This is a genomic window from Nocardia sp. NRRL S-836 (assembly GCF_001279525.1).
Lineage (GTDB): Bacteria > Actinomycetota > Actinomycetes > Mycobacteriales > Pseudonocardiaceae > Lentzea.
Genome location: NZ_LGDY01000069.1, coordinates 1 through 213,689, shown reverse-complemented (window position 1 = coordinate 213,689; position 213,689 = coordinate 1). Strand labels below are relative to the sequence as shown.

General features: G+C 72.0%; 181 protein-coding genes and 2 pseudogenes. 85 read left to right on the top strand and 98 right to left on the bottom strand.

The genetic code is table 11. From position 1 onward, the window contains the following. Positions 1-328 (top strand): hypothetical protein (locus ADL03_RS08795; RefSeq protein ID WP_053732858.1); only part of this gene is annotated, 328 nt, incomplete at its 5' end. Positions 329-2,388: 2,060 nt separating this feature from the next. On the opposite strand, the gene ADL03_RS08785 is transcribed toward ADL03_RS08795, so the two are convergent. Beyond that, on the bottom strand, positions 2,389-2,913 hold the full coding sequence (locus tag ADL03_RS08785) for a hypothetical protein (RefSeq protein ID WP_053732857.1): 525 nt from the start codon (positions 2,911-2,913) through the stop codon (positions 2,389-2,391). Positions 2,914-3,424: 511 nt separating this feature from the next. Here ADL03_RS08785 and ADL03_RS08780 point away from each other — a divergent pair. Next, positions 3,425-4,030: a fibronectin type III domain-containing protein gene (locus ADL03_RS08780; protein ID WP_053732856.1), complete on the top strand. Its 606-nt coding sequence runs from the start codon at positions 3,425-3,427 to the stop codon at positions 4,028-4,030. Between the two features lie 461 nt (positions 4,031-4,491). Here ADL03_RS08780 and kstR read toward each other — a convergent pair whose 3' ends face one another. Continuing rightward, positions 4,492-5,067: a cholesterol catabolism transcriptional regulator KstR gene (kstR, locus tag ADL03_RS08775; protein WP_053732855.1), complete on the bottom strand. Its 576-nt coding sequence runs from the start codon at positions 5,065-5,067 to the stop codon at positions 4,492-4,494. A gap of 160 nt (positions 5,068-5,227) precedes the next feature. Here kstR and ADL03_RS08770 point away from each other — a divergent pair, with 160 nt between their 5' ends. The 6 genes from ADL03_RS08770 to ADL03_RS08745 are packed head-to-tail and all read left to right on the top strand — an operon-like array spanning position 5,228 to position 11,634. Then, positions 5,228-7,126: an acyl-CoA dehydrogenase family protein gene (locus ADL03_RS08770; RefSeq protein ID WP_053732854.1), complete on the top strand. Its 1,899-nt coding sequence runs from the start codon at positions 5,228-5,230 to the stop codon at positions 7,124-7,126. Further along, positions 7,126-8,112 carry an acyl-CoA dehydrogenase family protein gene (locus tag ADL03_RS08765; RefSeq protein WP_053732853.1) on the top strand — a complete coding sequence of 329 codons (987 nt, stop codon included), beginning with the start codon at positions 7,126-7,128 and terminating at the stop codon, positions 8,110-8,112. Before ADL03_RS08770 ends, ADL03_RS08765 begins: the two co-directional genes overlap by 1 nt. Beyond that, positions 8,102-9,244 carry an acyl-CoA dehydrogenase family protein gene (locus ADL03_RS08760; RefSeq protein WP_053732852.1) on the top strand — a complete coding sequence of 381 codons (1,143 nt, stop codon included), beginning with the start codon at positions 8,102-8,104 and terminating at the stop codon, positions 9,242-9,244. The genes ADL03_RS08765 and ADL03_RS08760 overlap by 11 nt, the downstream gene beginning before the upstream one ends. Continuing rightward, the gene (locus ADL03_RS08755; protein WP_255353341.1) at positions 9,241-10,128 is read left to right on the top strand and encodes a bifunctional MaoC family dehydratase N-terminal/OB-fold nucleic acid binding domain-containing protein; all 888 of its coding nucleotides are present in this window, start codon (positions 9,241-9,243) and stop codon (positions 10,126-10,128) included. The genes ADL03_RS08760 and ADL03_RS08755 overlap by 4 nt, the downstream gene beginning before the upstream one ends. Continuing rightward, positions 10,115-10,498 carry a MaoC family dehydratase gene (locus ADL03_RS08750; RefSeq protein WP_053732851.1) on the top strand — a complete coding sequence of 128 codons (384 nt, stop codon included), beginning with the start codon at positions 10,115-10,117 and terminating at the stop codon, positions 10,496-10,498. Before ADL03_RS08755 ends, ADL03_RS08750 begins: the two co-directional genes overlap by 14 nt. After that, on the top strand, positions 10,495-11,634 hold the full coding sequence (locus tag ADL03_RS08745) for a lipid-transfer protein (RefSeq protein ID WP_053732850.1): 1,140 nt from the start codon (positions 10,495-10,497) through the stop codon (positions 11,632-11,634). Before ADL03_RS08750 ends, ADL03_RS08745 begins: the two co-directional genes overlap by 4 nt. Here the strand turns inward: ADL03_RS08745 and ADL03_RS08740 are convergent. Genes ADL03_RS08740 through ADL03_RS08720 form a run of 5 tightly spaced genes read right to left on the bottom strand, consistent with a single transcriptional unit; the run spans position 11,631 to position 16,379 of the window. Then, positions 11,631-12,461, bottom strand: coding sequence for a MaoC/PaaZ C-terminal domain-containing protein (locus ADL03_RS08740; RefSeq protein ID WP_053732849.1), 831 nt, complete (start codon positions 12,459-12,461; stop codon positions 11,631-11,633). The genes ADL03_RS08745 and ADL03_RS08740 overlap by 4 nt on opposite strands. Before the next feature lie 10 nt (positions 12,462-12,471). Continuing rightward, positions 12,472-13,434: a ferredoxin--NADP reductase gene (locus tag ADL03_RS08735; protein WP_053732848.1), complete on the bottom strand. Its 963-nt coding sequence runs from the start codon at positions 13,432-13,434 to the stop codon at positions 12,472-12,474. Continuing rightward, positions 13,427-13,663 carry a hypothetical protein gene (locus ADL03_RS08730; RefSeq protein ID WP_053732847.1) on the bottom strand — a complete coding sequence of 79 codons (237 nt, stop codon included), beginning with the start codon at positions 13,661-13,663 and terminating at the stop codon, positions 13,427-13,429. The genes ADL03_RS08735 and ADL03_RS08730 overlap by 8 nt, the downstream gene beginning before the upstream one ends. After that, positions 13,660-14,790 (bottom strand): Rieske 2Fe-2S domain-containing protein, encoded by a 1,131-nt coding sequence (locus ADL03_RS08725; RefSeq protein WP_053732846.1) that lies wholly within the window; start codon positions 14,788-14,790, stop codon positions 13,660-13,662. The genes ADL03_RS08730 and ADL03_RS08725 overlap by 4 nt, the downstream gene beginning before the upstream one ends. Next, positions 14,787-16,379 carry an FAD-dependent oxidoreductase gene (locus tag ADL03_RS08720; RefSeq protein WP_369808954.1) on the bottom strand — a complete coding sequence of 531 codons (1,593 nt, stop codon included), beginning with the start codon at positions 16,377-16,379 and terminating at the stop codon, positions 14,787-14,789. Before ADL03_RS08720 ends, ADL03_RS08725 begins: the two co-directional genes overlap by 4 nt. 102 nt (positions 16,380-16,481) lie before the next feature. On the opposite strand from ADL03_RS08720, the gene ADL03_RS08715 reads away from it, so the two are divergent. The 8 genes and pseudogenes from ADL03_RS08715 (at position 16,482) to hsaB (ending at position 24,043) form a co-directional block, all read left to right on the top strand. Next, a complete protein-coding gene (locus ADL03_RS08715; RefSeq protein WP_053732844.1) occupies positions 16,482-17,960 on the top strand; it encodes an FAD-binding protein in 1,479 nt (492 codons plus the stop codon). Further along, entirely contained in the window at positions 17,954-18,724 is a 771-nt protein-coding gene (locus tag ADL03_RS48270) for a 2-keto-4-pentenoate hydratase (RefSeq protein ID WP_369808953.1), read from the top strand. Before ADL03_RS08715 ends, ADL03_RS48270 begins: the two co-directional genes overlap by 7 nt. 9 nt (positions 18,725-18,733) lie before the next feature. After that, a complete protein-coding gene (locus ADL03_RS48265) occupies positions 18,734-19,621 on the top strand; it encodes an acetaldehyde dehydrogenase (acetylating) (RefSeq protein WP_053732843.1) in 888 nt (295 codons plus the stop codon). Beyond that, the gene (gene dmpG, locus ADL03_RS08700) at positions 19,578-20,597 is read left to right on the top strand and encodes a 4-hydroxy-2-oxovalerate aldolase (RefSeq protein ID WP_053732842.1); all 1,020 of its coding nucleotides are present in this window, start codon (positions 19,578-19,580) and stop codon (positions 20,595-20,597) included. The genes ADL03_RS48265 and dmpG overlap by 44 nt, the downstream gene beginning before the upstream one ends. Beyond that, positions 20,594-21,760 (top strand): 3-hydroxy-9,10-secoandrosta-1,3,5(10)-triene-9,17-dione monooxygenase oxygenase subunit, encoded by a 1,167-nt coding sequence (gene hsaA / locus ADL03_RS08695; RefSeq protein ID WP_053732841.1) that lies wholly within the window; start codon positions 20,594-20,596, stop codon positions 21,758-21,760. The genes dmpG and hsaA overlap by 4 nt, the downstream gene beginning before the upstream one ends. Positions 21,761-21,773: 13 nt before the next feature. Further along, positions 21,774-22,574 (top strand): annotated as a pseudogene (gene hsaD / locus ADL03_RS08690) (4,5:9,10-diseco-3-hydroxy-5,9,17-trioxoandrosta-1(10),2-diene-4-oate hydrolase); the annotation flags it as partial. 18 nt (positions 22,575-22,592) lie between these two features. Next, entirely contained in the window at positions 22,593-23,495 is a 903-nt protein-coding gene (hsaC, locus tag ADL03_RS08685; RefSeq protein ID WP_053732839.1) for an iron-dependent extradiol dioxygenase HsaC, read from the top strand. A 29-nt stretch (positions 23,496-23,524) separates the two neighbouring features. Next, positions 23,525-24,043, top strand: coding sequence for a 3-hydroxy-9,10-secoandrosta-1,3,5(10)-triene-9,17-dione monooxygenase reductase subunit (hsaB, locus tag ADL03_RS08680; protein ID WP_082372985.1), 519 nt, complete (start codon positions 23,525-23,527; stop codon positions 24,041-24,043). On the opposite strand, the gene ADL03_RS08675 is transcribed toward hsaB, so the two are convergent. Then, positions 24,029-24,835, bottom strand: coding sequence for a class I SAM-dependent methyltransferase (locus tag ADL03_RS08675; protein ID WP_053732837.1), 807 nt, complete (start codon positions 24,833-24,835; stop codon positions 24,029-24,031). The genes hsaB and ADL03_RS08675 overlap by 15 nt on opposite strands. Positions 24,836-24,877: 42 nt before the next feature. Between ADL03_RS08675 and ADL03_RS08670 the strand changes: the two genes are divergently transcribed. After that, positions 24,878-25,282 (top strand): helix-turn-helix domain-containing protein, encoded by a 405-nt coding sequence (locus ADL03_RS08670; RefSeq protein WP_231641662.1) that lies wholly within the window; start codon positions 24,878-24,880, stop codon positions 25,280-25,282. On the opposite strand, the gene ADL03_RS08665 is transcribed toward ADL03_RS08670, so the two are convergent. From ADL03_RS08665 to ADL03_RS08645, 5 genes are read right to left on the bottom strand one after another with little or no spacing between them, the layout of a single operon-like run. Beyond that, the gene (locus ADL03_RS08665) at positions 25,239-26,246 is read right to left on the bottom strand and encodes an acyl-CoA dehydrogenase family protein (protein WP_053732836.1); all 1,008 of its coding nucleotides are present in this window, start codon (positions 26,244-26,246) and stop codon (positions 25,239-25,241) included. The two genes, ADL03_RS08670 and ADL03_RS08665, sit on opposite strands and share 44 nt — an antisense overlap. Beyond that, positions 26,243-27,064, bottom strand: coding sequence for an acyl-CoA dehydrogenase family protein (locus ADL03_RS08660; protein WP_053732835.1), 822 nt, complete (start codon positions 27,062-27,064; stop codon positions 26,243-26,245). Before ADL03_RS08660 ends, ADL03_RS08665 begins: the two co-directional genes overlap by 4 nt. Then, a complete protein-coding gene (locus ADL03_RS08655; RefSeq protein ID WP_053732834.1) occupies positions 27,061-28,152 on the bottom strand; it encodes an acyl-CoA dehydrogenase family protein in 1,092 nt (363 codons plus the stop codon). Before ADL03_RS08655 ends, ADL03_RS08660 begins: the two co-directional genes overlap by 4 nt. Then, positions 28,152-28,937, bottom strand: coding sequence for an enoyl-CoA hydratase (locus tag ADL03_RS08650; protein WP_231641678.1), 786 nt, complete (start codon positions 28,935-28,937; stop codon positions 28,152-28,154). Before ADL03_RS08650 ends, ADL03_RS08655 begins: the two co-directional genes overlap by 1 nt. A gap of 41 nt (positions 28,938-28,978) precedes the next feature. Then, positions 28,979-30,445, bottom strand: coding sequence for a FadD3 family acyl-CoA ligase (locus ADL03_RS08645; RefSeq protein WP_053732881.1), 1,467 nt, complete (start codon positions 30,443-30,445; stop codon positions 28,979-28,981). Positions 30,446-30,505: 60 nt separating this feature from the next. On the opposite strand from ADL03_RS08645, the gene ADL03_RS08640 reads away from it, so the two are divergent. Genes ADL03_RS08640 through ADL03_RS08625 form a run of 4 tightly spaced genes read left to right on the top strand, consistent with a single transcriptional unit; the run spans position 30,506 to position 34,086 of the window. Beyond that, complete coding sequence (locus tag ADL03_RS08640; RefSeq protein WP_053732832.1) at positions 30,506-31,591, top strand: acyl-CoA dehydrogenase family protein; 1,086 nt, start codon at positions 30,506-30,508, stop codon at positions 31,589-31,591. Continuing rightward, positions 31,588-32,331 carry an SDR family oxidoreductase gene (locus ADL03_RS08635; RefSeq protein ID WP_053732831.1) on the top strand — a complete coding sequence of 248 codons (744 nt, stop codon included), beginning with the start codon at positions 31,588-31,590 and terminating at the stop codon, positions 32,329-32,331. The genes ADL03_RS08640 and ADL03_RS08635 overlap by 4 nt, the downstream gene beginning before the upstream one ends. 14 nt (positions 32,332-32,345) lie before the next feature. Then, the gene (locus ADL03_RS08630) at positions 32,346-32,939 is read left to right on the top strand and encodes a TetR/AcrR family transcriptional regulator (RefSeq protein WP_369808952.1); all 594 of its coding nucleotides are present in this window, start codon (positions 32,346-32,348) and stop codon (positions 32,937-32,939) included. Positions 32,940-32,952: 13 nt separating this feature from the next. Then, a complete protein-coding gene (locus tag ADL03_RS08625; protein ID WP_053732829.1) occupies positions 32,953-34,086 on the top strand; it encodes an acetyl-CoA C-acetyltransferase in 1,134 nt (377 codons plus the stop codon). Here ADL03_RS08625 and ADL03_RS08620 read toward each other — a convergent pair. From ADL03_RS08620 to ADL03_RS08605, 4 genes are read right to left on the bottom strand one after another with little or no spacing between them, the layout of a single operon-like run. Beyond that, positions 34,067-35,119 (bottom strand): nitronate monooxygenase family protein, encoded by a 1,053-nt coding sequence (locus ADL03_RS08620; RefSeq protein ID WP_053732828.1) that lies wholly within the window; start codon positions 35,117-35,119, stop codon positions 34,067-34,069. The genes ADL03_RS08625 and ADL03_RS08620 overlap by 20 nt on opposite strands. Continuing rightward, on the bottom strand, positions 35,116-35,826 hold the full coding sequence (locus tag ADL03_RS08615; protein WP_053732827.1) for a CoA-transferase subunit beta: 711 nt from the start codon (positions 35,824-35,826) through the stop codon (positions 35,116-35,118). The genes ADL03_RS08620 and ADL03_RS08615 overlap by 4 nt, the downstream gene beginning before the upstream one ends. Further along, on the bottom strand, positions 35,823-36,620 hold the full coding sequence (locus ADL03_RS08610; protein ID WP_053732826.1) for a CoA transferase subunit A: 798 nt from the start codon (positions 36,618-36,620) through the stop codon (positions 35,823-35,825). Before ADL03_RS08610 ends, ADL03_RS08615 begins: the two co-directional genes overlap by 4 nt. After that, positions 36,595-37,362 carry an enoyl-CoA hydratase family protein gene (locus ADL03_RS08605; RefSeq protein WP_053732880.1) on the bottom strand — a complete coding sequence of 256 codons (768 nt, stop codon included), beginning with the start codon at positions 37,360-37,362 and terminating at the stop codon, positions 36,595-36,597. Before ADL03_RS08605 ends, ADL03_RS08610 begins: the two co-directional genes overlap by 26 nt. Before the next feature lie 70 nt (positions 37,363-37,432). Between ADL03_RS08605 and ADL03_RS08600 the strand changes: the two genes are divergently transcribed. After that, entirely contained in the window at positions 37,433-38,194 is a 762-nt protein-coding gene (locus tag ADL03_RS08600; RefSeq protein WP_053732825.1) for an SDR family oxidoreductase, read from the top strand. Beyond that, the gene (locus ADL03_RS08595) at positions 38,191-39,060 is read left to right on the top strand and encodes an SDR family oxidoreductase (RefSeq protein ID WP_053732824.1); all 870 of its coding nucleotides are present in this window, start codon (positions 38,191-38,193) and stop codon (positions 39,058-39,060) included. The genes ADL03_RS08600 and ADL03_RS08595 overlap by 4 nt, the downstream gene beginning before the upstream one ends. A gap of 112 nt (positions 39,061-39,172) precedes the next feature. On the opposite strand, the gene ADL03_RS08590 is transcribed toward ADL03_RS08595, so the two are convergent. Then, positions 39,173-40,351 carry a cytochrome P450 gene (locus tag ADL03_RS08590; protein WP_053732879.1) on the bottom strand — a complete coding sequence of 393 codons (1,179 nt, stop codon included), beginning with the start codon at positions 40,349-40,351 and terminating at the stop codon, positions 39,173-39,175. Positions 40,352-40,529: 178 nt separating this feature from the next. On the opposite strand from ADL03_RS08590, the gene ADL03_RS08585 reads away from it, so the two are divergent. Genes ADL03_RS08585 through ADL03_RS08575 form a run of 3 tightly spaced genes read left to right on the top strand, consistent with a single transcriptional unit; the run spans position 40,530 to position 43,361 of the window. Continuing rightward, positions 40,530-41,657 (top strand): steroid 3-ketoacyl-CoA thiolase, encoded by a 1,128-nt coding sequence (locus ADL03_RS08585; RefSeq protein WP_053732823.1) that lies wholly within the window; start codon positions 40,530-40,532, stop codon positions 41,655-41,657. Positions 41,658-41,667: 10 nt separating this feature from the next. Next, positions 41,668-42,483: a hypothetical protein gene (locus tag ADL03_RS08580; protein ID WP_053732822.1), complete on the top strand. Its 816-nt coding sequence runs from the start codon at positions 41,668-41,670 to the stop codon at positions 42,481-42,483. Next, a complete protein-coding gene (locus ADL03_RS08575) occupies positions 42,480-43,361 on the top strand; it encodes a fructosamine kinase family protein (protein WP_157528346.1) in 882 nt (293 codons plus the stop codon). Before ADL03_RS08580 ends, ADL03_RS08575 begins: the two co-directional genes overlap by 4 nt. Here the strand turns inward: ADL03_RS08575 and ADL03_RS08570 are convergent. From ADL03_RS08570 to ADL03_RS08550, 5 genes are read right to left on the bottom strand one after another with little or no spacing between them, the layout of a single operon-like run. Then, positions 43,339-43,785 (bottom strand): nuclear transport factor 2 family protein, encoded by a 447-nt coding sequence (locus ADL03_RS08570; protein WP_053732821.1) that lies wholly within the window; start codon positions 43,783-43,785, stop codon positions 43,339-43,341. The genes ADL03_RS08575 and ADL03_RS08570 overlap by 23 nt on opposite strands. Further along, positions 43,782-44,642 (bottom strand): TIGR03619 family F420-dependent LLM class oxidoreductase, encoded by an 861-nt coding sequence (locus ADL03_RS08565; RefSeq protein WP_053732820.1) that lies wholly within the window; start codon positions 44,640-44,642, stop codon positions 43,782-43,784. The genes ADL03_RS08570 and ADL03_RS08565 overlap by 4 nt, the downstream gene beginning before the upstream one ends. Further along, complete coding sequence (locus tag ADL03_RS08560; RefSeq protein ID WP_053732819.1) at positions 44,639-45,784, bottom strand: thiolase domain-containing protein; 1,146 nt, start codon at positions 45,782-45,784, stop codon at positions 44,639-44,641. The genes ADL03_RS08565 and ADL03_RS08560 overlap by 4 nt, the downstream gene beginning before the upstream one ends. Further along, on the bottom strand, positions 45,785-46,837 hold the full coding sequence (locus tag ADL03_RS08555) for a thiolase domain-containing protein (RefSeq protein ID WP_053732818.1): 1,053 nt from the start codon (positions 46,835-46,837) through the stop codon (positions 45,785-45,787). A gap of 9 nt (positions 46,838-46,846) precedes the next feature. Beyond that, on the bottom strand, positions 46,847-47,791 hold the full coding sequence (locus ADL03_RS08550) for an OB-fold nucleic acid binding domain-containing protein (protein ID WP_053732817.1): 945 nt from the start codon (positions 47,789-47,791) through the stop codon (positions 46,847-46,849). 45 nt (positions 47,792-47,836) lie between these two features. Between ADL03_RS08550 and ADL03_RS08545 the strand changes: the two genes are divergently transcribed. Genes ADL03_RS08545 through kstD form a run of 4 tightly spaced genes read left to right on the top strand, consistent with a single transcriptional unit; the run spans position 47,837 to position 52,553 of the window. Further along, the gene (locus ADL03_RS08545) at positions 47,837-48,865 is read left to right on the top strand and encodes an LLM class F420-dependent oxidoreductase (RefSeq protein ID WP_053732816.1); all 1,029 of its coding nucleotides are present in this window, start codon (positions 47,837-47,839) and stop codon (positions 48,863-48,865) included. Positions 48,866-48,890: 25 nt separating this feature from the next. Continuing rightward, positions 48,891-50,402, top strand: a complete 1,512-nt coding sequence (locus ADL03_RS08540) for an acyl-CoA synthetase (protein WP_053732815.1) — start codon at positions 48,891-48,893, stop codon at positions 50,400-50,402. Further along, the gene (locus ADL03_RS08535) at positions 50,395-50,850 is read left to right on the top strand and encodes a pyridoxamine 5'-phosphate oxidase family protein (protein WP_231641660.1); all 456 of its coding nucleotides are present in this window, start codon (positions 50,395-50,397) and stop codon (positions 50,848-50,850) included. The genes ADL03_RS08540 and ADL03_RS08535 overlap by 8 nt, the downstream gene beginning before the upstream one ends. Continuing rightward, positions 50,847-52,553 carry a 3-oxosteroid 1-dehydrogenase gene (gene kstD, locus ADL03_RS08530; RefSeq protein WP_053732814.1) on the top strand — a complete coding sequence of 569 codons (1,707 nt, stop codon included), beginning with the start codon at positions 50,847-50,849 and terminating at the stop codon, positions 52,551-52,553. The genes ADL03_RS08535 and kstD overlap by 4 nt, the downstream gene beginning before the upstream one ends. Before the next feature lie 44 nt (positions 52,554-52,597). Here kstD and ADL03_RS08525 read toward each other — a convergent pair whose 3' ends face one another. Both ADL03_RS08525 and ADL03_RS08520 read right to left on the bottom strand, forming a co-directional pair. After that, positions 52,598-53,197, bottom strand: coding sequence for a hypothetical protein (locus tag ADL03_RS08525; RefSeq protein WP_053732813.1), 600 nt, complete (start codon positions 53,195-53,197; stop codon positions 52,598-52,600). Positions 53,198-53,339: 142 nt separating this feature from the next. After that, positions 53,340-54,128 (bottom strand): crotonase/enoyl-CoA hydratase family protein, encoded by a 789-nt coding sequence (locus tag ADL03_RS08520; RefSeq protein WP_053732876.1) that lies wholly within the window; start codon positions 54,126-54,128, stop codon positions 53,340-53,342. Positions 54,129-54,203: 75 nt separating this feature from the next. Between ADL03_RS08520 and ADL03_RS08515 the strand changes: the two genes are divergently transcribed. Both ADL03_RS08515 and ADL03_RS08510 read left to right on the top strand, forming a co-directional pair. After that, positions 54,204-55,790: an acyl-CoA synthetase gene (locus ADL03_RS08515; protein ID WP_053732812.1), complete on the top strand. Its 1,587-nt coding sequence runs from the start codon at positions 54,204-54,206 to the stop codon at positions 55,788-55,790. Further along, positions 55,771-56,862, top strand: a complete 1,092-nt coding sequence (locus ADL03_RS08510) for a nitronate monooxygenase family protein (protein WP_053732811.1) — start codon at positions 55,771-55,773, stop codon at positions 56,860-56,862. Before ADL03_RS08515 ends, ADL03_RS08510 begins: the two co-directional genes overlap by 20 nt. 9 nt (positions 56,863-56,871) lie before the next feature. Here ADL03_RS08510 and ADL03_RS08505 read toward each other — a convergent pair whose 3' ends face one another. Both ADL03_RS08505 and ADL03_RS08500 read right to left on the bottom strand, forming a co-directional pair. Beyond that, positions 56,872-57,768, bottom strand: a complete 897-nt coding sequence (locus ADL03_RS08505) for an acyl-CoA dehydrogenase family protein (protein ID WP_053732810.1) — start codon at positions 57,766-57,768, stop codon at positions 56,872-56,874. A gap of 8 nt (positions 57,769-57,776) precedes the next feature. Then, positions 57,777-58,937, bottom strand: coding sequence for an acyl-CoA dehydrogenase family protein (locus ADL03_RS08500; protein WP_053732809.1), 1,161 nt, complete (start codon positions 58,935-58,937; stop codon positions 57,777-57,779). Positions 58,938-58,982: 45 nt separating this feature from the next. Between ADL03_RS08500 and ADL03_RS08495 the strand changes: the two genes are divergently transcribed. From ADL03_RS08495 to ADL03_RS08475, 5 genes are all read left to right on the top strand, one after another. Further along, a complete protein-coding gene (locus ADL03_RS08495; protein WP_053732808.1) occupies positions 58,983-59,174 on the top strand; it encodes a ferredoxin in 192 nt (63 codons plus the stop codon). Positions 59,175-59,253: 79 nt separating this feature from the next. Then, positions 59,254-60,339, top strand: a complete 1,086-nt coding sequence (locus ADL03_RS08490; RefSeq protein ID WP_053732807.1) for a Zn-dependent alcohol dehydrogenase — start codon at positions 59,254-59,256, stop codon at positions 60,337-60,339. Positions 60,340-60,348: 9 nt separating this feature from the next. Beyond that, on the top strand, positions 60,349-61,194 hold the full coding sequence (locus ADL03_RS08485) for a 3-oxoacyl-ACP reductase (protein ID WP_053732806.1): 846 nt from the start codon (positions 60,349-60,351) through the stop codon (positions 61,192-61,194). Between the two features lie 8 nt (positions 61,195-61,202). Then, positions 61,203-62,708, top strand: a complete 1,506-nt coding sequence (locus ADL03_RS08480; protein ID WP_053732805.1) for an aldehyde dehydrogenase — start codon at positions 61,203-61,205, stop codon at positions 62,706-62,708. Next, positions 62,708-63,454 (top strand): glucose 1-dehydrogenase, encoded by a 747-nt coding sequence (locus ADL03_RS08475; protein WP_053732804.1) that lies wholly within the window; start codon positions 62,708-62,710, stop codon positions 63,452-63,454. Before ADL03_RS08480 ends, ADL03_RS08475 begins: the two co-directional genes overlap by 1 nt. 784 nt (positions 63,455-64,238) lie before the next feature. Here the strand turns inward: ADL03_RS08475 and ADL03_RS08470 are convergent. From ADL03_RS08470 to ADL03_RS08450, 5 genes are all read right to left on the bottom strand, one after another. After that, entirely contained in the window at positions 64,239-65,942 is a 1,704-nt protein-coding gene (locus ADL03_RS08470; protein ID WP_053732803.1) for a sodium:proton antiporter, read from the bottom strand. Positions 65,943-65,966: 24 nt separating this feature from the next. Continuing rightward, positions 65,967-66,407 (bottom strand): universal stress protein, encoded by a 441-nt coding sequence (locus ADL03_RS08465; protein WP_053732802.1) that lies wholly within the window; start codon positions 66,405-66,407, stop codon positions 65,967-65,969. Next, positions 66,408-67,649, bottom strand: coding sequence for an SLC13 family permease (locus ADL03_RS08460; protein WP_197288205.1), 1,242 nt, complete (start codon positions 67,647-67,649; stop codon positions 66,408-66,410). Between the two features lie 282 nt (positions 67,650-67,931). Beyond that, positions 67,932-68,849 (bottom strand): hypothetical protein, encoded by a 918-nt coding sequence (locus ADL03_RS08455; protein WP_053732801.1) that lies wholly within the window; start codon positions 68,847-68,849, stop codon positions 67,932-67,934. Positions 68,850-68,872: 23 nt separating this feature from the next. After that, positions 68,873-69,730: a LysR substrate-binding domain-containing protein gene (locus ADL03_RS08450; protein WP_053732800.1), complete on the bottom strand. Its 858-nt coding sequence runs from the start codon at positions 69,728-69,730 to the stop codon at positions 68,873-68,875. A gap of 78 nt (positions 69,731-69,808) precedes the next feature. Between ADL03_RS08450 and ADL03_RS08445 the strand changes: the two genes are divergently transcribed. The 4 genes from ADL03_RS08445 (at position 69,809) to ADL03_RS08435 (ending at position 73,275) form a co-directional block, all read left to right on the top strand. Beyond that, positions 69,809-71,035, top strand: a complete 1,227-nt coding sequence (locus ADL03_RS08445) for an aspartate aminotransferase family protein (protein WP_053732799.1) — start codon at positions 69,809-69,811, stop codon at positions 71,033-71,035. Between the two features lie 122 nt (positions 71,036-71,157). Beyond that, entirely contained in the window at positions 71,158-71,313 is a 156-nt protein-coding gene (locus ADL03_RS46785) for a hypothetical protein (protein ID WP_157528343.1), read from the top strand. 43 nt (positions 71,314-71,356) lie between these two features. Further along, positions 71,357-72,505, top strand: coding sequence for an acyl-CoA dehydrogenase family protein (locus ADL03_RS08440; RefSeq protein ID WP_053732874.1), 1,149 nt, complete (start codon positions 71,357-71,359; stop codon positions 72,503-72,505). Next, positions 72,502-73,275 carry a MaoC family dehydratase N-terminal domain-containing protein gene (locus ADL03_RS08435; RefSeq protein WP_053732798.1) on the top strand — a complete coding sequence of 258 codons (774 nt, stop codon included), beginning with the start codon at positions 72,502-72,504 and terminating at the stop codon, positions 73,273-73,275. The genes ADL03_RS08440 and ADL03_RS08435 overlap by 4 nt, the downstream gene beginning before the upstream one ends. On the opposite strand, the gene ADL03_RS08430 is transcribed toward ADL03_RS08435, so the two are convergent. From ADL03_RS08430 to ADL03_RS08420, 3 genes are read right to left on the bottom strand one after another with little or no spacing between them, the layout of a single operon-like run. Then, positions 73,262-74,764, bottom strand: a complete 1,503-nt coding sequence (locus tag ADL03_RS08430) for a tripartite tricarboxylate transporter permease (RefSeq protein ID WP_053732797.1) — start codon at positions 74,762-74,764, stop codon at positions 73,262-73,264. The two genes, ADL03_RS08435 and ADL03_RS08430, sit on opposite strands and share 14 nt — an antisense overlap. Continuing rightward, entirely contained in the window at positions 74,757-75,251 is a 495-nt protein-coding gene (locus ADL03_RS08425) for a tripartite tricarboxylate transporter TctB family protein (protein ID WP_053732796.1), read from the bottom strand. The genes ADL03_RS08430 and ADL03_RS08425 overlap by 8 nt, the downstream gene beginning before the upstream one ends. Then, on the bottom strand, positions 75,248-76,219 hold the full coding sequence (locus ADL03_RS08420) for a tripartite tricarboxylate transporter substrate binding protein (protein ID WP_053732795.1): 972 nt from the start codon (positions 76,217-76,219) through the stop codon (positions 75,248-75,250). The genes ADL03_RS08425 and ADL03_RS08420 overlap by 4 nt, the downstream gene beginning before the upstream one ends. Positions 76,220-76,361: 142 nt before the next feature. On the opposite strand from ADL03_RS08420, the gene ADL03_RS08415 reads away from it, so the two are divergent. Beyond that, positions 76,362-77,933, top strand: coding sequence for a sensor histidine kinase (locus tag ADL03_RS08415; protein ID WP_053732794.1), 1,572 nt, complete (start codon positions 76,362-76,364; stop codon positions 77,931-77,933). Further along, complete coding sequence (locus ADL03_RS08410; RefSeq protein WP_053732793.1) at positions 77,930-78,601, top strand: response regulator; 672 nt, start codon at positions 77,930-77,932, stop codon at positions 78,599-78,601. Before ADL03_RS08415 ends, ADL03_RS08410 begins: the two co-directional genes overlap by 4 nt. 98 nt (positions 78,602-78,699) lie before the next feature. Here the strand turns inward: ADL03_RS08410 and ADL03_RS08405 are convergent, their stop codons facing one another. After that, entirely contained in the window at positions 78,700-79,803 is a 1,104-nt protein-coding gene (locus ADL03_RS08405) for an RES family NAD+ phosphorylase (RefSeq protein WP_053732792.1), read from the bottom strand. Between the two features lie 3 nt (positions 79,804-79,806). Next, a complete protein-coding gene (locus tag ADL03_RS08400; protein ID WP_053732791.1) occupies positions 79,807-80,448 on the bottom strand; it encodes a hypothetical protein in 642 nt (213 codons plus the stop codon). Between the two features lie 147 nt (positions 80,449-80,595). Here ADL03_RS08400 and ADL03_RS08395 point away from each other — a divergent pair, with 147 nt between their 5' ends. The 8 genes from ADL03_RS08395 (at position 80,596) to ADL03_RS08360 (ending at position 93,910) form a co-directional block, all read left to right on the top strand. Next, the gene (locus ADL03_RS08395) at positions 80,596-81,771 is read left to right on the top strand and encodes a hypothetical protein (RefSeq protein WP_157528340.1); all 1,176 of its coding nucleotides are present in this window, start codon (positions 80,596-80,598) and stop codon (positions 81,769-81,771) included. Then, on the top strand, positions 81,761-83,644 hold the full coding sequence (locus ADL03_RS50460; RefSeq protein WP_053732789.1) for an AAA family ATPase: 1,884 nt from the start codon (positions 81,761-81,763) through the stop codon (positions 83,642-83,644). Before ADL03_RS08395 ends, ADL03_RS50460 begins: the two co-directional genes overlap by 11 nt. Continuing rightward, positions 83,638-84,282, top strand: coding sequence for a 4Fe-4S single cluster domain-containing protein (locus ADL03_RS08385; protein ID WP_053732788.1), 645 nt, complete (start codon positions 83,638-83,640; stop codon positions 84,280-84,282). Before ADL03_RS50460 ends, ADL03_RS08385 begins: the two co-directional genes overlap by 7 nt. Next, the gene (locus ADL03_RS08380; protein ID WP_053732787.1) at positions 84,270-84,767 is read left to right on the top strand and encodes an FHA domain-containing protein; all 498 of its coding nucleotides are present in this window, start codon (positions 84,270-84,272) and stop codon (positions 84,765-84,767) included. Before ADL03_RS08385 ends, ADL03_RS08380 begins: the two co-directional genes overlap by 13 nt. Continuing rightward, entirely contained in the window at positions 84,764-85,501 is a 738-nt protein-coding gene (locus ADL03_RS08375) for a PP2C family serine/threonine-protein phosphatase (protein WP_053732786.1), read from the top strand. The genes ADL03_RS08380 and ADL03_RS08375 overlap by 4 nt, the downstream gene beginning before the upstream one ends. After that, the gene (locus ADL03_RS08370; protein ID WP_082372983.1) at positions 85,494-88,154 is read left to right on the top strand and encodes a hypothetical protein; all 2,661 of its coding nucleotides are present in this window, start codon (positions 85,494-85,496) and stop codon (positions 88,152-88,154) included. The genes ADL03_RS08375 and ADL03_RS08370 overlap by 8 nt, the downstream gene beginning before the upstream one ends. Further along, positions 88,154-92,254 carry a CHAT domain-containing protein gene (locus tag ADL03_RS08365; protein WP_053732784.1) on the top strand — a complete coding sequence of 1,367 codons (4,101 nt, stop codon included), beginning with the start codon at positions 88,154-88,156 and terminating at the stop codon, positions 92,252-92,254. Before ADL03_RS08370 ends, ADL03_RS08365 begins: the two co-directional genes overlap by 1 nt. A gap of 105 nt (positions 92,255-92,359) precedes the next feature. Beyond that, positions 92,360-93,910, top strand: coding sequence for a sigma-70 family RNA polymerase sigma factor (locus tag ADL03_RS08360; RefSeq protein WP_197288200.1), 1,551 nt, complete (start codon positions 92,360-92,362; stop codon positions 93,908-93,910). Positions 93,911-93,940: 30 nt separating this feature from the next. On the opposite strand, the gene ADL03_RS08355 is transcribed toward ADL03_RS08360, so the two are convergent. From ADL03_RS08355 to ADL03_RS08325, 7 genes are read right to left on the bottom strand one after another with little or no spacing between them, the layout of a single operon-like run. Next, positions 93,941-94,144 (bottom strand): hypothetical protein, encoded by a 204-nt coding sequence (locus tag ADL03_RS08355; protein WP_053732782.1) that lies wholly within the window; start codon positions 94,142-94,144, stop codon positions 93,941-93,943. Then, positions 94,141-95,817: a tetratricopeptide repeat protein gene (locus ADL03_RS08350; RefSeq protein ID WP_053732781.1), complete on the bottom strand. Its 1,677-nt coding sequence runs from the start codon at positions 95,815-95,817 to the stop codon at positions 94,141-94,143. The genes ADL03_RS08355 and ADL03_RS08350 overlap by 4 nt, the downstream gene beginning before the upstream one ends. Further along, positions 95,784-97,121, bottom strand: a complete 1,338-nt coding sequence (locus ADL03_RS08345; RefSeq protein ID WP_053732780.1) for a lipopolysaccharide assembly protein LapB — start codon at positions 97,119-97,121, stop codon at positions 95,784-95,786. The genes ADL03_RS08350 and ADL03_RS08345 overlap by 34 nt, the downstream gene beginning before the upstream one ends. A 3-nt stretch (positions 97,122-97,124) precedes the next feature. Next, a complete protein-coding gene (locus tag ADL03_RS08340) occupies positions 97,125-98,756 on the bottom strand; it encodes an Hsp70 family protein (protein WP_053732779.1) in 1,632 nt (543 codons plus the stop codon). Continuing rightward, on the bottom strand, positions 98,756-99,205 hold the full coding sequence (locus ADL03_RS46780) for a DnaJ domain-containing protein (RefSeq protein ID WP_053732778.1): 450 nt from the start codon (positions 99,203-99,205) through the stop codon (positions 98,756-98,758). The genes ADL03_RS08340 and ADL03_RS46780 overlap by 1 nt, the downstream gene beginning before the upstream one ends. Positions 99,206-99,211: 6 nt before the next feature. Next, positions 99,212-101,509, bottom strand: coding sequence for a hypothetical protein (locus ADL03_RS46775; protein ID WP_053732777.1), 2,298 nt, complete (start codon positions 101,507-101,509; stop codon positions 99,212-99,214). Further along, complete coding sequence (locus tag ADL03_RS08325) at positions 101,506-103,986, bottom strand: TIR domain-containing protein (RefSeq protein ID WP_053732776.1); 2,481 nt, start codon at positions 103,984-103,986, stop codon at positions 101,506-101,508. The genes ADL03_RS46775 and ADL03_RS08325 overlap by 4 nt, the downstream gene beginning before the upstream one ends. A gap of 210 nt (positions 103,987-104,196) precedes the next feature. Here ADL03_RS08325 and ADL03_RS08320 point away from each other — a divergent pair, with 210 nt between their 5' ends. Beyond that, positions 104,197-105,978 carry a CocE/NonD family hydrolase gene (locus ADL03_RS08320; protein ID WP_082372980.1) on the top strand — a complete coding sequence of 594 codons (1,782 nt, stop codon included), beginning with the start codon at positions 104,197-104,199 and terminating at the stop codon, positions 105,976-105,978. A 219-nt stretch (positions 105,979-106,197) separates the two neighbouring features. Here ADL03_RS08320 and ADL03_RS08315 read toward each other — a convergent pair whose 3' ends face one another. The 11 genes from ADL03_RS08315 to ADL03_RS08265 form a co-directional block, all read right to left on the bottom strand. Further along, positions 106,198-108,927: a DUF5682 family protein gene (locus ADL03_RS08315; RefSeq protein ID WP_053732774.1), complete on the bottom strand. Its 2,730-nt coding sequence runs from the start codon at positions 108,925-108,927 to the stop codon at positions 106,198-106,200. After that, a complete protein-coding gene (locus ADL03_RS08310) occupies positions 108,924-110,045 on the bottom strand; it encodes an AAA family ATPase (RefSeq protein WP_053732773.1) in 1,122 nt (373 codons plus the stop codon). Before ADL03_RS08310 ends, ADL03_RS08315 begins: the two co-directional genes overlap by 4 nt. Positions 110,046-110,061: 16 nt before the next feature. Beyond that, positions 110,062-111,450 carry a VWA domain-containing protein gene (locus tag ADL03_RS08305; protein ID WP_053732772.1) on the bottom strand — a complete coding sequence of 463 codons (1,389 nt, stop codon included), beginning with the start codon at positions 111,448-111,450 and terminating at the stop codon, positions 110,062-110,064. Next, complete coding sequence (locus ADL03_RS08300) at positions 111,447-112,829, bottom strand: hypothetical protein (protein ID WP_082372991.1); 1,383 nt, start codon at positions 112,827-112,829, stop codon at positions 111,447-111,449. The genes ADL03_RS08305 and ADL03_RS08300 overlap by 4 nt, the downstream gene beginning before the upstream one ends. Next, the gene (locus tag ADL03_RS08295) at positions 112,829-113,320 is read right to left on the bottom strand and encodes a hypothetical protein (protein WP_053732770.1); all 492 of its coding nucleotides are present in this window, start codon (positions 113,318-113,320) and stop codon (positions 112,829-112,831) included. The genes ADL03_RS08300 and ADL03_RS08295 overlap by 1 nt, the downstream gene beginning before the upstream one ends. 154 nt (positions 113,321-113,474) lie before the next feature. Further along, positions 113,475-113,942 carry a hypothetical protein gene (locus ADL03_RS08290; protein WP_053732769.1) on the bottom strand — a complete coding sequence of 156 codons (468 nt, stop codon included), beginning with the start codon at positions 113,940-113,942 and terminating at the stop codon, positions 113,475-113,477. 90 nt (positions 113,943-114,032) lie between these two features. Beyond that, positions 114,033-114,575 (bottom strand): hypothetical protein, encoded by a 543-nt coding sequence (locus ADL03_RS08285; protein WP_197288199.1) that lies wholly within the window; start codon positions 114,573-114,575, stop codon positions 114,033-114,035. Positions 114,576-114,651: 76 nt separating this feature from the next. Then, a complete protein-coding gene (locus ADL03_RS08280) occupies positions 114,652-115,062 on the bottom strand; it encodes a hypothetical protein (RefSeq protein WP_157528337.1) in 411 nt (136 codons plus the stop codon). A 50-nt stretch (positions 115,063-115,112) separates the two neighbouring features. Further along, entirely contained in the window at positions 115,113-115,925 is an 813-nt protein-coding gene (locus tag ADL03_RS08275; RefSeq protein WP_053732767.1) for a glycoside hydrolase family 20 zincin-like fold domain-containing protein, read from the bottom strand. 48 nt (positions 115,926-115,973) lie between these two features. Further along, on the bottom strand, positions 115,974-117,680 hold the full coding sequence (locus tag ADL03_RS08270) for a HAMP domain-containing sensor histidine kinase (protein ID WP_053732766.1): 1,707 nt from the start codon (positions 117,678-117,680) through the stop codon (positions 115,974-115,976). Beyond that, entirely contained in the window at positions 117,670-118,362 is a 693-nt protein-coding gene (locus ADL03_RS08265; RefSeq protein WP_053732765.1) for a response regulator transcription factor, read from the bottom strand. Before ADL03_RS08265 ends, ADL03_RS08270 begins: the two co-directional genes overlap by 11 nt. 58 nt (positions 118,363-118,420) lie before the next feature. Here ADL03_RS08265 and ADL03_RS08260 point away from each other — a divergent pair, with 58 nt between their 5' ends. From ADL03_RS08260 to ADL03_RS08220, 9 genes are all read left to right on the top strand, one after another. Beyond that, the gene (locus tag ADL03_RS08260) at positions 118,421-119,473 is read left to right on the top strand and encodes a peptidoglycan-binding protein (protein ID WP_053732764.1); all 1,053 of its coding nucleotides are present in this window, start codon (positions 118,421-118,423) and stop codon (positions 119,471-119,473) included. Then, a complete protein-coding gene (locus ADL03_RS45160; RefSeq protein ID WP_082372979.1) occupies positions 119,470-120,507 on the top strand; it encodes an ABC transporter ATP-binding protein in 1,038 nt (345 codons plus the stop codon). Before ADL03_RS08260 ends, ADL03_RS45160 begins: the two co-directional genes overlap by 4 nt. Further along, positions 120,504-121,673 (top strand): ABC transporter permease, encoded by a 1,170-nt coding sequence (locus ADL03_RS08250; RefSeq protein WP_053732763.1) that lies wholly within the window; start codon positions 120,504-120,506, stop codon positions 121,671-121,673. Before ADL03_RS45160 ends, ADL03_RS08250 begins: the two co-directional genes overlap by 4 nt. A 15-nt stretch (positions 121,674-121,688) precedes the next feature. Then, positions 121,689-122,222, top strand: coding sequence for a hypothetical protein (locus ADL03_RS08245; protein WP_053732762.1), 534 nt, complete (start codon positions 121,689-121,691; stop codon positions 122,220-122,222). A 25-nt stretch (positions 122,223-122,247) separates the two neighbouring features. Continuing rightward, positions 122,248-122,829 (top strand): TetR/AcrR family transcriptional regulator, encoded by a 582-nt coding sequence (locus ADL03_RS08240; protein WP_053732761.1) that lies wholly within the window; start codon positions 122,248-122,250, stop codon positions 122,827-122,829. Between the two features lie 46 nt (positions 122,830-122,875). After that, positions 122,876-123,646 carry an SDR family NAD(P)-dependent oxidoreductase gene (locus ADL03_RS08235; protein ID WP_053732760.1) on the top strand — a complete coding sequence of 257 codons (771 nt, stop codon included), beginning with the start codon at positions 122,876-122,878 and terminating at the stop codon, positions 123,644-123,646. Positions 123,647-123,755: 109 nt separating this feature from the next. Continuing rightward, positions 123,756-125,183, top strand: coding sequence for a polyprenol phosphomannose-dependent alpha 1,6 mannosyltransferase MptB (gene mptB / locus ADL03_RS08230; protein ID WP_231641649.1), 1,428 nt, complete (start codon positions 123,756-123,758; stop codon positions 125,181-125,183). Next, on the top strand, positions 125,170-126,660 hold the full coding sequence (gene lnt / locus ADL03_RS08225) for an apolipoprotein N-acyltransferase (RefSeq protein WP_053732759.1): 1,491 nt from the start codon (positions 125,170-125,172) through the stop codon (positions 126,658-126,660). The genes mptB and lnt overlap by 14 nt, the downstream gene beginning before the upstream one ends. Before the next feature lie 48 nt (positions 126,661-126,708). After that, positions 126,709-127,224: a hypothetical protein gene (locus ADL03_RS08220; protein ID WP_053732758.1), complete on the top strand. Its 516-nt coding sequence runs from the start codon at positions 126,709-126,711 to the stop codon at positions 127,222-127,224. On the opposite strand, the gene ADL03_RS08215 is transcribed toward ADL03_RS08220, so the two are convergent. Continuing rightward, a complete protein-coding gene (locus ADL03_RS08215) occupies positions 127,221-127,985 on the bottom strand; it encodes an SDR family oxidoreductase (RefSeq protein WP_053732757.1) in 765 nt (254 codons plus the stop codon). The genes ADL03_RS08220 and ADL03_RS08215 overlap by 4 nt on opposite strands. A gap of 99 nt (positions 127,986-128,084) precedes the next feature. Here ADL03_RS08215 and ADL03_RS08210 point away from each other — a divergent pair, with 99 nt between their 5' ends. After that, positions 128,085-128,930 (top strand): helix-turn-helix domain-containing protein, encoded by an 846-nt coding sequence (locus tag ADL03_RS08210; protein ID WP_053732756.1) that lies wholly within the window; start codon positions 128,085-128,087, stop codon positions 128,928-128,930. Positions 128,931-128,964: 34 nt separating this feature from the next. On the opposite strand, the gene ADL03_RS08205 is transcribed toward ADL03_RS08210, so the two are convergent. Continuing rightward, a complete protein-coding gene (locus tag ADL03_RS08205) occupies positions 128,965-130,680 on the bottom strand; it encodes a S8 family serine peptidase (protein ID WP_197288198.1) in 1,716 nt (571 codons plus the stop codon). Between the two features lie 121 nt (positions 130,681-130,801). After that, positions 130,802-131,830, bottom strand: coding sequence for an esterase family protein (locus tag ADL03_RS08200; protein WP_053732754.1), 1,029 nt, complete (start codon positions 131,828-131,830; stop codon positions 130,802-130,804). A 123-nt stretch (positions 131,831-131,953) separates the two neighbouring features. On the opposite strand from ADL03_RS08200, the gene ADL03_RS08195 reads away from it, so the two are divergent. Beyond that, positions 131,954-132,640: a metallophosphoesterase gene (locus ADL03_RS08195; RefSeq protein WP_053732753.1), complete on the top strand. Its 687-nt coding sequence runs from the start codon at positions 131,954-131,956 to the stop codon at positions 132,638-132,640. Between the two features lie 40 nt (positions 132,641-132,680). Here the strand turns inward: ADL03_RS08195 and ADL03_RS08190 are convergent, their stop codons facing one another. The 12 genes from ADL03_RS08190 to ADL03_RS08135 all read right to left on the bottom strand — a co-directional run bounded on the left by ADL03_RS08190 (position 132,681) and on the right by ADL03_RS08135 (position 149,007). Continuing rightward, complete coding sequence (locus tag ADL03_RS08190; protein ID WP_053732752.1) at positions 132,681-134,282, bottom strand: CdaR family transcriptional regulator; 1,602 nt, start codon at positions 134,280-134,282, stop codon at positions 132,681-132,683. 73 nt (positions 134,283-134,355) lie between these two features. Continuing rightward, positions 134,356-135,453 (bottom strand): o-succinylbenzoate synthase, encoded by a 1,098-nt coding sequence (gene menC, locus ADL03_RS08185; RefSeq protein WP_053732751.1) that lies wholly within the window; start codon positions 135,451-135,453, stop codon positions 134,356-134,358. Continuing rightward, entirely contained in the window at positions 135,450-136,283 is an 834-nt protein-coding gene (locus tag ADL03_RS08180) for a hypothetical protein (protein WP_053732750.1), read from the bottom strand. The genes menC and ADL03_RS08180 overlap by 4 nt, the downstream gene beginning before the upstream one ends. Further along, positions 136,280-137,341 (bottom strand): M20 family metallopeptidase, encoded by a 1,062-nt coding sequence (locus tag ADL03_RS08175; protein ID WP_082372977.1) that lies wholly within the window; start codon positions 137,339-137,341, stop codon positions 136,280-136,282. Before ADL03_RS08175 ends, ADL03_RS08180 begins: the two co-directional genes overlap by 4 nt. Before the next feature lies 1 nt (position 137,342). Further along, positions 137,343-140,555 (bottom strand): serine hydrolase, encoded by a 3,213-nt coding sequence (locus ADL03_RS08170; protein WP_231641647.1) that lies wholly within the window; start codon positions 140,553-140,555, stop codon positions 137,343-137,345. 16 nt (positions 140,556-140,571) lie between these two features. Then, positions 140,572-141,597 carry a dipeptidase gene (locus tag ADL03_RS08165; protein ID WP_053732748.1) on the bottom strand — a complete coding sequence of 342 codons (1,026 nt, stop codon included), beginning with the start codon at positions 141,595-141,597 and terminating at the stop codon, positions 140,572-140,574. Continuing rightward, complete coding sequence (locus tag ADL03_RS08160; protein ID WP_053732747.1) at positions 141,594-142,349, bottom strand: ABC transporter ATP-binding protein; 756 nt, start codon at positions 142,347-142,349, stop codon at positions 141,594-141,596. Before ADL03_RS08160 ends, ADL03_RS08165 begins: the two co-directional genes overlap by 4 nt. Beyond that, positions 142,346-144,223: a dipeptide/oligopeptide/nickel ABC transporter permease/ATP-binding protein gene (locus tag ADL03_RS08155; RefSeq protein ID WP_053732746.1), complete on the bottom strand. Its 1,878-nt coding sequence runs from the start codon at positions 144,221-144,223 to the stop codon at positions 142,346-142,348. The genes ADL03_RS08160 and ADL03_RS08155 overlap by 4 nt, the downstream gene beginning before the upstream one ends. Further along, positions 144,223-145,197 carry an ABC transporter permease gene (locus ADL03_RS08150; RefSeq protein WP_053732745.1) on the bottom strand — a complete coding sequence of 325 codons (975 nt, stop codon included), beginning with the start codon at positions 145,195-145,197 and terminating at the stop codon, positions 144,223-144,225. The genes ADL03_RS08155 and ADL03_RS08150 overlap by 1 nt, the downstream gene beginning before the upstream one ends. Next, complete coding sequence (locus ADL03_RS08145) at positions 145,194-146,741, bottom strand: ABC transporter substrate-binding protein (protein WP_053732744.1); 1,548 nt, start codon at positions 146,739-146,741, stop codon at positions 145,194-145,196. The genes ADL03_RS08150 and ADL03_RS08145 overlap by 4 nt, the downstream gene beginning before the upstream one ends. Then, entirely contained in the window at positions 146,738-147,619 is an 882-nt protein-coding gene (locus ADL03_RS08140; protein ID WP_053732743.1) for a serine hydrolase, read from the bottom strand. The genes ADL03_RS08145 and ADL03_RS08140 overlap by 4 nt, the downstream gene beginning before the upstream one ends. Beyond that, positions 147,616-149,007 carry a serine hydrolase gene (locus ADL03_RS08135; RefSeq protein ID WP_053732742.1) on the bottom strand — a complete coding sequence of 464 codons (1,392 nt, stop codon included), beginning with the start codon at positions 149,005-149,007 and terminating at the stop codon, positions 147,616-147,618. The genes ADL03_RS08140 and ADL03_RS08135 overlap by 4 nt, the downstream gene beginning before the upstream one ends. A gap of 236 nt (positions 149,008-149,243) precedes the next feature. Between ADL03_RS08135 and ADL03_RS08130 the strand changes: the two genes are divergently transcribed. The 3 genes and pseudogenes from ADL03_RS08130 to ADL03_RS50730 form a co-directional block, all read left to right on the top strand. Next, on the top strand, positions 149,244-149,975 hold the full coding sequence (locus ADL03_RS08130) for an ABC transporter ATP-binding protein (protein ID WP_053732741.1): 732 nt from the start codon (positions 149,244-149,246) through the stop codon (positions 149,973-149,975). 3 nt (positions 149,976-149,978) lie between these two features. Then, positions 149,979-152,471, top strand: a complete 2,493-nt coding sequence (locus tag ADL03_RS08125; protein ID WP_082372975.1) for an FtsX-like permease family protein — start codon at positions 149,979-149,981, stop codon at positions 152,469-152,471. Between the two features lie 26 nt (positions 152,472-152,497). Further along, positions 152,498-153,532, top strand: a pseudogene (locus ADL03_RS50730) (glycosyltransferase); the annotation flags it as partial. A gap of 40 nt (positions 153,533-153,572) precedes the next feature. Here the strand turns inward: ADL03_RS50730 and ADL03_RS08115 are convergent. Genes ADL03_RS08115 through ADL03_RS08090 form a run of 6 tightly spaced genes read right to left on the bottom strand, consistent with a single transcriptional unit; the run spans position 153,573 to position 161,666 of the window. Continuing rightward, positions 153,573-154,862, bottom strand: coding sequence for a cation:proton antiporter (locus tag ADL03_RS08115; RefSeq protein ID WP_053732739.1), 1,290 nt, complete (start codon positions 154,860-154,862; stop codon positions 153,573-153,575). Further along, the gene (locus ADL03_RS08110; protein ID WP_053732738.1) at positions 154,859-156,187 is read right to left on the bottom strand and encodes a cytochrome P450; all 1,329 of its coding nucleotides are present in this window, start codon (positions 156,185-156,187) and stop codon (positions 154,859-154,861) included. Before ADL03_RS08110 ends, ADL03_RS08115 begins: the two co-directional genes overlap by 4 nt. Beyond that, positions 156,181-157,176, bottom strand: a complete 996-nt coding sequence (locus tag ADL03_RS08105) for an alpha-hydroxy acid oxidase (protein ID WP_053732737.1) — start codon at positions 157,174-157,176, stop codon at positions 156,181-156,183. The genes ADL03_RS08110 and ADL03_RS08105 overlap by 7 nt, the downstream gene beginning before the upstream one ends. Beyond that, the gene (locus tag ADL03_RS08100) at positions 157,173-158,729 is read right to left on the bottom strand and encodes an NAD(P)-binding domain-containing protein (RefSeq protein ID WP_082372988.1); all 1,557 of its coding nucleotides are present in this window, start codon (positions 158,727-158,729) and stop codon (positions 157,173-157,175) included. Before ADL03_RS08100 ends, ADL03_RS08105 begins: the two co-directional genes overlap by 4 nt. A gap of 11 nt (positions 158,730-158,740) precedes the next feature. Next, complete coding sequence (locus tag ADL03_RS08095; RefSeq protein WP_197288197.1) at positions 158,741-160,135, bottom strand: class I adenylate-forming enzyme family protein; 1,395 nt, start codon at positions 160,133-160,135, stop codon at positions 158,741-158,743. Next, on the bottom strand, positions 160,122-161,666 hold the full coding sequence (locus tag ADL03_RS08090) for an NAD(P)-binding domain-containing protein (protein WP_053732736.1): 1,545 nt from the start codon (positions 161,664-161,666) through the stop codon (positions 160,122-160,124). The genes ADL03_RS08095 and ADL03_RS08090 overlap by 14 nt, the downstream gene beginning before the upstream one ends. Positions 161,667-161,729: 63 nt before the next feature. Here ADL03_RS08090 and ADL03_RS08085 point away from each other — a divergent pair, with 63 nt between their 5' ends. Continuing rightward, on the top strand, positions 161,730-163,235 hold the full coding sequence (locus tag ADL03_RS08085; RefSeq protein ID WP_157528334.1) for an aromatic amino acid ammonia-lyase: 1,506 nt from the start codon (positions 161,730-161,732) through the stop codon (positions 163,233-163,235). A 22-nt stretch (positions 163,236-163,257) separates the two neighbouring features. On the opposite strand, the gene ADL03_RS08080 is transcribed toward ADL03_RS08085, so the two are convergent. Together ADL03_RS08080 and ADL03_RS08075 are read right to left on the bottom strand one after the other, a co-directional pair. Beyond that, positions 163,258-164,511, bottom strand: a complete 1,254-nt coding sequence (locus tag ADL03_RS08080) for a HAMP domain-containing sensor histidine kinase (protein ID WP_197288196.1) — start codon at positions 164,509-164,511, stop codon at positions 163,258-163,260. Then, positions 164,508-165,197 (bottom strand): response regulator transcription factor, encoded by a 690-nt coding sequence (locus tag ADL03_RS08075; RefSeq protein ID WP_231641645.1) that lies wholly within the window; start codon positions 165,195-165,197, stop codon positions 164,508-164,510. The genes ADL03_RS08080 and ADL03_RS08075 overlap by 4 nt, the downstream gene beginning before the upstream one ends. Positions 165,198-165,548: 351 nt before the next feature. Between ADL03_RS08075 and ADL03_RS08070 the strand changes: the two genes are divergently transcribed. Next, the gene (locus ADL03_RS08070) at positions 165,549-166,712 is read left to right on the top strand and encodes an LLM class flavin-dependent oxidoreductase (protein ID WP_053732864.1); all 1,164 of its coding nucleotides are present in this window, start codon (positions 165,549-165,551) and stop codon (positions 166,710-166,712) included. A gap of 76 nt (positions 166,713-166,788) precedes the next feature. On the opposite strand, the gene ADL03_RS08065 is transcribed toward ADL03_RS08070, so the two are convergent. Next, positions 166,789-168,036: an MFS transporter gene (locus ADL03_RS08065; RefSeq protein ID WP_063798514.1), complete on the bottom strand. Its 1,248-nt coding sequence runs from the start codon at positions 168,034-168,036 to the stop codon at positions 166,789-166,791. Positions 168,037-168,129: 93 nt separating this feature from the next. Here ADL03_RS08065 and ADL03_RS08055 point away from each other — a divergent pair, with 93 nt between their 5' ends. The 3 genes from ADL03_RS08055 to ADL03_RS08045 all read left to right on the top strand — a co-directional run bounded on the left by ADL03_RS08055 (position 168,130) and on the right by ADL03_RS08045 (position 171,163). After that, a complete protein-coding gene (locus tag ADL03_RS08055) occupies positions 168,130-168,774 on the top strand; it encodes a helix-turn-helix domain-containing protein (protein ID WP_053732733.1) in 645 nt (214 codons plus the stop codon). 109 nt (positions 168,775-168,883) lie between these two features. Beyond that, positions 168,884-170,251 (top strand): M14 family zinc carboxypeptidase, encoded by a 1,368-nt coding sequence (locus ADL03_RS08050; RefSeq protein ID WP_053732732.1) that lies wholly within the window; start codon positions 168,884-168,886, stop codon positions 170,249-170,251. Positions 170,252-170,347: 96 nt separating this feature from the next. Further along, positions 170,348-171,163, top strand: a complete 816-nt coding sequence (locus tag ADL03_RS08045) for an aminoglycoside phosphotransferase family protein (RefSeq protein WP_197288195.1) — start codon at positions 170,348-170,350, stop codon at positions 171,161-171,163. A gap of 244 nt (positions 171,164-171,407) precedes the next feature. On the opposite strand, the gene ADL03_RS49470 is transcribed toward ADL03_RS08045, so the two are convergent. Then, entirely contained in the window at positions 171,408-173,264 is a 1,857-nt protein-coding gene (locus ADL03_RS49470) for an ABC-F family ATP-binding cassette domain-containing protein (RefSeq protein WP_053732730.1), read from the bottom strand. Continuing rightward, positions 173,257-174,870, bottom strand: a complete 1,614-nt coding sequence (locus tag ADL03_RS08035; RefSeq protein WP_053732729.1) for an ABC-F family ATP-binding cassette domain-containing protein — start codon at positions 174,868-174,870, stop codon at positions 173,257-173,259. The genes ADL03_RS49470 and ADL03_RS08035 overlap by 8 nt, the downstream gene beginning before the upstream one ends. Positions 174,871-175,141: 271 nt before the next feature. On the opposite strand from ADL03_RS08035, the gene ADL03_RS08030 reads away from it, so the two are divergent. Further along, a complete protein-coding gene (locus ADL03_RS08030) occupies positions 175,142-176,611 on the top strand; it encodes an amidase (protein ID WP_053732728.1) in 1,470 nt (489 codons plus the stop codon). Continuing rightward, entirely contained in the window at positions 176,595-177,728 is a 1,134-nt protein-coding gene (locus tag ADL03_RS08025; protein WP_369808951.1) for an SGNH/GDSL hydrolase family protein, read from the top strand. The genes ADL03_RS08030 and ADL03_RS08025 overlap by 17 nt, the downstream gene beginning before the upstream one ends. On the opposite strand, the gene ADL03_RS08020 is transcribed toward ADL03_RS08025, so the two are convergent. Continuing rightward, positions 177,725-178,177 carry a DinB family protein gene (locus ADL03_RS08020; protein WP_053732727.1) on the bottom strand — a complete coding sequence of 151 codons (453 nt, stop codon included), beginning with the start codon at positions 178,175-178,177 and terminating at the stop codon, positions 177,725-177,727. The genes ADL03_RS08025 and ADL03_RS08020 overlap by 4 nt on opposite strands. A gap of 68 nt (positions 178,178-178,245) precedes the next feature. On the opposite strand from ADL03_RS08020, the gene ADL03_RS08015 reads away from it, so the two are divergent. After that, complete coding sequence (locus ADL03_RS08015; protein ID WP_053732726.1) at positions 178,246-178,818, top strand: helix-turn-helix domain-containing protein; 573 nt, start codon at positions 178,246-178,248, stop codon at positions 178,816-178,818. Here ADL03_RS08015 and ADL03_RS08010 read toward each other — a convergent pair. Beyond that, positions 178,806-179,402 carry a short chain dehydrogenase gene (locus ADL03_RS08010; protein WP_053732862.1) on the bottom strand — a complete coding sequence of 199 codons (597 nt, stop codon included), beginning with the start codon at positions 179,400-179,402 and terminating at the stop codon, positions 178,806-178,808. The genes ADL03_RS08015 and ADL03_RS08010 overlap by 13 nt on opposite strands. Positions 179,403-179,471: 69 nt before the next feature. On the opposite strand from ADL03_RS08010, the gene ADL03_RS08005 reads away from it, so the two are divergent. Next, on the top strand, positions 179,472-180,332 hold the full coding sequence (locus ADL03_RS08005; RefSeq protein WP_053732725.1) for a LysR family transcriptional regulator: 861 nt from the start codon (positions 179,472-179,474) through the stop codon (positions 180,330-180,332). Positions 180,333-180,718: 386 nt separating this feature from the next. Here the strand turns inward: ADL03_RS08005 and ADL03_RS08000 are convergent, their stop codons facing one another. After that, positions 180,719-182,377 (bottom strand): discoidin domain-containing protein, encoded by a 1,659-nt coding sequence (locus tag ADL03_RS08000; protein ID WP_053732724.1) that lies wholly within the window; start codon positions 182,375-182,377, stop codon positions 180,719-180,721. Between the two features lie 152 nt (positions 182,378-182,529). Between ADL03_RS08000 and paaK the strand changes: the two genes are divergently transcribed. Next, the gene (gene paaK / locus ADL03_RS07995; protein ID WP_053732861.1) at positions 182,530-183,828 is read left to right on the top strand and encodes a phenylacetate--CoA ligase PaaK; all 1,299 of its coding nucleotides are present in this window, start codon (positions 182,530-182,532) and stop codon (positions 183,826-183,828) included. Here paaK and ADL03_RS07990 read toward each other — a convergent pair. Continuing rightward, a complete protein-coding gene (locus tag ADL03_RS07990; protein ID WP_053732723.1) occupies positions 183,818-184,435 on the bottom strand; it encodes a TetR/AcrR family transcriptional regulator in 618 nt (205 codons plus the stop codon). The genes paaK and ADL03_RS07990 overlap by 11 nt on opposite strands. An 82-nt stretch (positions 184,436-184,517) precedes the next feature. On the opposite strand from ADL03_RS07990, the gene ADL03_RS07985 reads away from it, so the two are divergent. The 4 genes from ADL03_RS07985 (at position 184,518) to ADL03_RS07970 (ending at position 188,622) form a co-directional block, all read left to right on the top strand. Then, on the top strand, positions 184,518-185,336 hold the full coding sequence (locus tag ADL03_RS07985) for an SDR family NAD(P)-dependent oxidoreductase (RefSeq protein WP_231641643.1): 819 nt from the start codon (positions 184,518-184,520) through the stop codon (positions 185,334-185,336). Between the two features lie 286 nt (positions 185,337-185,622). Further along, on the top strand, positions 185,623-186,855 hold the full coding sequence (locus tag ADL03_RS07980) for a GAF domain-containing protein (RefSeq protein ID WP_231641634.1): 1,233 nt from the start codon (positions 185,623-185,625) through the stop codon (positions 186,853-186,855). Positions 186,856-186,995: 140 nt separating this feature from the next. Further along, positions 186,996-187,745 (top strand): bifunctional 2-polyprenyl-6-hydroxyphenol methylase/3-demethylubiquinol 3-O-methyltransferase UbiG, encoded by a 750-nt coding sequence (locus tag ADL03_RS07975; protein WP_053732722.1) that lies wholly within the window; start codon positions 186,996-186,998, stop codon positions 187,743-187,745. A 58-nt stretch (positions 187,746-187,803) separates the two neighbouring features. After that, a complete protein-coding gene (locus ADL03_RS07970) occupies positions 187,804-188,622 on the top strand; it encodes a hypothetical protein (RefSeq protein ID WP_053732721.1) in 819 nt (272 codons plus the stop codon). 76 nt (positions 188,623-188,698) lie between these two features. Here the strand turns inward: ADL03_RS07970 and rph are convergent, their stop codons facing one another. Together rph and ADL03_RS07960 are read right to left on the bottom strand one after the other, a co-directional pair. After that, positions 188,699-191,296, bottom strand: coding sequence for a rifamycin-inactivating phosphotransferase (gene rph / locus ADL03_RS07965; RefSeq protein ID WP_053732720.1), 2,598 nt, complete (start codon positions 191,294-191,296; stop codon positions 188,699-188,701). 235 nt (positions 191,297-191,531) lie between these two features. Further along, positions 191,532-193,157, bottom strand: a complete 1,626-nt coding sequence (locus ADL03_RS07960) for a cytosine permease (protein ID WP_053732719.1) — start codon at positions 193,155-193,157, stop codon at positions 191,532-191,534. A 140-nt stretch (positions 193,158-193,297) separates the two neighbouring features. On the opposite strand from ADL03_RS07960, the gene ADL03_RS07955 reads away from it, so the two are divergent. Continuing rightward, on the top strand, positions 193,298-195,349 hold the full coding sequence (locus ADL03_RS07955) for a TIR domain-containing protein (protein WP_053732718.1): 2,052 nt from the start codon (positions 193,298-193,300) through the stop codon (positions 195,347-195,349). On the opposite strand, the gene ADL03_RS07950 is transcribed toward ADL03_RS07955, so the two are convergent. The 6 genes from ADL03_RS07950 to cysD are packed head-to-tail and all read right to left on the bottom strand — an operon-like array spanning position 195,339 to position 201,515. Then, complete coding sequence (locus ADL03_RS07950; RefSeq protein WP_053732717.1) at positions 195,339-195,806, bottom strand: SRPBCC domain-containing protein; 468 nt, start codon at positions 195,804-195,806, stop codon at positions 195,339-195,341. The two genes, ADL03_RS07955 and ADL03_RS07950, sit on opposite strands and share 11 nt — an antisense overlap. After that, a complete protein-coding gene (locus ADL03_RS07945; RefSeq protein WP_231641664.1) occupies positions 195,803-196,582 on the bottom strand; it encodes an SDR family oxidoreductase in 780 nt (259 codons plus the stop codon). The genes ADL03_RS07950 and ADL03_RS07945 overlap by 4 nt, the downstream gene beginning before the upstream one ends. Beyond that, positions 196,582-197,730: a sulfotransferase gene (locus ADL03_RS07940; protein ID WP_053732715.1), complete on the bottom strand. Its 1,149-nt coding sequence runs from the start codon at positions 197,728-197,730 to the stop codon at positions 196,582-196,584. Before ADL03_RS07940 ends, ADL03_RS07945 begins: the two co-directional genes overlap by 1 nt. Continuing rightward, positions 197,727-198,785 (bottom strand): DUF1214 domain-containing protein, encoded by a 1,059-nt coding sequence (locus ADL03_RS07935; RefSeq protein ID WP_053732714.1) that lies wholly within the window; start codon positions 198,783-198,785, stop codon positions 197,727-197,729. The genes ADL03_RS07940 and ADL03_RS07935 overlap by 4 nt, the downstream gene beginning before the upstream one ends. Positions 198,786-198,840: 55 nt before the next feature. Continuing rightward, positions 198,841-200,622 (bottom strand): adenylyl-sulfate kinase, encoded by a 1,782-nt coding sequence (gene cysC / locus ADL03_RS07930; protein WP_053732713.1) that lies wholly within the window; start codon positions 200,620-200,622, stop codon positions 198,841-198,843. Then, the gene (gene cysD / locus ADL03_RS07925) at positions 200,622-201,515 is read right to left on the bottom strand and encodes a sulfate adenylyltransferase subunit CysD (RefSeq protein ID WP_255353340.1); all 894 of its coding nucleotides are present in this window, start codon (positions 201,513-201,515) and stop codon (positions 200,622-200,624) included. The genes cysC and cysD overlap by 1 nt, the downstream gene beginning before the upstream one ends. A gap of 73 nt (positions 201,516-201,588) precedes the next feature. Between cysD and ADL03_RS07920 the strand changes: the two genes are divergently transcribed. Beyond that, positions 201,589-202,206, top strand: coding sequence for a TetR/AcrR family transcriptional regulator (locus tag ADL03_RS07920; protein ID WP_053732711.1), 618 nt, complete (start codon positions 201,589-201,591; stop codon positions 202,204-202,206). A 210-nt stretch (positions 202,207-202,416) separates the two neighbouring features. Here ADL03_RS07920 and ADL03_RS07915 read toward each other — a convergent pair whose 3' ends face one another. From ADL03_RS07915 to ADL03_RS07905, 3 genes are read right to left on the bottom strand one after another with little or no spacing between them, the layout of a single operon-like run. Beyond that, the gene (locus ADL03_RS07915; RefSeq protein ID WP_053732710.1) at positions 202,417-203,733 is read right to left on the bottom strand and encodes a carboxyl transferase domain-containing protein; all 1,317 of its coding nucleotides are present in this window, start codon (positions 203,731-203,733) and stop codon (positions 202,417-202,419) included. Further along, a complete protein-coding gene (locus ADL03_RS07910) occupies positions 203,717-205,132 on the bottom strand; it encodes an acyl-CoA synthetase (protein ID WP_053732709.1) in 1,416 nt (471 codons plus the stop codon). The genes ADL03_RS07915 and ADL03_RS07910 overlap by 17 nt, the downstream gene beginning before the upstream one ends. Then, on the bottom strand, positions 205,129-206,490 hold the full coding sequence (locus ADL03_RS07905; protein WP_053732708.1) for an SLC13 family permease: 1,362 nt from the start codon (positions 206,488-206,490) through the stop codon (positions 205,129-205,131). The genes ADL03_RS07910 and ADL03_RS07905 overlap by 4 nt, the downstream gene beginning before the upstream one ends. Positions 206,491-206,613: 123 nt before the next feature. On the opposite strand from ADL03_RS07905, the gene ADL03_RS07900 reads away from it, so the two are divergent. After that, the gene (locus ADL03_RS07900) at positions 206,614-207,315 is read left to right on the top strand and encodes a FadR/GntR family transcriptional regulator (protein WP_053732707.1); all 702 of its coding nucleotides are present in this window, start codon (positions 206,614-206,616) and stop codon (positions 207,313-207,315) included. Positions 207,316-207,359: 44 nt separating this feature from the next. Here ADL03_RS07900 and ADL03_RS07895 read toward each other — a convergent pair whose 3' ends face one another. Then, a complete protein-coding gene (locus ADL03_RS07895; protein ID WP_053732706.1) occupies positions 207,360-210,398 on the bottom strand; it encodes a TIM-barrel domain-containing protein in 3,039 nt (1,012 codons plus the stop codon). A 121-nt stretch (positions 210,399-210,519) separates the two neighbouring features. Next, positions 210,520-212,205, bottom strand: a complete 1,686-nt coding sequence (locus ADL03_RS07890) for an FAD-dependent oxidoreductase (protein ID WP_082372970.1) — start codon at positions 212,203-212,205, stop codon at positions 210,520-210,522. 129 nt (positions 212,206-212,334) lie between these two features. Here ADL03_RS07890 and ADL03_RS07885 point away from each other — a divergent pair, with 129 nt between their 5' ends. Beyond that, entirely contained in the window at positions 212,335-213,300 is a 966-nt protein-coding gene (locus ADL03_RS07885) for an alpha/beta fold hydrolase (RefSeq protein WP_053732704.1), read from the top strand. A gap of 119 nt (positions 213,301-213,419) precedes the next feature. Beyond that, the coding region (locus ADL03_RS07880; RefSeq protein WP_255353339.1) for an alpha-amylase family glycosyl hydrolase at positions 213,420-213,689 on the top strand (270 nt) is incomplete at its 3' end.

The following is a 213,689-nucleotide window of genomic DNA, read 5'->3' as shown; positions in this document are numbered from 1 at the left end:
CACCGCCCACGGCCTCGACCAGTACCCCGGCACCGACACCCCCGCCTACCACAACGCCTACGCCACCGGCATGCTCGTCGAACTGACCTGGCTCACCGTTCACTTCAGCGGCCTGCTCAACGTCTGGTTCACCGTCCTGCACACCTTCGACGAAGCCAGCGCCGCCGATGACGAAATCGACTTCATCACCGTCTACAACACCACCGTCCCCGCCACCATCCGGCGCCGCAACAACGCCCTCCTCGGCGCTACGGGCTGGGGCGACCGGCCACTCAACGGAACCGGACCGAAGTCGGCGGTGTCCTCCGTCGAAGCGCTGACACCGTGACCTTGAGGGCTGTCCCACTGCCCGGTTCTGCCCCCGCTGCCCTCGGTGATGGCCGAGGACGGCCTCGACTCGCTCGACCGCTGCGTGGGCTTCCTCGGCCACAACCGGTCCGGCCTGCCCAACTCGCTGTGGGCGCGGGACACGGTCGTGGTGGAGCGGTTCGCGACCGACCTGGCCGACGACGGGCTGCTGACGGTCATGACTCGCATCTGCCGCGACAAGGAACCCGCTGTGCGCCTTCGCTCCGCCACGGCAATCCTTGGCGCCCTCAGCAGTGCCCTGGAACTGTTCCCGGCCGCACCCGACACGGCCACCGGGCAGTTCCGCCGCACCTACACCACCGCCAAGGGTTCGTGGCAGGACCATCCCCGCGTGCGCGGGAAGAACTGCAGTTGGTCCGGTGCCGGCCAGTCGTTGTCGGGACCATCCCCGCGTGCGCGGGGAGAACGCGCCGGGCACCGATAGCCGGTTGAGGAGCTGCGGGCCATCCCCGCGTGCGCGGGGAGAACACTTCTTGACCAGGCTGTTCGGGCAAGCGAGGTGCGTTTTTCACCCTCGCGCAGCCCTCGGACCAGCTTGCCGCGGCCTGACAGGATCGGCGTCCGAGGAACAGCGGGAAAACTCACCTTCGCGCGTGCGAGGAGCACTCCAGCCGCACCAGCGCCAGGTCGTTAACCGGGCGGGCCATCCCGGCGCGTGGGGGGAGCACTGGAGCTGCGGCCTAGCCGATGCAGGCGGGGACGGACCACCCCCGCGTATGCGGGGAGCACCTCGCGTTGCAACCCGGCGTTCGACGCCGCAGGACCACCCCCGCGTGTTGCGGGGAGCACAACTGGAAGTGGCCTAACCCGGCCCTCGACCAGGGATCACCCCCCGCGTGCGGGGAGCACACATCGTCCGGCTCCGATCACGTTGTCGAGGTGGGACCACCCCGCGCGTGCGGGGAGCACAACACCAACCACAGCCCCAGGGACCGCACGATGGGATCACCCCCGCGCGTGCGGGGAGCACTCGCCGGTGTTCGCGTCCACGAATTCGCCGTTGGGACCACCCCCGCGCGTGCGAGGAGCACTAGGCGGTGCGCAGCAGGCTCTGGCCGCCCCCGCGCGTGCGGGGAGCACATGAGACCAGCCGTCAAGAACCCTGACCCGTCGGGACCACCCCCGCGCGTGCGGGGAGCACCCAGTCCAAGACCTTCACGGCCAGCACCCAGGACGGACCACCCCCGCGCGTGCGGGGAGCACACTTGTTGACCAGCGCAGTTGCGAAGCCTAGTACCGATCTAGCTTCAAGTTGCTCAGTGGCACTGAGCACTGATCGTCGCCTTGCAACGCTACGTGGCCAGATCGGTGCACGAGCGGGTTCCTGTTCAGGGGCAGCTCGTCTTGCCGAGATCGCCACCAGCTCCTCAGCCTCCTTCAGTAGCGCGGCGTTGATGGGCGACGGGCAAAGAGCTCGACGAGTCCAGTTCCACCGTCCCTCGGCTTGAAGCAATGAGACGAGGATGGATCCGCATCCACCCAGAATGCTACTCAGACAAGGACAGCTTGAAGAATGACTCCACGACAGGCTACTTGTGTGAAACTACTGGTCGGTTCTGTTCTCATCCTTTGGTGCTCCTGCTGGGAGGCGAATCTACGCGGGTCCGCAGAGCAACACTATTCGGATCCAGTGTCGCCATCACTCAGCGCATCGACATGATGGAAGAAATCTTTCTATGTCCTCAACTTGCTACTTCGTACAGCGAACCGCATGTCATCAGCCAGCAGAAAGTCGAGCCGTCTGCATGTGACTCTGTTTCAGGAGGACTCCGCGTGTGTCAGGCGCGTTGCTTGTTCCCGGCCGAAGGAAGTGGGAATCGGACGGGAATGATGAGGTTAGCGGAATGTACATCCGGTGTGAATGCTGTACGAGTCGCACCCTGGGGTCCGGCCAGGGCTGCGGCACGTACCGAGATCATCATCCGACAGGAGGAAACGCCGCCGGCACTGGCCTCCGGGCAATGCCTCGACGTCCGTTGGACGGTGGCAGGATCGGCTGGGTGACGATCCCGCCACGGCTCACCACTGGTGGGCGACGTCCACGACGATGCGGTCGGTCAGGGTGAACACCCGGAACGGCAGGCGTGCGCGGACACCCAGCCCGAGGTCGGTGGTGCCCTCCCAGGACCCGGCCCAGGCCAGCTGCCGGAACGTCCGATAGCCGGTCACGTCCGCGACCTCGGCCGGGTTCGCCGGCTCGTACGTCGGGACGAAGTGCTCGTCGTAGGACGGCGAGTACGCCATGACGAACAACTTCGCCCCGCCGCGCAACGGAACCGGCTCACCGGACCCGACGTAGGTCACCTCGTCGGTGTAGCGCACCCAGTAGCCCCCGTCGGTCAGGCGGGTGTCGATCACAAGCCGGTCGAAGCACTCGTGCTGCCCGGAGCGAATGTTGGTCACGACACCTCCGGAACCGGTGAACACGGTCTTCAGTCCCGACCCCCAGTCCACCGGCGCACATGCGGCGGCACCGGCGCTCGCCGGCATCACCACCGCCGTCACCATCAGCGCTGCGGCTACCGCCAACGCGAATTTGCGCATGATGTTCCCTCTCCCCTTGGGCCTCCCCAGCCCGTTGCAGACGAGACGCTCAGTCCGGCCAAGAGGTTGTCCGGTCATCCGGAGCGTTCGAGGAAGTCACTCGCACGGTTCTACGCCGCCGTCGGAGGCTCCGTGCTCACGTTGGGGTGGGATTTCGCCATTGCGCGAACATCGCCTTCACCTTGCTGCGGCTGAATGGTCGACACGTACTGACGTTGCTGTGCGGGACACTGTCCGCGGTCGAGTGAACACGGAGAGGACGTGCAGGTGCGCAAGAGAAGGAAGCCACTCCGCATCACCGCTTTGTCGCTGTTCGCTGTCCTCGCGGTCGTCGGGGCGCTGACGGGAGCCACAACCCCGGCGTCGGCCCAGACGACCGCGGTGCGGATGGACTACACCTGTACGACCTCCTTCGGGTCGAGTGCTCAGATGACCGTGTGGGTTGTCGGCGGTCTGCCGGACGACGGCGCGGGCCCGGACACCGTCGCCAGGCACGAACCCGCCTACATCGATGTGGACCTGGACCTGCGACGCCGACAGCACAGCGACACTCGACGCGCACATCACCGGCCCGGACGGGACGCGGACCACCCAGGCCTCGTTCACCGTCGCGCCCACGTGGCTGACGAGCACCCAGGGGACCGCGGTGCGGGCCGCGGGCTCCTTCCCGGTGCAGTTCCTGACCACGCAGGGCTACTACGACCTGCACGTGGACGACCTGGCACTGACACTGCGCCCCGAGCGCGCCGACGGCACCCCGATCGGCACGGTCACCGCGTCCTGCTCGCACGACCCCGCGCAGAACGACCTGCTGGGCACCGTGTGGTCGCAGCCCGCCGTCTTCGAGCGGCCGCCGCGCCCGAGCGAGGTGCGGATGGTCTCGACGACGCCGACGTCCGTGACACTGGCCTGGGAAGCCTCTTCCTGGTGGAACCCGACGCTGGGCTACGAGGTGTACCTGGACGGAGGGAACACCGGCTTGGTCACCGAGAAGCAGGTCACGCTGACCGGGCTGACCCCCGACAGGCAGCATCGGGTGAAGGTCGTCACCAGGGACGTGCAGGGCATCCGCTCGACCATGAGCCAGGGCCTGATCTTCACCATCCCGCCGGCCTGACATCCGAGCTCGTGACGCGTGCTCGGCAGTTGCTCGACGATGCCGCTCCCAGCCAAGAGTCGCCGGATTCGAGGACGGACATCAGTAGGAGCCACGCCTGGGCAGGACGGCGCCTAGAGTCTTCAGAAGGATGACCAGGTCGAGCGACAACGATCAGCCTCGACGTATCGCAGATCAAGGGAAATCGATTCTTCCCAGGGAAGGTCACTCCGTCCGGCGTACGGGCGCCTTCCGTCTGGAGCCGCGAGTGACGTACCGATGCGTTACAGCTCGGCAGCAGCCTCCGCGATGAGCTCCAACGACTCGTGAGCTGTGACGTGTCCTGTTCAGGGTGGACAGCCGCGCGATCTGGTTCGCCGGTTCATGACTCGGTGACCGTCGGGCGGCCGAGGGGCGCCGATGTCACTCGATGGTTGGTGCGCCTGCCCCGCACCGCGTGACAGGCGCACACAACCCGGCTCTCAGGCCAGCAACAACCGCACGGTCAACTCCAGCCGGTTCGCCACGTCGGTCGCCGTGGCCCGCCGGGTCACCCACGCGACGAGGTTCGACAGCCACACGTCGCTGATCACCCGCGCGATGGCCTTCTGCTCGTCGGTCGGTTCCTCGTCGGTCATCGCGCGCGTGAACATCGTCTCCATCAGCAGCGCGACGCGGTCGATCTCGGCGCCGGCCGAGGCGTCGGCGAAGGTGAACGCGCGGGTCATCGCCTCGGTCAGGTGCGGGTTGCGCTGCAGGCCGCGGGTAATGCGGCCGAGCACGAACAGCACGCGGTCGTAGGGGGTGTCGCCGGGGACGGTGGCGCGGTCCATCTTCTCCTGCGCGCGTTCCAGTTCCATCGCGAGGCTGGAGACGAGGAGGTGGATCTTGGAGGGGAAGTACCGGTACAGGGTGCCCAGCGCGACGTCCGCCCGGTCGGCCACCGCCCGCATCTGGACGGCGTCGAACCCGCCCTTGGACGCCAGCGCGATGGTCGCGTCGACGATCCTCTTGCGCCGCTCGCGCTGGGCGGCCGAGCTGAGCTCCTCGCCCGCCATGAGTGCGTCCGCGCGCGACTTCGAAGGTGACACGGAGATGATCCTCCTGGAACGTGTTGCAGCAGCCTCCACATCCTACCCGAGCGGTTTCCCACGCATGATCTGTTGCCGGAATTAGAACACGTTCTATAAACTTCCTCATGTTACTGGAGGAGGCCGCATGCCGATCGCCACGACCGACGAGCACCACGCGCTGCGGGAGAGCGTCGGTGCGGCGCACGGGAAGTGGGCCGACCTGGTCCGCGTCGGGTTCTTCGAGGTGCTGCGCGAGGGCGGGAGCGTGGTCGACCTCGCCGTGATGCTGGAGTGCGCCGCCGAGCACCTCGTGCCGGGGCCGTTGCTGCCCACCGCGCTGGCGAGTGCCCTGTTCCCGGACTTCGACGGGGTGGCCGGCTTCGGGTTCGACACCGAGCACGTCATCGGCGCCACCGAGGCCACCCACCTGCTCGTCAATGCGGGCGGGTGGATGTTCGTCCCGGTCGAACGGACGACCGTCACCGCGAGAGAAGCCGTCGACCTGACCCGGTCGCTGGGATCCGTCACCGTCCACGAGAACGGTGAGCCGGTCGCCGACCCGACCGACCTCGCGATCACGCTCATGGCCGCCGAAGCGAGCGGCATCGCCGCGTGGTGCCTCCGGACGGCGGTCGGGCACGCGCGGCAACGGGAGCAGTTCGGCCGGGTCATCGGGTCGTTCCAGGCCGTCAAGCACCTGTGCGTCGAGATGCTGTGCCGGGCGGAGCAGGCGTCCTCCGTCGCGTGGGACGCGGCCGGTGCGGTCGGAGAACCCGCGGAACACCCGCTGGCCGCCGCCGTCGCGGCCACGGTCGCGTTCGACGCGGCGGTGCGCAACGCCAAGGACTGCATCCAGGTGCTCGGCGGCATCGGGTTCACGTGGGAGCACGACGCCCACCGCTACCTGCGCCGCGCGCTCGCGTTGCAGCAGTTGGCCGGGGGCAGGGCGAGGTGGCGCGGGCGGGTGGCGGAACTGGCGCTGGCCGGGGCACGGCGACAGCACCGGGTCGAGGTCGGCGGTGATCCGGAGGTCAGGGCGTTCGCGGTGGAGATCGCCGCGCTCGACCCGGCCGGGCAGCGGAAGCGGTTGGCGGACAGCGGATACCTCGTGCCGCACTGGCCGCGCCCGTACGGGCTGGACGCCTCGCCGGCCCGCCAGCTGGTGATCGACGACGAGTTCGCGCGGGCCGGGGTGCGCAGGCCGGACCTCGTCATCGGTGCCTGGGCCGCGCCGACGATCCTCCGCCACGGCACCGAGGAGCAGCGCGACCGGTTCGTCTGGCCGACGCTGCGCGGCGAGCTCACCTGGTGCCAGCTCTTCAGCGAACCGGAGGCCGGTTCGGACCTGGCGTCGTTGCGCACCAGGGCCGTGCGGGCGGAGGGCGGCTGGCGGCTGACCGGGCAGAAGGTGTGGACGTCGCTCGCCCACGAGGCCGACTGGGGGATCTGCCTGGCCCGCACCGACTCGTCGGTCCCGAAGCACAGGGGCATCACCTACTTCCTGGTCGACATGCGTGCGGAGGGCGTGGACGTGCGGCCGTTGCGGGAGATCACCGGGGAGGCGCGGTTCAACGAGGTCTTCCTGGACGAGGTGTTCGTGCCCGACGACTGCGTGGTCGGGGCGGTGAACGACGGCTGGCGGCTGGCGCGCACCACCCTCGCCAACGAACGCGTCGCCATGGGCCGCGGCTCGTCGCTGGGGGAGGCACTGGAACAGGTTCTGGCCGCCGGTCCCGAGCCGTCGGAACGCCTGGGCGTGCTGGTCGCGGAAGGACTCGCGGTGTCGTTGCTGGACCTGCGGGCGGGCCTGCGTCAGCTCCACGGGCAGGAACCCGGTCCGGAGTCCAGCGTCCGCAAGCTGGTCGGGGTGCGGCACCGGCAGGACGTGGCCGAGTTCGCGGTGGAGCTCGACGGCGGACTGGTGCACAGCGACCAGGTGCACGAGTTCCTGCTCACCCGGTGCCTGAGCATCGCGGGCGGCACGACGCAGGTGCTGATGAACCTCGCCGGCGAACGGATCCTCGGCCTACCCAGGGAGAGTTGATGGACTTCAGCCTCGACGACACCCAGCGGGAGATCGCGCGGCTCGCCGCCGACGTGCTGGGCCGGGAGAGCGAGACGCCGTGGAAGGCACTGGGGGAGGCCGGTCTGCTGGCGCTGGCCGTGCCGGAACGGCTGGGCGGCCACGGCCTCGGCGTGGTGGAGACCGCGCTGCTGCTCACGGAGGTCGGGCGCAGGGCGGTGGACGTGCCGGCGTTCGCGACATTGGCCCTGGGCGTGCTGCCGATCGCCCGGTTCGGCACCCCCGAGCAGCAGGACGCGCTGCTGCCGCTGGTCACCGAGCAGCACGCGGTCCTGACGGCCGCGCTGAGCGAACCCTCGAACCCCCTGCCCGCGATCCCCGCCACCAGGGCCGACCGCGACGGCACCGGCCTCACCGGCGTCAAGGTCCACGTCCCCCGTGCCGCGGAAGCACGGCGCATCCTCGTCAGCGCGGTGCTGGGCGACGAGCCGGGCACGCTGATCGTCGATCCCGCACAACCCGGTGTGTCCACAACGGACAGCACGGTCCGGTTCGACGGCGCACGAGGGGAACCACTGGCGGGAGACGTCCGCGGCTACGCACTCGCGGGCGCCTGCGCGGTCGCGGACGGGGTGCTCGCCGGTGCGCTCGACCTGACGGTGAAGCACGTCGGCACCCGCCACCAGTTCGGCAAGCCGCTGTCGTCGTTCCAGGCCGTCGCGGGCCAGGTCGCCGACGTCTACGTCGCCGCGCGCACCATGCACCTCGCCGCGCTCACCGCCTGCTGGACCTTCGACCGCCCCGATCAGGACACCGCCGACCTCGACACCGCCGCCTACTGGCTCGCGGCCGAGGTGCTCCCGGCCGTGCACACGTGCCACCACCTGCACGGCGGCCTGGGGCTCGACATCACCTACCCGATGCACAGGTACTACGGCATGGCCAAGGAGCTGACGAGGTTCGTCGGCGGAGTGGAGCACCGGTTGGGGCGGATCGATGTTCGTTGACCTCACGACCGCCCAGCGGAAGCTGCGCGACGAGCTGCGCGAGTACTTCGGCAGCGTGATGTCCGAGCGGGAACGCGAGGCGATGCTCACCGAACGGCACGGCGCCGTCTACCGCGAGCTGGTCCGCCGCCTCGGCGCCGACGGCCGGCTCGGCGTCGGCTGGCCCACCGAGTACGGCGGGCGCGGGTTCGGGCCGGTCGAGCAGCAGATCTTCGTCAACGAGGCGGCGCGCGCGGACGTGCCGCTGCCGTACGTGACGCTGCAGACGGTCGGGCCGACGTTGCAGCGCTACGGTACCCGGGAGCAGAAGGACCTCTTCCTGCCGCGGATCCTGCGCGGTGAGGTGCACTTCGCCATCGGCTACACCGAACCCGAGGCCGGCACGGACCTCGCGGCGTTGCGGACCAGGGCGGTCAGGCACGACGACCACTACGTCGTCAACGGCCAGAAGATCTTCACGACCGGCGGCCACGACGCCGACTTCGTCTGGCTCGCGGTCCGCACCGGAACGCCGGAGGACCGCCACCGCGGCATCACCATCCTGATCGCCGACACCGCCGACCCCGGCTACTCGTGGACGCCGATCATCACCTGCGACGGCGCGCACCACGTCAACGCGACCTACTACAGCGACGTCGAGGTTCCGGTCGGCATGCGCGTCGGCGAGGAGAACGAGGGCTGGCGGCTGATCACCACCCAGCTCAACCACGAGCGCGTGATGCTCGGACCGTCCGGCCGGATCGGCGCGCAGCTCGACCGCGTGCACCGGTGGGCGCGCGACCGCGACCTGCTGGACCTGCCGGACGTGCGCAGGGCGCTGGCCGAGGTGAAGGCCGTGCACCGGGTGAACGAGCTGCTCAACTGGCAGGTGGCCGCGCAGGAGGTGGAGGTCGCGGACGCCTCGGCCACCAAGGTCTTCGCCGCCGACCGCACCCAGCGCGTCGGCCGGCTGCTGGAGGAGGTCGTGAGCCGCCACGGTGACCCGGCCGAACCGGAGACCGCGGAACTGGTGCGCTGGCTGGACGTGCAGGCCAGGCGCAACCTCGTGCTCACCTTCGGCGGTGGCGTGAACGAGGTGCAGAAGGAGCTGATCGCGTCGATCGGGCTGGGACTACCGAGGGTGGTGCGGTGACCGACATCGAGGAAGAGGCCGCGAAGATCGCGGAACGGGGCGAGTGCGCGCCCCGGCTCGCCCGCGACCCGGTGAACCTGCCGATGATCCGCAACTGGCTGGAGGCTATCGGCGACCGGCACCCCGGCTACACCGAGGTCGCGCCACCGGCGATGGTGCAGGTGTGGACGATGGGTGGCCTGCACGGTCAGCGCACCCCGGACGACCCGCTCGGCGCGATGATGGGCATCCTCGACGAGGCCGGGTTCACCTCGGTCGTCGCGACCAACAGCGACCAGACCTACCACCGCTACCTGCGGGTCGGCGAGCAGCTCGCCGTCACCTCCCGGCTGGAGGACGTGACCGGCCCCAAGAAGACCGCGCTCGGCGAAGGCTGGTTCGTCACGACCAGGAGCACCTGGTACGTCGGTGACGAGGTGGTCGCCGAGATGCGCTTCCGCGTGCTGAAGTTCCGCCCGCCGGCCAAGACCGCCGCACCCGTGACAACCGAGCGCGCGCAGGCGATCCGGCCGTCGGTCAACCAGGACACCGAGTACTTCTGGGAGGGCACGAAACGGGGTGAGCTGCGCATCCAGCGGTGCGGCGGCTGCGGCCTGCTGCGGCACCCGCCCGGCCCGATGTGCCCGGAATGCGGTGCCACGAAACCGAAGTACCTGGTCTCGGACGGCCGCGGCGTGGTCTACAGCTACGTCGTGCACCACCACCCGCAGGTGCCCGGCAAGCAGACCCCGTTCGTCGTCGCGCTGGTTGAGCTGGACGAGGGCGTGCGGATGCTGGGCGAGCTCGACGGCGAACCGAGGGTCGGGCTGCCGGTCGAGGTCGTGTTCACCAGGGTCGACGACGACCTGACGATGGTGGGCTGGAGGCCTCGTGCGGACCGGTGACTCCCTGCCCGAGTGGCACGTCGAGGCCACGCCGACGTTCGTGGTCAGCACCGCGCTGGCCACCCGCGACTTCCAGGACGTGCACCACGACCGCGACCTGGCGGTCCAGCGCGGCTCGAAGGACATCTTCATCAACATCCTCACCACGACCGGCCTGGTGCAGCGCTACGTCACCGACTGGGCCGGCCGGGAGGCGCTGGTGCGGCAGATCGACATCAGGCTCGGTGCCCCCTGCTACGCCTACGACACGCTGAAGTTCTTCGGCCAGGTCATCGCGCGTGACGACCGCGACCTGCTGATCGAGGTCGTCGGCCGCACCGGCCACGGCGACCACGTCACCGGCACGGTGCGGATCGAGGTGCCCGCGTGACCGCCGCGATCGCCGGAATCGGCGCCACCGAGTTCTCCAAGGAGTCCGGCCGCAGCGAACTGCGGCTGGCCGCCGAGGCCGTGCGCGCGGCACTGGCGGACGCCGGCCTCGAACCGTCCGATGTGGACGGCCTGGTCAGCTTCACCATGGACACCAACGCCGAGATCGCCGTCGCTCGCGAGCTCGGCATCCCGGAGCTGACGTTCTTCAGCCGCGTCCACTACGGCGGCGGCGCGGCGTGCGCGACCGTCCAGCAGGCCGCGATGGCGGTCGAGACCGGCGCGGCGCGGGTCGTGGTGTGCTACCGGGCGTTCAACGAACGTTCCGGGCACCGCTTCGGCCAGGTCCAGACGGCGGCCGCGGCGAACATCGACAACAGCTGGTCCTACCCGATGGGCCTGGGCACGCCGGCCGCGATGGTCGCCATGTTCGCCCGCCGGTACATGCACGAACACGGGGCCACGAGCGAGGACTTCGGCCGGATCGCCGTGGTCGACCGCAAGCACGCGGCCACCAACCCCGCCGCGTGGTTCCACGGCCGGCCGATCACCCTCGACGACCACCAGGCGTCCCGCTGGATCGCCGAACCGCTGCGGCTGCTCGACTGCTGCCAGGAGAGCGACGGTGCGGTGGCGCTCGTGGTGACCTCCGCCGAACGGGCCCGCGACCTGCCGAACAAGCCCGCGCTGGTCAGGGCCGCCGCCCAGGGCAGCGGCCGCGACCAGTTCACGATGACGAGCTACTACCGCGACGACCTGACCGGGTTGCCGGAGATGGGTGTGGTGGCACGGCAGCTGTGGGAGCGGTCGGGCATCGGCCCGTCCGATGTGGACGTCGCGGTGCTCTACGACCACTTCACGCCGTTCGTGCTGGTGCAGCTGGAGGAGCTCGGGTTCTGCGGCAGGGGAGAGGCGAAGGACCTCGTGGCGTCCGGCGCGCTGGAACTTGATGGTGCGCTGCCGCTCAACCCGCATGGCGGCCAGCTCGGCGAGGCCTACCTGCACGGCATGAACGGCATCGCCGAGGGCGTGCGCCAGATCCGCGGCACCGCGGTGAACCAGGTCGCGGGCGTGGACCACGTCCTGGTCACCGCCGGCACCGGCGTTCCGACCAGCGGCCTGGTCCTGGGGCACTAGCCCCGGGTCAGGAGCACGGCGTCGGCGAGCACGGGACGGTCCGCGGCGGAGGTGGTCAGCAGCAGCCGCGGCCCGTCCCGCCACACCGAGGTCCGCAGCGTCTCACCGGGGAACACCACGCCCGCGAACCGCGCCCCGAACGACACCACCCGCTCCGGCCCGTCCAGCAGCGCGTCGACAACCGCCTTGCACACCACGCCGTAGGTGCACAGCCCGTGCAGGATCGGCCGGTCGAACCCGGCCAGGCGGGCGAACTCCGGATCGGCGTGCAAGGGGTTGCGGTCACCGCACAACCGGTACAGGTACGCCTGCTGCGGCAACGTCGGCGTCTCGATCACCGCGTCCGGCTCGCGCTCGGGCAGCGCCACCCGCGCCGACGGCCCGCGCGACCCGCCGAACCCGCCCTCGCCGCGGGCGAAGATGCTGGAGCGCGTGGTGTAGAGCGCGGTCCCGTCCGGGGTGACCGCCGTCGACTCCTGCACGATCACCGCCGCCTTCCCCTTGTCCCACACGTCCGTGACGCGGGTCCGCAGCACCGCCGCGCCCTCGGCCGGGATCGGCGCCTGCACGGTGATCTCCTGCGTGCCGTGCAGCACCTTGGCCAGGTCGATGTCGATGCCGGGGAACGACACGGTCGGCGGCGCGGTCTCGTGGAACCGCGGCGCGACCACGCCGAACGTCGGCAGCACCGACAACCCCTTCTCGTAGACGTACCGCAGCTCCGTGGCACCCAGGGCGAGGTGGTAGAGCAGCACGTCCGACGACGTCCAGGAGAACTCCAGCTCGGGCAGTTCCGCCCCCACCGCGACAGCCGGGTCGATCGGCATCAGACGCCCCTCACTCGTAGGTGATCTTCACCGTGTCGGTGACCGGAACCGACTGGCACGCCAGCACGATGCCGTCGGCGATGTCCTCGGGGTCGAGCACGTCGTTGTTGAGCATCTTGACCTCGCCGCCGACCAGCCGGCACGCGCACGCGCTGCACGCACCCTCCCGGCACGAGAACGGCGCGTCCAGTCCGTTGGCCAGCAACAGGTCCAGCAGCTTCGTCCTGGCCGGCCACGCGAACCGGTGCGTCTCACCATCCAGCGACACCTCGACCCGCGCGTCCGGCCGGTCGTCCGCCACCGCCACGACCTCGGCGAACGGGTCACTCGACAACGACACGAACTTCTCGACGTGCACCACCGCAACGTCGTGCAACGCCTTGCGCGCCGCCTCCATGAACGGCGCCGGGCCGCACACGAACGCCTCGTCGCACGGCCGCACGAACGCGCGCAACCCGTGCGGCAGCCCCTGCACCGACTCCAGCCAGTGCACGACCGTCAGCCGTCCGGGAAAGTCGCGGGACAACCGGTCCAGCTGCCGAGCGAAGATCACCGAGGCTTCGTCGCGGTTGGCGTAGAACAGGTGCACCGACCCGGTCCCGCCGAACAACACCGCGCGGATGATCGACATCACCGGCGTGATCCCGCTGCCCGCCGCGAACGCCAGCAACGCCGAGTCCAGCGACCGCGGCGTGAACACCCCGGCCGGCGCCAGCACGTCGAGCTCCGTCCCGGCCCGCACCTGCGAGCACATCCACACCGAGCCGTACCCGTCCGGCGTGCGCTTGACCGTGATCCGCAACGGTTCACCCGGCGCGCTGGACAGGGAGTAGCAGCGCGCCACGTCACCCGCCCGCACGGTCAGGAACTGCCCCGGCAGCGGCCGGAAGTCGGCGCCCGACAGCACGAACGACCGCGCGTCGGCGGTCTCCTCGACGACCTCCTCGACGCGCACCCGGTGCACCTCAGCCATCGGCGACCTCCACCGTCCCGTCCCGCACGGCCTTCTCGATGCCGTCCCGCAACCGCAGGCACGTCCGCACGAGTGGTGCCCGCGGCCCCAGCTCCGGGCAGACGCCGGTGTCGGCCAGCCACTGCACGCTGGTGTGCTGCGGGCTGTTCTTCTTCACCAGCACCCGGTTTCCGCAGTCGCACGTCACCGGTGCCATGCCACCGGACAGGAACTCGTCGCGCTCGTTCATGAGCTCGTCGGCTGCTTGCGGGCGAGGTTCTCGGCGACCTCCCTCTCCCACACCTCGACCGCCCGGCTCGTGTCGACCTCGAACTCGAAGCGCCGCACCATGTCGTCGGTGACGTCCTCGACGTCCACGTAGAACTGCTCGTACCAGCGCCGCAGCTGGTAGACCGGCCCGTCCTCCTCGCACAGCAGCGGGTTGTCGATCCGCGTCTTGTTCTGCCAGATCTCCACGTCCTGCAGGAAACCGGCGCCGATGCCGCGCGCGAACTTGCGGGCGATCTTGTCCGCGTGCTCGTCGGAGACGCCCGGCAGCTTCTTCACGATCGCGCCCCACTGCAGCTTGAACGAGTTCGGCGTGATCGGGTAGTGGCAGTTGATCAGCACCGTCTCGATCTCGATGCCCCGGTAGTCGTTCCACAGGTAGTCGATCATGTACGACGGCCCGTGGTACGAGGCCTCCGACCGCACCTCGACGTCACCGGTGTAGTTCGACGCCATCGCCACGTCCGGCCGCCCGCGCGTGGTGAGGTACTGCGAGGCGATGTGGCCCTCCAGCACGTTCTTGAAGTACGTCGGGAACGCGAAGTGGATGTAGAAGAAGTGCGCCATGTCGACGACGTTGTCGATGATCTCGCGGCAGTTCGCGTTGTCGATCACGACCGAGTCCCACGTCCAGTTGCTCCACTCGTCGCTGAACGCCTGCTCGATGCGCGGGATCGTGACGTGCGGCGGCGGCGGGTTGCCTTGGGGGTCGTTCCACACGAACAGCTGCTTGTTCTCCTCCAGCGTGGTCCACGAGCGGGTGCGCGCCCGCAGCGGAACCCTTTTGGCGTACGGGATCTCGACGCACCGGCCGTTGCCCGCCCAGCGCCAGTCGTGGAACGGGCAGGCGATGTTGCCGCCCTTCACCGTGCCCTGCGTCAGGTCGCCGCCCATGTGCCGGCAGTACGCGTCGAGCACGTTGAGCGTGCCGTCCTCGCCCTGGAACACCACGAGCTTCGTGCCGAACGCCTCGACCGCGTGCGGCTGCCCGTCGCGGAAGCTGTCGGCCAGGCCCAGGCAGTGCCAGCCGCGCGCGAACCGCGCGGGAGGCGCGCCGGTGTCGATGGAGCGCACGCTGTCCTGCGTCATGACGTTCCTCCGCGGTGGTGGTGGCTGGAGATGTCGAGTCCGGCCAGGTATCCGAAGGTCATCGCCGGTCCGAGGGTGGCGCCCGCGCCCGCGTAGGTGCGGCCCATCACGAACGCGCTCACGTTGCCCGCGGCGTACAGGCCGTCGATCACCGAACCGTTCTCGCGCAGCACCCGTGCCGCGCGGTCGGTGCGCAGGCCGCCCTTGGTGCCCAGGTCGCCCGGCACGATCCTGGCCGCGTGGAACGGCGGCTTGAGCAGTGGCGCGAGGCAGGGGTTCGGTCGGACGCGCGGATCGCCGTAGTAGCGGTCGTAGGCGCTGTCGCCGCGGTGGAAGTCGGGGTCCGCGCCGGCGAAGGTGTTGAACCGCGCGACCGTCTCCACCAGGCCGGGCAGGTCCGCCTTGGCGGCCAGCTCGTCGAGGGTGGGTGCGGACAGCACGACCTCGTTCCAGCGCCGGGGCAGCGGGCGGCGGGGCGGGAAACCCGCGAACGGGTAGCGGTTGCGGTAGGTCTGGTCGAAGACGAGCCAGGTCCGCTCGGTCATCGCCTTGACCACGTCGATGTAGGGCGCCGCCTCGTTCACGAACCGCCGCCCGGACCCGTCGACCAGCACGCAGCCGGGCAGCGCGCGTTCGGCGAGCAGGAAGAACGGGCCGCGCGGCAACGGGACGGTCGGGCCCCACCACGCGTCGTCCAGCAGGCCCACCGCGGCGCCCGCGCGCACACCGGCCTCGATGCCGTCACCGGTGTTCGCCCGCGCGCCGACCGTCCACTCCGCACCGACGTCCTGGTGCTGCTTGCGCAGCCGTTCGTTGTGCTCGAACCCGCCGGAGGCCAGCACGACGTCGCGCGCCCGCAGCAACTCCTCGCCGACCCGGACACCGGCGACCCTGCCGTTCTCGACGTGCAGGTCGGTGACCGCCGTGTTCAGCCTGACCTCGACGCCGGACGCCGTCAGTCCCGCGCGCAGCCCGGCCGCGAGCGCCTGGCCCATCGCGAGCCGCCGCCCCGGCCGGAACCGCTGCGCGAACAGCTTGGCCGCGGTCAGCACCCCGCGCGGGTGCCGCGCGGCGAGCGTGAGCCACCGGTAGTCGACCTGGGTGATCACGATCCCGGCCGGTGTCGGCACGTACGGCGGTTCGAGGTGCTGCAACTCGTCGCCGAGGACGTCGGCCTTCATCGGCACGGGCTCGACCGAACGCCCGTGCGGCCGCCCGCCGGGCGCCTCGGGGTAGTAGTCGGGGTAGCCGCGCACCCAGCGGAACCGCAACGGCGTGCGGGCGCACACGAACGCGAGCATCGCGGGCCCCGCGTCGAGGAACGCCTCCCGCAGCTCGGCCGGCACGTCACCGGCGATGTGCGCGAGGTAGGTGGCGGCGTCCTCCGGCGTGTCCTGAACCCCCGCCGCGGCGAGGACCGGGTTGTTCGGCACCCAGACGCCGCCGCCGGACCGGGCGGTCGAGCCGCCGAAGTGCGCCGCCTTCTCGACGACCAGGGTGCGCAGCCCGTGCTGGGCCGTGCACAGTGCGGCGGTCATGCCCGCCGCGCCGCTGCCGACGACGATCACGTCGTACATCCGCACCTCCAGGACCTCAGACTAGAACAGGTTATAGTTCTGAGGCGGTTTGGCGCTATGGTGTAGGAGTTCCAGGCGGTTCCACTCACCGAGAACGTGTTCCGGGAGGGTTGCGTGGAGGTCACCGCTGACGTGGTCGTCATCGGCTTCGGTGCCGCCGGCGCGTGCGCCGCGGTCGAGGCCGCGGCGACCGGCGCGTCCGTGGTGGTCCTGGACCGGTTCCACGGTGGTGGTGCGACGGCGTTGTCCGGCGGGGTCGTCTACGCCGGTGGCGGCACGCGGCAGCAGGTCGAGGCCGGTGTCGCCGACACGCCGGAGGCGATGCACGCCTACCTCGGGCACGAGGTCCGCGACGCGGTGTCGGACGCGACGCTGCGCCGGTTCTGCCAGGACAGCGCGAAGATGCTGGCCTGGCTGGAGGACCAGGGCGTGCCGTTCGACGCGCGCGTGTGCCCGTTCAAGACCTCGTACCCGACCGACGACTACTACCTCTACCACTCGGGCAGCGAGACCGCGTGGCCCGACCCGGTCCCGCGCGGGCACCGGACCAGGGCGAAAGGCACGTCCGGGGATGTGTTCTTCGCCCGGCTGGCCGAGGCGACCCGGCGCGCGGGCGTGCGGGTCATGACCCAGACGCGGGCCGTCGAGCTCATCACGGCCGACCGGGTGACCGGGGTGCGCTGCCGGACGCTCACCGGGGCACCGAAAGCCCTGCACCGGACGTTGTCGAGGGCGGCAGCGAAGCCGTGGCTCTACCTGCCACCGCTCGGGCGCGCGCTGCACCGGGTGGCGGCGGCCGTGGAACGCCGCTTCGGCCGCTCGCTCACCGTGCACGCCCGGCGCGGCGTGGTCATCGCGGCCGGCGGGTTCATCGCGAACCGGGAGATGGTGCGCCGGCACGCCCCGGCACACCGCGGTGGCCTCCCGCTCGGCACACCCGGCGACGACGGCAGCGGCATCCGGCTCGGCACCGCCGCCGGTGGCACGACCGACCGGCTGGACAAGATCTCGGTGTGGCGGTTCGTCACGCCGCCCAGCGCGTTGCAGCGCGGGATCCTGGTCGACCTCGACGGGGAGCCGTTCGGTGACGCGACCCGGTACGGCGCGGCCATCGGCGACGAGATCGTCCGACGCGACGGCAAGGCGTGGCTGCTCATCGACGACGACACGCTCACCGTCGCGAAGGCCCAGGTCGGCACGCAAACGGCGGCGTTCCAGCGCTTCCAGGCCCGCTACCTGCTGTCGCGAGGGCTCGTCACCGCACCGACGCTGGAGGCCGTGGCCGCGAAGGCCGGCATCAGAGCGCCCCGGGTGGAGCCGTTCGGCCGGCCGCCCTACTCGTTGATCAACATCTCCGTGCGGTTCGACTCCTTCTGGCACGGCTTCGGCTACCCGTGCCCCATGCTCACCCTCGGCGGCCTGGTGGTGGACGAGGAAACCGGTGCGGTGCAGGGGGTTCAAGGCCTGTACGCGGCGGGGCGGTCGGCGGTCGGGGTGTGCTCGGAGTCCTACGTCAGCGGACTCGCGCTCGCCGACTGCGTCTTCTCCGGCCGCCGTGCCGGCCACCACGTCGCGAAGGAGGCCCGGTGCTGACGATGGAGAAGAGAGCGGCGGCCGCACGGTTGCTGCGCACCGCCGAACGCGACCGCGTGCCGATCAGGCCGCTGGCCGAGCTGTACCCGGACATCGACGTGGTCGACGCCTACGAGATCCAGCTGCTCAACGTGCGGCACCGCAACCGCGACGTCATCGGCCACAAGGTCGGCCTGTCGTCGTTGGCGATGCAGCAGATGATGGGCGTGGACGAGCCCGACTACGGCCACCTGCTCGACGACATGCAGCTGCACGGCACCGCGGACGCCTCCGCCTACCTCTACCCGCGGGTCGAGGTGGAGATCGCGTTCCTGCTCGGCCAGGACCTGCCCGGTGAGGGCTGCACCGTCGAGGACGTGCTGGCCGCCACCGAGTTCGTGGCACCCGCGATCGAGCTGATCGACAGCCGCATCGCCGACTGGCGGATCACGCTGCCGGACACCATCGCCGACAACGCGTCCTCCGCCGCGTTCGTCCTCGGCCCGGAACGGGTGCGGCCGTCCGATGTGGACGCCCGCGCCGTCGAGGCGTCGTTGAGCCGCAACGGTGAGGTCGTCGCGACCGGGCGTGGTGACGCCGTGCTGGGTGACCCGGCGATCGCGGTCGCGTGGCTCGCGCGGAAGGTGGCCACGTTCGGGGTGCGCCTGCTGGCGGGCGACATCGTGCTGCCCGGCTCCTGCACGAGGGCGTTCGACGCACGGCCGGGGGACGAGTTCCGCGCCGAGTTCACCGGACTCGGTTCTGTCGACCTGAAGTTCGAGTGAGGTGAACGGGTGAAGGCGGCCATCGTCGGGTCCGGCAACATCGGCACCGACCTGCTCTACAAGCTCCTGCGCTCGCCGGTGCTCGACCCGCGCTGGATGGTGGGCGTCGACCCGGCCAGCGAGGGCCTGCGCCGGGCGCGCGAGGCGGGTCTGGAGACCACGGTCGACGGCGTGGACTGGTTGCTGCGCCAGGACGAGCTGCCCGACGTCGTGTTCGAGGCGACGTCGGCGGCGGTGCACGAGGCCAACGCGCCCCGGTACGCCGAGGCGGGCATCCGCGCGGTCGACCTGACACCCGCGGCGATCGGGCCGTACGTGGTGCCGCCGGTGAACCTCGGCGAGCACCTCGACGCGCCGAACGTCAACCTGATCACGTGCGGCGGGCAGGCCACGATCCCGGTGGTGCACGCCGTGTCGCGCGTCGTCCCCGTCGAGTACGCCGAGATCGTCGCCAGCGTCGCGTCGGTGTCGGCGGGACCGGGCACGCGGGCGAACATCGACGAGTTCACCCGCACGACCAGCCGCGGCATCGAGGCCATCGGGGGAGCCGGTCGCGGCAAGGCGATCATCGTGCTGAACCCGGCCGACCCGCCGATGATCATGCGCGACACCATCTTCTGCGCGATCCCCGCGGACGCCGACCCGGACCCGATCACCGACTCGATCGCCCGCATGGAAACGGACATCCGCTCCTACGTGCCCGGCTTCCGGCTGCTGCGCGAGCCGCAGTACGACCAGGGCCGGGTGGCGATCTTCGTGGAGATCGCGGGCGCCGGCGACTTCCTGCCGGAGTACGCCGGGAACCTCGACATCATGACGGCCGCCGCGACCAAGGTGGGGGAGGAGATCGCCCGTGCAGCGTCCGGTTCTGCGACTGACCGACACGTCTCTGCGTGACGGCTCGCACCACAAGCGGCACCAGTTCACCGTGGACGACGTGCGCTCGATCGTCGGCGCGCTCGACGCCGCCGGGGTGCCGGTCATCGAGGTCACCCACGGCGACGGGCTGGGCGGGTCGTCGTTCACCTACGGCTTCAGCCACACCCCGGAGCAGGAGCTGGTCAAGACCGCGGTGGCCACGGCACAGCGGGCCAGGATCGCCGTGCTGATGCTGCCCGGTGTCGGGGTGAAGGACGACATCCGCGTCTCACGGGACAACGGCGCGTCGATCGTGCGGATCGCCACGCACTGCACCGAGGCCGACATCTCCGTGCAGCACTTCGGGCTCGCCCGTGAGCTCGGGCTGGAGACCGTGGGGTTCCTGATGATGGCGCACTCGCAGCCGCCGGAGGCGCTGGCGAGGCAGGCGCGGATCATGGCCGACGCCGGGTGCCAGTGCGTGTACGTGGTGGACTCGGCCGGTGCCCTGGTGCTGGAACAGGTGTCCGACCGGGTGGCCGCGCTGGTCGCCGAGCTGGGTGACGACGCGCAGGTCGGGTTCCACGGCCACGAGAACCTCGGGCTGAGCGTCGCGAACTCCGTCGCCGCGGCACGTGCGGGCGCCGTGCAGATCGACGGCAGCGTGCGCGGTTTCGGCGCGGGGGCGGGGAACACGCCGCTGGAGGCGTTCGTCGGCGTGTGCGACAAGCTCGGCTTCTCCACCGGCGTCGACTTCTTCAAGATCGTCGACGCGGCCGAGGACGTCGTGCGGCCGGTGATGCCGCAGGAGTGCCTGCTCGACCGGATGGCGCTGATGATGGGCTACGCGGGCGTCTACTCCAGCTTCCTCAAGCACGCCTACACGCAGGCCGAGCGCTACGGCGTGTCCGGCGCCGAGCTGCTCGTGCGAGCGGGCCGGCGCAAGCTCGTCGGCGGGCAGGAGGACCAGCTGATCGACATCGCACTGGAGCTGAGCAGGGAGAGGGTCCGATGAGCGAGGAAGTCCTCGGCAAGGTGCGGGAGCTGCTGCCGGTGCTGCGCGACCGCGCGGCGGAGGCGGAGGAGCTGCGCCGGGTGCCGCCGGAGTCGGTGAAGGCGTTGCAGGAGACCGGTTTCTTCCGGATGCTGCAGCCGGTGCGCTACGGCGGGTTGGAGACGCACCCGGTCGCGTTCTACACGGCGGTGAAGCTGATCGCGAGCGCGTGCGGGTCGACCGGCTGGGTCGCGTCGGTGCTGGGCGTGCACCCGTGGCACGTGGGGCTGTTCGACGTGCGGGCGCAGGACGAGGTGTTCGGCGAGGACCAGGACACCCGGATCTCCTCCTCCTACGCGCCGGTCGGCCGGGCGACACCGGTCGAGGGCGGGTTCCGGTTCACCGGCCGGTGGAGCTTCTCCTCCGGCTGCGACCACGCGACGTGGGTGCTGCTCGGCGGGCTCGTGATGAACGACGAGGGCAAGCCGGTCGACTTCCGCACGTTCCTGCTGCCGATCGCCGACTACCGCATCGACGACGTGTGGGACACGGTCGGCCTGCGCGGCACCGGCAGCAACGACATCGTGGTCGAGGACGCGTTCGTGCCGGAGCACCGGACGTTGAGCATGGCCCACACGGCCCGGTGCGTGTGCCCCGGCCAGGAGGTCAACCCCGGGCCGTTGTTCCGGATGCCGTACGGGTCGATCCACCCGTTCGCGATCACCGCGCCGATGATCGGCATGGCGGTCGGCGCCTACGACCTGCACGTCGGGGCCACCCGTGAGCGGGTGCGCGCGGCCTACCTGGGCGAGAGGTCGGTCGACGACCCGTTCGCGCAGGTGCGGATCGCCATGGCCGCCAACGACATCGACACCGCGTGGTGGCAGCTGGAGCACGACCTGAACGAGGAGTGGGAGCACGCGGCCGCCAAGACGAAGATCCCGGTCGAGCTGCGCCTGCGGGCCCGGCGCGACCAGGTGCTCGGCAGCGCGCGGGCGCTCACCGCGATCGACCGGCTCTTCGAGAGCGCCGGTGGCAAGGCGATCAACGCGAACCTGCCGCTGCCGCGGTTCTGGCGTGACGCGCACGCTGCGCGGGTGCACGCGGCCAACGACCCGGAGCGCTCGCTGGTGATGTACGGCAAGGGCGAGCTCGGCATCCCGGTCCGCGACGGCCTGTTCTGAAGGGGGAGCCATGGTCCGGTTGAACTACCACGAGGCCGGCGCCGGTCACGCCGAGACGCTGGTGCTGCTGCACGGCGGCGGGCCGGGCGCGTCGGCGCTGAGCAACTTCGGCCGCAACATCCCGGTGTTCGCGAAGTCGTTCCGGGTGCTGGCGGTGGACCAGCCGGGGTTCGGCGAGTCCGAGAAGCCCACCGAGCACGGCCAGTACTTCACCTACGCGGCCGAGGCCCTGCGTGACCTGCTCGACTCGCTGGGAGTGGAGAAGGCGCACGTGCTGGGCAACTCGCTCGGCGGTGGCACGGCGGTGCGGTTCGCGTTGGACAACCCGAAACGCGCCGGGCGGCTGGTGCTGATGGGGCCGGGCGGGTTGTCGCTGAACGTCTTCGCGCCCGATCCGACCGAGGGCGTGCGCAAGCTCAGCGCCTTCGCACGGGAACCGTCGCGGGAGAAGATCGAGGAGTTCCTGCGGATCATGGTGTTCGACCAGTCGCTGGTCACCGACGAGCTGGTCGACGAACGGTTCGCGGCGGCGTCGCGGCCGGAGTCGCTGGCGGCCATGGTCGCGCTGGGCCGGTCGTTCTCCGGACCGGACTTCGAGCAGGGGATGCTCTGGCGGGAGGCCTACCGGCTGCGTCAGCGGGTGCTGCTGGTGTGGGGCCGGGAGGACCGGGTGAACCCGCTCGACGGCGCGCTGGTGGCGTTGAAGCTGATCCAACGCGCGCAGCTGCACGTGTTCGGCGGGTGCGGGCACTGGGCGCAGCTGGAGAAGTTCGACGAGTTCAACCGGCTCGCCGTTGATTTTCTACTCGGCTGACTTCCTCACGGAGGACTGATGGGCATCCGATCGCTGGGCTACCTGCGGATCGAGGCCACCGACATCGGCCGGTGGCGTGAGTTCGGGCTGAAGGTGCTCGGGCTGGTGGAGGGCAAGGGGTCCACCGAGGGCGCGCTGTACTTCCGGATGGACGACTTCCCGGCGCGGCTGGTGATCGTGCCCGGCGAGTCGGACCGGCTGCTCGCCTCCGGCTGGGAGGTCGCGACCGAGGCCGAGCTGGACGAGGTCGCGAAGCGGCTGGCGTCCGCCGGTGTCGCGGTCGCCGAGGCGTCGGCGGAGGTGCTGGCCGAGCGGCGGGTGACGGGGCTGATCACGTTCGCCGACCCGTCCGGCAACACCCTGGAGGTGTTCCACGGCGCGGCGCTGGAGCACCGGCGGGTGGTGTCGCCGTACGGGCACCGGTTCGTGACCGAGGAGCAGGGTCTCGGGCACGTCGTGCTGTCCACCTCGGACGACGAGGCCGCGTTGCACTTCTACCGCGACGTGCTCGGGTTCCGGCTGCGCGACTCGATGCGGCTGCCCCCGCAGTTCGTCGGGCGGCCGGCCGACGGGCCACCGGCGTGGCTGCGGTTCTTCGGCTGCAACCCGCGCCACCACAGCCTCGCGTTCCTGCCGATGCCGACCCCGTCCGGCATCGTGCACCTGATGATCGAGGTCGAGAACACCGACGACGTGGGCCTGACGCTGGACCGGGCGCTGCGGCGCAAGGTGCCCATGTCGGCGACCCTGGGCAGGCACGTCAACGACCTGATGTTGTCGTTCTACCTGAAGACGCCCGGCGGGTTCGATGTCGAGTTCGGCTGCGAGGGACGGCAGGTGTCCGATGAGGACTGGATCGCACGCGAGAGCACGGCGGTGAGCCTGTGGGGACACGACTTCAGCGTGGGGCACCAGAAGTAACCGAGAAGGGTTCAACACGGTTCCGCTCGGTGCTGGGGCACTTCTGCACCGGCGTGACCGTGGTGACCGGCATGTCCGCGGCGGGGCCGGTGGGGTTCGCCTGCCAGTCGTTCGCGGCGTTGTCACTGGACCCGCCGCTCGTGCTGTTCTGTCCACAGCGGACCTCGGGCAGCTGGGCGGCGATGTCCTCGTCCGGCGCGTTCTGCGTGAACGTGCTCGCCGAGGACCAGCGGGAGCTGTCGGCGGTGTTCGGCCGGGCAGGGGCGGACAAGTTCGCCGGCGTCTCGTGGTCCCCGTCGGGCACCGGTGCCGCGGTGCTCGACGGGGCGCTCACGTGGGTCGACTGCCGGGTCACCGCGGTGCACGAGGCCGGCGACCACTTCGTCGTGATCGGTGCCGTCGACGCGCTCGGACCGGTGCGCGAGGCACGACCGTTGCTGTTCTACCGCGGCCGGTACGCCGCGCAGGCCGACCTCGACCCGCGCGGCCGGTCCGGCGAGGTGCTGGACACCCTGCTGACCTGGCAGCGCCAGTCAGAGTGGAGCTGACGCGGTGACCAGCCAGGTCGCGGTCGGGAAGCTGACCTCGCCGCCGTGCACGAACCCGTCGAACGCGTGGCGGACCCGGCCGACGAGCCGGTCGCGCTCGTCCTCCGGCGCCTGCCGCAGGGCGCGGCTGACCGGGCCCATGTTGCTCAGGTACGGGACCAGCGCCTCCTCCGGCAGCCGGGCGGTCCGGTCGATCGGCGTGACCTCGACGTCGGCCCAGCCGTCCAGGGCCGCGCGCACGTGGTCGGGATCGGCGAACCGGAACGGCCCCGGCCCGTCCGGGTCGCGTGCGGGCAGGTCGGGGATGAGTTCGGTGGCCACACGTTCGGCGGTCTGCATGAACGGGTTCTCCTCGGGCGCGCGCCACGTGACGAAGCACAGGTCGGCGCCCGGCTCGGCGGCCCGGCGGATGTTGGTGAACGCGGCCCGCGAGTCGGCGAAGAACATCACCCCGAACCGCGAGACGACCAGGTCGAACCGCTCCTCGAAGGTGTGCGTCTGCGCGTCGGCCAGCACGAACACCGCCCTGTCGTGCTCCCGTGCCGCGGCGATCATCGACTCGGCGATGTCGACCCCGACGCACTCGGCTCCGGTCGCGGCGGCGACGGCCCTGGTGACGCCGCCGGTCCCGCAGCCGACGTCGAGCACCCTCCTGCGCGGCTTCTCCGCCGCCTTGCGCACGAGCAGCTCCTCGAACGGCCGCATGACCTGGCCCACGATGTCCTGCACCCGCGCCCAGCCCTGCCCCGACGTGTTCCACAGTGCCGCCTGCTCGGCGTTGCCCTCTGTCATGCTCCTACCGTCCTACTTCAAGTCGGCTTGAGGTCAAGTGTCGTGGACGAGAACCCCATCGGCATCCCGATCGGCGAGGTGGTGCGCCGTTCCGGCGTGCCGGCGTCGACCCTGCGCTACTACGAGGAACGCGGCCTGATCACGTCCGTGGGCCGCCGAGGCCTCGCGCGGGTGTTCGCCCCGGCCGTGCTGAGCCAGCTCGCGTTGATCGCCATCTGCCGCAACGTCGGCTTCTCGCTGGACGAGATCACCCAGATGCTCTCGCGTGACGTCGCGAACCTGGACCGTTCGATGCTCGCGGCCAAGGCCGACGAGCTCGACGCGATGGTGCGGCGGATGACGGTGATGCGCGACCAGCTGCGGCACGCCGCCGTCTGCCCGGCCCCCAGCCACCTGGAGTGCCCTACGTTCCAGCGGATGCTGCGCGAAGCCGGCTCAGACGCGTGACGTGCTGCTGCGGGCTGCCGAACAGCTGCGCGCTGCCGTGCGCCCGCTTGAAGTACAGGTGCGCGTCGTGCTCCCAGGTGATCGCGATGCCGCCGTGCAGCTGGATCATCTCGGCGGCGACCCGCTGGAACGCCTCCGAGCAGTAGACCTTCGCCACCGCCGCCGAGACCTCGTCGGTGGCGGCCTCGGACGCCGACCTGGCGGTCTCCACGAGGGCGTGCAGGTCGGCCATCCGGTGCTTGAGCGCCTGGAACGACCCGATCGGCCGGCCGAACTGCACCCGGGTCTTGGTGTGCTCGACGGTGAGTTCGAGCGCTCGTTGCGCTGCTCCGACCTGTTCCGCGCTCAACGCCGCGCACGCGATGTCGCGGACGCGCGGGTCCCACGGGCCCAGCCGGGTGGCCTGGACACCGGTGAGGCGGACCTCGGCGAGGTGGCGGGTCAGGTCCATCGTGGGGGTGTGCTCGCGGGTGACGCCGGGGTGGTGCGGGTCGACCTCGTACAGGGACCCGCCGTGGACGACGAGCAGGACCTCGGCCAGGTCGCCGTCGAGCACGTACCGGATCACGCCGTCGCCGGAGGTGTCGTGCCCGGTGTCCGGCTGGTCCCACGGCCAGGCGAGCGCGGCGACCACCCCGTCGGCGATGCGCGGCAGCAACCTCGCGCACGCCTTGCCGTTGCCCGTGGCCAGCAGCGCCTGCGCCGCCAGCGTCGACGACAGCAGCGGTGCCGGGGTGAGCGTGCGCCCGAGCTCGGCCAGCACCACGTGCGTCTCCGCGAGCCCGGCGCCGAGCCCGCCGTACTCCTGCGGGATCGCGAGCCCCGCGACCCCGACCTCCCCGCACAGCTTCGCCCACAGCGCCGGGTCGTACCCGCCCGGTTCCTCGATGGCGGCCCGCACGTCGGAGTGCTTGGCCAGCAACGCGCGCACGGAGTCCCGCAACGCGAGCTGTTCCGGTGTCACAACGCCTCCAGCACACGCGTCCGGTGGAACGAAAGGCTGCCCCACGCACCCCGCAGGGCACGGGCCCGCGTGAGGAACCGGCTCAGCGCGTACTCGGCGGTGTAGCCGATCGCGCCGTGCACCTGCAACGCCGTCCGCGCCGCCCGCCACGCCGCCTCGGCGGTCGCGACCTTGGCGGCCGACACGTCCCGCGGCTTCATGGTGACGGCGGCGCCGAACACCAGCGGCCGGGCGAGCTCCAGGCCGATGAGGACGTTCGCGAGGTGGTGCTTGACCGCCTGGAACGAGCCGATCGGCCGGCCGAACTGGGCGCGCGCCTTGGCGTGGCCGGTGGCCAGGTCGAGCATCGCGCGGCCGAGGCCGAGCAGCTGCGCCGAACACGCGAGGACGCCGAGGTCGAACGCACGGGCCGCGTCGACGCCCGTGGCGATCACCGGGCCGCGGACCAGCTCGACCAGCGTCCGCGCCGGGTCGACGGACGGCAGCGTGGCGGCGGGCCGGGCCTCGCTCAGGGTGGTTCCCTCCACGAGGTAGTAGCGGTCCGCCTCGACGGCGTGGGGCACGTGCGGTGGGAACGCCACGGACGCGGTGCCCTGACCGGCCAGGTCCGCCCCGAGCAGCACCGGCAGCACCGCGTACCGCTCCACCAGCGGCCCGCCCACCGCGTGGTGTCCCAGCTCCTCGAACAGCACCACGAGGTCGACCGGGTCCGTGACCTCCTCGACCCCGAGCACCGCCAGGTCCCGCCGTCCCTCCGCCAGGAACGAGCACAGCACCGCCCCGAGGTCGGCCTGCTCGGCCGAGAGCGCGAACCTCATCGCGGCAGCCCCAGGATCCGCTCGGCGATCACGTTGCGCTGGATCTCGTTGGTCCCCGCGTAGATCGGGCCCGCCAGCGAGAACACCCACCCGTCCCGCCAGTCCGGCGCCACCTCGCCGAGCAGGTCCAGCGCCGTCTCGTGGATCGCGACGTCCAGCTCCGACCAGAACACCTTCGTCACGCTCACCTCCGGTCCCGACGGCGGCCGCTCCAACGCGCCGAACGTGTGCAGCCGGTAGGCCTGCGCCCCGATCCACGCGTCCACCACCCGGTCCCGCACCGCCGGATCGGGTCGTGCCCGGTACAGCTCCACCAGCCGGGCCGCGGCCGCGACGAACCGGCCGGGGCTGCGCAACGTCAGCCCGCGTTCGCTGCTCGCCGTGCTCATCGCGACCCGCCACCCGTCACCGGCCTCGCCCAGCACGTCCGCGTCCGGCACGAACACGTCGTCCAGGAAGACCTCGGCGAAACCCGGCTCGCCGCCGAGCTGGCGGATCGGCCGGACCGTCACACCGGGCGCCCGCAGCGAGAACATCAGGTACGTCAGCCCGCGGTGGCGTCCCTCCGGCCCGGTGCGGAACAGGCCGAACGCCCGGTCCGCGAACGCCGCCCGTGAGCTCCACGTCTTCTGCCCGCGCAGCAGCCAGCCGCCGTCACACCGGACCGCCGTGCTGCGCAACGAGGCCAGGTCGCTGCCGGACTCGGGCTCCGACCACGCCTGCGCCCACACCTCGTCGGCCCGCGCCATCGCCGGCAGGAGGCGTTTGCGCTGCTCGTCGGTGCCGAAGGCGAACAACGTCGGCGCCAGCAGGAAGATCCCGTTCTGCGACACCCGGCCCGGCGCGCCCGCGGCGTGGTACTCCTCCTCGAACACCAGCCACTGCAGCAGCGACGCCTCGCGCCCGCCGAACTCCGCGGGCCACGACACCACAGACAGCCGTTCCGCGGCCAGCTCCCGTTCCCACTCGCGGTGCTCCTCGAACCCGGCGGCGGTGTCCATTGAGGACAGCGGCCGGACGTGCGACCGCAGCCACGACCGGACGAACGCCTGGAACTCCAGCGTCCCGTCGTCCAGCGAGAGGTCCATCAGCCGGACGCCTCCTTCATCGCCCGCGCGTCCATGCCCGCCAGCGCGTCCGCGCCGACCTCGGCGTTGTGCGCGTGGGCGAAGTGGTGCAGCCCGAACACCGAGTCCATCCCGGCCCGCAGGCCCATCAGGTCCTCCGACTGGTTCACCGCCCGCTTCGCGAGCGCCAGCCCGAACTGCGGCATCGCCGAGATCCGCCCGGCCAGCCGGAAGGTCTCCTCCTCCAGCTCCGCACGCGGTACGACCCGCGACACCATGCCCCACTCGTACGCGCGCGCGGCCGAGAACCGGTCACCGGTGAACAGCACCTCCTTCGCCGCCCGCGGTCCCAGCACCCACGGGTGCGCGAAGTACTCGACACCGGGAATCCCCATGCGCACCACCGGATCGGCGAAGAACGCGTCCTCGGCGGCCACGACCAGGTCGCACACCCACGCGAGCATCAGCCCGCCCGCGACGCACGCGCCCTGCACCATCGCGATCATGGGCTTGGGGATCTCCCGCCAGCGCCGGCACATGCCGAGGTAGACCTCCATCTCGCGGGCGTACCGCAGGTCGCCGCCGGTCCGGCCGACGTGGTCCCACCACAGCACCGCGCGCCGTTCGAACGACTGGTCCACGTCCCGGCCGGGCGAGCCGATGTCGTGGCCGGCCGAGAAGTGGTCGCCGGCACCCGCCAGCACGATCACGGACACCTCCGCGTCGTCCACCGCGCGCGAGAACGCCTCGTCCAGCGCGTAGGTCATCGCCGAGTTCTGCGCGTTGCGGTACTCGGGGCGGTTCATGGTCACGACGGCGACCGGGCCGCGCCGCTCGTACGAGACAGTCACTTGTTCTCCTCGCGCAGCAGGTTCTTCAGGACCTTGCCGCCGGCGTTGCGGGGGAGTGCCGGGTGGAACTCGACCGCGCGCGGCATCTTGTAGTTCGCGAGCACCGAACGGCAGAACTCGACCACCGACGCCTCGGTCAGCTCGGCGCCGGGGGCGAGGACCACGTGCGCGACGCCGACCTCGCCGAGTCGCGCGTCCGGTCTGCCGACGACGGCGGACTCCGCGACGCCCGGCAGCCGGGCCAGCGCCTGCTCGACCTCGGCCGGGTAGACGTTGAAGCCGCCGCAGATGTACATGTCCTTGAGCCGGTCGGTGATCGAGAGGTAGCCGCGCTCGTCGACCCGGCCCACGTCCCCGGTGTGCAGCCACCCGTCGGCGTCGACCGCCGCGGCCGTGGCCTCCGGGTCGTCCAGGTAGCCGAGCATCACGTTGGGACCGCGCAACAACACCTCGTCCTGCTCACCCAGCCGCAGCTCGAACCCGGCCACCGGCGCCCCGCACGTGGTCGCCACCGTCCGCGGCGAGTCGGACGGACGGCACATCGTCGCCACCACCGCCTCGGTCAGCCCGTACGCGGTCAGCACCGTGCCGAACAGCTCCGCCTGCATCCGTTCGACCAGTGCCACCGGCACCACCGCCGCCCCGGTCACCGCGAGCCGCAACGACGACAGGTCGAACGACGGCCGTTCGGGGTGGGCGAGCAGCGACTGGAAGATCGTCGGCGCGCCGGGCAGGACCGTAATCCGCTCGCGTTCGACCAGCCGCATGGTCTCGGCGACGTCGAACACCGGCTGCGGCACGATCGTCGCTCCGGACAGCAGACAGGCCAGGATCCCCGCCTTGTACCCGAAGGTGTGGAAGAAGGGGTTGACGACCAGGTAGCGGTCCTGCGCCGACAACGACCCGCACTCCGCCCACGCGTGCGCGACCGCGAGCGACTGCCGGTGCGCGCTCATCGCGCCCTTGCTGCGCCCGGTCGTCCCCGACGTGAACATGACGTCGCAGACCTGGTCCGGCTCGACCGGAGGCAGCTCCACGTCCGCGCCCGCCCACTCGAAAGGCAGTCGCACCACCACCTCGGGCAGCGCCGCACCTTCCAGCTCCGCCAGCCGGTCCCGCCCGAGGAACGTCCCCTCGACGACGAACGCCCGTGCACGGCTCCGCGCCAGCACTTCCAGCGTCTCGGCGGCGGTGAACCGGGTGTTGATCGGCACGAGCGCGGCACCCGCGCACAACACGCCCAGCGCCGCCACGACCCAGCGATGGCTGTTCGGCGCGCACAACGCCACCCGGTCGCCCGGCCGCACGCCCATGGACACGAGCGAGCGCGCTGCGACGTCGACCGCCGAACGAAGCCCGGCGTAGGTGAGCCGGACCTCCCCGTCCACCAACGCTTCCGCGGCGCCGTGCACCGCCGCGGCCCGGTCGAGCACCGCTGAAACCGTGTGCCTGCTTGGATCGATGGCCACCGCGTCCTCCAACGGGCCTCCAAAGCAAGTGCTTGGTAGGTTAGAGTATGGCCCATGGAGCACTTCCGGCGCGAGGTGCGGGAATGGTTGTCCGCCAACCTCGTCGGCGAGTTCGCCGCACTGCGCGGCCTGGGCGGGCCCGGCCGTGAGCACGAGGCGTTCGAGGGGCGGTTGCGGTGGGACCGGCACCTGGCGGCCCACGGGTGGACCGCGCTCAGCTGGCCCGGCGGGCGCACGATCGACGAGCAGGTCGTGTTCCACGAGGAGTACGCCCGTGCCGATGCGCCGGCGCGGGTGAACGTCGTCGGCGAGGGCCTGCTCGGCCCGACGCTGTGCGCGTTCGGCACCCCCGAGCAGCAGCGGCGGTTCCTGCCCAAGATCCGCGCGGTCGACGAGCTGTGGTGCCAGGGCTACTCCGAACCCGGCGCCGGCTCCGACCTCGCGTCGGTCAGCACCAGGGCCGAGCTCGTGAACGGCCGGTGGGTGGTCACCGGCCAGAAGATCTGGACCTCGCTCGCCCACGTGGCCGACTGGTGCTTCGTGCTCGCCAGGACCGAACCGGGTTCGCAGCGCCACCACGGCCTGTCGTACCTGCTCGTGCCGATGGACCAGCCCGGTGTCGAGGTGCGCCCGATCCGGCAGCTGACCGGCACGTCGGAGTTCAACGAGGTGTTCTTCGACGGCGCGGTGACCGCCGAGGAGAACGTCGTCGGCAGGCCGGGGGAGGGCTGGAAGATCGCGATGGCCACCCTGGGCTTCGAACGCGGTGTCGCCATGCTCGGCCACCAGGTCGCGTTCCGGCGAGAGCTCGACCAGCTGATCGCACAGGCCCCCGACGACCCGATCCTCCAAGACCGGCTCACCAGGGCGTGGCTCGACCTGCACGTCATGCGCTCGCACACGCTGCGCACGCTGGGCGCCGAACCGGGCCCGGAGGCGTCGGTGCTGAAGCTGTTCTGGTCCGGCTGGCACAAGAGACTCGGAGAACTGGCGATGGACGTCCTCGGCCCGGCCTCGATGCTGGACGGCAACCCGCACCAGGCCACGTTCCTGTTCAGCCGCGCCGAGACGATCTACGGCGGGTCCGACGAGGTGCAGCGCGAGATCATCGCCCACCGGGTGCTGGGACTGCCGCGGTGAAGGGCCACGACCTGCTCGCGGGCAAGGTCGTCGTGGTGACCGCGGCGGCCGGCACCGGCATCGGCTCGGCCACCGCGCGGCGCTGCCTCGAAGAGGGCGCGACCGTGGTGGTCAGCGACTGGCACGAGCGCCGCCTCGGGGAGACCCGCGAGGCCCTCGGCGCCCACCACGCGATCCCGTGCGACGTCACGAACGAGGACCAGGTCCAGGCGCTGGTCGGCCAGACCGTCGAGCGGTTCGGCCGGATCGACGTGATGGTCAACAACGCGGGCCTCGGCGGCGAGCGGTCGGTGCTGGACCTGACCGACGACGAGTGGTCGCGGGTGCTGGACGTGACGCTGAACGGCACGTTCCGCTGCACCAGGGCCGCACTGCGCCAGATGGTCGCCCAGCGCGGCGGTGTCGTCGTCAACAACTCCAGCGTGGTCGGCTGGCGTGCCCAGAAGGGGCAAGCCCACTACGCAGCGGCGAAGGCCGGGGTGATGGCGCTGACCCGATGTGCGGCCATGGACGTGGCAGAGCACGGCATCCGGGTGAACGCGGTCGCTCCGAGCTTGGCCGCGCACCCGTTCTTGACCAAGGTCACCAGTGAGGAGTTGCTGACCGAGCTCGCCGGAAGGGAGGCGTTCGGGCGTGCCGCCGAGCCGTGGGAGGTCGCGAATGTGATCGTGTTCCTCGCCAGCGACTACTCGACCTACCTGACGGGCGAGGTCGTCTCGGTGAGCAGTCAGCACCCGTGATGGAGGAGAGTTCGATGAGTGGCCGGAGGGCGGAGCTGCTCGCGTTGGCGGCGCGGATGTTCGCCGAACGCGGGTACGGGCAGACGACGGTGCGCGACATCGCCGACGCGGCGGGCATCCTGTCCGGCAGCCTCTACCACCACTTCGACTCGAAGGAGTCGATGGTGGACGAGATCCTGCGGTCGTTCCTGGACGAGCTGTTCACGCGCTACCGCGAGATCGTCGACGCGGGCCTCGGGCCGAAGCAGACGTTGAAAGCGCTGGTCGTGGCGTCGTTCGAGGCGATCGACACCCGGCACGCCGAGGTGGCGATCTACCAGAACGAGACGAAGCACCTGGCCGGGCTGGAGCGGTTCTCCTACGTCGAGGAGCGCAGCGTGGAGTTCCGCAAGCTGTGGACGGTGCTGCTGGAGGACGGCATCCGGGCCGGGGTGTTCCGCGCCGACCTCGACGTCGACCTCGCCTACCGGTTCATCCGCGACACGGTGTGGGTGGCCGTGCGCTGGTACCGGCCCGACGGTGAGCTGTCCGCGCAGACCGTGGCCGACCAGTACCTGGCGATCTTGCTCGACGGAATTGCAACGGGGCGCCGGAGGGCGAAGACGTAGAAGGAGGGCCCTCGTGGCCGAGGCGTACATCATCGAGGCTGTGCGGACCCCGGCGGGACGGCGCGGCGGCGTGCTGAGCCACGTGCACCCGGCCGATCTCGGCGCGCACGTGATCACCGCGCTGCTCAACCGGGTCGACGTCGACCCGACCGACGTGGACGACGTGATCTTCGGCTGCGTCGACACCGTGGGGCCGCAGTCGGGCGACATCGCGCGCACGGCGTGGCTCGCCGCCGGGTTCCCCGAGCAGGTGCCGGGGGTGACGGTCGACCGGCAGTGCGGTTCGAGCCAGCAGGCTGTGCACTTCGCGGCGCAGGCGGTGATGAGCGGGACGGCCGACTTCGTGGTCGCCGGTGGCGTGCAGAACATGTCGCAGGTGCCGATCGGGTCGGCGATGTCGGTCAGCCCGCACGCCGGCTGCGAGGGCTGGGAGCACCGCTACGGCGACGAGGAGGTCAACCAGTTCCGGTCGGCCGACCTGATCGCCGTGCGGTGGGACCTCTCGCGCCGGGAGATGGAGGAGTTCGCGCTGCGCAGCCACCTGCGGGCGTTGACGGCGATCAAGGAGGGCCGGTTCGACCGGGAGATCGCACCGGTCGACGGGGTCGTGCACGACGAGTGCCCGCGGCCGGACACCAGCGTGGAGAAGATGGCGGCGCTGCGGCCGTTGCGGCCGGACGGGCGGACCACGGCGGCGCTGTCGAGCCAGATCTCCGACGGTGCCTCGGCGGTGCTGGTGGCGTCGGAACGGGCCGTGCGCGAACGCCGGCTGACCCCGCGGGCACGGGTGCACCACCTGTCCGCCCGCGGCTCCGACCCGATCTACATGCTGACCGCGCCGATCAGGGCGACCCGCCACGCACTGGACCGTGCCGGGATGGCGATCTCGGACATCGACCTGTTCGAGGTGAACGAGGCGTTCGCGTCGGTGCCGCTGGCGTGGGCGAAGGAGCTGCGCGTCGACCTCGCGAAGGTCAACGTCAACGGGGGAGCGCTCGCGCTCGGCCACCCGATCGGCGCGACCGGCACGAAGCTGTTCACGACGTTGCTGCACGAGCTGGAACGGTCCGGCGGCCGGTTCGGGCTGCAGACGATGTGCGAGGGCGGCGGTCAGGCGAACGTGACCATCATCGAACGACTCGGCTGAGCTCCGCGATGATCCGCTCGGCGTCCGCGACGACGCCGGAGATCAGGTCCTCGCACGTCGGCAGGTCGTCGAGCAGCCCGACGACCTGACCGGACGCGAGCACGCCGGCGCCGGTCCTGCCTTCCACGAGACCGGCGCGCAGCAGCATCGGCGTGTTCGCGGCCATGACCACCTGGGCCCAGGTCTGGTCCTTGCCGTGCTTCATCGCCAGGCCTTCGCGGATCATCGCGCGCCACGAGAGCCCGGTGTGGGCGCGGAACCTCGCCGCGTTCGCGAGCGCCCGCAGGAGGCCGCCGACGCGGCCGGAGCGTTCGAGGTGCTCGACCAGGTCGGTGCGCAGGACGCGGTGCGGCAGTCCGTCGACGCGGGTCGTGACGACCGTGCCGGTCAGGTCCCGGTGCAGGTAGGCCTGTTTGACCGCGTCCGGGACCGTGCTCTCCCTCGTGAGCAGGAACCGGGTGCCCATCGCGATGCCGGCCGCGCCGTACGCGAGCGCGGCGGCCAGGCCGCGGCCGTCGAAGAAGCCACCGGCCGCGACCACCGGGACGTCGACGGCGTCCAGCACGCTGGGCAGCAGCAACGTCGTGGCGACACCACCGGTGTGCCCGCCGCCCTCCCCGCCCTGCACGATCACGGCGTGGGCACCCCACTTCGCGACCTTCTCGGCGTGCCGCGCCGCGCCGACCGACGGGATGACCACGACACCGGCGTCGGCGAGCTTGGCGATCATGTCCGGTTTCGGGGCGAGCGCGAAGGAGGCGACCCCGACCCGTTCGCGGATCAGCAGCTCTACGCGTTCTTGAGCGTCGTGCGCGTCGGCACGCAGGTTGACGCCGAACGGTTGTGCGGTGCGGGCGCGGGTTTCCTTGATGGCGGCTTCGAGTTCGTTGTACGTCATGGTGGCGGAGGCGAGGATGCCGAGCCCGCCCGCCTCGGCCGTCGCGGAGACCAGCCGCGGCCCGGCGACCCAGCCCATCCCGGTCTGCACGACCGGGTGCCGCACGCCGACCAGCTCGGTCAGCGCGGTCTTCACCGAACCTCCCTCTCCCGCTTGGCATCCGGGTCGAGCCTGGTGCGGATCAGCTCCAGTTCCCCGTCGGTCGGCAGCCGGGTCTCGGTGACGTCGTCGGCCGCGAGCGGAAACGACGTCTGCCGCCGCACCTCGTCCACGGACACGCCGGGATGCACGGAGACCAGCCGCATCGAGTGGTCCGGCGTCGCGAAGTCGAGCACGGCGAGGTTCGTGACCACCCGGTGGACGTCGTGGAACGGCCCGGCGGCGTGGTCGTAGCCGACGCCGGACACCACGTCGACCCGCTCGACGAACACCCGCGGACCGTGCCGGGGCACCCAGTAGCTGGTGCGGTGGTTGACCGTGTTGCCGGGCGCGCCGCGGAACCCCAGCAGCTGCCGGGTCGGCCGGGCGTGGTCGCCGATCGCGGAGATGTTCTGGTTGCCGAACCGGTCGACCTGGTTGGCGCCCATCACGACGTGCCTGCGGCCGTGCGCGACGACGTCGAACACCCTCCGGTACGGCAGCCAGCCCTCCACAGTGGACTCCGGCGTGAGCAGGAACGCCTCGCCGTCACTGATCAGCAGGTCGGGTTCGCCGGTGAGCCGGGCGAGGCGGGCACCCAGCGAGGGGATCAGGCCCATCGGGCTGGCGAGCGTCTCACCGGCACCGGCGAACAGGTCGGCGCAGGCCGCGACGCAGACCTCGGCACGCGTGACGTCGCTCATCCCAGGAACCTCTCGTAGAAGCCCGGCCACCGCTCCGGATCGCCCGCCGCGGTGGCGTACTCGCGTTGCAGCTGCTCATCGCGGCCGTAGTCGGGAACGCAGCTCGTGAACCCCGCGCCACCCGGTGCCTCCACGACGCCGTCGACCATCATCCGGTTGAGCAGCAACGTCTGCGGCGCCCCCTCGAACCGGTCGACCACCTGCTCGCACGACACGTAGCGCCGCTGCGCCGCCAGGCAGAACAGGTCGTCGAAGTACGGGTCCGGCCCGAGGTACTGGGCGTTGCCGTGCCGGTCCGCGCGGTTGAGGTGCACGAGCGCCACGTCGAGCTTGAGCGCGGGCATCGCCACGAGCTCCTCGCCGTCGTCGTAGGGCGACCGGACCGTGCGGATCCCGGGCGCGTACGTCAGCACGTCCGAACCGAGGCCGGCGCGGATCGGCAGGAACGGCAACCGGTGCGCCGCGGCCCTGAGCCCGGCCTGCACCATGCCCTCGTCCAGCTCCAGCACGTCGATCGCACCGGTCTCGCGGACCCGTTGGAACCACGGGTCGTAGGCGATGGTGTCGAGCGAGACGAACCCGAAGACCAGCTTCCTGATCTTCCCCGCCGCGCACAGCAGTCCCACGTCCGGACCGCCGTAGGAGACGACGGTCAAGTCCGTGACGTTGCTGCGCAGCAACGCCTTGACCAGGGCCATCGGTTTGCGCCGCGACCCCCAGCCGCCGATGCCGACGGTCATCCCGTCCTCGATCCGGCCGACGACCTCGTCAGCCGTCATTCGCTTGTCGCGCATGGTGTCCGTCCAGGAAGGCCTGCCGGGCGCGGTCGGACGCGCCGGTGAGGTTCAGCTCGAAGGTGAATCCCTGCTCGAAGCGGTAGCTCGTGTGCACCCGCTGCGGGTCGATGCCGTTGATCGCCTCCTTGGCCCTGCGGATCACCAGCGGGTCCTTCTTCGCGATCTCGTGCGCGAGCTCCCGTGCCGCGTCGTCCAGTTCCGCGTGCGGGACCACGCGGTAGACGCTCCCGTGGTGGTGCAGCTGCGCTGCGGTGACGTTCGAGGCGGTGTAGTAGAGCGCGCGCATCAGGTGCTGGGGCACCAGCCGGGCCAGGTGGGTCGCGGCGCCCAGCGCGCCCCGGTCGACCTCGGGCAGGCCGAAGTAGGCGTCGTCGGAGGCGATGACCACGTCCGCGTTGCCCACCAGTCCGACCCCGCCGCCGAGGCAGAACCCGTGCACGGCCGCGACGACCGGCACCGCGCAGTCGTACACCGCGCCGAACGCCCTGGCGCAGCCCCGGTTCGCCGCGACCAGTGCCTCGTACCCCGGCGCCCGCTGCATCTCCTTCAGGTCGACGCCCGCGCAGAACCCGCGGTTCTCCGCGCGCAGCACCACGACCCGCGCGTCCTGGTCGTCGCCCGCGCGCGTGATCGTGTCGGCCAGCTCGAACCAGCCGCGCGCGGGCAGCGCGTTGACCGGGGGGAAGTCGATGGTCACCTCGACAACGCCGTTTTCGGTGTGGCTGCTGGAGATCCCCATCGCACCGCCTTCCAAACCAAGCGATTGCTTGGTAACTTAGCAGCGCCGGAGCGACCGGGGTAGGTGTGCGGTGGAACTCGACCTCGACGGATCCGTCGTCCTGGTGACGGGCGGGGTGCGCGGTGTCGGCGCGGGCATCACCCGCGCGTTCCTGCGGGCCGGAGCGGTGGTGGTGACGTGCGCCCGGCGTCCGGCGGACGTGCCGGGGGCGTCGTTCCTGCCGTGCGACGTGCGGGATGCCGAGCAGGTCTCGTCGCTGGTCGCCACGATCGTCGCGCGCCACGGCCGGCTGGACGTGGTCGTGAACAACGCGGGCGGCGCGCCGTTCGCGTTGGCCGACCAGGCATCGCCGCGCTTCCACCGCAAGGTCGTCGAGCTGAACCTGCTGGCACCGCTGCAGGTGTCGCAGGCCGCGTTCGCCGTGATGCGCGACCAGCCGGGTGGCGGCTCGATCGTGATGGTCAGCAGCATCAGCGGCCGCCGCCCCTCACCGGGCACCGCCGCGTACGGCGCCGCCAAGGCCGGCCTGGAGAACCTGACCGCGTCACTGGCCGTCGAGTGGGCCCCCAGGGTCCGCGTCAACGCGCTGGCCGTCGGTCTCGTGCGCACCGAACAGTCCCACCTGCACTACGGCGACGAAGCCGGTGTCGAAGCCGTCGCGCGCACCGTGCCGCTGGGCCGCCTCGCGTCACCGGACGAAGTCGGCGCGTGCGCGGTGTTCCTCGCCTCGCCACTGGCTTCCTACGTCACCGGCGCGACCCTGCCCGTGCACGGCGGGGGAGAGGTGCCCGCCTTCCTGGCCGCCGCTCAGAACAACGGGGGTACGTCATGACCTTGTGCGAGGACCGGGTCGTCATCGTCACCGGAGCGGGCCGCGGCCTCGGCCGGGCCCACGCACTGGCGTTCGCCGAGGCGGGCGCACGGGTCGTGGTGAACGACCTGTCCGCGATCGTCGCAGGCGAGGTGGCCGCGCTGATCGGCCCGCGTGCCGTGGTGAACACCGACGACGTGGGCACCTGGGCCGGCGCCGCCCGGTTGATCGACACGGCGGTGGCGGCGTTCGGCGGCCTCGACGTGCTCGTCAACAACGCCGGCATCGTGCGCGACCGGATGATCGTGAACTGCGCCGAGGACGAGTGGGACGAGGTCGTCCGCGTGCACCTCAAGGGCCACTTCGCACCCCTGCACCACGCCGCCGCGTACTGGCGCGGTGTGGCCAAAGCAGGCGGCGCGGTCCAGGCACGGGTGATCAACACGTCGTCGGGTGCGGGCCTGTTCGGCAGCGTCGGGCAGGCGAACTACTCGGCGGCCAAGGCGGGCATCGCGGCGCTGACCCTGGTGGCGGCGGCGGAACTGGGCCGCTACGGCGTGACGGTGAACTCGATCGCGCCCTCGGCCCGCACCCGGATGACCGAGCACGTCTTCGACGCGATGGCCGCCCCGGAGCACGGTTTCGACGCGATGGCACCCGAGAACGTGTCACCGCTGGTCGTGTGGCTGGGCAGCGCGGGGTCCGGTGCCGTCACCGGGAAGATGTTCGAGGTCGACGGGGGCCGGATCTGCCTGGCCGACGGGTGGCAGCGCGGCCGTGAGGTCGACAAGGGGGCGCGGTGGACGCCGGACGAGCTCGGTCCGGTGGTCCACGAGCTGGTCGCCGGCCACCGGCCCGTTCCGGTGTACGGCGCCTCAGAGGGGTGAAGCCCTACCGCTCCGGCAGTCCCTGCGTGACCATGCGGTGAACGGGACGCCGGACACCTCGCACAGGAGCCAGTCCGGTGGCCCGCGAGCTCGCCGACCACCGGACAGGCCGCTAGCTGTAGTGGACCTGGAACTCCTTGATGCCGTTCAACCACCCCGACCGCAACCGGCGCGGTGCCCCGGCCTCCCGGATGTCCGGCATGTGGTCCGCGATCGCGTTGAAGATCAGGTCGATCTCCAGCCGCGCCAGGTTCGCCCCGATGCAGAAGTGCGCCCCGCTGCCGCCGAACCCGAGGTGCGGGTTGGGGTCGCGGGTGATGTCGAACCGCTGCGGCTCCTCGAACACGTCCTCGTCGAAGTTCGCGGAGGAGTAGAACAGCCCGACCCGCTGGCCCTTCTTGATCTCCACCCCGCCCAGTGACGTGTCCTGCGTCGCGGTGCGCTGGAAGGCGACCACCGGTGTGGCGTACCGGACGATCTCGTCGGCCGCGGTGGCCGGGCGTTCGGCCTTGAAGAGCTCCCACTGGTCGGGGTGGTCGAAGAACGCCTTCATGCCGTGCGTGATGGCGTTGCGGGTGGTCTCGTTGCCGGCGACGGCCAGCAGCAGCACGAAGAAGCCGAACTCCTCGGACTTGAGGCCGGCACCGTCCACATCGGCCTGGACGAGCTTGGTGACGATGTCGTCGCGCGGGCAGCCCCTGCGGTCCTCGGCCATGGTCCAGGAGTAGCCCAGCAGCTCGGTCGCGGCGGTCAGCGGGTCGTCGTCGATCTCCGGGTCGTCGTAGGAGATCATCTGGTTCGACCAGTCGAAGATCTTGCGGCGGTCCTCCTGCGGGATGCCGATGAGCTCCGCGATCGCCTGCAACGGCAGCTCGCACGCGACGTCGGTGACGAAGTTGCCGCTGCCCCTCTCCTTGGCCCCGGTCACGATCTGCTCGGCCCTCGCGCTCAGGGCCGCGCGCAGGCTGTTGATCGCCCTGGGCGTGAAGCCGCGGGAGATGATGCCGCGCTGCTTGGTGTGCACCGGCGGGTCCATGTTGAGCAGCAGCAACCGCTGCATCTCTATCCGGTCGCGCGGCAGGTCGTCGGCGAACCGGATGATCGCGGTGTTCTCCCAGCTGGAGAAGAGCTCGCTGTTGCGCGACACCTCCTTGACGTCGGCGTGCTTCGACACCACCCAGAACCCGTCGTCGGCGAAACCGCCCTGGCCGTGCGGGTGCGCGTTCCACCAGATCGGCGCGGTCCGCCTGAGCTCGGCGAACTCCTCGAACGGCAGGCGGTTCGCGTACATGTCGGGGTCGGTGAAGTCGAAGCCCTCCGGGATGCGCGGCTTGCCCACGAGCACACCTCCTAGATGAAACGCGTTCTACCCGATTCAAACACGGTTCCAGCTTGTGGTGAAGCCCCCGGCCAGCCAAGCTGTCCATCAAGAGGAACGTGTTCTAGTTCGGTGGCGAGGGGAGGCCCGCGTGGGCAGTCCGGTGATCGTGGGAGCGGTGCGCACGCCCATCGGCAAGCGCGACGGCTGGTTGTCCGGCCTGCACGCCGCCGAGCTCCTCGGTGCGGCGCAACGGGGGCTGCTCGACCGCACCGGCGTCGATCCGGCCGCTGTAGAACAGGTCATCGGTGGCACCGTCACCCAGGCGGGTGAACAGTCGAACAACATCACACGCACCGCGTGGTTGCACGCGGGGATGCCGCGGACGGCCGGGTGCACGACGATCGACTGCCAGTGCGGATCGGCCCAGCAGTCGGCACACCTCGTGGCCGGCCTGATCGCCGCGGGCGCCATCGACGTCGGCGTCGCGTGCGGGGTCGAGGCGATGAGCCGGGTGCCGTTGCGCGCCAACATCGGCGAGTCCGGCCTGCCGCGGCCCGAGTCGTGGACCATCGACCTGCCCAACCAGTTCGTCGCGGCGGAACGGGTGGCCGCGCGGCGGGGAATCGGGCGCGAGGAGGTCGACCGGTTCGGTGTCGCCTCCCAGACGAAGGCGCGCAGGGCGTGGGCGGAGGGCCGGTACGCCGCCGAGGTCGTGCCGGTGAAGGTCGGCCAGGAGCTCGTCGACACCGACCAGGGCCTGCGCGAGACGAGCCTGGAGAAGCTGGCGGCGTTGAAACCGGTGCTGCCCGACGGCGTGCACACGGCCGGTACGTCGTCGCAGATCTCCGACGGCGCGTCGGCGGTGATGGTCGTGGACGCGGCGTGGGCGCAGGCGCACGGGCTGCGGCCGCGGGCCCGGATCGTGACGCAGTGCCTGGTCGGGTCGGACCCCTACTACCACCTCGACGGGCCGGTCGACGCGACCGCGCGGCTGCTCGACCGCAGCGGCATGAAGATCGGGGACATCGACCTGTTCGAGGTCAACGAGGCGTTCGCGTCGGTCGTGCTGTCGTGGGCCGCGGTGCACCGGCCGAACCTCGACCGGGTCAACGTCAACGGCGGCGCCATCGCACTGGGCCACCCGGTCGGCAGCACCGGCGCCCGGCTCCTCACCACCGCGTTGCACGAGCTGGAGCGCAGGGACGGCACGACGGCGTTGATCACGATGTGCGCCGGCGGGGCGCTCGCCACGGGCACGATCATCGAACGGCTCTAGGTTGTAGGGCATGACCCACACCGCCCGCCGCATGCACGAGCTCCTCGAACCGATCTGCCTCGTCACCTATCTGGCGGACGAGGTCGGCGAGGAGTACGCCGCACTCGGCCACCGCAACTACTGGGGCGGCTACTTCGCCAGCCGCGCCGCACCGCTGGGACGGGTACCGGCGGAGGTCGTGCACGCGGCGTTCTACAACTTCGCCCCCGGCGAGGCCGCACGGCACATCCCGAGCGCCTGGGAGAAGATCCCGCCGGAGGAGTCCCTCGCCGCACGGGAACGGGGCAGCGTGACCGCCCTGCGCCGGCTCCTCGGCGACCTGGCCGACTCGGAGGGCGTGCCGCGGGCGGCCGACCTGACCACCAAGGCCGCCACGAGCGCCCCCACCGAGGGCCGGGTGATGTACGCCGGGCTGCGCACCCTCCCGATCCCCGCCGACCCGCTCACGCGGCTGTGGCACTCCGCGACCGTGCTGCGCGAGCACCGCGGCGACGGGCACGTCGCGGCCCTGGTCACGAACGGCATCGGCGGCACCGAGGCGCACGTCATCAGCGCGATCGCGATGGGCATCCACCCGCCGGAGTCGTTCGGCCGCATCCACCACCTGCCTGGGGAGCGGCTGGCCGCGGTCATGGCGGGCCTGCGCGAACGCGGGCTGGTCGACGCCGACGGCCGGTTCACCGACCTCGGCCGGGAGACTCAGCACCGCGTCGAAGCCCTCACCGACGACCTGGCCGCCCCTCCGTACGACGCGCTGTCCGAGGAGGAGCTCGCCGAGCTGGTCGCGCTGCTCGAACCGATCTTCGCGAAGCTGACGGCCCAGTGATCACAGCAGCCTCCCTGCTGCTCCACCGCCTGCACACAGCGGGACTGGACGACGTCACGGCGGTGGAGCCGGTCGACGGCGGGCTCGCGGCACTCGCGGGCATCGCCGTCCGGCGCGGCGGCTCCCCGCTGTTCGTCAAGTCGTTCGCCGAGGTGCCCGCGGACGACCTGTTCGCGGCCGAGGCGGAGGGGCTCCAGGTCCTGCGGGACCGGGGTGGTCTCGTCACGCCCGAGGTCGTCCTGGCGACGCGGGACGTGCTGGTGCTGTCCGTGCTGCGGCCGCGGCCGGACGACGAGGCGTTCTGGGAGCGGCTCGCCCACGCGGTCGCACGGCTGCACACCTCGACGGTGCACGACCGGTTCGGCTGGGAGCACGACAACTGGCTCGGCCGCTACCGGCAGGTGAACACGTGGACCGCCGACGGCCACGAGTTCTTCGCGCGGCACCGCCTGCTGCGCTGGCTGCCGGAACGGCGCGTCCGGGCGGCGCTCGACGAACGGGACCGGCGAGCCCTGGAACGCCTCTGCGACCGGCTGCCCGACCTCCTGCCGGCGAACCCGGCGTGCCTGACGCACGGCGACCTGTGGGCGCACAACGTCCTCGCCACCGCGGACCGCGCACCCGCGGTAATCGACCCGGCGGTCTCCTACACCTGGGCCGAGGTCGACCTGGCGCACCTGTGGTGCTCCCCGCACCCGCCGGAGGCCGAGCGGTTCTTCGCCGTGTACGCCGAGCTGACCGGCCTGGACGACGACTGGCGCGGCCGGATGCCGTTGCTCCAGCTGCGCCAAAGCCTCGCCCTCGTCGCCATGTTCGACCACGACTGGGGCGCGGCGGAGCAGGTGCGTGCCCTGCTCAGGCCGTTCCGGGCTGGGTGAACGTCGCCATCGCGCGTTCGGCCTCCCAGAACGCGCGCACCGACCGGATCAACCCGTCCTCGCCGACGCGGTAGACGAACACGCCCTCGGTGTCGACGCGCGCCCCACCCGGCAGAAAGGCCGAGATCACGCCGACGTTCGCGCACTCCGAGCCCGCCGCGAACGAGTCGTGCATCGTGAACTCGAACCGTTCCACGTTCGCGATCGCCAGGTCCCAGAACGCGGCGATGCCCTCCTTGCCGTGGTGGCCCTTGCCCTCGGCGTCGAACATCGACGGCCCCACCGGGTCCTCGACCACGGCGTCGTCGGCGAACAACGCCAGCCACTCGTCCTTCGCCTTGCGCGTCACGGCGTCCATCGACCTCCACGACGCCACTCGCGCGGGCGTCTCGGTCTTTGACGCCTTCCAGGTCACCGCGGTCATGCGAACTCCTTCAGCACCTCGTCGGCGAACCGCCGCAACCCGTCCTTCTTCGCCTCCACCGACCCGTCGAACCCGACGCCGTGGAACAGCCACGGCAGCACGATCACGTCGGTCACGCCGATCTCCTCCAGCTGCCGGTACCCGTCGAGCCCGAACCGGTCGACGCACACCGCCTGGATCTCGAAGGGCCGCTCGAACGCCCCCAGGTCCCCGAGCCGGGAGATCACTGCCTTCAGCTCGTCGAACTTGATCATCGCCGACGTCCAGCCGTCGCCGACCCGTGCCGCTCGCTTCAACGCCGCGGGGGAGTGGCCGCCGACGTAGAACGGCACCGGCGCGGTGGGTGCGGGCGACATCTGCAACCGGTCGAAGTCGAAGAAGTCGCCGTGGTACTCGACCATTCCGCCGCCCAGCACCAGCTTCAGCACGTCGATCATCTCGTCGACCCGCCTGCCGCGGTCCTTGAACGGGACGCCGCACCACTCGAACTCCTCCGGCGACCAGCCGAGCCCGACGCCGAGCCCGAAGCGGTTGCCGGTCAGGTGAGCGACCGAGCCGACCTGGCGGGCCAGCAGCAACGGGTTGCGCGAGCCCAGTTTCAGCACCTGCGTGTAGAAGCCGATCCGGGACGTCACCGCGCCCATCGCGGCGGCGGCCACGAACGGGTCGACCCACGGCGTCTCGGCGTTCCACATCCGCGAGCCGTCCGGTGTGTACGGGTAGTCCGCGGAGACCTTTTCCGAGAAGAACAACGAGTCCGGCAGCGCGATCGAGGCGTACCCGCACTCCTCGGCGCACCGGGCCAGCTCGGTCAGCTGGTCGAGCGGGCTCATGGCGATGCCGACGGTGAACTTCATGCTGGCTGCTCCGATCCGACGACCCACATGGCGAAGAACTGCGAACCACCGCCGTACGCGTGCCCGAGCGCACGCCGGGCGCCGTCGACCTGGTGGTCGCCGGCCGTGCCCATGACCTGCATCGCGGCCTCGGCGAACCGCAGCAGGCCGGACGCGCCGATCGGGTTCGACGACAGCACGCCCCCGCTCGGGTTCACCGGCAGCCGCCCGCCGATCTCGGTCTCGCCGGCCTCGGTGAGCTTCCAGCCCTGCCCGGCCTCGGTGAACCCCAGGTTCTCCAGCCACATCGGCTCGAACCAGGAGAACGGCACGTAGATCTCGGCAGCGTCCACTTCGGACAGCGGATCGGTGATCCCCGCCTGCTTCCACAACGCTCTGGCCGCGTCCTGACCTGCCCTCGGGTTGACCTGGTCGCGCCCGGCGAACGTGGTCGGCTCGGTGCGCATGGCGGTGGCGTGGATCCACGCGGCCCGCGACGACGTCGGCTCGGCGGAGATCACGACGGCGCAGGCACCGTCCGACGACGGGCACGTCTCGTCGTAGCGGATCGGGTCCCACAGCATCTGCGACGCCCGCACCGACTCGACGGTGATGTCCGGCTGCTTCAAGTGGGCGTACGGATTGAGCGCACCGTTGCGGCGGTCCTTGGCTGCGACTATCGCGCCGACGTGCTCGGGCGCACCGGAACGGCGGATGTAGGAGCGGACGTGCGGCGCGAAGTACCCGCCGGCCCCGGCGTGCACCGGCATGGTGAACGGTGTCGGCACGGACAGCGCCCACATCGCGTTCGACTCGGACTGCTTCTCGAACGCCACGGCCAGCACGCGCCGGTGCACACCGGCCTGCACCAGCGACGCGGCCACGTTCGCCGTGCTGCCGCCGACCGAGCCCGCGGTGTGCACGCGCAGCAACGGTTTGCCGACGGCGCCCAGCGCGTCGGCCAGGAACAGCTCGGGCATCATCACGCCCTCGAACAGGTCGGGCGCCTTGCCGAGCACCACGGCGTCGATGTCCGGCCAGTCCACGCCGGCGTCGGCCATCGCGCGGTCGACGGCCTCGCGGCACAGGCCGGCCATCGACACGTCGAGCCGTTTCGCGGCGTGGTGCGTCTGGCCGGTGCCGACCACAGCTGCCGGTCGCATCTAGTCCCGCCCTTCCATCACGCAGACCAGGTTCTGCTGCAACAGCGGGCCGCTGGTGGCGTGCCCGAGCACCTTGGCGGCCGTGCCGTCGTGCACCCTGCGCGCGGCCTCGCCGATGCGGGACAGCCCGGCCGCGAACATCGGGTTGCCGGCGAGCACGCCGCCGGACGGGTTGATCGTGATGTCACCGAGCCCGAGTGCCTGGCGCAGCAGCAGTTCCTGGTGGGTGAACGGTGCGTGCAGCTCGGCCATGTCGATGCCGTCCACGCCCGCCGCCTTGCCCGCGGCCACCGCCGACGGGGACGTGGTGAGGTCGCGCGTGCCGAACGACGGCGAGTCGACGCGGTGCTCGAACCCGGTGATCCACGCGGGCCGCTCGCACAGCTCCCGCGCCCGGTCGCCCGCGGCCAGCACGACCGCCGACGCGCCGTCGGTGATCGGCGCGCAGTCGTGGCGCCGCAACGGGTTCGCGACGTACGGTGCGTCCAGCAGGTCCTCGGGCGACACCGGCCCGGACAGCTGCGCCAGCGGGTTCGACATCGCCGCCGCACGGGAGCGTGCCGCCACCTCGGCCATGGCGCGTTCGCTCCACAGCCCGTTCTCGATGCCCAGCCGCGCCTGGATCCCGGCCAGGCCGAGCGAGTCCGGCCACAGCGGCGCCACCACGTACGGGTCGAGCTGCATCGCCATCACCCGCCGCAGCTGACCGGCCGACGACTTGCCGAAGCCGTAGACCAGCGCCGTGTCGACCTCACCGCACTGCAACTTCACCCACGCCTCGTACAGCGCCCACGCCGCGTCCATCTCGACGTGCGACTCGGTGATCGGCGGGAACGCGCCGATCGCGTCCACGGCGGACACGAACGAGAACGCCCGCCCCGCCAGGTAGTCCGACGAGCCCGAGCACCAGAACCCGATGTCGGACTTCGTCAGGCCGAGCCCGCCGAGCACCTCGTGGAAGATCGGCACCAGCATCTCGACACCGTTGGTGGTGCCGTCGGTCTCGCGCACGCACGGTGTCTGCGCGAAACCGACCACTGCGACGTCACGCATGCGGGCCCCTCACAGGTGCTGGGAGTAGGAGTCGAACGGCGCGTCCGGCTCACCGGAGGGCTTGAAGTGGTCGATGTTCTGCATCGTCGGGCCCCACTCGGCGCGCGGCTTCCACACCGCCTCGACCCGCATGCCCATCCGCACGTCCTCGGGCGCCACGCCCAGCAGCAGGTGCAGGAACGGGATGTCCGCGCCGTCGAGCAGCACGTACGCCGACACGTACGGCGGCGGGATCCGCTGGCCCAGGAACGGCACGTTGACCACGCAGAACGTCGTGATCGTGCCGCGGTCGGACAGCTCGACCGGGTCCATGGTGGGCACGCCGTCGGTGGGGCACGCCGGCCGTGGCGGGAAGTAGACCTTCTCGCACGCCGGGCAGCGCTGCGCGATCAGCCGACCCTCCATCAGTCCGCGCAGGAACGGGTTCTCCGTCGGTGACGCGGAGTGCGTGTAGTGCAGGTGCACCGGCGTGGTGACCATGGTGACGTCGTCGGCCTCGACCGGCTCGGCGCCCGGCTCGTCGGACAGTTCGAAGCACGCGATGTCGGTGATCGCGCCGACGCGGTCGTCACGCCAACGCACCCGCACGCGCGCGCCGGTCGACATGCGGTCGGGCGATCCGGCGTCGACGGCGTGCAGCAACGCCGTGTCCGCGCCGTCGAGCTGGATCAGCGCCCACGCGAACGGGCGGTCCAGCGGCTGGCCTTCCAACGGTTCCGGGATCCACGACCAGCCGCGCACGACCCCCGTCGAGGCCACGCCGACGAACTCGGTGAGCCGTTGCGCGGTCACCGGGTCGTACTCCAGCGGAGGCACGTGCACGCGGCCGTCCGCGCCGCGGATGCCGGTGACCTTCCTGCGGCGGAGGTCGGAGAGGAAACGGCCGAGCGTGGGTCCGGTGGAGCGCGTGTAGTCGAAGCCCACGTCCAGCGGAGCACTCAGGGGCTTAGGCACAGATCAAAGTGAAACAGGTTCTCGAAATGGTGGCAAGATGGCGGCATGAAGCTCGGTCTGCAGCTCGGCTACTGGGGCGCTGCGCCGCCCGCGAACGCCGCCGACCTCGTGGCGGCGGCGGAGGAGTGCGGGTTCGACGCGGTGTTCGCCGCGGAGGCCTGGGGCTCCGACGCGTTCACCCCGCTGGCGTGGTGGGGATCGGCCACGCGACGGGTCCGGCTCGGCACGTCGGTCGTGCAGATGTCCGCACGCACACCGGCCGCGTGCGCGATGCACGCGTTGACTTTGGACCACCTGTCCGGCGGGCGGTTCGTCCTCGGGCTGGGCGTCTCCGGGCCGCAGGTCGTCGAGGGCTGGTACGGGCAGCCGTTCGCGAAACCCCTTGCCAGGACCAGGGAATATCTCTCGATCCTGCGTCAGGTCCTGGCCCGTGATGCGCCGGTGGTCAACGACGGTCCCCACCACCCGTTGCCCTACCGGGGCCCCGGTGCGCTCGGTCTGGGCAAGCCGCTCAAGCCCATCACCCACCCGCTGCGCGCCGACCTGCCGATCTGGCTGGGCGCCGAGGGGCCGAAGAACGTCTCGCTGGCGGCGGAGATCGCCGACGGGTGGCTCGCGATCTACTACGCGCCCAGGCTCGCCGGCATGTACGACGAGTGGCTGGACGAGGGTCTCGCGAAGTCCGGCCGGAGCAGGGCGGACCTCGAGGTCGCCGCGACCTGCCAGGTGGTCGTGACCGACGACCCGGTGACCGTGCGCGGGTTCCTGAAGCCGTTCGTGGCTTTGTACATCGGCGGAATGGGCGCGCCCGGCATGAACTTCCACGCCGAGGTGTTCACCCGCATGGGATACGGCGAGGTCGTCGCGGACGTCACGAGGCTCTACCAGGCAGGGCGCAAGGACGAGGCCGCACAGGTGGTTCCGGACGAGTTGGTGCGCGAGATCAGCATTGTCGGCAGTGCCGAGGAGGTGCGCGCGGAGGTCGCCCGGTGGGAGGCGGCCGGTGTCACCCAACTGCTCGTCGGGTGCCGCGACACCGCCTCGATCAAGGCCGTCGCAGAGGCTTGTCAGTAAGTGAAACGCGTTCTATTTTGAGGGGGTGGTAGGACTCTGGAACATCGCGTCGGAGCAGCCGGACCTGACCGCGCTGGTCGATCCGGACGGTCGTCAGCTCACCTACCGGGAGCTCGCGGCCGCCGCGAATCGGTACGGCCGCGGGTTCCAGTCACTGGGCCTGGCACCGGGCGACAGCATCGTGCTGATGCTGCCCAACAGCGCCGAGCTCGTGGCGGTGTACTTCGCCGCCTACCAGACCGGCCTCTACGTCGTGATGGCGAACTGGCACCTGACCGGCGCCGAGGTGGCCTACCTCGTGCAGGACAGCGGCGCCAAGGCGTTCGTCGCGCACGAGCGGTTCGCCGCCGCCGCGGCGCAAGCCGCCGCGGACCTGCCGCCGGAGGCGAAGTTCTCCGTCGGCGAGATCGACGGCTTCCAGCCGCTCGACGTCCTCGGCGACGGCGAGGAGGGCCGGCCGGACGTCCGCACGACCGGGTCGCCGATGCTCTACACCTCCGGCACGACCGGGCGGCCCAAGGGCGTGCGCAGGCCGTTGACCGGCGCGGACCCGGACGTCGTTCCCGGCTCCGCGCAGTGGTTCTTCGGCATCTTCGGCATCCGCCCGTTCGACGGGCACGTGCACCTGTGCGGGTCGCCGCTCTACCACACGGCGGTGCTGAACTTCGTCGTGATCTCCCTCCAGCTCGGGCACACGACCGTGCTGATGGACCACTGGGACCCCGAGGAGATGCTGCGGCTGATCGAACGGCACGGGGTCACCCACAGCCACATGGTGCCGACCCAGTTCCACCGGCTGCTCGCGCTGCCGGACGAGGTGAGGACCGGGTACGACCTGTCGTCGTTGCGCGCGATGATCCACGGCGCGGCGCCGTGCCCGGTCGAGGTGAAGCGCAGGATGCTCGACTGGTGGGGGCCGGTCGTGATCGAGTACTACGCGGCGACCGAGGGCGGCGGCACGGCGATCAGCGCGCAGGAGTGGCTGCGCAAACCCGGATCGGTCGGCCTGCCGTGGCCCACCTCCGAGATCAAGATCCTCGACGAGGAGGGCAACGAGCTGCCCGCGGGCGAACGCGGCCTGGTGTACATGCGGATGGGCGACGCGACGTTCGAGTACCACGGGGACGCCGAGAAGACGCGGGCCGCGCGGGTCGGCAAGCTGTTCACGTTGCAGGACATCGGCTATCTGGACGAGGACGGCTACCTGTTCCTGTGCGACCGCAAGAACGACATGATCATCTCCGGTGGCGTGAACATCTACCCGGCGGAGATCGAGGGCGAGCTGGTGTGCCACCCCAAGGTCGCGGACGTGGCGGTGTTCGGTGTGCCGCACCCGGACTGGGGCGAGGAGATCAAGGCGGTCGTGCAGCCGGTCGACGGTGTGGAGCCCGGTCAGGAGCTCACCGACGAGCTGCTGGCGTTCGCCCGGACCCGGCTCGCGAGGTTCAAGCTGCCGCGCACGATCGAGTACCTCGCCGAGCTGCCCCGTGACCCCAACGGCAAGCTGTACAAGCGGAAGCTGAGGGACCGTGCGTGATCTGATCAAGATGACGCCCGCCGAGGTCGAGGCGTTCCTGGCCGGGCAGCGGACGCTGGTCGTGGCGACCATCGGGCGGGAGGGCCTGCCGCACCTCGCACCGATGTGGTTCGCGTGGCTGGACGGCGAGATCGTGTTCTGCACCGACCGCAGGTCGCAGAAGGTCGTGAACCTGCGGCGCGACCCGCGGTGCAGCGTGCTCGCCGAGGCGGGGGAGACCTACGACCAGCTGCGCGGCGTGCACATGGAGGGCGTCGCCGAGTTCACGCCGGACCTGGGTCGCGTGGTCGACGCGGTGGTGGCGCGGAACTTCGGCGAGGTCGGCTCGTCCGACGCCGAGCGGGACGCCCTGCGCAAGGCGATGTCCCGCCGCGTCGCCGTGATCTTCCGTCCGAGCCGGACGGCCAGCTGGGACCACCGCAAGCTGATGTCGGGAGTGACCCCATGACGTTGAACCGCCGTCAGGTGCTGGCCGGAGCCGGTCTCGCGCTGGCCTCGGGACTCGTGCGCACCGGAACCGCCGGAGCGGACCTCGGTGAGTACGACGTGGTCGTCGTCGGCTCGGGTGCGGCGGGGATGACCGCCGCGCTGACCGCCGCCAAGCGCGGGCTGAGCGTCGTGGTGGTGGAGAAGGCGCCGACGTTCGGTGGCTCCGCCGCACGCTCCGGCGCCGGCATCTGGATCCCGAACAACGAGGTGATCCTCGCCGCCGGGGTGCCGGACACCCCGGCGAAGGCCGCGCAGTACCTCTCGGCCGTCGTCGGCGACATCCCGCTGGCCCGCCAGCAGGCCTACCTGAGCGCCGGGCCGCGGATGATCTCGTTCGTGCTGCGCAACAGCCCGCTGCGCTTCCGGTACATGGACGGCTACAGCGACTACTACCCGGAGTACCCCGGCGGCATCGCACGCGGCCGGTCGATCGAGCCGGACGTGTTCGACGGCAACCAGCTCGGCGCCGAGCTCGCGAACCTGAACCCGCCCTACCTCGCCGTGCCGCCCGGCATGGTCATCTTCAGCGCCGACTACAAGTGGCTCGCACTGGCCCTGGTCAACGCCAAGGGTGCCGCGACGGCCGCGGCCGCGTTGGCGCGCGGCACGGCGGCGGCGCTGGCCGGCCAGAAGCCGTTGACGATGGGCCAGTCGCTGGCCGGTGCGCTGCGGGTGGGCCTGATGCGGGCGGGCGTGCCGGTGTGGCTGAACACGCCGCTGGAGGACCTGCACGTGGTGAACGGCGCCGTGCGCGGTGTCGTGACCTCGCGCGGCCTGGTGAGGGCACGCCGTGGCGTGATCATGGGCTCGGGCGGCTTCGAGCACAACGAAGCGATGCGCGCGCAGTACCAGCGCCAGCCGATCGGCACGCAGTGGACCGTGGGCGCAAAGGAGAACACCGGTGACGGCCACCGCGCGGGCCAGCGGCTCGGCGCGGCGTTCGACCTGATGGACGACGCCTGGTGGGGCCCCGCGATCCCGGTGCCCGGCGCGCCGTACTTCTGCCTGGCCGAACGCACCCTGCCGGGCGGCCTGATGATCAACCAGGCCGGGCAGCGGTTCGTCAACGAGGCCGCGCCCTACAGCGACGTCGTGCACGTCATGTACGACAAGAACCCGGCGGCACCGTGCATCCCGGCGTGGCTGGTGGTCGACCAGAACTACCGCAACCGGTACCTGTTCGCCGACGTCGCACCCGCGCTGCCGCTGCCGGACCCGTGGTACCAGGCCGGTGCGGTGGTGAAGAACTGGTCGCTGGACGGCCTGGCGTCGGCGATCGGCGTGCCGGGCCCGGCGTTGAAGGCCACCGTGAGCCGGTTCAACAACCAGGCGTTCACCGGCCGGGACGTGGACTTCCAGCGCGGCGACAGCGCCTACGACCACTACTACACCGACCCGGCGGTCATCCCGAACTCGTGCCTCGCGCCGCTGTGGGCGCCACCGTTCTACGCGTTCAAGATCGTGCCCGGCGACCTCGGCACCAAGGGCGGCATGGTCACCGATGCGCGCGCACGGGTGCTGCGCCCGGACGGGTCGGTGATCCCGGGGCTGTACGCGGCGGGCAACGTCAGCTCGGCCGTGATGGGCCGCAGCTACGCCGGTGCCGGGTCGACCATCGGGCCCGCCATGACGTTCGGGTACATCGCGGCGAACGACATCTAGCGGTGTGGGGCCTGGATGCCAGGCCCCACACCGGTTCGCTCAGCTCAGCCGACGGCGGCGACCAGCGCCTCCATCTGCCGGGACTGCCCGGTCGTGCCGACGAGCGCGACGACGGTCGGTCCGGCGCAGGTCGCACCCTGCCAGCCGGTGCCGGACAGGTGGGCGTTGGCGCAGGTGGTGGCCGCCGGTGCGCCGAGGCCGAGCGCCTCGATCGCGCGGCCCTGGCCGGTGGTGCCCACGACGCCGACGTTGCCGTCGGCCACGCAGACCTGGCTCAGCCAGCCCAGACCGCCGACGTGCGCCTGAGTGCAGAAGCCGCCGGTGCCCGCGGAGGACACGGCGAGCGCCTCCATCTGCCGGGACTGGCCGGTCGTGCCGACGAGCGCGCCCACACCGTCGCTCGCGCACACCCAGCCCTGCCAGCCGGTGCCCGCCAGGTGCGCGTTGAGACAGACGGTTCTCGCCGCTTGCGCGCGGAGCGGGTCAGGCAGTGCCGGGGCCTGGACGGCGGAGTTGGACTTCGACGGGCCGGGCACACCCGTCGTGGTGTTCGGACCGGTGGCCGCGGTGGCGGGCGCCGCGGTCAGGGCCAGAGCTGTCAGCGCGGTCGTGAGCAGAGCGGCGAAGCGGAACCTGCGGTGCATCGGATCTCCTTTGTCAGAAGGGACCCGATCACGTTCGCACGCGCCCCGACGGTGATCCATCCGCTCTCCGGACACACTTCGCGCGTCCGTTCGCGATCTTTCCACCTGGCCGGGAACGCGTCTCGTTTGGCGGCTAAAACCCTTAGCGCCCTTGGAATTTGGGCTTCCGCTTCTCCGCGAACGCGCGGGGACCTTCCTTGGCGTCCTCGCTGCGGAACACCTCCACGCCCAGCCGAGCGTCCACTGTGAACGCTTCGTTCTCGGGCAACCCCTCGGTCTCCCGGATGGTCCGCAGGATCGCCCTGACGGCCAGCGGACCGTTGGCGGAGATCAGCTCGGCCAGCTCCATCGCCCTGGGCAGCGCCTGCCCGTCCGGCACCACGTGACCGATCAGGCCGATCTCCTTGGCCTCCGGTGCCTTGATGTGCCGCCCGGTCAGCAGCAGGTCGGCCGCGACCGTGTACGGGATCTGGCGCGGCAGCCGCACCGCCGAACCACCCAGCGGGAACAGGCCCCACCGCGGCTCGGACACGCCGAACCGCGCGCTCTCGCCGGCCACCCGGATGTCCGTCGCCTGCAGGATCTCCGTGCCGCCCGCGATCGCCGGGCCTTCCACAGCGGCGATGAGCGGTTTCGTCAACCGACGACCCTTCAGCAGTGGTTCGATCACCGAGAAGTCATAGCCCGTGGACTCGCCGGGGTGGTTCTGGGTCATCGCCTTGAGGTCCGCACCCGCGCAGAACGCACCGCCCGCGCCGGTCAGGACGCACGCCCGGACCTCGGGATCGTCGTCCACGCGGTCCCACGCCTCGCGCATGATGGCCATCATCGGGCCGGACAACGCGTTGCGCGCCTCCGGCCGGTTCATGGTCACGACCAGAACGTGTCCGACCAGGTCCACCAGGCAGTGCGGTTCGGTCGTGGTGGTCATCTGGAGCGCCTCCTGGATCGAGTGTGACCGCACGGGGGATTGTCCAGAACAGTAACACGTTCTACTTTGCAGGACATGGCCCTCAACGTCGCAGACCTCGTTGAACACGCCGTCGACACCGTGCCCGACCGGACCGCGCTCGTGTGCGGGGACCGGCGGGTCACCTACGCCGAACTCGAGGCGCGCGCCAACAAGTTGGCGCATCACCTGGCAAAGAACGGCGTGACAGCGGGTCAGCACGTCGGCCTGTACGCGCGCAACTCCATCGAGCTGGTCGAGGCCATGCTCGCGGTGTACAAGCTGCGGGCCGTCGCGATCAACGTCAACTACCGCTACACCAAGAACGAGTTGCAGTACCTGTTCGGTGAAGCGGACCTGGTCGCCCTGGTGCACGAGCGCCGCTACTCGCCGCTGGTGGCCGAGTCCGGCGCGCCGGAGCTGCGGGTGGTGATCGACGACGAGTCCTCGGAAGATTTCACCGGCACCGGGTACGAGACCGCGCTGGCCGCCGAGTCCGGCGACCGCGACTTCGGCCCGCGCAGCGCCGACGACCTCTACATCCTCTACACCGGTGGCACCACCGGCATGCCCAAGGGCGTGATGTGGCGGCACGAGGACGTGTGGCGCACGCTGGGCGGTGGCATCGACTTCGTGACCGGCGAACGCGTCACCGACGAGTGGCAGCAGGCCAGGTCGGGCAAGGACTACGGCCTGGTCCGGCTCTGCCTGCCCCCGCTGATCCACGGCGCCGCGCAGTGGGCCGTGCTGGGCGCGTTGTTCAGCGGCAGCACCGTCGTGCTGGTGCCCAAGTTCGACCCGGCGGAGATCTGGCGGGTGATCGGCAGGGAGAAGGTCCAGGTCGCGGTGATCACCGGCGACGCGATGGGCCGGCCGCTGATCGAGGAGTTCCAGCGCGGCGAGCACGACGGCTCGTCGTTGTTCATCATCAACAGCAGTGCGGCGCTGTTCTCCTACACCGTGAAGAAGCAGTACCACGAGCTGTTGCCGCACACGACGTTGCTGGAGTCGATCGGGTCGAGCGAGACCGGGTCCACCGGCATCGGCGCGGTGCCCAAGGAGATGGTCAAGACCGACGGCACCAAGGTGAAGCTGAACGAGGACACGATCGTCGTCGACGAGGACGGCAACCGGCTCGAACCCGCGCCCGGTGTCGTCGGCAAGCTCGCCCGCGGTGGGCACATCCCGCTGGGCTACTACAAGGACCCTGACAAGACCGCGAAGATGTTCATCGAGGTCGACGGCAAGCGTTACACCGTGCCCGGTGACTTCGCGCGGTTCGAGGCCGACGGCGACATCACGTTGCTGGGCCGCGGCAACACCTGCGTGAACACCGGGGGCGAGAAGGTGTTCCCGGAAGAGGTCGAGGGCGTGCTCAAGTCGCACCCCGCCGTGTTCGACGCGCTCGTGATCGGCATTCCGGACGACCGGCTCGGCCAGCGAGTGGGCGCGCTGGTCCAGCCGCGCGACGGCGCCACCCCGACACTGTCCGAACTGGACGCTCACGTCCGCGGGACGCTGGCCGGCTACAAGGTGCCGCGCTCGCTCTGGCTGGTCGACGAGATCGGCCGCACCCCCAGCGGCAAACCCGACTACCAGTGGGCTCGACGCCACGTGGAGGAGCATGCGCACCAACCTGTGTGACACGTTCGGCATCGAGCACCCGGTCTTCGGCTTCACGCCGTCCGAGCACGTGGCCGCCGCGATCAGCCGCGCCGGTGGCCTCGGCGTGCTCGGGTGCGTGCGGTTCAACGACGCGGAGGACCTCGACCGGGCGTTGTCCTGGATGGACGAGAACACCGACGGCAAACCGTACGGCGTCGACATCGTGATGCCCGCGAAGGTGCCGACCGAGGGCACGCAGATCGACCTCGACCGGCTCATCCCGCAGGGCCACCGCGACTTCGTGGACCGCACGCTGCTGCGGCTCGGTGTGCCGCCGCTGGAGGGCGGCACGGCGAGCGAGGGTGTGCTCGGCTGGCTGCACTCCGTCGCGCGGTCGCACGTCGACGTGGCGCTGGAGCACCCGATCCGGCTCATCGCCAACGCGCTGGGCTCGCCACCGGCCGACGTGATCGAACGGGTGCACGCCGCCGGTGTGCCGGTCGCCGCCCTCGCGGGCAAGGCCTCGCACGCGCGCAGACACGTCGAGAACGGCGTCGACATCGTGGTGGCGCAGGGCTACGAGGCCGGCGGCCACACCGGCGAGGTCGCCACGATGGTGCTGGTGCCGGAGATCGTCGACGCGGTGGACGTCCCGGTGCTCGCGGCGGGCGGCATCGGGTCGGGACGGCAGGCCGCCGCGGCACTGGCGCTGGGCGCCGACGGGGTGTGGATGGGGTCGTACTGGCTCACGACCGCCGAGTACGCGCTGGGCAACGCCTCGACGCAGGAGGCGTTGCTGGCGGCCGGTTCCAGTGACACCGTGCGGACCCGGATCTACACCGGCAAGCCGGCGCGGCTGCTGAAGACGCGCTGGACCGAGGCGTGGGCGTCGGCCGACGCACCGGAGCCGTTGCCGATGCCGTTGCAGAACATCCTGGTCAGCGCGGCACACCAGCGGATCGCCCAGTCCGCCGACCCGTCGGTGGTGTCGATGCCGGTCGGGCAGGTGGTCGGGCGGATGAACGAGGTCCGGCCGGTCGCCGAGGTGATGGCGGAGCTGCTGGGCGAGTTCCACGACACGGTGAAGAGGCTGACCGAGCTGAACCGCTGACGGTGTCCGTCACAGCGCGGCGCTGAGCTTCAGGAGCTGGGCGGTCGCCCCGCCCAGCTCGAACTCGGCCCGCTTGGCCGCCGTGAAGTACCGGTGCACGTCGTGGCTCATGTCGATGCCCGTGCCGCCGTGGACGTGCACGGCCGTGTGCGCCACCCGGTGCCCGGCGTCCGCGGCCCAGAACTTCGCCGTCGCCACCTCGGCGTCGGCCGGCAGGCCCTCCGACAGCCGCCACGCCGCCTGCCACAGCGTCAACCGGATCGCCGCCACGTCGATGTACGCGTCGGCCAGCCGCTGGGCCACGGCCTGGAAAGCACCGATCGGGCGGCCGAACTGCACACGGGTCCGGGCGTACGCGGCCGTGAGCTCCAGGGCGCGTTCGGTGACGCCGAGCTGGAACGCGCACAGCCCGAGCGTGTAGCGGGTGGTGAGCCAGTCGGGCGTGACACCTTCGAGCAGCTCGCCCGACTCGAAGCGGAACGTGCCCGCGTCCGTGCCGTCGACCAGCACCTGCGGCGTGATGTCGAGGTCGGCCGCCCGGACCAGGAACACCCGGTCGTCGTCGGCCACGAGGAACGCCTCGGCGCTCGCCGCGAACGGCACCGTCGTCTTCGCGCCCGTCGAGTCCTCGGCGAGCGCCACCGACAGCACGGCACCCGGCTCGACGTGCCGTCCGGCCATCGCCAGCGCCGTCCGGGCGAGCGTGGTCGGCAGGTACGGCACGGCGGCGACGGCACGGCCGAGCTCGACCAGCACCGCGCAGTGCTCCAGCACGCCGAACTCGTCCGGGTCCTCCGGCACCACACCCGTCTTGACCAGGTCCGCCCACGGCGCGTCGGACGACTCGACGATCTTGCGCGTCAGCGCAGCCAGCTCGCGCTGGGTCTCGGTCAGCGTGAAGTCCACGTCTCCCCCTACCGAGGAACGGCGGGCAGCCCGAGGCCGGCCCGCGCGATGATGTCCCGCTGGATCTCGTTGGTGCCGCCGCCGAACGTGAGGATCAGCGCCGAGCGGTGCATGCGCTCGATCCGGCCGTGCAGCAGCGCGCCGGGTGAGCCCGCGCGCACGATCCCGTTGGCGCCCAGCACCTCCATCAGCAGCCGGTAGCCCTCGGTGGCGAACTCGGTGCCGAACACCTTGGTGGCGGAGGCTTCCGCGGGCGATGGTGCCTCGTCACCGCCGGAGGCGATCTTCCAGTTGACGAGCTTGAGGAACTCGGTCTTGGCGTGCACGCGGGCGAGGTGCAGCCGCACCCACTCCTGTTCGTCGGCACCGGTTTCACGCGCCCACTGACGAACCTCGCGCAGCGCGGTCTGCAGCGGCGCGGCCGAGCAGAGCGCGACACGTTCGTGGTTGAGCTGGTTGGTGATCAGCTTCCAGCCCCTGTGCTCCGCGCCGACCAGGTTCGTGGCGGGCACGCGCACGTCGTCGTAGAAGGTGGCGCTGGTGGTCGGCCCGGACATCGTCGGCACCGGCGTCCACGAGAAACCCTCCGACGCGGTCGGCACGATGATGATGCTCAACCCCCTGTGCCGCTCGGACTCCTGGTCGGTGCGGCAGGCCAGCCACACGTAGTCCGCGTACTGGACGAGGCTGGTCCACATCTTCTGGCCGGTGATCACGTAGTCGTCGCCGTCGCGGACCGCCCGCGTGCGCAGGCCCGCGAGGTCGGTGCCCGCCTCCGGTTCGCTGTAGCCGATCGCGAAGTGGATCTCACCGCCCGCGATCCTCGGCAGGTAGAACGCCTTCTGCTCCTCGGTGCCGTAGGTCATGATCGTCGGCCCGATGGAGTTGAGCGTCAGGAACGGCACCGGCGCGCCCGCGGCGGACGCCTCGTCCAGGAAGATCAGCTGCTCGATCATCGGGCGGTCGCGGCCGCCGTACTCGCGCGGCCAGCCGATGGTGAGCCAGCCGTCCCTGCCCATCTGGCGGACGGTCTCCTTGTACACCTCGGCGTCGCCGTAGTCGCCGCCGCCCGACAGCGCGGCCCTGCGGCCGGGCGTCATGAGCGCGGCGAAGTACGCCCGCAGTTCGTCGCGCAACCTCTCCTGTTCGGGCGTGAAACCGATGCGCATGACCGCTACTCTAGAACAAGTTCTATTTGCTGTCAGGAGGCTGCGATGAAGGTCGACGTCGACCCCTCGCTGTGTGAGGCGCACGGTGTCTGCACGACGATCCTGCCCGAGGTGTTCGACCTTGACGAGGACGAGGTTCTGCAGATCCGGCCGGGTGAGGTGACCTCGGCGGAGGAGCCGGTGGCCGAGCGCGCGGTGGCGTCGTGCCCCAAGGGCGCACTGCGGGTCTCACGCTGATGGACCTTGTCACGAACAGGAACAGATTCTAGTGTGCGACGGGTAGCTCAGCCGTGAGCTCAGCGAGGAGTGATACCCGGTGAAGGCTGCCGTGCTGAACCAGGTCGGCGACGACAAGCTCGAGCTCCGCGACGACGTGACGACGACCGCGCCGGGGCCGCAGGAAGTGCGCATCAGGATCAAGGCGTGCGGGGTGTGCCACAGCGATCTGTCCGCCATGGACGGAACGCTGCCGGCACTCGTGCCCGGAGTGGTCGGGCACGAGGGCGCCGGGGAGGTGGTCGAGATCGGCAGCGCCGTGACGTCGCTGGCGGTGGGCGACCACGTCGTGATCACGTTCGTGCCGCCGTGCGGGAAGTGCGCTCAGTGCGTGAGTGCCCAGCCGCACCTGTGCCTGGTGCACACGCTGTCCGCGTTCACCTCGCCGCGGTTCCTGGTGGGCGGCACGCCGGCGTTCGGGTACGCGGGGCTCGGCGCGTTCGCCGAGGAGATGGTCGTGCCCGCGGACGCCGCCCTGAAGATCGACGACGACGTGCCGTACGACGTCGCAGCGCTGCTGTCCTGCGGCATCCTGACCGGCGTCGGGGCGGTGCTCAACACCGCGAAGGTCGAGCCGGGTGCGAGCGTCGCGGTGATCGGCTGCGGTGGTGTCGGCGTGGCGGTGATCCAGGGCGCCCGGCTGGCGGCCGCCGCACGGATCGTCGCCGTCGACCCGGTCGTGGAGAAGCACGAGGTGGCGCAACGGTTCGGCGCGACACACGCGACGACACCGGAGGGTGTGGCCGACCTCAACAACCAGTTGAACACGGGCATGGGCTTCGACTACGTGTTCGACGTGGTCGGGTTGCCTGCGACGATCCGTTCAGCGTGGGACCTCACCCGGCGTGGCGGCCACACCGTCGTCGTCGGGGCGGGCAGGGGCGACGCGATGGTGTCGTTCAGCGCGCAGGAGTTGTTCCTGCACGACAAGACCTTGCACGGGTCGTTCTACGGGACGGCGAACTTCCGGCGGGACGTGCCGCGGATGCTGGCGCTGTGGCGGCAGGGGCGGCTCGACCTGGAGGGGATGATCAGCAGGCGGATCCGGCTCGAAGACGTCAACGAGGGCCTGCAGGCGTTGCGCGGCGGCGGATCGCTGATCCGGCAGGTCGTCCTGTTCGACTAGGAGTTCTTTGTGGACCTTGCGGGGAAGGTCGCCGTCGTCACGGGCGCCGGCGCCGGGCTGGGGCGGGCCGAAGCGCTCGAACTGGCGCGGGCCGGCGCGTCCGTCGTGCTGAACGACCTGCCGGGCGCCGCCGACGCGGTCGTGGCCGAGATCGAGGAGCTCGGCGCGAAGTGCGCGGTGGTCGAGGGTGACGTGGGGGAGCGGAGCACCGCTGACGCGCTGGTGGCGGCGGCGGTCGAGCTCGGTGGCCCGCACGTCGTCGTGAACAACGCGGGCGTGCTGCGCGACCGGATGCTCGTCACCATGTCCGACGAGGACTGGGACCTCGTGGTCCGCGTGCACCTGCGCGGGCACTTCCTGTTGTCGCGCAACGCTGTCGCGCTGTGGCGGCAGCAGTCGAAGACCTCGGGCGAACCGGTCTACGGACGGATCGTGAACACGTCGTCGGAAGCGTTCCTGCTCGGTCCGGAGGGGCAGGCGAACTACGCGGCGGCCAAGGCGGGCATCACGGCGCTGACCGTCGCGACCGCGCGTGGCACCGGCCGCTACGGCGTGCGGGCCAACGCGATCTGTCCCCGTGCGCGCACGGGGATGACGGCCCACGTCTTCGGCGACGCGCCGCCCGGAGCGGATCCGCTGGACCCCGTGCACGTCGCGAGGTTCGTGGCGTACCTGGTCTCACCGGCGGCCTCGGAGATCAACGGGCAGGTGTTCGTGGTGCACGGCGGGATGGTCGCCCTGATGGCGCCGCCGACCGTGGAACAGCGCTTCGACGCGCTGGAGGACGTCGCGGGCTACTTCGCCGCCCGTGACCCGCAGAGGACTTTCTCCTGTACCGACACGCTTGCCCTGTAGGAGGACCTGTGACGCTCACCGTGCAACCGCACCGCGAGACGCTGGGGCTGAAGGACGGGCAGCTCTTCGTGGGCGGCCGGTTCCGCGACTCCGACGAGATGTGGACGCACCACCACCCCGCGACCGGCGAGGAGGTCGGCCGGTTCGCCGTCGCCTCGCCGCGGGACGTCGACGACGCGGTCAAGGCCGCGCGCAAGGCGTTCGACGACGGCATCTGGTCGCGCGCTCGGGTGCAGGAACGCGTCCGCGTGCTGCTGCGGTACGCCAACCTGTTGCGGGAGCACGCCGACGAGCTGCGCGGGCTGCAGGCGCTCGACAACGGCGTGCCGCTGTCGTTCGGGCAGATCTACGCGACCTCGGTGGGGATCGCGGCGGACATCTTCGAGCACCACGCCGGGTGGGTCGACAAGGTCGGCGGCCAGACCCTGCCGCCATACCAGGGCGGCGACCACCTGGCGATGACGTTCCGCGAGCCGGTCGGCGTGGTCGCGGCGATCCTGCCGTGGAACGCGCCGTTCGTGCTCTTCGCGCAGAAGCTCGCGCCCGCGCTGGCCGCCGGCTGCACGGTCGTGGTGAAGCCGTCGGAGTACGCGTCGTTCTGCGTGATCCGGATGGTGCAGCTGCTGACCGAGGCCGGGCTGCCGGACGGCGTGGTCAACCTGGTCACCGGTCCCGGCGAGCCCACCGGGCAGGCGCTGATCTCGCACCCGCAGGTCGACAAGATCAGCTTCACCGGCTCGCGCACGGTCGGGCGCAAGATCGTCGAGGCGTCCGCGGGGACGATGAAGCGGGTGTCGCTGGAGCTGGGCGGCAAGAGTCCGGCGCTGGTGTTCGCCGACGCGCCGAACGTGGGTCTCGCCGCGATGACGTGCATGGGCATGGTGACCATGGGCCTGTCCGGGCAGGCGTGCGTGGCGCACACCCGTGCGCTGGTCGCGCGCGAGGTGCAGGAGGAGTTCGTCACGATGGCCACGATGCTGGCCGGCGCGGTGACGTTCGGCGACCCGTTCGACCCGGCGGTGCTGGCCAGCCCGCTGATCAACGAGCGGCAGCTCGACCGCGTGCTCGGCTACATCACCCGCGGCCAGGAGGAGGGCGCCCGGCTTGTCACCGGCGGGACGCGGCTGGAGGGCGACCTCGCGTCCGGCAACTTCGTGGCACCGACGATCTTCGCGGACGTCTCGAACGACATGGCGGTGGCGCGGGACGAGATCTTCGGGCCGGTGCTGAGCGTGGTGCCGTTCGACGACGAGGCCGAGGCGGTCCGGTTGGCCAACGACACCGAGTACGGGCTGGGCGCGGGCATCTACACCAACGACGTGAAGCGGGCGTTCCGCGTCGCGCGGTCGTTGCGCGCCGGGATGATCGGCATCAACGGGTTCCAGCTGGAGCCGCACGTGCCGTTCGGCGGGTTCAAGCAGTCCGGGCTGGGCCGGGAGGGCGGGCAGAGCGCCTACGAGGCCTACACCGAGCTGAAGACGGTGATGATGCCGCTGACCGACGAGCTGATGTGATGCGGCTGTCCGGGAAGGTCGCCCTGATCACGGGTGCGGCCCGCGGTCAGGGTGCCGCCGCGGCCCGCCGGTTCGTGGAGGAGGGCGCGGCGGTGCTGCTCACCGACGTGCTCGACGAGCCGGGCAAGGAGCTGGCCGCGTCCCTGGGCGCCACGTACTTCCACCTGGACGTGTCGTCCGAGGAGGACTGGGCGGCGGCGGTGTCCGCCGCCGGGGAGCTCGGCGAGATCTCCGTGCTGGTGAACAACGCGGGCGTGCTGCACTTCTCCCCGTTGGCGGACACCACGTTGGCCGACTACCAGCGGGTGATCTCGATCAACCAGGTGGGGACGTTCCTCGGCATGCGCGCGGTGGTCCCGTCGATGAAACGGGCCAGCGGCGGGTCGATCGTGAACGTGTCGTCGGTCGAGGGACTGGCCGGCATGCCCATGCTGACCGCCTACACGGCGTCGAAGTTCGCCATCCGCGGCATGACGAAGGTGGCGGCGCTGGAACTGGGGGAGCACGGGATCCGGGTGAACTCGGTGCACCCCGGCGCGATCGACACCGCCATGGTCAGCACGGCGCTGGGGCGGGAGATCGACGTGTCGCCGATCGGCAAGCGGCTGGCGTTGCGGCGGATCGGGCAGCCGGAGGAGGTCGCGAACGTCGTGCTGTTCCTGGCCAGTGACGAGAGCGCGTACTGCACCGGCGCCGAGTTCGCGGTGGACGGGGGAGCGACGGCGACGCACGCACTGGGCCGCTGACGGGGGGACTGGCCGGGGCACGTTGATCGGCACACCTCGCACCTCGCACCTCGCACCTCGCACCTCGCGGCGCCGGGCCTTGCTCCGGTCCGCCTTGGCCAGGCGGTCCTTGCCTCGCCCCGGCCCGCCACGCCCGGCCCGCCACGCCCGGCCCGCCACGCCCGTGCTCGCCTGGCCCTGCCGCGCCTGGCCTTGCCGCGCCTGGCTCCGGCGCGCTTGGCCCTGCCGCGCCTGGCTCCACCGCGCCTGGCTCCACCGCGCCTGGCTCCACCGCGCCTGGCTCCACCGCGCCTGGCTCTGGAGCGCTTCGGCCTGCCGTGCTTCGCACCGCCCACGCCGCCCGCCCTACACGGGCATCCCCGCCAACGACGGCCTCGACGCCCCCTCCGCACTGCGCGCGTTCGACACCAACGCGATCGGCTTCATCCGCCCTCTCGCCGCGTCTCTCCAATCCCCCCGCCCGCGCCGTCCACCCCAACCGAGCCACCCCAGCTGAGCAGCGCGGACTCCGCCTGCCCGGAATTGTCAGACCCCATCGCTACCGTGGTTCCTGCGCGGTCGGCGTGCGGGAACCCAGCACCGCAAGACGTCGGCCTCCCTGGTTCTGCGCCGGGGGACGGAAGCGGGCCTGATGCACCCGTGACCCAACCGGAGCGGCCAGGCTCAGCTGAGGGGCACAGCGAGTCCCGAAGCGCCGGCCGCGCACTGGCCGTCAGCGGATGCCCCGGCGTCAGCGGACGTTCCGGCGTCGGTGGATGCCCCGGCGTGGACGGACGCCGCGACGTCAGGCGGTGAAGCGAGCGGCTTGGCTGTCGATGAAGGTCTGCGCGCGTTCGAGGGTGTGCGAGCTGTACGTCCCTCCTGCGCGGGCATCGAGCAGGGCGTTCTGCTGGGCGTCCAGGAAGAGGCGTTGAAGTTCCCTCTGCTGGTGCAGGGGGCTGTCCGGATCGCGGTCCGCGGTCAGCATCTTGTCGAGGATCTCCGCCACGGCGAGGCCTCGCTCCCTGGCCTGCTGCAGCACAGCGGCGTCGAACGGCTTGCCGTTCTCGCGTTCGAGCGCGGTGTTGTCGAGCAGCGCCTGGGTCGCGGCCATGATCTCGGCGGCGAGCCGGGCGTACTCGCGGCGCTCGTGTTCCTCGTCGTTGCCGCGGATGCCGAGCAGCTTGATGAGCGTGGGCAGCGTGCCGCCCTGCAGGAGCAGCGTGACGATCGCGACGGTGAACGCGATCAGCACGAGCTCCGCGCGGTGGGGCACGTCGGTGGGCAGCGACTGGGCGGCGGCGAGCGTGACCACGCCGCGCATGCCGGACCAGGCGAGCACCGCGCCGCCACGCCAGCCGAGCCCTTCGCTGGCGTAGAACGTGGCGTCCGCGTGCTTGCGCCGCAACGCCCTGGTGGCGCGCTCGAAGCGCTTGCCGGGGTGGGGGCCCTGCTCGGAGATCCGGTCGAGCACCGCCTCGATCCGGCCGGTGAGCCGGTCGGCGCGGCGCTGCTGCCTGCGCAGCAACGCGATCAGCGGCACGACGAACACCACCCGCAGGACGACCAGCGCCAGGGTCGCCAGCAGGCCGAGGGTGAACGCGGCCCAGACGCTCTCACCCGACGCCCGCACGTCGCTGACGACCGCCGTGATCTCGAACCCCATGAGGAGGAAGACACCGTTCTCGAGCAACAACTGAATGGTGCGCCAGTTGGTGCGCTCGGAGATCCGGTCGTGCGCGGTGAACCGCTTCGCGCTCTGGTGACCGGTGATCAGGCCCGCCGTCACGACGGCGATCACGCCGGACGCGTGCAGCTCCTCCGCCGGGATGAAGGCGAGGAACGGCACGACGAACGAGATCGCGGTAGTGAGCACGGGCTGGCCCTGGATGCGCGAACGGGCCCAGACCGAGGCCGCGCCGATCACCGCGCCCACCACGACGCCGACGAGGACGGCCCGGCCGAAGTCGCCGAGCGCGCCCCAGAAGCTGACCGTGCCCGCGATCGCCGCGACGGCGGTGCGCAGCAGCACGAGCGCGGTCGCGTCGTTGACCAGGCCCTCACCCTCCAGGATGGTGACGAGCCGCGGCGGCAACCCCAGCCGCTTGCCGATCGACGTGGCCGCGACGGCGTCCGGCGGGCTGATCACCGCGCCGAGCGCGACGGCCGCGGGGAAGCCGACCTCGGGCAGCAGCCGCCAGATCAGCAGCCCGGTGCCGAACGCCGACCCGACGACGAGCAGCACCGACAGCGCGCCGATCGCGCGGAAGTTGCGGCGGAAGTCCATCACCGGCACGTTCACCGCGGCCGAGTAGAGGATCGGCGGCAGCACCACCGCGAGGATCCACTCCGGCTCGACGGCCACGTGCGGCGCGCCGGGCACCTGGCTGCACGCCATGCCGACGACCACCAGCAGCACCGGTGCCGCGACCCCGAGCTGGGGCGCGACGTAGGACACCGCCACGATGATCAGCACCGCCACGACGGCGAGCAACGCCACTTCCTGCATGATCGACAGTCTGGTCGCAGACGCTCAGTCCGGCCAGACGAGCAGCACCGGGCAGGGCGCGTGGTCGACCACGAACCGGCTGGCCGGACCGAGGCTCCTCGGCCCGGGACGCGCGTGGTCGCCGTCGCGCGCCACCACCAGCAGCTCGGCACCCTCCGCGGCCGTGACGACCTCGCGTTCGACCCGTCCGGTGCGTTCTCGTGTGGTGCACGGGCGCCCGAGCCGGTGCGCGGCGGCGGCCAGCAGGTCCCGGCCCGAGGTCGTGGCGAGCTGCTCCACGGCGGTGCCGGGGTCGCGTTCCCGGTGCTGCCCGCGCCCGAACAGCCCGGCGAACGCCCCGTGCGCCGCTTCCGGCACGTCGTGGCCGCTGACGTGCAGCAGGACGATCTCCGCGCTCGGGTGGTCGCGCACCGCGTCGACGCAGGCGGGCCAGGTGCCCTCGACGACCCAGACCAGGACTGCCACTCAGCCTCCGATCAGCTGCAGGGACCCCCACAGTGCCACCACGGCGGCGGCGAGGCTCGCCGGCACGGTCAGCAACCCGAGTTTCGTGAACTCGCCGAGGTCCACGTCGTGGTCGTGCTGGTGGACGATCCGCCGCCACAGCAACGTCGCCAGCGATCCCGCGTACGTCAGGTTCGGCCCGATGTTGACCCCGAGCAGCACCGCCAGCACCGCGCCCGGCCCGGTGGCCGCCACCAGCGGCAGCAGCACCAGCACAGCGGGCAGGTTGTTGATCAGGTTCGCCAGCACCGCCGCGAGCCCGGCGATCGCGAGCAGGGCGAGCAGCCCGCTGTGGTCGGGGATGACCCGCGCCAGCGCCGTGCCGAGCCCGTTGTCCACAACTGCCTTGACGATGATCCCGAGCGCCAGCACGAACGCCAGGAACGGCACGGACACCGACTTCGCGATCTTCCCGGCCGTCGTCCGCCGCCCCGCCAGCGCCCTGACCGCGAGCACCGCCGTACCCGCTGTCGCCGCCCACGCCGGGTCCACCCCGATCGCCGACGTCACCACGAACCCGGCGAGCGTGGCCACGACCGTCGCCAGCGCGAACACCGGCATCCGCGGCGCCTCCTCGTGCCGCGGCTCCGTGCTCGTGCCCAGCTCGCTCGCGAAGAACCGCCGGAACACCACGTACTCCGCGAGCACCGCCACCACCCACGGCCCCGCCATGAGCCCCGCGAACCGCGTGAACGACAACCCGCTCGCCGCGAACGCCAGCAGGTTCGTCAGGTTCGACACCGGCAGCAGCGTCGACGCGGTGTTCGACAGGTGGGTGCACGCGTACACCGGCGCCTTGGGCCGCACCCCGGCCCGTGCCGCCGTCGCGAACACCACCGGCGTCAGCAGCACCACCGTCGCGTCCAGGCTCAGCACCGCCGTGATCACCGACGCGAGCCCGAACACCCCGGCGAGCAACCGCTGCGGCCGCCCCGCCGCCCACCGCCCCAGCCACGCCCCGCAGGCCCGGAAGAGCCCCTCGTCCGCACACAGCTGCGCCAGCACCAGCACAGCGGCCAGGAACCACACGACCGGCGCCAGCCGCACCACCTCGTCCCACGCGTGCGGCACCCCGATGGCCCCGGTCAGCACCGCGACGAGCGCCGCGGGCACCGCGACCACCGCCTCCGGCCACCCCCACGGCCGCACCACCGCGCACACCAGCACCAGCACGAGCAGGACGACCGACACGCCCTCCGCCAGCCACCCGCTCACACCCGGCACTCCCGTCTCGCAGCCCGATCGCCGCAATCGAACCACGGCCGGACGGGCGAGTGCCGCACCACCAGCGGTGGCCGCGCCCACACCTCGGTCGTGAGCGCGGCGGCTTGTCCGCTATGCCGGTACTGCGGCGTCAGGCCAGGTTGTCGTTCTGCTGACGGACCACATGCGACGATGGTGAATCGTCCACTGTGGAGGAGACCGACCCGTGCCGTCTGTCCACCCAGGCCTCACGGAGCCGTCGGTCGTGACGCGCTCCGAGTCCTACCCGACCAGGCGGCGGCGCCAGTCCAGCGGGGTGACCGCGATGGCACGGCTGGGGTCGCCGTCCCACCGGACGGGGAGGCCGACCGCGGTGAGGGCGGCCACGACCTCGGCGCCGATGGCCGCGGTGGTCTCCTCGGAGCCGTCGAAGCCGCCGTAGAGCAGCGTGAGCCCGTGGCCGGCCGCGGCGGCTTCCGTGCACTGGGCGTGGAAGTAGACGAACCCGCGGGCGCCGGGCCAGGCCTCGTCGCCGATCTCGGCGTTGCCGCAGGTGCGGCAGCAGGTGAAGTTCTCGCGGGCGGCGATCTCGGCCTCCTCCAGCGCGATGAACGCGCGGGTGAGCCGTTCGGGGTCGGTCTCGCCCTGCCACGAGGCCTGCTCCGCGACCCGCTCCTGCCACAGCCGGTCGACCAGCGCCCGCGCCTGCTCGCGCGACACCGGCCGCCGGTCCGCCGTGACGAGGTACTCCTCGGCGACCTCGGCCAGCTCGCTGCGGGAGGCGTAGCCGCCGGCCAGCACCGCGCGGACGTGCCCCTCCAGGTTGGCCCGCTCGTCCTCGGCGAGGTCGAGCGGCGGCACCTCGGCCGCGGGCGCCAGGGTCAGCGGCGACCAGGGCAGGCCGCGGTTCCAGCCGGTCTCCCCGCGGGCCCAGCCGGTGAGCGTCGCGATCACGACCTCCGGCCGGTCGGCCGTCGTCTCGAAGTGCCAGTGCGGGGCGCCGTCGCGGTGCTCCAGCGCGTAGTCGCCACCGGTCTCGTGCCAGACCTGGGCGAACACGTCGGGCACGTCGGGAATCCGCTGGAGCACGAGGAACCGGTTGCCGGGGCCACCGAGCCCGTGCACCAGCGCCGCCAGCTCCCCGACCGACACGCGGACGTGCCGCTCCCCGTTCTCCGTCTGCACCGTGATCTCGAGCATGCGCAGACTGTGGCACACGCCCGTCACGTGCCGACGGAGGCCAGTGCGTCGAGCACCGCCGTGACGGGAGCACGCGAGCCCTGACGCACCGCGGCCGTGATCCGGCGGGTCACCGGCAGCTCCCGCGCCACCACGTCGTAGCGCGCGTCGACGGCCAGCGCGGGCAGCATCGCGACCGCGAGCCCGGCCTCGACGTGCCTGAGCGTCAGCATGTAGTTGCCGAACCGGGCCACGACCCGCGGCTCGAACCCCGCCTGCCGGCACAGCCGCGTGGCCAGGTTCGCCATGTACGAGCCGGGCACGTCGAACGCCCAGGCCTCGTCTTTGCACGCCGTGAGGTCCGTCGCGGGGTGGCCGGGCGGCGTCAGCAGCACCACCGGGTCCTCGCCCAGCGGCACGACGTCGATGTCCGGCGGCACCGGCAGCTCCACGAAGTCGGTGGTCGTGATGATCACGTCGACCTCGCCGGCCAGCAACGCGGGCATGCTGGCGTGCGGCTCCAGCTCGATCAGCTCGACCGCCAGGCGCGGGTGGCGCAGCTGCGCGACCGCGGGCACGGCCAGCGTGTGGATCGCGCTCTGGAACGCCCCCAGCCGCACCCGGCCGGACGGCTCGGCGTCGAACCCGCGCAGCTCGGCCTCGACGGCGTCCATGTGGTCGAGGATCGACCGGGCCCGCCGCGCCAGGATCAGGCCCGCCGACGTGAGCCGCACACGGCGGCCCGTGCGTTCCAACAGCTGTGTGCGCGTCTCTGCCTCAAGCACCGCCAGCTGCTGCGACACGCTCGACGCACTCATGTTGGCAGCCTGTGCCACCGCGCGCACGGTGCCCAACGCGTCGAGCTGGCTCAGCAGCCGCAGCCGCCACGGGTTCAGCGTCATGCTGTGCAGTATTTCCGAACAGCGGCCGTGGAATTGTGAGATGGACCTTATGCTCACCCGCTCGTAGCGTCGCAGGCCATGGAGACCTTCTGGGAGGACGTGGACCGCCACCTCGTGCGCTACGGCGGCACCTTCACGCGAGAGATCATCGACAGCGCGGCCGGCAGCTTCCTGTTCACCGAGGACGGCCGCCGGATCCTGGACTTCACGTCCGGCCAGATGAGCGCGATCCTGGGCCACTCACACCCGCGGATCGTGCAGACCGTCCAACGCCAGATCGCGAACCTCGACCACCTCTTCAGCGGCATGCTCAGCCGCCCGGTCGTCGACCTGGCCCGCCGCCTGGCCGGCACGCTGCCGGAACCGTTGCAGAAGGTGCAGCTGCTGACCACCGGCGCCGAGTCGAACGAGGCCGCCCTGCGCATGGCCAAGCTCGTCACCGGCAAGCACGAGGTCGTCGCGTTCGCCCGCTCCTGGCACGGCATGACCGCGGGCGCCGCGGCGGCCACCTACAGCGCGGGCCGCAAGGGCTACGGCCCGATCTCCGGCAACTTCGCCATCCCGGTGCCGTCCGCCGACTGGCAGGCGCAGCTCGACCTGGCGTTCGACCTGATCGACGCCCAGTCGGTGGGCTCGCTGGCCGCCTGCGTCGTCGAGCCGATCCTGAGCTCCGGCGGCATCCTCGAACCCCCGCTGGGCTACTTCGCCGCGTTGCAGGCCAAGTGCCGCGAACGCGGCATGCTGCTGATCTTCGACGAGGCGCAGACCGGCCTGTGCCGCACCGGCACCTGGTACGCGTTCGAACGCGACGGGGTGGTCCCCGACATCCTGACGCTGTCGAAGACCCTGGGCGCCGGCCTGCCGCTGGCCGCCGTGATCACCTCCGCCGAGATCGAGGAGGAGGCACACGCCCGCGACTACCTGTTCTTCACCACGCACGTGTCCGACCCGCTGGTCGCCGCGGTCGGCAACACCGTCCTCGACGTGCTGGTCGAGGAACGCCTGGACGAGCGGGCGGTGAAGCTCGGAGCCCACCTGCGCACCGGCCTGGAGGACATCGCCTCCAGGCACGACCTGGTGACCGACGTGCGCGGGCGCGGGCTGCTGGTCGGGCTGGAGATCGCCGACGAGTCGCTGAGCGCGCCGATCACGCGGAAGTGCCTGGACCTGGGCCTGCACATGAACATCGTGCAGGTGCCGGGGATGGGCGGGGTGTTCCGGATCGCGCCCGCGCTGACCGTGACCGAAGAGGAACTGGAACTGGGGCTGAGCATCCTCGACGAGGCGATCGCGGCATCCGCGTAGAAGTCCAGAAAAATGTCCGAACATGCTTTTCCGAGTATTTCCGTGGATTCGTGCGGGTAATTGCAGTGCCCGATAGGGCGTCGCGGCTAACGGAGGTGCGTGCGTTCTCGGATCAACCTGCATTGCCGAGCCTTTTCGAGCAGTGGAAGTGCACGAGCGGTGCCGTGCCGGTCGCCGACGGGAACATCGACGTGTGGCGGCAATGCCGCAAGCAGTACAACAACCCCAACGCGTCCGGCGCCCACTCGAACCTGTACAGCTGGTACTGCGTCTACTGATGCGATGAGCGGTGCGGCGCCGTGACCCCCTAGCGTGGGTGGCATGGCGCTCACCGAGGAAGAGACCGCGATCATCGCGCTGGTCCGCGAGTTCGCCGACCGCGAGGTCCGGCCGGTCGCGCGGGAGCTCGACCACACCGACACCTACCCGGAGGCGCTCATCGACCGGATGAAGGCGATGGGCGTCTTCGGGCTGGCGGTTCCCGAGCCGTGGGGACCGGTGGCGGTGTCGGCGGAGTGCTACGCCGGGGTCACCGAGGAGCTGGCCCGCGGCTGGATGTCGCTGGCCGGTGCGATGGGCGGGCACACCGTGGTGGCGAAGCTGCTGGTGGCGTTCGGGACGCGTGAGCAGCAGGACGCCTACCTGCCGCGGATGGCCACCGGGGAGCTGCGGGCGACGATGGCGCTGACCGAACCCGGTGGCGGCTCGGACCTGCAGGCCATCCGCACGACCGCACGCCGCGACGGCGACGGGTACGTCATCAACGGCGCCAAGACGTGGATCACGAACGCGCGCCGGTCCGGGCTGATCGCGTTGCTGTGCAAGACCGATCCGTCGGCCGCGCCGCCGCACAGAGGCGTGTCCGTGCTGCTGGTCGAGAAGGGGCCGGGGCTCACCGTGTCGCGTGACCTGCCCAAGCTCGGCTACAAGGGCGTGGAGAGCTGTGAGCTGAACTTCGACGACTTCCGCGCACCGGCGACCGCGGTGCTCGGTGGCGAGGAGGGGCAGGGGTTCGCGCAGATGATGCGCGGCCTGGAGATCGGGCGCATCCAGGTGGCGTGCCGGGCGCTCGGTGTCGCGCAGGCCGCGCTGGACGACTCGCTGCGGTACGCGCGGGAACGGGAGAGCTTCGGCAAACCGATCTGGCAGCACCAGTCGATCGGCAACTACCTCGCGGACATGGCGACCAAGGTCGAAGCCGCCCGCCAGCTCACCCTGCACGCGGCACGCCGGTACGACTCCGGCGAGCGCGCGGACCTGGAGGCGGGCATGGCGAAGCTGTTCGCCTCGGAGACCGCGATGGAGGTGGCGCTCAACGCCGTGCGGATCCACGGCGGGTACGGCTACTCCACGGAGTTCGACGTCGAGCGGTACTTCCGGGACGCGCCGCTGATGATCGTCGGTGAGGGCACCAACGAGATCCAGCGCACCGTCATCGCCCGCCAGCTGGTCAAGAGGGCGTCGTCGTGACCACGGAGCTGCTGCTGCCCTGGCCGGCGCGGGCGCTCGGGGCGCTGCTGGACGTGCCGGTGCCCGACCTGGCGGAGGAGGGCCTGCCGCCGCTGTGGCACTGGCTCTACCTGCTCGACCACCCGGCGCAGGCCGATCTCGGCCAGGACGGGCACCCGGTGCGCAACACCGTGCCCCTCCCGCCGCCCGGACGGCGCCGGATGTGGGCCGGCGGCCGGGTGCGGCAGTCCGGTCCGCTGCGGTGCGGCGAGACGGCGACCCGCGAGACGACCGTGCTGTCCACAGAGGACAAGCAGGGCAGGTCGGGGCCGCTGACGTTCGTCGTGGTCGGGCACCAGATCTGGCAACGCGGCGAGGTCGTCGTCGAGGAGGAGCACGACATCGTCTACCGCGAACCCGGCCCTGCCCCCGACTTCGCACAGACGGCCGAGGTGCCCGCCACCGGGGACGAGTGGGTGGTCGACGTGACGCCGACGCTGCTGTTCCGCTTCTCCGCGCTGACCTACAACGCCCACCGCATCCACTACGACCGCGACTACGCGCGCGATGTCGAGGGGTATCCCGGTCTGCTCACGCACGGCCCGTTGCAGGCGCTCGCGATGGCCGAGGCTGGACGTGCCCAAGGGCTCCAGGGCGACTTCGAGTACCGGCTCGTCGCCCCGCTGTTCGACCACCAGGGCATGGTCGTCACGCCCACGGCGGTCCGCGACCGGTACGGCCGGGTTCACGGGAGCCCTCCGGTGAACCCGCCGGTCCTCAGCCGGCGGTGACCTCGGTGGTCCCGCGGCGCCGCAGCCGCAGGACCACCGCCACCGCGAGCAGGACGGCCAGCACGCTGTAGGCCACGGCCGCGAACGGGCTCGCGACCAGCGCGGTCGGGTCGCCCTCGCTGATCTGCAGGGTCCTGCGCAGCTGTTCCTCCGCCATCGGGCCGAGGATCAGGCCCACCACCAGCGGCGCGACCGGGTAGCCGTGACGGCGCATGAAGAAGCCGATCACGCCGATCACCAGCAGCACGACGAGGTCGTCCACCACGAAGTTCACCGCGTACGTGCCCAGCGCGGCGAACAGCAGGATGCCCGCGTACAGGTAGGGACGGGGGATCTGCAGCACCTTCACCCACATCTTGACCAGCGGCAGGTTCAGCACGAGCAGCATCACGTTGCCGATGTACAGCGACGCGATCAACGCCCACACCAGCGACGAGTTGGTCGTGAACAGCAGCGGCCCCGGCTGGATGCCGTAGCTCTGGAACGCCGCCACGATCACCGCCGCCGTCGCCGTGGTCGGCAGGCCCAGCGTCAGCAACGGCACCAGCACACCCGCCGCCGCCGCGTTGTTCGCCGCTTCCGGCCCCGCCACGCCCTCGATGGCTCCGCGCCCGAACTCCTCCGGGTGCTGGGAGAGCTTCTTCTCCGCCGCGTAGGACAGGAACGTCGACACGTCCGCGCCACCCGCGGGCACGGTGCCGATCGGGAAGCCGATCGCCGTGCCACGCAGCCACGGCTTCCAGGAGCGCGTCCAGAAGTCGCGGGTGAACCACCTGCCGCCGACCGGGACGACCTCGACCGGCCCGTGCCGCAGGCGGGACGCGACGTAGATCGCCTCGCCCACCGCGAACACGCCGACCGCCACCACGACGACGTCGACGCCGTCGGCCAGCGTCGGGATGCCCAGGGTGAACCGCGACTGGCCGGACAGCGTGTCCGTGCCGATCAGGCCGATGAACAACCCGAGCGCCAGCGACGCCAGGCCGCGCACGGGGGAGGACCCGAGCAGCGCGGCGACCGTGGTGAACGCCACGACCATCAGCGCGAAGTAGTCGGCGGGCCCGAGCGTGACCGCGAGATCGGCGATCGCCGGTGCCAGCGCGGTGAGCAGCACGGTCGCGATGGTGCCCGCCACGAACGACCCGATCGCCGCCGTCGCGAGCGCCGCCGCGCCCCTGCCCGCGCGGGCCATCTTGTTGCCCTCCAGGGCGGTCACGATGGACGACGACTCACCGGGCGTGTTCAGCAGGATCGACGTCGTCGAGCCGCCGTACATGCCGCCGTAGTAGATGCCCGCGAAGATGATCAGCGCGGCGGTCGGTTCGAGCGTGTAGGTCAGCGGCAGCAGCAACGCCACTGTCATGGCCGGCCCGATGCCCGGCAGCACGCCGACCGCGGTGCCGAGCGTGACGCCGAGCAGCGCGTAGAGCAGGTAGAGGGGCTGCGCGGCGGTCGCGAAACCGTCGAGCAGCGCGGTGAGGCTAGCCATCGAGGAGTGGCACCCCCTCGAACACGCCGGCGGGCAGCGACAGGCCCAGCCCGGACGCGAACACGACCTGCACCACCAGCGCCAGCACCACGGCGACGATCAGCGCACGCCACCACACCGCGCCCAGCGCCCACGCGGCGCCGAAGAACAGCACGGTCGCGGCGACCGGCCACCCGGCGATGTCGATCAACGCCAGGTGCGCCACCAGCACGACGACCAGCTTGGCCACCGTCGCCCAGTCCGTGCGCACGCCGGTGTCGACGTCCTCGGCGTCCTCGGCCTCACCGAGCCTGCCACTCGCGGTGGCGATGATCGCCGCGATGCCGGTGACGACCAGCAGCGCTCCCACGGCGTAGGGGAAGGCACGCGGCCCGACGGAGGTGTCGGTGCCGCGCGAGGCGATCGTGGTCGCGTCGACGAGGACGAACGCCCCGATCGCCGCGACCAGACCGCCGAAGCCGTACTCCTCGGCCTTCTCCGCACTCACTTCGCGAGGCCCATCTCCTCGAGCGCGGGCTTGATCCGGCCGATCTCCTTGGTGAGGAACGTCGAGAACTCGTGGCCGGTCAGGAACGTGTCCGTCCAGCCCTTCTTCTTGAGCTCCTCCTGCCACTGCTGGCTGTTGCGCATGTCGGTCACCAGCGTGATCAGCCGCTCCTTGGCCGCGGGCGAGATCGAGCCGGGCGCCACCACACCACGCCAGTTGATCAGCTCGACGCCCTTGCCGACGCCCTTGAGGGTGGGCACGCCACCGAGCTCCGCGTGCTCCTTCGGCCCGGACGTGCCGAGCGCGCGCAGCTTGCCCGCCTTGATCTGCTCGCGGTACTCGCCGACACCGGAGATGCCCGCGTCGACCTTCTTGCCCAGCAACGCCGCCAGCGACTCGCCGCCGCCCGAGTAGGGCACGTAGTTGAGCTTGGCCGGGTCGATGTCCTTGGCCTCCAGCAGCATCGCCGCGAGGACGTGGTCGGTGCCACCGGCGGAGCCACCGGTGATGGAGACGCCTTTGCCCTTCGCGTTCACAACGTTGAGGAGGTCGTCGATCGTCTTGTGCGGCGAGTCGGCGGGCACGACGACGACCTCGTCCTCCGCGGTCAGCCGCGCGATCGGGGTGGTGTCCTCCAGGCGGGTGTCGACGTTGTTGGTCTCCACCGCGCCGACCATCACCAGGCCGGTGACCATCAGGTACTGCTCGGAGCGCTCGGTCGCGAGCTTCTTCAGCCCGACCGTGCCACCCGCGCCGCCGACATTGCTGACCTGGATCGATCTCACCAGGTTCGCGCTGTTCATGGCGCTCTGCATCGCGCGCGCGGTCTGGTCCCAGCCGCCACCGGGGTCGGCGGGCGCCATGATCTCCAGCTTCGCGAGCGCGTCACTGCCGCTCTGCGACCTCTGACCGCAGCCGGCCACCAGGAGCCCCGCTGCGGCCACCACCGCGACCCATTTCGTGCGCATTGTCGACTCACCTGTTCCCTGGGCGATGTTGGGCGGGAACGCTAAGGACGAGTGGGGCGGCACGTAAGGAAACGGTCGTAAGACTCGTATTGGTCGTTTAGTTTGTGGCGCCGACCACAGCACTTGCGTTACAACGTCAGCCATGCGCCGCCGTCGCCGCGTCTCACTGGGCGTGTCCCTGCTGGTCCTGCAGGTGGTCATCGTCCTGGTGACCACGTGCGCCGCCGGGCTGCTCGCGGCCAAGCTGCAGAGCGACCGCATCCGCGAGGCCTACAAGGACCGCATGCTGGCGGTCGCCGAGAGCGTCGCCAGGCTGCCGACGGTCGTCAGCGCGTTCGACATGCCCGACCCGGCCGCCACCATCCAGCCGCTGGCCGAGCTGATCCGCACCGCCTCCGCCGTGACCTACGTGGTGGTGACGGACCGCAACGGCGTCCGCTACGCCCACCCCGACCCGAACCGGATCGGCGAACGCGTCTCCACCGACCCGACCACCGCGTTGTCCGGCAACGTCTTCGTCGGCACCGAGACCGGAACGCTCGGCACCTCGCTGCGCGCCAAGGTCCCCATCCGCTCCGCCGACGGCCGCATCATCGGCATGGCCTCGGTCGGCGTCCTGGAGAGCCAGCTCTCCGCCGACCTCGCCGAGGACCTGCCGGAGCTCATCAGCTGGCTCGCGCTGGCCGCGCTGGTCGGCGTGCTGGGCGCCGCACTCGTGACCCAGCTGGTCCGCCGCCGCACGTTCCGCCTCGAACCTGCCGAGATCGCGCAGCTGCTGGAGACCCGCGACGCGATGCTGCACGGCATCCGCGAGGGCGTCGTCGCCGTCGACCAGCACGGCCGCCTGGTCCTGGTCAACGACGAGGCGATGCGCCTGCTCGGCCTGCACGACGACCCGACCGGTAGGCCCGCCGACGAGGTGCTCGACGCCGGCGTCCTCGACCTCGCCCGCGGCGACGACGCGACCGACCGCCTGGTGCTGGCCGGCGAACGCGTCCTCGTCGCCAACCGCATGACCGCCAAGACCGCCGGCCGCGCCGTCGGCGTCGTCCTGACGTTGCGCGACCGCACCGAGCTGCACGACGCCCTGCGCCAGCTCGACGGCCAGCGCACCGTCACCGAGGTCCTGCGCGCCCAGGCCCACGAGTTCTCCAACCACCTGCACGTCATCGGCGGCCTCGTCGAGCTCGACCGCCGCGACGACGCCGTGGCCTACATCGAACGCGTCGGCGGCGCCGGCTCCATCACCTCCGACATCGTCACCGGCGCCGGCGTGGACCCCGCACTGGCCGCACTCCTGCTCGCCAAGTCCTCCACCGCCCACGAACGCGGCGTGGCCCTGCGCCTGGACTCCGCGTCCTCGGTGGACGTCCGCGCCGGCGACGACGCCCTGACCGTCCTGGGCAACCTCCTCGACAACGCCGTCGACGCCGTGGACACCGGCGGCACCGTCCGCGTCCTGGTGCGCTCCTCCGACGCGGGCGTGCGGGTCGTGGTCGACGACGACGGTCCCGGCATCGCCGAACCGGACCGCGACCGCGTCTTCGACCTGGGCGTGAGCTCCAAGGCGGTGGCCGGCGCCCACGGCCGCGGCATCGGCCTCGCCCTGGTCTCCCGCGTCGTCACCCGCCGCAACGGCCGGGTCGACATCACGGACTCTTCGCTCGGCGGCGCGTCGTTCGACGTGTGGCTACCGGAAACGGGGAACAGATGACCGTCCGCACCCTGGTCGTCGACGACGACTTCGCCGTCGCGGCCATCCACCGCGAGTTCCTGGCCTCCCTGCCCGACTTCGAGGTGGTCGGCGAGGCCCACGGCGGCGGCGAGGCGCTGCGCGCCGTCGAGACCCTGCGCCCGGACCTGGTGCTGCTCGACATCCACCTGCCCGACATCTCGGGCCTGGAGGTGCTGGCCCGGTTGCGCGCCCGCTCCGGCCCACCGGTGGACGTGATCGCGGTGACGGCCGCTCGCGAACTGGAGACCGTCCGCCAGGCGATGTCGCGCGGCGTCGACCACTACCTCGTGAAACCCTTCACCCGCACGGCGTTCCTGGACCGCATGCAGCAGTACGCGGTGCGGCGCACCGAGGTCCTGCGCCTCGGCCGGTGGCTCGACCAGGACGAGGTCGACCAGCTGCTGCAACACCGCCCGCGCTCGGCCGGCGTCCCGAAGGGCCTGTCGGCGTTGACGCTGAAGCTCGTTATCGCGGCGCTGCGGGACTGCGAGAGCGACCTGTCGGCGCAGGAGGTCGGGGAACGGGCCGGGTTGTCGCGGGTGAGCGCGCGGCGGTACCTGGAGCACCTGGTGAGCATCGGGAAGGCCGAGGTCCAGCCGCGGTACGGGATGGCGAACCGACCGTCGCACGGCTACCGCCTGACCTGACCGTTCCGCATCATCCGGCAAAGCCGCGCCAGTGCTCACCCGTTTTCGAACGCGGCCGGCTCACATCAGGTCCGTTGAGATCAGCTCGTTCAATTTCGCTATTCGTGCAAGAGCCGGTCGACCAGCAGCTTCACATCCGGCTCGCCGAACCCCCGCGGGAGTTGCACGTATTGCGCTGAGACGAGGTGCGCCAACTCGGGCGGAAGTGTCGCGGCGTTCAGCTTGAGCCGGGCACCGAGCAGCACCGGAACCACCGGCACACCGCTCTCGTGCGCCAGGACGAGTTCTCTGCGCACCCAGTCCTGGGGATTCTCCAGGTGTGGCACGCCGTCGTCATCACATTCGTGTTCCCAGCGGCGGCCGATCACGGCGAGAACAGTCTGGCAATGGCGCACGTTGTCCTCGAGCGCGGCGGCGAAGTCGGGGGTACCGGGCCGGATCGAGCGGACGTCGCGGAAGACCGCCTTCTCGCCGAGGCGGCGGCTGAGCTCCCTGTGCAGCAGTTCCGGTGCCTCCTGGGCGTCGCCGGTGCGGTAGTTGATGAAGAACCTCGGCCAGGGGGCGGGCGGGTCGAGCCGCACCCGGTACGGGCTGAGCAGGTCTCGCAGCCACGGGAACTCGGTGTCGTCGTCGAGGACGTGCCGGACACCGGTGGGTGCGGGAACCGGGCAGCGGTCGTCGAAGAGCACGAGGGTGTCGCGCGGCATGTCGGCGATGGACTGCCAGAGGATGCCGTCCGCCCAGGGGACCTGGTCGTGCAGCCACGTCGCCCACTCCCTGGTGAAGGGGAAGTGCTCAGGCGGACCGACGACGAGCCTGCTGTCCTGGTGCACCTCGGCGAGGTCCTGGGCGGTGTACAGGCGGATGAGGTTCAGGTCCCTGGTGGTGCGCACCTCGGTGAGCACCTGGCCGATGAGCGAGGCCCGCGACAGCATCCGCTCGGCGCCGGAGGTGAGTGCGAACTCCCGCAGGAACCGCTCCGCGATGGTCGTCTCCGGCGCGGCCGACAGGCACACGGTGCGATAGCCGCAGGCAGCGGTCGCGTCGAACCGGCCGCCACCACCGAACGGGCCGGCGTGCGGCTTGTCGAACATGGCCGGGTCCTGTGCCGCGGCGTGCACCCGGTGCAGCACCGTGCCCGCGGGAACGGTCGCACGCGTCGGCGTGCCGGTGAGCGTCGCGGGAGGCGCGTGGTGGATCACGGGTCAGCCCTCCACCACTGCGGCCGCCGCGGCCACCAGCTCGTCGTCCGGCGCTCGGCCGATCAACGTGACCGGCCGCTCGCGCAGCCAGACGTTCGCGCTGAACCACCAGTCGGCGGCACCCCACGGGTCCCGGTGGGCGTGCAGGAGCAGGTTGATCCGCAGGACGACGTCGAGCGGTTCACCGGTCGCGTCGAACTGGAACGTCGGCACGGAGGCGCTGCCGTCGTCGCGGTGCAGCTTGATCACCCCGAGGACGTCCGGGTTGTGGCCCCGTTCGCGCAGGTCGGCCGCTGACTCCCAGTCGTTGGTCAGTATCCGCTCCTTGGCACCGCGCGGCCGTCCGCCGAGCCTGACGTCGTCGGAGAGCCGGACCAGTGCGAGGTCGAGATCGGCCAGTTGCGCGGTGCTCGCGTACCGGACGCCGGCGTCGGCGAACACGCGGTCGTCGTGCGGCAGCAGGTCACCGAGCAGCTTCGTCACCTCGTGCGCGGCCGCGGCCCGTTCCACCGGTGTGACCGCACCGCGCATCCTGTCGACCAGGGAATGCAATCGTGCGCGCCCGTTCTCGCCGAGCAGGTCGTTGATCCGATCCCAGTCCTCGATGAGCGCGTAGATGAGGTGCTGCACCGCCACGGCGACCACTCCGAATCCGTAGGGCGACATTCTTACCCGGAAAAGCGCCGGAGAAGTGGACAGAAACAGGTCAATTGCGGACGGCGTCACGGAAATTGTCGATAGTGCACGTATTTTTCCTGCACGGTCCGTTACGAGGGTCAGTCGAGAGGGCTCATGAGTTCATCCGTCGGGTACTACCTCTCGCCCGCAGACATCGAGGCACAACGCCGGCGGGCATTGCGTGCCGACATCGCGGGCGCGCTCGCGCGACTGGCGGAAATGCGTGCGCACGCCCGCTCGGTCGGGGTGAGGGTGCCCGCCGTCGCCGGTGAGCACCGGGCTGACCAGGTCACGGACATCGGCGAGCTGGAGGAGCTGCGGGCCCGGGTGTCCTCCGCGGTGGCCGACGCCGCCGAGGCGATCGACGCGGGGTGGTCGCGGCGGTGGCGCGCGACGATCGGCAAGGCCACCAGGGGAACGGCTGCCACCGGCAGCTCCGCCGGTGAGGAGCTGACCGCCAGGCGGGTACCGGCGGACCGTGAGACGGGGTCGTTGCACGAGGCGGTGAACGACGTCGAAACGCTGCTCGCCGGCAACGGCCACCGGTGCGACGAGGAAGGCCTCAAGGCGGCGCAGGCGGTGTACGAGGAGATGAAGACGGTCGAGTCGCTGCAACGGGCGAGGACGTACTCGCTGGAGGTCGCCGTGATCGTCCGCGAGTCGATCGAGCGGCGCAGACGTGTGGTGGCACAGGAGGAACAACGGGCCCGGTTGCGTGAGCTGCTCGCCGACGCGCTGGAGGAGGAGCAGCCGGGACTGCGCGACCTCGTGAACGCGGCGGCCGACCCGGACAGCGTCGAGGACACCGTCCACCGGGCGGTCGAACGCGCTGACCTCGCCCGGCACCGCGAGCGGGTCGCGGCCGCGGCGGCGGAGGCGCTGAGCGAGCTCGACTGCGTGGTGGGGGAGGAGTTCGAGTCGCTGCTCGTGGACCAGGCCGAGGCGGTGATCGCGTTCACCGGCGAGCAGCGGGGCTACGGCCTGCTGGTGCGCCTGCCGGCCGACGGAACCAGGTTGCTCACCGCCGTGGTCCGCGCCGAGGACCAGGCCGCGGTGGGCGAGCACGCCACCGCGGTGCAGTCGCGGTACTGCGACGAGACGTTGCCCCAGCTCGACTCGGCGCTGCGCGAGCGCGGGGTCGAGCTCGACGCCGCGCCGTTCCTGCGGCTCGAGCCGGGCAGGGCGGTACCGCCAGCGCCGGTTCCGTTGCCGCAGCGCAAGCGCAGTGCCAGGCACAGCAAGCGTCCCGGGGTGAACCGGGTGACGGAGGTGCGCCACCGTGAGCGCTGAGGAGCCGGACTGGGTCCGCGAACTGGACCTCTCCCTCGTCACCCACCCGCAGCTGCTGCTCGTGGGCAACGTCCGCGACCGCTACTTCCTCCCGGCGGGCAACGGGAGCGACGAGCCGGTGCCGTTCGACCTGCCAAAGGTGGTCGAACGTGCGTGCCGGGCCCGCGGGTTCGGGGCGCTGGCGGTGCTGGACATCGCCCGCGACCGCCTCGACGTGTGGCGGCTGAGCGAGGACGGCGTGGCGATACCCGAGGCGCTGCGGGAGTTCGTCGCCGACGACGCGTTGTCCAGGCCGGAGCGGGACGACAGCAGCGCACCCGACGATCTGATGCTGCGCAGGGCCCGCCGGGTGCTGCGGGAGATCGTCATGTCCCGCGGCGCCCCCATCGGTCTGCTGGTCCCGTTCGCGGCGCGGCTGGGCTCCCCGCGGGCGGAGGTCACCGGTGAGGGCAAGCTGCTGATGGCGACGGCGGAGGTGCTCGGCCACGAGGCCCGCCCGATGTCGGGTGCGGCGCCGGTGATGCCGTACAACACGGTGTTCTGGGTGGTGGAGAAGCAGGAGCAGCTGCCGGTCGAGTTCGCGACGTCGCCGCGCACGGTCAAGGTGATCACCGTGCCGCCCGCGTCCGCCGACCAGCGGCTGGCAGCGGCCCGGCACGCCGTACGGGTGGTCATGAGCAAACGCCCTGACGCCAGCGTCGACGCCGAGGCCTGCAAGGCTGCGGCGGCGAACCTCGCTTCCGTGACGCACGGGATGAGCAACGGCGAAGTGCTCGCGGTCGGCACCGTGGCGGTTGACCGGGCCATCCCGGTCAACCGGCTCGACGAGGCCGCCCGGCTGTACCGCGTCGGTGTGCGCGACAACCCGTGGGCGGTCGCGTCGTTGCGGAGCACGATCACGTCCGCCGGTCCCGCCTCGATCGGGGTGCTCGGGCAGGACCACGCGGTGCGCAAGGCCGTCGAGATCTTCATGCGCTCCGCCGCCGGGCTGACCGGCGCCCAGTCGTCCAGCTCGCCCAACCGCCCGCGCGGCGTGCTCTTCCTGGCCGGGCCCACGGGCGTCGGCAAGACCGAGCTGGCCAAGGGCATCGCCCGGATGATCTTCGGGCGGGACGCGGAGCCGATCCGGTTCGACATGAGCGAGTTCGCCCAGGAACACGCGCGGGAACGGCTCATCGGGGCACCGCCGGGGTACGTCGGCTACGACGCGGGCGGCGAGCTGACCAACCAGGTCAGGGCCAACCCGATGAGCGTGCTGCTGTTCGACGAGATCGACAAGGCGCACCCGCTGGTGTTCGACTTCTTCCTGCAGGTGCTGGAGGACGGCAGGCTCACCGACGGCCGCGGCTCGACCGTGTACTTCACCGAGTGCGTGCTGATCTTCACCTCGAACCTCGGCGTCGTCGACCCGGACGCTCCCGCCGGCACCGCGCCGCGACTGAGCTACCGCAGCGACGTGGCCGAGGTGCGCAAGGTGCTGCAGCAGTCGTTCGAGCACTTCTTCGACCACCGGATCGGCCGGCCGGAGCTGCGCAACCGGCTCGGAGACGCCTTCATCGCGATGGACTTCATCCAGCCCGAGGTCGTGCCCGCCCTGCTGGACAAGGCGCTGCGGTCGGTGGCGCGACGGATGGAGCTGGTGCACCAGGTCCGGCTGGAGGTCGCGCAGGCGGCGAGGAGGACGTTGTACGACCGCGCGATCGAGAACCTCGACCACGGCGGCCGTGGCGTGAACAACGCGGTGGAGTCGGCGCTGATCAACCCGCTGTCGCAGATGCTGCTGGTCGATCCGCCACGGCAGGGCGAGACGTGGCGGGTCGACCAGGTCGTGCCCGACCCGCAGGGCTGGCGGGCGGAGGTGACCCGGTGCTGAGCGGCCGTGCGCTGAGGACGAGCCGGGTGCTCTACCCGATCACCGCGCTGGGACCCGGACGGCGGCTCGGCATCTGGCTGCAGGGGTGCACGCTGGCGTGCAAGGGGTGCATGTCGCGGGACACCTGGAACCCCGGTGGCGGAACCGAGGTCGCCGTGGACGACCTGCTGCGGATGTGGCACGACGCGGTGCGTGCGGGTGCGGACGGGCTGACGATCAGCGGCGGGGAGCCGTTGCAGCAGGCGGCGGTGCTGGCCGAGTTCCTCGCCGCCGCCACCGTCGCGGACCGCGATGTCCTGCTCTACACGGGATACGAGCTGGACGAGCTCGGCGAACAGCAGTCCGGCGTGCTGGAGCGGGTCGACGCGGTGATCACCGGGCGGTACTCGGCGGGAGAGCCGACCAGGCTGATCTGGCGGGGGTCGGCCAACCAGCGGCTGATCCCGCTCACCCCGCTCGGTGAGCAGCGCTACCGGCCGTTCGTCGACGTGTCACCGCCGCGGGCACCGGTGCAGGTGCGGGTGGACGACGGCTTGCTGTGGCTGGTCGGGGTACCGCCGGCCGGCGCGCTGCCCAAGGTCGAGCGCAGCCTGCGGGAGCAGGGAATCGTCTTCGAGGAGGCCGCATGGCGACCGTGACCTACGAGTGTCCCGACGACCCGGACGGCTGTCTCCGTGCCACGTCACCGGGCTTCTGCACCAGGCATCCCGCCGCGGAGCTCGAGGCCGTGCGCGTGACGGCGTTCGCGGACGCTCCGGCCGCGGAGCCGGCGTCCGTGCCGATTGAGGCATCGGTGGCCACGGCGCAGCTGAACCTGCGCTTCCGCGACCGGGTGCTGCCGATTCCCCCGTCCGGAATGGACATCGGGCGGGAGTGCGGCCCGCTGGCCGACCTCCCGGGGATGGCGGAGCTCACGCAGGTGTCCCGGCAGCACGCCAAGGTGTACCCGTTGAACGGGCACCTCTACGTCAAGGACGCCGACTCGCTCAACCACACCTATGTGGACGGCCGGTTGGTGGAGACGCCGCGGCGGCTGCGGGCCGGGCAGGTGCTGCGGCTCGGCCTGGACGTCGAGCTGCACGTCGAGGCCGCGGAGTTCGACGAGTTCGGGTTGCCGTTGTGACGCGCGTCCACGTCGCGGCGATCACGTGCCGGGGGTTGGTCAGGGAGCACAACGAGGACAGCGTCGGCGTCTTCGGCTGGCTGGCGCCGCAGGAGATGAGCGCACCGGTCGTGCTGGCGTGCAAGAGCCCGGACTCGGCGCTGGTCGTGGTCGCCGACGGGCTCGGCGGGCACCGGGCGGGCGAGGTCGCGAGCCGGTTCGTCGTCACCCGGTTGATCGAGGCGTTGCCCGAGCTGGTCGACGGCGAGTCGATCGCCCGCGTGTTCGAGCGCGCGCACGAGGACCTGCTGAAGTCCGGGCGGGACAACGCGGACCTGACGGGGACGGCGACGACCGCGACCGCCCTGCTGGTTCGCCGCGAACGGGTCTTCCTGTGCCACGTGGGTGACAGCCGTGCCTACTACGCGGAACCCGGCCTCATCGTGCCGCTCACCGAGGACGACGTCGCCGAGGACGCGTCCGGAGCGCTGACGCAGGTGCTGGGCGGCCTGCCGGGGCACGGAGTGCGGCCCCACCTGAGGGTGGTCGAACCGGCTGAGCGGCAACGGTTCCTGCTGTGCACCGACGGCCTGCACTCCTTTGTGGACGCCGATGTGCTGAGGGAAGCCGCGGTGCTGGACACGGTGCACGAGGCCGCAGAGGGCCTGCACGCCGCGGCGATGGCCGCCGGCGCGCCCGACAACGTGTCGTTGTGCGTCGTGGACGTGTGGCGCGAGGGAGAAGACCATGACTGACCCGGTTCGGCGTCCGAGCAACCCCACCGTGCAGCAGGGCACCACCCGCAGGCCGGCACCGACCGTGCAGCAGGGTGCCGCACGGGAGTCCACGCCGACCAGGCAGCAGGGGTCGACCCCCACGGTCCAGCAGGGCACCGTTGCACCGGAGGTGGCGGACGGCGGCGGACCGGTGTTCCCCGACCAGCTGCGTGACCGGTTCGAGCCGGTGCGGGTGCTGGGCACGGGCACCGAGGGCGTCGTGTGGTGTTGCCGCAGGACGGCGGGCGGCGACGAGGTCGCCGTCAAGGTGCACTGGGCCGGGCATCCGATCGACGACGAGCTGTTGCGGCACCTGGACACCGAGAGGTTCCGCAGACACGTCCCGCGGCTGTTCGGCCACGGGACGTTCTTCGGGCCCCACGGACAGATTGGCTGGGTGGCCATGGAGCTGCTCGAGGCGACGCTCGACCAGGTGGCCGCCGGGCGTCCGATGTCCGGGCGGAGGGCCGGGGAGGTGCTGCGGGAACTGGCCACCGGGCTGCACTTCTGGCAGCAGGTGGTCGGCCGCAACCCCATCGACTTCAAGCCGGACAACCTGATGTGCCGGGTGAACGGCGAGTTCGTCGTCGCGGACTTCGGCGGTGTCACCGGGCTCACCGCGAGCAAGCAGATCGGCGGCACGATCATGGCCGCCGTCGCGTACACGCCGCCCGAGCAGCACTGGGAGGAGAAGGGCTGGCCGTGGCCGTGGTGGAGCCTCGGTGAGATCGCCTACCTGCTCCTCACCGGGCACGGCCGGTTCCAGCGGCGCACCGGCGAGATGCTGTCCGACCAGGCGATCAAACGGATGCGCACCCTGGGCGAGCTCGACCTCTCCGAGATCACCGACGAGCGCTGGCGGTTGCTGATCAGCGGCCTGCTCACGAAGGACCCGCAGAGCCGGTGGGGCTGGCCCCAGGTGGAGAGCTGGCTCGGTGGCGGCAGCCCGCCGGTGGCGATGACCGCACCCGCGGCGACCGGGGAGCCGGCGCATTCTCCGATCACGTTCGTCAACGGCAGGTCGTTCACCGATCCCGCCGAGCTGGCGGTGGCGATGCTCGACGACCCGCACGCCGCTGAACGCTGGCTGACCGGCGGTGGTGCGCAGCGGCTCATCGACTGGATCGCCGCGGAGGAGCTGCGGAAGCGGTTCGACACGATGCGGCTGACCGGTCTGCACGGAAACCCGGCACGGCTGCACAGCGCCGTGCTCGCGTTCGGGCAGGCGTTCGCTCCGGAGGTGACACCCCGGTACCGGGGACGTCCGGTCGACGCCGACGGGCTCGTCGCCGCACTCGCGCAGCCGGACGGCTTCGAGTTCGCGGGCGAGGTGGTGCTCGGCGACCTGCTCGGCATCGCGGGCGGATACCGGTGCCGGCACGCCGGCTGCGGGTCGCGGTGCGCGGTGCTCGACCAGGCGGCGAGTGAGCTGCCGGTCCTGGTCGAGAGCTCCGAACGACTCGTCAACGAGACCGGGTCGGGCGGGTTGAGCACGGGTGAGCGGCAACGCCTGCACGGCATGGCGTTGTTGTTGGTGCTGAACCGGCGGCAGGCGGCGCGTGCGCTGCAGCCGTCGGTCCGGTTGCGCCTCGCGAACGTGCCGTGGTGGCGCCCGCTGGCCAAGCGGTTCGCGGACGTGGACACGCGCGAGGGCCGGGTTCTCCTGCTGGCACAGGGAGTGCTCCAGGAGCGGGTGGTCCGGCACCGCCCTCCGATGCGCACACCGGTGTCGCTGCGGACCGTGGGCCGGAAAGCCGGCGCGGTGGTGCTGCTGACGTTCGCCATGACCGCCATCGCCTGGGCCGTGGTGGTGCTGCAGAACGGTGAGGCGGCTTTCGGGGGCGGACCGGACGGTGCGCGTGCGGCGGCCACCCTGGCGGCTGCCGCGCAGCTCGGCCTGATGCCCCAGTTCGCGGTGCTCGCGATCGAGCTGGTGCTCCTGGTGCGGACGAAGGGCGCTGTGGTCGGGGGCATGGTGCTCGCTGTCGGACTGGCGTTCTTCGCATCCCACCTGCCGCTCTTCACCGCCGCGTCACCGCCGGACCTCGTCGCCGAGCAGGTGCGTTCGCTGGCGGACAAGTGGGCTGACGGCCTGGTCGTCGGGCTGGTCGTCACGGTTCTGGGGAGCTTCGGCCTGTGCCTGTGGGCACGGTCCTGGTTGCCCGGGTCGGCGCCGGACAACCGGAGGTCGCTGCCGCTCACCCCGCTGCGCCGCGTCGCCGTGTTCGGCCTCGCCTGGGCCGCGCTCGGGCTCGTGTACTGGTCGGCGACGGTGCTGCGGCTGACGATCCACTCCGAGGACCTGGCCGTCCCGGCACCGGAGTTCGGCCTGCGGGCTGCCGCGCTGCTGAGCGGGTACCTGCTGCTGCTCGGCGTCGTCGCGGCTGTGGCGACGTCGTGGCGGGCGAACACCTCCGGTGTCGTGACGATCGGGATGCTCGCCGTGCTCGTGGCCGCCGCCTTCGCGCAGGTGGTGCCGCAGACGAAGGCCTTCTGGCTCCCGGTGCTGGAGGACCCGTTGACCTGGTCAGCCGGCCTGTGGGGTGCGGGTGCCTTCTGGGCCGCCCTGCTCGTGCACCTGCCGCTCGCCGTGGTGTGCCTGCGCACGATGCGCCGCCTGACCGATGCCTGATGGAGAGTGAGTTCCGCGCCCGCCTGGAGGCGGCCGAAGCCCTGCTGACCGAGTTCGAGTCCAGCCTGGACGACTCCGCTCCGGTCGACCTCGGCGTGGTCGAGGACATCCGCTACTACCTGGACTGGGTGCTCGCGGTCGCGGAGCGGTCGTCGTTCGACTGGGTGTGGGCCCAGTACCTGAGCGCCGGGTGGTTCCGCTGCCAGGGCAGGGCGCTGGCCGACCCGTCCCGGTTGGACGAGGCGATCACGGCGATGCGGATCGTCGTCGACCGGCTCGACGACGTGCCCGGTTTCCGCATCGACCTCGTCGACATGCTCCAGCTGCGGTACAGCACGACTGACGTCGGTGACCGCGAGCTGCTCGCGGACTCCGTGCACGAGCTCCGCCGGCTGGTCGAGATGGAGCTCGACGAGGAGGACCGCGCCCTGGCGGAGGCCGTCATGGGCATGACGCTGCGGGAGCAGTTCCGCAGGGCCCGCGCCGACGACGAGGACCCGCCGCCGGAACTGCTCGACGAGGCACAGCGCTACCTCGACAACAGTCTCGACCTCCCCGGCATGGACGACGGGCTGCGCGTCGAGACCATGCTGGAACTGGCCCGCCTGCGGTCGTTCCGCTCGGTCATGGACGGCACGCCGTACGTGCTGGACGCCGCGGTGGAGGAGGCGGAGGCCATCCCGCTCTACGAGCAGGTGGCGCCCAACGACCCGAACGCCGCGTTCGAGCTCGCCGAGATGATGGCCTCCCGATTCCTGACCTCCGGTGACCTCAGGGAACGCAACGGCGCCCTGCGCTGGCTGACCAGGATCGAAGGCGATCCGCGGCTGGACAGGGACCCGGCCGAGGTCGCGACGCTGCGCGGTGAGCTGCTGCTCGACCGCGCCAAGCGGGCGCGGGACGAGCTGCCGGAGCTGATCACCTACCTGTCCGCGGCGGTCGAGGCAGCGCCGGGGCACGGCCGGCTCGGCATCGCTCTGCTGGAAGCCCACTACCTGGACAGCGACGTCGACGGCATGCTCCGGTCGCTCGAACGCCTCGCGGCGGCAGGCGAGGACGGGCCCGAACCTGAGGTCCTGCTGCCGCTGCGTGCGCTGGCGCTCGCCACCAAGGCACTGCGCGGGGAGGGTGACCTGGCGGAGGCCGGGCGCGTGGTCTGGGCGGCCTCCCGCGAACCGACCAGCTCCGGCTGGACGAAGAACCTGGTCATCGTGCTCGCCGGGGTGGTCGAGGTCGTCCAGGAGCGACCCGGTGTGGAGCTGGGGGACGTCGCCGGGATCGGCATGTCCGAGGGCTTCAGCCCGGAGCAGGCGAAGCCGCTGCTGGCATGGCTGCTGGCGCACGAGACGGGTGGTGTCGGCCGGCGATGCGCCGTGGCGTTGCTGAGGAAGCTCGTCGCCGAGGGGCAGGACGAGCAGCTGGCGGCGATGCGCGCGCTGGACGAGGTGCGCCGGGAGCTGGACGAGTCGGACGACGTGGCGTTGGTGCTGCTGTTCCAGCAGGCGCTGGTGTCGTTCGACGTGGCATACCAGACCAGCGACGGCGAGCGGGTGGCCGCCACGGTCAGGTTGCTGGACGAGTTCTTCGCGGTCGCGGGTGAAGGGCATCCGTTGCGGTCGGTGGCGTTCGGCGTGTACGGCTCGACGCTGTCGCTGGCCCACCTGGTGGGTGGTGTCGCGCCGCCGAGCAGCCATGCCGTCGCCGCGTTGACGGCCGCTGTGGCCGACGAGGACGACGAACCGGAGATCAGGGCCAGGTTCCTCACGGTCCTGGCTCAGGCCGAGCTCCTGCAGAGCGTTCAGGAACGAGGGGACCTGTACGAGTCCGCTGCGGGACACTGCAGGCAGGCGATGAGCTTGGTGCGGCCGGGAACCGAGGAGCACGACGCCGCCTGGCAGGCGTTCGCCACCGTGCTGCTGAACCGGTTCCAGGAGACCGGTGACCTGCGTGACCAGCAGGCCGGGATCAGCCACCTGCAGGCCCTGCGGGCCTCACTGCTCGCCAGGGGAGCCGACGTCACCGAGATCGACGACATCCTCCACCGGTGGCGCGTCGTGAGGGGCGAGACCGGCGAGGACGACGACATGGCGGCCCTTCGGGCGATCGCGGAACGGCTCGCGCGAGTGGGACCGCAGATGGACGCCGTCACGCTGGCCGGGGAGCGGGCGCTGCTGGCGCAACGGCTGCTCAACCTCGGAGCCGAGCGGGCCGACAAGGCAGCGCTGGACGAGGCACTGGGGCAGCTCTCGAAGACCTTGGACGGCATCGACCGCAGTTCGGCGATGTTCGCTCCACTGGCCCTGTCCGCCGTGCAGGGCAAGATGGGGGTCGCGGTGCTCCGGCGCGACTGGGTGTTGTTCGACGAGGGTGTCGCCCAGCTCGAGGAGATCAGGGACGACCCGGAGGTTCGCGCCGTCTACCGCTCCGGCGCCGTGCTCGGCATGGCGGTGATGTGGCACGGCCGCCACCTGATCACCAGGACCAGCGCGGATCTCGACGAGGCGCTGCGCCGCTACGAGCAGGTGGAGTTGTTCTCGCTCGGGAGCAGGGACGTCACCGGGCTGCTGGACTCGTTCGCGGACAGCTGCTGGAAGCTCGCCTCCCTGGGCTACGGGGACAACGCGATCTCCATCGGGTTCGACTCGTTGCAGCGGCGGGCTGGCGACGTGCTGCTGCAGAGCGACAGCGAGCACGCCGTGGAACGGGCGGCGGACGCGGCAGCGCGAGGTCAGCGGGTGGCGCTGCGCTGTGCCGTCTCGGGTGAGCTGGAGCGTGCCGTCGAGGTGGTCGAATGGGGCCGCGGCCTGGTGCTGCACAGCACGACCACGTTCTCCGGCATCGGGGCCCGGTTGCGCGCACTCGGCCACGACGATCTCGCGGAGGAGCTGCGCCGGCCACAGCCGCGGCCGGTGGTGGCCTCGCCGGTCGAGTTCGAGCCGAGCGACCTGCGCAGACGGGTGCTGTCCGCCCTCGGCGGTGAGTTCGACCTGCTCAGGCCGCCGCCGGTGGCGGACATCGCGAAGGCGTTGCGCGCATTGGACGCCGACGCGCTCGTGCACCTCGTTCCGGGACAGGAGAAACACGACGGCCGTGCGTTCGTGACGACGTCGGAAGGCGTCGTGCGGGAGGTGCTGCTGCCCCTTCTCGTCGTGGACGGGGAAAGCGAGGTGGGGCGCTACTCCGCAATGGACGACCAGGAACGCCGGCGAGCGCTGCCCTCGTTGTGCGCGTGGGCGTGGCGAGCGGTCGTCGAACCGTTGCTGCGGGCGATCGGGCGTGCGCAGCCGTGGCTCGTCCTGGTGCCGACGGGTGTGCTCGGCGTCGTCCCGTGGCACGCGGCCGCGGGAACCGACCGGGTCGCGATACAGGAGGCGGGTTTCACCTATGCCACCTCGGCGAAGCAGTTGTGCGACCTGGCCCAGCGACGCCACCTGCCGGTCGACTCGGCACCCGTGGTCGTGAGCAACCCGGACGGCACGCTGGTGGCGGGCCAGTACGAGGCCCAGTTCCTCCACCGCCTGCATCCCGCCGGCCGCTACTACGGCCAGCCGGGGCCGGGCGTTCCGGTGAGCGGCACGGGCACCCCGGACGAGGTGCTGGCGGCCTGGGACAGCGGTGTCTCGCTGTTGCACCTGGGCTGTCACGCCCGCGCCGGCGCCACGCCCGCCCAGTCCGCACTGGTGCTGGCACGCGCGGAGCTGTCGGTCGACCGCATGCTGCGGCACGCCGCCGGCCGCGCCGCCGACACGGCCGGTGGGCTGGTGGTGCTGGCGGCCTGCGAGAGCGACCTGACCGCGGGACTGCACGACGAGGCGCTCACCCTGGCCGCCGCCTACGTGGCGATCGGCGCGGCCGGAGTCGTCGGCACGAAGTGGAGGGTGGACGACATCGAGTCCGCGCTGCTGATGTGCGTCTTCTACGACTTCCTCCACCGGCGGGGCATGCGACCGCGCGACGCGCTCAGGGCGGCTCAGCTCTGGGCTCTCGACCACGACCGGAAGGCGCCGGAGGGCGTCGACACCCTGCTGCGCGGACGTGCCGGCGACCGGTCGCTGACCGACCCGGTGAAGTGGGCCGCCTTCGCCCATCACGGCTGGTGATGCTGTGACGTGGCTCACTTTGTCTCCCTCTTTCTGTGACCTGAGGTGAGATGCGCCGGTCTCCGTTTGCGAACGGGAGACGTCGGCGAAGTGAGGGTGTTGGTCGTGACGGTGCGGGAGTGGCTGGGGCAGGTGTCCCCGGAGCTGGTGGCGGCTGCGCGGGAGGGGGACCGGGCGGCGCTGGACGCGGTGGTCGAGGCCTACCTGCCGCTGGTCTACAACATCGCTGGTCGCGCGCTGTCGTCGGACGCCGACGTCGACGACGTGGTGCAGGAGACGATGGTGCGGGTCATCCGCGGCATCGGCGGGTTGCGGGAGCCGGAGCGGCTGCGGTCGTGGCTGGTGGCGGTGACGGTCAACCAGGTGCGGGAGCACCACCGGCGGCGGGAGCTGGCGCCGGCGTCGTTGGAGGAGTACGACCGGGCGGATCCGGACGCGGAGTTCGTCGAGGTCGCGTTGTCGCGGTTGCACCTGCTGGAGCAGCGGCGGGAGGTCGACGAGGCCGCGCGGTGGCTGGACCCGGCCGATCGTGAGCTGCTCGCGGTGTGGACGCTGGAGCGGGCCGGGCAGTTGAGTCGTGCGGAGGTCGTGGACGCGCTCGACCTCAACGCGCACGCGGTGACGGTGCGGGTCGGCAGGTTGAAGGGGCGGCTGGAGACGATTCGGCTGCTGGTGCGGGCGTTGCAGGACGAGCCGCGGTGCGCCGGGCTCGTGCGGGTGGCGCAGGAGTGGAACGGGCAGCCGAACCCGTTGTGGCGCAAGCGGTTGTTGCGGCACGTGGACGAGTGCGGGCGGTGCCGCCGCGGGGTCGCGGACGCCATGCCGGTCGAACGGATCCTCACCGGTGCGGCGTTGCTGACGGTCCCTGCGGGTTATCTGCCGCTGCTGCTGGAAAACCTCAGCCGACCGGCGGTCGCGCCGGTGGCGCACCTGGTGGAGATGACCGTGCTGCAACGGATCGGTGGGTTCCTCGCGGCGAAACCCGCGCTCACGGTCGCGGCCGCCGTGGTGGTCTGCGCGGCGGCCGGTGTCACGGGTGCCTGGGTCTTCACGCCCGGCGACCCTCCCGCACCACCCGCGGCACAGGCACCGCCCGCCGCACAGGCACCGGTCACGCCGACCTCTGTGGTGACCACGTCGGCGGCAGCCCTCACCAGCTCGGTGGCTCCCAGCAGCTCCGCCGCCGCGTCGCCCAGTTCCGCGGCCCCGGCGCCACCGCCACCGCCGCCTCCCGCGACGCCCGCCGAACGGGTGCTCGCGCACCTCAACGCCGCCAGGGCGGAGGAGGGGCTGCCGCCGTTGACGATGGACCCGGCGCTGGTCGCGGCGGGGGAGCGGCACAACCAGGCGATGACCGCGGGCTGCGGGCTGTCGCACCGCTGCTCCGGCGAGGCCGACCTGGGCGACCGGATCACGGCGGCGGGCGCGAGGTGGAGCTCGGTCGGCGAGAACGTCGGGATGGGCGGGCCGGTCGCGAACGCCGCCGACCCGATCTCGGCCATGGCGATCAAGCTGAACCAGGGCATGATCGACGAGAAGCCGCCGAACGATGGCCACCGCAGGAACATCCTGAGCAGGTCGTTCACCCGCGTGGGCATCGTCGTCACCCGCGACGCCAAGGGAACGGTCTGGATGACCCAGGACTTCGCCGGCTGAGCAGCCGGGCCGCCGGGCCGCCGCCGGAGATCACCGGGTTCCCGCGGGTGGACCTGGCCTGAGGCGGTCGAGCACGAGCGCGGTCTCCGCGGCGTGGTCGAGCTCGGCGATCACGAGCGCGGCGTGGCGCAGGTCGATGGCGCGCACGTCGTCCTGGAGACCGGGCGGGAGGTCGAGCTCGGGTTCGGGCAGCGCGGCCACGCAGTCGGCCGGGGTCAGCCTGCGGGACGTCATCGGGGGTTCCTCCCGTTCTCGTGGAGCAACGACCTGCCGAGCAGGGCCAGCAGTTCGGCCTCACGGCGCTGGACCGACCGCGCGGAGTCCACGAGTGCCGCCGTGTCGCGTTCGAGGTCGTCGGCGAGGTGGCGGGCCGCGTCCAGGCCGGGGGTGCCGGCGGCGAGCAGCTGGGTGACGCGTTCGCGGAGAACGGCGCTGCGGTGACCGAGGTCGGTGATGGTCGGCGCGGTGTGCGTGGTGGCGAGGTCGGGCCTGCCGTCGCGGTCGCGGGGTTTGCGGAAGCGCGGCATCCGTTCGGTGAGGGCGGCGCGCACCTCGGCGAGCACGGCGTCGTCGCCGCCGAACGTGTCGAGCACGTCGAGGTACTCGGCCACGGCGGGGCGGCCGCGGTACGCGGCGATGATCCGGCGCATCTCGGGCTCGCGCGCACCGAGCTTCTGGGCGTGGCGCAACAGGGCCACGCCCTCCTCGGTGTCGCCCAGGCCGTACCGCAGCAGACCGGCCACCAGGTACACGTCGCTGAACTCCGGGTCGTGCGCGCGGGCACGGGCGAGCCGCCTGATCGCGGCGGTCAGGTCGCCGTCGCGCACCGCCGCCATGCCGCGCAGGAAGTGGATGTTGCGCAGCACCACGTCGCGTTCCCCGGACGCCGTCGCCAGGTTCTCGGCCGCGGTGCCCTCGGGCAACGGTGGCCAGTCGGCCTCCAGCGCGCCGCCGGGGTCGAGCAGCCGGGCGCTCTCGGCCAGGAGCTGCTCGACGCGCTGGGCGGAGCCGGAGGACGGGTCGAGCCACTCCGCGAGCGCGAGTCCGAGGTGGACGGAGGCGAGCCGGGCGGGTTCGAGCGCGGCGGTGCGCAGGTTCTCGAAGTGGTCGCGTGCGACGGGGACGTCCTTGTCGAACAACGCCTGCGTGCCCAGCGCGAGGTGCCGGTCGCGCAGGTCGGCGGGGATGTGCTCGGTGAGCTCGCCGAGCCGTTCGACCTTCGCGAACAACTCGGCGGCGGCGTCGAGGCGACCGTCGGACACGGCCTCGGCGGCACGCTGGAACTTCACGACGGCGTAGAGCTTGCGGATGCGCCGCCCGGTCAGCAGGCCCTCGGCCATCGCCGCGTCCAGAACGGCCTCGGCGCCCTCGTGGTCGCGGCGGGTGACCCGCAGGTGGGCCAGGAGGTACAGCACCGACGGGTCCGCCGGGTTCTCGCGGTGCAACGCGGCGAGCCGGTGCTCGGCCTCGTCGAGCGAGTCGATCTGGAACAACGCGAACGCGATGTGGAACCTGGCCTCCGCGCGCAGCCGGGCCGGCAGCTGCCCCTCGAGCCGGGTCAGCGCGGGGAGCGCCCTGCGGAACTCACCGGCGTCGACCTGCGCGAGCGCCCGCTCGTAGGCCTGCCTGCGCCGCCTCGGCAGCAGAATCCGGAAGTACGCCAGTGCGGCCACACCGAGCAGCAAGGCGCAGGCCAGCACGACGGTGAGCGCGGAACCCGACTCGGCGGGAGCGACGACCAGCGTGGTCCGGACCTGACCGCCCGGACCGGACACCACCGCCTCGTAGCTGCCCTCCGGCAACGACGTCTCCGCCGGCAGCGTGATCTGCGGGCCGGACCCGCACGCCACGAGCGTCGCGGCCGTGCCGGCGATCAGTGCTGCCGTTCGGCGAACCGCGAACGCCACAGCTGCGCCTCCTTCGTGGTGAGCATCTGGCTGTCCTCCATGCGGCCGATCCGCCGCAACGCCTCGGTGAGCGTCTGGTCGGCCTCCGCGGTCCGGTCGAGCTCCAGCCAGCACCGCCGGTACGACAGCAGGACGTCGAGGTCGCCGGGCGCCAGCTGGTTCGCGGCGTACAGCGCCTTGGCCGCGTCGGCCGGGTTCCCGCGCAACAGGTGCACCTGGGCCGTGCGCTTCAACGCCGTCAGCCGTTGGGCCCGGTCACCGAGCCGGGCGAGCCTGGCCAGGTCGTCGAGCAGCTCGTCGGTGAACCTGCCGAGCTGCCAGCGCATCGAGGCCCGTGTCCGGCGCAGGTCGAGGTCGTCCGGCGCGATCGGGACGGCGAGGTCGAGGTACCGCAGTGCCAGGGCCGGGTCCGCCGTCGCGCTCAGGTGCTCGGCGATGGGCACGATCCGCGGGTCGTCGCCCATGGCCCGCAACACCTCGATCACCCGGTCGGGCAGCAGCGCCCCGGCCAGGCCGTGCAGGTCGACCATCGCCTCCAGCGCGACCAGCAGGTCGTCGGCCCCCTCCGGCCGGGCCTGCGGGTGCGGGTGCCGGTACCGCTCCACCGTCCGCAGCACGGCCTGGAACTGCGGTGTGGTGTGCAGGAACGACGGCACGCGGGTGCCCGTCGACGACAGCAGGACCCCGCGTGCCTGCGCCTCGACCCGGCCCTCGTCGTCGTGGCTGCCGGTCACCGGCCCGAGCACCTGCGCCACCAGGGTGCCGAGCGCGTAGCTGTCCGGCGCGGCCGTGGTGGTGCCCCTGATCAGCTCAGGTGCCAGCGGGGCCAAGGCGGTGGCGTCGAGGCCGAACAGGTCGCGCGGCGTCGGCCGGGTGACCGGCGGGCACGGCACCAGCCACGGCAGCCACCGCCCGGCGTGCCGCATCAGCACGACGTTGCGCAGGTTCAGCCCGAGCGGGCGCAGCGGGCTCGACCGCCACAGCTCCACCGCCCGGCACACGTCGGCGGCCAGCGCGACCCGTTCCGGCCACTCCAGCGGACCCGCCAGCCGTTCCTCCAGCGTCTGCCACGGCGGTGCGACGGCGTAGGAGACGTAGAAGTGGCCGCCGGTCCAGCCCTCGCCGGTGATCTCCAGCATCCGCTGGTACCGCCGCTGCCGCAGCCGTACCAGCGCCTCCCGGAACGCCTCGTCGCACAGCCGCGGTTCCACGACCCGCAGCACCGTGTCGTGGGCGCGCCACAGCGAGCCGCGGTCGGTCACCCCGACCATGTCCTGCAACCGGACGCCGTGCGGTCCCTGCACGGCCTACTCCGGCGGCTTGGGCAGGCCGGCCATGACCGCGCCGATGTGCGCGGCACCGCGTTCGATCGCCTGCCGGCTCGCCCGCACGGTGCACTGCAGCTCGGTCTGCCAGACCTGGTCGTCGTTGAGGCACTTGACCGCCGCGCCGAGCAGCCCGTTCCGGTCGATCGTGAACGTCACCTCGAAGCGGTAGAAGCCGCGTTCGCGCGCTTCCGGCAGGTGGATCGGGAGCTTGCCGATGAGGTCGTTCTCGAACGCCACGGGGTGCTCGCCCTGGAAGATCAGCACGTCGACGCTCGTGTACGGGCCGCCGTTGATGAAGTTGCCCCTGGTCATGGTGCTGGGGATGCCGCTGTCCCTGGGCAGGATCGGGATGAAGTCGGTGCTGTTGGCGAGGATCCCGAGGGTGTGGCTGGTGACGTCGAACAGTTCCAGCCGGTCGTCCGCGGTGTCGTGGCCCGGCTCCTGCGGCGTCATGGGGATGACCGCGCCCTCGTAGCCGTCGGACTCCGGGAACTCGCGGGCGACCATGCCGGCGCCCCTGGCCACCACCTCGTCCGGGCTGATGTCGGCACGGATGTCCCTGAGCTCCAGGCCGAGGTGCTCGGCCAGCAACGGGCGCACGCACGCGATCCGGGTCGACCCGCCGACCAGCAGCACCTGCTCGACGTCGTCGGGTTCGACGCCGTTGCTCTCCTGCGCCGAGGCCAGCGCCTGGTCGAGGCAGTCGAGCGAGCGCCGCAGCAGGTCCGCGATGAGAGCCTCGAACGTGTTGCGCGACAACGGGACGTTCACGCTCAGCGTCGGCGTCAGGTACGGCAGGTTGAGCGTGGTGGCCTTGGCGACCGACAGGTCCCGCTTGCGCATCTCGGCCTCGCGCTTCACCCGCTGCCGCACGAGCGGGTCGTCGCGCAGGTCGACGCCGTGCTGCTCGTGGATGTGCGCGAGCACGTGGTCGGTGATGCGGTCGTCGAAGTCGCCGCCGCCCAGCCGCGGGTCGCCGCCGGTGCCGACCACGCTGACGTTGCCGGCCCTGACCTGCACGATCGACACGTCGAACGTGCCGCCGCCGAGGTCGTAGACGGCGTAGGTGTGCGTGCGCCGGTCCTCGACCTTGTCCGCGCCGAAGCAGACCGCGGCGGCGGTCGGCTCGTTGAGCAGGCGGTGCACGTTCAGGCGGGCCATCCTGGCGGCGTCCTCGGTCGCCCCGCGCTGCGGTTCCTTGAAGTAGGCGGGCACGGTGATCACCGCGTCGTGGATCGGTTCGCCGACGAACTCCTCCGCCTGCCGCTTGAGCTCGGCCAGGATGAACGCGGAGATCTCCTGCGGCAGGTAGTCCTGGTCGCGGAACCGGATCCGCCGCGGCACCCCGGGGTCGTCCGGCCCGGACGGCGGGCGTTCGTACACGCCCATCTCGCGCTTGACCTCGATGACCGTGTTGGCCGGGTCGCCCGCGAGGTTGTTCTGGGCGGGGGTGCCGACCACGACCTGGCGCTCGTGGTCGAGGCCGACGACCGAGGGCACCGTCCGGGTGCCGAAAGCGCTCTCGATGATGCGGACCTCCCTGCCGTCCCAGATGGACACGGCGGAGTAGGTGGTGCCGAGGTCGATGCCGATCACCTTGTGGAAGGGCACTATTCGTCTCCTTGGGCCAGCAGCGCGTCGAGCAGGAGGTTGGGGGAGTGGTCGGCGGTGAAGTCCGTCCGGTCCACATCGGACAGCGGCGGGAGCTCGACGCCCTGCGCGGCCAGGTGTTCGCGGAGCACCCGGTGCAGCACGGCGACGCGGTCGGCCGGCTCGGTGAACATCGGTGCGGCGGCCCGGCGCACGGTGAAGAACCGCAGGTGCGCGTTGTCCCGGTCGTACTCGGCCCTCCTGGCGGGACGGGCGAGGACCTCGCTCGTGGAGTTGACCACCTTCTGCTGCTCCTCCAGCTCACCGCGCCGGGTGGGCTCGCGGCGCTGGCGGGCGCGCAGCTCGTGGATCAGCCGGAACCGCGCCTGCCTGATCTCCGCCGCCGTCGCGTCCGGCGCGACGCCCAGCAGCGAGTAGTAGGACCGCGCACCGGGGTCGATCATGAACATGGCCGGTCACACCTCTCTGGTCTGCAGTTCGCCCTCGATCTCGCCCAGCAGGTCCAGATACCGCTCCAACCGTGCCGCCTCGCGCTCCAGACCGGCGCGTTCGGCGGTGGTGAGCGCCTGCGCGACGTCGTCCTGGGCCTGCCGGACCTTGCGCAGCGACTCGCGGGCCATACCGGAGTGCCGGGCCTGGTTGTACTCGTCGACGGCGGCAGCGGCCTGGTCCCGTGCGGCGGTGAACAGGGCGATCACCTCCCGGCGGGCCGTGTCCACCTCGGCGGCCTCGCCGGTCCGGGCCAGGCCCCGCTCGAACGCCTGGCGCTGCTCGTCGGTCACCGCGGTGGCCACCCCCTCGGCCAGCAACCGCTCGGCCTCCGCGATCCGGTCCGCGCCACCGAGGACGGTGAGCCACCTGGCGAGGCGGCCGCGCAACGGGTCGCACCGCGGGAACCGCGCGAGCGCCGACCGTGCCGCCTCGACGAGTGCTTCGCGGCCCGTCCGGTCGCGGGGGTCCCGCAAAGGCTCGGGAATCGCGTCCATGCCGATGTCGTCGAGCACGGCGACGAGGTTGGCCCGCAGTCGCACGTCCGGTTCCGCAACGGGCAGTCGCAGCGCCGCCAGCGTGGCCGCGTAGGCCTGGTCGAGCCGGCCTTCGCGGTGCAGCACCCGGCAGCGGAACACCTGAGGCGCCAGCCGGTGGGGAAGGAGCTCGGCGAGCCTGTCGAGAGCGGCGAGCCGGGTCTCGGTGGCGGCGAGGTGGACGAGATCGTCCTCGAAGAGCCGGACCAGGTCGAGGCCGGGCTCGACGAGGCCGCGTTCGGCGCAGAGCGGCCCGAACTCCCGCCACGGCAGCGCGAACAGGTGCCGTGCGATGAGCAGACCCAGGTCGAGCGGACGGCCGTCCTCGGTGAGCAGCTGCAACATGCGGCGCAGGAGCATCGCGCGGCGGAACAGCTCGTCGGTGAGCGCGTCCGCGCGGGCCTTCTCCAGTTCGAGGTACTCGTCGGGGTGCCCGTGCGCCTCGGCGAAGCTCGCCGCGGCCAGGTCGCAGAACGTGCCCATGCCGGCCCAGTTGCGGGGGCGCAGCTCGGAGTCGAGGTGCCGGATGAGCGCGTCCCGCGCGGCCGTCGTGCAGACACCGAGGCGGTAGGTGGGCGAGCGGAAGCCGAGGCGGGCGTTGAGGTAGTAGCAGTCCCACTCGCGCAGCCACACCTCCAGCGCCTCGGTGTCCTGGAGCCGGGCGCGCAGCTGTGCGTCGTCGGGTCGTTCGCGGCCGAGGACGTGCTGCCCGCTGCTGTTCTGGCTGACGGCGCGGTGCAGCGTGGTGCGTTCCTCCAGCGCGACCTGCACGTCACCGGCCGCGGCGGCGTGCAGGTAGAGCAGCTCGGCGAGCCGCGCCCACGCCGGGCCGTACTCCTCGGCGGACCTGGTGTGCGCGGCCAGCAGGGCGAGGTTGACCGCCACCGGGACGCGGTGCGGGTCGAGCGGGATCGTCTCGCGCCACAGGAGCTTCGCCTCGTCCAGGCGCTGCTCGGTCCACGCCTTGCGCGCCCCCGCGTCCAGGACGGCGATCTCCAGCTCCGTGAAGCACTCCAGGGCCTTCACGTCGTCGGGGTAGCGGTCGAGCAGCTGGAGCGCGTCGAGGGCGGGGAGGTCCTGGTACCGCGTGAAGTGCAGGCAGCAGACGAGCTCGATCGGGAGCGTCCGCGTCCTCAGGTGGCCCGTCGCGGTGGAGACGAACGCCTCGGGGTCGTCGGCCGCGAGGAGCTCGCGGACCGCGTCGAGCACCGGATGAGCCGGTCCGCACGGCTCCACGTCGTGGTCGGTGGTGGCCAGCACGAGGACGGCGGCCACGGCGTACTCGGCACCGGTCGCGTGCTCGGCCGCCACGCGCAGGCAGGCGGCGACGCGGTCGTGCTTCCGCGTCTTCCCGGCCAGCTGGTCCAGCAACGTGAGCAGCCAGGTGTCCGGGGTCGGCGCCGTCCACCTCCTGGTCTGGCCCAGCTCCTGCTCGGCCACCGCGACGAGCCGGTTGACGCGGCGGCTGTCCGGCACCAGCTCCGCCGCCCGCCGGTACTCGCGCAGGGCCGCGAAGTACCGGCCCTGGCGGTGGAGCAGCCGGCCCAGGTGCAGGAACACCTTGGGCTGGAACGGATCGGCAGCGGCTGCGGCGCGGAGCAGGTCGACCGCCTCGTCCGGGCCGGTCCGCAGCGCGAGCCGGAACCGCGCCTCGGCGAGCGCGACGCGCACCTCCGCGTCGTCGGGACGGGCGCTGAGCTCGGCGATGGCCGCCCGCAACGCGTTCACCCGGCCACCTCGTACAGCTCCACGGCACCGGTGCGGGTGACCACGAGCTGCCGGCCGTCCGCCGAGAGCACCGCCGACAGGGCGTCCGGCCACAGGTGGCGTTGCGCCCCGCCGTGCCAGTACGCGCATCCCTCCGATGTGGACACCGTGAGGCCGCCGGGTGCCGCGGAGATCACCGTGTGGCCGACCGGCAGCTCGGCGTGCAGCAGGTGCCGGTTGGCGTCGTCGACCAGCCACGCCTGCTCGTCGGTCACCAGCAGGCAGGTGCCCCGCACGTGCGAGGGCAGCAGCTTCCGCGCGCCCGGTTTCCGCTCGCGCGCCGTGAACGTGCCGTCGAGCCGCATGCTGGTCAGCTCGCCGTCCTGGGTCAGCACGACGAGCCGACTGCCGGCGAAGGCGATGTCGCCGACGAAGTCCAGCTCCGGGTGGTCGGCGGTCCGGCGGATGTCCGAGTACAGCGCGAGACCGCCGGACAGCCCCGACACCGCGAACCGGTCGCCGTTGGCCGTGATCCGGTGCACGCCCCGGTCCACGGCCAGCAGCTCGGTCCGCTGGTCGGAGCTGCTCAACCGGACGAGTTCGCGTTTCCACGACCCCGCGACGAGGTCCGCGCCGACGAACGTCAGGTCGCCCACCGTGCCGTCGAGCCGGTGGGTGGCCGGTGTGTCGCCGCCGAAGTACCGCACCGCGCCGTCCCACCCGCCGATGCCCACCCGGCCGTCCCCGCCGACGACCCACCTGCGCACCGGCACCGCGTGGACGTCGCGCCAGAGCAGCTCCTCGCCGTCGAGCACCGCCAGCGTGTCGGACCCCATCTCCCAGATCAGCACCCGGCCGTGCGACAGCGGCCACGCGGTGCGCGCCTGGACCTCCACGGCGTGCACCAGGATGAGCCCGTTCGTCGCGGTTTCCGTGCGCTGCGCGGGAATCCGCGCGTGGCGGTTCACCGCGTTCAACCGGGTGGTCGCGGGCAGGCCGTTGGCCTTGCGCTCCAGCACCGCGCAGGCCTCCTCGGCGGTCGCGCAGTGCCTGAGCGGGGAGGCCCGCACGTCCTGCGCGGTCGGGTACGTGCCGGTGAGCAGGAAGTGCAGGACGCCCCGCAGCGCGAACAGGTCGGTCCGTGGGGTGAGTGGCGCGCCGGTGCGTTGCTCGGGGCCGGCGAACAGGAACGAGTCCATCCGGCTCGCCGCGGTGCCGTCCACGTCGTCCACGGGCACGTCCGCCATCTCCCGCGCGACGCACAGCACCCGCACCGTGCCCAGGCGGCTGACGATCACGTTCGCGGGGGTGATGTCGCCGTGCACGACCGGCGGCCGCGCCTCGTGGAACGCGGTGAGCGCACGCGCGATGCCCAGGCACACCTCGTAGGCGGCCCGTGCGGGCAGGGGGCCGTTGCGGCGCACGAGGTCCTGCGCGCTCTCACCGTCGATCGACGGCATGATCACGTAGAGGCAGCGCCGCTTCCCGTCGACCGAGACCGGCCCGGCCGCCACCGGTGACACCACCGCGGGGTCCGTGAACCGGGTGAACCGGGCGATCTCCGCGAAGAACGCCTCGTCGCGGTCCTCCGGGAGGCCGACCAGGTGCACCGAGACCGGCTCGTCGCGCAGCAGGTCGTGCCCGGCGTAGCGCGGCCCGAGGCTGGTCCGGCCCCGCTGCGGGGCGCGCACCGTGAACGTCGTGCCGGGCACCAGCTTCGCCCCGCCGACGTGGTCCGGCAGCCCCTCCCACACCTCGTCCCACGGGTCCGGCGCCTGTCCGGGGAACGCCCACTGCGCCAGCACCTTCAACGCCGACAGCGCCGGTGCGACCGACCGGCTCGTGATCACGACGTCGTCCTCGTGGCTGCGCGCGTAGGCCTGGACGGTCGCGAGCGGCGCGTGCAGGTGCGGGGGCACCTCGCCGGAGTCCGCCAGCTGGTCGAGCGTCGGCCCGCCCACGGTGCCCTGGTGCCGCCGCAGCGCCGAGACGGCCTGGTAGGTCTTGAACAGCGCCACGCCCGGCTCGTCGAGGTGCTGGAACGGCGCGACGCAGGCGTCCTGGAGGCTCTCGCCGCCCGTGGCGGGCACCTGCCGGCGGAGGGCTTCGGCGATCTTGCGGTACTCCGCGTCGTAGGTCGCGACGGCCGTGAGGTCGCAGGTCGCCAGGAAGCGGATCTCCGCGGGCAACGGGACGGTGAGCCGGTCGAACAGCACCGGGATCGTGCGCCCCAGCCGCCCCGACGGGTCCAGGTAGCGGCTCACCTGCAGCTCGAAGTCCGTCCACGGCCGTTGCAGGTAGGCGTCGGTGAGGCACGCGACGAGGTGCGCCGAGTTCTCGATCCCCTCGGCGAGCTGCTGCATCGCCGGCCGCCCGCCCGCCATCCGCTGCTCGTCGAACCAGATCCGGAACCCGTCGGCGCGCAGCCGTTCGACGAACGGCCTGACCAGGGCGCGGTCCACCGTGGCGTAGCTGACGAACACGTCGAACTGCTCCATCACCTCTCCGGATGCCGATTCCGATTCGGAAAGCAAACTCCGGCGAGGCGGCCCCCGTGCCGTTTGGCCAGGAACTGTCCACCTTCTGGCCACTGAACGCAGTTCCGGCAACCGTCAAGATCCTTCGACGGTACCGCCGCACGTTCCCGCGTCGGTGAGATTCCGGTGTGCCCGGTCACCCCTGCTCGGCCGGGCCGCACCGGAGGAACCATGCGAAGTCTCATCCCGGTCGTGCTGACAGCACTGCTGTCGGCCGGCCTGCCCGCAACCGTCGCCGCCGCCCCCGCCGCGGCCGCCGCGGCTGCCATCACCGAGACCGTCTACGTCGAGTCCGGTGTGGACAGCGACGGTGACGGTGTGCGCGACCGCATCGCCGCCGACGTCATGCGCCCCGACCAGGCGGCCAAGGTCCCGGTAGTCATGGAGGCCAGCCCCTACTACGGCCTCGGCACCACGTCCGCGTTGAACGTCCCGCGCGGTTTCCAGCGCTGGTACGACGAGTACTTCGTGCCACGCGGCTACGCCGTCGTCGAGGTCGAGATGCAAGGCACCTCGCGCTCCACCGGCTGCCCGACCACCGGCGGCCCGGAGGACACCGCCAGCGTCCGCGCGGTCGTCGACTGGCTCAACGGCCGCGCCACCGCCCGCTACGCCGACGGCCGCGCCGCCGTGGCGTCCTGGAGCACCGGCAACGTCGGCATGCTCGGCGTGTCCTACAACGGCACCCTGCCCAACGCCGCCGCGGCCGCGAACATCCCCGGCGTCAAGACCATCGTGCCCATCGCCGCCATCTCCAGCTGGTACGAGTACTCCCGCGACCAGGGCATCGGCTACCGCGGCCACACCAGCGACTACCCGACCACCCTCGCCAACTACGTCATCAGCGCCGCGCAGAAGACGAAGTGCCGCGCCGTGCTGGACGGCATGGCCCGCAACGACGGTGACGAGACCTACGACTACACCTCGTTCTGGCGCACCCGCGACTACCGCCCGTCGGCCGCCGCGGTGACCGCCTCCGTCTTCGTCGTGCACGGCCAAGCCGACTGGAACGTCAAACCGTCCCAGTTCGGCCGCTGGTGGGACGCGCTCGCCGCCCAGGGCGTGCCCCGCAAGCTGTGGCTGCACCGCGGCGGCCACCTCGACCCGATCTCGTTCCGCCAGGCCGAGTGGCAGCGCGTCATGGGCCTGTGGATGGACCACTGGCTCAAGGGCGCGGACAACGGCATCATGACCGAGCCGATGGCCGACATCCAGCGCCCTGACGGCTCCTGGGAACAGCATGCCTCCTGGCCCCAGCCCGGTACCGCCGCCACCACCCTGCACCTCGGCCCCGCCGCCGGCGGCTTCACCGGCTCGCTCACCACGGCACCCACCGGCACCGGCCAGACGCAGCGCCTGGCGGACAACACGAACCTCACCGAGTCGGCCATGATGGCCAACCCCGACACCACCGACACCCGCCGCCTCGCCTACGTCACCGCACCCCTGACCCGCGAGGCCAGACTGTCCGGCGAGGTCCAGGTGACCGCCCGCATCACGGCCAACCGCACCTCGACCCCGCTGACGGCCCTGCTCGTCGACTACGGCCCGGCCAGCCAGCCCGTCCTCTCCGAACGCACACCCCTGCAGCTGTCCACCGAGAAGTGCTCACGCGACGACCTCCGCAACCGCACCGGCTGCGCCCGCCCACCGGACGTCTCGGTGCAGGCGGTCACGGCGACGATGCTGACCAAGGGCACGATCGACACCAAGAACCGCGCCTCCCTGGAGTCCGCGACCCCGTTGCCCACCAACACCGCCGTCGACGTGACGTGGAAGCTCCACGCCCGTGACGCCGTCATCCCGGCCGGGCACCGCATCGGGATCGTGCTGGTGACCAACCACAGCGGGTACGTCGGCGTGGACACCGGGTCCGCCGGGATCTCGGTGAACGTCTCGCTCGGGGTCAGCAGGGTCGTGCTGCCCGTGGTGGGCGGCTCGATCGGCGTCTGACACCGTCGACCGGAACCGTTGCCCGCCCCGCTGCTTGTACAGCGGGGCGGGCAACGCGCTTCCGGTGCGCCGAACTTCCTGGCGCACCGAACGGCTCGACGTGCCGAACGGCTCGGTGCACTGAACGGCTCGGCGCAGCGAACTTCTCGCGTGCCGAACCTGTCAGCGCAGCGCAGCGCACCGCTTCCCAGCGAGCCGACCGCTCGGCGCGCCACCGTCTCAGGTCACCAACAGCGCCTCCAGGGCCAGGGCGGTGTCCGGGTGGCGGCTCAGCAGGGCCGCGCCGGACGCGGGGGTCTGCCAGGAACCGGTGCAGCCCAGCAGGGCCGCCACCGCGTCGCAGGTCGCCGGGTGGGCGGCCAGCAGTGCCATGCCCTGGGACGTGGAGGCGCGTGGGGGTGTGACGGGGTCGGGGGTGGCGAGCCAGGGTGGGGTCCAGGCGTCGAGGGCCGGGAGGCGGGACGGGAAGACGCGGGCTGCCTCGCGGATCAGGAGGGGGACGTACTGCGCGCCGCGGGTGCGCAGGGTGGTGATGAGGGTGGGGAGCCACGGCAGGAGCAGGTGGTCCGGGAGGTGGGCGAAGGCGGTGGAGATGGTCTCCACCACGAAGTCCACCAGGGACGGGGCCGGTTCGAGGGCGTGGACGAAGCCGCTGAGGTAGCGGGGGTAGGTCGGGAGGGTCAGGGGGTTGGTGAGCAGGTCGTGGCAGCGGGCGCGCAGGTCGGCGCGGGTCAGGCGGCCCAGCTGGACCTGGGCGGCCCAGAGCAGGGCGACCTTGGCCGGGTCCTCCGGGTGGGACTGGGCGACGGCGAGCTCGAGCTGGGTGCGGTCGCAGCCCAGGGAGAGGGCCAGTGACTCCATGCTGAACAGGAAGCCGAGGGTGGCGGCGACCTGGTCGACGGTGGCGTCCTCCTCGGTGAAGGCGGTCGGCAGCAGCGTGCAGTAGTGGGCGTAGCCGGTGCGGACGAAGGACTCGATCCACGGCGGCAGGGCCGGGTGGGCGGTGCGGTGGTAGGCGAGCAGGCGGCGGGCGCGGCGCAGGACCTCGGGGGCACCGTCGACCGTGCGTTCGCCGGACAGGACCTCCAGGGCGCGGGTGCCGAGCTCGGCGGCCAGGCGGGGGCTGTGCAGGTAGCGGATGGCGTCCTCGACGGCTTCGAGGACGCGTGCCGTGGTGGCCTGCGGGTCGTGGGCGGCGCGGCGCAGGCGTTGTTCGACCACCTGCTCGACGCTCACGCCCTCGTAGCCCAGTTCGATCAGCGCGCGCTGGTGGTTGCCCAGCGCGACGTCCCAGGACTCCTGGATCGGGCGTTCGCCGAGGCTGCGTTCGCCCATGATCGGGCGGACGGCACCGTGGGGCATCAGGTAGCGCAGCAGCCACAGCAGGTCGGAGCACGCTTCGAGCTCCGGGCGCCCGGCGATGTCGAGCAGGGCGCGCCGCACGCCGCGCTGGTCCAGCACGAGGTTGAGCGGGGCGAGGCGGTCGTGGACGTCGCGGGCCAGCGGCGGCAGTGCGTCGTAGCCGACCTGGCCGATCCGGTCGCCGCCCATCATGATCTCGACGAGGCGGCGGACGTCGCGGCGGCCCGGCACGACGTCCTTCTCGATGCACGTGACGGCCGCGTCCTGGAAGTCGTACGGCGTCGGGCGGGCCCGGTCACGCAGACCGGCCAGCAGGATCGACGTCTCGAAGACGGCGATCGCGTCGGCGGTGGAGGAGAGGTAGCCGTTGCGGCGGGCCGCGCGGACGATCTCCACCGACCAGCTCAGCAGCTCGGCCTCGTCGAGCCGGTCGAGCACCGGCGGGCGCTGCAGGAAGCCGGAGAGCTGGTCGGCCGCGGCCAGCTCGGCGACGGGCCCGGCCTGCGGCAGCGCCTTCTTCGGCTTCCTGGCGCCGGCCTGGCCGGCCAGCGCGAACGGCTTCACCTTGGTGCGCCGCAGGTTCTTCGCCCACTCGGTGGCCGCGATCGACACCGAGCCCGGCGCCAGGCCGAACTGCGCCTCGATCGCGGCGTGGCTGGACGGGATCAGGCCGTACTGCCACCTGGTCGCGCTGCGCGGGCTGATCTCGAAGTCGCCGGAGCCGCCGACGCCGAACTCCGCGACGTGGCTCGCCGCGTGGAAGGCGCCGCAGACGTACAGGCACTCCGCCGGGTCGGCGCCGCTGGCCGCGAGGTGCTCCCGCATCCGCGTCCACATGTACCGCTCGCGGTCCTCGTCCACGGTGACCCGGTGCGGGTCGCCGGGCGCGAGCCGCCGGAACAGGCTGCCGATCAGGAACATCACCTGGCGGTAGGTGTCGTGGTCGCTGTCGCCCAGCGGCTGTTCCACGTACTGGTGCCACCACTCCGACCAGTGCCGCACCTTGCCGTGGTGCAGCAGGTGCTCCTCCAGCTCGGTGAAGCGCGGGCGCAGGTCGCCGATGTCGACGCCGACCGCGTCGCCGTGCAACGCCTCCCCGTCGGCCGGTGCGTCCTCCGGCACCTGCCACTGGAACACGTGGTCGGACGAGCGGTCGACCAGCACCAGCTCGACGCCGGGCGTGTCCAGGGCGTACGAGATCGCCTGGTACTCCGCCGACGCCTCGGTGATCGGCGCGACCACCGACAGCGGCGCCCACTCGACCGGGAAACCCGCGACCTCGCTCGCGAACGCCTGCACCGCGACGGGCAGCCGGCAGTTGCGCAGCTCGGTGAGCAACGGCGCCATGTCCTCGCACAGCTCCAGGTACACGACCTTCGGCTGCTTCTCCCGCAGCCGGCGCGCCATCGCGACCGCCGAGGCGGGGGAGTGGTGGCAGACCGGGAAGATCTCCAACGGCTCCCGCACGGCGCGGTCGACGTCGTCCACCATGCCGCGCAGGATGCCCTCCAGCGCGCCGGGCCCGTCGGCGAACTCGGTCGCGGCCTCGTGCAGCTGCGTGCGCAGCGCCTCGAAGACGCCGGTCACGACAGGGTGGCGATCGTGTCGCGGCCGCCCGTCAGGAACTCCGGCCAGTGCCCGCCCTCGTCCTTGCTGCGCGGCTCGACGACGCCGTGCAGGTACTTGTTCAGGATCGCCAGGTCCTCCGGCGCGCGCCGGGTCAGCGAGCCGACCAGCGAGGAGCCGAGAGTCTGTGCCGTGAGCGCGCGTTCGCCGAAGAAGTTGCTGTGCAGGATGGCGTCCTCCAGCACGCCGATCTGCTCGGCCGTGGACAGTGCCGACTCCAGCTTCTCGTCGTCGCTGCCGGCCGAGGCCGAGGCGGCGCGCAGGTCGGCGAAGCTGCGCAGCAGCACGTCGAGCAGGGTCGGCGGCACGTCCAGCTCGATCTGGTGGCGGCGCAGCAGCTCCTCGGTGCGGAAGCGGACGATCTCGGTCTCGCTCTTCTTGTTCGTCACCACCGGGATGCGCACGAAGTTGAACCGCCGCTTCAACGCCGACGACAGGTCGTTCACGCCCCGGTCGCGGCTGTTCGCGGTGGCGATGATCGAGAAGCCGGGCTTGGCGAACACGATGTTGTCGCCGCCGCCGCTGTCGAGCTCCGGCACGGAGATGTACTTCTCGGACAGGATCGAGATCAGCGCGTCCTGCACGTCGCTGGTCGAGCGGGTCAGCTCCTCGAACCGGCCGATCGTGCCGGTCTCCATCGCCGTCATGATCGGCGACGGGATCATCGACTCCCGCGACTGCCCCTTCGCGATCACCATCGACACGTTCCACGAGTACTTGATGTGGTCCTCGGTCGTGCCCGCCGTGCCCTGCACGACCTGGGTGGAGTTGCGGGAGATCGCGGCGGCCAGCAGCTCGGCCAGCCAGCTCTTGCCGGTGCCGGGGTCGCCGATCAGCAGCAGGCCGCGGTCGGACGCCAGCGTCACGATGGCCCGCTCGACGATGCTGCGGTCACCGAACCACTTCTGCGCCACCTCGCGGTCGAGGCCGTCGGACCGCTCGGCGCCCAGCACGAACAGCCGGATCATCTTCGGCGACAACCGCCACGCGAACGGCTTGGGACCGGTGTCGATCGACTCGAGCCAGTCCAGCTCCTCGGCGTACTTGAGCTCGGCGGGGGCGCGCAACAGGTCGGACATGGTGATGTGGTGCCTTTCAGAAGGTCAGGAAGGTCTTGAGCTCGTGGACGAGCTTGCGGACGTGGCCGGAGACCACGGGGGTGCCGAGGTCCTTGAACCGCTCGCGGAACCACGGGTTGACGCTGCCGCGGCCGGAGCTCGTCACCGAGCCGACCGGGATGAACTTCGCGCCGGAGCGGTGGATGGCCGCCATGGCCTCGAAGAGCTGCTCGATGCGGGTCTCGTAGAAGTCGGAGATCCACACCACGACTGTGTTCGCCGGCTCGGCGATCTTCGCCTGCGCCAGCGCCATGGCGACCATGCCGTCGTTGCCGCCACCGAGGTTCGTGCGCAGCAGCGTCTCGAACGGGTCGCCCACCCACGGCGTGAGGTCCAGCGCCTGCGTGTCGTACGCGATCAGGTGCACGTCCACCTTGGGCAGCCCGGCGAAGATCGACGCGAGGATCGCGCAGTTGACCATCGAGTCGACCATGGAACCGGACTGGTCGACCACCGCGATCAACCGCTGCGGCGTGGTCTTGCGCGCCGTCTGCCGGTAGTAGAGGCGGTCGACGTAGAGCCGCTCCTCCTCCGGGCTCCAGTTCGTCAGGTTCTTCCAGATGGTGCGGTCGAGGTCGAGGTTGCGGAACACCCGCTTGGGCGGCACCGACCGGTCGAGCCTGCCCACCGCGGCCTTCTCGACCTCGGTCCGCAGCACCTCGGCCACCTCGTCGACGTACCGGCGGATGAGCGACTTGGCGTTGGCCAGCGCCACACCGGACAGGTTGTCCTTGTCCCGCAGCAACTGCTCGATCAGCGACATGCTCGGCGTCAACTGGGCGGCCAGTGCCGGGTCGGCGAGCACCTCGCGCAGGTGCATGCGCTTCACCAGGTCCGCCTCGATCGCACCCAGCTCGGGGCCGATCTCGGGCAGCAGCGTGCTCAGGTCCGGTGCCGGCGCGCCACCGCCGGTCCCGCGGCCGCTGCGCCCACCGCGCAGCTCGCCCGGCCGGCAGCCCAGCGCGCGTTCCAGCCACCCGGCGTCGGCCTGCCAGCGGCTGAGCTGCCCCGCCGTCACCGTGCCCGACCCGGTGCCGAAGACGTTCAGCAGCACCTTCGACACCAGCGCCGCACGCCGCACCTCGGCCGCGTGGTCGCGTTCCTCGCCGGCGTCGCGGACCATCAGCCCGTCGAACTCCGCCTCCAGGTCCGGGTGGCGCTGCACGACGTTGTCGACGCCGGTGTACGGGTCGAGCAGGGCGGGCGGCAGGCCGACGTCCTGCACGACCGCGAGGCTCGCCGACTCCAGGGAGGACTGCTCCTCGTGGTCGAAGAGCCGGGACAGCAACCGCCAGTAGAGGACCTGCCTGCGGTTGGCGTCGTTGGCAGCACCGCCGGTCGTGGCCGGCGCAGTCGTGTCGGTCATGTGCGCAGCAACCTTCCCGCGCGCTCCCGCAGCACGGCCACGGCGTCCGTGGCGGCCTTCTCCGCCTTGACCCCGGCCTTGTCGGTGCCCGCGCCACCAGCCCACGCACCGGCGTGCAGCGCCACGGACTTCTTGCGCGCCACCGCGAGCACCGCCAGCGGCTGGACGCGGAACGTCCCCGCGTCCCAGCGCAGCAGGCCGATGCACTCGCTCGACGCGGCCACCGCCTCCGGGGTGAGCGGCCCGGCGGCGGGGATCCGGTCGGCGTCCACCGCGATTCGCTGACCGGACACGGTGAACGCCAACGGGTCCGGCTCCACGCCGTACCCGTCCAGGAACACCGGCGCGGCGATGCGGGCCGGATGCCGGTCCAGCGCCGCGGTGGGCAACGCGCTCGCGGTCGGCAGCACCACCCGCGCGGTCGTGAACGGGTCGGCCGGCTCGCCCATCCGGGCACACGGCTCGGCCCACAGCAGGTCGCCCTCGCCGGTCATCGGCATGTCGGTGAGCTCCATCGCCCGCCCCTCGCTGACCGCCGTCAGCAGGGTCAGGTGCGGGCGCAGCAACTGCCAGATCCCCGCTCCCACCACGGAGTCCGGCTTCGGCGCCGACACACTGGCCCGCACCAACAGCGGCGCGCCACCGTCCGCGGGCTCCAGCACCGCGTGCACCTGGGCCTGCGCGGCCGTCGGGTGTTCCTGGAGGTCGACGCCCAGCGGCAGCAGCCGCCCGCTCACCGTCGTCGTGCCCGTCCGCAGGGCGCCCGGCAACGTCAGCAGGACCGCCCGCGACCACAGATCTCCCCAGCGCCGCACGGGAACCCGCTCCAGCGCCGAACCGGGACACGACGCCGCCAGCTCGGCCGCGAACCCGTCCAGCAGCGTGGCCAACCGGCGCAGCTCCGGCACCGGCAGCAACGCCGAGACCACCGGCGCGGCACCCGCCACCAGGTCGTGGTCGATGCCCCGCCATCCGGCCCGCGCCAGGTCCGACAGCCAGGACCTGGCCGCCAGCAACAGGTTCAGCGGCTGGTCGGAGCCCGTCGCCGGGACCAGCTCCTCCGCGCGGCCGCGCCCGGTCGCCTGGTCGACCCGCTGCAGCACCGCGTCGTGCACCGACCCGAACAGCGCAACCCGCGCCGCCGCAAGGGAAACGAAGTGCTCCTCGCCCGCGGCGCCGACCGCGACCTTCTCGGCCGCCTCCGCCACCCGCTCCGCCAGCGGCGAGCCCACGACGGCATCCGCCAGCCCCGTCACCCCGGCGACCTGGGCGGCCTGCGGGCGCACCAGCCCCGCCGCCAGCGCCTGATCGGCACCGTCCACCGCCGCGAGCGCCTCGTCCAGACCCTCGATCGCGTCCGCCAGCAGATCGGCCCGCATCACACCACCGCCCTGGTCGGCGGGAACCACTGCATCTCCGGCAACGGCGCCGTCGTCGGCGCGAGCTCCAGGTACGCCAGGTGCCGCAGGAACCGGCTGAACACCTGCGCCGCCGCCGCACTGTCCCCCTGGGACGGTCCACTCGCCTGCATGGCCGCCACGATCGCGCCCCCGTCAACGCCTTCGACGCGCAGGTACCGCGCCACCCGCTCCGCGCCGTACTGCAGCACCGCCTCGCCGATCAGCCCGAGGATGTGGTTGCAGAACCCGCCCCTCGCCCCACCGCAGGGCCGGTTGTTGTTGGTGCTGCAGGAGAACGCGAACGTGCCCGCCGCGACCGACGACACGTACACCCGCTCGACGTCCGAGCCGCTGGAGACCACGCCCTGCAACCGCCCGTCCGCCAGCTCGACGAACGGGACCTTGGCGAGCTTGCGCGGCCGCGCGGGCCACAACACCCGCGCCGTGCTCGAACTTTCCCAACCTGACAACGCGTCATCTCCTTGCCCACGAGGCCCGATCCGAGCGGTCCGGCCCGACAGGAGAGACGTTAGCGACCACCACCGACAATTTCTGACGATCACCGAAGACGTGCAGGTGGTGAGCCCGCGACCACGTGGCGTGGAGGTGGTTCGAGGGGCTCGGTCAGTGCAGTGACTCGAGCTCGGCCACGGTGATCCCGTGGCGGTCGAGCGCGTCCGCCATCGCCTCGACCGCGTGGTCGAGCACGAACTCGCAGCGCGCCAGCAGCACGGCACCCGCGTCGGTGCGGTGGTTCGGGCGCTGTGCGGTGAGCTGGACGGACAGCGGCCATTCCGCGTCGTACTGCCACAGCTCGGCGGCCGGGGTCAGGAGGATGCCGATCTCCTTCCCGGCGCCGCCGTGCGAGCTGCGCGTCGTCACGGTGTGGATGAGCCAGCCGGTGGCCCGCCTGGTCTTCTCGCCGCCGACCCGGTCGAAGAGGGTCTGGTCCGCGGGGATGCCCCTGCGCCGCAGCAGCGTGACGACCTTGCGCGCCCAGGCCGTGATGTCGGCGGTCCGCGCGGCCCAGATCGCCGCCGCTTTCTCGTCCGCGCGTCTGCGTTCCTTCATGTACGTCAGCAGGTCGTCCACCGGCCACCAGTCCGTTCCGTCGTCGTCTCGACCTCTGTCGAGCCGCTCCGGCCGGCCGTTATGCGCCGGGAAGCCGGGGACGTCCGCGGGCTATCGGCACCAGGACTGCACGGTCTCCGCGAAGTCCGGGAACTCCGCGCGTGCCGCGGCCAGCACCTCGGCGGGCGTGCGCGGCTCCGTTCCCGAGTACCGCTCGGCCACCGCGCGCAGCTCGGGGTGGGGGACGCCGGTGTCCTCGCCGAACTCGACCGCCTCCTGCGGTCCGACGCCGCCGGCGAGCAGCCACAGGAACGAGCCCAGGTCCGTGGCGACCACGCCGACCTCGCCCTCGGAACCGAAGAACGCCACCGGCTGCTCGGTCAGCGGGCGGCCGGGCCGGACGAGCCAGCTGGCCACCAGGCCGCCGGTGCCGTCCTGCGCGAACACGCGGAACGCGTCGCCGTCGAGCTCGTCGTTGCCCGTCCAGGCGTGGATCCAGTCGGCGGTCCGCTCGGCGGAGTCGAACTCGGCGTAGGGCTCGTAGTCGATGTTGGTCGGTGCCGCGCCGTCGGACTTCTCGTCGTGGTCCCAGGGGAAGTCGATGCCGACCAGTGCCGCGAGGGCGGGCGGGAAGGTGCTGTCGATGATCTCCACGCGCGCACGGTACACAGGAGGGCGGCCGCGGGTGCAGGGAACAGCGCGACGCGGATCGTCCACAGTGGAGAAGGGGTCAGGGCGTGCTGACGGTCGGGTTGCCGCGCACGCGTCCGGTCGTGCGGGGGAGGCTGACCGCGCACACCCCGAGCGCGCCCGCCCACGCCGCCAGCACCGCGGTCCAGCTCGGCTCCCAGCCGGCCTGGTCGAGCCGCAGCACCCAGCTGGTGCCGAACAGCACGAGCACGGCCGCGATCCCGAGGTCGCGCACCGACGTGTGCTCCGACGGCTCCGCGAAGATGCGGTCGAGCCACTGCGCCGCCGCCACGGCGATGCCGAGCAGGAGTCCGGCGGTGATCAGGTGCCACGCCAGTGCGGCGACGGCGGAGCTGCCGGTGAGCAGGTGCAGCGCGTCGAGGCAGGCCGCCAGCACGAGCAGGACCAGGGGCAGCGCGGCCATCCGGCGCATCGGCCTGGACGAGGGCATGTCGGTGTTCCTTTCCCGGGGAGCAGGGAGGTACCCGGAAAAGGGCCGGTTCAACCCGCCGAGGGGGCGGCCAGTGCGGCCGAGCGCGGCAGTGCCGCGGAGCCGCCCACCCAGCCGGCCACGGCGACCGCGCGCAGCCCGGCGTCGCCCTCGGTGAGCTGGCCGTGCGGGCCGAGCACGGCGGTGGTGTCGTCGCCGTCGTGCCAGCGCACCGGCACCCGGTCGTGGCTGTGCAGCAGGGCGGCGAGGCCGCGGGTCAGCTTCGCGCGGCCGATGTGCACCCAGCGGCTGGGGAACACGTCGAGCACCTCGGCGAGCGACCTGCCGATCTCCGGCACGACGGTCACGCCGTTGGCCAGCGCGTACTCCACGAGCTCGCGCAGCTCGTGCTGGTCGCCGTCGGGCCGCAGGTGCAGGACGTTGAGCTTGTAGGCGGCCATCCGGTCGATGGTCTCCCGCATCTCGCCGGGCGCCAGCAGCGGGCTCGACACACCGCGCCACGCGAACGCGGGCGAGTCCTGCACGTCGGCGGCGCGCACGGTGCCGTCCGGAGTCATGAGCTGGCGGAACGACTGCACGCCGTGCCGCAGGCCCGCCTGGGTCCGCGCCCGCAGCATCACCGCGTTCGGGCTGACCAGCAGCGCGTAGCCCTCGGGGCCGAGGCCGCGCAGGGCCGGGTCGAGCGTCACCATGAGCGTGCCGTCGGGCGACTCGGCGAGCGTGTGGCCGGTCTCCCGGAAGATGAGCTCGCGCAGCATCGCGGCCGCGGTGCGGGCCTGACCGGTCACCCTGATCGTGACGTCTTCGGCCAGTGCGAACGCGCCCGTGCGACGGGGCGCGATCGAGGGCATGGGGACGATCACCGCGTTCCTCTCGAGCGGACTGCCTGCACCCGCTCAACGCGGCACGGCTCAGGTGAGTTCCACGTGACCCGGCAGCCGCACGGTGAACGTGGTGCCTTGACCCGGCGCGCTGGTCACGTCGACGGAACCCGCGTGCGCCTCGACCAGTTTGCGCACGATCGCCAGTCCCAGTCCACTTCCGCCCGTACTGCGGGAACGGGACCGGTCGGCCCGCCAGAAGCGGTCGAACACGTGCGGGAGGTCCGCGGCGGCGATTCCGGAACCCGTGTCGGTGACGGAGATCACCACGTCGGCGCCCTCCTGAGCAGCGTCGATCGACACCGACCCGCCCGGCGGCACGTACCGCAGGGCGTTCGCGACGAGGTTGTCGAGGACCTGCCGCAACCGCAGGGCGTCCGCTGTGACGGTCACCGGGGCGGACGACACCGAGAGGGTGACGCCGGCCTGGGCGGCGCGGGCCTCGTGCGCCGCGCGGACCTGGTCCAGCGCCGGTGCGAGCGCCACCGGACCGAGCGTCAGCCGCAGCGAGCCCGCGTCGGCCACGGCGAGGTCCTGCAGGTCGTCCACGACGTGCTGCAGGACCAGGGCCTCCTTGAGCAGCAACGCGACCAGCGCCGGGTCGAGGTCGCTCACCCCGTCCTGCGCGGCCTCCAGCCAGCCGCGGATGTTGCTCAGCGGGGTGCGCAGCTCGTGGGCGACGTCGCCGACCAGCGCCTTGCGGGCCTGCTCCAGCTGCGCCCTGTTCGCGGCCATCGTGTTGAACGCCCTGGTCAGCCCCGCGATCTCGTCCTGGCCGCGCACCGGCACCGGCGGGATCTCGCCGCCGCCGGACATGTGCTGGGCAGCCGCGGTCAGCGCGCGCAACGGCCGGGTGATCCGGGCACCCGCGTACGCCGCCACGAGCAGGGCGACCAGCAGGACGGCCGCGGCGGCACCGGTGACCTGCCCGCCGTTGCCGGACAACGAGATCGCGGCGGTCGGCGGACCGGTCGGGTTCGTCAGGTACAGCAACGCGGGCGGTGCCACGTAGGGCGTGAGCTGTTCGCGGCGGGCCGCCGCGACGCAGGCGGCGACGGCGGGTTCGTCGGGTACCGGCTGGCCGCTGGACTGCTTGCGCGCGGGCGTGTAGTCGGGGTCGAGCTCGGCCGGAGGCAGCGACCGGCGCGCCAGGCACGCGTCGACCAGGTCTTCGAGGTCGAGCAACGCGTAGAAGTCGGCGGCGGTGTCGAACTCCAGCTCGGTCTCCCGGCAGTCCTGCGGCCCCGGCCGCTGGTGCTTGCGGGCACGCAGGCACTGCAGCGACCCGGTGCGGTCCTCCCGGTCGCGGAAGTCGATCGGCGTGCGGAACGGTCCGAGCACCCGTTCGTCGATCCGGTCGGCGGGCGCGCCGGGCACCAGGACCGGGTCCACGGCGAGCGGGTCCACCACGGCGGCGGCCGTCGCGGGCAGCTGGCCGCCGTCACCGCCGCGGTCGGCGATCGTGCGGCCGTCCTTGGTGTGCAACGCGATGCGGCGGTGCGGCTGCTCGGCGACGAGCTCGTCCAGCACCCCGTCCACCTCGGACCAGTCGCGGTGGCCGGTGGCGTGGGTCAGCAGCACGGCGTAGATCTTGTTGTCGGCCGCCAGCTCACGGCCCTGCTCGCGGGCGATCGATGCCTGCGTCAGCTGGGTCGCGAGCCACGCCGTCGCGGCGACCGAGCACACCGCGATCAGCACCACGACGACCAGCAGGCGGGTGAAGACGCTACGCCGCACCGGAACCAGCCGTCAGCTTGTAGCCGATGCCGTAGACGGTGACCAGGTGCTGTGGCGCGCGGTGGTTCGTCTCGATCTTGCGCCGCAGGTTCTTCACGTGCGTGTCGATCGTGCGGGTGGTCAGGTAGCTGTCGATGCCGTGCATCCGTTCCAGCAGCTGCTCGCGGGTGAACACCCGGTCCACCTGCTCGGCCAGCACCTCCAGCAGCCCGAACTCGCCGGGCGTGCACTCCACCGGCGTGCCGCGCACGGTGACCTCGTGCCGCACCGGGTCGACCACGATCGGCCCGACCCGCAGCAACGGTGCCGCGCGCACGTCCGGCCGCCTGCGCAGCAATGTCCGCACGCGCGCCACGAGCTCACGCGGGCTGAACGGTTTCGTCATGTAGTCGTCCGCGCCGAGGCCCAGGCCGTGCAGCAGGTCGTCCTCCGTGGACCGCGCGGTGAGCATCAGCACCAGCACGTCCGAGTCGGCCCGCAACGCCCGGCACACGTCGAGCCCGCTCAGGCCGGGCAGCATCAGGTCCAGCACGACCAGCGCGGGCTCCCTGGCGCGGACCACGTCGAGCGCCCGGCGGCCGTCGTGCACGACCATCACCCGGTGGTGGTCCTGCTCCAGGTAGCGGCGGACGAGCTCGGCCTGGTTCTCGTCGTCCTCCGCGACCAGGATCAGTGCGCTCACGGGCCGATGATAGGGACGCCCTCCGGCCGGTCACCGGTTCGACACAGGATCCTCACAAGTGCCGAACAAGATCCACGCCATGCGCAACACCGTCATCGCGGCCACGCTCGTCCTCGTGGTCGCCGTCACCGTGGTGCTGCTCGTGCGGTCGCGTCCCGACGAACCCGCCGCAGCACCACCACCCGCGGTCAAGACCACGACCGTGCGGAAGGGGGACCTCACGAACACCCGGACGCTGCAGGCCGACCTCGGCTTCGGCGCTGCCCGGCCGGTCAAGGGCGGCACCGGCACCGTCACGGCGCTCCCGGCCGTCGGCCAGGTCACCGAGCTCGGCAGGGAGCTGTACCGGGTGGACGACCAGCCGGTGGTCGTGTTCTTCGGTGCCACGCCGCTGTTCCGCGCACTGGACGCGCCGGGGCTGAAGGGCTCCGACGTGGCCGTCGTGGCCGACAACCTGGCCGCGCTCGGCTACCAGGTCGGTGTGCGGGCGAAGGACCCGGCGAAGGCGGAGCTCACGCCGAAGGTGGTCGACGCGGTGAAGCGGTGGCAGAAGGCGCTCGGCGTCGAGCAGACCGGCGTGCTGACGCCGGGCCGGGTGCTCGTGCTGGGCGGACCGGTGCGGGTCGCGTCGGTCAAGGCCCAGCTCGGCGCACCGGCGGCGGAGGAGCTGTTCGAGGTCACCCCGACCACGCGCCTGGTGACGACGCGGGTGCCGGTGGCGGAGGCGGGCGCGCTGAAAGCGGGCACACCGGTGGCGGTCGTGCGCCCGGACGGCCGGGAGGTGCCGGGCAAGGTCACGTCGGTGGCGGCCGCGGCCGCCGGTGACAACGGCGGCGGGCCGAAGGTCGACGTGGTGGTCACGCCGGACGACCCGGCGGCCGTCGCCGACCTCGACACCGCGCCGGTGCGGTTGAAGATCACCACCGAGAGCCGCGCGGGTGTGCTGACCGTGCCGCTCGCCGCGCTGGTGGCGTTGAAGGAGGGCGGGTACGCCGTGCAGCGGCCGGACGGCACGCTGAAGGCGGTGCGGACCGGGCTGTACTCGCAGGACCGGGTGGAGATCTCGGGTGACGGCGTCACCGACGGCCTCGAAGTGGTGGTGGCGCAGTGACCCCGGTGCTCGCGCTGCGGTCGGTCAGCAAGCACCACCCCGGTGGGGTGACGGCGCTGGACGACGTGTCGCTGCAGGTGGCGGCGGGGGAGCTGGTCGCGGTGGTGGGGCCGTCCGGGTCGGGCAAGTCGACGTTGCTGCACCTGGTCGGCACGCTGGACCTGCCGTCGTCGGGGACGGTGGAGATCGACGGCCAGGACGTGTCGGCGCTGCCGGACCGGCGGCTGTCGGCGTTGCGGGGCAGCCGGTTGGGGTTCGTGTTCCAGCAGTTCCACCTGTCCGACGGGCTGACCGCCGCGGAGAACGTCGCCACGGGCCTGCTCTACGCGGGCGTGCGGCGCCGTGACCGGCGCGCGCTGGCGATCGGCGCCCTGGAACGGGTGGGGCTCGGCCACCGGGTCTCGCACCGGCCGGGGCAGCTGTCCGGTGGTGAACGGCAACGGGTCGCGATCGCGCGTGCCGTGGTGAACGAGCCGTCGCTGGTGCTGGCCGACGAACCCACGGGCGCGCTCGACACGGCCAATGGGCAGGCGGTGCTGGAGCTGCTGACCGAGCTGAACCGGCAGGGCACGACCATCGTGGTGATCACGCACGACCGGGAGATCGCGGCGTCGCTGCCGCGGCGGGTCGAGCTGCGGGACGGGCGGATCGTGGCGGACTCGGGCCGGCCGGGGGAGCGGGTCGAGATCCGCGGTGGCCGGGCCGTGGTGGACGTGGGCCGGGTGGTCGAACGGGTCCGGTCGCGCACCGGCGGGAGCGCGGGCCCGCCGACGGAGCGGATCGAGGTGCGTGGTGCGCGACCGGCCGACCTGCCTGGCGGGCGGGGCAGGGCGGAGGCGGGCCCGCCGACGGAGCGGATCGAGGTGCCCGGCGGGCGGGGCAGGGCGGAGGCGGGCCCGCCGACGGAGCGGATCGAGGTGCCCGGCGGGCGGGGCAGGGCGGATGTCGGCCCGCCGGTGGAACGGATCGAGACCGCGGACCGGGCACCCGAGGTGCGGCGGCGGAGGATCGACGGCACGGGGAGCGGGCGATGAGACGGCTGGCGTTCACCGACCTGCTCGCCCTCGGCGCCATCGGCGTGCGCACCCGCAAGCTGCGCGCGGCGTTGTCCGCGCTCGGCATCGCACTGGGCGTCGCCACGGTCGTCGTGGTCACCGGCATCCCCGCGTCCAGCCAGCGGGCGTTGCTGGACGAGCTGACCGCGCTGGGCACCAACACGTTGCGCGCCCAGCCCGTCCAGCGCATCGACGACCCGGTGCTGCTGCCCGAGTCGGCGGTCGCGATGGTCGAGCGGATCGGCCCGGTGACCGCCGCCGCGGCCGTGGCGAACACGCACGCCCGCGTCCGGCGCAACGACCTGCTCGACCCCGGCCACAGCTCCGACCTGACCGTGCTGGCCGCGACCCCGGGCCTGCTGGAGGCTGTGAACGGGCACGTCCGCAGCGGGCGGTTCCTGCCGCGGCCGGACTTCCCGTCCGTCGTGCTCGGTCACGTCGCGGCGGGCCGGCTCGGCATCGCCAGCGCCGACTCCCAGCCCGCGGTGTTCGTGGGGGACCGCTGGTTCACCGTCGTCGGGGTGCTCGGGCCGATGCCGCTGGCGCCGGACGTCGAACGCTCCGTGCTGGTCGGCTGGGAGGCCGCGCGGACGTCGCTGGGCTTCGACGGGCACCCGACCGTCGTGTACGTGAAGGCCCGCGAGGAGTCCATCGAGGACGTCCGGAAGGTGCTGCCGGCGACGCTGTACGGCGAGGTGCCCGGTCTGGTGCAGGTCAGCCGGCCCTCGGACGCGCTGGCGGCCAAGCGGGCCACCCAGAACTCCTACAGCGCGTTGTTCCTCGGTCTGGCCGGGGTGGCGCTGCTGGTCGGCGGCGTGGGCGTGGCGAACACCATGGTGATCTCCGTGCTCGAACGCCGCAGCGAGATCGGCCTGCGCCGGGCGCTCGGCGCGACCCGCGGTCACATCCGCGCGCAGTTCCTCACCGAAGCGGTCCTGCTGTCGTCGCTGGGCGGTCTGGCCGGCACCGCGCTCGGTGCGCTCGGGGTCGCCGGCTACGCCACCCTGCACGGCTGGCCGCTCGTCATCCCCGCCACCGTCCTGGTCTGCGGTGTGCTCGCGGCGCTCGTCGTGGGCGCCGCGGCCGGCCTGTACCCCTCCCTCCGCGCCGCCCGGCTCACGCCGACGCAGGCGCTCTCCTCGTGACCTGGAAGGAAACCCGTGAAGAAGGCACCGCTCGTCCTGCTCCTGGCCGTGGCCGCCTGCTCGGCGCCGGACACCCCGCCGCAGGTCGCGTCCCTGTCGACGCCGAGCAGCACGGCCGCCTCCCCGGCCGCTCCCACCGAGCAACGCCCGCGCGAGCGGCTGGACATGACGCCGGAGGACCACGAGGCGTTGAACGTGCCGTTCGCGCAGTGCATGGGTCAGCACGGCCTGGACTACAAGGGCCGCCCGCTGGAGGGCAGTGGCCGCCAGCCGGGCAAGGAGGAGGTCGACAAGGCGCTCAAGGACTGCGAGTCGAAGATCCCGCTGCCGCCGTGGGAGAAGGACGCGAGCAACCCGGAGGCCGTCGACTTCGCCAACCGCGTCGTGCAGTGCCTGCGCGAGAAGGGCGTCCGGTACGTCGAGGTGGTGAACGAGCCGGGGGCCACCGCGATCAGCTACGCGTTCGGCGGGCCCAACAACGACGCCGCCTCCATCTCGCTGGGCCTGGAGCACGCGCAGGAGTGCGAGATCGCGGCGTCAGGGCGGTGAAGAACTGGACTGTAGAGTCCACACTGTGAAGCTCACGGCGAAGGGGCGGGCGACCCGGCAGCGCATCATCGAGGGCGCGGCCGAGCACCTGCGGGGCGACGACCCGGCCGGTGCGACGCTCGACGACATCCGGGCGATCACCGGCACCAGCAAGGGGCAGCTCTTCCACTACTTCCCCGGCGGGAAGGAGGAGCTGTTCCTCGCCGTGGCCCGTTACGAGGCCGGACGGGTGCTCGACGACCAGCAGCCGCACCTGGGCGCGCTCACGTCGTGGCCGGCCTGGGAGCGCTGGCGCGACTCGGTGGTCGCCCGCTACCGCGCGCAGGGCCGGTCCTGCCCGCTGGGCACGCTGCTGAGCCAGGCGGTCACCACACCGGGCGCCGCCGAAGTGGTCGGCACGCTGGTGGAGCAGTGGCAGGCCCACCTGCGCACCGGCATCACCGCGATGCAGAGCGCCGGTCTGGTCCGCGCCGGGCTCGACGCCGACCGCGTGGCCGGCGCTTTCGTCGCGGGCATCCAGGGTGGTGTCCAGATGCTCCGCTCCACCGGTGAGATCTGGCACCTGGAGGCCGCCCTGGACACGCTGATCGACCACCTCAGGGCCTGATTTTCTGGACTTGCCGGTCCAATTTTCGCTGCCTAGCGTCGTTGCCATGTCACTTCGTCTAGAGGGCAGGACCGCCCTCGTCACCGGTTCCACCGCCAACATCGGCCGCGCGATCGCGGTCGCCTTCGCCGCGGAGGGAGCGCACGTCGTCGTCTCCGGCCGCGACGACGCCCGTGGCGCCGCCGTCGTCGCCGAGATCGAGGCGGCCGGCGGCCGGGCCGACTTCGTGCGCGCCTCCCTCGACGGCAGCGCCGCCGCCAGCCGCGCGCTGGCCGAGGCCGCCACCGACCGGCTCGGGCGGGTCGACGTCCTCGTGAACAACGCCGGCATCTACCCGGCGGCCACGACGCCCGCGACCGACGAGGAGACCTTCGACCGGGTCTTCGGGGTCAACGTCAAGGCACCGTTCTTCCTCACCCGGGCGCTCCTGCCCGCGATGGTCGACGCCGGCGGCGGTGTCGTGATCAACCTGGGCTCGTGGATCGCGCGGCTCGCGGTGCCCGCCGCGCCCGTGTACAGCTCGACCAAGGGCGCGGTGGAGACGCTGACCCGTGCCTGGGCGGCGGAGTTCGGGTCACGGGGCGTGCGCGTCAACGCGATCTCGCCGGGCGTCATCGCCTCGTCGGAGTGGGATGAGACGACCCGGCGGATCAGCGACCGGATGATGGTCGGCAGCCCGGCGGGTCGGGCCGGGGACCCCGGCGCGATCGCGGCCGCGGCGGTCTACCTGGCATCGGACGAGTCGGCGTTCGTGCACGGCACGGTGATCGACGTGGACGGCGGCCGGACCGGGGTCGCCGTGGTCGCGGGCACGTGAGCCGCAGGTTGCCCGACTCCCGTCTGAAGAAGATCATCCTCAGGTAGGACGCGCGGCCACGACCGCAGGGTGACGCGGGACGATCCGCTCGCACAGCAGTGTCTCGTGCGTGCGGACGTCAACGGCGGGTTCACCCCGGCTGCTCTCACCGGTCACTGCCCTTCCCGCCGCGGAGGTGCTGCGCTGGACCGGGTTCGGCGGCGCGGTGCTGCTCACCGGCGGGGCCTGGGCGGTCACGGCGAGAGCAGGCGCTGCCGGGCTGGCCGCGGCGGTCGCGGGCGCGGGCCTCGTCGTGCTGGCGTGGGCACTGCTCGGCCGTGCGGAACCGGCCGCCCCGTGGCTGCGGCGGACGCTGGCCTGGTGGTGTGCCCCGCTGGTGGTGGCACCGCCGCTGTTCAGCCTCGACGTCTTCAGCTACCTCGCGCAGGGCGAGGTGGCGGCGCGCGGCCTGGACCCGAACGTCGTGAGCCCGGCCGCCGGTGCGAGCGCCGAGGCCGTGGCACGCGTCAGCGGGTACTGGCGGGAGACCGCGTCGCCGTACGGGCCGTTGTTCGGCACGGTCGAGCGCGGGATCGCCCAGGTCACCGGCGGTGATCCGGTCGTGGGCGTGGCGTTGTACCGGCTCGCGGCGGTGCTGGGGCTGCTGCTCGTGGTGTGGGCGGTGCCGCGGCTGGCCGCACGGGCCGGTACGTCGCCGCGCACGGCGCTGTGGCTGGGCGTGCTGAACCCGCTGGTGCTGTGGCACCTCGTCGGCGGCGTGCACAACGACGCGCTCATGCTGGGACTGATGCTCGCGGGCACCGTGGTCGCGCTGGAGGCGCTCGACGACGCCCGGTGGTGGCCGTTCACCGCCGGGATCGTGCTGATCGCGCTCGGGGCCCAGGTGAAACTGCCCGCGCTGGTCGCGCTGGCGGTGGTCGGCACGGCACTGGCGCGCCGCTTCGGCGGTGGGCTGGCCAGGTTCACGCTCAGTGGCGTGGCCATGGTCGCGGTGGCCGTGCTGGTGTCGGTGGTGACGTCACTGGCCGGCCGGGCGGGATTCGGCTGGTTGCAGGCGCTCGGGACGCCGTCGAAGGTGGCGAGCTGGCTGGCGCCGAGCAACTGGCCGGGCTTCTTGACCGGTGCGGTGTTCGGTGCGGAGAGTGGTCGGGCGATGATCTCCGCGGGACGGGTCGCCGGGCTCGTGCTGATCCTGTGCGCGATCGTGGTGGTGCTGGCGCGCCAGCTGCGTGGCGGGGTCTCCGAGGTGATGGCGCTGGGGCTGATGATGGGCGTGATCGTGGTGCTGGGCCCGGTGGTGCAGCCGTGGTACCTGCTGTGGGCGGTGGTGCCGCTCGCGGCCGCCGGGGTGTGGCGGTCCCAGGTCGCCGCGGTGGTCGCGGTGTTCGCGTTGCTGGTGCCGCCGCTCGCGGGCGACTTCGCCGGACGGGTACCGGAGCTGGTGCTCGGCTACGCGGCCGGGCTCGCGGTCGTGGCCTGCGCGTTCTTCTTCCTGCGGCACGTCGTCCTGCGCCGGGTGTCCGGTGCGCGGAGCTGACCTGGGCCGGTACGGCGCCGCGGCGCTGGCCGGCGGTGTCCTCGCGGTGAGCTTCCCCCCGCGCACGCTGTGGTGGCTGGCGGTACCGGCGTTCCTCGTGCTGGGGCTGACGCTGCGGGGCGGCCGGCCCGGACGGCTCGGGTTCGTCTTCGGGCTGGCGTTCTTCCTACCACACCTGTGGTGGATCCAGCACTTCCTCGGCAACGACTTCGGGCCGTGGCCGTGGCTCGTGCTGTCGGCACTGATGGCGTTGTTCATCTCCGCCGCGTTCGCGCTGTACCCGCTGGTCGCGCGGCTGCCCGGCGCACCGGTGTGGGCGGCGCTGCTGTTCGTGCTGCAGGAGACCGCGCGGGCGCTGATCCCGTTCAACGGCTTCCCGTGGGGCCGGGTGGCGTTCGGTCAGGTCGACGGTCCGTTCGGGCGGCTGGCGTCGCTCGGTGGCGCACCGCTGGTCACGTTCGCGGTGGTCGTGACCGGGTTCGGGCTGGCCGCGTGGCTGTCCAGGCCGCGCGAGTGGCGGCGGGCCGCGGCGTTGCTGCCGGTGGCCGCCGCGCTGGTGGTGACCGTGCCGGTCGACGCCCAGAACGGCACCCGGACCGTCGCCGTCGTGCAGGGCAACGCACCCGACATCGGTCTCGGCCTGCTCGCGGCCGGCGCCGAGCTGCGCGCCAACCACCTGCGCAAGACCGCCGAGCTCGCCGCCCGGCCCGGACCGCGGCCCGACCTCGTGGTGTGGCCGGAGAGCGCGACCCGCACCGGCGACCGCGACCCGGTGCTCGACCGGATGGTCGACGGCCTGGGCGTGCCCGTGCTGGTCAGCGCGTTGCGCGACGACGAGAACTCGGTGATCGCGTGGCGGCCCGGCACCGGCGCGGGGGAGTCGTACGCCAAGCAGGAGCTCGTCCCGTTCGCCGAGCACATCCCGCTGCGCCCGCTCGCCCGGCTGGTCACGCCCTTCGCCGACCAGCAGGACCTGAAGGCGGGCAGCGAACCCGGCGTCCTGGGGGTCGCGGGCACCAGGGTCGGCATCGGCATCTGCTACGAGGTGGCCTACGACTACGTGCTGCGCGAGTCCGCGGCCGAGGGTGCCCAGCTGCTCGTCGTGCCGACCAACAACGCCTGGTACGGCCGCGGCGAGATGACCTACCAGCAGCTTGCGATGGCCCGGTTGCGCGCGATCGAGCACGGCCGCGCGGTCGTGGTCGCGGCGATCAGCGGCGTGAGCGCGGTGGTGCTCCCGGACGGCCGTGTCGTGCAGTCGACGGGGATGTTCACCGACGACCTGATGGTGGGCACCGTGCCGTTGCGGTCGTCGCTGACGATCGCGACGAGGTTCGGCGGTGCGTTGCACGTGGCGTTCACCGGTGCCGCTTTCGTGGCATGCGCGGTGGGGTTGTGGACGCGTCGGCGTCGACGGGGAGTGACCGGCGATCACACGATGCGGTCGTCGTCGGTCGAAGCCGGTACCCCGTCCTGACACCAGGGTACCTGTCGGCCGTCTGAACACTCCACAAAGGACGGCGACATGAAGAAGACCGCTCTGGCCGCATTGTTCGCGACGGTCCCATTGGTGCTGGCACCCACTGCGGCGAGCGCGTTCGCCTGCTACGACAACCTTTCCGGCGCTGTGGGCACCATGACCTCGATCGTGCGCGACGAGTTCATCACACCGGTGTGCAAAGCCCACCTGCAACCAGGGACAGACCGGCGCGACGTGACCCAGCTGAGGGAGGTCGTCATCCCGCAGGCGATCGCGAACCTCGCCGGGATGAAGCTGATCTACGAGCGGTCGAAGCCGGTGCTCGACGGGCTGGTGGAGAAGTGCTTCTCGCCGGAGGACTACTGCAACCCGGAGGCGATCGGGCGCGCCGTCAGGTGCATCAAGGCCGAGCTGCCCGACGTCGCGATGGCGTCGCTGGGCCCGGACACGCTCACGGAGTCCTGTGACGGGTTCGCGGCCGTTGCCAAGACCGATCCCGAGGGACTCCGCGAGCGCGCCCGCACCGCGGCCGAGTCCTACATCGCGTACCTGCGCACCTAGTTCCCGTGCGGGTCGGTGGCGTTGAGGGTGGCCACGACCTGGTCGTAGTCACCCCGCGCCTCGGCGTAGCGCAGGAACTTCACCCGCTCGACCTGGATCTCCGGCGCGTCGGGCCGGGCCTCGATGATGCTCATGACCTCGGCGACGTAGTCCGCGAGCGGCATGGCGTGGTCGTTGTCGGCCTGGCCCGGCAGCAGGTCCGTCTGCACCGAGGGCGGCTCCAGCTCGGTGACCTTCACCGAGGTGCCCGCCAGCTGCAGCCGCACCGACTCGCTGAGCATGTGGATCGCCGCCTTGGTGGCGTTGTAGCTCGGCGTCACCTTCAACGGCGCGAACGCGAGCCCGGACGACACGGTCATGATGGTGGCGTCCGGTCGCGTCCGCAGGTGCTCCACGAACGCCGCGATGAGCCGGATCGGGCCGAGGAGGTTCGTCGTCACGGTGGTCTCCGCCGACTCCAGGAACGTCTCGGGCCGGCGCCAGTCCTCCACGCGCATGACGCCCGCCATGGTGATCAGCACGTTCAGCTCGGGGAAACGCGCGAGCACGTCCTTGGCCGCGTCCGCGATGCTGCCGGCGTCGGCCGTGTCGATCCGCACGGTCTCGACGCCGGGGTGCTCGGCGGCAATCTGGTCCAGCAGCTCCGTGCGCCGGCCACCGACGATCACGGTGTTGCCGCGCTCCCGCAGCGCGAGGGCGAGCGCCAGGCCGATGCCGCTGGTGGCGCCGGGGATGAAGACGGTGTTTCCGGTGATGTTCATGGTCAGAGCTTCTGCCGTGCGCGGGGGATGCGGCAGAGAGCGCTTGTCGGGGGATCGGCAGTCCCTGGTTCACGGCGCGAACGGCCCGATACTGGAGCCATGGATCGTGCGGAACTAGCGGCCTTCCTCCGCCGCCGACGTGAAGAGCTCCGGCCCGAGGACGTCGGTCTGCCCGTGGGCGCCCGTCGGCGGGCGGCGGGCCTGCGGCGTGAGGAGGTCGCCGCGCTGGCCACGATGTCCACGGACTACTACACCCGCCTCGAACAGCAACGCGGCCCGCAACCGAGCGAGCAGATGCTGGCGGCGCTGGCCCGCGCACTGCGGTTGAGCGACGACGCCCGCGACTACCTGTTCCAGGTGGCCGGCCGCAACGCCCCGTCGCCGTCGGTGACCAGCACCCACGTCGCGCCCGCGTTGCAACGGGTGCTGGACCGCCTGACCGACACACCCGCGCTCATCCTGTCGAACCTGAGCGAGGTGCTGATGCAGAACCGGCACGCGGCGGCGCTCTACGGCGACTCGTCGAAGTTCACCGGCCTGGCGCGCAGCGGGATCTACCGCTGGTTCACCGATCCGGACGAGCGGCTGATCTACCCCGAGCACGACCGCGCCCGCCAGAGCCGCGCGCAGGTGGCGAACCTCCGTGCCGCGTACGGCTCGATGGGACCCAAGTCCCGTGCGGGTGAACTGGTGCGAGTGCTGTCACGGGAGAGTGCCGAGTTCGCGGAGCTGTGGGAACGGCACGAGGTGGCCAGGCGGTTCGAGGACCACAAGGTGCTCGTCCACCCACAGCTCGGGGAGATCGAGGTGGACTGCCAGGCGCTGTTCACCGAGGACCAGTCGCAGGCGCTGCTGGTGCTCACGGCGCCGCCGCGCACGGAGGCGTTCGACAAGATCCAGCTGCTGGGCGTGCTGGGGCACGAGACGTTCGAGGACGTGCGGTAGGGACGGCCCGCCCGCGGGCCGTCCCCGTCAGCGCCTAGAAGGTCAGCTTCCAGGCGTTGATGTAGCCGGTGTCGCCGCGGTAGGTGTCCCGCACCTGCAGCTTCCACACGCCGTTCGCGACCTCGCTGGACGCGTCGGCCGAGTAGGTCTCCACGACGTTGTCGGCGGAGTCGGTGGTGCTGGAGTTCTTCAACCGGTAGGCCGTGCCGTCCGGGGCGATCAGGTCGATCACCAGGTCGCCGCGGAAGGTGTGCACGATGTCGACGCCGACCTTCAGCGTCGCGGGGGCGTTGCCGGTGACGCCGGAGACGGTGATCGAGCTGGTCACGGCCGAGCCGAGGTCGGGGATGGCGACGTCGGCGGTGTTCTCGAAGGTCTGGCCGGGCGGGGTGGTGCCGCCGCCGACCGCGGCCAGCGCGTCGACGCGGCCCTCACCGAAGAAGTTGTTCTTCGCGGTGGTGCCGCTGCACCGGTTGTCGGAGCAGGCCAGGTCGTCGGCCTGGGTGGCGAGCAGGGTGCGCAGCTGGGCGGGGGTGGCGGTCGGGTTGGCCGACTTCAGCAGTGCGGCGACGCCCGCGACGTGCGGGGAGGCCATCGACGTGCCGGACTTCGTGCCGTACCGGCCGCCGGGCAGGGTCGAGTAGACGCTGTCGCCGGGGGCGGCGACGTGCACCTTGTCGGTGCCGAAGTTGGAGAACGACGACTTGGTGTTCGACGAGGTGATCGACGAGACGCTGACGACGCCGGAGACCTCGCCGGGCACGCTCAGGCAGCTGTTGCTGATCGTGCGGGTGGCGGGCGTGGAGTCGTTCGGGCTGGTCGTGTCGGTGGTCTTGGCCGCGAGGTTGTAGTTCTCGTTGCCGGCGGCGGCCACGTTCAGCACGCCCTTGCCCTCGGCGTACGCGACGGCGCGCTTCACGCCCTCCAGGATCGCGTCCTGGTCGGCGTTGTCCGGGCAGTTGAACAGCCACGGGTCGGAGTAGTAGCTGTTGTTGGTCACCTCGAAGCCGCGGTCACCGGAGAAGACCATGGCGCAGATGGTGTTCTCGGCGAAGAACAGCCCGGAGGGCTTCTCCGCGATGCGCACGGAGGCGATCTTCACGCCCGGCGCGACGCCGACCACGCCCTTGCTGTTCTTGGCCGCCGCGATCGTGCCCGCGACGTGCGTGCCGTGCGTGTCGGTGTCGCGCCACGAGCCTGCGCGCGTGTCGAGCTTGCCGTAGGCGCACGACGCGGAGTTGGCCGTGTCGAAGTTCGCCTTGAGGTCGGCGTGCAGGTCGTCCACGCCGGTGTCGAGCACGCCGACGGTGACGTTGGGCGAGCCCTGGTTGACCGCCCACGCGCGGTCGGCGCCGATCTGGCTCATGTCCGTGCGCACCGGTTCGCCGTCGGTGGGCGTGACCTGCGCCGGAGCGGTCGGGATGGCCGGGTTCGCCGCCTCGGCGGGCACGTCGGACGTGCGGGTGGCGCCGACCTTCTGCACGCCGCTCACCGACCGCATCCGGCTCGCGAAGTCCGTCGAACCGGAGTGGGCGACGATGACGCCGATCGCGTCGTACGAGGCCCACACCGTGCCGCTGTTGCTCGCGACGGCGCTCTTCGCGCCCGCCGTGTCGCCCGGCGCGGTGATGACCAGGTACGACCGGTTGCCCGCCGCGGGTGCCGCCGTCGCCGGGGTGGCCGCCGCCAGGACTCCGGCACCCACGACCGCGGCGATGACCACGGCACGCAGGCGTGTTCTTGTGCGCACGAACACTATTCCTCCAACACTCCTCGCGGGCTGTCCCCGCGCACGTGCGCGGGGCGCAGGGGCCCGTTACGAGCAGAAGAGGAGCAACGGCGGCGTCAGGGACGCGCGGCCTTCGGAAACCCTACGAAAGTCGTGTCAGCCGGTCGGCCAGCCAGGCCAGCGAGAGCGGGTAGCGGTAGTCGATGCCGCCGTGACCCGCGTCGAACAGCTCGAAGTGGATCCGCTCGTCCGGCACGCCCACCGCGGCCAGCTCCGCGCGGAACGCCTCCGCGCCGAGGTCGAGGTGGTACTCGTCGCTGCGGCCCGCGTCGATCCACACCGCGCGCAACGACCGCAGCGCGTCGGCGTGCGTTGCCGCCATGCGCACCGGGTCCCAGTCGAGCCAGCGCTGCCACACGCCGGGCCGCAGCACGCCGGTCACCGGGTCGAACGGCAGCTCCGGCGTGCCGTCGTCGAGGGCGGAGAAGCAGGCCGCGACGCCGAGGGTGCTCAGCAGGGTGGCGTCCTCGGGCTTGGTGAACGCCGGCCGACCCTGGAAATCGGCCCACCACGAGCGGATGTCGTGGTCATAGGCGCGTAGGAAACGCACGGCCTTGGCGAAGTCGGGCAGGTAGCAGTACTCGTAGAGCGTGTCGCCCGCGTGCGTGGCCAGCGCGCCGAACAGGTCGGGCCGCAGCATCGGGGTGATCATCGCGCCGAACCCGCCGGAGGACTTGCCGCTGATCGCACGGGACGCGGCGGCCGGGATCGTGCGGTAGTGCGCGTCGACCCACGGCACGATCTCGTCGCACAGGTACGAGTGGTAGCGGCCGGTGCCGGGGGAGTCAACAAACTGCGAGCCGCCGTACGTGGTCCACGCGTCGACGTAGACCACCACACACGCGGGGGCACCGCCCGCGAACACGGCGTCGGCGGTCTCGATGAACGGCTGGCGGAACGGCGTCCGGTTGGCCCACATGCCCAGGTGCCCGGTGTAGCCCTGGATCACGTAGACGGTCGGGTAGCGCTCGTCGGACGAGTCGTAGCCCGGCGGCACGTACACCCACAGCGGGCGCTGGTGCGGGTCGCCGAGCGGGTTGCCGCGCAGCAGCTCGGATTCGACGGTGTGCCGGTCGAGCCGGCCGGCGAGTTCGCCCTCCCACGGAAGCATGGCGTCGAGTCAACCACGATCTTGCTGCCGGCTCGCGAACCGCGCGACGCCCGCACGACCGCCGACGACCGTGTTGCCGCAGATGTGAACGGGTGATCGGGATTTACCGTTAGCCTGGCCGGGGTGACGACCTTGCTGCACCTCAGCGACCCGCACCTGGACGGCTCGCCGGAGCGCGCGGACCGGCTCACCGCCGTGCTCGACCTGCTGCCGCCCACCCGGCAGCCGGACGCGATCGTGCTCACCGGCGACATCGCCGACAACGGCACCGCTGCCGAGTACGCGCAGTTCAGCGCCGTGATGGAGGGCCGCCTGCCGTGGCTCGCGGTGCCGGGCAACCACGACGTCCCCGCGGCGGTCCCGTCGGTGCCGGTGCTCGACGCCGGTGACCTGCGGGTGGTGGGTGTCGACGTGGTCGTGCCGGGCGAGAACCACGGCGTGCTGCGCCCGGAGGAGGCCGACCGGGTGGCCGGGCTGGCCGCCGGTGCGCAGCGGACGGTGCTCGCGTTCCACCAGCCGCCGATGCGGATCGGCCACACCTACGTCGACCCGATGCGGCTGCTGAACGCGGACGCGCTGGCCGAGCTCGTGGAGCGGATCGGCACGGTCACGGCGATCCTCTGTGGACACGTTCACACGGCGTGCGTGGCGTCGTTCGCCGGCGTGCCGGTGCTCGTGGCACCGGGGGTCGTCTCGGCCGCGAACCTCGACGGCGACCACCCGACCGCGAACCGCGAGCACCCGCCGGGCATGGCGCTGCACCAGTTCGGCGCGAACGGGGTCGTCACGACGTTCCACTACGCGTGCTGAGCCAGGGTTGCCGTGACTCCGCTGCCACGGCCTGAGGCCGCTACACGGGACGCCACAGCCGCAGTTGCAGCATCGCGGCGAACCGGGCGTCCGGGTCGGTGAGGTCGAGCTCGCCCACCTCCGCCAGGCGCCGCAGCCGGTAGCGGAACGTGTTGGGGTGCACGAAGACTGCGGCCGAGGCGGCGCCCACGTCGCCGAACGCGTCCAGCCACGCGCTGAGCGTCTCGACCAGGTTGCCGTTGTGCCGGCGGTCGTAGTCGATCAGGCGGGCGACCGGTCCGGTGAGGGTGTCGCCGCGTTCGGCGATCAGGTCGGCCAGCTCCAGCAGCAGGCCCTCGCTGTGCACGTCGGACACCCGCGCGACCGGCCGCGTCGAGCGCCCGGCGCGCAGCACCCGCAGGGCCAGGTCGGCGCCCGCCTTGGACCGGGCGAGCGTCAGCCCGTCCGCGACCGGGCCGACGCCGACGACCACGCGGTCACCGATGCGGGTGCGGAAGTCGGTGGCGATGCGCAGCGCCCGGTCCTCGGACTCGACCGGCAGGATCGCGTACGCGACGTCCCCGACCAGCGCCGCGGCCGCCCGTGGGTGCACGGCGGTCAGGTGCATCGCGAACGCGTCGGCGACCTGCTGGCGTTCGGCCAGCAGCCGGGCGTGCTCGGCGGGACCGTCCGCGTGCGAGTCGGCGAGCGCGAGGACGAGCACCACGCACTCCTGGTCGGTCAGCCCCAGCCGGCGCACCGCCTCCGCCGCGCCCGCGCCGCCCTCGACCGCGGTGCTGACCAGGTCCGCGCGCAGGCGGCGTTCGACGTCGGCACCCGCCCGCTGCCGCATCAGGTGCAACGCCACCAGCTTCGCCGCGTCGCGGAACGCCAGCGCCCGGTCGGCCGGTAACGGGGCGTGCACCGCCGCCCAGATCGAGCCGAGGACCTCGTCACCCGCGCGCACCGCGACGGCGACCCTGGGCAGGCACCAGCCGCCCTCGTCGTCGGGCAGCCCGTCGATGTAGACCGGCTGGTCGCTGCGGTAGAGCCGGCGGAACACCCCGCGTTCCTCCAGCAGCTGCGAGTACCGCGCGGGTACCTGCCGCCCGAGGATCGTCTCGACCCGCGAGGGGTCCGCCTGCTCCTGCCGCCCGGAGAACGCGAGCACCCGCGAGCTGCGGTCCTCGATCGTCACCGGCGCGCCGATCAACGACGCCACGGCGTTGGCCAGCGCGAACAGGTCACCGGCCGGCATGCCGCCGAGCGTCTCGGAGTCGGTGGACACCTCGCCCTCGGCCAGCAGCGAGCGCAGCAGCGCGGCCAGCTGCGTCCACGACGCACCGGGCGCGAGACCCAGCAACGCCACCCCCGACCGGTCGGCGGTCGCGGTGACCTCGTCGGTCACCGCGACCGGACCGCGCACGACGAGCGCCGCCGCGCCCCGTTCGCCCAGCTCGGCGAGCCGGGCGCTGATCTGCCCCGGTTCCCGCACGCCGACGCCGAGCACCAGCGCGCGGGGCGGCAGCACCTGGTCGTCGTGCGGGTCGTCGATCACCACGCCGCCGATCCCGCCCACCCGGCCGGGGTCGCCGCGGACCAGGTCGATCAGCGTGGTGCCCAGGTCGTCGAGCACGCGGGCGAGGCCGGTTCGGTTGCTCACCGCGCCACCGTGCCACGTGGACGGTCCGCAGTGGAACGCCCCGGAGACGGCGCGTGGTGGGCGCGTGCCCCGGCTAGAGCGAGATCCACTCGGTCTTCACCGTCACCTCGTCGAGCACCTCCTGGATGGGCTCCACCCCGAGGCCCGGCCCCGTCGGCACCCGCAGGTGGCCGTCCTCCAGCACGAACGGCTCGGTGACGTCCAGCGCGTAGTAGCGGTCCGACGCCGAGGTGTCACCGGGCAGCGTGCACCCCGGCATCGCCGCCAGTGCCACGTTCGCCGCCCGCCCGATGCCGGTCTCCAGCATGCCGCCGCACCACACCGCGATCCCGTGCGCCGCGCACACGTCGTGGATGCGCCGCGCCTCCAGGTACCCGCCGACCCGGCCGGGTTTGATGTTCACGATCTGGCAGGCGCCCAGCGTGATCGCGTCGGCCGCCGACCGGGCGGAGGTGATCGACTCGTCCAGGCAGATCGGCGTGCGCACGACCTTCGCCAGCTCCGCGTGCGCGAGGATCTCCTCCTCGTCCAGCGGCTGTTCGATCAGCAGCAGGTCGAACGGGTCGAGCCGGGCCAGGTGGCGTGCGTCGGCCAGCGTGTAGGCGGTGTTCGCGTCGACCTGCAGCAGCACGTCGCCGAACCGTTCGCGCACGGCCCGCACCGGCTCGACGTCCCAGCCGGGCTCGATCTTCAGCTTGATCCGGACGTACCCCTCCTCCACGTACCCGGTGACCGCGTCGAGCAGCTCCGGGATCGAGTTCATGATCCCGACCGACACCCCGCACGGCACCCGGTCGCGCGTCGCGCCCAGCTCACGGGCGAACGACACGCCCCGCGAGCGCAGCTCGGCGTCCAGCACCGCCATCTCCAGCGCGCCCTTGGCCATCCGGTGCCCGCGGAACTTCGCGAGCCTCGGCGCGACGGACACCGCGTCGATCTCACCGGCCAGCGCCGGCACCAGGAACCGCCGCAGCACGTCGGCGCAGCCCTCGGTGTACTCCGGCGAGTACACCGGATCGGCCATCGCGACGCACTCGCCCCAGCCCTCGCCCACGTCCGTGACAGCGCGCAGCAGCATGAGCGAGCGCACGGTCTGCGTGCCGAACGACGTCCGGAACGCCCCCTTGAGCGGCATCTCGATCCAGCGGAGCTCGACCCCGGTCAGTTTCACGACTCGATCCTCACTGCGCGGTCCTCACTGCTCGGTTTCTCGACGACGTACCACCCGGCTCGGTCGAACCCGGTGACGCGGGCGCCCGCGGCGAGCAACCCGCCGAGCACGTCCCGCACGGCGTGGCGCCACTGCCTTGCCGCGGCCGGGTTCGCCACCCGCAGCGCCTCGACGTCCGGCGGCACCGCGACGAGCACGGTCGAGCCACCGGTGCTGCCCGGCACCGGCAGGCCGTCCGGGGAGACGCCCAGCCCGACCACGCCCCTGGCCTCCACGACCCGCGGCCGCCCGGCGCACACCTCGGCGACGTCCGGGGCGGCGACCCGCCAGCGCACCAGCAGCCGGTCGCTCTCGACGCCGCCGTTGATGCCGTCGCGCATGTCGCCGTAGAAGTCCGGCAGGTACTCGACGGCGTCGGCGCCGAGCTTGGTCAGGTTGAAGTAGGCGTTGCGGCGCACCAGCGGGTCGAAGGTCCAGGTGATGGTGCTCAGCCCGCGGTCCAGCGCCCACGCCCGCTGGTCGAGCTTGAGCGCGTAACCCACGTTGCGGCCGCGCATCCGGGCCGCAACCCCGGCGATGTGGCTGTGCAGCGACCCGGCCGCCGGCGGCGAGCAGAAGCCGATGCACGCGCCGACCAGCTCGTCGCCCTCGAACGCACCGGCGACGTAGCTGCCCGCCTTGGTCATCGCCCGCAGGAGCTCGGCGGTGACCGGGGGAGTGTTGCCGCTCGACCGCCAGATCTCGGCGTACAACCGCTCGGTGGCCACGAGCTCGGCCTGGTCGGTGAGCTGGCGGACCACCACGTCCTGGGCCAGCAGCGGTTCGGTCATGTGGTCAGCTCCCTCACGAGTGCCGAGAGCAGCGCGGTGCGCGGTGCCAGTTCGGCCACCAGCACGTGCTCGCTCTCGGCGTGTGCGCCACCGCCGACCGCACCGAGACCGTCCAGCGTCGGCACGCCCACCCCCGCGGTGAAGTTGCCGTCGGAAGCACCGCCCACGGCGGCGGACCGCAGCGGACCGCCCAGCCGGGACGCCAGCGCGAACAGGTCGGCGGACATCGCGGCCTCCAGCGGCGCGCGGTTGGGGCCGCCGGACACCTCGATCTTGGCGCCTTCGAGCACCGGTTCCAGTGCCAGCATGGCCTCGTCCACCCGCGTCTGCTCGGCGAGGTCGCACACCCGCACGTCCACCATGAACCTGCCCTGTGCGGCGACGGTGTTCGTCGTCGTGCCCGCGGACAGCACGGTCGGCGTCACGGTCGTTCCCGCCGCGGCGTCGGACAGCGCGGCCACGGCCAGGACCTGGTGCGCGGCCTCGACGGTCGCGCTCACGCCGCGTTCAGGTTCGAGCCCGGCGTGCGCGGCGCGGCCGTGCAGCGTCACCTCGTACATGGACGTGCCCTTGCGCTCGGTCTTGAGCGCGCCGCCGTCGGCCGACGCCTCGGTGACCAGCACGGCCCGGTGCTCCCGCGCCTCGGTCTCGATCAGCCCGCGCGACGACGGCGAGCCGATCTCCTCGTCGCCGGTGATCAGCACCGTGACGCCGTCGGGCGAGTCCAGCGCCGCCACGGCGTGGAAGATCATCACCACGCCGGCCTTCATGTCGAAGCAGCCGGGACCGCGCAGCACGCCGTCGCGCACCGAGAACGGGATCCGGTCGAGGGTGCCGATCGGCCACACCGTGTCGTGGTGGCCCAGCAGCAGCACCCGCCGCGGCCCGTCTCCCAGCCGCCACCGCAGGTGCGTGCGGCCGTCGAGCACGATCCGCTCCGGGGCGGCGCCGAGCAGGGCGGTGCCCACGTCGGCGGTGACCTCGGCGCTGCGCGCGACCGCGGCGAGGTCGGTGGACGGGGACTCGCAGGTGACGAGGCGTTCGATGTCTTTGAGCACGTCAAGACACCTTAGGCGTGGCGCGGACACCCATGTGGAGGTATTCCTCGCCGGTGGGCAGCCGGTAGAACACCAACGAGGTCCAGCTCTCCTGCTCGGAGTCCCGGAACACGAACAGCTCGTCGGTGACCGGCACCAGGTCGACCTCCGGCGGGTCGGGCACGAGCCCGGCCAGCGACCCGGTGACCGCCATCTTCAGCCGCAGGCCGCGTTCACCGGTGCTCACGTCCAGGCGGGAGGAGGCGCGCTCGTAGCGGCCGACGTACCGAGCGGTGTCGACCTCGACGGGGTCACCCGGCTCCAGCGGGCGCGGCATCGCGACGGCGGCCAGCTCGGCGAAGATCTCCCGGTACAGCTCCAGGTACAGCTCACGGGCGTGGCCGCCGTTGGTGAGCAGCGTGACGGCGAGACCCTGTTCGGGGAGCAGGCGCAGGAACGCCGACTGGCCGATGGTGTTGCCGTCGTGGCCGATCAGCCGGTGGCCGTCCCAGCCGAACCGGATCCAGCCCAGGCCCCACGAGTCGCCCAGCGCGTTCGGGTCGGGCACGTCGGTCTGCTTCTCGGTCATCGCCGCCGCGGTGGCCTCCGTCAGCACGGACCCGCCGCCGTCGAGGTGCATCTTCGCGAACCGGAGCACGTCCGCGGTCGTGGAGAAGATCGTCCCGGCCGGTCCGACGGAGCGCGGCAGCGCCCACACCGGTGCGGGCACCTGCTTCCCGTCCTTCTCGACGTGGCCGATGGCGGCGCGGTGCAGCAGCGCCTCCTCCGGCAGCGTGCCGGTGCGCTCCAGGCCGAGCGGGCTGAAGAGCTTCTCTCGCATCGCCGCGTCCCAGGTCTGGCCGGTGAGCTTCTCGATCACCCGTCCGGCGAGCACGAAACCGCTGTTGCAGTAGGAGAACGTGGCACCGAGGGGGTGGTTCTGACCGGCGTCCACGAGCTGCTCGGTGTAGCGCTCCAGGCAGTCGTCACCGCGGCCGGTGTCGGTGAACACGTCACCGTCGATGCCGCTGGTGTGCGTCAGCAGGTGCCGCATCGTGACCTTCTGCGCCACGACCGGGTCGGACAGGCGCAGCTCCGGCAGCACGTCCGCGATCGGCGCGTCGAGGTCGAGCAGGCCCTCGTCCACCAGGCGCATGACGACGGTCGAGGTCCACACCTTGCCGATCGAGCCGATCTGGAACACCGAGTCCTGCGTGACCTCCACGCCGGTCGCCGTGCTCAGCACGCCGTGGCAGGCCTCGGCGACGTCGTCGCCGCGCAGGATCCCGAGCACCGCGCCGGGCACGCCGTGCTTCTTCGCGAGCACGGAAAGCCTGCGCTGCCAGTGCTTCGCGTCCAGCGCGCGCCCCTCGCCGGTGTGCTCGCGCACCCAGTCGACCACGCGCCGGTTGAAGTCCTCGCGGTGCGACGGCGTGCCGTTGAGGATGAACAGGTGCGAGGCGCCGGGGTAGAGCACCAGCCGGGCCGGGACGTCGTTCTGGCGCAACGCGGTGAACCACTGCTCGGCCTGGCCGACCGGGCACCGGTCGTCGTTCGCGCCCTGGTAGATCAACGTCGGTGTGCGCACGTCGTCGACGAGCGTCAGCGGCGACAGCTCGGCCAGGTGCTCACCCGCACCGCCCAGCTCCAGCGCGGTGAGCGCGTGACCGGCGTCGGACGTGCCCGCCATGCTCGTCAGGTCGCTGACCACGCCACCCGCGACGGCGGCGGCGAACCGGCGGTCGCGGCTGGTGAGGTAGCAGGTCATGAAGCCGCCGTAGCTGTAGCCGGTGACGGCGAGCCGGTCGGGGTCGGCGGTGCCCTCGGCGACCAGCTGGTCGATCGGCTCCAGGAAGTCGCGTGCGTCGGCCTTGCCCCACGCACCGAGCGCGGCCTGGTAGAACGCCTCGCCGTAGCCGTCGCTGCCGCGCGGGTTGAGCAGCAGCACCGCCCAGCCGCGCCGTGCCAGCACCTGGTGGTAGAGGTGCACGGGGTCGGCGGAGCCGTTCCACGCGTTGTGCGGGCCGCCGTGGATGTCGAGCAGCAGCGGCAACGGGCCGGTGCGCTCCGGGTCGCGGACGAGCCAGCCGTGCACGACCGTGCCGTCGGAGACGGTGAACTCGCGCTCCTGCGGCACGAACCGCTCGGTGTCGGGGTTGTGTCCGGTGTGGACGGTCACCTCGCCGGAGGCCAGGTCGACGGTGGCGATCTCGCCGTACGAGGTGGCGGTGCCCAGCACGACCGCCGCCGTGCCGCCGCTGACCGACAGCCCCGACACGACCTGCGAGTCACCGCCGACGAGCAGCCGCGGCTCGTCGTCCACCACGTACAGCTGGGTGCAGCCGCGGTCGCGGGCGCAGAAGACCACGCCCTGCGGGCTGAGGGCGGGCAGGCCACCCGGATAGCCGGCCATGCCCGGCATGACGTTGCGGTCCAGCGCTTCGGCCAGGTTGCGCACCTCGCCGCCGTCGAGCGGCACCCGCAGCAGACCCAGGTGACCGGTGTCGGTGGTGGTGCGGCCGGTGACGAGCAACGCGGTGCCGTCCTCGGTCCACGTGATCGTCGCCGCCTGGCCGGACGCGAGCCCGACGAGCTTCGGCTCACCGCCGGCGGCGCTCACGACGTGCACGGGCGCGCGGAACGTCAGGTCGGCGTCGGAGTCGGTGGCCGCCGCGAAGGCCAGCTGCGTGCCGTCCGGCGACCAGGCCGGCGGACCGGCGTGCCAGTCGCCGCCGGTGAGCTGCCTGACCTCACGGCCGTCGAGGTCGAGCACGTGCAGGTGGCTGCGGATCGTGCGCAGGAACCCGGAGCCGTCGGCCTTGTAGTCGAGCCGGTCCGCCACGACCGGCGCCTTGGCGTCGCCCTCGTCGACCGGTGCGCTGAAGGCGACCGCGGTGCCGTCCGGGCTCCACACCGGCGCGCCCGCGCCGAGCGGCAACGACGTCAGCTGCTCCGGTTCGCCGCCGTTCGCGGGCAGCAGCCAGAGCTGCGCGGGCCCGTCCTGGGCGCGCAGGAACGCGATGCGGGCGCCGTCGGGCGACCACGCCGGTGCCACGTCGGTCTCGCCCCTGGTGAGCTGCTCGGCGTTGCCGCCACTCACCCGCCACAGCGACTGCACGTCGCGGTCCTTCTCCCGGTCGGTGGTGCGCAGGACGTACACGATCTCGCTGCCGTCGGGGGAGATCGCGGGCTGCTCGGGCAGCGCGAAGCCGTACAGGTCCTCGATGGTGGTCACGGTGCAGATCCCCTCGTCAGTGTTTCGGCTTGCCGAGCTCGGCGCGGAACAGGTCGAGCACGTTCGCGCCGAGCACCAGCGCGATGTCGTCATCGGGCCAGCCGCGTTCCAGCAGCGCCTCGGTCACCAGCGGCAGCCCGGCCGGTCCTTCGAGACCCGGCAGGAACCGGTCGGTGGGCACGCCCTCGATGAACTGCGTCTCGCAGCACGGGGGAGTGACGTCGGCCAGGACCTCCTTCACGAAGTCCGGTCCCAGCCCGACGTGCCGGATGCCCATCACGCCCGCGATGTGCTCGATGTGGTCGACCAGCCGCTCGATGCGGAAGTCGCTCTCGTGCAGGAACGGCGCGAAGAAGTTCACGCACACCACGCCGCCGTTCGCCGCGATGCCCCTCAGCTGCTCGTCGGTGAGGTTGCGGTGGTGGTCGCGCAACGCCCGTGCCGACGAGTGCGTCGCGATCACCGGCCGGGTCGCGAGCTCCAGCACGTGCTCGACACCGGCCACGCCCAGGTGGCTGACGTCGAACATCATCCCGAGCCGTTCCATCTCGGCCACGGCCGCGACGCCCGCCCTGGTCAGCCTGCTGCCGGAGGCGTCCTCGCCGCTGCCGTCGGCCAGCGCAGTGCGCCCGAAGTGCGCGAGCGATGCGACGCGCACGCCGAGGCGGAACAACGTCTCCAGCAGCTCGACGTCCTCACCGACGCCCGGCGCGCTTTCGAGTGCGAGCACGAGTGCGATCCGGTCGTCGGCCAGCGCGGCGTCGATGGCCGTGCCGTCGTGGCACAGCCGCACCTCGTCGACCTCGGCGATGCGGTGCGCGGCCTCGATCATCCGCAACGTCTGCCGCAGCGCGCCCTCCGGCCGGTACGCGTCGTCGATGAACACCGGCAGCACCTGGAGGTTCACCCCGCCGGCCCGCAGCTGCGGCAGCCAGCGCTCGCGGAAGTGCGGCACCCAGGCCTCGACCGGCCGGTGGACGATCGCGTCGAGCAGGTCGTTGTGCGTGTCGGCGACGACACTGCGGTCGTGCAGGTCCCTCACAGCGCCTCCAGCAGGCTGGTGTGCCGTGACGGCGCGGCCGCCAGCAGCTCACGGGTGTACTCGTGCCGCGGTTGTGCCAGCACCTGGTCAGCCGTTCCTTCCTCCACGAGCACGCCGTGGCGCATCACCGCGATGCGGTCGCTCACGTAGCGCACGACGGCGAGGTTGTGCGAGATGAACAACATCGAGAGCCCGAGCCGGTCCTGCAGCTCGCGCACCAGGTTCAGCACCGCGCCCTGCACCGACACGTCGAGCGCGGAGGTGATCTCGTCGGCGATGATCACCTCCGGCTGGCCGGCGAGCGCCCTGGCGAGCGCGACCCGCTGGCGTTGCCCGCCCGAGAGCCTGGCCGGCAGCGCGGTGGCACGGCCGGGGTCGAGGTGGACCAGCTCCAGCAGCCGGGCGACCTCGGCCCGCCGGTCGGTGCCCTTCGGCATGGCCTCGGCGATCGACTCGCCGATGCTCATCCGCGGGTCCAGCGACGAGTACGGGTCCTGGAACACCATCTGCAGGCCGCGTTCACGGCCGCGCAGCCGCCGGACGTCCACGCCGTCGAGCAGCACCCGGCCCGCGCTGGGGGCGACGAGGCCCACGGCGGTGGCGGCCAGCGTGGACTTGCCGGAACCGGACTCGCCGACCAGGCCGACGACCTGGCCCGCCGGCACGGTCAGGCTGATGTCGTCGACGGCCCGCAGGCCGGTGCGCTGGTGTCCGTAGTGGACGGTGACGCCCTCGAACCTCAGCTCGCTCACGCCGTGCCTCCCTGGTTCGCGCTGTCCGGCTCGCCGCCCGTGGCCACCAGCTCCGGTTCCACCCGCCAGCACGCCACCCGGTGGCCGGGATCGATTCCGGCCAGCACGGGTTCCTCGGTCCGGCACCGGTCGACGGCGAGCGCGCACCGCGGTGCGAACGGGCACCCCGCCGTGACCTCGCCCGGTTCCGGTGGCCGGCCGGGGATGACCGCGAGCGGCCGGTCGCGGTCGGTGTCCATGCTCGGCACCGCCGCCAGCAACGCCGTCGTGTACGGGTGGCGGGCCGCGGTGAACAGCTCCGCGGTCGGCAGCTCCTCGACGATCCGGCCCGCGTACATCACGAGCACCCGGTCGCAGGTCTGCGCGACGACGGTGATGTCGTGGCTGATCAGCAGCACCGCCGTCGACCGCTCGGCCCGGATGCGGGCCAGCAGCCGCAGCACCTCCCGCTGCACCGTCACGTCCAGCGCGGTCGTGGGCTCGTCGGCGATCACCAGCCGCGGGTCGCCCATCAGGCCCATCGCGATCATCGCCCGTTGCCGCATGCCGCCGGAGAACTCGTGCGGGTACTGCCGGGCGCGCTGCCCGGGCACCCGCACGGACTCCAGCCGCTCGACCGCCCGCTGCCACGCCGCCTTGCGCGAGAGGCCCTGGTGCTGCTCGGACACCTCGGCGAGCTGGCCGCCGATGCGCCGGGTCGGGTTGAACGAGGTCATCGGGTCCTGGAACACCATCGCGAGCGACGTGCCGAGCTCGCGGTCCGGCGTGCTCTCCACCGGCTTGCCCAGGAACTCCAGGCGGTCCGCCGTCACGACACCGGGCCGCTCGACCAGCCGGGACACCGCCAACGCGGTGAGGCTCTTGCCCGACCCCGACTCGCCGACCACGCCGACCATCTCGCCGTCGCGCACGGCGAACGACACCCCGCGCACCGGCGTGACCCAGCCGTTCGGGCCGGGGAACGACACCCGCAAGTTCCGCACGGTCAGCACGCCCTCGTCGGCCACGTCGTCCACAGTGGACGGAACCGTGAGCTTCCCGCGGCGCACCGCGGGCTGCCGGTGGCCCAGCACCGCCGCGGCCGCCTCGCCGAAGAGGTTGAACGCCAGCCCGGCGACGACCACGGCGACGGCGGGACCCAGCGCGGGCGCGGGGGAGATGTAGATCCGGTTGAGCCCCTCGCCGAGCAGCCGGCCCCAGTCGTAGGACGGCGCCTGCACGCCGATGCCCAGGAACGACAGCCCGGCGAACGCGGTCAGCGCCGACCCCGCCGCCAGCGTCGCGTTGATCACCAGCGGTTCCGCGATGTTCGGCAGCACGTGCCGCAACAGGATCCGGAACCGGCCGACACCGGCCACCCGTGCCGCCGCGATGTAGGACCGGCCGCTCACCGACGCGGCCAGCGTCTGGGTGAGCCGGGCGAACGACGGCGCGATGGCGAACGCGATCGCGAGCACCGCGCCCGTGGTCCCGGTGCCGAAGATGACCGCGAAGAACAACGCCAGCAGCAGACCGGGGAACGCCACGGCGATGTTCACCGCCGAGGTCACCAGCCGGCCGGCCCACCGGGGCAGCACCGCGGGCAGGGCACCGAGCACCACGCCCGACCCCACGCCGACCACGGTCGCGAGCAGCGCGAGCCCCACCGTGAGCCGGGTCGCGACCAGCACCCGGTAGAGGATGTCGCGCCCCAGCGCGTCGGTGCCGAGCGGGTGCGCGGCCGAGGAGCCCTGCTGCAACGCGTCGGTGTCGATCGCGCCCGCCTGCTCACCCCACAGCACCGGGGCGAACAGGGCCAGTCCCGCGAGCAGGACCAGCAGCACGGCGGACGTGGCACCGACCGGTGTGCGGGCGACTGCGAGCCAACGGCGCATTACGCCTCCCGGATCGTCGAACGGGGGTCGAGCAGGGCGAGCACCACGTCCACGGCCAGGTTCACCAGCAGCACACCGGTGCCGTAGACGAGCACGATGCCCTGCACGGCCGGGTAGTCCTTCTGCTGGATCGACCCGACGATCGTGGAACCCAGGCCCGGCCAGGCGAACACGTTCTCCACCAGCACGGTCCCGGCCACCAGCGCGGCGAGGATCATCGCGCCGAGCGTGAGCGTCGCGGTCAGCGCGTTGGGCAGCGCATGCCGCAGGTAGACCAGCCGCGCGGGCAACCGCTTCGCACGTGCGGTGCGCACGAAGTCGTTGCCCAGCACGGAAAGCAGCTCGACGCGCACCATCCGCGCCAGCACCGCCGCCGGGCCGAGCGCCAGCGCGAGCACCGGCAGCACCCACGAGCCCGCCGCGTCGTTGCCCGCCACCGGGAACCAGCCCAGCGTCACCGCGAACAGGCTGACCAGAGCGACCGCGAGCAGGAACTCGGGAATCGCCGCGATCACCACGCTCGCCGACGTGAACCCGAGCTCGCCACCGCGGCGGCGGCCGCCCTTGGTGAGCACCGCCATCACGACGCCCACCGGCACCGCCACCACGACGACGACCAGGAACGCCAGCAGCGCGAGCTGCACGGTCGCGGGCAGCCGGTCGCCGATCAGGTCCGCGACCGGCGTGCCGCTGACCAGCGACGTGCCGAAGTCGCCGCTGACCAGGTCGCGCAGGTAGTTCCAGTACTGCACGGGCAGCGGGTCGTCGAGTCCCAGCGCCTCCCGCCGCGCCGCCACGACCTCGGGCAGCGCGGTCATGCCGAGCGCCTCGCGCACCGGGTCGCCGGGGATCAGGTGGATCATCAGGAACGCGGCCGTCACCAGGGCCCACAGCGAGGTCGCGAACCGCAGCGCGCGCCGCCGCGCGAACGGTAGCCAGGAGGTGCCGCTCGACGCCGTCGTGGCCGTGGTCACGAGGCGAGCATCCGGATCGAGGTCGGGTCGATGCTCTCGTCCAGGGTGAACCGCGCGCCCTTGACGAACGTCGGCACCACGGCGTCGAAGTACGGCAGCAGGTCGGCGTTCTTGACCAGTGCGGCCTCGGCCCTGTTCCAGTTCTCGCAGCCCGCGCTGCCCGCCTTCGTGGCCGCGATCTTCGTCTGCTCCTCGAACTCGGGGTTGGTGATGTGGTTGAAGTTCACGCCCTGCGGCGGCACCGGACCGGACGCGAACGGCACCAGCTGGCTGGGCAGGCCGAGCGTCACCGGCGCCATCGACACGTCCCACGCGCCGGTGCCGAACAACGTCTGGTTGAGCCCGGCCGCGTCGACCGGCTGGATGGTCACCTGCACGCCGATCTCCTGCCAGGCCTTCTGGATCAGCTCGGCGGTCGCGGTCAGCGTCGGCCCGAGGACGGTCGGCTGCATCAGCCGGATCGTCAGCGGCCTGGTGTCCTTCGACCAGCCGGCGGCCTTCAGCGCGTTCTCGGCGGCGGCCTTGTCGTGCTTGGGGAGGTTCGCGGTCACGTTGTCCCCGGTGCACGGCCGGGGCTCGACCGTCACGAAGCTCTGCGACGGGCGGCCCTTGCCGCTGGTGAGCACCTTGCCGACCTGCGCGAGGTCGAGCGCCTGCAGGAGCGCCTTGCGCACCGCGGGGTCCTTGCCGGGCAGGCCATCGGCGTGGTTGAAGCCGAGCATTCCCAATGGGGTCGCGTAGTCGACGTGGTCGACCTTCTGCGCCAGCAGGCGTTCCTGGTCGGGGCCGGCGACCATGGCGGCGGTCAGCTGACCGGACAGCAACAGGTTGACCGCCGTGGTCTCGTTCGGGATCACCCGCAGGACGACCTTGTCCGGCAGGCCCTGCTGGTCCTTCTTCCAGTCACCGGGTCCCCACGCGAAGTCCTTGCGGCGCGTGAGGGTGTAGTGGTCGTTCGGCACGATCTCGGAGATCGTGAACATCCCGGTGCCCTGCTCGCCCTTCGCGAGCAACGACCGGTCGGCCATGCCCTTCGCGCAGACGATCGGCAGCGTGCCGACGTTGGTCAGCAGGAACGCGTCCGGCGCGCCGCTGGTGACGGTGATCGTGCGGGTGGCCTCGTCGGCGGTGGCCGTGGTGCCGGGCGCGACCTGCAGGCCCGCCAGCGGCGACTTGTTCTGCGGGTCGCCGACGAAGTTGATGTTCGCGGCGACGTCCGCGGCGGTGAGCGGCGTGCCGTCGGCGCACGTGACTCCGGACCGCAGCGTGAACGTCGCCTTGGTGACGTCGGCGTCCCACTTCTCGGCCAGGGCGGAGACGATCTCGCCCGACGAGGTGCGTCCGACGAGGCGGCCGTAGAGGAACCGGCCGACCTGGCGTGCGGAGGACAGCACCGTGAGCGCCGGGTCGAGGGAACCGGGGTCGGCGCCGACGGACAGCGTGAACGTCCTGCCCTCGGCCAGGCCACCGGAGCCGGTGCTGCCTGATCCGCAGCCGGCCACGACCAGTGTGCTCGCGGCGAGTAGGGCGACCGTGCGCTTCATGAGGTGCTCCGGAGGTGGTCGACGGCGAGACGTCCGGCGCGGCCGATCACCGCGTCGACTGCGGGCTGGCGCGGGACGACGGAGTCCGCGCGGGTGAACACGGCGACGGCGTAGGCGCGGCCGTCGGGGTAGGTGACGACACCGGCCTCGTTGCGCACGCTGGGCAGCGTGCCGGTCTTGGCGGCGACCTGGACGTCGGCGGGGAAGCCGGAGCTCAGCCGGTGCGGCCACACCTGCTGGGCCATGATCGCCCTGACCTGTGCGCACGCCTGCGGTGCGGCGGCGCGGTCGGTCCAGATGGCGTCGAGCAGCGTGGTGATCTCCCGCGGTGTGGAGGAGGTGGTGCGCTCCGGGTCCACTATGGACAGCTTCTGGACCACGTCCCAGCTGGGTGCTTCGAGCACGGCCTCGGCGTCCTGCGCGCTCGTGGCGAGGTCGGCGGTCATCGAGGCGAACAGGTCCTCGCAGCAGCCCATGATCCGGGTGCGGTGCAGGCCCAGGTGCGCGAGCACGGCGTCGACGGCGGCCTGGCCGACGCGGTGGAAGATCACGTCGGTGGCGGCGTTGTCGCTCATCGTCATCATGAACAGCGCGAGGTCGCGCCAGCTCATCTCGACGTCGTCGGCGCACCCGGCGGTGCCGATGCCGCCGATGCGGTACCGGGACGTGACCCTGGTGCGCTCGGTCTCGTCGAGCCGTCCGGCGGCGACCTCGGCGGCGTAGGCGACGGCCACCGGGATCTTGAACACCGACGCGAGCACGACCTGGTCGTCCGCGCCCACGGCCACCTCGGGCCCGTTCGCCACACCGATCTCGCGGGCGTGGACGAACCCCTCCGCGCCCGCCGCGGCGAACGCCTCCCTGATCGCGCCGGTCACGGGGCCACCCGCCGGTCGGCGCGGCCGGTGTGCAGGAACAGCGCCCGGCCCTCGCCGTCGTCGCCGACGAACGCGTGCGGGAGGTAGACGCCGAGCGCCGGCTCCGCGGCGACCAGGGTGTCGCCGTCCCACGGGAACAGCTCGGTGCGGCCGGCCCGTTCCGGGCTGATCTCGGCCATGATGCCCTTGGGCACCACCTCCATCCAGATCCGGCCGTCGTCGTCCTGCGTCACGACGCGATCGCCGACCGAGGAGGTGTAGGTGCCGACGTACCGCGTGCCGTCGAGCCGCTCGCGAGTCTGCGCGGGCTCGGGCATGGCGGCCAGCTCGACGCCGGTGAGCTCGCGCAGCACGTGGCCGACGACCTCCCGGTACAGCTCCAGCGCGTTGCCGCCGTTGGTCAGCAGCGCGACGGCGACGCCGTGCTCCGGCACCAGGCGCAGGAAGGCGCTCTGCCCGATCGTGCCGCCGTCGTGGCCGATGACCGTCGCCTGCGGGTAGTGGAACAGTTCCCAGCCCAGGCCCCAGGTGTCGCCCATCAGCGCGAGCTTCGGCACTTCGACCTGCACCTGCCGCATGGCCTCGACGCTCTCCGGCGAGAGCACCCTGGTGCCGTCCGCCGCGACGCCGCCGTTCATGTGCATCCGCGCGAACGTGAGCAGGTCGCGCGGACTGAGCGCGAGCATCGAGCCGGCCGGGGCGTTGGAGCGCACGAGCGACCACACCGGTGCCAGCTGCGGGCCCTGCTCGGGGTCGTGCGTGAGGTGCCCGGCAGCGGCCCGGAACATGATCGCCTCGTAGGCGTCGGCCGCAGCGTGGGTCAGGCCCAGCGGTGCGAACAGGTGCTCGCGCAGGCAGTCGTCGTAGGCCTTGCCGCGCACCGCCTCCACGACCCGGCCGAGCACGGTGTAGGCGGCGTTGTTGTAGCTGAACATCTCGCCCGGCGCGAAGAGCTGGGGCGTGTCGTGCAGCGTGGCGACGTACTTCTCCACGCAGTCGTCGCCGCGGCCGGTGTCGGTGAACAGGTCGCCCTCGAAGCCCGACGTGTGGTTCATCAGCTGTCGCACGGTGATCCGCTGCGCCGCCTCCTCGTCGGCGATGCGGAACTCCGGCAGGTAGGTGCGCACCGGTGCGTCGAGGTCGACGAGGCCCTCGTCGACGAGCTGCATGGCGAGCGTCGTCGTCCAGACCTTGGTGATGGAGCCGATCTGGAACACCGAGTCGGTGGTGGCCTCCACACCGGTGTTCCGGTTGAGCACCCCGGCGGCGGCCTCGGCCAGCTCGTCGCCGGCGACGACGGCGGCGGCCGCACCCGGCACGCCGTGCCGTTCGACCAACTCGGGCAGGTTCTGCCGCAACCAGTCGTTGATCTCGTTCAGCCTGGACATGCGCGCGCCCCATCCCGTCGACGTGACTCCGGTCACGGGCAACGCTAAGGTCGGCGCCCCCGTGGCCACCTCGTCCGCGCCGACGAATCTGACGGTGCCGATTCGTCCGCGCCGACGAACCGCGTCCGGGGTGGAGCAGGCTCTACCCCGGGCCGGGCAGTCTGCGTGATCGTTTCGGGTGGGGTGCCGAACCTAGGTTTCTCCTCAGTGAGCTTGGACCTACCGAGGAGAACGTGATGAGGGCAGACGCGCTGTCGCTGCAGGCGGTGCGCAAGGTGTACGGCACCGGGGGTGGTGCGGTCACCGCGCTGGACGAGGTGACCGTCGCCATCCGGCGCGGCACCTTCACCGCCGTGATGGGGCCGTCGGGCTCGGGCAAGAGCACGTTCCTGCACTGCGCGTCGGGCATGGACAAGCCGACCTCGGGACGGGTGCTGCTGGGCGAGACCGACCTGGGCGGGCTCAAGGAGGCCGCGCTCACGAAGGTGCGCCGCGACCGGATCGGGTTCATCTTCCAGGCCTACAACCTGCTGCCGTCGCTGACGGTCGAGCAGAACATCACCCTGCCGCTGCGCCTGGCCGGTCGCACGACCGACCGCCAGTGGCTGCGCGAGGTCGTCGAGCGGGTGGGGCTCGGTGACCGGCTCGGCCGCCACCCGGCCGAGCTGTCGGGCGGCCAGCAGCAACGGGTCGCGATCGCCCGCGCGTTGATCGCCCGGCCGGAGGTCGTGCTGGCCGACGAGCCGACCGGCGCGCTGGACTCCCGCACGGCGCACCAGGTGCTGACCCTGCTGCGGTCCATTGTGGACGTGATGGGGCAGACGGTGCTGATGGTGACGCACGACCCGGTCGCGGCCTCGGCCGCGCACAGCGTGCTGTTCCTGGCCGACGGACGGCTGGCCGGCGAGCTGGTCGCGCCGACGCCGGAGAAGGTCGCCGAGCGCATGACGCACCTCGGGGAGTGGTGAGCCGTGCTGATCCTGGCCTGGCAGACCGTCAAGGCCCGCACGAGCGGGTTCGTCGGTGCCTTCATCGCCGTCCTGTGCGGCACGGCGCTGGTCGCGGCGTGCGGCATCCTGATGGAGTCCGGGTTGCGCGGTGGCGTGCCGACCCAGCGGTACGCGGCGGCCGACGTCGTGGTCAGCGGTGACCGCACCGTCCGTCCGCCGGGAGGGGACATCCTGTCGTTCGAGCACGCCAGCGAGCAGCCGCCGGTCCAGGCGGAGCTGGTCTCGAAGATCAAGGCGGTGCCGGGGGTGCGGGCCGCCGTGCCGGAGCAGACGTTCCCGGCCACGGTCGTCGGTGCCGACGGCCAGGTGCTCGCGGACAAGCCGTCCTTCGGCCACAACTGGAGCTCCGCGGTGCTCGCGCCGTTCACGTTGACGCAGGGCCGTGCTCCGGCGGCGGCCGACGAGGTCGTGCTCGACGCGGGACTGGCCGCGCGGGCGGGGGACAGGGTGCGGATCGCGACCCGGTCCACGCCCGTGACCTACCGGGTCGTCGGGGTCGCGCAGGGCGTCGGGTCGCGGCAGGCGTCGGTGTTCTTCAGCGACGCCAAGGCCGACGAGCTGGCCGCGCGGCCCGGCAAGGTGAGCGCCGTCGGCGTAATCGGTGGTGACGGGTCCGCCGGTCTCGCCGACCGGGTCGAGGACGCGCTGGCCGCCGACCACGTCACGGTGTCGACCGGTGCCGACCGCAGCGCCGCCGAGTTCGACGACGTCAGCCAGACCAAGTCGATCCTGGCCCTGATCGCGGGCTCCTTCGGCGGCTACGCGGTCCTGGTGGCCATCTTCGTCGTCGCCAGCACGCTCGCGCTGGCCGTGGAGCAACGCCGCCGCGAGTTCGCCCTGCTGCGGGCCGTCGGTGCGACCCCGCGCCAGGTCCGCAAGCTGATCGGCATCGAGACCCTCGTGGTCGCCGCGGTCGCCGGCGTGCTCGGCAGCCTGCTGGGCATCCTGGTCAGCAAGGGTCTGCGCGGCGCGTTCGCCGACATCGGCGTGGTCCCCGCGGACTTCGAGCTGACGATCAGCCCGCTGCCGCTGGCCGCCGCGCTGCTGATCGGTCTCGGCGCCGCCCGTGTCGCCGCGTGGAGCGCGTCGCGGCGGCCGTCCTCGATCAACCCGGTCGAGGCGCTGGGCGAGGCCTCCCTGCAGAAGCGCGAAGCCGGGCGGATCCGCTTGGCGATCGGCTGGGCCACCCTGGCCCTCGGCGTGGGCGCGACCGCGCTGCCGCTGTTCCTGCGTGGCCAGCTCGGCGCGGCGATGTCGGTGATGGCCGCACTGGTGATCATCATCGGGTTGGCGCTGGTCGGTCCGAAGGTGGTGGGCCGCATGATCGCGGTGGCCGCACCCGTGCTCGGCCGGGTCTCGCGGGTGAGCGGGCACCTGGCCGCCGCCAACGCGGTGAAGAACTCCCGGCGCGTGGCCGCCGCGGTGACGCCGTTGATGCTCGCCATCGGGTTCGCCGTCGTGAACTTCTACAGCCAGACGACGTTCACCGCCGCCGTGAACCAGGAATCGGCGCGCTCGATCACCGCCGACCAGGTCGTCACCGGTGCCGCAGGGGTGCCGGCCGAGCTCACCGGTGCCGTCCGGACGCTGCCGGGCGTGACCGGCGTGACGCCCCTGGTGCGCACCGAGGTGATCACCGCCAGCAGGAGCGGCGAGAGCGTGGAGGTCAACCGCGGCCCGGCCCACGGCATCGACGGCGACGCCGCGGTCGACCTCGGGATCACCGGCGGCAGCGTCAAGGACCTCACCACGGGCACCGTGGCGCTGAGCGACACCTACGCGTACTGGAACGACAAGAAGATCGGCGACACCGCCGAGTTCTGGTTCGCCGACGGGCAACCGGCCCGGCTGAAGGTCGTGGCGACGTTCAAGCACGACCTCGCGTTCGGCGACCACGTGATGTCCGCCGCCGACGCCCGTGCCCACACCAACGCCGGCATGGACAGCGCGGTGCTGGTGCGGACCACCGACCCGGCCCGGCTGAACGAGCTGATCGGCCGCTATCCGGGCCTGGGCGTCACCGCGGCGCTCGGCGGGCCGGACCGCAGCGACCAGCGCACCCAGTTCCTGCTGAACCTGGTCGCCGTCGGCGTGATCCTCGGCTACGTCGCGATCTCGGTGTCGAACACGCTGGTGATGTCCACGGCGCAACGCCGCCGCGAGTTCGCGTTGCTGCGCCTGGTCGGCACCGGCCGGCGCCAGGTCGTGCGGATGATGCGGGCGGAGGCGCTGCTCACCGTCGGGATCGCCGTCGTGCTCGGGACGCTGGTGTCCGCGGTGCCGCTGGGCCTGCTGGCCATCGGTCTCACCGGCACCCCGCTGCCCTCCGGACCGGTCTGGGTGTTCCCGGCCGTGCTCGCCGGTGCCGCCTTGCTGGGCACCGTCTCCATCGCGGTGGCGACCCGGTTGTCGTTGCGCAGCAAGCCGATCGACACCATCGGCATGCGGGAGTGACGATCGGTAGGCTCGGCCGGGTGCGCATGCTCTTCTCGTGCCGCCCGGCCTACGGGCACCTGTTCCCGCTGGTCCCGCTCGCCAGGGCGGCGCGTGCGGCCGGTCACGAGGTCGTGTTCGCGACCGGCCCGTCGTTCGTGGGAACGGTGCGGGGCCTCGGTTTCACCGCCCACCCGGCCGGGATCTCGGTCGCGGAGGCGGAGACCGAGGCCCGCCGGCGGCTCGGGAACGCGGACGTCGTCACGCTGATGATCACGATGTTCGCCGACGTGCTGCCGCGGGCGACGGTCGCGGACCTCACGCCCGTGATGCGGCAGGTCAAGCCCGACCTGGTGGTGTACGAGCAGAGCGACGTCGGTGCCGCGAAGGTCGCGCGGGAGGCCGGGATCCCGGCCGTGTCGCACGTGATCGGCCGGTCGATGCCGCCGGAGGTCCAGGCGGCCGCCGCGGACGCGATGGCGTGGCTGTGGGACGGCACGGCGCCGGCCGACCCGGTGCTGGGCGACACGGCGGTCGACCTCTGGCCGGACGCCGTGCGGGACCCGGTCGTGGCGGCGCTGCCGACGGTGTTGCGGCAGCGGCCCACCGCGTTCGACCCGGACGTGCCGATGCCGGCGGTCGACGCGGCGAAACCGCTGGTGCACCTCACTCTCGGCACGGTGGCGTTCGGCAACACCGAGGTGCTCGGGGCGGCGGTCGACGGGCTGGCCAGGCTGCCGGTCACCGTCCTGGTCGCCGTCGGTCCCGGTGACCCGGCGCTGCTGGGCGAGGTGCCGGACCCGGTGCACGTGGCCGGGTTCGTGCCGCAGGCGCGGGTGCTGCGGCGGGCCGCACTGGTCGTGCACCACGGGGGCACCGGCACCGTGCTCGGGACGCTGGCGGCGGACCTGCCGCAGCTGGTGCTGCCGCAGGGCGCCGACCAGTTCGTCAACGCCGACGCGCTGGCCGGGGCAGGGGCGGGCGCCAAGCTCGTCGGACCGGAGATCACCGCCGCCGCGGTCACCGAGCGGGCCCGCCACCTCCTGCACGACCCCGCCGCGCGGGAGGTCGCCGAGAAGGTGGCGGGGGAGATCGCGCAGCTGCCCGAGCCCGCCGCGGTCGTCAGGCAGCTGGCCGCGCTGGTGTCTTGGCCGCAGGCTTCACCTCGGGCTGCAGGTCCATGCCGGCGGGCAGCGAGGCGCGGTAGATCGGCATCGCCGCGGCGGTCGTCACGATGGCGACCGCCACCAGGATCGCGAACATCTCCGGTGTCACGAGGTCGTACGCGAGCCCGATGTTGATGAAGATCAGGATCATCAGCCCGCGCGCGTTCATCAGCCCGCCGACGGCGGAGGCGTAGCGCCACGAGAAGCCCTGGGCGCGCACCACCAGCCCGCAGCCCAGGTACTTGCCGGCGAACGCGACCAGCATGACCACGGCGAGCTGCCACCACAGCCGGCCACCCGAGCCGAACCCGGAGACCTGGGTGTTGAGGCCGCTGAACGCGAAGAACACCGGCAGCAGCAGGATCGAGTTGAGGTCGGTGAGCTTCGTTTCGAGCTCGTGCCGCAGCACCGCCGTCTTCGGCATCGCCAGTCCGGTGATGAACCCGCCGAACACCGAGAACACGCCGATCCAGTCGGTGAACCAGCCGGCCACCAGCACGACCAGCAGGATCACCGCCATCGCGTCGCGGCTGAGCTTGCCCTCGCGTTCGGCCCGCTCACCCAGCTTCGCGAGCAACCTGCGGCCGATCGTGAGCATCAGCACCGCGAACACCGCCGCGCCGAGGATCGTGCGCAGCGCACCGCCAGGGCTGCCGGACGCGCCGACCGCGATGATCAGCGCGAGGAACGCCCACGCCACCGCGTCGTCGATCGCCGCGGCCACCAGCGTCAGGCCGCCGATGGGGGTGTTCGCGATCCCGCGTTCCTGCAGGATCCTGGCCAGCATGGGGAACGCGGTGATGGACAGCGCGCCGCCGACGAACAGCATGAACACCCACAGGCTCGACCCCTGCGGTGCCAGCGAGTCGAAGAAGACCATCGCCGCACCCGCGCCGAGCAGGAACGTGGGCACGATGCCGGACACCGCGAGCACGGAAGCCCTGCGCGCGTTGGGTCCCGTGGTGAGCTTGTGGTCCAAAGAGGACCCGACGAGGAACATGTAGAACGTCAGCCCGATCGTGCTCAGCACGTAGAGCGTGCCCTTGACGTCGGCGGGGAAGAGCTGGGCCTGCACGCCGGGGGCGACGGCACCGAGCAGCGCCGGTCCCAGCAGCACCCCCGCGACCATCTCGCCGACGACCCTGGGCTGCTTGACCAGCATGGCGAGCCGCCCGCACACCGTGGTCGCGGCCAGCACGACGGCGAGCGCGGCGAAGACCTGCAACGCGAAGTGGATCTGGTTCACCGGGGATCTCCTGGAGGTTGGTGCCGGACCGGGCAACCCTGCGGTTCGTGCGTCTCGAAGTACCGCCCGGCCGGCCGCAGCCGGTGGGCGTGCAGCACCATCGCGGTGCCGAGCACGAGCTGGACGACGCTGCGCCAGACGTCCTCCCAGCGGTCCCGCACGCGCAGCCACGCGAGCCGCAGGCGTGGGGTCGAGCCGTCGCCCACCAGCAGGCACGGTCCGCGGCTGGGCAACGACCTGGTGTGCGTGACCGAGGAGTGCGGCCGCACCCGGCGCAGCACCTCGCGGGTCGCGGCCCGCATCGCGATGGGCGAGAGCCGCCACGCCGGGCACGGCCGGTTCGCGGCGACACCGAACGGGATGTGGTGGGCGCCGCGGGCCGCCGTGCGTTCCCAGCGGCCCGGGTCGAACACCTCGGGGTCCGCGTAACCGGTGGCGTGGTAGGCCGGGTAGTTGAAGCACAGCACCGAACCCGCCGGGAACGTCGTCCGCTCGTCGAGCGTGATGTCGGCGGTCGTGATGCGGTGCGCGATGCCGAACAGCGGGTACAGCCGGAACGTCTCGTCCAGCACGTGCGCGAAGTACCGGTCGTCGGCGGGGTGCTCCGCCAGCCGGGCCGCGACGGACGGGTGTTGCGCCAGCGCCAGCAGCAGGTGGGCCATCGCCTCCGACATCTGCACGACGGCGGTGTTGAAGTAGGTGCCCTGCAGGTAGTGCACCTGCTCGGTCGGCGACAGCGTGGCGGGCAACGGGTGCCGGACGTCCGCGAGCCGCCCGGCCAGGTAGCGGGTCAGGCGGGCGCGCCGGGCGGGGTGGCGCAGACCCGTGCACTTCAACGAGGACACCACATCGTCGGCGTGCCCGACGATCAGGTCACGGGCCGCGCGTGGACAGGGCTCGCCGAACACCAGCTCGTAGAAGTACTCCGCCCACACCGGCATCATCAGCTCGCGCAGCCGCACGTGCGTGACCGGCCCGGTCAGCACCTCGTCGAGGACCTTGGCGGTGCACCGGGTCGCCGCCTCCGCCAGCTCACTGCCCGGCCCGGCCAGGAACGCACGGGTCGTGCGGGCCACGTCGTCGTAGCGCGGCCCGTCCTCCAGGTGTTCCTGGTGCACCTCGGGGCCGGGGGAGAGCCAGTACCAGAACAGGTCTGACAGCCCGGCGCCCCGGCTGCGGCCGTTCGCGGCGGGGTGGCTGTAGAGCTCCTGGAACCGGTCCGGCCCGACCTGCTCGTTCGGGAACGTGATCGCGTTGTCGCCGTTGACCTTCTCGAACACCTTGACCCGCAAGGCGACCACCCGCGCGGGCAACCAGCTCAGCACCGGGCCACCACCATGTCCCTGGTCAGCTCTCCGCCGCACAGCGCGAGAACGTGCTCGAACTCGTCGCGCAGCACGCCGAGCACCCGGCGCACCCCCGCCTCGCCGTCCGCCGCCAGCCCCCACAGCACCGGCCGGCCGATGCCGACCGCCGAGGCGCCCAGGGCCAGCGCCACGGCGATGTCACCGCCGCCGCGGACACCGCCGTCGAGCACCACCGGGAGCTGACCGGCGACCGCGTCGACCACGGCGGGCAACGCGTCCACCGCCGCGGGGACGAGGTCGAGCTGACGGCCGCCGTGGTTGGACACGAAGATCCCCGCCACGCCGTGCGCGACCGCGAGCGCCGCGTCCGCCGGGTGGAGGATCCCCTTGAGCCACACCGGAAGTGACGTCGACGCGCGCAACCGGTCGACGTCCTCCCACGTGAAGGCCGCCATCTCGATGTCCCGCACGCCGGTGACACCGGCCAGGTCGCGCATGTTCTCCGCCGCCAGCCCGGCCGGGAGGTCGTGGAAGCCGTGCTGGAGGTCCCTGCGGTGCCGGCCGAACACCGGCGAGTCGACCGTCACCACGAGCGCGGCGCAGCCGGCCCGTTCGGCCCGCCGCACCAGCTCACCGGTGACGGCGGGGTCGGGTTGCAGGTACAGCTGGAACCACACCGGCCCGGTCGCGGCCGCCACCACCTCGGCGATCGGCACAGTCGAGGCCATGCTGGACACCAGGACCGATCCCTCGGCGGCCCGTGCCGTGGCCAGCTCACCGTCGGGGTGGGCCAGCCGGTGGAACGCGGTCGGCGCGACCAGCACCGGGAACGTGGTACTGCCCAGGGTGCCGCGCAGCACCCTGGGCAGCAGGGCGAGCCGGGCGAACGCGGCCTCGTTGTCCGCGAGCACGACCTCGTTCCCGACCCCGCCCGCGAAGAAGTCGTAGTGGATGGGGTCGAGCACCGCGCGTGCCTTGTCGTGCAGGTCCGCGAGCAGGGGGTTCACTTGGCGGACGCTCCGAGGAACCTCGTCAGCGGCGCCCGGTGCACCTCGTCGCTGTCCCACTCGTTCTCGAGGTTCTCGGTGAGGTGGTGCTCGCCGAGCAGCTCACCGGCGCGGAACCGGCGCACGACCGGGTGCAGGTAACGGCCGTCGAGCCCGCTGGTGTCGTCCTGCGGCGTCCGGCCGGCGGTGATGTCGAACGGGTTGATCTTGTCGTGGTCGGCGCCGTACTCCAGCGTCACCGTCAGGTACGACGCCACGTCACCGAAGTCGCCGCGCGCCACCGCCTCGTGCAGGTGGTCGACCGGCACCTCCTCGGCGTAGCGGACCGTGCCGTCGGAACCGAACAGCACCGCGTCCGCCATGAACGTGAACAGCTGCCACAGCGCGGAGGTGCGGTTGACCCGCTCGATGATCGCCTCGGTGACGCCGTCCGGCGTGAGCTCGCGGCTGGGCCAGTCCACGCCGTGGTAGCGGTGCTCGGTGATCCGGTGCAGCGCGCGCACGCCGTAGCGGAAGCCGTGGATGAACCCGCTGGTGGACTTCTTGAAGTCCCTGGCCTGGGTGATCGTGCCGGCGAAGAACAGGTCGGGCACGTTCACCGACTCCCACGCCGCGGTCTGGTCGGGGAAGCGGTCCTTGATCGTGAGCTGCGGCCGGCACTCCGGTGCGAAGATCGAGGCGTCGAACCGGAAGCCGGTCGCGAGGACGACCCGGTCGTAGCGGATCTCCTTGACCACCTCGTTCACCCGCTGGAAGCTGACCTTGACGTAGAAGTCGTCGCCTTCGCGCCGGATGCCCGCGATGTGCCCGTCCAGCACCGCGTTCTGCGACTTGAGCTGGTAGGTGTCGAGGAAGTTGTTGTTCACCGCGCGCAGGTGGCCGACGAAGTGCGTCTGCCAGGCCAGCTTCAGCGAGCCGGGGCCGGCGACGTGGATGACCGCCGCGGTCTCGACCAGGTTGTCCGCGGTCTCGAACGCCGAGTTCCCGCGCCCGATGATCAGCACCCGCTGCCCGGTGAAGTCGGCCGGGTCGACCGACACGTCGCAGTACGGCTCGGCGTGCTCGACGCCGTCGATGTCGGGGATGTACGGCTGGGAGACGCCGGTGGCGACGATGAGGCGTTTCGCGCGGTAGCCGGTGCCGTGCTGGTCGCGCAGCACGAAGTCGTCCGGCCGGGTCACCGAGACGACAGTGGTGTCGTAGCGGATCGGCAGGTCGTTCTTGACCGCGAAGTCGCCCAGGTAGCGGACCATGTCGTCGGCGCCGGGGAAGTAGCGCGGGGTGTAGGCGGTGAACAGCAGCTCGGGGTCGTCGCTGAGCAGCGAGTTCCAGTCGGTGCGCAGGTTCAGCTCCGGGTCGTCCCAGCCGGTGTGCACCTTGTTGATGGAGATCAGCATGCGGTGGCGCGGGAAGCGGGTGAAGAACGTGCCCGCCGCGGCACCGGCCTCCAGCACCAGGTGGTCGCGCCCTGCCTGCTTGAGCAGGTACGAGGCCTGCAGACCGGCCGGACCGGCGCCGATGACGAGATACTCGGTGGAAACCTCGCTGGACAAGGCGTTCTCCTTCACGCGGTGGTGAGCGGTGTGGCGAGCCGGCGCTTGTCGGGTTTGCCGCTGGGCGCCACGGGTGGTTCGGCGATGGCGGTGACCCTGACCGGTGCGCAGGCCGCGCCCAGCCGTGCGGTCACCAGCTGTTGCAGCTCGGCGAGCGCCGGCACGCGATCGGCCCTGGGGACGACGAACGCGTGCACGGCCTCGCCGGTGTCGTCGCTCGGCGCGGCGACGACGTAGGCCTCGGCGACGTCCGGGTGCTCGGCGAGGACCTGCTCGATCGGGCCGACGTGGTGCAGGGTGGCGTTGACGATCACCACGTCCCGCACCCGGCCGGTGAGGCGCAGGTGGCCGTCGGCGTCGAGGTGGCCGAGGTCGCGGGTGCGGACCCAGCCGTCCACGAACACCTCGGCCGACTCGGCCGGGTCCCCCCAGTACGCGGTGGCCTGGCCGGGCGTGCGGACGAACAGCTCGCCGTCGCGGACCTCCACGTCGACCGGTGGGCGGCCGACCGTGCCGGGCGGGTCGGACGGCGTGGCCATCGAGATCATCCCGGTCTCGGTCTGGCCGTAGCCGTGGAACAGCACCGGGCCGAGCGTGGCGAGCGCCTCGCGGTGGCGTTCGGCCGTGAGCGGCGAGCCGGAGACCAGCAGCGCGCGCAACGTCGACAGGTCGGCGGGGTGTTCGCGCTGGTGCTTCACGAGTTTCGCCAGTCCGGGCACGGTGATGACGCGGGCCGTGGCGCGGTGGCGGGTGATCGACTCGGGTAGCGCGGGGGTGTCGGCGACGACGACCGTGCTGCCCGCGGTGAGCGTGAGGACCGCGTACTCGAACATGACCTGGCTCGACAGCGACCCGAACACGAGGTACCGGTCGAGGCGGGTGGCCAGGTCGCGGATCGCCGGCGGCCACGCCTGCGGCCGCGCGGTCCACGCCCTGGTCATGGCGGCGTAGGTCTGCGCGCAGGCCTTGGGTGCGCCGGTGCTGCCGCTGGTGTGGATCAGCCGGGCGACGTCGCCCGGCCGCCCGGAGCAGGTCAGCTCGGCGCTGCTGTTGCGGCACAGCGGTTCCACGTCGTCGTCGGTCAGGACGGTCTTGATGTCGAGGCCGAGCAGGTGGCGCACCTGGGCGTCCGTGAGTCCCGGCCGAACGCCCACGACGCGCGCGCCCACCGCGTGCCCCGCGAGGATCGTCGCGAAGGCCTCCGGGGTCACGCCCAGCAACAGAGCGAGCCCGTCACCGGGCCCGAGTCCCTTGGCGCGCAAGCCGTTCGCGATGCGCGCGACGAGGTCGAGCAGCTCCGCCCCGGTCACCACGCGGGTGCCGTGCTCGAAGACCGGCCGGTCCGCTGCGGCGGCGAGCACGTCGAGCACCGCGCGCGGGAACGGCTCGGTCTCACGCGCCGGCAAGGCATTCCTTCACGAACACGGCCAGCGGCTGCTGGTGCACGGTCGGCAGGTCCCAGTGGTTCTCCAGGTTCTCCGCCAGGTGGTGGGTCGCGGCCAGCTCGCCGTCGCGGTAGTGGCGGACGACCGGGTGCAGGTAGCCGGCGTCGGCGGCGTGCACGGCGTCGTTCTCGGCGACGCGGGGGACGTCGATGTCGAACGGGTCGACGGTGTCGTGGTTCGGCCCGTACTCCAGGGTCGCGATGAACCGGTGCTCGGCCTTGCCCAGGCCGCCGTCGTGGACGTACGCGACCGGCACCTCCTCCTCGTACCGCGCGGTGCCGCCGTCCACCGTGACGACGTCGCCGATGACCGCGAACTGCTGCCACAGGCACGACGAGCGGTTCAGCCGCGCGATGAGCGCCTCGCTGATCGACTCCGGCGACAGGTCGAGCTGCTGTCCCGGCCACGGGGCGCCGTGGTTGCGGGTCGCGAGGATCCGGTGCAGCGCGCGGGCCCCGTAGCGGAAGCCGTGGATGAACCCGCTGGTGGACTTCTTGAAGTCACGCGACTGCGTGATCGTGCCGGCGAAGTAGAGGCCGGGGACGTTCGTCGACTCGAACGCCGGGGTGAGGTCGGGGAACCGGTCGTCGATGACGAGCCGCGGGCGGGCGCTGCCGGCGAAGATGCTGCTGTCGAACCGGAACCCGGTGCACGCGATGATCCGGTCGTACTCCAGCTCACGCAGCCTCTCCGTGGTGCGCGCGTACCGGAACCGGATCCGGAAACCGCCTTCCGGCCGGCGTTCGATCTGCTCGATCGTGCCGTCGATGACCGCGTTCTCGGACTTGAGCTGGTAGGTGTCGAGGAAGTTGTTGTTCACCGCGCGCAGGTGTCCGACGTAGTGCGTCTGCCAGGCCAGCTTCACCGAGTGCGGGCCGGCGACGTGGATGACCGCCGCGTGCTCGACCAGCGCGTCCGCGGTCTCGAAACCGGAGTTGCCCTTGCCGATCACGAGCACCCGCTGGCCGGTGAACCACTCGGGATCGGTGTCGAAGGTGTCGTAGCGTTCGACGTGCTCGATGCCGGGGATGTCCGGCACGTGCAGCTGCGAGACACCGGTGGCCACGACGAGGTTCGCGGCCCGCCAGGTCTGTCCACCGTGGTCGGTGACGGTGAACCCGGTGTCGTCCTTGGCGATCTCGGTGACCTCGACGTCGTAGTGCACCCGCAGACCGGCGGCGACGTCACCGAGGTAGCGGACCAGGTCGTCGGCCGACGGGAAGTACCGGGGGCTGTAGCGGGTGAACAGCAGGTCCGGCTCGTCGAGCAGCAGCGAGTTCCAGTCCATCCGCATCCGCTGCTCCGGGTCGGTGTACCCGGAGTGGACCTTGTTGATGGAGATGAGCTTGCGGTGCCGCGGGTAGCGGGTGAAGAACGTGCCGGCCCCGCTGCCGCGTTCGAGGACGGCGTAGTCACGACCGTCCCGCTCCAGCAGTGCCGCGAGCTGCAAACCGGCCGGTCCCGCGCCGATGATCAGGTAGTCGTACGCCATGGCCGAGGAAGCTACCCACGTGATCTCAGAACTCTCTGAGATCGACTGCCTACCTTTCCGGGGGTGACCACGACCGCTTCCCGCACCACCGTGGACCTCGGCGCACCGCTGACCGGCGAGCACCTCCTCCGCGCGGCCGCACCCCTGGAGGTGCTCGCCGGCCCCGCCGTCGCCACCCGTCTCCAGGAGGGCCGCGACCACCTCCGCAGCGTTCTCGCCGACGACGACCGCCCCGTCTACGGCGCCAAGACCGGATTCGGCGCTCTCGTGGGCTTCGCGGGCCGCGCCTCCGAGGCCGACCAGTGCGACAACACCCTCGCACACCTCGGCGCGGGCCAAGGACCGGACCTCCCGCCGGACGTCGTGCGCGCCGCCCTGCTGGTGCGGACGTGGTCGCTGGCCCAGGGCCTGTCCGGCGTGTCGGCGCACGTGGTCGACGGCCTGTCCGCGATGTTCGCCTCGAGGTTCGTGCCCGCGGTGCCCCGCTTCGGCTCGGTGGGCGCGAGCGGTGACCTGATCCCGCTGGCCTACGCGGCACAGGCGTTGCGCGGCAGGGGATTCGCCTATCTGGACGGCGCCCGCCTGCCCGCGGCGGAGGCGCTGGCGTCGGCCGGCCTGACGCCGTTGTCGCTGGACGGACGCGACGCCTTGGCCCTGGTGAACGGCACCTCGGTCACGACGGCGGCGCTCTCGCTGGCGTTGTCGTCCGTGCGCGCGTCACACCGCGCCGTGCAGGACCTGACCTGTCTGCTGACGGACGTTCTCGGTGCCGACCCGGGTTTTCTGGACCCACGGCTGATCGCCGCCTACGGCCACGGAGGCGCCCGCGTGGTCGCCGACCACATGCGCGTACTTCTGGACGGCACTCGGCCCAGCGGCGACCGCCCGTTGCAGGAGCCGTACAGCATCCGGTGCTCGCCACAGCTGCTCGGCGCCTGCGAGGACGCGCTGCGGTACGTGGACGGCGTGGTGGCCGCGGACCTGTCCGGGGTGAGCGACAACCCGTTGTTCTTCCCCGGCGACGACCTCGTGGCCCACGGCGGCAACTTCTTCGGCCAGCCCGCCGCGTTCGCCGGCGACCTGCTCGCCATGGTGACCACCTCGCTGGGCAACCTCGCCGAACGGCAGCTGGACCTGCTGGTCGACCCGGCACGCAACACCGGCCTGCCACCGATGCTGGCCGCGGGACCGGGCCAGCAGCACGGACTGCAGGGCGTGCAGCTGGCGACCACGGCGTTCGTCGCGGAAATGCGCCGTTGCGCCGTGCCGGCCAGCACGCAAAGTCTGCCGACGAACCTGCACAACCAGGACGTGGTGCCGTTCGGCACCCAGGCCGCCTTGCGCGCGTACGACCTCGCCGAGCTGTTGCGGCTGCTGTGCGGATCGCTGGCTTTGGGACTGCGGCAGGCGGTGCACGTGGGCGGACGGCGGCCGACCGCGCCCCGGTGCGCGGAGCTGCTGGACGCGCTCGTCGCGGCGATCGAGCCGGTGGATCCGGACCGGCCGCTGGACGAGGACGTGCGGGTGGCGGGGGAGGTGGTGACGAGCTGGGATCGTCAGGTGCGGTGAGCCGGCACCGGCCCGTGCAGCGTCACGGGCACGCGGTCACCGCCTGCGTCGCGACCTCCCGAGGCTGCTGTCCGGCCATCGGCAGCAGCAACGTGAACCGCGCCCCGCGCCCCGGATGCCCGACGGCTTCCACCGCACCCCCGTGGCTCGTCACGATCTCCCGCACCAGCGCGAGGCCGAGCCCGAACCGCTTCTCGCCCGCCCCGTGCTGGAACCGTTCGAAGAGCCGCTCGCCCATGGCCGGGTCGAACCCCTTCCCGGTGTCGGCGACCTCCACGGCGGCGTACCCGGCCCGCGAGCCGACCCGCACGTCGATCCGCCCGCCCTCCGGCGTGTGCCGCACCGCGTTGGCCAGCAGCTCGTCCACCGCACGCCGCAACGCCGTCTCCACGCCGACCACGACCACCGGTCCCGCCGGGTGTTCGAAGCCCAGCGCGATCCGGCGTTCGGCGGCGCGGTCGGCCTCACCGGAGACCGCCGCGGCCGCGATCTCGGCGAGCTCCACCGGGCGGCCGTCGAGCTCGCGGCTCAGCCGCGCGGACAGCAGCAGGTCGTCGACGACGTCGCCGAGGCCGCGGATCGACCTGGCCAGCTCGTCCAGGCTGTCGCGGTGGTCGCCGGGCAGGTCGGCGGCCGCGGCCAGGCGGACCAGCACCTGTGCGCGCGTGTACGCCCGTGCGATCGGGGTGCGCAGCTCGTGGCTCGCGTCGGTGACGAACCGGCGTTGGCGTGCCAGGGCTTCGGCGAGCGGTGCCACGGTGCGGCGGCTCACGCCCAGGCCGACCAGGGCCGCGGCGAGCAGGCCGCACACCTGCGCGATTCCCAGGGCCCGCAACAGGTGCCGCCGGTCGGCGAGCTGGTACCGCGTGTCGAACACGGCCTGGACGGTCGCGCCGTCGGGGCCGGGCTGGGTGAGCACGAGGTACTCGGTGTCGTTGGCCACCACGGAACGTTCGATCGTCGAGCCGGACGTGCGGACGGCCGCGATGTCGTCGTTCACCGGGAAGCCGCGCGGGACGTCCAGCAGGCCCACGTCCAGGACACCGTCGCGCAGCGAGAACACCCAGGCGCACCGGGGCGCGGTGCCGGGGACGCCGAACCTGACGTTGTACCGGAGCTCCCGGCTCACCAGAGACTGCTGCGCCTGTGCCATCACGGAGTACGCGATGCCGCCGACGAAGGCGATCATCAGCGTGAGCGCCACACCCACCAGCAGGCTGATCCGCAGCCGTGCCCGGCGCAGCTCGGTCCGTTCCGCCTCGGCCCACGCCCTCACAGGGCCCCCAACCGGTAGCCGACCCCCTGGACCGTTCGCACCACCGAGCGCCCCACCTTGCTGCGCAGGTAGTGCACGTAAGTGTCCACAATGGATGGTGATGGCGCGTCGTGGAAGACCGTCCGCCGCAACGCCGAGCGCGTGTGCACCGTCTCCGGATGCGTGGCCAGTGCCCGCAGCAGCGCGAACTCCCTGGTGGTGAGCGGAACGCGTTCGCCGTCGGGCAGCACCACCTCGTGCTGCTGGAGGTCGAGCTGGCCGGAGCCGATGCGCAGCACCGCGGCCAGTTCCGCCGCACGGCGGCACAACGCTCGCAGGCGTGCGATCAGCTCGCCCAGGTCGAACGGTTTCACGAGGTAGTCGTCGGCGCCGGCGTCCAGGCCGTCGATCCGGTCGTCCACCCCGCCCATCGCGGTGAGCATCAGCGCGAGCGTGCGGACGGACCGGGAACGCAGCCGTGCCACCAGGTCCAGGCCGTCGATCACCGGCAGGCCGCGGTCGACGACCACCACGTCGTAGGGCCGGGTGAGCGCGAGGTGCAGGCCCCGTTGCCCGTCCAGCGCGACGTCCACGGCATACCCTTCGGCCCGCAGCACGGCGGAGAGCAGTTCGACCAGCTCCCGGTCGTCGTCGACGAGCAGCAGCCGGAACGCGTGTGCCTGTCCCGACCTGGAGTTTTCCCGCACGTCGCCAGAATCGCACGCGGTTGTGACGACGGACAGATCACCGGCCTGGCGCTGAGGTGTCGATCTCCGTCCCGCCGCGCGACCGGACGGCCGTTCGGCCACGTGAAAGCCCTTTCCTGGCTCTGCCACAGCGGTCGACCGGTAATTTCACGGTGAACGAGCGGACGCTCGTGACCAGCGGTGTCGCGGTCACTGTGAACGGTGATGCCGGCAGACGGCGGTTCAAATCACTCAATAACTTCAGTGCAGGTCGAGATTAATTCCCCGGCGCGGTGCTTGTATTGCCGACGTAACGACTCGGTCGCCCGCGGAGACATCAGCCTTGGTGTCCGCACGACGTGAGGTGTGCCGATGAAGATCGACCTGTTCAACGAGATCCAGAACCCCGGCCCGGCCCCCGAGCAGTTCCGCTTCCGCCAGGCCCTCGACCAGGCGCGCCTGGCCGACGAGCTCGGCTACGGGTGCTGGTGGCAGGTCGAGCACCACGGGGCGGGGGAGTTCAGCCTGTCCTCGGCGCCGGAACTGATGCTGGCCGCCCTGTCGCAGCAGACCTCCCGCATCCGGCTCGGTCACGCGGCCGTCCTCGCGCCGGGCCGGTTCAACCACCCGATCCGCGTCGCCGAGCGTGCCGCCACCCTCGACCACCTCAGCGGCGGCCGGGTCGAGCTGGGGATGACCCGCTCCACCATCCCCGAGTGGAACCTGTTCGGCATCGACCCCGCCGACGCCCGCGCCCAGACCGCGGAGGCGTTCGAGATGGTGCCGAAGATGTGGACGACCGACCGCTTTTCCCACAGCGGCCCGCACTACGAGGTCTCCGACGTCTCGATCGTCCCGAAGCCGCTGCAGTCGCCGCACCCGCCGCTGTGGCAGGCCGCCGCGTCCCCGACGTCGTTCGAGGAGGCCGGTCGCCGCGGTGTCGGCGTGCTCGGCACGACGATCTGGGAGTCCATCGACCGGGTGGCCCGCATGATCGAGCTCTACCGCGCCGCCGCGGCCGAGTGCACCTCGCCGGTCGGGGAGTTCGTCAACAACCAGGTCGCGTACTTCACCTTCGTGCACTGCGCGGAGACCGGCGAGCAGGCGATGCGCAACGGCGCTGCCGCGGCCGCCGCCTGGTACACCGTCACGGCGCTGCGCTTCTTCAACGCCGCGGCCGAGTTCGCGGCGACCATGCAGCGCCACCAGGACATCCTCGCGGCCGGCGACGGTGGTCTCACCGGCGAGTTCCTGCGTGCCGAGGCGGACGCGGCGCCGACGGAGGCGCAGCTCGTGATCGGGCGGGTCCTGCAGGGCGAGGACGTGCCGGAGGACGAGCTGTTCGAGGTGCTGTCGGCGCAGCAGTCGCTGATCGTGGGCAGTCCGGACACGTGCCGCAAGAAGCTGCGCCAGTACGCGGACCTCGGGATCGACCGGTTGATGTGCCTGCAGCAGATCGGGCCGATCGGGGCGGACGAGGTGATGACGAGCATCCGGCTGATCGGCGAGCTGATCCCGGAGTTCGACCGGGGCTGAGTCCCGGCACCCCGGTGTGGCCCGCGCGGTCACACCGGGGCGGGTGTTCGCCGCCGTTCGCGGCGAGCACCGCACGTCACCTGCGGTGCCCGGGGGAGGCGGTGGTGATCACGCCGAGCAACGCGGTCACGGCCATGACGACACCGAAGCCGATCGCCGTCATGGCGACGCCGACGAGGCCGACGACCAGGCCCGCGACGACCGCGGAGACGCCCATCGCCACGTAGCCGGCGACGTAGATCGCGGTGAAGAGACCGGCGCGCTGGTGCGGTTCGACCTCGGGGACGAGGCCGCGGGTGGTGCCGGAGAACGACGCGCCCAGGCCGAGTCCGGAGAACAGCGCGGCGGCCCAGAGCAGCGGCAACGCGTGCGCGCCGATGGCGGCCACGAACAGGACCGCGCCGAAGGTGAGCGAGCTCGTGCCCAGCGTCCGCAGGAGGTGCGGGCGCACCGCGGAGGTGAACGCGGCGGCGCCGGTCGCGGCGGCGAACGTCACGAACGCGGCCAGCGCCCCGAGGAAGGGGCTGTGCACGGCGAACACGGCCACCAGCACGACCGGCACCAGGCCCATGAACAGCGTCATCATCAGGAACGAGCTGACGATGCCGGGCAGTGCGGCCAGGTACAGCCCGCGGACCTGGACGGGCAGCGACAGCCGCGGCCGCAGCGACGCCAGCGCGCCGGGCTTGCGGGTCGCGGTCTCGGGGGTGACCAGCGTGAAAAGCGTGCCCAGCGCCATGACCACGGTCAGCACCAGCCACACCTCGAACGCCGCGTCGGACGCGAACTGCGCGAGCAGGCCGGAGAACAGCGCGCCGATGCCCAGGCCGGCCAGCGGGGCGAGGCTGGTCATCATCGCGCCGAGCTTCTTGCGGTGCGCGGGCGCCAGCTCGACGACGGCGGCGCTGAGCGAGCTCGACGCGGCGCCGGTGGCGACGCCCTGCACCAGCCGGGCGACGACCAGCCAGCCGATCGACGGCGAGAACAGGAACGTCAGCATCGCGACCAGTTCGAGCGCGAGGGCGGCGATCATCAGCGGGCGGCGGCCGACGTGGTCCGACAGCGACCCGATCACCAGCATCGCGACCAGCAGCGAGAAGGCGTAGATGCCGAACGCCAGGGTCAGCTGCCACGCGGGGAAGCCCCAGCGCGCCTGGTAGATCGGCAGCAGCGGCGTGGGCGCGCCCGCCGCGACGAGCACCGCGACCATCGCCGCCGAGATGCCCGCGAAGCCCGTGGACCTGCTCACGGTGGGCCACGGCGTGGATCTGCGGCGGGGCGAGGGGGATCCGGTCAGCGTCTGGTCTTCCTGGACAGCGGTCATGGTGGCGAAGGTAGCCGCGTCTACTTCACTTTTGCAAGTAAACTTCTATGAACAGTCTGAGCATGTTTTATGCAAGCTTGCTATGGTGAGTGGGTGAAGCGACGCGAGTTCGGTCAGTACTGCGGCATCGCCCGCGCCCTGGAGCTGGTGGGCGAGCGGTGGGCGCTGCTGGTCGTCCGCGACCTCATGATCCGGCCGCGCAGGTACACCGACCTGCAGGAAGGGCTCGCGGGCATCCCGTCGAACGTGCTGTCCACGCGCCTCAAGGAGCTGGAGCAGTCGGGCATCGTGGAACGCCAGGTCGCACCGGCGCCGCAGCGCGGCGTGGTCTACGCGCTCACCCCGCTCGGCCAGGAGCTGGAGCCCGCGCTGCTCGCACTCGGCCGCTGGGGCAGCACCCAGCTCGGCGACCCGCAGCCGGGGGACCGCGTCACGCCGGACGGCGCGACGTTGAACCTGCGCGCCAACTTCCGGCAGGAGGAGGCGGCCGGGCTGACCGCGTCCTTCGAGCTGCACGCCCGTGACCTCGTGGTGCACGCGGTGGTCACCGACGGCAAGCTCACCTCCGGGATCGGGCCCGCGCCGGAACCGGCCGACCTGGTCATCACCGCCGAGGTGCCCGACGACGTACCGGCGTCCTACCGGGCGATCGTCCGCGCCGCCCGGCTCGGCCAGGTGGAGCTCAAGGGCTCCAAGAAGCTGCTGGACACGTTCCTGCGGGTGTTCACCCGTCCCTGATCCACCACCTCCGAACCGGACCGGATCGCGCCAAGTCGCGGTCACGGGGCCGCACCCTCGCTAGGGTCGGGTAGCCGCTTGGTCACCGACGGTCACCCGAGGAGATGCGATGAAACGGCTGAGCCTCGCGCTGGCGGGCGCCGCCAGCGTGGCCTTCCTGGTCGGAACGTCGGTGGCCGCGCCGCCACCACCGCAACCGGTGCCCGACGGGCCGACCTACGTCTACCGCGTCCCGGCGCCGCTCGGGCAGAAGGCGCAGGACCTGCTGGCCCGCGGGTTCGACGTGCTCGAACAACGCGACGGCGACGACCTGTTCGTCCTGGGCACCCAGGACGTGCACCGCAGGCTCGCCGACGTCGGTTTCGCCGGAAGCGTCGACCAGGTGATGTCACCGGCGCGGTTCGCGCCCGGCACCCGCGGCACGGGCGTCAACGAGACGTACTACGGCGGCTACCGCACCATCAAGGCGCACTACGCGCACCTCGACCAGACCGGCTGGCGGTACCCGCGGCTCGCGACCGTCGTCGACTACGGCGACTCGTGGCGCAAGACGCAGGGCGCGGGCGGCTACGACCTGAAAGCCATCTGCATCACCAGGAGGACCCCCGGCGACTGCCGGCTCACGCCGACCGCGCGCAAACCCCGGTTCCTCGTGTCCGCGCAGGTGCACGCGCGGGAGATCACGACCGGCGACCTGGCGTGGCGCTGGATCGACCACCTCACCACCGGCTACGGCCGCGACCCCGAGGTGACCGCCCTGCTCGACACCACCGAGGTCTGGGTCATCCCGATCGGCAACCCCGACGGCGTGCAGATCGTCCAGTCCGGCGGTGACACGCCGAAGCTGCAGCGCAAGAACGCCAACCACACCAACGGCCCCAGGCACTGCCCGACCACCCAGGACCCGAACGCGCAGGCCGGCATCGACCTCAACCGCAACCTCAGCGCGCAGTGGGGCGACAACGGCACGTCGAGCGACCCGTGCAGCCAGGTCTACCGCGGCCCGAAGGCCGACTCCGAGGTGGAGACCAGGGCACTGGAGCGGTTGTTCCGCTCGCTCTACCCGGACAAGCGCGCGCCCGGCGACACCGCGCCGGCCGACCCGGACACCCGCGGCATGGTCGTCACGATGCACAGCGCGCTCAACGTCGTGCTTCTGCCGTGGGGGTACACGACGACGCCGTCACCGAACGACGGCCCGTTGCGCGCGATGGCGCGGGACATGGCGCAGCTCGCCGGGCCCGGCTGGGAGTACGGGCAGCCGGGTGAGCTGCTCTACACCGCGGGCGGCTCGATCGACGACTGGGTCTACGGCGAGCTCGGCGTTCCGCACTACACCTGGGAGATCGGCAACTGGGAGGGCGACTGCGCCGGGTTCCTGCCCGCCTACTCCTGCCAGGACGGCCACTGGGCGAAGGTCAAGCCGATGCTGACCTACGCCGCGCGCAAGGCGGCCAACCCGTACGGCGGGGCCTGAGAGGTCGCGGCTCACTCCTGCGGCGATGTGTTCGCCCAGCGCACGGATTCGTCCAACTGATCGACGCCGGACCGCCGATGCGGAAAGGTGATCGAGGTGGACCTGGACCGCACGACCACCCGCCTGGCCACCCGCTGGGGACTTTCGCTCGGTGCGCCGTTCGAGGGCGGCTCGGCCGCCACCGTGATGCGCTGCCGCTGGCCCGATGGCACCCCCGCCGTGCTCAAGGTCGGCCGGGACCGCGACCTGATCGCCGCCCAGGCCGCCGCGCTCGCCCTGTTCGCCCCGTCCGGCCGGGTGCCGGCGGTGCTCGCGTTCGACGCCGACGCCGGCGCGGTCGTCCTGGAGGAGGTGCTGCCCGGCACGGCGGCGGAGGACCTGCCCGCCTACGCCCTTCCCGCGCTGTGGGCGGACCTGCTCGCCGCGCTGCACGGCGTCGGCGTGCCCGAGCAGCCGACCGGCACGCTGCGGGCGCGGTGCGAGGAGGCCTTCGCCCGCGTCGGCCGCCGGCTTGGCGACCCCGCCGTGGCCGCGCGGATCGGCCCGATCGACTGGGCTCGGGCGATGCAGCGGTGCGCGCGCCTGCTCGACACGACCGGTGCGCCCGTGCTGCTGCACGGCGACCTGCATCCGGGCAACGCGCTCGACGCCGGCCCCGCGCGGGGGCTCGTGGCGGTGGATCCCAAGGCGTGCGTGGGAGATCCGTGCTTCGACGCGGTCGACCTCGTGCTCACCGGCGCCGGGCAGGAGGGCGTCACGGCCCGGTGCGCGGCGGTGGCGGCGGCGTGCGACCTCGACGGGGACCGGCTGTTCGCCTGGGCACGGGTCATCGCGCCGTTCTTCGTGGTCGCCCGGATCGGTGCGGGCGCCGCGGAGCCGGTGGTCGACGAGCTGGTGGACCTGGTCAGGTAGGACGCCGGTGCCCGCCGGTGCCCGCCGGTGCCCGCGGTGCCCGCGGTGCCCGCGGTGCCCGCCGGTGCCCGCGGTGCCCGCCGGTGCCCGCGGTGCCCGCCGGTGCCCGCGGTGTCCGCCGGTGCCCGCGGTGTCCGCCGGTGCCCGCCGGTGGGGAGGTGCGCTCATGCCGACCGCCGGGCAGGTCGACCGGTGGCAGACCGACCCCGGCGGCCGCTTCGCCATCACCCGCCCGCGACGCTGCTCACCGCTGCGGCAGCGCGACTTCCGTTCCCTCCCAGCGGTGTCGCAGCCAGCGGTCGTGACTCGCGACCACGATCGCACCCGGCCCCGGCCCCAGCGCGTCCTCCAGCTCGTCGCACAGCGTCGGCGACAGGTGGTTGGTCGGCTCGTCGAGCAACAGCAGCTCCGGCGGGTCGGCCACGAGCACCGCGAGCGCGAGGCGGCGGCGCTGGCCCACCGACAACGCCCCGACCGCCTTGCCCAGGTCCCACCGGTGCAGCAGCCCCAACGACTCCAGCGGCACCCGCGCGGCCCGTTCCGCGCCGACCGCACGCCCGTAGGTGGCCCTGGCGGTGCGGCGGGGGTGCTCGAACGCGGTGTCCTGGTCGAGCAGGCCCACCCGCAGACCGGACCGGCGCCGCACCCCCGTGACGTCCAGCCGACCGGCCATCGCGAGCAGCAACGTCGACTTGCCGGAGCCGTTGGGGCCGGTCACGAGCAGCCGGGCGCCTTCGGGCACGTCGAGGAGGTCGAGGGTGAGACGGCCGGGCACGTGGACCTGCCGCAGCGACAGGAGAACGTCGTCCGCCGCGGTGGCCGGCTGTGGTCGGGCCGGGCGGTCGTCCGCCGTGGCGGGCGGCTGTGGTCGTGCCGGGCGGTCGTCCGCCGTGGTGGGCGGTTGCGGTCGTGCCGGGCGGTCGTCCGCCGTGGCGGGTGGCTGTGGTCGTGCCCGCGCGTCGGCTGCGGCGCGCGGTTGCGGTGGGGCCGGGCGGTCGTCCGCCGTGGCGGGCTGCCGCGGTCGTGCACGCTCGTCGGCTGTGGCGGGCGGCTGCACCGGTGCCCGGCCGTCGGCCGTCGACGCCAGCTCGGCGTGGAACCGCAGCGGGCGCGGCGGAGCGGGCACGGCCCGGCGTTCCAGCTCCTCCAGCCGCCGGGCGGTGTTGCGGACCCGCCGGGAGATCTGGCTCTGCACGCGGTTCGCGCGCACGCCGTAGCCCATCTTGTCGCTGTCGCGCATGGCCCGGTTCGGCGCGACCCGGTGCGCGGTCAGCTCCAGGTCCGACCGCAACGCGGCCAGCTCCTCCTGCTCCTCGGCGTGGCGGCGTTCCCAGCGTTCGCGGTCGGACCGCTTCTGCGCCACGTACTCGCTGTAGGTGCCGCCGAACCGGACCGGGCCGTCCACGGCCGGGTCGAGGTCGACCAGGTCCGTGCACACCGCGTCGAGGAACGCCCGGTCGTGGCTCGCCACCACGACGGTGCCGGGCAGCTCGCGCAGCCGTGCCTCCAGGAACGCGGCCGCGGCGTCGTCGAGGTGGTTGGTCGGCTCGTCCAGCAGCAGCGCCAACGGCCTGCGCACCACGAGTGCGGCCAGCGCGAGACGGCGGCACTGGCCGCCGGAGAGCGAACCGAGGGTGCGGTCCCAGGACACCTCACCCAGGCCGAGTCCACCCAGGACGATCTCGGCGCGCCGGTCCGCGTCCCACGCCTCGTGCCGCTGCGCCTGGTCGAGCTGCTCGGCGTACGCGGCGAGCAGCTCCTCGTCGTCGGGCGCGTCGGCGAGCAGCACACCGAGCCGGTCCAGTGCGGCGAGGTCCTCGCGGGCGTCCGCCAGCGCGTCGGCGACGACCTCCGCGACCGTCGCCGACGCCGGGAACGGCATCTCCTGGTGCAGGAAACCCAGGTCCCGCGGCCGTTCCACCCGGCCGCCGTCGGGCTGGTCGACGCCCGCGAGCAGCCGCAGCACGGTCGACTTGCCCGCGCCGTTCTCACCGATCAGGCCGATGCGCCGGCCGGGGGCCGCGGTGAGCGACACCCCGTCGAGCACCCTGCGGCCACCGAACACGCGCACCAGCTCGTGCGCCACCAACGCCTCAGCCACGAGCGGTCTCCAGCAGCTTGCCGTCCGCCAGCCGCAGCCGGCGGTCGATCCTCACCTCGCTCAGGAACCGCTCGTCGTGGCTCACGACGACGAACGCGCCCTGGTAGGCGTTCAACGCGCTCTCCAGCTGCGCGGCGCTGACCAGGTCGAGGTTGTTCGTCGGTTCGTCGAGCAACAACAGCTGCGGCGCGGGTTCGGCGAACAGGACGCACGCCAGCGTCGCCCGCAGCCGCTCCCCGCCGGACAGCACCCCGACCGGCAGGTGTGCCCGCGCGCCGCGGAACAGGAAGCGCGCCAGCAGGTTCATCCGCTCGGCCTGCGGCATCTCCGGTGCGAACGCGGCCAGGTTCTCCGCCACGGTGCGGGTGTCGTCGAGCAGGTCCAGGCGCTGCGACAGGTACGCGATCCGGCCGTCCGCGCGTTTCACCTCGCCGCTGTCGGGCGTCAGCGACCCCTCGACCACCCGCAGCAGCGTCGACTTCCCCGCGCCGTTGGGTGCGGACAGGGCGATGCGTTCCGGGCCGCGGATCGCGAGGTCCGCGCCGTCGAACAGGTCGCGCACCCGGATGTCCGTGCCCAGGAACAACGTGCGCCCGGCGGGAACGGCGGTCCGCGGCAGCTCCAGGCTGATCTTCTGGTCTTCCCTGAGCGAGCGCTCGGCCTGGTCGAGCCGGGTCTTCGCGGCGCTGAGGCGGGCCGCGTGCGTGCCGTCGGCCTTGGCGGCGGACACCTCGGCGTTGCGCTTCATGTTGCCGGCGAAGATCTTCGGCAGACCCGCGTTGGAGAGGTTGCGCTGGGCGTTGCTCGCACGGCGGGCGGCGCGTTCGCGGGCCTGCTGCATCTCCCGCTTCTCGCGCTTGACCTCCTGCTCGGCGCTGCGGATGTTCTTCTCCGCGACCTCCCGCTCAGCGGCGGCCGACTCCTCGTAGGCGCTGAAGTTGCCGCCGTGGAACCGGATCTCGCCGCCGTCCAGCTCAGCGATGCGGTCCACCCGGTCGAGCAGCGCGCGGTCGTGGCTCACCACGAGCAGGCAGCCGCGCCAGTCGTCGAGCACCGAGTAGAGCCGCCGGCGGGCGTCCAGGTCGAGGTTGTTGGTCGGTTCGTCGAGCAGCAGCACGTCCGGCTGCCGCAGCAGCTGGGCCGCGAGCCCGAGCGACACGACCTGGCCGCCGCTGAGCGTGCCGAGCCGCCGGTCCAGCCCGACCTCGCCGAGACCGAGCCGGTCGAGCTGCGCGCGGGTGCGTTCCTCGACGTCCCAGTCGCTGCCGATGACGGTGAAGTGCTCCTCGCCGACGTCACCGGACTCGACCGCCTTGATCGCGCGCAGCACCGCCGCGACGCCGAGCACCTCGGCCACGGTCAGCTCCGCGGTGAGCGGCAGGTCCTGCGGGAGGTAGCCGAGGACGCCGTCGACGGACACGCTGCCGCCGGACGGGGTCAGCGCACCCGCGATGAGCTTGAGCAACGTCGACTTGCCCGCGCCGTTGGGCGCGACGAGACCGGTGCGGCCACCGGGGAACGTGACGGACAGGCCGTCGAAGACCTGGGTGTCGTCCGGCCAGGAGAAGGACAGGCCGGACACGACGACATAGGCGTCGGAAGACATGGGTGAGACCTCGGGATGTGCGTGCGCGCGGCCACCCGCGCGGGTGGAAAAGGGGACGACGAAACGGCCACCGCCGACGATGGCCTGTCACATCCCGGGCTCACCCGGAGATGTCGTCTTCACCCACCAGCACGCCGAGCTCCTTCGAGGAGGTTGATCTCTACCCCTCCGAGGTTAGCAGCCGACCCGGTTGCTCCGCTCGGTGGAATTCGGCACATGATCCGACGTGCGGGGCAGCGTTCCCGGCGGGGGGAGCGGCTACGTTGATCACGTGGACTTCGACGAGTACCGCAGGTATGACGCCACCGGGCTGGCGCGACTGGTCGCGGAGAAGCAGGTGTCGGCCGCCGAGCTGCTGGCCGTGGCGCAGGAGCGCACGGAGGCCGTGAACCCGCGGCTCAACGCGATCGTCCGCGGCGTCTCCGCGACGCCGTCGGACGACCTCACCGGCCCGTTCGCCGGCGTGCCGTTCCTGATCAAGGACCTCGGCCAGGACTACGCGGGCCTGCCCACCTCGAACGGGTCGCGGTCGCTGCGGTCGCTCCCGGCCACCGAGCACTCCACGGTGGTGCGGCGCTGGCTCGACGCGGGCCTGGTGATCTTCGGCAAGACGAACCTGCCGGAGTTCGGTGCCAAGGCGATCAGCGAGTCGGAGGTGTGGGGGCCCGCACGCAACCCGTGGAACCTCGACCACACGCCCGGCGGGTCCTCCGGAGGGTCGGCGGCGGCGGTCGCGGCCGGGATCGTGCCGTGCGCCGGGGCGAACGACGGCGGCGGCTCGATCCGGATCCCCGCGGCCTGCTGCGGGCTGGTCGGGCTGAAGCCGGGGCGCGGGCTCACGCCGTTCGGGCCGGGGACCGCCGAGATGATGCACGGTGCGGCCGTGCAGGGCGTCGTCTCGCGCACGGTCCGCGACACGGCGGCGATGCTCGACGTGATCTGCGGCGGTGAGCCGTACGGGCCGTACACGCCCGGGATGCCCGGTGCGTCATACGCGTCGTGCGTCAACGAGGAGCCGGGCAAGCTGCGGATCGGCGTGCGGGTGCCGTCGGCGATCAACCCGGACCCGCACCCCGAGGCACGGGCGGCGGTGGACACCGCGGTGAAGGCGCTGACGTCGCTGGGCCACGAGGTGGAGGAGCTGCCGGAGGCGCCGTTCGACGACGCGACGCTGGCCCACGACTTCCTGCTGAGCTGGTTCGTGAACCTCGCGTGGAAGGTCGCCGAGGCCAAGCGGCTCACCGGGGCCCCGGACGCCGCGTTCGAACGCGACACGCTGCTGATGGCCGCTCTGGGCAGGGCGACGAGCAGCGTCGACTACGTGGACGCGGTGCAGCGCCGGCACGAGCACACCCGGCGGCTCAGCACGTTCTTCGAGTCCTACGACCTGCTGCTCACGCCCTCGCTGGCCACGCCGCCGCCGAAGATCGGCGCGTTCGAGCTGCCGGTCACCCTGCAACGGGCCACCGACGTGCTGCTCAAGACCCGCACGGCCCGGTTCCTGCGCAACACCGGGATCGTCGACGGCATGATCCGCGACAACCTCGGCTGGGTGCCCTACACCCAGCTCGCGAACCTCACGGGCCGGCCGGCGATCTCGCTGCCGCTGCACTGGACCGCGGCCGGGCTGCCGCTCGGTGTCCAGTTCGTCGCGCCGCTGGACGGCGAGTCGCTGCTGATCAAGCTCGCCGCCCAGCTCGAACAGGCGCTGCCGTGGGGTGACCGTGTCCCTGCGCTCTGAACCCGTCGCACCGCTCGTGCGCGGCGCCGCCGAGCTGGAGCGGACCGAGCGCGGCCTGCGCCCGCACCGCCTGCCCGCGTGGGTGCGGGAGCGCTACCCCGATCCGCAGCTGCTGTCGGTGGAGAGCCACCCGTCCGGCGTGCGGCTGGTGATGGAGACCGAGGCCCGCACCGTCGAGCTGGTCCTGCACCCGACCTGCACGGCCTACCGCGGCCTCGACCGGCCGCGCGGCAGCGTCGACGTCGTGGTGGACGGGACGCTGACCGCCAGCACCGAGCTCGTCGGCGGTGACGTCAAGGAGGTCGACCTGCGCACCGGCGAGGCGGAGCTCTTCGCGGGCCCGCCCCACACCGAGCGCCACGACCTCGCCGAGGGCACCAAGGTCGTGGAGATCTGGCTGCCGCACAACGAGGTCGTCGACCTGGTCGAGCTGCGCGCGGACGCGCCGCTGCGGCCGTTCGACCCGCAGCAGCGGATCTGGCTGCACCACGGCAGCTCGATCAGCCACGGGTCGAACGCCGCCACGCCGACCGCGATCTGGCCCGCCGTGGCCGCCCGGCTCGGTGGCGTCGAGCTGCACAACCTCGGCCTCGGCGGCAGCGCCCTGGTCGACCCGTTCACCGCGCGGGTCATGCGCGACCGCCCCGCCGACCTGATCAGCGTGAAGCTCGGCATCAACGTCGTGAACTTCGACGCCATGCGGCTGCGCGCGTTCGTGCCCGCGGTGCACGGGTTCCTCGACACGATCCGCGACGGCCACCCCGAGACCCCGCTGGTGCTCCTGTCGCCGATCTTCTGCGGCATCCACGAGGACACACCGGGTCCCGGTGCGCTCGATCTAGACGAGCTGGCGGCCGGTCGGCGCGCGTTCATCGCGACGGGCGAGCCGGAGCCGGGACGGTTGACGCTGCGGGTGATCCGCGAGGCGCTGGCGTCCGTCGTGGAGCGCCGCGCCGACCCGTTGCTGCACCACCTGGACGGGACCCGGTTGTACGGACCCGACGACGCGGTCGCGCTGCCGTTGCCCGACGCCCTGCACCCGGACACCGAGACGCACCGGCTGATCGGCGAACGGTTCGCGCGGTACGCGTTCGCGCCGGGCGGTCCGTTCGGCTAACGCCCGGTCGTGCCGTCGACCAGCTCGCGGAGGACATCGGCGTGGCCCGCGTGCCGGCCGGTCTCCTCGATGAGGTGGGTGAGCGCCCAGCGCACGCTCGGTCCCCGGCGGCCGGGCAGCGGTGCGGCGAGGTCGGTGCACCCGTCGAGCACCTCGTTCGCGCGTGCGACCGCCTCCCGGTAGCGGGCGACGACGTCGTGGTCCGGTGCCCGGAACGTGGCCTTCCAGTTCGTCACCACCTCGCCGAGGAACGTCGCCCGCTCCACGAACGCGAGGTGGTTCAGCAATCCGGCCAGGCTTGTGCCCGACGGCACCAGCGCCGTCCTGGCCTGCGGTTCCGGCACGCCCTCGACCTTCGCCGCGACGGCGGTGCGCAGGTAGTCGAGGAACCCGCGCAGCACCTCGGTCTCGGTGGTGCCGGTCCTGGGCGGTGGTGTGTCCCGACGCATGACGCCAGTGTTCCCAGACGGCGCGACAGTTGACACGAAAACTTGCCACCCTGGCAAGATGGCCGCCCGTGACCACTGACGAGGTGCTCGACGGCGTCGGACCGCGGTTGCGCGCACTGCGCAAGCACCGCGGCATCACCCTCGCCGAGCTGTCCACGACGACCGGCATCTCGGAGAGCACCCTGTCGCGGCTGGAAAGCGGGCAGCGCCGGGCCACGCTGGAGCTGCTGCTCCCGTTGGCGCGCACCTACGACGTGCCGCTCGACGACCTCGTCGGCGCCCCGCGCACCGGTGACCCGCGCATCCACCTCACGCCGATCCACCGGTTCGGGATGACGTTCATCCCGCTGTCGCGGCGGCCGGGTGGCGTGCAGTCGTTCAAGATGCTGATCCCCGGCCGGCTGCGCGAGCCGACCCCGCAGACGCACGACGGCTTCGAGTGGCTCTACGTCCTCAACGGACAGCTGCGACTGGTCCTCGACGACCTCGACCTGACGTTGCCGCCCGGTGAGGCCGCCGAGTTCGACACCTCCCAGCCGCACTGGCTGGGCAGCGCGGACGGGCACGCGGTCGAGCTGCTGATCCTCTTCGACCCGCAGGGCCTGCGCACGCACGTCCGCGGCCCCGGTCAGAGGGCGTAGACCTGCCCGGTCTGCTGCCCCTCGATCGACCGGACGTACGCCCGCACCACGTCGGCCAGCGGCACCGGCTTCATGCCGGGGAAGAAGTCGCCGTAGACGTCCAGCGACTCGGTGAACACCGTCGGGCTGACCGCGTTGATCCGCTGCGGCGCCAGCTCGATCGCCGCCGCGCGGACGAACGCCTCGATCGCGCCGTTGGCCAGCGACGCCGCCGCCCCGGTGACGATGGGCTCGCGCGCCAGCACGCCGGTGATCAGCGTGAACGACCCCCGCGGCGACACGTGCGAGAGCCCCTCCCGCACGAGCGCCACCTGCGACAGCACCTTGCCGGTGAGCCCGGCCTGGTAGTCGGCGACGGTCAGCTCGGCCAGCGGCTTGTACGGCACCGACCCCGCGGCCGCCGCGACGGCGTCGACCTGGCCGACCGCCGCGTACAGGTCGGCCACCTGGGCCGGGTCCGTCACGTCGTACTGCAGGTCACCGCCCGTGCGGGCCACGGTGACGACGTCGTGCTTGCGTTCGGTGAGCTCCTGGTGCACGGCGGTGCCCAACGTTCCGGTCGCTCCAACCAGCAAAATCCTCATGCCGTCGACGCTAGGCGCGTTCGCGGCGTTGCGGAAATGCCGCTCGTGCAGCACTTATGATCGGCAGTCATGAATGTCGAGCTGCGCCACCTGCGGGCCCTCGCCGCCATCGGCGACCACCGCTCGATCACCGGTGCCGCCCTGGCGCTGCACGTCACCCAGCCCGCGCTGTCACGCACCCTGGAGCAGCTCGAACGCCGGCTCGGCGTGCGCCTGGTCGAACGGACCACCCGCCACGTCGCACTGACCGACAGCGGACGACGCCTGTGGGAGCACAGCCACCGCATCCTCACCCAGCTCGACACCGCGCTCGCCGAGGCCACCCAGCCGCAGCCGTTGCGGCTGACCTTCGCGTGGGCGGCGCTCGGCCGGTTCACCATCCCGTTCCTGCGCGAGTGGCGGGCCGAGCACCCGGACGTGCTCGTGCGCATCCGCCGCTCCGACGACCCGGAGGCGGCACTGCGGCGCGGCGAGGCGGACGTGGCCGTGCTGCGCACCCAGCCGGAAGGCGCCGACATCGGCCATGTGGCGCTGATCGAGGAACCCCGCGTCGCCGCCGTCGCCGAAGACCACCCGCTCGCCTCCCGCGAGGCCGTCGCGCTCGACGACCTGGTGGGCGAGACGGTGGCCGTGTGCGAGACGGCGGCGACGACCACCGCCGACCTGTGGCCCTCCGGCGCACGCCCGCGGACCGTGGACGTGCCGGGCGTGGAGGAGTGGCTGACGTCGATCGCGACCGGCGTGACCGTCGGCGTCACGGCCGCCGGGACGATCCACCACCACCCGCACGCCGGCGTCACCTACCTGCCGCTGACCGATGCCGACCCGATCACCGTCCACCTCGCGTGGCCGGTGCCGCCGCCGCATCCGTCGACGGCGGCGTTCGTGGAGCTGGCCCGGCGCCACCTCGACCGGTCGGACCCGCGATGAGGCGCGGCCTCGTGCGGTGCACCGGCCCACGCCCGGCGCCGTGCACCGGCCACACGTCCGACGTCACGCTGCGCGCCCACGCTCGACGCCATGCGGCGCGCCCACGCCCGGCGCCATGCGGTGCGCCCACGCTCGACACCATGCGGTGCGCCCACGCCCGGCGCATGCGGTGCGCCCACGCCCGGCGGCACGCGGTGCGCTCACGCTCAGCGCCGCCTCGGCAGGCCGGGCCCCCGGAGTGAGGCGACGCGTCGTGCAGCGCACCGCCGCCGCCCGGCGCCGCCTCCGCAGGTCGGGCCCGGGAGGAGCCACGCGTCCTGCGGTGCACCGGTCCCGGCGCCCAGCGCCACCCGCGAGACGCCGACTCGGCACCCGCCGACACCGCCTCACGCGTACAGCCGCAGTCCCGACAGCTGCCCCGCAGGCCACCCGGTGTTGCCGCTGAACACCAGCCGCACGTACCGGACCTGGCTGCCTGACAACGACACCGTCACCGAGTTCCCGCTCGCCGGGTCGAACACGCGCCCCGCCGCCGCGGCGAGCGTGCCGAACGACCGCCCGTCCGCGCTGCCCTCGACCGCGACCACCTGCGTCCGCCGCCCCCACGCCGGGTCGGGTGGGAGGGTCAGGACCGCGCGCCGCACCGCCACCGCGGACCCGAGGTCCACCTGGACCCACTGGGGGAAGGCGTTGTTCGCACTTTCCCAATAGGACCGCGGGTCGCCGTCGACGATGAACGCGCTGCCGTAGTGCTGCGTCTGCGAGCTTTGCGCGGTCGGCCGTCCCGCCGCCAGGTCGACGTCCGGTGCCGGTGGGCCCGCGACCCACGGCGCGGTCGGCCGGGTCGCCGTCAACGCCAGCCGGCCCTTGAGCATCCGCCCGCCGTCGGCGGTGAGGCGGAGGTAGTAGTCGGCGGAGCAGCGGGTGCCGTCCTCGTCCAGCGCCAGGAATCCGGAACCGGCCGGCACGTCGGCCTGCGACTCGGCGGTCTTCGCGATCTGGTTGCCCTCGTTGTACTCGTCGAACATCGAGATGTAGATGCCTTGTGCCCCGAGGCGGACCATGTTGTAGAACTGCCGCCACATGAAGTCGCCGTGCGCCCGCTGCCGCTGACCGAGGTCGCCGGGCAGCACGCACGGCTGGTAGTCGATGCCGCGCGCGTTGCACTCGGCCTGGTCGGGGGTGTTCACGTTGGCGTAGAAGCGATCCGAGTCGGCGGCGGTGCCGATCCGGCCGACCATCCACGGTGAGATCATGTCGAACGACCGGTATACGTTCGCGAAGCCTTGCCGGGAGTCCTCGGTCTCGGTGCGCCAGTGCGTCGGCACCCCGCCCATCACGTAGCAGCCGCGTGCCTTGAACCAGTTCACGACGTCCTGGCACGGCTCGGGACCCCACGGCCGGCCGGGGTCGTTGAAGCCGAAGCCCCAGATGCCGACGACGGGCTTGCCGTTCTGCCGGGCGTAGGCGGGCGACGAGGTGTGCGCCGACATCTTGTCCTGCCAGTCGGCTTTGATCTCCGACTGCATGTTCTGCCAGTTCGTGACGTCGTACATGATGTAGAACTTGCGGCCGGTGGCCTCGGCGGCGCCGCGCACGTGGGTGGTCACGGCGTCGCGGATCGGGCCCTCGCCGCCGGTCGGGTTGAAGCGCTGCAGGGCAGCGGTGTCGCAGCCGTTGTCGCGCATCCAGGCGAAGTGGACGTCGACGGTCTGCCGGTCGTAGTTCGAGAACAGGGTGGCGGGGCGGCCGTCGCCGAGGTCGGCGAAGCCGGTCCGGTAGGTGCGGGCGTACTCGCGCACGTCGGGCCAGACCTTGACCGAGCTGGTCGGCGGGGCCGGTGGCCGGCTCCAGTCGTCGTTCCAGTGCCACCAGCCGTCGATGGGGGAGCCGTCGCCCCGGCAGGCGAACCAGCCCTGGTACCCGACGGTGATCTTGCCGACCACGTCGCCCGGCGGGCTCGCCGCCCGTGCCGCGGCCGGCAGGAGGCCCAGTGCGGGGGCGGTGAGCGCGGAACCGAGCAGCGTGCGACGAGACAGGGACATCGCGAACTCCTTTGTCGGCGAATCTCCTCCAGACTGCAAGAATTGACCAGGATCACGCAATAACTTGACGAACCGGAACTTCCGGAGGCGTCCGGTGTGACTCGTCCGGACTGCGGTCAACTACCGTGCGGGCAACGGTGGAGGAGGACGCGATGCTGGACCTGAGCCCGCAGCCGGGTGACCTGGAGCCGATCGAGACCGCCTCGGTCGACGAGCTGCGGGCGTTGCAGCTCGAACGGCTGCGGTGGTCGGTCCGGCACGCCTACGACAACGTGCCGCACTACCGCGCGTCCCTCGACGCGGCCGGTGTGCACCCCGACGACGTGAAGTCGTTGGGCGACCTGGCGAAGCTTCCGTTCACGACGAAGGCCGACCTGCGCGAGAACTACCCGTTCGGCATGTTCGCCGTGCCGCGCGAGGAGGTCCTGCGCGTCCACGCCTCCTCCGGCACCACCGGGCGGCCCACCGTCGTCGGCTACACGAAGGCCGACCTCGACACCTGGGCCCAGGTCGTCGCGCGCAGCATCCGCGCCGCGGGCGGCCGTGCCGGGCACGTGCTGCACAACGCCTACGGCTACGGCCTGTTCACCGGCGGTCTGGGCGCGCACGCGGGCGCGGAGCTGCTGGGCTGCACGGTCGTTCCGGTGTCCGGCGGCATGACCGAGCGGCAGGTCCAGCTGATCCGCGACTTCGAGCCGGACATCATCATGGTCACCCCGTCCTACATGCTGTCGATCATCGACGAGATGGAGCGCCAGGGCGTCGACCCGCGCTCGACGTCGTTGAAGGTCGGCATCTTCGGCGCCGAGCCGTGGACCAACGACATGCGCCGCGAGATGGAGCAGCGCCTCGACATGCACGCCGTCGACATCTACGGCCTGTCCGAGGTGATCGGGCCGGGCGTGGCCAGCGAGTGCGTGGAGACCAAGGACGGCCTGCACGTCTGGGAGGACCACTTCTACCCGGAGGTCATCGACCCGGTCACCGGCGAGGTGCTGCCCGACGGCGAGGAGGGCGAGCTGGTCTTCACCTCCCTCACCAAGCAGGCCATGCCGGTCCTGCGCTACCGCACCCGCGACCTGACCCGCCTGCTGCCCGGCACCGCCCGGTCGATGCGGCGGATCGAGAAGATCACCGGCCGCAGCGACGACATGATCATCCTGCGTGGCGTGAACCTGTTCCCGACCCAGATCGAGGAGCTGATCCTGCGCGTTCCCGCGCTCTCGCCGCACTTCCAGTGCGTGCTCCACCGCACGGGCAACCTCGACGACCTGACCGTCGTGGTCGAGCACCGCGAGGACGCCGTGCCCGGTGACGCGGGGGAGTCGTTGCGGCGGCTGGTGAAGAACTCCATCGGCGTCACCGTCGCCGTGGACGTCGTCGCGCCCGGCGGCATCGAGCGCTCGGTCGGCAAGATGAAGCGGATCGTGGACCGGCGCCCTAAGCGCTGACCAGCCCGATGAGCGTGGCGACCAGCTCGTCCGCGCTGGTCCGCCACCTGTCGGCACCGAGGTGCCCGCTGTGCTCCAGGCCCGCGATGCCGTGCGCGCCGGCCAGCAGCAACGCGCCGTGGTGCCGCGCCCGGTCCGCGCCCACGACCTCCGCGACGACGCCCAGGAACTCGTCCTGGAACCGCCCTGCCGCCCGGTCGGCCGCCTCCGGGTCACCCGCGGGCCCGCACACCTCCCGGTGCAGGCGTCCCAGCGGCCCCGGCCGGTGCTCACGCCACCGGAACAGCATCGTGTAGAGGTGCGGCTGCTCGCGGCCGACGCCGACGAGCGCCCGCAGGGCCCCGCGCAGCTTCTCGACCGGCGGTAGCTCCGCGGTCCGCAGCTCGTGCACCTGATCGGCGAGCTGCTCCCACCGCTCGGCCGCGACGGCGGTCAGCAGGCTGTCCTTGTCCGCGAAGTGCCGGTACGGCGCTCCCCGCGTCACGCCCGCACGGGCCCCGACCTCGCGCAACGTGACCGCCTCCTGGCCACCGAGGTCGAGCAGCTCGGCAGCCGCGTCGAGCAGGGCGCGGCGGGTGGCGGCGGCGGACTCCGCACGGGTGACCATGGCTTCCATCCTACAGTTGACGTTGTCATCTGATAACGTCGTTCAGGTGACACTGTCATCTGAAAGTCAGAAACTAGTCGTCGTGACCGGAGCCTCCACCGGCATGGGCGCGGCCACCGCCCACGCCCTGGCCGCCCGCGGCTTCCACGTCCTGGCCGGCGTGCGCCGCGACCACCCCGGCTCACCCGGCGTCGAGCCGGTCCTGCTCGACATCACCGACACCGAGCACGTCGAGGCCCTCGCCGCCCGCGTCGCCGCCGACGAGCGCCCGTTGCACGCGGTGGTCAACAACGCCGGCATCCAGGTCAACGCCCCGGTCGAAGCCCTCCCGCTGGCCGAGTGGCGGCACGTGTTCGAGGTCAACCTGTTCGGCCACGTCGCCGTCACCCAGGCCCTGCTGCCCGCGTTGCTGCGCGGCGGCGGCCGGGTCGTCAACATCAGCTCGGTCGGCGGCAAGGCCGCCATGCCCACCTACGGGGCCTACGCGGGTGCCAAGTTCGCGCTGGAGGCCGTCAGCGACGCCCTGCGCCGCGAGGTGGAACCGCTGGGCGTGCGCGTGGTCGTGGTGGAACCCGGCGGGGTGCGCACGGAGATGGCCACCCGTGGCATCGCGACGGCGAACGACCTGGCCGGCCGCATGACCCCGGAGCAGGACCGGCGCTACGGCGGCCTGGTCCAGGCGATCAACTCGCTGATGGCGTCCGGCACGTCGTCCGGCGTGACCGCCCAGGCCGCCGCCGAGGTGATCGCGAAGGCCGTCACCGCACGCAGGCCGCGCACCCGGTACCCGGTCGGCCGGGACGCCGCGGTGCTCACCCGGCTGGTCCGGGTCCTTCCCGACCGCGCGCTCGACCGCGTCATCGGCGCGACGGTGCGCCGCCACCACCCGAGGGTGGCGTGATCGGGCAGACGCGGCCGAGTGGTGCCATCACCAGGCCGTGACGGCGCACGGAAGAACCCTGGGGCGAGCGCCGGCCCAGCGCGTTCCGACGTCCGGAGCAGCGGGGAGATGATCATCATACGAGCAGGTGATCGGCGGTGGCCGCGCCCTGCCGTAGATTGATCGCGAGCGGGCGGCGGCAGTCCGCGGCACCGGTGGTCGATGCCCCGTGCGCTGCCGCGGACGAAAGGCAGTGTTCGGCATGGTTGCGGTGTCAGGCGGGGAGCCGACGGGGGCGGGTTCGGCCGTGGACGGCGATCTGCGCGACCTGTTCGGCCAGTCCATCGCCGTCTTCGCGTCCCTCGCGGGTCCGGAGCACGTGGTGGAGTCCGCGAACCCGGCGTTCTTCGCGACCATCGGCGAGGAGCGGGCCCGCACCGGGCTCCCGCTGGTGGAGCTGGTGCCGGAGCTGGCCGGGCAGGGGTTCATCGGCCTGCTGGACGAGGTCCACCGCTCGGGTGAGCCGTACACCGGCCGTGACGTCCGCATCGTCCTGGGCACCGGTCCGACCGCGCGTGAGGCGTTCTTCGACTTCACCTACGAGCCGCGCCGTGACGGTGACGGCACCGTGGTCGGGATCCGCGTGATCGGGGTGGAGACCACCCAGGTCAAGCACGCGCAGCTGCTGATGGCCGAGCACCGCGCGCTGCTGGAGCAGATCGCCAGGCAGGCACCGCTGGCCGAGGTGCTCGACGGCATGGCCCGGTGCATCGAGAACCTCGCGCCGCAGGAGCTGCTCGTCTCCGTTCTCCTCGCGGACCCCGACGGCCTGCACCTGCGGCACGGCGCCGCGCCCAGCCTCCCCGCCTTCTACAACGAGGCCATCGACGGGATCGCCACCGGTGAGGGCGTGGGCTCCTGCGGCACGGCCGCGCACCGGCGGGAACCGGTCATCGTCACCGACATCGGGACCGACCCGTTCTGGGACGACTTCCGGGAGCTGGCGCAGCGGGCCGGGCTGGCCGCGTGCTGGTCCACGCCGATCCTCGCGCGCGACGGCAGCCTGCTGGGCACGTTCGCCATGTACCACCGCACCCCGCGGGTGCCGCGGGACAGCGACTTCGCGCTGATCCGGGTCTTCGCCGGAACCGCTGCGCTGGCCATCGAGCGCCACCACAGCGAGCAGGCGCAGCGTGCGGCGGAGCAGCGGGCGGAGTCGGCCATGGCCGAGCTCGCGAAGGCCGTGCGCGCCGAACAGGAACTGCGCACCGAGGCCGAGCAACGCGCCGCCGCCGCGGCCGAGCTCGCCGACCAGATGCGTGCCGCCGCTGCCGCGCACGCTCCCGCACCCCACCCGGAAGGCTGCCAGCTCGGCGGTGCCGCCGGGTGCACCGCGCCGGCCGAGATCAAGCTCGCCGACTCGTGGGGCGACTCCGCGTGGGGGTGCACCTCCCACACGGAGGAGGCGCTCATCCACGTGCGGTCGGCGTTCATCGCCAGTGAGGAGCTCGGCGGCCTGGCCGCGTACCGCGACCGCTGACCGCCGCGTCACGTCGTGCGCCCGGTGGTTGAACCGGCACGGCGCCGGGCGCGTATCCCGCGGTGATGGAAGCCGACGCGATCGACCGGCACGCGGAATCTCGCTGTACGCGGCGGGTGGAACGTGCTCACAGTGGCTTCGTGGATCCTGTCACCGGGCGGAACCGGGTTGCGTGGGAGGCGGCGTCGCGCAAGCACGTCCGCGAGTACGGGGAGCTGCTGGAGCAGGCCAGGAACGGGTCGGCGCTGCTCGCGAGCGAGCTCGACCTGCTGCGCCCCGTGCTCGGGACGGCACCTGACGTCGTCCACCTGCAGAGCGGACATGGGCTGGACGACATCGCTCTCGTCGCCGCCGGCGCCAGGACGGTGCTGGGCGTCGACTTCAGCGAGGTCGCCGCGACCGCGGCGCAGCGCAGAGCCGACGAGCTCGGCGTCGCGTGCCGGTACGTGGTGGCGGCGCTGCCGGGTGCTCCGCTGCGCGACGGGTGCGCCGACCTCGTCTACACCGGCAAGGGGGCGTTGATCTGGCTGCCCGACCTGCGGGCGTGGGCGGAGGACGTCGCTCGCCTGTTGCGACCGGAGGGGTACCTGTTCGTCCACGAGGCGCACCCCGCCGTGCCGCTGTGGACCTGGGACGAGGACGAACCCCGGATCCGGCCCGACCGCGGGTACTTCGCCCGTTCCCACGTCAACGACACGTTCCCCGGCGGGGGAGCGGTCGAGTGGCAGGCGAGTCTGGGCGAGGTGATCACCGCGGTGATCTCCGCCGGCCTGCGCGTCCAGCACGTCGCCGAGTACGCCGAGCCGTTCTGGCGGCCGGACGACGTCGCGGCGGCCGCGTGGCGGGGGCAGCTGCCGAACTCGTACTCCCTTCTGGCCCAACGGCTTTGAACCCACGTGGTCCGCCGGACGACGGCCGCGCCGCCGGCGGCGTGAGAGGAGCTTTTCCGTGAACAGCCCCCATGCTCAGATCGCGTTCCGCGCGGCCATCGCGCTCGCGGCCGTGGGACTGGGCGGAGCCCTGCTCGCCGCGCTCGTGGGGGTGGTGCTGTCCGCCGCCGGCTCGTCGGAGGCCGCCACCACCCGGTTGTGCGGCAAGGCCGACACCGCGCCCGCCGGTGGACGGGACTACCTGGCGCAGAACAACGTCTGGGGCGCCGACACCCCGCAGTGCGTCTCCGTGGGGGACCAGTCCCTGACGGTCGAGAGCGCCGGCCACACCCGGCCGCCGGAGGGTGCTCCGGCCGCGTCTCCCTCGCTGGTCAGGGGATGCCACTGGGAGGAGTGCACGGACGTCGGCGACCTGCCGGTCCAGGTGTCGGTGCTGCCGGCGCTCACGAGCGACCTGGTCACCAGGCAGGTCGACAGCGGGATCTTCAACGCCGCCTACGTCGTGTGGTTCCACAGTGGACCGGTCGCCACCGGCACACCGGACGGCGCCGAGCTGGTGATCTGGATGCGCAGCAGGGGCGGCATCCGGCCGGGCGGGTCGGTGGTGGCCGAGAACGTCGAGATCTCCGGCGCCCGGTGGAACGTCTGGCTCGCCCGGGAACGCGACCGCGTGCGGATCACCTACGAGCGCGTCGTCGAGGTCACGGCGGTCAGCGGCCTGGACATCCGGGCGTTCACGGTGGACTCGACCCGGCGCGGCCTCGTCGACCCGCGGTGGTACCTGGTCGCCGTCGAGGCGGGGTTCAACCTGTGGCGCGGTGGTGCGGGCAACGCGATCGAGAGCTTCTCGGTGTCGGTCGGCGACCGGACGCCCTGACCGCCGGGCACGACACCCCCGACGGGCCGGGATCGCCCGCCGGGGGTGCGGTCAGAACGCGTGCCGCGGCACCGGATCAGGTCGCCGGCAGCACCTCCACGTACCCGTCGGTGCCGTTCACCCTGATCCGCTGCCCGTCCTGGATCAACCGGGTGGCGTTCTCCAGCCCGACGACGGCGGGTAGCCCGTACTCGCGCGCCACCACCGCGCCGTGCGTCATCAGGCCGCCGACCTCGGTCACCAGGCCCGAGATCGCGACGAACAACGGTGACCAGCTCGGGTCCGTGTGGGCGGTGACCAGGATGTCGCCCGGTTCCAGGTCGGCGTCAGCCATGTCGAGGACGACACGCGCGCGCCCTTCGACCGTTCCGCTCGACACCGCCAGGCCGACCAGCGCACCTTCGGGCAGGTCTTCGCGGTTGTACGCGCCGGCAACGGCCTCGCCGTCCGAGGTGAGCACGCGCGGTGGCGTGAGGGCCTCGTACGACCGGAACTCCTCCCTGCGGCGGCGGACCAGCTCGTCGTCCACCTCGTTCGTCCGCACGACGTCGTGGAACTCCTGCAGCGTCAGGAAGAACATGTCCTCCTCGGTGCTGAGCACGCCCGCCCGCACGAGCCGGGCCGCTTCCGCCAGCAGGGCCTGCTTGTAGACGAAGTAGCGGCTGATCATGAAGTACTTCGGGTACTCCCGGTACCCGATGAACGTGCGGACGCGGTCGATCATCCGCTTGGTCTCGGCCGCCTTCGCCTCCCCGTCCGGCAGCGCGCGCAGGCGTTCCAGCAGCTCCTGCTCCTTGGCCCGCGCCTCCTCGCGGCCCTGCTCGAAGCGGCGCGCTCCGGCGCCGGCCTCGAAGTTCCGCACGTTGGTGAGGATCATCGGCAGGAGCGCGGCCGGGCGTTCGCTCCACCGCGGCCGGGTGATGTCGATCTCGCCGACGCAGCGCATGCCGTACCGGTCGAGGTAGGCCACGATGGCGTCCCGTGCCGCGGCCCCACCGGGGAGTCCGTCCAGCTCGTCCAGGAAGTCGTCCTGGGCGTCCTGCAGGAACGCGACGACCTCGCGGTGCGGCCGGATCACGTCCGCGACGTCGAGCAGGGCCAGGCCCATCTCGGACGTCACGTTGTGCGGGGCCGACAGCGTGAGGGTGTCCGCCGCGTTCTTCTCGCCGAGCCAGTCCAGCAGGTTGTCGTTGAGCCACCGGGTCGCCTGCATCCCGGCCATGACCGCCTGGCTGCTGCGCGCGTCGAACAGGACCCGGCGCAGCTCCTGGAAGTCGCCGAGGACGAAGTCGACCAGCTCGGCCCCCGACTTGCTCGCGATGTCGCGTTTGAGCGCGGCGACGGAGGCCTCGGCCTGCCCGATCAGCTCGGTGACGACGTCCGGGTCGGTCTCGATCGTCGTCGGTGCCGCACCGGGGATCGGCGGGACGGCGCCCTCCTCCAGGGGCGGCGGCAGGAAGCCCTCGCGGTCCATGACGGTCCGCAGCGCGTCACCCGTCAACGGGTCGGAGCCGCCCGCCACGCCCAGGAACGCCGCACGGCTGCTGGGCGTGGCCAGGATGGCGGTGACGTCGACGAACAACCGGCCGCCCGCCTCCGCCATGCGCCGCGGGGTCGTCAGCTGCCACACCGACAGGCCCAGGGGCTTCATCGCGTCGGTCATCATCTGCTGGTGCCCGACGGAGACGAAGACGTGGTTCCCGTCGTCGCCGGTCTCGGGCACCGGGAACAGCGTGGTGATCGGCCTGCTCTGCACGACCTGGAACCCGTCGCCGGCCAGGCACCACTCGATGTCCTGTGGCCGGCCGAAGTGCGCCTCGATCCGCCGGCCGAGCCGCACGAGCTCCAGCACCTGCTCGTCGGTCAGCGCCGGCTGTTCGCGGCGGTCCGGCTCGACCTCCTGCTCGCGCGTCCCACCGCCCGGCAGCGCCTCGATGGCGAGGTCCTTGGCCGCGACCGCCCTGGAGACGATCTCGCCGTCGCGGACGCGGTAGACGTCCGCGTTGACCAGGCCGGAGACCAGCGCCTCGCCGAGCCCGAAGCCGGCCTCCACGCACGCGACCCTGCGGTTGGACGTGATCGGGTCGGCCGTGAAGAGCACACCCGCGGCCTGCGGGAAGACCATCTGCTGCACGACCACGGCCATGTGCACCCTGTGGTGGTCGAAACCGTTGCGCAGCCGGTAGGTGACGGCCCGCTCGGTGAACAGCGAGGCCCAGCACCGGCTGACGTGCCGCAGGACCGACGCCGCTCCCACGACGTTGAGGTACGTGTCCTGCTGACCCGCGAACGACGCCGTCGGCAGGTCCTCCGCCGTGGCACTCGACCGGACGGCGTAGGCGACCTGGTCACCCAGCCGGGTGAGCTCGCCGGTGATCGCCGCCGCCACGTCGTCGGGGATCGGGGCCGCCTCCAGCGCCTGCCGCACCTCCGCGCTGCCCTTGTCGATCTCCTCCCGGTCGTCCGGCCGCAGCCGCGACAGCCGGTCGAGCAGCTCCTCGACCGCCGGCACGTCCTGCAGCACCCGCCGGAAGGCGTCGGTCGTCACGCAGAAACCGGCGGGCACGCGGATGCCCCCGATCCGCGCGAGCTCGCCCAGCTGCGCGCCCTTGCCGCCGACGACGCCGACCTGCGACCGGTCGATCTCCTGGAGACCGAGCACGTGGCTACCCATCTGTGTTGCCTTCCCCCGTCTGCCGACCTGTGGACACAGCGTCCTCTCGATGCCGTGTTTCCGCAGGTTCTGGCTTCGGCCGCAGATTCTGCGGCACGACGGGGGGCTTGCCGCAAGGCCCCCGGTGCGCTATATGTTGAAGTGGGAAGGAATGGGGTTCTGGATTCCCCGCCTCCCGGCAGGTCCCGGAACGGCCCGTGGACCCGGTGCCGGACCCACGAGCCGCACCACCCGCTCAGGTCGCGGGCAGGACGTGCGCGCCGGAGCGGTCGGTGCTCAGGCACAGCGAACAGATCTCCCCTCCCCGCGCGCTCGCGGCCATGTCGGGCCGTTCGTAGGGCTCCCCGCACACCACGCAGCCGTACGTGGTCCCGCTCGGGTTGCCGTCCGCGTCCAGCAGCGGTTCGGCGATCCCGTCATCGGTGCGGCGCAGGTAGAACCGCCCGCGCGTGAGCACCGCCATCAGCGGCGTCACCACGATCGGGATGCCCACGGCCACCAGCGGCGAGTACGGCTGGACGGCCGCGCCGAACAGTCCGAAGTAGACACCGATCGACAGCAGCGACGAGGCCAGGAACGACACCACGCCGACCGGGTTGACCGCGTAGAGCATGCCGCGGCGGAACTCCGGCTGCTTCGGCGACAGCTTGAGCACGTACTTGTTGATCGCGATGTCCGCGGCGACGGTGACCACCCACGCCATCGCGCAGTTGGAGTAGAAGCTCAGGATCTTGTTGAGGAAGCTGAACATGTCCGCCTCCATCAGCACCAGCGCGAACGCCAGGTTCACGCACACGAACACCAGCCGCCCCGGATACCGCCTGGTGACGCGGGTGAACGAGTTCGTCCAGGCCAGCGACCCGGAGTAGGCGTTGGTGACGTTGATCTTCACCTGGCTCAGCACGACCAGCACCAGCGCGAGCGGCACGACCAGCCACGGCGGCATGAACTGCTTGAACACCCCGGTGAACTGCTCGATCGGCTCGACCGCGGCCGCCGCACCGACCGCGTCCAGCACGTAGACGGCCATGAACACGCCGATCGCCTGCTTGAGCGCACCGAACACCACCCAGCCCGGCCCGGCGAGCACCACCGACGTCCACCACGCCCGCTTGTTCGCCGCGGTGCGCGGCGGCATGAACCGCAGGTAGTCGATCTGCTCGCCGATCTGCCCCATCAACGACAGGCACACGCCGGCGCCCAGCATCACCGCGGCCGTGCTGAGCCCGTTGCCGCCGCCGTCGTAGGCGAGCCACCGCCGCACCGACTCCGGCTGCGTGACCACGAGGAACAGCAGTGGCGCCACCATCAGCAGCAACCACAGCGGGTTCGTCCAGCTCTGCAGCTTGGCCAGCACCCTCATCCCGTAGATCACCAGCGGGATGATCACCAGCGTCGACAGCAGGTATCCCAGCCACAGCGGCAGGTTCAGCGCGTACCTCAGCCCCTGCGCCATGATCGAGCCCTCGAGCGCGAAGAAGATGAACGTGAAGCTCGCGAAGATCACGCTCGTGAGCACGGACCCGTAGTACCCGAAGCCCGAGCCGCGGGTGATCAGGTCGAGGTCGATGTTGTACCGCGCGGCGTAGTACGCCAGCGGGAAACCGGTCACGAAGATCACCAGCGCCGCGAACCCGATGGCCAGCAACGCGTTCCCGGTCCCGTGCGTCAGGCCGATGCCCGCACCGATCGAGAAGTCCGCCATGTAGGCGATGCCACCCAGCGCCGACGCGCCGACGACCGCGGGGGTCCAGCGGCGGTAGGTGCGCGGCGCGAACCGCAGGGTGTAGTCCTCCAGGGTTTCCCCCGAGGTACCGGAAGTCTGGCTGCGCTCCACCACGTCGGCTGTCACGACCGGCAACGCTAGGAAGGCCGCGTTTCGTGCGGGGGAGAGCTGTGTGACCGCCGTGTTACCCGCTGTTCACGGCCCTGGCGACGTGGAATCGCGGTAACGGAGGATTCCACGACGGCGATGTCGTCCCCGTGCTGCGACGATCTGGTGTGAAACGGGTTTCCGGGCCCTTCCGCAGCACCCTGCGGGTACGGCTCGCCGTGGTGCTCGTCCCGTTCCTGGCGGCGGTGTGGTGGTTCCACTTCGCCAGCGACGAGTTCGGTGACGCCGCGAGCGTGTCGGCGATCGTGCTGATCGTCGTGGGGTTGTTCGCGGCGGTGCAGGTGGTCTGGTTGCGCGGCACGCTCGGCCCGGCCGCGGTGTTGTCGTTCAACGTGCTGATTCCCGCCGCCACCGGGCTCACGCTGGGCACACTCACCAAGGGCGAGACGGTCGAGGGCGGGGTGATCGGCCTGCTGCTGGGGGTCGTCAGCTTCCTCGTCGTGGTGTGGCTGGGTGACGACGCCATGCTGCGCCGCAAGCCGAAGGTCTTCATCAGCTACCGGCGGGACGACGCGGAGCAAGCCGCGACCCGGTTGTACGACCGGCTGGTCGCCGGGTACGGCACCCACCGGATCTTCCTCGACCGGCGGTCGCTGCCGCTGGGCCACGACTTCCGGCCCCGCCTGGTCGACGTCCTCGGGCGGTGCGACGTGGCGCTGGTCGTCATCGGGCCGCGCTGGCTGGAGCTGTTGCGCGAGCGCGCGGGCCAGCGGGAGGACTACGTCCTGATCGAGGTCGAGACCGCGCTGGCCACCGGCAAACCGGTCGTTCCGGTGCTGGTGGACGGCGCCGCCCTGCCCGCGGCCGAGGACCTGCCCGCGAGCATCGCCGTGCTGCCGCACCTGCAGTCCGCGCGGCTGCGGCCGGGAGAGCACTTCTCCGAGGACGTCCCGCTGATGACGGCCCAGCTGGAGGAGCTGCAGAAGCAGCACCTGCGCGACTCGGTCACACGGGTGCCGCGGCGGACCCACCGGCTGGGCGTCGCGGTGTTCGTGCTGGCGCTGCTGGCCCCGCTGGGCTGGAGCGGCCTGACCGACCTCACCTACCCGGCACGGGCGCTGAGCGGTGCCGAGCTGTCACCCGACGGCCGGTTCGTCGCCACCGTCTTCCGCGGCGAGCTGCGCACCTGGGACGTCGGACGCCGTGCGTGGAGCACCCCGGCCGGTCACCTGGCCGACCTCGGGGAACGTCCCGCGGACCTGGTGCGGTGGTCGCCGGACGGGAGGTGGCTGGTGACCGGGAACGACTACGACGGGAGGATGTACCTGTGGGACGCCACGAGCCTGCGGGTCGCGCGCCGGTTCTCCGGGCACCAGGGACTGCTGGACGACATCGCCTGGTCGCCGGACAGCAGCAGGATCGCCACCGGTGACGGCGACGGTGTCGTGCGGATCTGGCGGATCGACGCGGAGCAGCCGTTCGTGGGCAAGGCGGTGTTCTCCGGCCTGACGCGCCGGGTGAGTGCGCTGGCGTGGGCGCCGAACAGGTCCGACACGATCGCGGCGGGCAGCTGGGACCACACCGTGCGCCTGCTGCGGGTCGGGGACCGGGACCTGAGCGAGCTGGACTCGTTCCAGGGCCACCGGAACTTCGTCAAGCAGGTCTCGTGGTCTCCCGACGGGAGCCGGCTCGCCACGGTCGCCCTGGAGTCGAGCCTGGTGTTCCACCGGATCGCCGACGGCCGGTTCACCTCCAGCACCGATCTGGGCTTCCAGCGCGGCTGGAACGCGATCGACGACCTGCGGTGGTCACCGGACAGCGCGTGGCTGGCGGTGGCGGACTCGACCGGAGGCGTTGTCCGGCTGTGGAAGGCGGAGAGCGGCGAGGCGGTACCACCGCTGGCCCTGCACCCCACCGGTTCCTCGGCGGCGTCGCTCGCCTGGTCACCGGACAGTGCGAGCATCGCCGCCACCAACAGGGACGACGTGCGCGCGTGGTCGGTGCCGGACGGACGGGTGCTGACCGACACGGCGCACGGCCAGGACGAGGCCCTCGACGGCGGTGTCCACCTCGTCGGCTGGACCGGCGTCGGCAACCGGGTCGTGTGGACCTCGAAGCGGCCGTTCGAGATCAGGCTCATGACCGTCGGCAGCGGGGAGCAGACCGTGCTGGGCCAGGTCTCCCTGCCCGCGTGGCTGGTGGACCGGGTCAGCCCGTGATCAGCGCGGCCACCCGGTCGCGCAACGCGTGCGCGACGGCGTCGAACCCCTGCTTCACCCACGCTCCCTGTGCGGCCACCACCGCGTCGGCGTACCTGCCGCTGAACGTCTCACAGGTGTGGTAGCCGCACCGCCGCGGCCCGAGCGCCGTGATCCACTGGTCGCGCACGCCGAGCAGGCCGGGGAACGTGTCGCCGGTGTCGTAGCGCAGCAACCGCGGCGGCGCGACGGCGCGGACGAACTCGCGGCTCACGAACGTGCCCCCGGAGCCGTCCGGGCGCGGCAGGGTCAGGTCGATCGGCGAGCCGATGTCGAGCGTCGTGGCCACGCCCAGCGTGTAGGGATTCCACTGTGGATAGTTCGGGTAGTCGACCAGCACCTGCCACACGAACTCGGCGGGCGCGTCGATCTCCACGACGACGGACTCGATCAGGTGGGTTCCGGTGGGGTGCGTCATGCCGGCATGTGCTCCCCGCCGTTGACGTCGAGCGTCGCGCCGGTGACCTCGGAAGCCAGCCGGGACAACAGGAACAGCACGGCACCCGCGCACGCCTCGTCGGTGGGGATGCGGCCCAGCGGGTTGCGGGCGGCGATCTCGTCGTAGACGTCCTGCTCGCTCACGCCGCGCGACTCGGCGGTGAACTTCAGGTAGAACCGCACGCCGGGGCCGTCCAGCCAGCCCATGACGGCCTGGTTGGCGCGGATGCCGTGCGGCCCGAGCTCCAGCGCGAGGAACTGCGTCGCCGTGGCCATCGCGGCCTTCGCGACCGCGTAGCCGCCCTCGCCGCGCATCGGCTTGCGGGTGGTCATCGTGCCGATGTTGACGATCGAGCCGCGCCCGGCCGCCTTCATGTGCGGCACGACCTCGCGGGTCACGTTCAGCGCGCCGAACAGGATGATGTCCATCGAGCGGCGGATCGCCTTCTCCGGCGTCTGGAGCAGGTCGGAGAAGCCGGGGTGGCCGAACGCCGAGTTGACCAGGCCGGTGATCGTGCCGAACCGGTCCACGGCCGTCTCGACCAGCCGGGCCACCTCGTCGGGCCTGCGGACGTCGCACGCCACGCCGACGGCCTCGCCGCCCGCCGCGGCGACGTCCTTCGACACCTGCTCCATCACGCCGGTGGAGCGTGCCGCCATCACGACCTTCGCGCCCTCGGCGGCGGCGCGGACGGCGAGCTTCGAGCCGAGGCCGGGCCCAACGCCGGTGATCACCACGACCTCGTCCTGGAGCATCACAGGTAGACCTCGGAGTAGAAGGCGAAGTCCCGCCTGAGCCGGTCCTCGGACAGGCCGAAGTCCTCGGGGGAGTAGGAGTGCGAGCCGTGCCGTTCCGCGCGGTTCTGCCGCAGGTAGGCCGCGAACGCCTGGCCGTCGGCCGTGGTCGGGGGCAGCCCGAGCGCGCCGAGCACGTCGTGGGCCACGACGAGCGGCTTGGCCACGGTGTCGGCGAACCGCACGTCCACGAACCGCTCCGGGCGGGCCTGCCGTGCGGCGGCGAAACCCCGCAGCGTCGCGGCGAACCGCCCGGACCAGTAGCGGCCGATCCACAGCGGGTCGACGTCCGCGCTGTACTGCAACGACATCGTGCGCACCATCGAGGCGTACGACGGCACGGCCCGCTCCGGCGAGCGGTGCGTCATCACGATCTTGCAGCCGGGGAACGCGTCGAGCACGGTGTCGATCGCGGTGAGGTGGTGCGGTGACTTGAGCACCCACGGCCGTGTGCGCCCCTCCTGCTGCCACTGCAACACCTGCAGCCACTCGCGCAGCTCGCGGTAGGCCGGCGTCTGGTCGGCCGCGCGCAGCCAGTCGCCGTAGGAGGGCACCCGGTAGAACGAGTCGTAGCTCATCGACACGAACGTCCGGTCCAGCAGCAGCACGTCCTCCTCCGGCCCGTCCCACACGACCGTGTGGAGGTCGCCGAAGTCGGGGGAGAGTTGAGCGAAGACCTGCATGCGTTCCTGCGCACGGCGTTTGCGTTCCGCGGCGTCCGGACCCTCGCCGGGGAACGGCACCGGGTAGGCGACCTCCCACGACAGCGTCGAGGTGAGCTGCGGGGACGCGGCCAGCAGCCGGTGCAGCAGCGTGGAACCGGTGCGCGGCAGGCCGCAGATCTCCGCCGCCACCCGCACCTCGACGTCGCGGACCTCCGGGTGCTCGCGCCGCAGTGCGCGCAGCCGCAGCCGGTCGGCCAGCAACGCGGTCAGCCGGTGCGCCGTGAGCTGCAGACCCGCCGGGGACAGGGACGCCTCGGTGTTCAGGCTCGTCACGAGCACGTCGAGCGGTTCGCGGAACCAGTCGTCGCCGAAGTCGTCGAGACCGGTCTTGGCCGCGGCCCTCGTCAGCAGCTCGTCGACGTTCAGCTCGGTGGTGACCGTCATCGAAGTTCCTCCAGGGCGACGACACGGCACTTCGGGATCGGGTGTTCGGTGGCGCCGAGCCAGCGCAGCAACGCCGTGCCGGAGCTGTGGCCGCAGGTGTCGATCCAGTTGCCCACACCGGGATCGCGCTCGGCGACGACGATCGTGAGGCGGCCGTCGTGGTCCAGCACGGCGGTGTGCCTGTTGACGGTGATCCTGCGGCGGTGGTCGAGCGACTCCATCCACCAGTTGCCGAGCTGGAAGTTCCAGTACGGGCAGTCGGGCACGTCGGTCTCGACCACCCACGCCTGGCCGGGCCGCAGCTCCCAGTAGCCGTGCAGGTAGAAGATCTCCGGATCACCGCCCGCGCGCTGGAACATCTCCTGACCGAAGTCGGGCAGCTCGTTGGGGCGGGTCATGAACGTCCGCGTCCAGTGCGCGAACGTGGCCGCGGTGCCGTGCACCGACAAAGCCACGCGTTGCAGGGCCTTCGCGAGGAACTCGGGCGTCAGCTCGGCTGGTTCCGCCGGTCCGCCGACCTGTTCGACGTGCCACCGGCCGGGCACCTCGGAGGTGCGGTCCAGGTAGGTCTGGCGCACCACGAGCCCGGTCGAGTCGGGGGCGAGCGGCAGCCAGTTCGGGCCCTGCTCGCGCTGGCTCGCGATGATCTCGACGGTGCCGTCCGGTGCGACCACGAGGTCGGCGTCGGACAGCTCGCCGGTGGAGGCCATCGTGCCGTCCTTGGCGTAGCGGTTGGCCTTCGAGCCGATGCTGAAGTACGCGATGCTGCCCCGTGTTCCGGTGATGCGGTACGTGCGGTCGCCGCGGATGTTCGCCGACAGGTAGACGTTGTCCGGGTTGTCGGCACCGATCTTGACGAGGTCGAGCTCGTGGAACCGCGGGAAGTCGGGATCGGCGTTGTCCAGGCAGGAGTACAGCATCTCGCGGGTCAGCCGGGCGAGGTAGCGGTAGCCTTCCGCGCGGTCCAGCGGCGTGTCGGGTGCCTGCTCCGACAGCACCACCTGTCCGGCCTGCTCCAGCGCCCGGCAGAACCTCGACCACGCCTGATCCGGCACACCGACCTCCCGATTAGAACGTGTTCTAGGCAATGTACCGGATTTTGGACAACGTTCAACAGACGCCGAGCGCGCGCAGTCCGGCCAGCACCTCCGCCGCGGCGGCCTCGGCGGTGAGCACGGTGGTGTCGACCCTGACCTCGGGGTGCTCCGGTGGCTCGTAAGGGGAGTCGATGCCGGTGAAGTCGGCCAGCTCACCGCGCCGGGCCCTGCGGTAGAGGCCTTTCGGGTCGCGTTGCTCCGCCACCGCGAGCGGGGTGTCCACGAACACCTCGCAGAACTCGTTCTCGCCGACGAGACCCCTGGCCAGCGCGCGTTCGGCGCGGAACGGCGAGATGAACGACACCAGCACGATCAGCCCGGCGTCGACCATCAGCGCGGCCACCTCGGCGATCCGCCGGACGTTCTCGACCCGGTCGGCGGCGCTGAACCCGAGGTCGGAGTTGAGCCCGTGCCGCACGTTGTCGCCGTCCAGCAGGAACGTGTGCCGGCCCTGGGCGTGCAACGCCCTCTCGACCAGGTCGGCGATGGTGGACTTGCCCGCGCCGGACAGCCCGGTCAGCCAGACCACGCACGGCCGGTGACCGTTGCGCTCGGCCCGCGCCCGCTTGTCCACGGTCAACGCCTGCCGGTGCAGGGTGCGCGTCGTGAGGGCGTGGTCGATCATCCCGGCGCCGACGGTCGCGTTCGTCAGCCGGTCGAGCACGACGAACGAGCCGAGGTCGCGGTTCGTCCGGTAGCTCTCGAACGGCACGGGCGCGTCGAAGTGCACGTCCGCCGGACCGATCTCGTTGAGGCCGAGCGCTTTCGTTGCCGTACAACCGACCGTGCGAGCGCCGATCTTGGCCAGGTACCGCCGGCCCGGCAACAGGCCCGTCTCGTTCAGCCACACCAGCTTCGCGGAGAACGCGTCCGCCGTGCCCGGCGGGTCGTCGGCCGCGGCCAGCACGTCGCCGCGGCTCGCGTCCACGTCGTCGGCGAGCACGACCGTGACCGACGACCCGACCGGCGCCCGCGGCAGGTCGCCGTCCATCGTGACGATGCGGTCCACAGTGGACTCGCGTTCGCCCGGCAGGACCCGGATCCGGTCACCGGGCCGCAGCGTGCCCCGCAGCACCCGGCCGGACAGTCCGCGAAAGCTCGCGTCCGGCCGGTTCACCCACTGCACGAGGAACCGCGACGGCCCGTCCGCGGTGTCGCCCACGTCGACCGACTCCAGCCACCGCAGCAGCGTCGGCCCGTCGTACCACGGCGTCAGCTCGCTGCGCGCGACCACGTTCACGCCCTCGGTCGCCGACATGGGTATGCAGGTGGTGCTCACGAAGCCGAGCTCCGCGGCGAACACGGCGAACTCGCCGCTGACCGCGTGGAAGAGAGCGGGGGAGTAGCCCGCGAGGTCGAGCTTGTTGACCGCGAGCGCGACGTGCCGGATGCCCAGCAACGACACGATCCGCGCGTGCCGGCGCGTCTGGTCCAGCACGCCCTTGCGCGCGTCGAGCAGGATCACCGCGGCCTGGGCGGTCGACGCGCCGGTGACCATGTTGCGGGTGTACTGCTCGTGCCCAGGGGTGTCCGCGACGATGAACCGGCGTGCGTCGGTCGTGAAGAACCGGTACGCCACGTCGATCGTGATGCCCTGCTCCCGTTCCGCTGCCAGCCCGTCGAGCAGCAACGCGAAGTCGAGCTCGCCACCGCGGGTGCCGACGCGCCGGGAGTCCGCTTCGAGAGCGGCCAGGTGGTCGGCGTGGAGCAGCTTCGACTCGTGGAGCAGCCGGCCGATCAGCGTGCTCTTGCCGTCGTCCACGCTGCCGCAGGTGATGAACCGCAGGAGCTCCATCAGAAGTACCCCTCCTGCTTCTTGCGCTCCATCGACCCGCTGCGGTCGTGGTCGATCACCCGTCCCTGCCGCTCCGAGGTCGTCGCGGTCCGCATCTCCTCCACGACCTCCGCCACCGTCCTCGCCGCACTGCGCACCGCACCCGTCAGCGGGTAGCAGCCCAGCGTGCGGAACCTGACCAGCTCCTCGCGCGGCTGCTCGCCGGGACGCAACGGCATCCGGTCGTCGTCCACCACGATCAGCGCGCCGTCGCGGTCGACGACCGGCCGTCTCGCCGCGAAGTACAGCGGCACCACGGGGATGCGCTCGCGTTCGACGTACCGCCAGACGTCCAGCTCGGTCCAGTTCGACAGCGGGAACACCCGGATGCTCTCGCCGGGCGCGGTGCGGGTGTTGTAGAGCCGCCACAGCTCGGGCCGCTGGTTCTTCGGGTCCCACCGGTGCTGTGCGGTGCGGAAGGAGAACACCCGCTCCTTGGCCCGTGACGCTTCCTCGTCCCGCCGCGCACCACCGAACGCCACGTCGAACCGGTGCTCGTCGAGCGCCTGCCGCAGCCCCTGCGTCTTCCACAGGTCGGTGTGCCGCTCCGGGCCGTGGTCGAACGGGTTGATCCCCAGCGCCACGCACTCCGGGTTGCGGTGCACGATCAGCTCCAGCCCGAGCCGCCGCGCCGTCTCGTCCCGGAACGCGATCATCTCGCGGAACTTCCACGTCGTGTCGACGTGCAGCAGCGGGAACGGCGGCCGGGACGGGTGGAAGGCCTTGCGCGCCAGGTGCAGCAGCACCGAGCTGTCCTTGCCGACCGAGTACAGCAGTACCGGTCGCTCGGACTCCGCGACCGCCTCGCGGAAGATGTCGACGCTGTCGGCCTCCAGCCGGTCGAGGTGGTCCACGCACCGACCGTAGCAACCAAACCGAACAACGTTCAATATGAATCTGAACGTTGTTCAACGTAGGCTGGCCGCTGTGAGCACCGAGCAGACGACGGCGTGGGGTGACGCGGAGGGCCGGCGGCGGGACATCCTGGCCTCCGCGGAGCACCTCCTGGAGGAGCAGGGCTACGCGGGCCTGACCATGCGCGCCATCGCGGTCGGCGCCGGCGTCAGCTCCGGCACCGTCTACCAGTACTTCTCCGGCAAGGAGGACGTGTTCGCCGCCCTGATGGAACGCCGCCTGGACGCCCTGCGCGAGACCCTCGCCACCGTCGACCGCACGCTCGGCATCGCGGGCGTGCTGCGTGCGGTCCAACCCCAGGTCACCGAACTGTGGCGGCGCTTCGGGCGGTCGGCCGCACAGTGGGAGGCGAAGGTGCTTTCGGGTGGCCCGCGCGGCAAGGAGGTCACCGGTTCCGCGCAGGTCTACCGCAAGACGATCAAGGCGCTCGGTCAGGCGCTCGCCGAGACCGCCGAGGCGTGCGGGCAGGTGCTGATCGACGACCCGGCGCTGCCGCACTGGGTGTGGGACTCGTTGATCGGGCTCGCCGACGACCTGCTGCTGCAGGGAGCACGCACCAGCCGCGTGAAGCCCGCGCACCTGATCGAGTTCGCGGCCGGGGCGATCGAACGCGGCGTCGTGCGGCCGTAGGGCGGCTCGAACGACGGCCGCCGCGCACGCTGACCTCGAACGCGTCCCGGTGAGTCACTCCACACGCCAGCTTCGAACGCGTCCCGGCGGGACGCCGCGCACGCCGGCCTTGAACGCGTCCCGGCGCGTCACCGTCCAGCCTTGAACGCCTTCCAGCAGCGGCCGCCCCGGCCTCCCCGACGACGGCACGCGGCGTCGTCGGTCACCGGCTCAGGTGCGGTCCGCGATGCCGCGCGCGATCTTCAGCTCCACCAGGTCCTGCGGCCGCAACCGCAGCTGGTCGGCCGTCTCCCGGGCCTGCGACGGGTCGCGTTTCAGGATCGCCGCCGCCAGCTCCGGTGAGATCACCGCGAGGTAGCTGTCCGGCGTCACCCACGTCCGGTCCGGCGCGGCGAACGCCAGCGCGCCGCCCGACCCGCCCTCGCCGATCAGCAGCGTCGTCACCGGCACGCGGGCGGACGCGACGGCGGTGAACATGTCCGCGATCGCCGGGCCGACCCCGGCCTCTTCCGCGGCGGTGTCGTTGGCCGCACCGGGGGTGTCCACCAGCGTCAGCACCGGGATGCCGAGGCGGTCGGCGAGGTGCACCAGGCGTGCGGCGGTGCGGAAACCGGCCGGGCGGGTGGGCGTGCCGCACTGGGCGGCGTAGGCGACCGTCGCGCCGTCGCGGAAGCCGAACCCGCACAGCACGCCCGGATCGACGCCGCCGCAGCGGTCGCCGCTGATCGGTTCGTGCCAGTCGAAGTAAGTCGAGAGGTACTCCCGGGCACGGGGACGGTCCGGTGCGCGGGCGCGGTCGACCGCGTCCCAGCCGCTGTCCGGCAACGTCAGCGAGCCCAGCGCGGGCGGCACGGGAGCGGGGCCGTTGGCGGGGGTGGTGAGCAGTCGCAGCCACCGTTCCAGTCGCGCGCGCAGCTCGCCGGGGTGCACGAGCTGGTCGACCGACCCGGCCGCGAACTGCTGCGCCACCGAGTAGCCCGGCGGCCGCACCCGAGAGCCCGCGAAGCCGACCTGGGCGTCCCGCAGACCCAGCACGACGTCGGCGCCCGCCCCGAGCGTCGCCCAGCCGCCGCCGGTGCTGGGGTCGCGCAGCACCGAGAGGTGCGGCACGCCGGCGGCGCGGGTCAGTGCGAGCTGGCGTGCGATCCGTTGCAGCTGGGTGAGTGCGGGCGTGCCCTCCTGCATGCGGCTGCCGCCGGTCGCGACCAGGGACACGACCGGCACGCCGAGCGAACGCGCGTGGGTGAACGCCTGCTCGATCCGGGTGCCGGTGCGGGTGCCCAGCGAGCCGCCGAGGAAGCCGAACTCGAACGCCACCACCACGGCCGTCACACCGCCGATCGACGCGACCCCGCAGACGACCGACTCCTGCTCGCCGGTGCGTTCGGTGGCACGCCGCACCGCGTCGCCGTAACCGGGCCAGCCGAGCGGTCCGTCCGAGGTGGACGGCAGCTCGCCCGGCAGCTCGGTGAACGACGACGTCACCGCCGACAGCAGCGCCCTGACCGGCTCACGTCCGGAGGGCACGCTTCATCACCTTGCCCATGTCGTTGCGCGGCAACGACTCCACGAACCGCACCAGCCGTGGGCGCTTGTGCGGGGTGAGCAGCCGGGCCACGTGGTCGACGAGCTCGCGCTCGGACGGGGCGTCGCCGGCGGGCACGACCCACGCGATGATCCGCTCGCCCAGGTCGTCGTCGGGCTCGCCGGTCACCGCCACCTCCTTGACGCCGGGGTGTTCGAGCAGCGCGTTCTCGATCTCGCCCGCGCCGATCTTGTAGCCGCCGCTCTTGATGATGTCCGTGGCCTTGCGGCCGACGATCCGGTAGTAGCCGTCGGGGTCGCGGGTGCCGACGTCGCCGGTGCGGAACCAGCCGTCCGCGAACGCCTCGGCCGTCGCGTCCGGGCGGTTGAGGTACTCGGTGAACAGGTTCGGCCCGCGCACCTGGATCTCGCCCACCGCGCCGGTCTCCTCAAGCTGCCCGCCGTGGTCGTCGACCAGCCGCACCTGCACGCCGGGCAACGGCAGGCCCACCGCGCCGGGCTTGCGGTCGCCGTCGGCGCGGACGCTGGTGTTCATCAGCGTCTCGGTCATGCCGTAGCGCTCCACGACCCGTTGCCCGGTGGCCGCGGCGATCCGCTCGTGGTCGCGCACCGGCAACGCCGCCGAGCCCGACACCAGCAGCCGCGCTCCCTTCAGCGCCGCGGCCAGCGCCGGGTCGTCGCCGACCTCCTCGGCGATGCGGTGGTACATGGTCGGGACGCCGAACATCATCGTGCCGTCGCCGGAGAGCGCCTCGGCGAGCGCGGCGGTGGAGAACTTGCCGAGGTGGTGCAGGGTCCCGCCGAGCCGCAAGGGCCCGAGCACACCGAGGATCAGCCCGTGCACGTGGAACAGCGGCAACGCGTGCACCAGCACGTCGTCGGCGGTCCACTGCCACGCGTCGGCCACCGCGTCCAGGGTGGACGTGATCGCCCGGCGCGGCAGCACCACGCCCTTGGGCGACCCGGTCGTGCCGGAGGTGTAGACGACGAGCGCCGGCGCCTCGTCACCCGGCTCGGCGAACGACGCGTCGGAGCGGCCGTCGAGCGTCACGTCGAGCCGGGGCACCGGCCGCAGGCCCTCCGGCAGCGCGGCACCGGGTGCGGCGAGGACGGCGGCGGGGGCGCTGTCGGCCACGATGTGCGCGAGCTCGCGTTCGCCGACCTTCGGGTTGAGCGGCACGGCGGGCACCCCGGCGAGCAGCGCCGCGACGACCGCCACGCACGTCTCGATGGCCGGGGTGGCCCACACCGCCACCCTGGGCAGCCCGGCGAGCTGCCGGGCGAGGGCTCCGGCGCACGACGCCAGCTCGGCGTGGGTCAGGGTCTGCTCGCCGAAGCGGAGCGCGACGCGGTTCGAGGGCGACGAGAACAAGGCACTCACCAGATTCCGGGGACGACGAGGGCGAGCCAGACCAGCGGCGGCGCCGCCGCCACCATGATCCCGCCGTAGACCATGAGCTGCTTGAAGAACGTGTCGCGATCCACGTCCTGCGCACCGGCCAGCACCAGCGCGCCGTTGGTGGAGAACGGGCTGACGTCGACCACGGTCGCCGACACCGCGAGTGCCGCGATCAGCCCGGCCGCGCTCACGTCACCGCGCAGCAGGAACGGCACGGCCAGCGGGATGAGCGCACCCATGATGCCGACCGACGAGGCGAACGCCGACACCAGCGCGCCGATGTAGCAGATCAGCAGCGCCGCGACCAGCGGTGCACCGACGCCCGCGACCGAGTTGCCCGCCCACGTGATAGTGCCCATCGCCTGCAGCACGCCGACGTAGGTGAGGATGCCGCAGATCAGCAGCACGGTCGGCCAGGTGATCTGGTTGATCGCCTGCCTGCTCTGCTCCGGCCACACCACGCTCAGCAGCACCGCCACGGTGATCGCCGCGAGGCCGACGTCGAGGTCGAACACCAGCGCGGCCACCACGAGCGCGACCAGGCCGGCCAGCGTGGCGATCCGGGGCGTGGTGAGCGTGATCCGCTCTTCTGCCTCCAGCACCTCGCCGCCGCCCGTGCCGTTGACGGCCACGCCACTGCCGCTCGAACCATCCGCGCCGCCACCGGCACCACTGCCGTCGCCCGCGCCACTGTCACCACCGGTGCTCACGAGTGAGGGCGTCGGTAGCGGCCGGCGGGCGAGCTTCATCCCACCGCACACGACGAACACCACGGCCGCGATCAGCAGGTTCACCACGAGGCTGGCCAGGAACAGCACGACCTCGTTGCCCGGCAACCCCTCCTTGGCCACGATGCCGTTCACGATCGTGCCGTAGATGCTGATGGGGGAGAAGCCGCCGGCCTGCGCGCCGTGCACCACCATCACGCCCATCAGCAGCGGGCTGATCTTGTAACTGGCCGCGAACCCCATCGCGATCGGCGCGATGATCGCCACCGCCGCCGGGCTCACCGCACCGATCGCCGTCAGCACGCCGGTGATCGCGAACATCACCCACGGCATCAGCGCGATCCGCCCGCCGACCAGCCGGATCGCCATGTGCACCAGCCAGTCCGTGGTGCCGTTGGCGCGGGCGATGGCGAACAGGAACGTCACGCCCACCAGCACGACGAAGAGCGAGCCGGGGAAGCCCTTGAAGATGTCGTCGGCCTTCATGTCCGCGACCAGCGTGCCGACCCCGAAGGCGGCGGCGAACGCGAGCGCGCCCATGTTGATCGACCTGGTCGTGGCGATCACGAACACCACGACCAGCACGAGTGTCGAGATCAGTTCGGCGGACATGCGGGGCTCCCGTCGTTGGGGCTGTCCGAGTGGCCAAGTGGCTGAGCCACTTTCCGCCCGCCGTCCACCGGCTGTCAAGAGGTGGCTCAGTGGCTGAGCCACTTGGGCGGTTATCCTGGACCGATGTCCGAGGCATTGCGGCCCATGGTCAGGTCCCGCCTGTACGAGCAGGTGCTCGAACGGCTGCGCGCCCACGTGACCGAGGCGGGCCTGAAGGCGGGGGACCGGCTGCCCGCCGAACGCGACCTGGCCGCGAGCCTCGGCGTGAGCCGCGCGTCGGTCAAGCAGGCGATCGTGGTGCTGGAGGTGCAGGGCCTGGTCGAGGCCCGCCACGGCGGCGGCACCTACCTCGTGCGCGACACCCTCGACGTGGAACCGGTCGAGCAGCTCGTCGAACGCCGCAAGCGCCTCCCGGACGTGCTGGAGGCCCGCGAGGCGCTGGAGACCAAGCTCGCCGAGCTCGCCGCCGAACGCCGCACCGACGCCGAGCTGGCGGACATCCGGCTGGCGCTCGACTTCATGCGCGACGAGATCGCCGGTGGTGACTTCGGCGTGGAGGGCGACCGCCGGTTCCACGCCGCCGTCACGGCCGCGGCGCACAGCTCGCTGCTCGCCGAGTTCATGAAGACCATCGCCGCGCAGATCACCGAGAGCCGCACCGAGTCGTTGCGCCAGCCCGGCCGCCCGTCCCGCTCGCTGGCCCAGCACACGGCGATCTACGAGGCCATCGCCGCCGGTGAACCGAAGAAGGCGGCGATGGCCATGCGCAGACACGTCCAGACCGTCGCGAAGGTCCGGCTGCTGGACTGGGTGCCAGAGGACTGATCAGCAGGGACTGATCAGCGGAGGACTGACCAGCGCGGGACCGGTCAGCGGAGGTCGATCACCACCCGCTGGTGTGCCGACTTCGCCATCGCCCGCACGGTGCGGGTGGTGCCGTCGGCGTTGTGCACGACGACCTTCCAGTCCCGTGTGGACACCTTGCCGGGGAACCAGCCGCGAGCCGGGTCGATGGTGACCTTCCCGTTCTCCTGGCTGATCCGGGTGCGGGCCGACAGCTTGCGGTTGTCGTCCTCGTAGAGCGTGAACGCGCCCTTCGCACCGGCGGTCACGTGCACGGTCAGCTCGTCGGCGGCGTTCTGGACGTGGTTGGTCACGTTCTCGCTGCGCTCGACCAGGACCCCACCGGCCCGCAGGAACACCGGCATGGTGTCCAGGCCGGCGCTGACGGTCGCCCAGGTGTTGCCCTGGTAGACGCGCCCGGTGAAGTAGTCGGTCCACTGGCCGGGCGGGAACCACACCCGCGTCTCGCCGACCTCGCCGGGCGTGGTGATCGGCGCGACCAGCACGTCCGGCCCGAGCAGGAACTGGCTGTCCACCGTGGAGTAGGCCTCCGGACTGGCCGGGTACTCCAGGTAGGCGGGCCGCACGAGCGGGACACCGGTCCGGCCGGCCTGCTCGGCCAGCGAGTAGATGTAGGGCACCAGGCGTTCGCGCAGGTTCAGGAACTTCGTCGCCGAGGCCTGCGCCGCCGGCCCGTACTGCCACGGCAGGCGGTCGCCGTGGTTGCTGTGCAGGCGCGTGATCGGCTGGAACGCGCCCAGCTGCACCCACCGCGCGTACAGGTCGTCCGGCAGCTTGGAGGTGTAGCGGACCTGGCCGTTGTCGAGGTAGGTCTCCGAGCCGCGCAGCCCGGTGGTGTCGTTGTGACCGCCGATGTCGTGGCTGATGTTGGACATCCCGGTCGCCACGCCCTCCGCGGAGGTGAGGCCGATGGTGCCCTTCATCGCGCCCCACGTCGACGAGGTGTCGCCGGTGAAGTGCAGGGTGTGCCGCTTCTCCGCCCACGGCCCGGTGGGCAGCGGGCCGGAACCGCTGTAGCCACCCGCCTGCAGCGAGCCGTAGCCGCGGGAGAACGCGAACCCGCGGTCCAGCGGCGACAGCGCCGCGTACTGCTCGTTGATCACCGTGTCCGGCGTGACGCCGCGCTGCGACGAACCGGAGCCGTCGCAGCACCAGTCGAGCCACCAGAAGTCGGTGGACATCGGCCGGTGCAGGTCCAGGTACGCGCGCAGCTGGTCCGGGTCGGCCCAGTCGAACACGTAGCTGTCCACGCCGTTGCGGCTGCCGTTCCTGGTGAGCTTGCCCTTGGCGGTGGCCTGCGCCTTCGCGAAGTCCGGGTCGTCGCCCTGGATGCTCGGGTGGATGTTCAGCGTGCTGTGCAGGCCCTGACCGTGCACCCAGTCCTGGAAGTCGGCAGGGAACTTCGCCGGGTCGATCCGCCAGCCGTTCCACGTGTTGTGCGCCTTGAAGTCCGTGTCGACCACGAGGACGTCCAGCGGCACGCCGTTCTGCCGGAACGCGGGCAGGATCCGGTCGCGGAAGTCGGCCGCGGTCCGGTCGATGTACTCGGAGTACCAGACGCCGTAGGCCCAGCTCGGCAACAGCTTCGGCCCACCGGTCAGCTGCGCGAGGTCACCCAGCGCCGCCTTGTAGTCCTGGCCGTAGCCGAACACGTACCCGTCCTGGTACGGCTGCGCGCCCCGGTCCGGTCGTGGCGTCTTGCCGTTGAGCAGCGCCGAAGCCGTGTCGTCGAGCAGGTACCAGCCGTCGCGGTGCAGCAGGCCGGCGTACAGGCGCGGCGGCCCGTCGTTGCCGGTGTAGCCGTCCAGCGAACGCCGGTAGCCGCCCAGTGCCAGGTGCTGCGTCGTCGAGTTGACCCCGATCGTGTCGAGGTTGACGTGACAGCCGGTGGCCGGGCAGGTGATCGTCAGGTCGGAGGTGCCCGCCGGGAGCGGGACCTGGGCCGTCGCGGTGCCCCACGTCGCCCAGTTCTCCGTCGTCGGCAGGGAGACCGCCTGGCCGTTGACCAGCACCGTGCGCGCCTCGTGCTTGCCGTCGCCGCCGACGCCGTTGGCGTAGCGCAGCTGGACCGCGTACGTGCCCGCCGCCGGGACGCCGCTGACCCGCTGGCTCAGGCTCGTGCCGCCGACCAGTTCGGCGACGAACCCGGTGCCCGCGTACCCGGCGTGCTCGTCGGCGATGTCCGCGTTGGTGCTGCCGTTCTCGGCCTCGCAGGTGGTGCCGAACCGGCAGTCGTCGACCGCGCGCTGGCTCGGGAACGCCTGGCCGGGGGCCAGCAGCGCGAGGCTGTCAACGTTGACATTGCCCGTGTCCGAAGCACCGCGCGTCAGCGTGACGCGGTGTTCGCCCGCGGTCAGGTCGACCTCGGTCTCGGCCTGCCGCCAGTCGTTCCAGTCGCCGGTCGCCGGCAACGCCACCTGGCGCGGCGCCTTGCCGTCGACGCTGAGGCCCAGCGTGCGGCTCTCGTGCTTGCCGTCGCCGCCACGCCCGTTGGCGTACTTGACCACGACGCGGTGCTTGCCCGCGGCCGTGGCGCGGACCGTCGCCGTGACGCTGTTGTTGAGGTACTGGAACCCGGCGGCGAACCCCGCACCGGTGTGGCCGGGGTGGTCGGCGGCGATGAGCATGCCCTCGCGCTGCTGGTCCTCGACCTCGCAGAGCTGCCCGGTCGCGCACACCACCCGCCGCCACGGTGACGCGGTCGTGCCGTTGGCGGTCTCGAGCTCGAGGTTGTCCGCGCGGAACGGGCCGGAGTCCACCCGGTAGCGCAGGGTCAGCGCCGAGGTGGTGATGACCAGCCAGCCGTTCTCGGTGCGGGAGCGGTAGGCGGTGCGCGGGAAACCGGTGCGGTTTACAACGTTGTAAGTGGCCGCGTTCTCGAACCGGCGGTCACCGGCGTACTCGGTGCGGACCAGCGTGGGGGACAGGACCTGGAACCTGGCCTGCCCGGACACGACCGTGTCGGTCGGCTGTGCGGTCGCCGACGTCGGCAGGACCAGGCCCAGTAGTGCCAGCAGCGGTAAGGCTGTCGCGCGTTTGCGCATCGGTTCTCCTCGTATGACAACGTTGGCTCGCGAGGTGGTTCAGACATCTCCGAACCTCACCCTGGCCTGTCGAGGTGGACCGATCAAGGGGGCATTTGCCCGATGACGTGACCGGCGAGCCCTAGACCACTCCCGTTCCGCGCTGCGCCTGAGGCACCACACCGAGCGCCGTCTCCAGCTGCTCCCAGCGCGTCACCAGGTCCGACATCATCAGCATCAGCACGTCGGGGAACGCCTGGAGGAAGCTCTGGTACCGGTAGTGGTCGAGGTAGAACACGACGACGTCGTCGGTCAGCGCCGTGGCGGACGTGGTGCGGGCGTTGAAGAACAGGTCGTGGTGACCGAGCAGCGCGCCGCGGCCCAGCCGGGCGCGGTCGTAGATGCCGCCGAAGTCGACCTCGACCTCGCCGCCGCCCACGAGGAACACGCCGTGCGCCGGTTCGTCCTCGTGGAACAGCGCGTCGCCCGCGCCGAACGGGATCTCGTCGAACATCGACGCCAGCGTCTCCAGCTCGGCGTCGGAGAGCGAGGCGAACAGGCGGACGCCGTACGGGTCGGCGCTCTCGCGCAGGCACGCCACCCGTTCGGTCAGCTCGGGCTCGCTCAGGTGCGTCATCCGCATCCGCGCGAACCGCAGCATCCGGTCGGTGCCGCGGGACTGGCGGCGTGGTTTCCCGGCGCTCGGCGGGGTGAACAGCTCCGCGCTCCCGCTGATCCGCGCTGCCTCGCGGCGGCCGGACTCGTAGGCGCTGTGCACGCAGCCCCAGTGGTAGTGGTTCGTGCCCTCGCCGGCGAAGTGCAGCCACTCGCCGACCGGTTCGGCGAGCGTCGCGATGTCCTTCGCGGACGAGCCGACGCCGATGCACGTGTAGGAGCCGCGGGCGAACGGGTCGGCGGTCCACGCGGTGCGCGAGACGTGGTCCGGTGCCGGTGCGTCCGCGCCGAAGATGTCCCGCACGACCGTGGTCGCGTAGTCCTCGGCCTCGGCCGCCGACCAGGTCTCCGCCTCGCGGCCGAGCGAGGCGCCCAGCAGCATCACCAGGACCGGCTTGCCGTGCGACTTCCACATGCTGATCACGACCGTGGGGTAGCGGTCGGTGTCGCGGCACAGGTAGCCGAACACGTACTGGTCGCGGGGCCAGAACGGTTCCGGGTAGTGCAGGGCGATCTTGTTGAGCGTGCCGAAGCCCAGCCGTGCGATGGCCGACCGCTTGTCGCTCGGCAACGGCGGCTCGAACCGCACCGCCCCCGCCTTGAGCACCCCGAGCGGCACGGTCACCAGCACCTTGTCCGCCTCGAACACGCCCCGGTCCGTCGTGACCCGGCCCGGCTCGACCAGGCAGACCACGTGTCCCAGCCGGACGTCGAGCCCCTCGGCCAGGGCGTCCACGACGCACTGGTAGCCCTGGTGCAGGGTGCTGTCGCCGTAGCCGTAGACCAGGTAGCCGTCCTCCCAGAACTGCAACGACAGCTTGTCCGCATCCTCCGCGGCGTCCTCGCGCAGCAGCACGTTGAGGTGGTAGCGGACCGCCTGCTCGTCGAAGCCGCCGGTGTAGGCGCTGTCGCCGCCGACGTAGCTGAACGGGAGGCCCAGGTCCTCGACCAGCTCGGTGATCGGGTTGCCGTCGGTGCCGTGGATCCAGTGCGCGCCCAGGTCGACCCCGTGCTCGTCGGTCCAGATCCGCCCGCCGACCCGGTCACGCGCCTCCAGCACGGTGACCCGGTGCCCCAGCTCGGTCAACGCCCGCGCCGCCGCGAGTCCCGAGATCCCCGCTCCCACCACGACCACGCTGGCTCTGTCCGGCATCGCACGATTGTCCGGCGGTGGTGCGCCATCGAACATTCCTCGATCGTGTACCGCACTGGATCGTTCGGGTCTTGCTGTTCCGGCAAGTTCTCGTGCCAGCCCGGGATCGGCGCGGCAAGACTCCGAACCATGATCCGCGTTCTCGCCCTCGTCCTCCTGCTCGTCACCGCCTGCGCCACACCACCCGCCGCCGTGCCCGACTACGCCACCGCCACCGGGCACGACCCCGCGTTCACCCGCACGTTCCGCCACGAGTTCGCCGACGTCGACGGCGTGCGGATGCATTATGTGACCGGCGGGAAGGGCACCCCGGTCGTCTTGCTGCACGGCTGGCCGCAGACCTGGTACGGCTGGTGGCAGATCATGCCCGCGCTCGCCGAGCACCACACCGTCTACGCCGTCGACCTGCCCGGCCTCGGTGACAGCACCGGCGTGCCCACGAGCTACGACAAGGCCACCCTCGCCCGCTACGTCCACTCGCTGATGACCCGGCTCGGCGTGCGGGACGCCAACGTCGTCGGCCACGACCTCGGCGCGGCCGTCGCGTTCCAGTACGCCGCCCGGTTCCCCGCCGACACCGCGCGCCTGGGCTACCTCGACCTGCCCCTGCCCGGCCCGGCGATCGACGCGGCCACCTACCGTTCGCTGAGCTGGCACATCGCCTTCCACATGCAGCCCCGCGTGCCGGAAACCGTGGTGGGCAACGACGTCCGCGACTACCTGGCGTTGTTCTACCCGCAGGTCTCCTTCGGCGGCAGCGCGTTCGGTGGCACCGCGGACCGCTCGCCGTTCACCGACGCCGAGATCGACGAGTACGCCCGGACCTACCGCAGGCCCTCGGCGTTGTCCGGCGGCTTCGACCTGTACCGGACCCTCGACCGCGACGTCCGCGACACCACGGCGGCCGCACCCGTCGCGGCACCGACGTTGCTGCTCGCCGCACAGGGGCAGGCCGACGCGATCCGCGCCATGGCGGCGACCCGGATGGCCAACATCGTGCGTGCGGTGGACGTTCCCCGAGCCGGGCACTGGCTGGTGGAGGAGAACCCGGAGTTCGTGACCGCGGAACTGCTGCGGTTCCTCGGCGACGGCTGAGCCGGCGAACCACAACGCGCTCTGCGGAGAGGTTCACACGGTCGTGTGAACGATTTGATCTTCCCGCCTGCCGTGCCCCACTCTGCCGCAATCCGACGACGTTGCGAGCGAGAGGTGCCATGGAGCACGAGGCGAACTGGTTCAAGGGCGCTGTCTTCTACGAGGTCCTCGTCAGGGCCTTCAGCGACTCCAACGGCGATGGCACCGGCGACCTGCGCGGCCTCGCGTCCAGACTGGACTACCTGCAGTGGCTGGGGGTCGACTGCCTGTGGCTGCCGCCGTTCTACGCCTCGCCGTTGCGGGACGGCGGGTACGACATCAGCGACTTCCGGGCGGTGCTGCCGGAGTTCGGCACCGTCGAGGACTTCGTGTACCTGCTGGAGGAGGCG

Excerpts from the sequence above, each read along its gene's own strand:
- ADL03_RS08785 (WP_053732857.1), bottom strand. The coding sequence starts at position 2,913 with ATGCGCAAATTCGCGTTGGCGGTAGCCGCAGCGCTGATGGTGACGGCG.
- ADL03_RS08780 (WP_053732856.1), top strand. The coding sequence starts at position 3,425 with ATGTGGACCTGGACCTGCGACGCCGACAGCACAGCGACACTCGACGCG.
- kstR (WP_053732855.1), bottom strand. The coding sequence starts at position 5,067 with ATGGCGGGCGAGGAGCTCAGCTCGGCCGCCCAGCGCGAGCGGCGCAAG.
- ADL03_RS08770 (WP_053732854.1), top strand. The coding sequence starts at position 5,228 with ATGCCGATCGCCACGACCGACGAGCACCACGCGCTGCGGGAGAGCGTC.
- ADL03_RS08765 (WP_053732853.1), top strand. The coding sequence starts at position 7,126 with ATGGACTTCAGCCTCGACGACACCCAGCGGGAGATCGCGCGGCTCGCC.
- ADL03_RS08760 (WP_053732852.1), top strand. The coding sequence starts at position 8,102 with ATGTTCGTTGACCTCACGACCGCCCAGCGGAAGCTGCGCGACGAGCTG.
- ADL03_RS08740 (WP_053732849.1), bottom strand. The coding sequence starts at position 12,461 with ATGCCGATCGACCCGGCTGTCGCGGTGGGGGCGGAACTGCCCGAGCTG.
- ADL03_RS08735 (WP_053732848.1), bottom strand. The coding sequence starts at position 13,434 with ATGGCTGAGGTGCACCGGGTGCGCGTCGAGGAGGTCGTCGAGGAGACC.
- ADL03_RS08730 (WP_053732847.1), bottom strand. The coding sequence starts at position 13,663 with ATGAACGAGCGCGACGAGTTCCTGTCCGGTGGCATGGCACCGGTGACG.
- ADL03_RS08725 (WP_053732846.1), bottom strand. The coding sequence starts at position 14,790 with ATGACGCAGGACAGCGTGCGCTCCATCGACACCGGCGCGCCTCCCGCG.
- hsaA (WP_053732841.1), top strand. The coding sequence starts at position 20,594 with ATGAGCGAGGAAGTCCTCGGCAAGGTGCGGGAGCTGCTGCCGGTGCTG.
- hsaC (WP_053732839.1), top strand. The coding sequence starts at position 22,593 with ATGGGCATCCGATCGCTGGGCTACCTGCGGATCGAGGCCACCGACATC.
- ADL03_RS08675 (WP_053732837.1), bottom strand. The coding sequence starts at position 24,835 with ATGACAGAGGGCAACGCCGAGCAGGCGGCACTGTGGAACACGTCGGGG.
- ADL03_RS08660 (WP_053732835.1), bottom strand. The coding sequence starts at position 27,064 with ATGAGGTTCGCGCTCTCGGCCGAGCAGGCCGACCTCGGGGCGGTGCTG.
- ADL03_RS08655 (WP_053732834.1), bottom strand. The coding sequence starts at position 28,152 with ATGGACCTCTCGCTGGACGACGGGACGCTGGAGTTCCAGGCGTTCGTC.
- ADL03_RS08650 (WP_231641678.1), bottom strand. The coding sequence starts at position 28,937 with ATGAACCGCCCCGAGTACCGCAACGCGCAGAACTCGGCGATGACCTAC.
- ADL03_RS08640 (WP_053732832.1), top strand. The coding sequence starts at position 30,506 with ATGGAGCACTTCCGGCGCGAGGTGCGGGAATGGTTGTCCGCCAACCTC.
- ADL03_RS08630 (WP_369808952.1), top strand. The coding sequence starts at position 32,346 with ATGAGTGGCCGGAGGGCGGAGCTGCTCGCGTTGGCGGCGCGGATGTTC.
- ADL03_RS08615 (WP_053732827.1), bottom strand. The coding sequence starts at position 35,826 with ATGAGCGACGTCACGCGTGCCGAGGTCTGCGTCGCGGCCTGCGCCGAC.
- ADL03_RS08610 (WP_053732826.1), bottom strand. The coding sequence starts at position 36,620 with ATGCGCGACAAGCGAATGACGGCTGACGAGGTCGTCGGCCGGATCGAG.
- ADL03_RS08605 (WP_053732880.1), bottom strand. The coding sequence starts at position 37,362 with ATGGGGATCTCCAGCAGCCACACCGAAAACGGCGTTGTCGAGGTGACC.
- ADL03_RS08595 (WP_053732824.1), top strand. The coding sequence starts at position 38,191 with ATGACCTTGTGCGAGGACCGGGTCGTCATCGTCACCGGAGCGGGCCGC.
- ADL03_RS08590 (WP_053732879.1), bottom strand. The coding sequence starts at position 40,351 with ATGTACGCGAACCGCCTGCCGTTCGAGGAGTTCGCCGAGCTCAGGCGG.
- ADL03_RS08580 (WP_053732822.1), top strand. The coding sequence starts at position 41,668 with ATGACCCACACCGCCCGCCGCATGCACGAGCTCCTCGAACCGATCTGC.
- ADL03_RS08570 (WP_053732821.1), bottom strand. The coding sequence starts at position 43,785 with ATGACCGCGGTGACCTGGAAGGCGTCAAAGACCGAGACGCCCGCGCGA.
- ADL03_RS08565 (WP_053732820.1), bottom strand. The coding sequence starts at position 44,642 with ATGAAGTTCACCGTCGGCATCGCCATGAGCCCGCTCGACCAGCTGACC.
- ADL03_RS08560 (WP_053732819.1), bottom strand. The coding sequence starts at position 45,784 with ATGCGACCGGCAGCTGTGGTCGGCACCGGCCAGACGCACCACGCCGCG.
- ADL03_RS08555 (WP_053732818.1), bottom strand. The coding sequence starts at position 46,837 with ATGCGTGACGTCGCAGTGGTCGGTTTCGCGCAGACACCGTGCGTGCGC.
- ADL03_RS08545 (WP_053732816.1), top strand. The coding sequence starts at position 47,837 with ATGAAGCTCGGTCTGCAGCTCGGCTACTGGGGCGCTGCGCCGCCCGCG.
- kstD (WP_053732814.1), top strand. The coding sequence starts at position 50,847 with ATGACGTTGAACCGCCGTCAGGTGCTGGCCGGAGCCGGTCTCGCGCTG.
- ADL03_RS08525 (WP_053732813.1), bottom strand. The coding sequence starts at position 53,197 with ATGCACCGCAGGTTCCGCTTCGCCGCTCTGCTCACGACCGCGCTGACA.
- ADL03_RS08520 (WP_053732876.1), bottom strand. The coding sequence starts at position 54,128 with ATGACCACCACGACCGAACCGCACTGCCTGGTGGACCTGGTCGGACAC.
- ADL03_RS08515 (WP_053732812.1), top strand. The coding sequence starts at position 54,204 with ATGGCCCTCAACGTCGCAGACCTCGTTGAACACGCCGTCGACACCGTG.
- ADL03_RS08510 (WP_053732811.1), top strand. The coding sequence starts at position 55,771 with ATGCGCACCAACCTGTGTGACACGTTCGGCATCGAGCACCCGGTCTTC.
- ADL03_RS08500 (WP_053732809.1), bottom strand. The coding sequence starts at position 58,937 with ATGCGCATCGGTTTCACGCCCGAACAGGAGAGGTTGCGCGACGAACTG.
- ADL03_RS08495 (WP_053732808.1), top strand. The coding sequence starts at position 58,983 with ATGAAGGTCGACGTCGACCCCTCGCTGTGTGAGGCGCACGGTGTCTGC.
- ADL03_RS08475 (WP_053732804.1), top strand. The coding sequence starts at position 62,708 with ATGCGGCTGTCCGGGAAGGTCGCCCTGATCACGGGTGCGGCCCGCGGT.
- ADL03_RS08470 (WP_053732803.1), bottom strand. The coding sequence starts at position 65,942 with ATGCAGGAAGTGGCGTTGCTCGCCGTCGTGGCGGTGCTGATCATCGTG.
- ADL03_RS08455 (WP_053732801.1), bottom strand. The coding sequence starts at position 68,849 with ATGCTCGAGATCACGGTGCAGACGGAGAACGGGGAGCGGCACGTCCGC.
- ADL03_RS08450 (WP_053732800.1), bottom strand. The coding sequence starts at position 69,730 with ATGACGCTGAACCCGTGGCGGCTGCGGCTGCTGAGCCAGCTCGACGCG.
- ADL03_RS08445 (WP_053732799.1), top strand. The coding sequence starts at position 69,809 with ATGGAGACCTTCTGGGAGGACGTGGACCGCCACCTCGTGCGCTACGGC.
- ADL03_RS08440 (WP_053732874.1), top strand. The coding sequence starts at position 71,357 with ATGGCGCTCACCGAGGAAGAGACCGCGATCATCGCGCTGGTCCGCGAG.
- ADL03_RS08430 (WP_053732797.1), bottom strand. The coding sequence starts at position 74,764 with ATGGCTAGCCTCACCGCGCTGCTCGACGGTTTCGCGACCGCCGCGCAG.
- ADL03_RS08420 (WP_053732795.1), bottom strand. The coding sequence starts at position 76,219 with ATGCGCACGAAATGGGTCGCGGTGGTGGCCGCAGCGGGGCTCCTGGTG.
- ADL03_RS08415 (WP_053732794.1), top strand. The coding sequence starts at position 76,362 with ATGCGCCGCCGTCGCCGCGTCTCACTGGGCGTGTCCCTGCTGGTCCTG.
- ADL03_RS08410 (WP_053732793.1), top strand. The coding sequence starts at position 77,930 with ATGACCGTCCGCACCCTGGTCGTCGACGACGACTTCGCCGTCGCGGCC.
- ADL03_RS08395 (WP_157528340.1), top strand. The coding sequence starts at position 80,596 with ATGAGTTCATCCGTCGGGTACTACCTCTCGCCCGCAGACATCGAGGCA.
- ADL03_RS08380 (WP_053732787.1), top strand. The coding sequence starts at position 84,270 with ATGGCGACCGTGACCTACGAGTGTCCCGACGACCCGGACGGCTGTCTC.
- ADL03_RS08370 (WP_082372983.1), top strand. The coding sequence starts at position 85,494 with ATGACTGACCCGGTTCGGCGTCCGAGCAACCCCACCGTGCAGCAGGGC.
- ADL03_RS08365 (WP_053732784.1), top strand. The coding sequence starts at position 88,154 with ATGGAGAGTGAGTTCCGCGCCCGCCTGGAGGCGGCCGAAGCCCTGCTG.
- ADL03_RS08355 (WP_053732782.1), bottom strand. The coding sequence starts at position 94,144 with ATGACGTCCCGCAGGCTGACCCCGGCCGACTGCGTGGCCGCGCTGCCC.
- ADL03_RS46780 (WP_053732778.1), bottom strand. The coding sequence starts at position 99,205 with ATGTTCATGATCGACCCCGGTGCGCGGTCCTACTACTCGCTGCTGGGC.
- ADL03_RS08325 (WP_053732776.1), bottom strand. The coding sequence starts at position 103,986 with ATGGAGCAGTTCGACGTGTTCGTCAGCTACGCCACGGTGGACCGCGCC.
- ADL03_RS08320 (WP_082372980.1), top strand. The coding sequence starts at position 104,197 with ATGCGAAGTCTCATCCCGGTCGTGCTGACAGCACTGCTGTCGGCCGGC.
- ADL03_RS08310 (WP_053732773.1), bottom strand. The coding sequence starts at position 110,045 with ATGTCCGACCTGTTGCGCGCCCCCGCCGAGCTCAAGTACGCCGAGGAG.
- ADL03_RS08305 (WP_053732772.1), bottom strand. The coding sequence starts at position 111,450 with ATGACCGACACGACTGCGCCGGCCACGACCGGCGGTGCTGCCAACGAC.
- ADL03_RS08300 (WP_082372991.1), bottom strand. The coding sequence starts at position 112,829 with ATGCGGGCCGATCTGCTGGCGGACGCGATCGAGGGTCTGGACGAGGCG.
- ADL03_RS08280 (WP_157528337.1), bottom strand. The coding sequence starts at position 115,062 with ATGCCCTCGTCCAGGCCGATGCGCCGGATGGCCGCGCTGCCCCTGGTC.
- ADL03_RS08250 (WP_053732763.1), top strand. The coding sequence starts at position 120,504 with ATGAGACGGCTGGCGTTCACCGACCTGCTCGCCCTCGGCGCCATCGGC.
- ADL03_RS08235 (WP_053732760.1), top strand. The coding sequence starts at position 122,876 with ATGTCACTTCGTCTAGAGGGCAGGACCGCCCTCGTCACCGGTTCCACC.
- ADL03_RS08220 (WP_053732758.1), top strand. The coding sequence starts at position 126,709 with ATGAAGAAGACCGCTCTGGCCGCATTGTTCGCGACGGTCCCATTGGTG.
- ADL03_RS08215 (WP_053732757.1), bottom strand. The coding sequence starts at position 127,985 with ATGAACATCACCGGAAACACCGTCTTCATCCCCGGCGCCACCAGCGGC.
- ADL03_RS08210 (WP_053732756.1), top strand. The coding sequence starts at position 128,085 with ATGGATCGTGCGGAACTAGCGGCCTTCCTCCGCCGCCGACGTGAAGAG.
- ADL03_RS08200 (WP_053732754.1), bottom strand. The coding sequence starts at position 131,830 with ATGCTTCCGTGGGAGGGCGAACTCGCCGGCCGGCTCGACCGGCACACC.
- ADL03_RS08180 (WP_053732750.1), bottom strand. The coding sequence starts at position 136,283 with ATGACCGAACCGCTGCTGGCCCAGGACGTGGTGGTCCGCCAGCTCACC.
- ADL03_RS08155 (WP_053732746.1), bottom strand. The coding sequence starts at position 144,223 with ATGCGCCGTTGGCTCGCAGTCGCCCGCACACCGGTCGGTGCCACGTCC.
- ADL03_RS08145 (WP_053732744.1), bottom strand. The coding sequence starts at position 146,741 with ATGAAGCGCACGGTCGCCCTACTCGCCGCGAGCACACTGGTCGTGGCC.
- ADL03_RS08135 (WP_053732742.1), bottom strand. The coding sequence starts at position 149,007 with ATGTCCAGGCTGAACGAGATCAACGACTGGTTGCGGCAGAACCTGCCC.
- ADL03_RS08130 (WP_053732741.1), top strand. The coding sequence starts at position 149,244 with ATGAGGGCAGACGCGCTGTCGCTGCAGGCGGTGCGCAAGGTGTACGGC.
- ADL03_RS08090 (WP_053732736.1), bottom strand. The coding sequence starts at position 161,666 with ATGGCGTACGACTACCTGATCATCGGCGCGGGACCGGCCGGTTTGCAG.
- ADL03_RS08070 (WP_053732864.1), top strand. The coding sequence starts at position 165,549 with ATGAAGATCGACCTGTTCAACGAGATCCAGAACCCCGGCCCGGCCCCC.
- ADL03_RS08065 (WP_063798514.1), bottom strand. The coding sequence starts at position 168,036 with ATGACCGCTGTCCAGGAAGACCAGACGCTGACCGGATCCCCCTCGCCC.
- ADL03_RS08050 (WP_053732732.1), top strand. The coding sequence starts at position 168,884 with ATGAAACGGCTGAGCCTCGCGCTGGCGGGCGCCGCCAGCGTGGCCTTC.
- ADL03_RS08035 (WP_053732729.1), bottom strand. The coding sequence starts at position 174,870 with ATGTCTTCCGACGCCTATGTCGTCGTGTCCGGCCTGTCCTTCTCCTGG.
- ADL03_RS08020 (WP_053732727.1), bottom strand. The coding sequence starts at position 178,177 with ATGCGTCGGGACACACCACCGCCCAGGACCGGCACCACCGAGACCGAG.
- ADL03_RS08010 (WP_053732862.1), bottom strand. The coding sequence starts at position 179,402 with ATGAGGATTTTGCTGGTTGGAGCGACCGGAACGTTGGGCACCGCCGTG.
- ADL03_RS08005 (WP_053732725.1), top strand. The coding sequence starts at position 179,472 with ATGAATGTCGAGCTGCGCCACCTGCGGGCCCTCGCCGCCATCGGCGAC.
- ADL03_RS08000 (WP_053732724.1), bottom strand. The coding sequence starts at position 182,377 with ATGTCCCTGTCTCGTCGCACGCTGCTCGGTTCCGCGCTCACCGCCCCC.
- paaK (WP_053732861.1), top strand. The coding sequence starts at position 182,530 with ATGCTGGACCTGAGCCCGCAGCCGGGTGACCTGGAGCCGATCGAGACC.
- ADL03_RS07990 (WP_053732723.1), bottom strand. The coding sequence starts at position 184,435 with ATGGTCACCCGTGCGGAGTCCGCCGCCGCCACCCGCCGCGCCCTGCTC.
- rph (WP_053732720.1), bottom strand. The coding sequence starts at position 191,296 with ATGGGTAGCCACGTGCTCGGTCTCCAGGAGATCGACCGGTCGCAGGTC.
- ADL03_RS07950 (WP_053732717.1), bottom strand. The coding sequence starts at position 195,806 with ATGACGCACCCCACCGGAACCCACCTGATCGAGTCCGTCGTCGTGGAG.
- ADL03_RS07945 (WP_231641664.1), bottom strand. The coding sequence starts at position 196,582 with ATGCTCCAGGACGAGGTCGTGGTGATCACCGGCGTTGGGCCCGGCCTC.
- ADL03_RS07940 (WP_053732715.1), bottom strand. The coding sequence starts at position 197,730 with ATGACGGTCACCACCGAGCTGAACGTCGACGAGCTGCTGACGAGGGCC.
- cysC (WP_053732713.1), bottom strand. The coding sequence starts at position 200,622 with ATGGAGCTCCTGCGGTTCATCACCTGCGGCAGCGTGGACGACGGCAAG.
- ADL03_RS07905 (WP_053732708.1), bottom strand. The coding sequence starts at position 206,490 with ATGTCCGCCGAACTGATCTCGACACTCGTGCTGGTCGTGGTGTTCGTG.
- ADL03_RS07900 (WP_053732707.1), top strand. The coding sequence starts at position 206,614 with ATGTCCGAGGCATTGCGGCCCATGGTCAGGTCCCGCCTGTACGAGCAG.
- ADL03_RS07895 (WP_053732706.1), bottom strand. The coding sequence starts at position 210,398 with ATGCGCAAACGCGCGACAGCCTTACCGCTGCTGGCACTACTGGGCCTG.
- ADL03_RS07890 (WP_082372970.1), bottom strand. The coding sequence starts at position 212,205 with ATGCCGGACAGAGCCAGCGTGGTCGTGGTGGGAGCGGGGATCTCGGGA.
- ADL03_RS07885 (WP_053732704.1), top strand. The coding sequence starts at position 212,335 with ATGATCCGCGTTCTCGCCCTCGTCCTCCTGCTCGTCACCGCCTGCGCC.